We start from the raw sequence: 230,686 nt of genomic DNA, 5'->3' as shown, positions 1-230,686 counted from the left end.
TCATCTCCTCTCCCCAGAAGCAGGTGTAGATTTGCGCCGTGTTAATTAGATTGACTACTTAGTCTAACTGCATAATAAACTCAAGCACAGTCAAGCAACAAAAAAACGCAGAAGCCGCAAAATAACCACAGATCACTGCAAGTGCTGAGCCACAAGTCACAAACACTTCTGTTCCAATAGCTCCGACACCAAATATCTTATTGTTCACTGAGGTGGGTTGAAGACTTTCGGAGAAAAATGTAATTCCTTTCCCCCTATTCATCTCAGCGCTACACCGTCGTCTCAACAAGTAACACCCATGAAGAATTTGAAAACTCAAAACCACCCAACTTTCGTGGACTGAGCGGTCTTGGGCTGTCTTCAAATGCCTATCTGACTGATCAACTTCGTCGTCAAGTAAGCCTCAAGACCTTCTGTTCCACCTCCGCTACCATGACCACTCGCCCTGACTCCACCAAACGGAGTTTCCGGCAAGGCTAGGCCAAAGTGGTTGATCGAGACCATTCCTGCCTGTAAGCGATTACCCAACTCGGTCGCCGTTTTCAACGACTTGGTGAACCCGAACGCTGCCAGCCCATACTCCAGGCTGATAGCTTGGGCAATGACGCTATCCAGATCAGTGAAGCGCAGTAACGGTGCCACAGGACCGAAAGGCTGCTCGTTGAGGAGTCGTGCCTGTTGCGGTACATCGACCAATACTGTCGGTTCGAAAAAATGGCCCTTGTCACCAATGCGCTTCCCTCCCGTTAACGTTCCCCCCCCAGCTCTGCTGCGTCAGCCAGCAACTCCTGAACCATCATCAAACACCGAGCGTTGGCCAACGGTCTCATCTGACTGGTTGGAGCGAATCCGTCACCTATCTTGAGCTGGTCTGCTAACTTGGTAAATCTTTGAGCGAAAGCGGCGAATACTGTTTCATGCACGTAGAAACGCGAGGGCGAGGCACATACCTGCCCGGCGTTGCGAAAAAGCCAAAGTGGCAGCGCCCTCAATATCGGCATCCTCACACACGATAAACGGTGCATGCCCCCCTAACTCCATCGTTGTCAATTTCAAGTGAGACGCAGCCAGAGCACCAAGCTGTCGGCCTATGGCCGTCGAGCCGGTGAAGGACACTACGGATAATCGGGGACCTGATCTGGTAATCGGAGACGTAAGCAGGGTTAGGCACACGTTTCATGCTGTCCGAGGAAGCGTTCCTGCATCCTGCCTATAAGCAAAAAGTACTCGACGCCGACACTGGCGACACCGTCCTGGTCGGACGTGGAGCGTTACCGGTACGCAGCGTGCGCAACGCTTTTACCGAACGAGTTGAACAGGCCGAGCGCGACGGCATGCCACAGGCTGCGCCCGACGCCGACGCTTCACTGCTGGCTTCTGCCAGTTTGAAGCAAGCCTCATTCGACGGCGATGTCAGCGACGGCAAAGTGGAAGCGGGGCAATGTGCAGGGCTGATCCATCAACTACTGCTAGCCGCCGAAATCATGAACTCACTCATCGAAGAACTCGAACAGGCCCTTGGCCATGATGAAGGCGCACGTGAGACCGTGGCTCGATTTTTGATGCAGCTGGGCTTTGAGCCGATCATTTTGCACGAGCAAGCCAATCAGGGCCGTACGGTCATGGAGAAGGTCGAAGCACATGGACAAGTGGATTTTGCCGTGGTGCTGCTGACGCCGGACGACGAGGGTTGTGCCAAAGGAGGCAAGCCGGAGCCGCGAGCCCGGCAGAACGTCCTGCTGGAGTTGGGCTATTTTCTGGGCCGTTTAGGCCGCGCCAAGGTCTGTGCGTTGAAACGCGGCACTCTGGAGATTCCTAGTGATTTTGCTGGTGTGGTGTGGGAGCCCATGGAAGGTAATAGCTGGAAACAAGCCTTGGGCCGTGAGCTTGAAGCCGCCGGTCATGAGATCGATTGGAACAAGGTCATGCGGGGGTAAGCCAGCTTCTAATTTCTTCCTTGTCAGCCTTCCATTGATGAGCGGCAAGCAAACCTGTTTGGTGACCGCTTACGGCCAAAAGTAGTCTATCGAGACCATTAGCTATCGCAACCCAAGGTTGACAGAAAAGTATTCTGGCCTCGCCCTACCGTAAAACTCACAAACCGAGCGCCAACGCTGCAAGCTTCGCCACCTCAAGGGGGGCATCCGGCTCAATGTCGTCCTCGAGCATCCAGGCTGCTGACAACCCCGCCCATGCGAGCACCCACTGCAACAACCTGTGGCGATCAATTTCGGAGGCGTGTGCCACGACCCCTATACGGCGCTCGAAACACCCTGGAGCCAAAGCGCTTTTGCTATCCGGATTGCAGAAAATATTCGCGTAATCGAAGCCGCGCTCACCGTACAGTCCCTTAGGATCGATAGCGAGCCATCCCTTGGCGCCAAAGTCCAAGACATTTCCGTGATGGATGTCGCCATGCAGTACCGTGACTTCGCGAGGTGCGCCTAAAAGTTGGCGGGCGGTTTCTGCACACTGTTCAAAGACTCCTCTGTGCGTTGCCGCTGCGCTCCATAAGGCTTCGAACCGGTTAACCAGGGGGACCAAAGCAGGCAGCGGTTTTGTACTTGGTATGTGGAGGCGGCGGACCACCGAACAGATAATACGAGTAGCCTCGTCGTCCTGGCCGCAGCTCACCATGTGCGCCAGGGAGACCGAGCCGTTCGCACGCTCCATGAGTAAGGCCTCACCGTCATGTGCCAGCACTGGAGCAGCTCCTTCACCGTCCCACCAAGCCATGAGCAGATTGCCTGCCCGCTCTTCCAGCGCTTGCGAAATTTTGAGCATGGCTGGTAGGCCGTGGTGGCGAACGGGCAGTAGATGTCCATTCAGCGAGGCGAAAGCATCACCGTCGATGGTCAGTTCCCATCGTTTCAAGTATTGATCAAACATGAATTCATTAACTTTCGCACTTTCCGGAGCAGCATTATGAATGATTGAGACGTGAGACTAAACGTCTGGTTTTGGCGGGCTGCTGCCTTCTCCGACCGGCCGCTTTGGGTCGTTAGCTGCCGCAACGTCCGTTGACCGTGGATGAAAACTCGAGTAGGGGGTGGTTCAAAATTGGTAAGAGAAGGCGGTGGTTGCTCTGTAACCTTTTGCTTTAAAGGGGCTGCCATTAATTGGTCCAATCCATCACGGATTTGGGGGCTAATTTCTGCATCCATGGCAGCAGTCGAGCAAAGCAGACGCAGATCTGAGCGGGTAGACTCTTGGGTGACCCATTGGAATTGCGCGAGGCCCAAGTGTGGACGGAGTGGTAAAAATCCGCAGAGCATGTGTAGACGATGCTGAGGTGTTAGGAGTGATTGGTCCTGCTGCTTATGCAGCGTCCTATCATTACCTATGGAATGACTGCGTAGCTTTAGCCCATCAACTCGATACCTTTAGTACGTCAGCATTTTTGATGCTGCTGCGACAAGCTGAATCAAGGCTTTGGGTAGCCGAGGTTGCTGGGGTTGTGGTTGGATTCTTAACCATGATGGTTGACTCTCGAAACCCGATCACGCACGAATGCGGGGGAGCGGAGATTTCTAGGATCTATCTTCTACCGGGCAGTCAGAAGTCGGGGTTAGGGTTTCGACTTGTGTCTGCAGCAATCGAGCACGCGAAAGAGTTAGGGCTGACGCACGTATGGCTGGATGTAATGGCGTCTGCAGTAAATGCAAGAAACGCCTATCTCAAGTGGGGCTTTTCAGAGATAGGAAGTAAAAATTTTCCTCGTCAAGTCAAAGCGGAGTATTCACAAATGGTTGTACTGAGGATGGACCTCCGTACCAGCGTCTCGTAGTGGCGCCTGGTCTCAAAGTGTAGTCGTACCTTTCGCTGTCGACCTCTGAACGAAAAGTGGTAGGTTACAGCTCGGCGCTAACAGGTGAAGTGGTAAAAAATTGGTACACAGTCTGATGATGATCAACAGAGGCCTTTAAAATTAAGGCTTACAGCGTGTGTGCGTCCAATCCATCACCGAAAAGGCTGATAGTTTCGTATGATTGGCAGCAACCGACCCGAAGTGGTCGCTGGTCCACTCCAGGCATTCATGTGCCGTATTTTAATTGTGCTGGATATCGTATCCGAGCCCAGTTTCTCTGCAACGCAGTCGCTCGACTGTGGAAAGTCTAACTTAGTTAGACCTATATAGTTCGCGCTCAATCTCCCCTTTGTAGAACCGGGTATGGCCGCCTTTTGATGGGAAGAGGCGGCGGAAAAATCAGCGGGGATAGATCATCTTACGATTGCCCGATTGAGCGTGGCTTGGTGTTTTATGATCCAGGCTGCACTGCGCGCTCTCCACGATATACCCCAGAGCGGATCAATCTCTTGGCTATCCATCGTCACCCGCGCCGCAATTGCTTCGTTCGCGGCACTGAAAATGGCAAAGTCCCTCACTTTATCAATGAAACCAGCGCGTTGAGAACGGGGGACACCATATCCATCGAGTAGCAACCGCATTTGATGAGCACGGACTTCAATCGAGGGCAGCCCCTGCTTTTCAGCGATGTCGTCATCTACTAACTGAGCGTTTAGCCAGCAGGCTTGTGCGAGTTCGATCAATGGGTCAACGGGGCCAGCCTCTTCCCAATCAATGAGCGCAAACGGTAACTGATTACGACATACGATATTCCAAGGGCCCGTATCGCAATGGCCTATTACTGAAGGGGTACCCAACCCGCGGCCAAACCATGGACGCCATTGAGCGTTATCTGGAGGTACAAAAGTATTAGTCGCCAGGTGCAACTCTCTCAGTATGCGTCCCAGGAGCGGTAGGGCTTCATCTTCCCAAGGCTTAGGATGGACAAAATCACCATCCAAAAACGAAACCATTTCCCGTCCTTTGGAATCGAGGCCGGTACCTACCAGTCTTGGCGAGTATTCGAAGCCGACTCGCTCCAAATGCTCGAGCAGCGCAACGGTTGTCATTGACCAAGGAGTAGGTGCGCGGAAAACAACATCTCCCTTCTTCGTTACCAAAGATCTGCCCCCACCCTGAAGAATAGTCTCCAATTCGTCCAAAACTTTTACCTTCTAAGTTAACAGCATCTGTCCAGGTTACGAAAAACTGGACAGGTTAACCCAATGAGTAATCTCGGCTTCTGGCCAGTTGATGTGGTTAAAACCGTAATAACACGTCCATCGTTGACTAGTCACTTGTCAGGGTGGGCGACTCGCTTCAAAAACTCAAGCAAAGCAGTGGCAGGGCTTGGCATTGCCGCAATCGGCGAGATTCGGGGGGGGGGGTGGTGGTACAAAAGTGGTACGGGGGTTTTTTGGGTGCGCTACAGGGCACGTATTACAGTGACTCCAGAATTAGACGTTCCAATCCATCACCGAAAAGGCTGATGTTATCCGCTCGCGACCGGCAGTAGTCGACCCAAAGTGGTCAATGAGTTACCCGCGATAGCAGCACCGAATGGCTATCCAGTGGCAGGGTGAAGGCAGTTTCTGTCACCGCGCCTGTATTACATAAATGCGGGCCTTCTGTGTCTATCGGCACCATTGCTCGAATGATACGGTCTGAATTTATTGCATTTCGATGAGGCAACAATGGATCTCACTGCAATCCCATTTGGTACCACCGATTGGTCAACGATAGAGCCGGTGGCACATCCCGGTCAGACAGGCACAGCTTATTGGCGTACCTGCCAGTTTGGTTCAGAGCGTGTGCGGATGGTCGAATACAGCCCTGGATATCTGGCCGATCACTGGTGTTGGAGGGGGCACATCTTGTTGTGCCTGGAGGGTCAGTTGCATACAGAACTGGAAGATGGTCGTCAGTTCACACTGACGCCTGGCATGAGCTATCAGGTGGGCAATAATGCTGAGGGACATCGGTCATTCACTACGATCGGGGCGAAGTTGTTCATTGTGGATTAGGCGTGGGGGCGACCTGTCAAACGCCCCCCCCAATCCGTTGGCAGCTGATGCTCCCGCAATCTGGGGTCGGAAATACTTCTGTGCGGATGACTGCTTCTGGCCGATTGCTGCCTTCCACAGCACGATCACCGGTCAGCAATCAACAAACCAGTTGTAAAAATGGTATCCCGCGGTAACCGACACAGCACATGTGCCAAGCGTCAATAGAGACCACTGTCCTTCGACACCAAGCCACCACTGCACCTTGAACAGAAGAGCCCCCACCAATACGCAGGCCAGAACACCAAGAGCTAGGCCTACCAACGCGAACAGCCGAGCCCCTAACGCTGGATTTCCGCCGTGCCAGTTCTCACTCAGGCAAAAGGGGCAATGATTGAACGAAGGCGAATACCCCCAGAAACCACGGCTATATGACGCTCTCGGAACCATCGCTTTGCCACAGTTGTGGCAGGTAACCATCGAGTGTCTCATACCGCACCTCAGCTCAAATCGTCTTAGATGAGCCCATGGTGCGCTGCCGCTGAAAAAACCCAACTGCGTGACCTGACATCTACCCAGCAACCGGTCTGAGCTGGGCATCAAACCCTTCTGGCCAGCTAACCGAGGTTGTGCTGTACACGACCGACTCTATTAAATGCTCCCGGTGGTTGACTGGCCTCGCCCGGTCGCTAACGAGATTCAGGACGCCAGTTCAACTCCTTAAATAGCCGCTCATCGGAAATATGTGCACGGGGGCACTTATGGGGGCATTTAATAATGAACTTTTAAATAAATCCATTTAAAACAATATCTTATGTATAAATCTTTAATCCCCCCGGCTCCACCAAATAATCATCTAAAGACGTCCACGGACGTCTTTTTTTGTGCCTGAAATCCAGTAAATACAAGGATTTAGCGTCCACGAGCGTTCACCAGCATCCGTGACCATCTAGGCTTTCGTGTATTCCAAGTGGTATTCCAAGCCCTCACCTGCTATTTTTTGGAATACATAAACAGCATTGGAATACTCCATGGGAGCCCAAGCCACGCGCCTTTCAGACGTAAAAGTCAAAGCCGCGAAACCAAAGGAAAAGGACTACATACTCACCGATGGCAACGGCCTGCAGATGCGAGTGAGAATCAATGGCTCAAAACTATGGAATTTCAATTACATCCAACCTGTGACGAAAAAGCGGATAAACATGGGGTTGGGCACCTTTCCTGAGGTGAGCCTGGCGCAAGCACGTAAGAGAACCGTTGAAGCGAGAGAGCTTGTCGCCCAGGGGCTGGACCCTAAAGAGAAACGAGACGCCGAGCGGCACGCGAAAAAAGCAGCCACGGAACACACTTTCGAAAATATCTCGGCAGCGTGGTTCGAGCTCAAAAAGGATTCAGTCACCCCTGCGTACGCCGAGGATATTTGGCGCTCTCTCACACTGCATGTCTTCCCTGATCTGGCCACCACCCCAATCTCTGCTATCACTGCCCCTAAAGTCATAAATTTGCTTCGCCCCCTCGAGACGAAGGGCAGTCTCGAAACCGTTAAACGTCTAACCCAACGCCTCAATGAGATAATGACCTATGGTGTCAATTCGGGTTTGATTCACGCGAATCCGCTCAGTGGAATCCGCTCCGTTTTCAAAAAACCCAAAAAGAAAAACATGGCGGCCCTTGCGCCCGATGAGCTGAAAGAGCTCATGGTGGCAATTGCCAATGCCAGCATAAAAAGAACTACGCGCTGCCTGATTGAGTGGCAACTTCACACCATGACTCGGCCAGCCGAGGCTGCCACTTCCCGCTGGGTTGATATCGACTTCGAAAAGAAGATCTGGACTATACCGGCGGAGCGCATGAAGAAACGTCGGATGCACATCATTCCGCTTACGGAACAAGCTTTGGCGCTCTTGGAAGCAATCAAGCCCTACAGTGGACACCGGGAGTACGTCTTCCCTGCAGACCGGAACCCTCGCACCCACTGCAACAGCCAGACAGCCAACATGGCGCTGAAGCGCATGGGCTTCGAAGGGCGCCTAGTAAGTCATGGCATGCGCTCAATGGCGAGTACCATCCTTAATGAGCGCGGTTGGGATCCTGAGTTAATCGAGGTCGCGCTAGCCCACGTCGATAAAGATGAGGTACGCAGCGCCTACAACCGAGCCGACTACATTGAGCGTAGACGCCCGATGATGGCCTGGTGGAGTGAGCACATCCAAGAAGCGGCAACTGGCAGCCTGTCGATGGCAGCTATTAAAGAAAGTAGAGACAGAAAAGTCGTGTCAATACGCTGACCCACGGCTCAGCGTTGGAGAAAACCAGTGCTACTCGATCAGAGATAACACCGTTGAACATGGGCCCTCCGGCATTTCATAAAACACCGTGTCCATCCGAAAAGCATCTTCGTAGAGAAAGTATTAGTTTTGAAACTCCGGAACCGCTTGTCGACCTGTCAGATCCCTGACAGGTCGACATATAAGTCGCACACTACTTGAGTGAGAGTTTTCTCTTCAACTCATCACCGATCAAACTGATATTAAGCTCCTTGCCCGGGTTGTTATTGCAGAAATCCGTCAACACCGAAATGTAGGCCGCTCCCAAACCTTTCGTCAGCGTCGCAGCCGTTGTCGCGGCGATAGTGCCGCCTACCGCACTGCCCACACCTGGAATCATTTTGAGCAAACCGGTCACGACTGCCCGGCCCAATAAGCTTGCTGCACTCGAACCCAGCGCCGATGCCACCAGGGTCGTCAACGCACTGGTACTGACTTCCATTCCAAACGTCACACCAATCTTGGCCAGCATCCCGACTTGAATCGGTATCAATACAAAAGAGTCTGAAAATGGAATCGGCGTAGCCCCAGCCGCCGCTGCCAGGCCGCTGGCGATCAATACTTCCTTCTCAGCCTGCTCGACTTTGATTTTCATGGAAGATTGATGCCGCGAGCTCAATGCATTCGCGAATGCACGCTTTTTTGCTTCGGGGATCAGCCTCGCAGATTCATAGATCAGCTCGTCGATACCTTTGACCCCGAACTTGAAAACGTTGCCTTCGTCGTCTTCGATCTGTTGCGCCTCTGCGCGCACCCGTACTACGGCTGAAGCGCCGGGCAAAAGCTTTTTGACCTTGAGGTGAAAGTCAACGTCCTTAGCGAACATGCTTTTGGTGACAACCGCCACCACTGGAATGGATTGATCGATCAACACACGGCAGAGATCGATTTCCGCCTGCTCAATCCGATCACCGCCTTCCTGAATGCAAATCCATGCCGCATGGATGTGCTTGTTTTCATCGTGATGCCCCGCACGCAACTCAAGGAAACTCTCCAGATCCTTGAGAATGGTCGCGTAGTCCTTCAACTCCAGACCTTTGCTGTCGATGATCGTGATTGGATGACCTTCCTTGGTGATCTCTTCGATCTGCTGCGTCACCGGGGTACCGGAGCCGGTCTTCGCCAACTGCCCACGGAACACCGTGTTGATCAGGGTACTTTTACCCACGCCCGTCTTGCCTGCGACGACGATATTGACCTTACCGGAACCTCGCACGGCGTCACGAATGACGTCATCAATCGCATCCTGTTGCCGATCAGCTACTTCCACCATTACAGCCTCCTTAAATATTCAAATGATCAACACATCACATCGTTTGCAGCTGTTTGCAGGCCGCTGCATTTATTTCCACGAACGCATCCCACGTCATCGTCCGTTGATAATTCAGTTCGAATTGCCGATCCACGCGGCAGATATCCGGCCGGTCTGCGTAGATACGGCAGCCACCATCAGTCTCATCCAGATGCCTACATACCCCATCACCCCGATCCATCCCGGCTGTTTGCGGCAAAAGATTGACGCGTTTGCAGCACTGCATGCAGCGGTTGCAGGGGAATGCCCTGCGGTGATCAGACATAGGTGTCCAAGGTGACCTGGCACTGCACCAGCAGTTCGCGGTCTTCGCTGAGCTTGCACTCGGTCTGGCTGAGGCTGCCGCGCAAAGCCTTGAGCTTGTCATTGACCAGCGCAAAGTTGCTCTTGATATTGGCTTCCACCACCTCGGTCAGAGTGCGCGAAAATTCCCAGGCAATGTCGTCGCCCAGGCTCTTGATCGCCTGGTCGCGCCGCTCACGCTCCTGCTGCTCTTGGCGAGCCTGTTCTTCGAGGCGTTGCTGTTCCGGGTCGCCGGCAAAAGCTGTGTAGATCAATTTGCCGACCTGGTAGACGACACCGATGGCAGGCAGCACCTTGCCTACAACCTGCTCAGCCATTTTCCCCATGGTGATCGGCCCAATACCCTTGAACAGAGTGGGCAGCCACTCCTTGCCCAACTTCATCACCGTCACCACGTGCTCGGTCTTCAGCGCTCCGCCCGCCTGGCGCACACCTGCTTCCAGCAAGCTCATATCGACGGCCGAACCTGTAGCCCCGGCGGGTTCGCCAGCTGAGGCGCCGGGGATATTCAACGCACCCGTAGACGGCATGTCTGGGTGCTGCACGCGGACCTGATCGAGCATCTCTTCTAAAAGTTGCGCCGCATCCAGCGCCAGACGTTTGAGCTCGTCATCCAGTTCGCCACACACCTGTTCGTTGGCGCGCCGGATCAGCCCGTCGATCTTGGTTTGAGCACCCTCGGCGTCCTGGTGCATTGCCAACATCGCGCCCTTGGCCACCCCGGCCGCCTTCGCTCGTACCGACGCTTTAAGCAGCGAACGCAGGTCGATCTCACGCCGTGCGATTTGCGCGTAGAACTCGTCGATGCGAGCGCTGGAGGCCTGATCGCGCTGTTGGTCCAACAGCGCCAGCGTCTCACCCAGGAAACCGCTCAGATCGGTGGCGACACCTGCAACAATCTGACGCTGCTCTATCGAAGCAAAGAACTGGTTGAGTTCACTTTCGAACTTCGGAAAGCCCGAGTTCTGCAGCAAATTACCCTTGTGCTCAAGTTTCGCCTTGAGCGCCGATCGGGCGTTGACCTCCAGGATCGGAATTGCCTGCAACACTGGTGGCAACCCACGCGCCTGGGCCATCTGTTGGATGCGTTCGCGCAGTTGATCCTTGATTCGCTCTGCTTCCAGCGGCTCCAGCGGGTTCTTGCGGTTGAGCACCAGAAAGATCTGTTTGTTACGCGCGACCAACTCCAGCAGCGCCGAAAGCGTTGCTTCTTCTTCAACAACGCCCAACGGGTTGACCACAAATATCACCACGTCAGCTCCATACAGCTGCTCGCGCGTCACCTGCTCGTGGGCTTGCGGTGCGTCGATACCTGGCGTATCGAGGATCTCGAAGTCGCCCCAACGGTAGCCCTGAATTTTGTAGGTTTCCGGCGTATCGGCAACCTGCGCCTGCTCGGCGCCGAGCAACGCATTGATAAGCGTGCTTTTGCCGGCGTTGTACACCCCGTAGACCATAATGGTCGCAGCAGCACTGGCCTTCCGGGCCGCCACCATCTTGCGGATGGCCGGTGTTGCCGAGGGGTTGTACACGGCACACAGTTCGTCCACGTCGTCGTAGAGCGACAGGATGTGGGACATTGGGGGTTGTTGAGTCATGACTGTGGAGTCTCCACGAGAGTGTCAAGTCTGTCGTTCAAGCGGGTAATCTCAGCGACGAGCACCTCGCAATAACGCTGCATGCTGGCGCGTACCGGCTCGTACAGGCCCATGACGTGCTCGGCCAGCAAGGCCGGCACGGCGTTGGCATAGGCGTCGAGGGCGGCTTGGCGCTGCTCCTCCAGGTTGTCGCCGACCACCACTTGGTGCGTTTCGTAGCGAGCCTTGGCACTGCGACCGGCAAGACTGGAAGCACTGCCAATGGACGCACCGAGGAGCGCTCCGGGTATGCCTCCCACGGCAAACCCCAACGCGGCGCCCAACAGTGAGCCGCCCGTGCCCCAGGCCGTCTTGGTCCCCGATTCGGTGCCGGTCCGGTATTCCTTGGCAACAGTCACTTCACGGTATTCAGGCAAGGCGCTTAAGCGGCTCGCGTCGAAGGCGCGGCGCAATCCGGCTTGTTGTGTCTTGTCGATGTGCTTCAACGCGTCCTCAGCGCGGTCACCCAGTACGGACGCCAGTTGGTTACGCAGCTTGCCTTCGATCTTTTCGTCGTAGCCAGCATCGAACAGTTGGTTGACGTAGCGGCTCATCTGCGCGGCGCCCGCCAGACCCAGGTTGCGCACCTCCTGCTCGATGGCCTTGCCCTGCTCGCGGATCTGCTGCTCGAAGTCGTTGGCCAGCTCTGCCACCAGGGCCAGATCCGTCGCTGTGTCTTTGATGGCGTTGCGCAGATTTTTCATCGGCGTGGCCAGCTTGAGCTGCAGCGCACCACTGTCACAGATTGTCTTCAGCGTCCGGAACAAGTCGCCCACACCACTGGAAGGCAAATGATCCGGGTGCGTTTCAGCGAAGCGTGTCGACAGCGGCAAAACATGCGTGTATTTCAGCGCATTGTCGTCCAGCCTCAGCAACTCGTTGTTCACATAATCGACTTGTGCCTGCCGATCCTTTGCCGACTTCATGACGATTTCACACACCGCGGTGCCGTCGTCGTCCTCATCTTCCTCGGTGGTATCGCTGCCGGTCAGCACCACCATCAATGACTTCTTGTCGGCTAGCAACTCGCCGATTTCCCCCATATCGGAGGCCCGGCCGGGCGCCTGTGAACTCATGGTGTAAAGGATCAGATCGGCGTGTTCGACATACTCGCGGGCCAGGTCACCATTGGCCCGGTTGACGGAATGCAAGCCCGGCGAATCGACCCAGGTTAGGCCAGGCAAGCGAAAGCCCTGGATCGAGCTGGTCGCTTCGGTGGCGCCTACGCGAAACTGCAAATTATGTTCGGCTTCCTTGTGCTTGTCGCCGCCATCCACCGCCGTCTGCTCGGCGGAGAAGTACACCGGTTGAACCTTCGCCTGCGCCTTCAACTGCGCCGTCGGCTCGCTGTGACCCCAGGCGACATAGTTGCCCAGTGAGCTCTTGCCGGACTTGACCTTGCCGTAGACGAAAACCAACAGAGAGTCGTTGAGGTTTTCGCGAAACTCCGCGCCCTTGGCGCGCACCTTGACTTGTTTTTGCCACACGGCGAACTGGTCCGCCAAACGTTCCGACAGACCTTTCGCCAGCTTGTGCAACGGGTTGTCGCTGCTGACAGCGCCGAGCAGCGCCTGGGTGTGCCCGAGGTTGCTGGAGATAAACTCCTGGCGCAGCAAATTGAACGCACGATCCTTAACGTGGATGTCGCTTTTCTGCTGCTCAAACTGGGCCTGGAGTTGCTCGAAAGCCCCCATCAATTCGTCGCGGGTTGCGGCGTTCATACAAGCTGCTCCACCGAGTTTTTCAATTGCTGCAGACGCTTGATTCGCGCCGCCGATTCCCGGAGTTGAGTCTGGGCCTGCTGCTCCGTCTGTTGGGCAGCCAGCGGCGCGGTCAGTGTCTCAAGCACATTGAGTTGAGATAGGAAGCGCTTGGTTTTCACCGCGGAGAACGCCGAGTCAGCGCGCAGAATGATCTTCATCGCATCGCCATAAGCTGAGTCCGAAGATTGCTGGCTGGCGACGACTTGCTCCAGCTGAGTCGCCGTCTTTGCCGGGGCCATAGCCTTCACGGGCTGACCCAGGGTTTGCGCGGCGCCGTTGAGCTGGGATTTCAATTGCTCGCGGCGGTCTTTTTCCAGATTTGAAATCCGATCCTTCAAGCCTTGCTGCTCGCGCTCGCGTTTGGCGGCAAGTTCCTGCTTGCGGCGCTCGGCCTCACCGGAGCTTGAAGAGCTGGATGAGCTTGAAGACGGGCTGTCATCAGACACCGCCTTGACGATCGCTGTCACGGCGGCCACTGCAGCGGCACCAATCAACCAGGGTAGAGGCATTACAAGTCTCCTTGACTTAAAGGCGGTTCAACTTTTCGCGGGCTCTGCGGATCTCGGCGGTCTTGGCCGAAAAGCTGCTTTGAACGCTGCTCATCAGCTCGATAAAGGCGCCGGCAGTGTGGGCGTAGGGTGCGCAGAGTGTCTGGGCCAGAACTTGCTCACGCTCAATGGCCTGGTCAAGCGCTGTGCTCAAATCCTCACGGCGCTGCACCAGGCGCTGCTGGCGAGTCGCCGCGAGTGACGCGGCCATTTCGTTCGACATTTGGTCAAGGTGCAAGGCCAGGCGGGGAATGCCGCTTTTGGCCTGCATTCCTTCGCGGCCCAACTCAACACCGCGCTGATACCGGCGGCTGGAGACTTCAAAGCACGTCGGCTGGAACCCCAAACAACGCAGCACCTGGCCTTCAATTCGCTCACGTACCTGCGCCATCGCGTCGTTCTGATCCAGGTCCAGAAGACTGAACACCAGCACCAGCCGCTTTTCGAGCGCATCGCCATGGACATCACGCAGTTTGAGCAGAAGGTTGACTTGTTCCTCGTCCAGCTCCCCCGGAGGCGCGTGAACGAACAGCACGACATCGGCGATATCGAGCCCTTCCATGGCCTGCGCGCTGTCGCTCTGGTCGATGCCCAGGCCCGGTGTGTCGACCAGCACATAGTGCTCAAGCTCAAGATGCTGGTTCTCGCGAGTGGTACGCACCGCGCCGGTGGCGAAATATTCCTGGTGTACATGGCCGCTCAGCATATTGAGCAACGAGCTTTTGCCGGCCTTGACCAACCCCCAGGCAGCGATGCGCGGCTTGAGTGACGCAGTCTCCGTGTGTTGCAGCTGGAGGCGTTTGCACTCGGCCTCGAGTGCATCGATGTACAGCACTGCTTGATCCATAAACCTGAAACTCCTGGGGCGCCATCGTCCAACGACAGCGCGTTGTGCGGCTGCGGTATATCAAGATATCTACAAATAATGCCACATTGCCATGATCTACCGCAGCCGCGTTGTTCATGCCAACCGCCGGCGGCTTAAAGCCCCTGTCGTGCCATAAGCTCCGCTATGGCTGCCTCAAGCCAGCCCGCCGCACGCATTTTCAGGGCGGTGCTACCGCACTTCGGGCAGGTGACGAACCAGTCGCCGGGCATCAATGCATCGCTGCGCGGTGCAATGGTTTTCTTCCAGTGGCAGTCTTCACACACAAACGTGAAGGGCCTGGGTTTTATCGGCATGAATCGGTTCTCCTATAGAGCAATGCTGCGGATTATTCTTCGACCGGGATCAGCGCCTGCAGGATTTCCAGCTTTCGCTGCAACTGCGCGACGTGCTCTCGCTCGGCCCGCAACGCCGAACGCAGTTCGCGGTTTTCCGCCTCCCAGATCTGCGCCCAGTGCAAATCTTTCTGATAATGCGCGACCACTTTCCAAAGCTCGCTCAACTTCAAACACTGCTGTACCAGCACCAGCAGGATGACGCCCATCACCACCAATGCACCTGTCGAAACCACGTCCGGCATAGTCATGCTCACATCCTTTCATGTCTTCGATGTATTCCGAAGACAGACACACGATATGTAGTGATTCACGACAGGTCTAGAATGTAGACTTATACAGGTAAAGTATTCAAACACATGGAGCGGGTATGAAACGCAAGCAATCCATCGAACAAGTGCGCTGGGACCTGGCACTTCGCTATCGTTTGATCGAGACCGTCGCCTGGTGGGAAGGGCGACTGACCACGGGACACTTGATCCAGAGCTTCGGCATCAGCCGGCAGCAAGCCTCTAAGGACATCAATACCTACATCAATGAACATGCGCCCCGAAACTTGACATATGACAAGCAACGCAAGGGCTATGTACCGAGCAAGCAGTTCAAACCGCTGTTCATCGATGACAGCGCCAGTGCCTATCTGCACCTGCTTTACCAAAACAATGAACGGGCCCCGCACATAGACGGGCTAGCCCTGGCATACGCCCACACCAAAGTGCTCGAAGTACCCGACCGGCCGATTCGGCCAGAAATCCTGCGGCCCCTGCTCGCGGCTTGTCGCGACGGCTTGCGCCTGGAGACCGAGTACGTTTCGCTCAACACCCCGAACGTGGAAATCCGCCTGATTGCCCCTCACACCCTGGTGTACACCGGGATGCGCTGGCATGTGCGCGCATATTGCGAGAAAAACCGCGAGTACCGCGATTTTGTGTTGAGCCGCCTGCGGGGCGAGCCGGATTTGCTCGACGAGTCGCAGAACACACGTGAGCTGGACGTAGACTGGAATACCGAAGTGCCCATCATCTTTGCACCCGATGGCCGCTTGAACGCAGCGCAGCAGGCAATCATAGAAACCGATTTCGGTATGACGGATGGACAACTGGTAGTCGCCAGCCGCAAGGCGCTGGTTAAGTATGTATTGCGCCGCTATCAGGTCGACCCAAGAAACCAGGCCACCAACCCTGAGGCTCAGCAGATCGTGGTCAGCAACATCAAGGAACTGAGGCCATGGCTCATGCATGATTGAGGCCCATTTCCCGCCAGAGACGCAACGCACGGATGTAGTTGTCGATTTCAGCCGTGAGTAGCTGCTGCGCCAGCGAGTGATGGCCGTTGAGCAGGGCGATATTGCGCACGGTATTGCCCTGGTGGTTCTTCGCGCCCAGATCAAGGCCGAACGTCACGTAGCGGTCGATGAAGTACCGGGCGGCCTTCAAGTGGCCGTTGACCAGCAGCCAATGCAGCGGCGTGTTCCCCAGCCCGTCACGGTCATTGAGGCTGGCGCCCAGCCGGTAGCGGGCTTGCAGGGTTTTGACATTGCCGTATCGCGCAGGCAGGTGGATGTACTTGTCGTGGGGCATAAAGCTGCCCCGGCCGGCCCAGCCTCGAATCTGCGGGTTGCCCCGGGCGCCGAGTAGCTCCAGCGTGTCGATCAGGCCGCTGCGGTTCAGCCGGTAGGCCATGTCCAGTGGCGTGTCACCTGCCAGGTCGCGCTGATTCAACCCCTGCGGATCGAGAGGCTGTACATCATCGAGCAGTACACAGAGGTGCCAGTCGCTGAGGCCAAGCTCAGCCCTGTCTTCGAGGCGATCAAGCATGGCGATCGACCGTGCCATATCTGACCGCCATGCACAAGCCGTTGACCAGGCTCATCTCGTGTGGCGTCTTGCAGCGCACGGCGGTCAGGTCTGGACTGGCGACGATGCAAGCCAGGGATTTGGCGCGACTGACGGCCACGTTCAAACGGTTTTTCGAGTACAGAAAACCGATGTCGCGCGGAAGGTAATTTTCGTTGGAAGTCGCCATCGACACGATGACAATTTCTGCTTCCTGCCCCTGGAATTTATCCACCGTACCCACGCGAGCGCCTGCGGGCAGAACTTGTTTGAGCACTTGAACCTGCAAGTTATAGGGCGCCACCACAAGGATGTTGTCGACACCGATCGCGTGTTCCTCACCGTCGCTATCGATAAAACGCTGCTGCGAAAAATACGCATAAAGCGCCTGGACCTGCGCCGCCTCTTCGTCCGAACTCTGGCTGTTGCCATCGTGTTCCACAGGGCAAAACATCAGCCCGCTGCCTGGAATATGCGGGCACTGACCATCCAGCAGCAACACCCGCCTCTCGGTGCCGGGTGCCGAAGACAGCTGCCCTTCGTACACGGCTTGCGAAATGAACGAGCAAACGTTGGGGTGCATCCGCCAGGTTTGCGCCAGGAACACCCCACGATCAGATGCGATTGTGGGCGTGCCATCCAACAGATAGTCGAGGATGGAATCGCCGGAGCGGCCCGGATGCACGCCTTGCACTGGCTGCGACAATTGCATCTGGTCGCCCATCAGGACGATGTTTCGCGCAGCCAGGCCCATCGTGACCAGATTCGCCACACTCACCTGACCAGCTTCGTCGATGAAAAGGTAGTCCAGTTGCTGAGTGAAGACGGGGTCGGCAAATAGCCAGGCGGTGCCGGCGGTCAAGTTAATGTTCGGCCCCCAGGCATCGATGAACTCCTTTTTTTCCTCGATGGAACGGATGCAGCGGCCGGTGAACTCCGTGCCTTCGCCCTCCGAGGACTTTTTTAATCCCGCGAAAGTGAATCCCTCTTCTTGCGCACGAGATTCAACCGCCGCCAGCAGGTTATTGATGGCGTGGTGCGAATTGGAAGTTACGCCGATGCGCTTGCCCGCCTTGAGCAAATCAACGATGACGTGCGAGCCGGTGTAGGTCTTGCCTGCACCTGGCGGCCCCTGAATAAACAGCACGCTGTGCTCGAGGTTTCGCACCACCTGCTTGATGGCATCAATCGTCGGCAGGCTTGAATCAAGCAGTGACGCACCCGGCTTGACGCCCTTCACCCGCGGAGCGCGTCGATGTAGAAAGTCTGCAACCGCCTGGAAGCGCTGTTCGTCGGCCAAGAGGCTGTCGGCATAACGGAACAACGCCTTGCGCAGCGAAGTAGACGGGATCGGCCTCCCGGGAATCATGTCGAAGTAATCAGGCGGTGCATTTCTCTCGGTAGCCTTGAATGTCGCCAGACCGTTGTCATGGTCCAGATTAACCAGCTGTACGCTGGCCAGGGACTCGGTAATGACGCCCTGAGAACCAGTACGCATTTTGGTTTCTTGAGGGTCGAAACTGTACTCATACAAAAAAGATTTCTTGTTCGGTTCAGGCGGTGTGTTTGTGCGCCGCAAACCGGCCAGACTCTCGATATCCTCCAGCAGCTCCTCGGTTGTCATGTCCTGCCGACTGAACAGCTGCCACCACGTTGGCTTCTCGGCACGGCGGTGGAAGTCGAGTAGCTGGAAGGTGAGCAACGTGACCTGATCCTCGTCACTCATGGCCTCTTCGTCAGCTCGCAGACCACCCAGCAGACGAACGCGATAATTCTCCAGAAGAATCTCGATTTCCTTTTGCTCCACGACTGACTTCTCGCTTTCGGCTTCAGTCCCAAGAAAAGCGCCTGCACTTGACGGCTTGATCTCCAGCAGCCAGTTGCGCAAAAGGTAAGTGGACAGCACGTCGTCTTCGTTATAACGCTCGATTTGCTCAAGCAATGCCGACTCGCCGGTCTCTTTCCATCGCTCATAAAACACGATGCTCGCGCCAGCATTGGTCACGTCGCCGTCGCGCCGGCCCATGTAAAAATGCTCGATATTCTTGATTGAGTAGCTGGGCTCCGACACCCGGATAGCTTCGCGCACAACCTTGTACAGATCGATCAGTTTGCCGTTGCGCAGCAACCAGTCCACTTGCGCTTCGCGCGTCCCGTGTTGGCTCATCAGTCGCTTAATAGCTGTTTCTTCGTAGCTGGCGTAGTGGTAAATATGCGCGTCGGGGTAACGCTTGAGATGGCCGATGACCCAGTCGATAAACTGCTCGAAGGCGATCTTTTCTTCATCCCGGGTATGCGCCCAAAAGGGTTTGAAGATTTGCTGCCCACCCTCGTCTATGTAAAGACCGAAGAGGTATTCCAGGCCACCCTCTTCCAGCGGATTGCCCTCCATATCGAAGAACAGGTCGCCCTCGACCGCCTTGGGCATCCGATAAAAGCCACGTCGCTCACCCGACACGGGAAGCAGTTCGAATAGCGGGACATCGCTGGAACGCCCCTGGAACTGCAAAAGCGCCTGATGCCGCAACTTGCTCAATGACTCTGTCTGCAGTTTTGGAATGTGCAGGTCGTCAGTACTGTCCGCCAGCTGGTGCAATGTGGTCACGCCGGCACTCTGTAACTTCTGGATTTGCGAACGGCTGATACCAGCTACCGCCGAGAGGTGATCGTCATGCAGTCGTTGCTCGTCGCAGCGATCACGCCAGGCGCAGAACCCACAATGCCCGCATGGCTCCGGGTAGGTAACGGGTCGCTCGGCACTGTTCACGAACGCTTCGAAACGTTGTAGCACATGCTCCAGATAATCGGCGTAGTCGGCAACCCGAAATGCATGCTCGGTACGCGCAGCATCACCGAGTACGAGGTACATGAACTGCGGTTGTATGCCCTGGATCGAGATCAGCATTCGAGAATAAAGCGCAACCTGCACAAGGAACTTGGCCTTCGCCATTTTCGCCAGCTTGGTGTCGATCACCTCATAGCTGTGGTCGCCCAGCGCCGACGCCCGCGGCACTTTGCGCAGGAAGTCGGCATGGCCAATAAAGGCGCCTTCCTGAAGCGACGCCTGGAAGATGATATCGGCACCGGCCTTCATGGCCTGGATGGTCAGTTCCACCCGACGCGCGAAACTCGGATTGCCCTCGGCAATGTCGACAACGTTGGCGTATTGGTTTTTCAGCCGTTCGAAAAAGGCCGCTTCATGGGCCAGACCTTTGTCCTGGATCAAACGGTTCTGCTCGCTTGCCGCCGCTTTTTCCATAGGGCTTACAAGGTTCTGAAGGTCCAGCGCCGTGAGGTGCTGACACTCAAGAAAACCGCAGATATCTGAGGCAGAGTACAACTGAATTCCGTTTCGGCTTTGCATGGTCGCTTCCAGTACGGTGAAGCGTCCAGGAACGCTTCACGCTGATTCAATATCGTGTGTGAGTCAGGCGTCGAGCGAGCATCCGCCGAAAAACTGCTCGAACAACGTCGTCGGCAAATGTTCTGCATCGAGCAGCCCGAAGTGCTTGCCCACGTTGCGCCCCAACGCCATCAGCGTCTTGGCAGAGTTCTCGGTACCTGCATATCCGGCGCTCAAGAGGTAGCCGATGCGTGCCTTTTCAGTCGTCGCCCGCAGATACGCATTGCCCGTGATCAACACATCCACCAAACAGACGCTTGCCCGTTCATCACCCAGGGTGAATGGTTCCAATGTCTCGCTCACCAATGCAGCGCACAACCCATCCTTGCCACCGACGACGATACGTTCGAGTTCTTCGAGCGACCGGCCAAACAGGTCGAATTCATCGATGGAAAACGCGAAACAGTAGCCCTGCGCTGTGGCACGCGTGAGCGGGTTCTCGTTGCGCGGGTTGGCCAACAGCCAGGCAATGAAGGACGCTTTATTGTCGAGCGAGCCGCTGTGGCGGAAGGCCAGATAATCCTTTAGGACCTGACTGAAGGGATGCCCGGTTGGCACCCATCCAGTGCTTTCACGTTCACTTTTCTGCGGATCACTCGCTGGCACTGCGGCCTTCGGATCAGTCGCCAGCGTCACATCAAAGCACCGCAGGTCATAGCCGAGCATAAACAGGCTGGCCTCGAAGGCGTGGCATCGCGCGGGCAGCGCCCCTTGTTCGGCAAACCAGCCAGTACGTTCGAGCAGGGCGCGGATAATCCAGCCCAACCGCACCTGCCAACGTGCCCATTCGGCATAATCAATCGCCGAAAATTGCGGCGCCGCCAAGCCGTTCAAGAATGCTCCCGGGTTGCGGATCTGGTTGCCACGAGCGGCTCCGGACGGGAACGCCAGCAGAAGTTTGCCGCTCCCCGTCCATTGCTGGCGAAACAATGAATACAGCATGCCTATCGCTGCGCCGACGCGACTGTCATAGATGGGTGACCCCGACGGATCAAGCAAGGCGTGAATCTTGGTCAGGCCAGCATCGAAACGCTCGACACTGATCGCGTCGAGATCATTCAGATCATTGTCACCATCGAGCGACATGAGCCCGGCCATTTTCCGCAGATAGCTCGACAGCTCGCCCTTTTCGGCCAGCCGGTGCAAAAATGGAATGGCTCCCCGGACACCACCCCAACGAAGAATCTGCAAACACGCCTGAAGCGCTTGTTGTTCGTCCCCCCGGTTGACCGCACTCGTCAGCCACTCGCGAAGTTGTCCGAGAGAGCGTTGAGTTTCAGCCCAGGTTTGTGAATCCACCGAATTTTGATGGGTATCTTGCCTGCTTGCTTTCCAGCGGTATTGCTCAAGAATCTGCTCGAAACCCTGGACATCAGCGGTTAAACCGCCCGGCACAAATTTGCTCGCCTTGAAGCGCAGCTTGAACGTCAACGTCGGCAAGTTCGTTGCGAGCCATGCGATGAAGGACTCAACTTCAGGTTGCGCCAGGAACTGTTCGCGCTTCATGCAGACCACCTTGCAGGTAATATCGAATGGCCATACCCTAAGCAAAACCACAGCCCCCGTCCATGTTGTTTGTCCGTACAGGTAAACAAATGGAGCAGGTTCTCTGGCCCTCGATTGAAACTTCTCTACCCATGCCTGGGTTTAATCAAAAATATGTAAAGTTTTCAGACGCTCCCAATCTGTTGACGTACTGCCCATGACCTCAAGGATCGGCACCCCATGGACCATCAAGCACTCAAGACCCGTCATCGACAGGAACGTGAAAGTCATCATCCCAACCTCACCTTGCGTGTTCATCGGGCGCTGAGTTGGCTCAATCGTGCCGAGCAAGCTGACGATGTCGATGGGCGTTTTATCTTCCTGTGGATCGCCTTCAACTCGGCCTACGCCACCGATATTGACGAGCAGTACCGCCTTTCCGAGCAATCCACGTTCAAGGCGTTCCTGGACAAACTCTGCGCGCTCGACACGGCCAACCTGATCGAGAATCTGGTCTGGTCCGCGTTCTCCGGCAGCATTCGTGCGTTGCTGGACAACCCCTACGTGTTCCAGAGCTTCTGGGATTACCAGAACGGCAAGATCAGCGAGCAACAGTGGACTGAGCGCTTTGCCAGCGGTCGGCGAGCAGCGCAGCAAGCGTTGGCCAACCGCAATACCCCAGCAGTGCTCGGCGTTCTGTTCAATCGAATTTATACATTGCGAAACCAGGTCATGCATGGGGGCGCAACCTGGAACAGCAGTGTGAACCGGGATCAGCTGCGCGACTGCTCAAACCTTCTCGGCAAGTTGGTGCCGGTGATTATCTTGCTGATGCTGGATAACCCGGAAGCGCTATGGAGTGATGCTTGTTATCCGGTTGTTTCTTAGGTCGTGGGACTTTCCAATCACGCGATCACAAACGAAGTGATTCCGCTGGCTGTTCATCCTCATCACCTAACTTGCCACTGTCGAGCATGACATCTTCGTCCTCGATCAGAGGGACTGCGAAAAAGCGGGGACTTTGGGCGCAAACTGCGCCCGTTCCCGCCCACGAACTGTTCAAGGAAAGAATGCAATGATCAAGAAATCGGTATCGGAGCTCTCGTTCGTCAACAAAGGGTCGCCATTGCCCACTGTCGAGGTCGACTCGCACTCCGTCGAAAATGCGGGCTTTAGTATCTACCGCACTGTGATGCAGGTACTGACCCAGTTGGCCGAACAGGACGCATCACTTCGCGCAACCCTTTACATGTACGCTTCTGCCAGCGTCAATTTCCGTGAGCAGAGCTGGTCTGAATTCCTGTTGGTTGCCGGCCCTAATAAGGTTCTACTGGCCTTGGGCGCTGGCTTCGAGCGGTTGCCAGCGGTGAAGTCGCGGTTCAGCGATTACGTTTCGTCCTCCATAGCCCTGCGCACATTTCATGTCGAGGATGGGCTGGTATGGGAGCAGGAGGACGCCTGCACTTGGTATTCCAATGGTCAGAGCCTGGCTGACCTGACCGCTGAGGCCGAAGAGGCCGATGATGATCCGGAACTTACTGAGGGGGATGAAGAGGACGAGGACTGGGATGTCGAGGAACCAGATGCCGAGGATGAGCAGGGTGCAGACCAGGCCGTGGCCACTGCCGAGCGAAGGGCGGCGCGCTATCGGGCCGCACGTTCGGATGCGAAGGTCAGCAGCATTCGGGCAGCCATCGAGGAAGTCTTTGGTCTACCGGAAGGTTCGGTCGCGCTCTGTGGACCGGATCGGCGTGCGCTGCGGGGGGATGCCCGGATCAGGACGTTGCGCAAACGCTGGGAAGAGAGCTGAGCAGGGGAGCCGATAAATGACGCATGAATCTCCTGTCCGGGTCAGAACCCTGGCATTCGACGATCTGCTAAAGGTAGGTTGGCCATTGGCACTGGACAGTTATCAGCGCGGCTTCGTGTGGGGCCCGGACAAGCTGTTGCAACTGACCAGTGATCTCGCAGAGTTCGCAGGCCAGCCGGACAAAACCTTGCCTTACTACATTGGCGCGGTATTGCTGCATCGCGATGTGCACCAATCGAGAAGGTTCATCATCGATGGTCAGCAGCGCATCACGGCGTTGTCGCTGCTGTATCACCGAGCGACCGGTGCACTGCCAGCGGGCCAGGTGCTCAGCTATTCGGGGCAGTCCGCACGACATATCCGTGAAGGGATTCAGGCGTTGAAGCAGCAAGAGCCGATTGCACCGGAGATCATCGGAAAGCTTCGTCTGACGGTGATCGAGGTGGACAGCAGCGACCTTGCTTTCACCTTTTTCGATACCCAGAACAATCGCGGCGTGCCTCTGCGGGCCACCGACCTGCTCAAGGCCTATCACCTGCGTGCGATCGATCACGCAGACGCTGAGGGCGATCTGAAGACAGCCCTGCAGCAGCACTGCGCCGAGCGCTGGGAGGCGCTGCAACGTCAACCCGCGATACTGTCGCCCGGCCAGGATTTTGCCCCCAACCTGTTCAATCGTTTTCTCTGGCGTGCGCGGCGTTGGCGCGGTGCGCAAACTCCAGCGGGCAGACACGAGACGCTGCTGACCGAGTTCCAGTGCGACACATGGAACCACGCTGCGGACACCCGCAGCAGCGTCGACAGCGTGCCGCTCTACGCCACCCGACACAATCGGCTGGCAACTGCGTTGACGCTGACGGGCGACGGAGAGCACGTACTGCACGGCAGTCAACTGCGCATCAGCCACAACCCCGCGAACTTGCCGATGGCACTGCGCCAGCCCATTCATGAGGGCGTGGGCTTCTTTCTCTACGCAGACAAGTATGCCGCCCTGTTGCAGAGGCTGATGAACGATACTGCGCCGTGCGCGCAGGTGAGTTTTTTCCGCGCGATATATCGACAGCTGCTGTGCAACAACCAGGAGTATCTGCGCGAAATTTTCATGCTCTGCAGCCTGGTGTACATGGATCAGTTCGAAGTCGAGCAACTGACCGCGTTTGCCTTACGCCTGGAGTTTCTGCTGGGCGCAATTCGCCTGGAGAAAAAACAGGTCAAGCAGGAAACCGCCGCCAACTTCTTCAGGTTGGCCGAGCTAAACCTGCTGGATGTGATCGCACAAAGCTACCATCCTAAACAGGTGCTGGACTTTCTTCAAAAGCGCCAACACGCCGTGGCATCGTTGTATGCCGATGAAACGATTGAAGTGGGGAATGGTGTGCAAGGTCGATACAAACGGGCTGTTCTGGCGTTCTACAAGGTGCAGGCGGATCCTGAATGCCGCAACCTTGCGGACAAATCGCAATGGCTTGAGGTGTTTCTTAAAGCCTCCCATGGAGGTCGCCATGAGCATTGATTCCAGCCTCTGCACTCTGCAACAGCTGGCCAACAGGAAAGACGCTGCGTGGTGTTTCAATGTGCCGATCTACCAGCGCCTGTATGTGTGGGGTGATGAGCAGATCAAAACACTGCTGACAGACATCGCCAATGCTTTCGATCGAGGCGACACGCAGTTCTTCCTGGGCGGCACGCTGTTGGTGGAAAAAACCACCGATGAAGATCGCAATCAGGGCATGCGCCGCTTCGACCTGATCGACGGCCAGCAGCGTTTCACCACGTTGTGGATGCTCAGCACGGTGCCGGTATGGAGCCAGGTGATGGAGGACTTCAGTAGGGTTGTGCTGAAGGAAGGGACGATTCCGCGTCTGCACTTCTCAATCCGGGAGCAGGTGAACGACTTCCTTGCCAGCATGATGCCGGGGGGGAAAGCGACGAGCAGCGAAATCATCGACACTCAGAGCATGAGAGAGGCTCAGCAATTGATGGCCTCCTTCGCGCAGACCTACAAGCGTGCGGACGGCGGGCCTGTTGATGATGAATATCTCAAGGCGCTGGCCAGCTTTGTGTATCGCAATGTATCGCTCGTGCTCACGCAAGTGCCTGAGGGGATGGACCTGAACAAGCTGTTCGAAGTCATCAACAACCGTGGTATCCAGCTACAGCACCACGAGATCCTCAAGGCTAGGTTGCTGCAGGACATCCCCGCGGAAAGCCGTTTCCGTTTCGCGGCATTGTGGAATGCCTGTGCCGACATGAGTGGCTTTGTCGAGCGCAATCTGTGTCTGGAAACCCAGCTGGAGGCGCACCGACTGGGGGATCTCTATAACAAGGGGCAACTGCTCCATGCAGGCGCCGTACACGGGTTGCTCGATCGAAAGACCAACTCCGCGCAAACGGATGGCTACGACCGCCTGACCTTGCAAGCCATCGTTGACTGCTCTGTTACCGATATCGGTGCGGCTCCGGCAGCCATCACCGAGGATGACGGAGAAGCCCCCTGGGCGCGGAGCATCATCGGCTTTCCACTCTTCTTGCTGCATGTGTTGCGTATCTGGCTGAAGGAGCAAGGGCAGGCAGATCTGCCGCGTGTGCTAGATCGGCAGCTGCTCGCCCTGTTTGAAGCTCACTTGCTAACGCCAGCGGATTCGGCGCAGCGTGTGGCAAGGGCGCAAGGGTTCATTGATCTGCTCTGGCGCATGCGTGTGCTGTGGGACGAGTATGTGATCAAGTGGGTCGATCAGGGCGATGACGAAATCCATCAGGTCTGCCACACATCGATTTCCGCCAGTGAAGACAAGCGTTACATCAATCGCAGTCGCGACAATGCCGTGCACCAGGGCCTATCGTTGCTGCAGAGCATGCTGTATCACTCGCAGGAAATCACCACCCATTACTGGCTGACCCCCTTCCTGTATTTTATCCACAAGCATGCGCACACCGTGCGGGGTGGTGGCGGTGAAATCGAGCGGTACTATGGCTTCCTATGCCATCTGGATAACCAGCTGCTTGGAGAAGTGACGGATGCTTCGCTGGTCGTACGTAGCCGCCGGTTCATGGACGATCCCTGGCGTACCGCTTCGGCGCTGCAGTTCGACGCTGTGCTGACGGAGGACCATGGCGTCAGATTTGCGCATTACTGGTTCTATAAACTGGACTTCGTGCTTTGGTATGAACAGCAACGTGATCATGAGTTCTGGGGCAATTTCCGTTTCACCGCGAAGAACTCGGTGGAGCATATTTCGCCGCAGACCCCACAGGCGATCGATACCAACACGGTCTCGCGGGATTGGCTGGACCGCTTTGGCAATCTTGCGCTTGTCTCGCGCAGTATCAACTCGGAGTACGGTAATCTGCCCTACAACGAAAAGCGCCAGCGATTCCTCAACAAGCGGGCGTACGAGAAGCGGCCTGACTCCCTGAAAATGGACTTGATCTATTCGAAGGAAACGTGGGGAGAGGTCGCGGCCGATGCTCATCAGGCTGCTATGCTGGCGGCACTGCAATGCCATTATCAAAGGGTTTTCACCATCGACTAGGGTGACGGTGAAGCAAGCGTTATCTGCGCTATCCATTAAGCGCAACGACGGGTGATAACCCTGCAGCGATGTCGCCCGATGAATCCACAGCCAGGAGCGACGGTTCAGCATCTACGGCATGAGCAGGATTACACTGCGAACCACTGGGATGATGCCATCGCGTGCAAGCCCGCTCCCGCAAAGCTTGGTGCCCAATCCCTAACTACCGTCCATTTGGGTCGATCTCAATCTGCCACGACCGGCTAATGACGACCCAAAGCTCCCTGTCGCAGCAGCTAGAAAATCAGAGGAGATTCAGCGTGCCAGATGGAGCTGAGCATATGTTCACTGAGAAGAGCCAAAATTCATTAAAAAGTTGGTCACATAGGTCTGGCAAGAAGTGGCCCGAAAACGTGTGTATGGATTAGATCACCCGTCATTTGAGAAGCGCGAAGAGTACATCCAGTGAAATTTCCACATTGGTGTCTGGTTCGTAGAAACAATCATCTAACGGATCCGTCCAAACCAACTCCCCGGTCAAAGGCCGTCGCATGCAGTTACTCAGCCGCAGGTCCATCGACTCAATCCCCCGAAACTCAGCCGCCAGCGCCAGCGTTTCCATCAACCCAGCATACTGCCTGTGAGCGCGCGCCAGTTCACGACATTGCTGTGCAACAACGGGTAAGTCCCTCGAGCCAGGCTGCCCCTCTTCATCGAATCGCGCAAGCCAAGCCTCAATAACAGGCTCGCTGCCCACTTCAATATCAACCAGGCGCTCGACCTGCGCAAGCCAGTAGAACTCTACCTCAGGACCAGACTCGTAGGTGTCCGATAACGCCACCGCACCATAGTTGTGCAGTACCCTGACAACGTTTGGGTTACCCGCAGCCGATTGTTGCGCCAGGAAGTTATGGCCACTGCCTTGCAGGGTTAGCCTCAGCAAACTGTCACCCGTCTCGAAGATAGTTGAACTGGAACCGGTCTTGAATACCTTCGCGCCTTTGAGTCGCAAGATTTCCAGCAGTCGGTCGAAATTCGGGGTAGGGAAACGCGCGCAGATGTGTTCGCTCATTGTGTTCTTCCATAACAGATTGAGGGTCTGCCGAGCGCAAACTTCGGCTCATTTGGACAACGACAATTCAGCTTGTAGCCGGTTTAATTTCAAGCAGGCCTTCCACCACAGCACTGACGTCTGCCAGGCCGCCAATGCTCACAAGCCAGCCATAAGTGATGGGTTGCTTGCCATTATGCAATTTCGATGGAAACTTCGACATGCTTGAGTGGTGTCGATGGCCTGTGCTGACGGCGATTTCCGCCAGCAGAACTACCAAGTGCCCCCTGATGATATTGGGGTGAACCATCAGACAGATGTTGTTGATGCGGGTCCTTGCTTTCAATAAATAAACCGTCTGGCCGGCAGCGCAAAACTCTGCGAGGTATTTGCTCTCCCTGACGAGCACATATCCGCTCTGCTCAATCAGCTTGATCACCTTATTGGTGAATTCATCGCATGGGACAGCTACGGTCTTGCGGGCTGGCTTGGCCGGAAGCGGTGGAGCAAGGGCAGCTTGGATACTGTCCGGTAGAGGGACGGCGCCTGGCGGTTCCGACATTGGCGCAGCGCCGCCCAGAAGCAACGCAGTTGCGCCAGCCATTCGCGCATAGGCCCGATCGAGTTTCGCAACTCTGTGACGTACAGGGTCTGCTGGCTTCAGGTCACTGAGTGTTTTCTCTCTGATATACACACTCGGTGCGCTGCCGCCACTTGTTGAAGGATGGCAGAAAGAACCCAGAAACTGCCGGGCGTGCAGATACCCGTTATCGACGCACCATTGCAACGCGTCTTCGGGGCAATCGCCCAGGCCGATATACAGGGCGTCTGGGTTAATTTCGCGGAGTGTGGAGACGAAGCAGTCCATGAAGCACTCTCGAAATAAAGGGGAAGCCATCAGGTAGGCAAATGAGCCCGCAAACATGGATTCGCCGCCCTCAGGCGTTGTTGTAAAGGCCGCGTGAGGTATGACCGAGGTTCCGTGGAACAAGCCGGCGTTTTCTTCCCACAGGGACTCTACATCTGGAATGCGCAGGATCTTGTCGAACTTGAAGTGCCGCAGATAGCGCAGCAAGTTTGGGCGCATGGCGCTGCCACCGAATGCACCAAGTTTTTTCACTTCATGAAGCAGCGTTGCAGTCGGGATGCCAACGGCCATTAGTCGCTGGACTTCGCCGTACGCCAATCGCAGCTGGTTGGGGCCTGGGGTGATGCCCACGATGACCAACTTGGCATCAGCGTTGACGTGTTCGAAAGGGATGTACCTGAGGATGTCTCTGCCTGTGTTTTCAATCACGAGCTCGGGACTGTTGGCGCCCGCCGTGCCGAGCCTGCGGATGGCAGGTGAGTAGCGCTCGAAAAGTGTGTGGTCCATCGAGTTGTTCTCCTGATCTGTTCGAGCTCGTTCCGTTAGTAGGGCAGTTGCTCAGCGGTGCCGGTGTTGGGCCGGTATTTTCTCGGTCCGAATCAGTCGCTCGCGCTCTTCGACTCGTCCGCCACGGTTGATAGGGGCCAACCTGTATCCTACCGGCGGAATCGGCTCTGGGAGGTGCCTGGGTCACTCGGCGCGTAGCGTTAGGGTTGTTGTAGTTATGGGTTACCAGAGCTGCTCGTCGCGAACTGCTGCTTCTGGCCATTTTCTGCCCTTCCTGACAGGCAGCAATCGGCCGATTCTGTTGAAAACAGTCGGCCATAGTCTCCACGGCAGAAAAGTACGCACTTGAAATTGAAATTTTTACTTTGAGCAGAGTACTCCGGCTCAGATTTCGCGTAACTGCGCGCTAAAAAAGGCGTTTTCAGCCGTCAGCATGCGGGCAGTCTGGAAGGACTTACTTTTTCAACAGAATCGGCCAATATCGGTCACTCTCGAAGGCCCGCGATGCAGCATGGAAGCGGATCAAGCTTCTGTTTTCTCCTGTGCGCTAGCTGGAATATTCAACTCACTCAGCGAATCAATAAGGACTTGGATTTCCTCAGGATGCTTAGGCCGGGGTCTGCGCACAATTTCCTTCTTCTCCGCTACCGTTCGTTTTTTAGTAGCCGTAATGAACTCCATGAGCCCGCCAAAGATAAAGAACAGTGAAAAACCCAGCGTAAATGGGGCCAGCACTATTCCGATGAATATTCCCAAACATCCGTCCGCCGCTTGATTTGAGTCGTACTCGCATGCCTCAAGTGTCGTCACTTCCTGAGGAGCATAAAGAGCAGCATCGAGCCCGAGAATGTCGGACGCGAAGAGCTCAGACTGCCCCCTTCCGCTTAGAGGCTGGGACGGGTTATTGCTGTACTTTCCAAAAGCGCGATGCTTACTGAGGTGGTCCAGCAGTGTTTGCTCAACATCCCATGCATCCTCGAGCTGCGTGAAGAAAAACTCTTTATCGATAAGTTTTTCATCGCCGTGACCACCATACGCCATGCGATCGACCAGACTAGCCTTAGTCGTGAAGCCAATTTTGTAAAAAAGACCCTGTGGAGTGGTTAGCCGTGCGTAATAGACGTTACCTGCAGGGTTACTAGGCCTGCGGAACCAGCGCTTGAATCTCGTATATAGTGATGCATGTGGCTTGGCCATTCCCTTCACAATTCCCGATAAGTCCTCAGCTGGGACATCCTACAGTGGCGGCATTAAGCCTCCCACCTCAGCCTTGCATCTCCCAGGGCTCGTGAGACGGTAGCTCCAGTTGGTGCTGCCGACCAAGGTCTGCTGTACCTGCCTTGAATCGCGCTCAAATTTGTAGTCATTCCATGACTACTTCTGGCCGATTCCATTGAAAAAATCCGGCTTGGTTTTCACGGCAGAAAAGTACGTGCCTGAAATTGAGACCCTAGCTTTGAACAGAGGCTTCCGGACTCGGATTTCACGTTGTAGCGTGCGAAAGAGATGTTTTCACCCATCAATATTCGAGCATTTTGGGCAAACCGACTTTTCAACAGAATCGGCCGATTGCTGCACTTAATCGTCATGGAGGCCGAATACGATTCGACTCAAAAAAAATTCAGTCCTACATCACTGCCATGACATCCACCCCATGGAGCTCAGAACCATGTCATTGCATTGTCCTCTGTGTAACTCCCCCAAGATCGCATCTTTACAAAAAGCCATGAAGATTGGCGCAGCTGTTGGAACCGTCGGCGGAGCCGCTCGTGGTGCGTGCGTCGCTCTGGCAGCAGGCCAGGTGGGCGCCTCTGTCGGCGCTATTGCCGGCCCTCTTGGCATCACCCTCGGCACAGTTTCTGGTGCCATCCTCGGCGGGCTCGCTGGAGGTGCAGGCGGCTGCGCCCTCGGTGCTCAGCTTGGCGAAAAACTCGATCGCCATGTGTTCGCCAACAACCTTTGTCTCGCCTGCAATCATCGCTTCAACCTAACAGCCTAATCCTCTTACAACATTCTTCGGTAAATGCTGCGCGTGCGCAGCATTTATGCCAGCACGCACCCAAAGGAATTACTCCCATGGCTCATCTCGTCGAACAAATGGCATACGTTGGCGCTACCCCTTGGCATGGTTTGGGTAACCGCCTGACGCAAAAACAACCGCTGGAAGTTTGGCAGCGCGAAGCCGGCATGAACTGGCAGATTCAGGAAAGTCCAGTTCACTTCAAGGCCGACACCGTCGGCAACCTAGGCACGATTCACTCCTTTCCGGAACAAAAGGTTCTCTACCGCTCTGACACCAAGGCCCCCTTGTCGGTGGTTTCCAACCGCTACCAGGTCGTGCAGCCTCGTGAGGTGCTGGAGTTCTACAGAGATCTGACTGAGGTCTCCGGCTATGAGTTGGAAACAGCTGGGGTACTCAAAGGTGGCCGCAAGTTCTGGGCTCTGGCCAGGACCGGGCAGACAACCGTGCTGAAGGGGAACGATCAGGTGAATGGCTATCTTCTATTAGCCACCTCCTGTGACGGCACGCTGGCCACCACCGCGACCCCGACCACCGTGCGTGTAGTTTGCAACAACACCCTGACCATCTCCCTGAACGGCGCTACCCGCGCAATCAAGGTGCCGCACAACACGCGCTTTGATCCACAGGCCGTAAAGAAACAACTGGGCATCGCCGTCTCGCAATGGGATGAATTTATGTACCGCATGCGCGCACTGGCGGAGCGCAAGGTGCAGTGGCATGAGGCGATGGGCTTCTTCATGAATGTGCTGTGTGATGTGGCCCCTAATAGCAAGCTGCCGGAAGTACTTCCGAATGAGCGAGCACTGCGCAAAGTCCAAGGGCTGTACGAAGGCCAAGGTCGTGGAGCGACGCTTGAATCAGCTCAAGGAACTGCGTGGGGCTTGCTCAACGCCGTGACGGAGTATGTCGATCACGAGCGACGCGCCAGGAGTACCGAATACCGAATGGACTCTGCGTGGTTCGGAGCCGGTGCAAGCCTCAAAGCGCGCGCACTGAACGCAGCGCTGCAACTCGCCGCCTAGCCCCACTCACCCCTCAACTATTAAAGCGCCTGGTCAGCTCCTGCTGGCCGGGCGTTTTTTATGCCACATAGGAAAACATCATGGAAACGCAAACGCTGCACCAATCCTGCAGTAAACCCCGCCCGGCCTTGCGCCTGGTGGGGACCAAACAACTTCCCCGAGAAGACTGGCTGGCTGTGCGTAAACAAGGCATCGGCAGCTCGGATGCAGCCGCTGCCATAGGCCTTAACCCTTACAAATCTCAGTTGGAGCTATGGCTGGAGAAAACCGGCCGTGATACCTCACTGCCCAAGCTCGATCCACATGACGAGGAAAGCCCTGCTTACTGGGGCAACATCCTCGAGCCAATTGTCGCGGCGCATTACAGCCAGCGCACCGGCAATCGGGTACGGCGGGTCAATGCCGTGTTGCAGCATCCGGATCCTAAACTGCCTTGGATGCTGGCCAACATCGATCGTGAGGTCATCGGCGTCAACGATGTACAGATCCTTGAATGCAAAACTGCCGGCATAAACGGTGCCCGCCTCTGGAAAGAGGGCGTGCCCGAGTACGTGCAGTTGCAAGTGATGCACCAGTTGGCCGTGACCGGTAAGCAGGCGGCGGATGTGGCGGTACTGCTGGGTGGCCAGCACCTAGAGATCCATCGCATCGAACGGGACGAATCGATGATTGCTCGGCTGGTCGACCTTGAGCGGCTGTTCTGGGATTACGTGGTCAGTGATACCCCGCCACCGGCCGATGGTACGGACTCAGCGGAAGCCGCGTTGCGCTGCCTCTATCCCGAGGATAACGGCCAGACTCTGGATTTCAGTCAACACACAGAACTGGCCAGCACCTACAAGTCTGTTCGCCAGAGCATTGCTCAGCAAGAGACGCGCGAGGCGCAGCTCAAGCAAGTCCTGCAGCAGGCCATGGGCGCAGCCACTCGTGTCGAATTTACCGAGGGCTATATCAGCTGGAAGAAGTCCAAGGACAACATTGCTCTGGACGTCGAACAGATGCTCAAGGACAAACCCTACCTGCAAGCCCGCTATCCCAAGATCAAAACAGGCAGCCGCCGCTTCCTGATCGGCTAAACCATTTCCCTCACCCAGGCCACCCGGACCGTTTACGTCCCGGTGGCTTTTCTAATTTCAGATCAAGGATAACCGCCATGCTCAAAGGTTTAGCGATCACCCCTCCGGTACTCGGGCGCATTTCCATCGGCAAGGTTATCGAGAAAAACGGCAAGCGCCTCCCCGAGAAAGACGATCAATTCACCATCACCTCGCAAGTCCAAAACCGCGACGGTTGGTTAATGCACCCGCACAATGAGGAACTGCGCAATGGCCAGGATGGCAAGTTGCGCAGCATTCCGATCCGCTTGCTGTTCAACGACCCGGACCTGAACTTTCGGGCTGACTACAGCCTGTTCGACCGCGCTACCGGCCGGCCGCTGTGCGTGGGCAATGGTGAAACCTGCAAGCGTTTGACCAAGGACGGCATCCAGTTGTTGCCCTGCCCTTCACCGGATGGCTGTTTACTGGCGCAAGGCGGAGCCTGCAAGCCCTACGGACGGCTGAATGTTGCCATCGGGGATGACGATCCGCTGGGCAGCTTTGTCTTTCGCACCACGGGCTACAACAGCATTCGTACCCTGGCAGCACGTCTGCACTACCTACAAGCCATCTCCGGCGATCGATTGGCCTGCCTGCCGTTGGAACTGCGTCTGCGTGGTAAGTCCACGCGGCAGAGCCACGACACACCGATTTTCTACGTCGATATCACGGTGCGCAGCGGCCTGAGTCTAGAAGACGCCTTACTGGAAGCCAAGCAGCTCGACGAAACCAGGCAGGTCTCCGGCTTTAACCAGAGCGCCCTTGATCATGCGGCCCGGCAGGGCTTTAACAATGGGGCCTTTGAGGACAGCGAGGAGGACACCGGTGCTGTCGTCGATGAGTTCTTCCCTGCCATTGAAGATCAGCCCAGCCATGTTGAGCCCCAAGCCCAACTAGCAGCGCCTACCAAACCCTCACTCGCGCAAAAGCTGGAGTCGCAAGCCACGCGGCACAACGGCAAACCCACCGCCCAGTAACCGCGTTGCTCAATCCCCCCTTCTCACGCATTCGTACAGGAATACCCGCATGAAATATCACAAGCTTATAGCCGATGAACCGATCGGGACCTATGTCATGGACTCACCGGTCACCGAGGCCGATATCCTGCAGATGGCGCAACAACTAGCAATGAGTCGGTTGTCGAAAGGCCGGGCACTGACGGAGCCGAAACAAGTCTTCAGCCACCTACAATCACTGCTGCAGTACCACGAGCATGAAGTCTTTGCGTTATTGCTGCTTGATACCAAGTACCGGGTTATTGGTTTCCGAGAGCTATTCAGAGGCACCCTAGACGGGGTCAGCGTATATCCACGGGAAGTGGTCAAGATCGCCTTGGAGCACAACGCTGCCGCCGTGATCCTAGTACATAAGGTGCACAACAGCGACTCAGAGACCTGTCAAGCCGTTCACACATTGACCACCAACATCAAGAACGCACTCAACATGATTGGCACCCGAACATTGGATCATGTCGCCGTGGGATATGACGGTTGTGTGTCGCTGGCTGAGCAGGGGTACCTGTAACGCCTATGCTCACACCGTCCGATGGACTGCCCTTGGCTGACGCTAGGGCGGTCATCGGCACGATCCCCATCACTTATTTTTTTAGCCATCGATCTGCAGCCCTATGCGAGGCTATTTCAGCCTGAGCGCCTGCTTCCACGTTGGCGCCTGCCACTCCCAGGCATGCACTTCCTCGAACGTCTTCGGCAGCAGTGCGCGTCCAACTCTACGCTCGCGCACAAGGGCGTTGCGGGATACAGATGTAAGACCCTCACACCAGTCCGTATCAGTCTCATCAGGAAGCCATTGAATTCGCGTCGGAACCCTTGGACGCGGTCCTCCGCCCGGATGATTCCTAGATTGGATGTTCGTTCCGACCATGACTTGCTAACCTATTGTCACCATCGTAGAAGCCCCAATCAAAGCGCCCTGATTTTATCACTCGCTTGTAGCACTGCGATGTCAGTGACCAGCCCCCACATCCGACGAGCTTTCTGGCAGAGTCTTTGGCTGTGGCCCCTCAATATAAGGGACGTCAAACATCGTTCTGGAACGCCACCCTTCTGGCTCGCGATCGATCAAAACCCAATATTTTGAAGCTCTCTTCGGCGCGGGAAGCGGGGTCTTTAACTTCATTCTTTCGAGGTAGCGCTCTTCAAACGCGGATCTGTTCATCGCTTTAAACCCAATGTTCTCAACAGACGGACCGCGAACCAAATTGGCTGAACCACTCATGACCTCGCACACGCTCTCGGAAATACCGGCGAAGAATTTTGCATGGAAATCTTGCTTCCTGGCATCCATGGCGACAAGCCTGTTTTCCAAGCCAAACTTCTCTAGAAGCTTGACCGAAATTCCGTCCTCCTCCATGGCCTTCCTATAGGCCATCCACGTCGCTCCACGCGTCAAGAAAACGGACTTCTCAGAGTCCAGCATGCCAAGCAGCCACTCCCATATGGCTAACTGTTTTTCTGAAGACATGAATGTCGTGCCCACGAACGGTGAGACGATCAGAATTTGATCGGCAAGCAGATTCCAACGGATGATCAACTTTTCAAGCAAGTCCATGGCATCGTCCTTGGACACAATACCATCCAACGTTTCCTCAAACTTTGCTCCGGAAACATCCGCAAGGAGAAAGTCGTTTTCCGATGTAGGTCCGGTGCCGGTGCCCATCAAAAGCCGCGCATAAAAGGTGGCCGTGTGCCTTCCTCCACACGAACACGTCACGGGCACACGCGCCACTGCATAGTCGTGGTGAGGGCCACCCTTCAATAGAAAGTTCTGCGCGGTGTAGTAGGCTCTAACAACTCCCGAAATCTCGTTTCCCAAAGCTGTCTTGGCGAGGCCCTCTAAATCAGCCGAGCTCTTCGCGCATTGATAGAGCGGGGTTGCCGAGTAGTTGAACCGCCACACATTTAGGTTCAGATCAATGTTGTGTCGGAAAACGTCATGGGCAACTGTGCTCCGATCCCCAGCGAATGACTTTTCATGCCTTGCTTTGATTTGCTTGCAAAGCTTGCCGCCAGACTCTAGAGGATTGTTGAGCTCGATTACGAACGGTTGATTGCACCTAGGGCAATCAACCTCCCAATAGCCATGGTCGTTTTCACCTTGAAATTTGATCTCGACGTAATGATGCGGCTGCCCGCAATGAGGACAATTTGCCACATGCTCTGTTCTGTCTGTGCCATCGTCTGGGCTTGATCTCATCTTGTCTCCTGGGCATTCGTCCTGGGCGCTGTTGCTTTGACCCGATAGAACCTCTTTTCACACTACCCTGCGGTGAATCCAGCTTCAGGCAGAACAAACTTCTGAACTACAGGGATAGCTAACCCCAAGGAAGTGAACGAGCCATCTCCGCTGAATCACCATAACAAACGAAATGGAATGCAGCGCTATCAAGTCAACGGGTGTCGGTATCCGGTATTATTGGGGCAATTCCAAACGAAATGCAGGTGGCTCAACACTCATCGTCTTCTTAATCGACTTGAACGATCTCAACCGCCAAGCTCTGGATGATCTCGATACCTTCAGGGCACTCCACCAGCTCGATCTCGTCGACGCTTGGAGTTGTGAAGCCGTAATCAGCCGTGACGCGCCATACGACAGCCCCAGCCTGGGTAGTCCCTGTGAATAAAGACGCGTAGGTTTCACCATCCCCCTTGAATTTTTGAGCCTCCAGCAGCTCAGATGAGGACTGAACAATCGAATCTGCCGGGATAGTTACCTTCTTGCCTGACAGTTCGTAAACCACATCCTGAGTCACTTCAATCATTGATGCCATGGTGCCCTCCTAGTAAAAGGGCACCACTGTAGTGGCAATCGGATGGCCAGGAAACAGGGCATTTACTCAGAATGGGGAAATACGTGTCGACTAATCGACGAGTTTTCCTACCTTAGACCCGGCTGGCTCCAAACCCATGCTGACCATCCCCATAGGCTTTAGTAGCAGACTTGCAGAGGTAGCTGGCTCTGTAGAACAACTCTCGCTGCCCCAGCTCATCATCTCTGTGCAGGCGATAGTCAGGTTTATCTGGGATATGCACTAAGCCGTCACACTCATCGACTGATAGCCTCAGGGCACTGGCCCAGGCTCCTACAAGACGATTGAAGATGTTATCCCTGCCTGGCTCAAAATTTCCAAGCGTAGTGAACGCGTCTCGGTTGAGCAGGATGAGTACGTGGTAATGAGGTTTACCCAAGAACCCGATCTCTCTCGCCCAGCCGTATCGCACCATAGTGTCGTGGATATGCTTCCCCGATGAACCAGCCTTTAATCGATTGTGCTTGATCTTCGCCTTGAAGGATTCCAGGAAACGGTCCATCACCCTATTCGTATACAGGTAGTCAGGCAGATCTATAGCAGCGGGAAAGCGCAAATCAAATCTGAATGCGAAACCACGCGGACAATCGTCCATCGCTCGCTGGAGCACTTTATTAAGACTATATAGGTAGTTTCGCACAAAAGGACCTTTACTCACTTGGATAGGAAAACCAAGGTAATGATCCTCATAGCAGAGCATGAGATTAGCATTATCTGGATGACGCTTCATGAGTTAGCTCCAATACGTTAAATACATATCGGAGTGAGCCTCAGTAAATTTTTACATTGCAGAGACTATCTATTCTATCGAGACAGATTAGACCATACATAGGCTGCTTGGCTCTATCCAAGCAGCCAGACTTCGCCATCAAACAAGACGATACCACTTAATTTGATAGTAAGTGACACCCAACTAAAATGATCAGCACAAGACAAGAGATAATGACTTGTCTACTGACCCACCCAGAGGATATAAATATTACGCGAAGGCCAGTGCTAGAACTTTTCATAAACTTAGCAGAACATATGCATAAGCATATTACCAATACCGAGAATCCTCCCCCTCTTCCGGAGTCACTTTCTAATCAAAATCGCTCAGCACAGCGATGAATTACAAGCTTCCTCAACACTGGAAAAATAACACCATAGCCAGCGGATACCCAACCATGCCTCCCATGTTTTATTCCTGACCAAGATAAATTAATTGTGAACGCCAAATAACCAATCGGTACTGTAACCGTAATTACGACATCGTCAGATGCCCCCCCACTTTTACAAGCCTATCAGTGCGCATTCCACCGTCATCCAGCCACCCATTCCACGCACATCCTGTCTGCCTGACTAAGGCAGACAAGATTAATTCACCACCATCGACCTTTTTTATCGAAGCACAGTGGTGGTCGTTGAGCGGTCATCCATGCCTAAAATTCGAGGTAGGCCCATTTGCCCGGCAGGTCGCCGCGAGCTTGCAAGTAGGTCGAGCCAGCGTCGGAGAGGCCGGAGGGCGTGGAATGCGCAGCATGAAAGGGATCGCTCCCCCCTACCTCCGACATGAGAGTACTGACACCCGACAAACACGCGTGCGACAATACCCACCTACTTTCACTAACAATCGTGGTTCTCCAAGCGTAATGACTGCACAACTCATCGACGGCAAAGCCATTGCCTCAAGCCTTCGCAAAAAAATTGCACAGCGCGTGACAGAGCGCCGCGAGGCAAATCTGCGCATTCCCGGCTTAGCAGTCATTCTCGTGGGGAGCGATCCCGCTTCCCAGGTCTACGTCGCCCACAAGCGCAAGGACTGCGAAGAGGTTGGCTTCATTTCTCGAGCCTATGACCTTGATGCCAATATCAGCCAACAAAATCTGCTAGAGCTGATCGAAAATCTTAATCGGGATCCCGCCATAGACGGAATACTGGTGCAACTACCCCTGCCTGCACACCTAGATGCTTCACAATTGCTAGAGCACATCTCACCGGACAAGGACGTAGACGGCTTCCATCCGTTCAATATTGGTCGCTTGGCCCAGCGCATGCCGGTGCTGCGACCTTGCACGCCCAAGGGCATCATGACCCTTCTACAGAGTACCGGCGTAGACCTGTATGGCTTGCATGCAGTAGTGGTAGGGGCCTCTAATATCGTCGGCCGACCGATGGCGCTCGAACTCCTGCTGGCCGGCTGCACTATTACTGTAACTCACCGTTTCACTCGTGACCTGGCTAGCCACGTGCGTCAAGCGGACATCGTCGTGGTTGCAGTCGGGAAACCAGGCTTAGTCAAAGGCGAGTGGATTAAGGAGGGTGCCATTGTCATTGACGTCGGCATCAACCGCCAAGCTAGTGGCAGACTGGTAGGTGACGTGGACTTTGAATTGGCCGCTGAGCGTGCTTCTTGGATCACTCCAGTACCGGGCGGCGTCGGCCCGATGACGCGCGCATGCCTACTGGAAAACACGCTATACGCCGCAGAACAACTGCATGACTAACTACTAGTAAAGCAGCATGAAAAGCCCGATAGATGCATAGCCTATCGGGCTTTTTATTTTATACGAACTTGCAGTTCACAAGCTAAGTTCGGGGGGCATCTACTCTATTTTTCTCAACAATCTTCCCAGACGTATTGTCCATCCGGTACCTAACAATGGTTCCATCGATTATTCGCTGGATAACCTCTTTCGCTACCTGTAACGAAACGGCGAACCACTCGCGAGGGCGGTATTGCCTGCCATCCTTTCCGATGAGCTCCACATTCAGCCGCTGCACCGCCAGGAAGCCGTGCACCAGCGACTCGAACCGTTGAGGGTTCATGTTGAAGCACTCAAACTCTGTTATTTTTTGGACAGGGCTTTCGAGGAAAGCAATGTCCCGTTCAGCGTTGCGAATCCTTTCATCAACCGTCAGCTCGGTGTAACCAATCTTGTAGAGGTGTGGAAATTGCACCAGCGAAGGGTTATGACTCAACGTCTTAACGATATAGATGACTCCAGTGCGGCGATCACGGTGAGTCAATCGAATGTCTTGAAAGGCTTCAGTCAGCGCATCATCCCGATCACGCAAGATACGACGGCCCGTTTCATCCATGTAGAGGGCGCGACCAAGAGACCTGCGCAGCATGTTCGACTCAGTGCCATTCTCGAAGATCAGCCTTAGCCTTGCATCCTTATGCTCTCCGCGACCGTGCTCATCGCCCACCTTATCTACAAAACACATGACACCGTTGAGAATGAAGGAGTCGCCGCTAGTAATCTGCCAGTTTTCAGCGAAGCGCACGGACTCTGCCTTGCCTCCTTTGAGGTCGGCATGTAATTTTTTGAAGATCGAATCAAACTGCCAGAAATCCTCACATTTTGTGCGCTGAGCAACTTCATCCGGCGTCCCTCTATCAGTCGGGACGTGTTTGATGTCCAAAATGCTCATATCACCCACATCAAGCAGTCCCAAGTCATCACCACCCAAGATGTCGTCGATACTCATCACATCATCAACCGCGACGGGGGAAGGAAGGGACACGGGCATGGCCTTTTGCACCAGACAGAGTCCGGCTAAAACACTATATCGGTCAAGAGGCTTGAGAGCAGCATGATCACCGCTCGCCATTATCGCCCTAAGCCGCTTGGCCATCTGCCGCTCGGGCATGCTTTCACTATGCTCTAAAGGCAGCCGACCGTGCCGGTCAATAAACTGGTTGAGCTCTTCAAAACGAGAGGCCATCAGGTCGCCCTTACCGGGTGCAGCGGAGTGCGATTTCACGCTGAGTAGACCGAACTCATCCGATGCACCAAAAATACTGTCCAACGAATTCAGTTCGCGGTGTCTCTTACTATGCAGGTTCATTCCATCGCCCCGTCACATTGTCTGCTGTTGTTGCTGAAGTTTCTCGCGCTTACGTTTTTTAAGGTACTCCAGCCCTTCGGCATAGCGCACTTCAATTGAGTCATTCGAGGTCAGGGAAGGCTCGCGCCCCTTTTCTTGGCGGAATGCCACAATGCGGGGCCAAAGGATTATGGCCTCTTCCTCCGTCATGGTGATCCGGCCCGCAGCCACTACATCCTGAATAGTCTTCAGCATCGCCGGAGTCACGGATTTCGATAGAATCTCGTAAGCGCCATGGAACGGGTTAACCCGCTCAATCAAGTCAAGGGACAGATTCTCGATGTTGACGAATTTTTCGCCCATTTTGACGAACTGCCGGCTGCCTTCAGGCGCCTTAGGCGGTGATGAAATTACTGGCCACTCCCCCGACTCCCCTCCACCCGCACTACCGCCGCAAACATCAACTCGATCATCAATGATCACGGCATTTGGAGGAAGGTCCTCCTCATTGAACAGCCCGCCAGAGCTACCAATCAGCGCTTTGGTCAGCACTCCAACACGTACCTGCTCAGCCTCTTCCGGGGTGAGGTCGGGATACTTTCTCTCGATTATCTTCGGTAGTTCAATTTCGTTGATGACCTCTGGCTCAACTCCTCCACCTACCAGCGATTTACCGACTTCAGGTTTCTGGATCAGCGTGGCAATGATGTCATCGCTATCACCGTTAAGAATCTTGATGACCTTTTCGGAGACAGGGGCTGTCACGTCATTGACGATAATCGTACCTGGCACGACATAATCGCCCTCTTTTATCTGAGAGCGCGGTTTAAATGTCACCGTAGGCGCCAGCACCTGTTCCATCAACAACGACAAGGTGATCGCCTTGAGCATGTTGTTTACCGACACCTTCACATCCTCGTCCTCAGCGTCCGGCTGGGCAATCAGATTGGTGAATTGAGCGTGTATTTTGCACTCCGAATCACGGGTGGCTCGTCCAATGATCTGCACAATTTCTGTCATCGAACTACGATAGCCAATGGTCAGTACATGCTCACACCAAGGCCAGTCGAAACCTTCTTTCGCCATGCCCAAGGCAATTACTGCATCCAAGTCGGATGCTTTCCCCACGTTACGCAGGTATTCAACGACCGATACTCGTATCGGACCGTCATCAACCAGATTGGCTACTTTCATCAACGAGCCGTCCGGACGGCGCACGGTAATGATCCCGGTCTTTGGATCTTGCTCAAGCACAGTCCCCATGACATCGAGGATATGATCGACCTCACCATGCTTATCCTTGGTCGACTCACCACTGTTGACGTTCGGAATATGAATGATGGTCTTCTTACGGCTGTCCAGCACATCCCTCAACGCATCGATATAGCGTCCCTGGTAAAAGTGGTAACCAATACCAAGAGACTTCAGGTAGCGGTAACCGTTGAGCTGTTCATAGTAGGTGTACGTCACCTTGTCGAACTTCTCCTCATCCTCAGGTAGCAGGATAGGCACCGTGTCTCCGCGAAAATAGGAGCCAGTCATCGCAACGACATGTGCACTGGACACCTTCATTACCTTATCAAGCAGCACACCCAGGCGGTTTTCACCATCGACGGAGACATGATGGAACTCATCAATTGCTATAAGAGTTTCATTGAAGTCTGTAGGGGCCAGCTTCTCGAAAGCGAAGCGAAGCGTGGCATGTGTGCACACTAGTATCTGTTCGGAAGGGCTCGCCATGAATCGTTTGAACGCTACAACCTTGCCTTCTTCACCGCCTGGCAGACACAAGTTGTTATGTGGCAACACAGCCCAATCTGCAAAGAAGCCATCTTTAGTCAGCAAGGTGTCCCGGAAAGAGGCGCCGATTGACATTTCTGGAACCGCCACGATTACCTTGCGAATCCCTTGATTGATTAGCTTATCCAGCCCTAAAAACATCAGAGCGCGCGACTTACCGCTGGCAGGGGGGGCTTTCAACAACAAGTATTGACTGGCACGCGAGGCGAAAGCCCTCGCTTGCATCTCGCGCATCCCCATACCGTTTAGGGATGAGCTCTTACCCGTCTGAGCGTATTCAACTTTCAGCAAATCAACCATTTTGGGAGCTTCCTTTCAAATTATTCGGCGACAGCAGTCTTGGTCGCTCGAGGCTTACGTGTCTTCTTGGAGACGGCCTCAACAGCTTGCTGCTGTTCCTGCTCGATCAGTATCTCGTAGCGGGCAAACAAGTGTTCTAAGCGGTCAGAAGCATCTCGGAATGGACGAGAGCGGTATAAGCGCTCAACCGCAGCATCTAACACCCTATGAGCATTTTTTAAGTCTCCTGGCATGGTTTCCGGATCGTACAAGTAGGCTAACGACTTATCCGGATAGTTCTCGCGCGCCATCAAGACTTCTTCGGCTAGAGCCTCAATTTTACTGCGCTGCAAGTCAGTTGTTTCAGGCCAGGGGAATGTGTTGTAGACCATTGAGGCTGAGTACCTATAGTCACTTTTCAATCGTCCACCAACAGTTCGCATCCAGTCGTTATGCATAGTGGATGTGAGCACTCCGAACTCGTAAACGGTGCCTTCAGGGATAATACTAACGAGATTATTTGCTACTGCGGACGCATCCATAAAGCCCATGGGCACATACTCACGACGCTCGGAAGAAACCAACGGAACAATGATGTATGTCCCTGACCGCGGCTGATTATCCTGCCAGAACAGGTGGGGTTTTTTTGCTAGCTCCCTGGTTTGAGAGTTGGAGCTTTCTAGCCTGGATGAAGTGACATCATTTAGTCGTCTAACTACCTTCTTACACTTTAAAACCTTTTCCAGATCAACATCTGCCAACCACAAACACCATCGATCCTTTCCTTGAATAAACTCTTCTGCACCATAGATCCGCTTTAGCCATTGCGCTGACTCTGGGTCTGTGGCCAACAAGTCATCACGTTCAGATCTGCTCAGCAATAAGTTACCGCCATCAGATGGCTGGCTTCCCCGTACCATTTTCTGAACTTTTGAAATAGGCGAGGTTCTGCTGACTGCAACGATATCACTGCCTTCCAAAAGGTATGGCATGATGTTTTTGGCAGTTTGACCATGCCACTCACCGTCTATTTGTCGGAACATTACTTTTTTATCAGGCGCAGTTGAAAGCCCAATTACCGTCACATGAACTCCGGCTTTAAGCCTGGCATTATTGCTCCAGGAAAAAGTCTGATAAGCAATATGAATCGATACTCCAGCATTCAGTATCTTAGGCCATAGAAGTGATACTTGCTCGCCCTGACAAATCGAATTGGTTGAAACAAATGCAACCTCGGCTCTGGTTCCGCTTATGTACTGCGCACCAATCCAAAACCAACAGGAAACAAAATCGAGATCTTTAAATTTTTTGAACCCTTTAAACACCTTCTCCATATCGTTTTTTTGTTCTTCCGTGCGACTGTTGTAACCTAAATACGGAGGGTTGCCGCAAACATAAATTTCAATCTCGCTCCCGTCTGCATCATGCAGCGGGCATATTTTTCGCCAGTCAACATGCAAGCTATTTCCATGAATTATATTTCCGCTTGATTTCAGCGGAAGCATGGGTTCTGAGTGGCCAAATGCAACCTCGAACTCCGTATGCATCTGGTGCTCTGCGAGCCAAAGCGAAAGCAAGGCAATTTCATGGGCGAAGTCGTCAATCTCAATACCGTAGAACTGAGAAAGCTTCATGCCCGTCATGAACATCACGTGCTGATTACTGACGTCATTCAACGCACGGAACACTTCCATCTCAAAGCGCCGAAGCTCTTTGTAAGCGATGATTAAGAAATTTCCTGAGCCACAAGCAGGATCGAATACACGAATGCGCGTCAAGCGCTCTAGAAGAGACTGGAGCCTCTTTTCATTACCACGTGAACGATCTAACTCATCGTAGAGTTTGTCAAGAAACAGCGGCTTTATGACCTTCATGATGTTGCTAACGGAGGTATAATGCTGCCCCAGACTGCCGCGTTGTTCCTCTTCGATCACCGCCTGGAACATTGATCCAAAAATATCTGGATTTATCTGCGACCAATCCAGTGTGCTGCATTCCAGCAGCAGGCGACGTGATCTTGGCCCAAATACCGGAATTGTCGTTTTCTGCCCAAATAAGCCTCCGTTCACATATGGGAAGGCTTTCAAGTGAGCGGGCATCGACTGCCGAAGAGAACTGCTATCCGGCTCATTTAGCACTGCAAATAGCTTGCCTAAGAACTCCGATACATCATTGCCGTCATCAGCGGTTGTCGATTTTATTGCGTCACTGAACTGGTGCTTCGCGAAGATGCCTGTGTCTTCTGCGAAGAAGCAGAACAGTAAGCGAGTAAGAAAGACATTGAGCGCGTGGATATCCTCTGCTGCGGTTGTCTGGTTCCGCTCACAGATCAGATCGAACAGACGCCCCATTTTTTCAGCAGCCTTGACGTCCGCCACGCTTTCCGTATGTGTGTAGGTCTTCTCCAAGCCGGCCAGCGGTAAGAAGAAGGCATACTGCTGATGCAACTCGGTGAACGGCATTTCCATACGCTCATCCGCTTTCAAGTCATACGCTACCAATTCGTCGAAATTGGTGACAATGACGAAACGGCTCTTGAGTGCTTTGATAGCGTCACTGTCCTTCAGGCTTTCCGCCGTCTCATGGACGCTCCCACTCGACGGGATACTACGAAAGTAGAGCTGCCCTTTTAGAGCTACATCTCCCGCGATCTTCGCTACGTTGCGAACGCCACCATTCCTGATTTGGGTGATTGTGTTCTTGGCAAAGCCGTAAGCATTCAGAAAGCCATAGATAAACTCAACCTGTACATCTGCCTGCTGGGTTAGCGATTGCAGCGTGTCGTAGAGCTGGGTCTGGTTGATCGACATAAGAAACTTCCTTTCATCAGCGGCTGGCCAAGAGCTTTGGCATTCCATTTTGCTTGAGCGTGCGACCAATTATGCCGAGCCTAGCGAGGTTTTGAATTCTTTGACCAGCACGCTACTGCACGCAGCGGCTCCCTGGTCATAGGGATAAGGGTGGCATTATCATTGAGCCTGAGGCGAATATCATGGATTACTAGCCAGCAAATTGCCATGTACGCAAAATCACAGCTCAGATGAGGGACTGGGCCACATCAGCGCAGTCATTGACTACAACAACCATAAGCTGAGTGGTTACGCGCACGCGCAACCAAACTGGGGGGACAAGTGGGGGACAAAACAAAAATCATTGAGCAAGCCCAGTAAAACAAGGAAAATTAGCAAAAATAACGCCGCCCACAAGCCAGCGAGGCAAAAAAGCTGAAGTTCGAGACGCTTGCGAAAGAATACTGCGAGGTTCACGGAGGCACCTGGCCAGAGAAGTGGCGAAAAGGCTGGCTGCGGAAGTTGGAACTGTATGCGTTTGCCCAAATTGGCAAACTGTCCGCCGAGGAAATCGGCTCGCCCCAGGTGCTCAAGGTGCTGCAACCCATCTCGGCCACCATGACCAGAACCCCTACCGGCAAGCCCGCTACCCAAAGATCAAAACAGGAAGTCGCCGCTTCCTGATCGGCTGAATTCCCTCCTCATCCAAGCCACTAGGCCAATTCACGCCCCGGTGGCTTTTTTATTTTCAGATGCAGGAGACTCACTTCAATTATTGATGCCATGGTGTCCTCCTAGTAAAAGGGCACTGTAGTGGCAATCAACCAATCAACCAATCAGGAAATAGGAAACTCGCTCACGATGGAGAATATAGCCATCGACTGATTGGTAGCCCTCAAGCAGTTGCCCGCCGAACGCGACCTGTGCGAAAGGTTCGTGCGCCTGCCGACTTAATGCGTAGATGCTGGGTGCCCTTGGAGAGGTAGTGCATGGCCTTGATAACCTTGCCGCACGCCTGAGTGTCAGCTCGCCTGATCGTCCCGATACCGACTTCATCGCCGTAACGGCCCTTGTCATCGTTGCAGCTGTAGCAGTACCCACGCCCACTGCTGATCTGCTCCCACAGCTCACCAATCTCCCTAGCTTTGTTAAAGTCGCTACGCACCTCAGCACCATTGAAGAAGAAGGCAGCATGGATGTGGAACCCCTTGTCCTCTCCTTGCTCAACTGAACAGATATAGCCCGTTTCGTGCTTGAAGATCGGATTACGCTCCCTCGCACGGACCAGCAAATCCAGGTCCTCGAACACATGCTCGATACGCAAACGTGCTCGTGCTATTGCTCGATAGTGCAGGTCCACCCGCACCACAATCGTACGGGAATAGCGATCCAGCACCCGTCCCACGTACTCAGTAAGCATGGCTTGCTTCTGGCTGGCCTCATAGCGGCGGTCATTCTCCTTACGTTTGAACTCCTTGCTTCGGATTATCTGACGAATCCGAGTGACCAGTACGTTCATGGAATTGTGAAAATCCAAGTATCCCGTCCCTTGCTCATTCAAGCAGTTCAGACCTACATGACTACGCTCCAGGCCAATGTCCTGACAGGCTTGCCAGAAGGCTCGCAGGTGCTCGCTGTAGACGTAGGCGTGACGTTCATCGAAGAGGTAAACCATTTGCTGCATGAAGTCGAAGTATTTAGAGAGCCTAGTCCTCTGTACCCGCTCGTATCCCGATGGAGACTGGATGATCTCGAAGGCTGGCTTGTCAGTTCGCTCAATGGATTGAACGAATCGCTCGATCAGGATCGAGGCTTGAGACTGAGAGAAGCTGGTGTAGGTGGTAGAGCTGATTGAGCGCATGGTTGAGTACCTGACTGGTTGGATGCACACCAAGTACTCACCGAGTATCTTTTTACTGCTGAGACGCTCTCCACTTAAGACTATTGAAAGGTAGTAGTCGATTGGATATGGCTATATCAATAAAACCAGCTTAACCAAGCAAGGCATTGCCCAGACAAGCGGGGCAATGGAAAGCGATATTGCCCCGCATACCGATACTTTTGCTTGGAGCCTACCGCGGGAATTGTCTGAGGTGTCGCCACGGCAACCGGCCTACGCAGCATAAAGCGCCATGACCGGGGGAAGCCCCAGCCATGGCGTATTAAGACTGCTTGGAACGGGCATCCAAAGCTCACCCCTGATGCCTATACGGCTCCCCATCGGCCAAGTCGCGCGCCTCAATCCTAGCCAGGATCCAGTCGTGAACTTCACTTTCAACCCAGGCAACGCACCGATCACCCAGTGAGACCGGTTTTGGGAAAGCTCCTTCACTGATGTACTTATAGATGGTGGACCGGCCAAGGCCGGTGCAGTCGATAACTTCTTTCAGACGGATGATCCTCATGAACGGGCTCCTCTCGTATCGTTCAGAGGATTCGCAAGGTCTGTAAATAAATACTCACTACGCCTACTGCTTAACGCCTGTGCCGCTCAATTGAAGACTTATCAACTTAAAATTCGACCAACGCCACTCAGCCAAGCGGAGACGCAAGCCTAGGGAGCTTCGCCAATATCTTACCCAAGATGCCCGACGACGAATCAATTCGACCTTGTATAGAGCATTACTCACCTCTGCACGCACCCGACTTCGGCCACCACATTTGCCACACACCAAATACTCGAAGCGGTCTCGGTCAGTCGTTCGAAACAACCGCACTCGCTGGGCACCCGCGCTTTGCCGAAATTGACATGGGCAACCTATAAGCATCAGCAACATGTGGCTGACAATCTCGCCTCCACTCGATATCAGCACCCACAAAGCCCCATTTTTACTAATAGACGTTTAACGCCATATGCACCACCAACTCAAGGAACGCGACAAAAACGTCACTGCCATGACAGCCTTGAACGTCAGGATCGATTCACAGGGTTAAAATACTAGGCACTGCTAAAAAACCAACCACTTACGGCTACAGAGCCTATCTTTACTGGCCACCACCAGAAAAATTATTCTAGAATATCCATAGAATAAACATATAATCTCGATTGATCCTCTATAGAATCTATGTAGAACGTACATAGAAGGTTTATAGAATCCTAATAGAACTAGACCAAATTAATAATATTAATATTCTATAATTGATAGAGCGTGACTATGGATGAGACTTTTATTGTTGACGATAGCGGGCTTGACGAGCTGAGCCAGCTACTCAAGGAACCACGGCAAAACACTCGTCATGACATCTGGCTATGGCTGTACCTGAAACAACACAAGCGGGCTAGGTTTGACGCTAGTACATGTAATGGTTCGACTATGCGGGACGAGATCGCAAGATTCCTGAGACGCAAGACCGAAAACCTTAAAGACATAGGCTCCCAAAAGGACAGACTCCTGGTCCCGCATGACTATCTCAAGTGGATTGAGGGAGATGAGCGGCAGCATCGATGGTTACTTCGCAGGATTGAAGACCTCACTGAGTTGAGACCTACCCAAGGACTGCCTAGCGGACTGGTACGACTCAATGGTAGGAATCATCTCATCGCCATCCTTGATCTCTGGGATGTGGATATCGCAAAAAAAGCAGACGAAATCGAGCGCCTTCACAATCGTTGGCTTAGACACAAGGCTGGGGACAAAGCTTTCGAGTGGTTCGAAGACAAAAAGGATGGCCTCAAACGCTGCAAATGCGCTTGGGAGTGGCTAGAGAAGCACCATGTATCCATATTTAGAAGCCAGAGCCCTATCAACAATTACAAAGAGCTGCTCATGTACTTTGATGAAGCAGAGCTCGGCCGCAATGAGCTGAAAGCCATCATCCAGACGATCAAGAAACGATGGAACCGTAAGCAGTTCGACGAACGCACAGCAGACAAGAAGCAGGTTAATGTCATGCTATCGAAAACCGCTATCGAGCTACTCGATACACTGGCAAAAAAGCACGAGCTGAAACGAGCTCAAGTCTTGGAGCTTCTGATAACGACGGAGTCTGAAGATGGCGTGTACTTCACAGGCAAGCTGAAAGGTGGCTAGGAACCTTAGGTGATGGAACCAGCCGGACACCTTCCTTTCCTCTGCACCGCCAGCCCAAAGCCTTGGTATTCCAAATGGTATTCCAAAGAATCTTTTAACCGATATTTTTCATTTTAAATCAATTACTTAGATAGTTAGTTCAGATTACCCCGGCCCACCAATTCGAAGCATCGACAGAACCCGCCTAGTGCGGGTTTTGTCGTTTCTGGGGTTTGGAAAGCCCGACAGGACGAACCTTCAGAATTTTCCTTCAAGCTATCGCGCCATTGATGAACTGGCGCAACTCCCCCCACGCAGATAGCCTCCTCCCGTCGCTGCAAAATCAGCGACCGGGTTTAGCAGCTCGTTTACTATCAAGGCTTGCAAGGCCACCATTCGTTCTAGCGATGCTTTCAGCATCCGCTGGTTCGTATTATGGCGGCTGTGCGTGGGGCACTTTCGGGTGCGCCGGGTTCCTTGATTCCTGGTCTGCTAACCCGCGTACAGTCGCCACCCTTTTCGTTTAGCAGCGATGTCTGGCGACTCCATCAATCAAGGAGTTTCAGCCATGAAAAAGATCACCCCCAATCCACCCTCGACAACCCTCTTCACCCTCGCCCCAGATCTCTCCCCCGAAACCCTGCTGATCCAAGCCAGCGAAACCCTCGCCTCACTCAACGCCATGACCACCGACCTGGCCTTCGAACTCGAAGGTGCCAGCCGTCACAAGCTGCTGGCCAGCCAGCAATTGATCGTGCTGAGCGAACTGTTGGTAGAGCGAGTACTGGTTCTCACCCAAGACACACCAGCATTCCAATAACAAAAAAGGCCGAGGAAACTCGGCCTTTTGCTGTCATCTACCTCAGAAATCCCAGCGCGTCGTGACCATCACGTTGCGTGGGTCGCCGTAATACGCCGAGTCATAGAAGCCGATATTGGTGAAGTACTTCTTGTCGAACAGGTTGTTGACGTTCAGCGTGGCCGACAGGTTCTGGGTCAGTTGATAGCGCGCCATCACGTCCACCAGCCAGTATGGGTCCTGGGTGAATTTTTCTGAGCGACCGCCACCGGGGTAGGCCCAGTTGCGCACGGTTTGCCAGCCGGCGCTCTGCCAGCGTGTGCCACCACCGAGGGTGAGTTTGTCCAGGCTGCCTTGGAGCTTGTAGCTGGTGTAGAGGGTGACCTGATCCTCTGGCTCCCAGGTCGCTACCTTTTTTCCATCGGCATCGCGGGCGATCTTGTGGGTGTAACCGGCTTGCAACTGCCAGTCAGGAGCAAGTTCGCCGGAGATCTCTGCTTCGTAGCCTTTTGTTTTGCTCTCGGTGCCCATGTACGCGTAATCGACGGCGGGCTGGGAGTTCCAGGCGGTATCGGCGATTGGGCGATTGGTTTCGTGCACTTCAAAGTAGGCGAGGCTGGCGTTCAGGCGGCCATCGAAGAACTCGCCCTTGAGGCCTATCTCGTAGTTTTTGCCCTCGTCGGGTTGAAGCATGGTGTTGGTTCGATCGCGATACTGGGTCTGCGGCTTGAAGATTTCGGTGTAACTGGCGTAGGCGGTGAGGTTTTCGTTGAGGTCGTACGTCAGGCCGGCGTATGGCACCACCTTGCCGCTTTCTTCGGTGTCGCTGGTGCCAGTGACTTGATAGCTGGCAACCCGCGTGCCCAGCAACAGGTGCAGCGCGTCGGTCAGGCTGAAGCGGCCTGTGACATAGGTGCCGGTCTGGCGGGTGATTTCATCACTGAACCGGGAGGCCTTGCCCCACGCAGGCTCAATGGCCTCGCCGTGCCAGTTGTAGAAGTCATAGGAGTTACCGAAATAAACGGGATTACGGTAGTCCTTGCCCTTCCACCGTGAGTTGGAAACGGACTGGCCGATCACCAGTTCATGCTCACGCCCGAACAGCTCGAACGGCCCCGAGGCGTAGACATCCAGGCTGTCGCTGGTGGTGTCGCCGGTGTATTTGGCGGCATAAATCGAACTCGCCGTCGCAGAATCCTGGGAGATATAGCCCAGCGGCGCGTCGTAGCCGTTGACCTGATGGTTGTACTGGCCTTTGGTGACCCAGCCGTTGTCGAAGCTGTGTTCCAGGGTGGCGAATACGGTGTGGCTGTATTGTTGCCATGAGCCCCATTTGGGCCCGTTGTTGAACGAGCGCGGCAGGTCGAGTTTGTTGCCGGTGGCGTCGAAGATGGTGCGGGTGCCGGTCCAGCTGGAGCCTTTGGGGTCGCTGTCTTGATAGTCGGCACCCAGGGTCAGCAGGGTGTCCGGGGTCAGGTCGACTTCGAGGATACTGTAGAGCACGCTGGTCTTGCGCGAGTAGTGATCCAGGAACGATTTTTTGTCTTGATAGGCGGCCACCGCGCGACCGCGCACGTTACCGGTATCGGTCAGGGGGCCGCTGACGTCGACCTGGGAGCGGTAGTTATCCCAGGAGCCCGCGCCCAGTTCGATGCTGCTTTTGAACTCGGAGGTCGGCTTCTTGCGGATCAGGTTGATGGTGCCGCCAGGGCCGCCGGCACCGGTAAGTAAACCGGTGGCACCTTTCAGCACTTCAACGCGGTCGTAGATCGCCATGTCCGTCATGGTCTGGCCTGCCGAGTATTGGGCATCACGCAGGGTCGGTATGCCGTCGTACTGGAAGTTCTCGATGGAGAAACCGCGCGAGTAGTAGTTGGTGCGCTCGGTGTCATAGGTCGACACGGTGATGCCCGGCGTGTGGCGCATCACATCGTCAATGGATTTGAGGCCGAAGTCATCCATGACCTGGCGGGTGACCACCGAGATGGATTGCGGAGTTTCCCGTGGCGTCAGTACCAGGCGCGTGGCCGTGGCAATGGTGCCAGGGGTATACGAACCCGTGCCTTCAGTGACAGTGCCCAGTTGGTTGGCGCTGACTTGGGTGGTTTGCAATTCCACCTTGCCGTCCTGGGAGCCCGGTTTGGCCACCACGCGATAGCCGTCCGGCTCACGCTCTGCCTGCAAATTCACCGGGCCCAGCAGGCGCTCAAGGGCTTCGTCCACAGAGAAATTGCCTTTCAAGCCCTTGCTTTGAATACCGGTCGCCAGCGCGGAATCGATGCCGATCATCACACCTGCCTGCTGCCCGAAAGCCCCCAACACGCGGTCAAGGCTGCCGGGCGAAATGTCATACGCCTGGGGCTGGGATTGTTCCTGGGCGGGCGCCGGGGTGGCGGCCATGATGCTGTGGCTTGCGGTTGCCACCGATAAACCGAGGATGACGGTGCGCAAGGCGCTGACGCGGCTGAGCATAAAGACTGTCCTGTCGTGAAAGGGTTGGGTGGACGCTTTTTTCTGCGTCTTACCTGTCTTGATGCTCGAGACGGAAAAACCTGCCACTCGATGTAAAAATAATTTCAGGTCAGGCCGGCACGACAGTGGCCAGGTAGCCAAACACCCGTTGCACACGCACGGGCAACACTTTGGCCAGCAGGTCCAGGCTGGCCTCGGGCTGGTCCAGCGAGAACGAGCCGGATACCTGCAAGCGCGCCACTGCGGGATCGCAGCGCAGCATGCCGCGACGGTAGCGATCGAGCTGCTCAAGCACCTCGACCAGCGGCGTGCGTTCGGCGATCAACAGGCCTTTAGTCCAGGCGTCGGCAGTAGATGACACGGCTATCGACGGCCCACTCTGAAGACGGTTGAAGCTCATTTGCTCGCCCGTGCCGAGCTGGGTGCTGATGCCGCGTAAAGGTTCGACGGAGGCACTGCCTGAAAGCATCTGCACGAGCGTGCCCGGTTGACGTGGCAGGTCGTGGCTGAGGACCAATCGCGACAATGCCGACGGCCGTACCCAACCATTGGCCGTCTGGATCGCGGTGTCGTTGCGGGTACCGGTGGTCAACAACAACCGACCGAGGTTCAGGGTCAGCCGGGCGCCCCGGACATCCATAGCGGTGCGGGCATCCAACTGCAATTCGCCAGCATGGGCCAGGCTCAGGCGCTGTCGTTCCCCGGTGTCGGTGTGGTAATCGCTGAACAGCTCCGGCAGCAAAACGCGCTCACGCACACTCAGACCAAGGGCAGTCGCCACGCCAAGACCGGCGAAACCCTTGAGCAGGGTGCGCCGCGATGGAACACCCCGTGCGTGCAGCAACTGCCGGGCCGTTGGCGCCGGCAGCGCGTGGGTATTGAGGCGCATGTCGCGGCTGAGCCCGGCCAAGCGCTGCCAGGCCAATTCATGCTGCGGGTGCTCGTTGCGCCATTGTTGGCAGGCGTGCTGCTCGGCGGCGCCGCTGGTACCGGATTGCAGGGTGACCATCCAGTTCAAGGCCTGGTCCAGCACGCATTCGTCCAAGGGTTGATCGTTGGCGGACTTGAAGCGATTCATGCCGCGTACACCGCCAGGTAGCAGTGGCGATAGGCTTTGAGCATGGCCTTTTGCACCACATTCACGCTGAGGTCCATCCGTTCGGCGATCTGTGGATAAGTCAGGCCATCGAGCTGCGAGAGCAGGAAAATCTCGCGCACCTTGCTGCCCAGCCCGTCCAGCACCTGGCCTACGGCATCCAGCGCTTCGAGTACCAGCAAGCGGGTTTCCGGCGAAGGCATGTGTTCGGGTTCGAGGGTCGTCAGCGACTGCTCATAGGCGCGCTCCAACGCCTGGCGACGGAAATACTGCCCACATAAACGGCTCGCGACCGTCGTGAGGTAGGCACGCGGCTCACGGAAAATCGGCACGGTGCCGCTACTCAAGATACGCACGAAGGTATCCTGCGCCAGATCCAGGGCCTGCTCCTGCCCGCCCAACTTGCGCCGCAGCAACTGCACCACCCAGCTGTGATGTTGGGCGTAGAGTTCGCCCACGACCTGATGGGCAGAAGAAGATGAGGCCATCGGTGTGATATCCAGGGGACAGCTGCGGAAAGATATACATGATAATACTTCTCATTAGAGGCGGGTTAGGAGTTTCTTCTCTGCTTTAATGAAGGTGTTTAGCTGTCACGGATTATCGACATGGACTACTTGCGCCGACGTAAGCCGCCGGAAAAGTCCTGCACGTTGGCGCGACTGGGATGAACTGGCGCGGATTGAATGGCTCGAATACGCTTCAAACGACTGCTCGTCTGCCGATGATTGAACGCGATCACTTGAGCACGCACACTCCAGCACGCCAACCCACGACAAGGAGGCCGTTCATGCAAAGCATCATTTCGCCCAGCCCCCTGGTGGGCGTTGGTCTCTATACGCCCAGTGAAGCGTCCCTCTACACCGGCATTCCTGCGTCAGATATTCGTAGATGGTTGTTTGGCTATCGTGCCAATGGCATTCATCATCCAGGCCTCTGGCAATCGGAACTCAGGGAGGTGAACGATTGCATACTGAGTTTCCACGACCTGCTCGAAATCCGCTTCGTGCACGCATTTCGTCAGCATGGAGTGAGCCTGCAAGCCATTCGCTGCGCCTCTTGGCAAGCCTCTGAACTGTTTGGCCAATCCTATCCATTTACCTGCAAACGCTTCCAAACAGACGGCCGCAACATTTTCGCCACTGTTTTGGATGAAACAGGCGACGAGACACTGCTGGACCTGATCAAAAAACAGTACGCCTTCAAACAGGTGATCAGCCCATCGTTGTACGAAGGGATCGACTACACCGGCAAGGGCTCTGCCCAACGCTGGTATCCGATAAAACGCAGCAAGGCAATCGTCCTGGACCCCGCCAGAAATTTCGGGAAACCGGTACTGACGGGGGCCGGTATCGACACAGCCGCACTGTTCAGTGCTTATGAGGCGGAAGGACAGGATACCAAACGTGTTGCCCTGCTCTATGAGATCCCCACATCTGCTGTAAAAGCCGCTATCGACTTCGAACAAAGGCATGCGGCTTGAACTTCCTTCTGGACCACAACCTGCCACCTGCGCTAGCGCGAGCCTTGAATGAGCTTTCACACGTCCATGAGCATGGTGTAGTCCCACTCAAGGATAAATTCCCTCTGAGTGCGAGTGACATTTCCTGGATATCAGTGCTTCGCGATGAAGGGGACTGGGTTGTTATCTCTCAAGATCGATTTACCAAAGGGCATGCTGAAAAGCAGGCATTCCGAGACTGCGGGCTGCCCATTTTTTGCCTGGCGAAACATTGGAGCAGCGAGACCTACTGGAATAAGGCACACAATCTTGTTCGCTGGTGGCCGGCCATCATGAAGCAATCAGCGCTGATAAGGGGAGGCGCCGCGTTCAGCGTGCCGTGGCGTTTTTCTGCGCCGGGTAAATTTGACCAGATAAAGATGTAAAGCCTTCAGCGTAAAACAGTCCCTGTCTGGAATAGCTCCGCACTTCCCATTACCCTGCTCTCCTCTATCAGACATCCGGAAGTCCGATACCCGTGTTCAAGCCACTCGCCGCTCTCGCCCTCGCCTGCACGCCTCTGCTTGCCACCGCCGCCGACCTGGCCGGTGTCTGGACGGGCACCTTGGGCAAATCCGCGATTACCGTCTGCTTCAATGGAGCCCACGGCGCCAATGGCAGTTATTACTACCAACGGATTCTTACGCCCATTCAACTGACCCAAGCCAACGCCAGCGAGCCCTGGGTGGAAGAAGGGCAAACCGGTTTCTGGCAGTTGGACGATCCGCAAGGCGATACGTTGACCGGCAGCTGGAGCAAAGCCATCGGCGGTAAAAGCCTGGCGCTGATGCTCAAGCGCGCGGACACGGACAGTTGTGCCAGCGACACCTATAACAACCCGCTTGAGGCCACGCCGCCTGCGGTGAAGGTCGAGAAGAAGACCTTCGCCGAACACGCCTATCAGGTGAAGACCCAAGGCGGGCAGGTCATCCTGAAACTCGAAGGCGATGGGGAAGCCATCGATAAGATCAACCGGGATCTCGCACGCATGGCCATCAATCCGGACGGCCAGACCGATTTTTATAGAGAGCGGCGTAACTCACTGGACCAGGGCGGCAGCACCGCGACCAGCGAGATAACGGTGGAACCGTTCTATTGGTCATCGCACTGGATCACCGTACGGTTCTATCGTTGGTCGGCGGGTTACGGGCGCGGGGGAATCAGTTGGGGCCTGCACAGTTGGAACCTGCAAACGGGTGAAAAGGTCGACCCCTGGACGTGGCTGGGCGGCCATGAGCAATGGGACACGCCCTACTCGGGCCAGGTCAAACTGCCGGCCGCTTTCAGCACCTGGCTGGCCAAGCAGACCACCACGGACGAAGGGTGCCCGGCCGTGACCAGCTATTCCTCGTTCGACTTGAGCTTCAACACCCACGGGCTGCAACTGTCAACACCCGCTCAGGGCGATGGCTGCGATAACGAGCTGAGCTTCACTTGGGAGCAACTGCAGCCCGTGCTGAGCCCGCAAGGTCAAGCCGCACTGCCTAGCTTGATGGCTCCCTGACCGACCTTACAAAAATCCAACACTCGTTCACGAAATATTCAGAAACGTCCACGGATACTAGCCCATTGCAATGACCGTTCCCCCCGGACGGTCCTCCTGCCCTGGTAGCCACAACCCATGACGCGTCCCGTCCCCCTGCTGCTTCTGCTTGCTGGTCTGTTGTTCTTCTTTGCCTTGGGCAACCATGAGCTGCAAGGCTCCACCGAAGCCCGCGTCGCCGGGATCGCCATGGCCATGCACCTGGACAATAACTGGGTAGTGCCCCAGTTGTTTCGCGAGCCCTTCCTGGAAAAACCACCCCTGAGCCTGTGGCTCGACGCCGGGGCGATTCGCCTGTTCGGCGGCACTACCTGGGCCGTGCGCCTGGCCTCGGCATTCGCCGGTTTATTCAGCGTGATGCTGCTTTACAGCATGCTGCGCCGGTTCGGGCGTCCGCAGACGCTGGCGTTCAGCGCCGCGTTGATCCTGGCGACCATGGCCAGCTATTGGAGCAATGCGCGTGGCGTCGGTGAAGATTCGCTGCTCACCCTCGGCGTGACCACTGCGCTGCTGGCGTTCTACCAGGCCGTGCGGCCTGATCGCCAGGGCTCCAGCACCGGCGCGTGGGCACTGTTTACTGCCGGTATGGTGATCGCCACCCTCAGCAAAGGCGTGCTGGGCCTGGCTATGCCGGGCATTGTGATCTTTGTGTACCTGGCCAGCACCAGCCTGATGGACAAACGCCTGCAGATTGGCAACTGGCTCAAGCCAGCGCTGTTTACCTTGCTGGCGCTGATACCGCTGGTGATCTGGCTGGGGTTCCTGTTCCAGCGCGGCGGCATGCAGGCGGTGGCCGAAGTGTTGCTGACCAACAGCGTCGGCCGGTTCAGCGGCTCGTTTGTCGAGGCCGGGCATTACGAGCCGTTCTACTACTACATCGCCAAGCTGCCCGAGGCGTTCCTGCCGTGGAATATTCTGGTGTACCTGGGTCTGTGGCATTTCCGCAAAAGCCTGGTGCGCAATCGCTACCACCTGTTCTTCAGCATCTGGCTGGTGGCGCAATTCACCCTGCTGACCCTGGCATCGAGCAAACGCACCGTTTACCTGATGGCACTCACTCCAGCCGCCGCCGTACTGGCTGCGGAATACGCACGGGTGCTGGTGGACTGGCTGAAAACCCACAAACCCGCGCTGCACAAACATCACAGAAGCGTGGTGGGCGGCGTGTTCACCCTGGCGGTGGGTTGCTACCTGATCGCCGCCTTCTGGTTCGCGCCCAAAGCCGACGTGCGCCAGTCATTCGTGCCAGTGATCAGTCAGGCTCAGGCTTACAAGGACGAAGGCAAGGAAGTGGCGCTGTTCCAGCCCAACGAACGCATCGCCGGGGCCAGCGTGTTCTACCTGCAGGCCTATTTGCCGATCCTGAAAACCGAGGCAGAACTGCACAGCTACCTCGGCGCCAAGCCCGGCAACGTTGCGTTGCTGGACCATACCAACGACCTGGCGACCCCGGTGAAGGTGATCAAGCAAATGTCGATCAACCGCCAGCCTTACTATTTCGTCGAGCAGTAAGGCCGGCGCGGGGCATCAGTGCTTGGTGAGCTTATCCAGGTAACCCATGGCAAACGCCGAGACCACGAAGGTCATGTGGATGATCACGTACCACATCAGGTGCTGCGGATCGACGTTCTTGGCGTCCATGAAGATACGCAGCAGATGGATGGACGAAATCGCCACGATGGAGGCCGCTACTTTCATCTTCAGCGACGAAGAGTCCATGGTGCCGAGCCAGTTGAGCTTTTCTTTGTTTTCATCGATATCCAGCTGCGAGACAAAGTTCTCGTAGCCGGAAATCATCACCATCACCAGCAAGCCGCCGACCAGCGCCATGTCGATCAAGGACAACAACAGCAGGATCACTTCGGCTTCCAACATGGTGAAAATGTTAGGAATGACGTGAATGATTTCCTGGAAAAACTTCAGCGCCAGGATCAGCAGGCCCAAGGACAGCCCCAAGTAGATCGGCGCCAGCAGCCAGCGTGAGGCATACATAGTATTTTCGATAAAGCGTTCCATTGGATCTCACACAGCTAGGCTAGAAATGGCGGCGAGTATACCAGCCGCCACAAGACAGCTGTAACCGCGAGAAAACTGACCTGTGCGGCATCTGTAAGAGAATTTTTCTGCTAGTGTCGAGCCCAATAACAACTCGGCTCGATGACGTCGGACAGGAAAAACTCAGATGATGGATGTGCGATCCCCTTTGGCCAATATCGGCCTGTGCGCGGCATTGCTGCTGGCTGGCGGTTGCTCCCCCGGCGACGAACAGAAGCAGACCACCCTCGAAGAGAAAACCGCCAAGTTCGAACAATCCCTCGACAGCATCCAGGACCCCAAGCTGCGCGACGCCGTCGCCGACCTGGGTGGTTCGCTGCTGTTGCTGGAGCGGGCGAGGGTCAAGCTCGCCACCAAGCCTATCGAAGCCGAATACGGTGAAGACACCCTCGCCCTGCTCAAGCACTACCCCACGCCCCAGGCGCTGGTGGACACCTACATCAATGGCCTGTTCGTACTGCGCAAGACCTCCCACTCCGACTATCTGACCGACCTGCAGCCGGTTTTCCCCTTCAACTTCAACGTCCCCGACCAATTCCCTTTCCCCCACGGGCTGGAATGGCAGTCGGTGACCCTGAGCAACAACAAAGTCATCCCCTTCCAGCCGGAATGGTCCGAAACCGATCCGGGCATCCAACTGAGCCCCAGCAGCTCCAACTTGACCAACCCCGACGACCTGACGGTGACCTACCCGTTCATCGAGGGCATCGAGACGGAAAACAAGAGCCAGCCACAGCCTGTCAGCCTCAAGGGCACCGTTGAAGTGGTCGCACCGGGCAAAGTGTTGACGTTTGATCTGTCGAAAAAGGACGTGGGCCACAAGCGCACCGAAGGCAATATCACCCTCAACCTGGTTCTGCTGGAAAAGAACTACGCCGAGATCGAGCTGACCAACAGCCAACCACTGGCATCGGACGTCGGCGACGAATCGCCCAACCCTTTGCTGGTTCAGGCGCGGGACAGCACCGGGCAGTTTCTTACCCGCTCGGGTTCGATCAACGAAAGTAACGCCCAGGTCGCGTTCTACGAGAAACAACTGGCCGAGATGCAAAAGCAGAAGGCCTGGTCGGAGGCGTTCGAAAAACAGCTGACCGACGAGCAGAAAGCCTTCGAGCACAAGCAGAGCAGCCATTACGCCAAGGTGTACTTCAATGGCGTGATCGACTCCCTGCAAGTCAACGTGCTGGATTTTTCCACCGCCACGCGCACCCGCAAAGACCTCGACCTGCCGGTGTTGCGCTTCGACAAGAACAGCCTGCAGAAAACCGTACAGCCCCTGCCGATGCCGGTCACCGTGTATGACGACAGCGCCGCCAACTGGCTAAAAGACGCGAGCATGACCGAAGACCAGTTGAAAAACAGCGTCACCATCAGCCAGTCAGTCGAAGACGCCAGCGCGGCGCACATCGTGTTCGATCACCCGTTCACCTTCAACGACGACCTGGTGGGCAGCGAGCGCAACAGCAGCGAATCACCGGTGACCTTTTTCACCGCCGACGAAAAAGGCGAGCGCGGCGAGCCGATCGAGCTGCCGACCGAAGCCTTCGAACTCAACCCGGCACGTGGCACGCTCACCTACGACCTCAACTTGTTCCCGGAAAACCCGGCCTTTGTGGTGGGTTCGATTCCGCTGTTTCTGGCGACCATCGAGAAGAACGAGATTGATGCAAGCAAGCTGCCCAAAGGACTCGAACTCAAGGACAACGCGCTGATCGTCGACCAGAAGGCCTTCCCCGCCGACAGTTGGCGCTTCTACGCCAAGGACGCCAGCGGCAATTACCTCAAGGAAATCCTCGGCGTCAGCCACCGCGCCGAGGAGTACGGCACGGCGATGTTTGACGTGCATTACTTCTACGGCCAGCCGACCACCCTGGAAAGCTACCAGCGCACAGACCTGAGCACTGTGCAATACGGCTTCGAGGTCAAACTGGACAAGCCCGAAAGCAAATAGCGTTCAGTGCCGGGTGTCACCATTAAGCTGTCGCAGATGGGCCTGCATGTGCAGGCACCAGATCTGCGGGTCAGCCGCCGTCTCGTAGCCGTGCTGGGTCAGGCTGTCCACGATGGATTCCAGAATATTTTCCGCCGCGAAGGGCCCGGGGAACGGGCCTTGGGACTTGATGGTGGAAGGTTGCTCACCGGTCATTCCGGCGGCAAACAACAACGTCCACATCCCGTTATCCCCCGCAAGAGGGCGAATGGAACATTCAATACGGGTGACCAGGCCGAAGCACTGGCGGGTGAGGCAAAGGTTGCGCGGCATGGCGGCGACCCTCGGTAGATCGGTGTTCAACCTGCGCCTGGGGCGAGGCTGTTTCTATCCCGCGACTCCTGTGGATATCCCTTGAGCACAGAATAGAAGAAAACCACGACAAACCAAGGTTGTAGGGACCAACGGGCGTTGGCCCTACAGCTGCGCCAACTTTGTGACGGATTAGCCCGTCCTATGGTGAGCGGGCTTGTTGTGGCTATGGGGCTTGTTGTGGCGAGCGGGCTTGCCCCGCGTTGGGCTGCGCAGCAGCCCCATCAGGACCGCTGCGGTGTACCAGTGTGATTGCGTTGTTTGGTTTTGGGGCCGCTGCGCAGCCCAACGCGGGGCAAGCCCGCTCGCCACAACAGCCCGCCAGCCAGCCACTACATCACGCCGCCATCAGGTGGGCTTGGCTTCGGCCAGCGCCTGCTGTGCCAGCTCCTTCTCCGCTTCCTTCAGGTCTTCCTCACTGATCATCTCGGCAATCGCGCGCAACCGCTCTACCACGCGCGCGTTCACCGTGCCTTCCGGGAATTGCCCCTCGGCATCCGGCTCACCGGCATCCTCGCCCACCAGCAGGCTCAGCGCCTCGTCGGCCTGGCGCACGGCATAGATATGGAACTGCCCTGCACGCACGGCCTGTAGCACCTTCTCATCCAGCATCAATGTGGCGACGTTGGCCTGGGGAATGATCGCACCCTGCTCACCCGTCAAACCGCGCGCTTCACACAGGCGGAAGAAACCTTCGATCTTCTCGTTGACCCCACCCACCGCCTGCACTTCACCAAACTGGTTGATCGAGCCGGTGATGGCAAAGCACTGCTTGAGCGGCGTTTTCGACAGGGCCGAGATCAAGGTGCACGCCTCGCCCAAGGACGCACTGTCACCGTCCACATAACCGTAGGACTGCTCCAGCGCGATGCTCGCCGAGATCGCCAGCGGGAATTCCTGGGCATACCGGCTGCCCAGGTAACCGGTGAGGATCATCACGCCCTTGGAGTGAATCGGCTGGCCGAGGTTGACCTCTCGCTCGATGTCGACAATGCCGCTGCCACCCGGATACACCGTGGCGGAAATCCGCGCCGGCACGCCGAAGGCCGAGTCACCGACTTCCAGCACCGTCAGCCCATTGCACTTGCCCACCGCCGCACCGGCGGTGTCGATGAGGATGACCCCGGCGAGCATGTCGTCGAGAATCCGCGCCGAGACGCGCCCGGTGCGCGTGGCCTTGGCCTTGAGGGCGCGCTCGATATGGCCGGCATCGGTCATCTCGTCGCCCGCCAGGTGACGAATGAAGTCTGCCTCGCTGACCAACTGGAACAAGTCGCCAATACGCGCCGACAAACGGCCCTGATGCTCCGCCAGCCGCGCGCTGTAAGTCGCCAACCGCGCCACCGCGTCCGACGTCAGCGGCGCCATGCCTTCTTCCGAGGTGCGGGTTTTAAGCAACTGGGCAAACTGCTCCAGGCTTTCGTCGACCATCGGGATGTCTTCGTCGAAGTCCACCAGTACGCGGAACATCTCCTGGAAATCCGGATCGGCGTCCTGCAACGCGTAGTACAACTGGCGCGAACCGATGATGATCACCTTGACTTGCAACGGGATCATCTGCGGGTTGAGGGTCACGGTGGCCAGGCGGCCCAGTTCGCCCAGCGGTGATTCCATCTTCAGCTTGCGTGACTGCAAGGAACGCTTGAGCGCGTCCCACACAAACGGCTCGCCGAGCATTTTTTCGGCTTCCAGGATCAGGAAGCCGCCGTTGGCACGGTGCAGCGCGCCCGGACGCAGCTGGCGATAAGTGGTGTAGAGCGCGCCCTGGTCGGTGCTGTATTCGATGCGGCCGAACAGGTTGTCGTAGGTCGGGTGCGGTTCAAACACCACCGGGGCGCCGCCGTTGACCGGATGCCCTACCACCAGGCTTGGGCAATACTGTTCTTCCAGCAACTTGCGCGCCTGGGCGTCGGTCTTGGCGTCATCCACCAATTGCTCGACCACGGTCTTGAGCAGGTACACCTGCATGGCTTGCAGGTAACCGCAGACGGCGGCGTTTTCCGCGTACTTTTCCGACAGCGGTGCAAGCAACGGCTGCAGGGCCAGGGTGATGGTTTCTTCGTTGAACTGGCGCAGTTGGTTGTTTGACTCACGCTTCCACTGCGGCAGGCTGGCCAGTTCTTCGTTGAGACGTTCTTCCAGCTCGGAAATATCCGTGTGGAAACGCTCGCGATCGGCTTCCGGCAACTGCGAGAACTCGGCCTCGTCGAGCGCCTTGCCGTCGAGCATCGGGGTAAAAGCGATGTTGCTACTGTCGCGGTACAGCGCCACGTCCTTTTCCAGGGCCAGGCGTTCGATCACGTCCAATGCCTTGTCGTAGCGCTGGTTGAAGGCGCGGTCGATGGCGCTTTTACGCTGTTGATACGTCGGGTGTTCGAAGACCGCCGGAAAGGTGGCGACGAGGTTGTCGACCAAACCGTTGATGTCGTTGATGAACGCCGCCGCAGCGCCGCCCGGTAATTCCAGGGCGCGCGGTTCGCGAGGTTCATCGAAATTGTTCACATAGACCCAATCCGCCGGGGTCTGCAGGCGCTTGCCTTCGGCTTTCAGGTAGCGTTTGACGAACGAAAAGCGGCCGGTACCGGGCTCGCCCATGACAAACACGTTATAACCGGGGCGTGGCATGGCCACACCGAACTGCAACGCTTCAACCGCACGTTCCTGGCCAAGCACACCGCGAAAGGGCTCCAAATCATTGGTGGTCGAGAAGCTGAACTGTTCAGCGGAGAAAGGGCGAGTCAGCGCTTCGGGCGCTAGACGCAAGCTGGCAGCAACAGGATCAGGCATCGGGCTTCCTTACATCAGGCGGGGCAGATGACGGCATTCTGGCTCCCGGTTGCGCGCTCTGGCAAGGCGCGCTTTCGGGAAAGCATAGACGTGGGATGCGACCTGCAGAAATATCGCGACATTGCTGATTGTTTTATAAAAATACACGGAACCCTTGGAACGTGCCTAAACTCCAAACTGCGCGGGTTGGACTAATAACTGGCCCCTAGGGCGCTGCGACGCGCCTGAACCCTTGTCCATTGGTTTGCACACAAAGAGAACAAAGCTATGAAACGGATCCTTCTTGGTACTCTCTTCACCGTCGTCTCCCTCAATGCAATGGCAGAAGCACCAGGTGGCCCGAACTGCGGTTGGGGCAACATGTTGTTCGAAGGCCAGCGCGGCACGCCAGCTCACTTCCTGGCATCCACTACCAACGGTACGTCGGGTAACGCCACCTTCGGCATGACCTCGGGCACCAACGGCTGTAACACCAACAGCGCCCTGACCTACGGCGGCAAGTCCTGGATTGCCATGAATGGCATGATGAACGAGCTGTCCGAAGACATGGCCAAGGGTAACGGCGAAGCGCTGACTACCTACGCCGTGGTACTGGGTGTGGCACCGGAAGATCGCGAGCACTTCGCGGCCGTGACCCACGAGCACTTCCAGCAGATCTTCAGCAAGGCTGACGTGACCGCTGACGACGTGCACAACAACACCATTGCGGTACTGAAAAGCGATGCCCGTCTGGCGAAATACGCGACCCAGGCTTAAGCTCGACCCGCCCGCGCCTACCCTGGCGCGGGTTTTATTTTGGACCCGCCTCCCCTTTGGGTCTCTTTTATATCCGACTTAAGTTGCCCCTATGCTCAAACGCTTTGCCTGGATGGCACTCTTCGCCTGCGCCCCGCTGTACGCGGCCCCGCACCTTGATGATCAACGTTTGCAGCATTTGGCCAATGATCCGTTCTGGCTTTCGCTTGGCCATTACGAAGCCGGCAAGATCAGTGGCTGGCGCAGTTATGTCAGCGACAAAAAGTTCTTCCTCGCGCCCGATGGCGCCCACCACCCGGACGCCGAGCTCAAGGCCACCGTTGATGCGCTCTACGCACCGGCCAGCCTGGGTGAAAAACACGCCCAATGCGTTTACCCCGCACGGACCCGCTGGCTCAAGGATCAGTTGCACCTCACTGACCTGTCTGCCGTGGACTGCACAGAATTCAAGCAATGGTTCAAGGACGTCGCCCCCCCATAGCGCGGTGATGATCTTCCCGGCGGCCTACCTCAACAGCCCGTCGTCGATGTTCGGCCACACGCTGCTGCGCATCGACCAGGCCGACGTGCAGAGCAACAACACCGCCCTGCTCAGCTACGCGATCAACTTCGGCGCCTACATCGAAGGTTCCGACAACAGCATTCTTTACGCCTGGAAAGGCCTGATGGGCGGTTATCCCGGCCTGTTCGCCCTGGTGCCTTACCAAGAAAAACTTTCCGAATACCGTAGTCTTGAAAACCGTGATCTGTGGGAATACCGCCTGAACCTCACACAGGTGGAGACCGAACGCATGGTCGAGCACGTGTGGGAGCTCAAGCAGATCCAGTTTGACTACTTCTTCTTTGACGAAAACTGCTCGTATCGCCTGCTGGAACTGCTGCAAGTGGCCCGCCCAGGCCTGCGCCTGACCGAACAGTTCCCGCTCACGGCCATCCCAACCGACACGGTCAAGGCCGTGAAAGAGGCCGGACTGGTGGAGAAGATCGACTACCGTCCTTCCCGTGAGCGCGAATTGCTGGAGCGCGCCAAGCCGCTCGACAGCGACGAGCAACAATGGGTACTGAAGATCAGCGACGACCAGAAACAATTGCAGGAGCCCGCCTTCAAAGCCCTGCCCCGCGAGCGCCAGGCCCTGATCATTGACGCCGCCTACCGCCTCGGCCGCTACCGCGCCAACGGCCTGGAGCGCGACACCGCCCGCTCCCAGCGCAGCTTCGAATTGCTGCGCGCAATCAACCAGAACCCGGCGCCCGACCTCAAGATCACCCCGCCCGGCCTGCCGGAAAACGGCCATGAATCACGCACCTGGCAAGCCGGCATCGGCACCCGTGGCGACAAGGCCTTCGGTGAATACGGCCTGCGCATGGCCTACCACGACCTCAACGACAACGCCGAAGGTTTCCCCCTGGGCGCGCAGATCGAAATCCTGCAGATGAAACTGCGCCAGTACGAAGGCAACCACTGGCAACTGCAGCAACTGGACTTGGCCACCATCCGCTCCCTGACCCCACGTAACGCGCTGTTGCAGCCGTGGTCATGGCAAGTCACCGGCGGCCTGGAACGTGTACCGGGCAAACACGACGACGAAACCCTCGTCGCCCACGTCAACGGCGGCGCCGGCGGCACCTGGCAACTGCGCGACGACATGCTCGGCTTCGCCCTCGGCACGGTGCGCGTGGAGCACAACAACGACTTCAACGAAGCCATCTCACCTGCCGCAGGCTTCAACACTGGCGTGCTGTGGAAAAACCCGCTGGGTAACCTGAGCCTGGAAGCCAAGGGCGATTTCTTCACCAATGGCGAGGTGCGTCGCAGTATCAGCCTGAACCAGCAGTGGGAATTATCGCGCAACCTGGGACTGCGCCTGAGCGCACAGCGTGAGTACAGCCACTTGTCGACGCCGGTGAATGAAGTGATGCTTGAGGTGAAGTGGTATCACTATTGACCCAGGAGCCCCAACAACATGGCTGTTAACTGCAAGACGCTGGAAGAAGTCCGCATCAACATCGACCGCCTTGACCAGCAAATCGTCGCCCTGCTGGCTGAGCGCGGTCGCTACGTATCCCAGGCCGCAGGCTTTAAAAAAGACGCGGATGGCGTCAAGGCGCCGCAACGGGTCGAGCAAGTCATCGCCAAGGTACGTGGGATATCCCAGGAAACCGGCGCCAATCCTGATGTCACCGAGCAGGTGTACCGCGCGATGATTGCGGCGTTTATTCAACAGGAATTGGAGGAGCATGCCGTTCTAACAAACCTTCGGAATCCATCATCAATACACACAAACTTGTAGATCTTTTCTAACCTATTGATAAATAGACAGGAAAATTCGGACAGTTTTTTAGCTTTTTTCAGTCAAGCAAAACTGGCTCTTACTTCATTCACTTTATGGGGTTTTGTGACTAGTATCAGATGGCAATCAAATTGCCATCCCATCTATACACGGATCTGAATAGGTAAGAGGTTCACCATGGATTTCTTTGAAAAGCTAACCAGTTTGGCAGCGAAAGTTCGATTACAAGGCCCTGCCATTCAAACAGAAGAAGCGACAAAAAATGCTTTCGTAATGCCTTTCATCAACACCGTATTGGGCTACGACGTATTTGATCCACAGGAAGTAACGCCAGAATTTGTCTGCGATGTCGGGACGAAGAAAGGTGAAAAAATCGACTATGCAATCATGAAAGAGGGCGAAGTCCAAATACTCATCGAATGTAAAAAAATCGGTGAGTCATTGAGCATCAACCATGCGTCACAGCTTTTTCGATATTTTCATGTGACGAGCGCAAGAATCTCAATTCTCACCAACGGCCAGGTCTATAGGTTTTTTACCGACTTGGATGCGCCTAACAAAATGGACGAAAAGCCATTTCTGGAACTGGACCTGCTGGACATTGACGAGTACGCGGTGCCGGAGTTGATCAAACTCACCAAGTCGGCATTCGATGTTGATTCCATCATCAATGCCGCCGGAGAGCTGAAATACGTCAGCCAACTTAAAAAGCTCATTGGCAGTCAGGTCAGCAAACCAGAAGACGATTTCGTGAAGTTTTTTGCATCCCGTGTTTACGAGGGTGTCATCACGCAAAAAGTGCGTGAGCAGTTTTTCGAACTGACACGAAAAGCGCTAGCCCAGTTTCTGAACGATCAGATTAACGACCGACTCAAGTCCGCGATGAGCGGAGCTATACAACCGACGATGGCATCATTGCCAGTCGCAAACAGCGCTAATTCAGATGCACAGGACCGAGATGAGTCAGAAGACAAGATCCTGACCACACTTGAAGAGCTAGAGGGTTATCACATCGTCCGGGCAGTTGTCCGCTCAGTGGTGGATGCCAAGCGGATTGTCCAGAGAGATACCCAAAGCTATTTTGGGATATTGCTAGACGACAACAATCGCAAGCCCATTTGCCGCCTACATTTCAATCGCACTCAGAAATACCTCGGGATATTTGACGAGGAAAAAAATGAGACCCGACACGCAATCTCATCCATCGATGAGATTTACGAATATGCCGATCAACTGAAAAAGACAGTGGGTTTTTACGACTGAGAGTTGGCGATGAAACTGTGGCGAGGGAGCTTGCTCCCGTTGGGCTGCGCAGCGGCCCCAAAGCCAACCGCCGAGCATTACCAAGCATAGTGCGATCGAGTTTACGGGGGCTGCTTCGCAGCCCAATGCGGACAAGCCCGCTTGGCACGATAAGGACAGTTGCCACAGGGAATGGGTTAGCCTTTAGCGTTCGGTACGCGCAACACCTTTCTCACACGCCTTTCACATCCGCCCAACGAATCCCCTTCTAGACTCTCCCTATCAGCCGTGAAACGGCCAGGGAGTACGCCATGTGGCGGTCTGCGGTATTGCTGTGTGCAGTGATGTGGTTGGCCGGCTGCCAATCGACCCATGAGGAGTTGCTGGCCAAGGGTTACCCACCGGCCTTTGCCGATGGTTTTGATGATGGCTGCAGCAGCGGTCGCCAGGCGGCTGGCGTTATCAGCGGTGAGTTTCGCAAGAATGTGCCGCGTTATCTCAAAGACCGCGAATACGCTGAAGGCTGGGAAGACGGTTTCCGCCAGTGCAAGGCCATGCGTGAGAACGAAGAGTTGCGTGACTACAAGGACAACCACTGGGATGACCGCGAGCGCGCCTGGCAACAGGAGAAAAACCGCGACGCCGCCAGGGCCTATCGCTCGCAATAGGTCGCTTTCAGACATCCATCGAAACTAAAGCGCGGCGACCATGGCCCAAACTCCATAGAGGGAGAACGTCATGAGCCGAGCTTTTGTAAACGAAGACAACGCCGCCGCCCAGGCTGATCAGCCGGTGGAGCGTCAGGTCAGTGAGCAGCCCAATCGTCTTACTGCGCAGGGACTGGCGCAGTTGCAGACCAAGGTGGCGCAGTTGCAGCAGGCACACAGCACCGAGTCCGCCAAGGGCGAGCAAGCCGATAAACAGCGCCAGGCCGACCTTGAGCGCGATTTGCGTTATTTCAACCAACGGGTTCAGAGCGCCCAAGTGGTGACACCGGCCACGGCCACCGACAAGGTGCAGATTGGCAGTTGGGTGACCTTCGCCAATGAACGGGACGAGCAGCAGCGCATCCAGTTGGTCGGCGAAGACCAGGCCGATGCCAACGCGGGCTTGATCAACTGGGGTTCGCCTCTGGGGCGCGCGTTGCTGGGCGCCCAGGTGGGTGACGAGGTGCTGTGGCTGCGCCCCGTCGGCGATCAGTTGATCGAAGTGGTGTTAATCGAGCCCGAGGTTTAGACGATGCCTTGGGCCAGCATCGCGTCGGCCACTTTCACGAAACCGGCGATGTTCGCGCCTTTCACGTAGTTGATCCGGCCATTTTCTTCGCCGTAATGCACGCAGGCATGGTGGATCGACTGCATGATGCTATGCAGCTTGCTGTCCACTTCACCTGCGGTCCACAGCAGGCGCATGGCGTTCTGCGACATTTCCAGGCCGCTCACGGCCACGCCGCCAGCGTTAGAGGCTTTGCCCGGCGCGAACAGGATGCCCGCCTCGATGAAGATATCCACAGCCTCGAGCGTGGTCGGCATGTTGGCGCCTTCGGCCACGCAGATGCAGCCATTGCGCAGCAACGCGCGGGCGGCGTCGGCATCCAGTTCGTTTTGAGTCGCACAGGGCAATGCGATATCGCAGGCCAGTTCCCATGGGGTCTGGCCTTTGCGGAACTCCAGGCCAAAACGCTCGGCCAGTTCGCTGATGCGACCGCGCTGCACGTTTTTCAACTCTAGCAGGGCCGACCATTGCTCTTCCGTCAAACCGCTTTCGGCGTACAGAGTGCCTTCGGAGTCGGACAGGGAAATCACCTTGCCACCCAGGTCCATGACCTTGCGCGCCGCGTATTGCGCCACGTTGCCGGAGCCGGACACCGCCACGCGCTTGCCTTCAACCCGCTGGTTGTTGCGCTTGAGCATTTCTTCGGCGAAGTACACGCAGCCGAAACCGGTGGCTTCCGGGCGGATCAGGCTGCCGCCGTAGGTCATGCCCTTGCCGGTCAGCACGGAGGTGAACTGGTTGCTCAGACGCTTGTACTGGCCGAACAGGAAGCCAATCTCCCGGGCGCCCACGCCGATATCGCCGGCCGGCACGTCCACGTCCGCGCCGATGTGGCGATACAGCTCGCTCATGAAGGCCTGGCAGAAGCGCATGACTTCAGCATCGCTCTTGCCCTTGGGGTCGAAGTCCGAGCCGCCTTTGCCGCCGCCCATGGGCAGCGAGGTCAGTGAGTTCTTGAAGGTCTGCTCGAAGGCGAGGAACTTCAGCACGCCCAGGTTTACCGACGGGTGGAAGCGCAGGCCGCCTTTGTAAGGGCCGATGGCGCTGTTCATCTGGATGCGGAAACCGCGATTGACCTGGACCTTGTCATGATCATCCACCCACGACACCCGGAAGGTAATCGCGCGTTCTGGCTCGCAGATGCGCTCCAGAATGCCCGAGGTCAGGTAGTGAGGATTGGCCTCCAGAAACGGCCACAGACTGCGTAGGACTTCTTCTACGGCCTGGTGGAATTCCGGCTGGTCCGGGTCGCGTTTCTTGAGTCGGGCAAGGAAGGATTCGACGGATTCAATCATGAAAAGTCTCGGCAAATTTTTAGTTGTTAACGGAGATTGAGCCGGACTTTATCAATTCATTCCGCACTGCGACAGGGCAAAATGTCGCCTTTGTGAATTTAAATGGTGCGTTTTATATAACTGTATCCAGTTTTAGGGGCTTTTATGCACCCTTTCAGGGATTCAAATCAAACCGCACGCACCATCAAATTCCAGGCAAAAAAAAAGCGGAGCCTGAAGGCTCCGCTCTTTCAAACCACCAACCCGAATCAGGCCAGTTTTTTGTGACGCACACGGTGCGGCTGGGCAGCAGCGTCGCCCAAGCGCTTTTTACGGTCCGCTTCGTACTCGGTGTAGTTACCTTCGAAGAATACCGCTTGCGAGTCGTCTTCGTACGCCAGGATGTGGGTCGCGACGCGGTCAAGGAACCACCGATCGTGAGAGATCACAATGGCGGCGCCCGGGAAGTCCAGCAGGGCTTCTTCCAGGGAACGCAGGGTTTCAACGTCGAGGTCGTTGGACGGCTCGTCGAGCAGCAGGACGTTGCCGCCCTCTTTCAGGGTCAGGGCCAGGTGCAAGCGACCGCGCTCACCACCGGACAGGTCCTTGACGAACTTCTGTTGATCGCCGCCCTTGAAGTTGAAACGACCGACGTAGGTACGCGACGGGATTTCATAGTTGCCGATGCGGATCTGGTCGGAACCGTCGGAAATCTGCTGGAATACGGTCTTGCTGCCGTCGAGGTCTTCGCGGCTCTGGTCCACACAGGCTAGCTGCACGGTTTCGCCGACTTCGATGGTGCCCGAATCCGGGGTTTCCTTGCCCATCAGCATGCGGAACAGCGTGGATTTACCCGCACCGTTACCACCAATAACGCCGACGATCGCGCCTTTTGGCATGGAGAACGACAGGTTGTCGATCAGCACACGGTCGCCATAGCCTTTGGAAACGTTTTTGAACTCGATGACCTTGTCACCCAGGCGCGGGCCGGCCGGGATGTAGATCTCGTTGGTTTCGCTGCGCTTCTGGAATTCCTGCGACTGCATTTCTTCAAAGCGTTGCAGACGTGCCTTGGATTTGGACTGGCGGGCCTTGGCGCCTTTGCGCACCCACTCCAGTTCTTCCTTCATGGCTTTTTCATGGGCCGATTGTTGCTTGGATTCGGCGGCCAGACGGTCGGACTTGGCTTCCAGCCAACCGGAGTAGTTGCCCTCGTAAGGGATACCCGCGCCACGGTCGAGCTCGAGGATCCAGCCGGCCACGTTGTCCAGGAAGTACCGGTCGTGCGTGATCGCGACCACGGTGCCTGGGAAGTCGTGTAGGAAGTGTTCCAGCCAGGCGACGGAATCGGCGTCCAAGTGGTTGGTGGGTTCGTCGAGCAGCAGCATGTCGGGGGCCGACAGCAGCAGGCGGCACAGGGCCACGCGACGCTTTTCACCACCGGACAGGAATTCGACCTTGGCGTCCCACGCTGGCAGGCGCAGTGCATCGGCGGCGACTTCCAGCTGGCGCTCCAGGTTGTGACCGTCGCCAGCTTGCAGAATGGCTTCTAGCTTGGCCTGTTCGGCGGCCAGTTTGTCGAAGTCGGCATCTTCTTCAGCGTAAGCCGCGTAGACCTCGTCCAGGCGCGCCTGGGCGTTCTTGATCACGCTGACGGCTTCTTCAACCACTTCACGCACGGTCTTGGTCGGGTCCAGGATCGGCTCTTGCGGCAGGTAGCCGATGTTCAGCTCTGGCATCGGGCGGGCTTCGCCTTCGAACTCGGTGTCGACGCCGGCCATGATTTTCAACAGGGTGGATTTACCCGAACCGTTGAGGCCGAGTACGCCGATCTTGGCGCCTGGGAAGAAGGACAGCGAAATGTTTTTCAGGATTTCCCGCTTCGGCGGAACAACTTTGCCCAGCCGATGCATGGTGAAGACGTATTGAGCCATGGTGAACCTAGCGTCAGTGACTGATGAATTAAGCGGGCGAAGCCCGTGCCAGGCCATGCGCGGCGCGGGCCGTTGACTATTATCAATGCCTGCGAGCGGAAAAAGCCTGAATGTCTGGGGCTGGAACGCCCCCGCGTAACCGGCAAAGCTACCTGAATGCGCTTGGTCAGTCCAGCCAGGCGGGGCTGGCACTTTGCCACAAGTCAAGGCATGCTAGCCGCCCTCCGGGCGTCCGGCTTATAGTGCACGTCGCGCGCCAGTCCAGCCAAACCGCAGGATCACAGCTTGTCCAAAGTCACGCCGCCAACTCCCCTGCGCGCCGCTCATATAGCGCCGGGAGCGCCCCTGCACGGCACCCTCAAAGGCGCATTGGCGACGCTCGTCCTCATGCTGCTCGCGTTATTGTTCTGGCAGTTGCTCGACCAGTTGCAGCAAAACCAGAAGAACCAGCAGCAATACACCATCGACTACAGCGCTGACCTGGCTGAACAAATCAGCCTGAACATGGCCCTCAGCGCGAAAATCGCCCTGAACCTGCTGCCGATGGTCGAGCCGCCGCGTGATAGCGAACAGCAACAAGCCTTGATGCGCACGTTGCAGCGCTCGATGCCGGAGTTGCGCAGCGTGGCCCTGCTCGCCCCCAGCGGCGCGATGATCAGTGACAGCGCCGCCGACAGCCAGGATAGCGCCTGGCTTGCAGATCTGGTGCAACGTAGCCACGCCCAGTCTTATTACCTGAGCAACAGTAACGACGGCACCCTCATCTATCTATTGCTGCATCAACCCAGCGGCGGCTCAAGAATGTACTGGGCGCTGCGCCTGGCCCCCAACTACCTGGCCAACCTCACCCGCCAGGACGGCCAGGGCCAACGCCCGATGTGGGTCATCGAGAATCGCATCAACCACCGGGTTGTCAGCCGGGACAGCGGCATGCCGGCACAATGGGCGTCGGCGCTGACCCCGGACGAGCTGAATAAAAGCGTACTGGTCACGCCCCTGAGCAAAAGCGACTGGCAGCTGCGCGGGCTGTTCGACCGCACGGCGGTGCTGGAGCAACTGTTGCCGGCCTTCATCGGCAAATGCCTGCTGGGCCTGGCGTTCTCGTTGATCCCGGTGATCGTGTTGCTGAACATGCGCCGCCGCCAGCGCCAAGTGCATGAAGGCCGCCGGCGCTATCAGGATATTTTCGAAGGCACCGGCGTGGCCCTGTGCGTGCTCGACCTGTCGGGCCTGAACGCGTTCTTCGACAAGACCCGACTGGAGACCCGCGAGCAACTGCACGCCTGGCTGCAGGACAACCCCGACGAACGCCAGCAACTGCTCAAGGAACTGCGCATCACCGAGGTCAACCAGGTGGCGGTGCGCCTGCTGAACGTGGGGTCCTGCGAAGAAGCCTGGGAACGCCTGATCGATGACTGCCCGCGCAATGCCACCTCCATCGGCTACCAGATACTTGAGGCGGTACTGACCCAACAGAACCAGTTGGAACTGGAAATCCAGCTCAAGGACGTGGCTGGCAACGAGCAATACCTGTGGCTGGTGATGCGCTTTCCGGAGCAGCAGGACGACTTCAAGGCAGTGATCCTCAGCATCAGCGATATCACCAGCCGCAAGTTGATTGAGTTGTCGCTGGTGGAGCGCGAGAGCTTCTGGTCCGACGTGGTACGCACTGTCCCCGACCACCTGTATGTGCAGGACGTCATCAGCCAACGCATGATTTTCAGCAACCACCACTTGGGCCACACCCTCGGCTACAACAAGGCCGAACTGCAGCAAATGGGCGAGTACTTCTGGGAAATCCTGCTGCATCCGGAAGACGCCGAGCATTACCACGAATTGCGCCAGCAGCAGCGCCAAGTCGGTTACACCACCCAATTGCAATGCCAACTGCGCTTCCGCCACCGCAATAACCAATGGCGGCGCTTTGACATCCGCGAACAAGCCCTGGCCCGCGACAAGAGTGCGCAGATCACCCGTATCATCGGCGTGGCCAAGGACATCACCGACCAGATCGAGGCCAGCGAATCCCTGCGTGACAGTGAACAGCGCTACCGCATGCTGGCCGAAAGCATCAGCGACGTGATCTGCTCCACCGACAGCCAGTTGGCCCTCAACTACATCAGCCCCTCGGTCAACGCCGTGCTCGGTTATGACGTGGACTGGGTGTTCAAAAATGGCTGGCAGTCGATCATCGCCAACCCGCAGCAACTGACCGGCATTTACAGCCTGATGGAGCAGGTCAGCCGTGCGCTGGGCGATCCTGAAGCGCTGAACCGCCTGCGTGATGAGATCCAGACCCAGTTGTTCCTGTTCGACTGCCTGCGCGCAGATGGTCGCAAAGTGCCGATCGAGCTGCGCCTGGTGCTGGTGTGGGACGAACACGGCGCCTTCGAGGGCATCCTCGGCGTGGGCCGCGACATCAGCCAGCAACGTCGTGCCGAGAAAGACCTGCGCATGGCGGCCACGGTTTTCGAACACTCGACCTCGGCGATCCTGATCACTGACCCCGCCGGTTATATCGTGCAGGCCAACGAGGCGTTCAGCCGGGTCAGCGGCTATGCGGTCAGCGATGTGCTCGACCAGTTGCCGAACATGCTCACCGTCGACGAACAGCAGGAAGCCCACCTGCGCTACGTACTCAAACAGTTGCATCAGCACAGCACGTGGGAAGGCGAAGTGTGGCTCAAGCGGCGCAACGGCGAGCATTACCCGGCGTGGGTCGGCATTACCGCCGTGTTCGACGATGAAGGCGACCTGGCCAGTTATGTGTGCTTCTTCAGTGACATCAGCGAGCGCAAGGCCAGCGAGCAGCGCATCCACCGCCTGGCTTACTACGACGCCCTGACCCACCTGCCCAACCGCACGCTGTTCCAGGACCGCCTGCACACCGCGTTGCAGTCGGCAGAACGGCAGAAGTCGTGGGTGGTGCTGATGTTCCTCGACCTCGACCGTTTCAAACCGATCAACGACTCCCTGGGCCACGCCGCCGGCGACCGCATGCTCAAGGAAATGGCTACACGCCTGCTGGGCTGCGTGGCCGAAGATGACACCGTGGCGCGCATGGGTGGCGACGAGTTCACGCTGCTGCTGCAACCGCGGATCAGCCGTGAAATGGCGCTGAACCGGGCGATTCATGTGGCCGAGCAGATCCTTGCCAGCCTGGTGAAGCCGTTCGTGCTGGAAGGCCGCGAGTTTTTTGTCACCGCCAGTATCGGCATCGCCCTGAGCCCCCAGGACGGCAACGAGCTGAGCCAGTTGATGAAAAACGCCGACACCGCGATGTATCACGCCAAGGAACGCGGCAAGAACAACTTCCAGTTCTACCAGGCCGACATGAACGCCAGCGCCCTGGAACGCCTGGAGCTGGAAAGCGACCTGCGCCACGCCCTGGACCAGAACGAATTTGTGCTTTATTACCAGCCGCAGTTCAGCGGCGACGGCAAACGCCTGACCGGTGCCGAAGCCCTGCTGCGCTGGCGTCACCCGCGCCGTGGCCTGGTGCCGCCGGGGGACTTCATACCGGTGCTGGAAGAGTTGGGCCTGGTGGTAGACGTCGGCGATTGGGTGATCAGCGAAGCCTGCCGACAGCTCAAGACCTGGCACCAGAACAAGGTGCGTGTGCCGAAAGTCTCGGTGAACATCTCGGCGCGCCAGTTCTCCGACGGCCAGTTGGGCACTCGTATTGCCACCATCCTCAAGGACACCGGCCTGCCGCCAGCGTGCCTGGAACTGGAGCTGACCGAAAGTATCCTGATGCGCGAGGTCAACGAGGCCATGCAGATCCTCGACAGCCTGAAAAACCTGGGCCTGAGCATTGCAGTCGACGACTTCGGCACGGGCTATTCGTCGCTCAACTACCTCAAGCAATTCCCGATCGACGTGTTGAAGATCGACCGAACCTTCGTCGATGGCCTGCCGTCAGGCGAGCAGGACGCACAGATCGCCCGCGCCATTATCGCCATGGCCCATAGCCTGAACCTGGCGGTGATCGCCGAAGGTGTGGAAACCCATGAGCAGTTGGACTTCCTGCGTGAACATGGCTGCGACGAAGTGCAGGGCTACCTGTTCGGACGGCCGATGCCGGCGAATCGGTTCGAGGCGCAGTTCAGTAATGATGCGCTGTTCATGTTCGACTGAAATTTTGCGGTGAGGCCACTGGCCTCATCGCCGGCAAGCCGGCTCCTACAGTTGGAATGCGATCGCCTGTAGGAGCCGGCTTGCCGGCGATGGCGGCCGTATCATCACCGCCTATCCGCAGATGAGCCCCACTTGTCCGCGACATGATGTCCTTTCATATGCCATCTAAAACCCATTGGGTTAGAATGCCTTCCTTTTCTGCCCCCGATCCTTGAGGACCGCCATGTTCAGCCGTGATTTGACTATTGCCAAGTACGACGCCGATCTCTTTGCCGCCATGGAGCAAGAAGCCGTGCGCCAGGAAGAGCACATTGAGCTGATCGCTTCGGAAAACTACACCAGCCCTGCGGTGATGGAGGCTCAAGGTTCGGTCTTGACCAACAAGTACGCCGAAGGTTACCCAGGCAAGCGCTACTACGGTGGTTGCGAGTACGTCGACGTGGTTGAGCAGCTGGCTATCGACCGTGCCAAAGAATTGTTCGGCGCCGATTACGCCAACGTCCAGCCGCACGCCGGTTCCCAAGCCAACAGCGCCGTGTACCTGGCCCTGCTGCAAGGCGGCGACACCATCCTGGGCATGAGCCTGGCCCACGGCGGTCACCTGACCCACGGCGCCAGCGTTTCCTCCTCCGGCAAGCTGTACAACGCCGTTCAATACGGTATCGATGCCAACGGTCTGATCGACTACGACGAAGTCGAGCGCCTGGCCGTTGAACACAAGCCAAAAATGATCGTGGCCGGTTTCTCTGCCTACTCGCAGATCCTGGACTTCCCACGCTTTCGCGCTATCGCGGACAAAGTCGGCGCTTACCTGTTCGTCGACATGGCCCACGTGGCCGGTCTGGTCGCCGCTGGCGTCTACCCGAACCCTGTGCCTTACGCTGACGTCGTGACCACCACGACCCACAAGACCCTGCGCGGTCCACGTGGCGGCCTGATCCTGGCTCGCGCCAACGCCGACATCGAGAAGAAGCTGAACTCCGCTGTATTCCCAGGCGCCCAAGGCGGCCCGCTGGAGCACGTGATCGCCGCCAAAGCGATCTGCTTCAAGGAAGCGCTGCAGCCTGAGTTCAAGACCTACCAGCAACAAGTGGTCAAGAACGCCCAGACCATGGCAAGCGTGTTCATCGAGCGCGGCTTCGACGTGGTGTCCGGCGGTACCGAGAACCACCTGTTCCTGCTGTCGCTGATCAAGCAGGACATTTCCGGTAAAGATGCTGATGCTGCCTTGGGCAAAGCCTTCATCACCGTAAACAAGAACTCCGTGCCGAACGACCCACGTTCGCCGTTCGTCACCTCCGGCCTGCGCTTCGGTACTCCGGCTGTGACCACGCGTGGCTTCAAGGAAGCAGAATGCAAGGAACTGGCTGGCTGGATCTGCGACATCCTGGCTGACCTGAACAACGAAGCCGTGATCGACGCGGTGCGTGAGAAGGTCAAGGCCATCTGCAAGAAGCTGCCGGTGTACGGCGCGTAATAAAAAGAAGCCCACTGTAGGAGCGAGCTTGCTCGCGAAAAACGTCAACGATAACGCGTGCATCCTGAATGCACGCGGAGCCTATACGTTCTTCGCGAGCAAGCTCGCTCCTACAGGTGGGTTTTTTTATGCCTGATAGACGCGCTGGAAACCTTCGCGAATCTTGTCTTCCGGCAGTTCATCGGCAATAAACACAATCACACTCTCCCGCGCCTCACCCTCTTCCCACTCCGTGTCCCAATCAAAGCCGTAGAGCTTGAGCACGCCCTGGAACACCATGCGTCTGTCTTCCCCGGCAATGTTCAACACGCCTTTGTAGCGCAGCAGCTGCTTGCCGTGGTCCTCCAACAGTTCGTTCATGAACGCGCTGAGGCGATCGATATCCAGCGGCTGGTCGGTGCGCAGCACCAGGCTGGAGATACGGTCGATGGACGGCGCAGCGCGCACCGGGCGTAGGCTCATGCCAGCGTTGAGGTTGAAGCCGCGCACATCGAGCAGTTCAGCCAGGTCGATGTTGCCATGGTCCACCACACGGATCGGCGCACGACGGTTGATGTGGGTGAGGCGTTCGCTGAGCGCGTCGAAGGTGGCGTCGTCCACCAAGTCGCGCTTGCTCACCAGCAGGCGGTCGGCAAAGCCAATCTGGGCCTGGGCGATGGTCTGGGTCAGGTGGTGCTCGGCGTGGGCCGCGTCCACCAAGGTAATGATGCCGTCGAGGATATAGCGCTCGCGCAGTTCTTCGTCGATGAAAAAGGTCTGGGCCACCGGCGCCGGGTCAGCCAGGCCAGTGCATTCGATCACCAGGCGGTCGAAGGCGATCTCGCCGCTGTCCAGGCGTTCGAGTAGCAGGTACAGGGCTTTGGTCAGGTCGGTGTGGATGGTGCAGCACACGCAGCCGTTGGACAGGGTCATGACTTGCACCGGCTCGGCGCCCAGCAATTGGGTGTCGATACCGGCGTCGCTGAATTCGTTTTCGATCACGGCGATTTTCAGGCCGTGCTCGGTTTTGAGCAGGTGGCGCAGCAAGGTGGTCTTGCCGGCGCCGAGGAAGCCGCTGAGGACGGTGACTGGGATGGGAGAGGACAAAGAGATTCTCCTGAAAAATGGGGCGCAAAAACAACTGTAGGAGCGAGCTTGCTCGCGAAGAACGTCAACGATAACGCGTGCTGTCTGGATGCACGTGCTGTCCTTGGGTTTTTCGCGAGCAAGCTCGCTCCTACAGGGCGTTGCGTTAACTCAACAGCACTTGGGCCCACCCTTGCCACCGTAACGGGCTTCCTGGCGTTCCCGGAAGAACGCCTTGTAGTCCATCATCGGTTTGTCCGGGTGTTTGGTTTGCATATGCTCGACGTACGTATCGTAGTCGGGCATGCCGACCATCAGGCGCGCGGCCTGACCGAGGTATTTACCGAGGCGATTGATGTCATTGAACATGGTTGCAACCCTCGATCATGCGTCCGGTACAGCCTGGTAAGGGGCTTCTTTATCCGTACGCGCTTTGTTACCCCAGGCGGCAACGCCGACCTTGAGCGCATAGAACAGGATACTGAACACCACGAACAGGAACAGCGCCGTCAGCGTTGCGTTGGTGTAGGCGTTCCAGATCACGTGCTGCATCTGGTCGATGTTCTTCGCCGGGGCGAGGATCTGCCCATTGGCCAGAGCATCGCTGTACTTCTTGGCCAGCGACAGGAAGCCGATTGCCGGGTTGGCGTCGAACAGCTTGATGAAGCCCGCCGTGGTGGTGCAGATCAGCAGCCAAACCGCCGGCAGCATCGTCACCCAGATGTAGCGTTGGCGTTTCATTTTAATCAGCACAACGGTCGCCAGCATCAGCGCGATACCTGCCAGCATCTGGTTGGAGATACCGAACAGCGGCCACAAGGTGTTGATGCCGCCCAGTGGGTCGATCACGCCTTGATACAGCAAGTAACCCCACATGGCCACGCAACCGGCGGTCGCGATCAGGTTGGCCGTCCACGACTCGGTACGTTTCAGCGCCGGCACGAAGGAACCCAGCAGGTCTTGCAGCATGAAGCGACCGGCACGGGTACCGGCGTCGACTGCCGTCAGGATGAACAGCGCTTCGAACAAGATCGCAAAGTGGTACCAGAATGCCATGGTGTTTTCACCCGGCAGTACGCTGTGCAGGATCTGCGCGATACCCACCGCCAGGGTCGGTGCTCCGCCGGCACGCGCCAGGATGGTGGTTTCACCGATGTCATGGGCCACGGCTGACAACGCCTCAGGCGTAATCGCAAAGCCCCAGCTGCTGACAGTTTGCGCCACAGTCACCACATCACTGCCGACCACGGCAGCCGGGCTGTTCATGGCGAAGTAAACACCAGGCTCGATCACCGAAGCGGCAACCATCGCCATGATGGCCACGAACGACTCCATCAACATGCCACCGTAACCGATGTAGCGGGCGTTGGTTTCGTTATCCAGCAACTTGGGCGTAGTGCCCGAGGAGATCAGCGCGTGGAAACCCGAGACCGCACCACAGGCAATGGTGATGAACAGGAACGGGAACAGACCGCCCTTCCACACCGGGCCGGTGCCGTCGATGAACTGGGTCAGGGCCGGCATTTTCAGCTCTGGCATGGTGACCAGGATACCGATCGCCAGGGCGATGATGGTGCCGATTTTGAGGAAAGTGGAGAGGTAATCACGCGGCGCCAGGATCAGCCACACCGGCAGCACTGCGGCGACAAAACCGTAGCCGATCAGCATCCAGGTAATTTGAATGCCGGTGAAGGTAAAGGCCTTGGCCCAGACCGGGTCAGCGGCAATCTGCCCGCCCAGCCAGATCGAACCGAGCAGCAACAGCACGCCGATGATCGAGATTTCGCCAATGCGACCCGGGCGGATGTAGCGCATGTAAATGCCCATGAACATCGCGATCGGGATGGTCGCCATTACTGTGAAGATGCCCCATGGGCTCTCGGCCAGGGCCTTGACCACGATCAGCGCCAACACCGCGAGGATGATGATCATGATCAGGAAGCAGCCGAACAGCGCGATGGTCCCAGGGATACGGCCCATCTCTTCGCGAACCATGTCCCCCAGGGACCGGCCGTTGCGACGGGTGGACAGGAACAAGACCATGAAGTCCTGCACCGCGCCGGCCAGCACCACGCCGGCAATCAGCCAGAGCGTGCCGGGCAGGTAGCCCATTTGCGCCGCAAGCACCGGGCCGACCAGCGGACCTGCACCGGCAATCGCCGCAAAGTGGTGACCGAACAGGATGTGTTTGTTGGTCGGCACATAGTCCAGACCGTCATTGTTGAGCACTGCGGGGGTGGCCCGCCGTGGATCGAGTTGCATCACGTTGTTAGCGATGAACAGACTGTAGTAACGGTACGCAACCAGATAGATGGCCACAGCAGCGACCACAATCCACAAGGCGTTGATCGCCTCGCCGCGGCGCAAGGCCACTACGCCCAGGGCGCACGCTCCTACGATTGCCAGCACCAGCCAGGGTAGGTGGCGTAGCAGGCTATTATTATTTTTCATTTTTATATTCCAGCCAGGGTGGACAGAAAGGACAGCCATCCCGAGTTTAGCGCTGTTGGCCTCAAAGGCCACCCCCCTACGTTGGTCTAGAGCCTTGCGCAGGCAAAAAAAACAGAAATAAATGCCCGATGATGGCTCGGGGCTACAATCCTTCTATCTCCAGAGGGTTTCACCATGACCGAGCAACCGTCTGAACGCCGCCGTTTCCGTCGCATCGCCTTTGATGCCAAGACGACCATTGCCCAGGACAGCTGGAATTGGCCGGTGCAACTGCTGGATTTATCGCTGCGCGGCTTGCTGGTGGAGCGCCCTGACGACTGGCGGGGTAATGGCAAGCGGCTATTTGACGTGGACATCCGGCTGGACCCACGGGCGCATATAAAGATGCAGGTGAAGCTGGCCCATGACGATCACGGGCAGCTTGGGTTTGTGTGCCAGCACATCGACCTGGACTCGATCAGCCATTTGCGACGACTGATCGAGTTGAACCTGGGTGATCAGCAAGAGTTGGAGCGCGAGCTGGGCGCCCTACTCGAATAGTGCATCCAACGCCTGTTCCAGGCGCGTTACGCCAATGATCTTTATCCCCGGCGGCGACTCCTTCGGCGCATTGCCTTTAGGCACGATTGCCCGTTTGAAGCCGTGCTTGGCGGCTTCCTTCAAGCGTTCCTGGCCACTGGGCACCGGACGCACCTCGCCCGACAGGCCCACCTCACCAAACACCAGCAAGTCATGGGGCAATGGCCGGTTACGCAGGCTGGACATTACCGCCGCCATCAACGCGAGGTCGGACGCAGTCTCCAGCACCTTGACCCCGCCGACCACGTTGAGGAACACGTCCTGGTCGTGGGTCGGGATGCCGCCGTGACGGTGCAATACGGCGAGCAGCATCGCCAGGCGGTTCTGATCCAGGCCCAAGGTTACGCGGCGAGGGTTGGCCAGATGGCTGTCATCCACCAGCGCCTGCACTTCCACCAGCATCGGCCGGGTGCCTTCCCAAGTTGCCATCACCACGCTGCCTGGGACTTCTTCCTGGGCACGCGTGAGAAAAATCGCTGAAGGGTTGGAGACTTCTTTAAGCCCCCGGTCCGTCATGGCGAACACGCCCAGTTCGTTGACCGCGCCGAAACGGTTCTTCACCGCCCGCAGCAAACGCAGACGGCCATCGGATTCACCTTCGAAATACAACACGGTGTCGACCATGTGTTCCAACACCCGTGGCCCGGCCAGTGCGCCCTCTTTGGTCACATGACCGACCAGGAAGATCGCGGTGCCGCTCTGCTTGGCATAACGCACCAGCAGCGCCGCACTTTCACGCACCTGAGACACGCCGCCCGGCGCCGATTGCAATTGCTCGGTGAAAATCGTCTGGATCGAGTCGATCACCATGACCTTGGGCTTTTCGATCCGCGCCGTGGCAATGATGCTTTCGATGCAGGTCTCGGTCATCACCCGCAGTTGATCCTGAGGCAGCCCCAGGCGACGGGCGCGCATGGCCACTTGTTGCTGGGATTCCTCGCCGGTGACATACAGCGCTGGCATGCGGCTGGCGATGCTGCACAGGGTTTGCAACAGGATCGTCGATTTGCCGATGCCCGGATCGCCGCCGATCAGCACCACCGAGCCGTCCACCAGGCCGCCGCCCAGCACCCGGTCCAATTCACCGGAGGCCGTGGAGAAACGCGGAATTTCTTCAACACTGACTTCGGCCAGCGTCTTGATCTGCGCCTGTTGCCCGGTCCAGCCGGCCCGGCCGGTGGGGGCCGCAGCGCCGCCGCTTTCGATCATGGTTTCAGTCAGGGTGTTCCACGCACCGCACTCGGTGCACTGGCCGGCCCACTTGGGAAAGGTCGCGCCGCACTCCGTGCAGCCGTACATGCGCTTGGCCTTTGCCATTTGAGAACCTCCAACCGAAAAACCGCGATGATAGCTCAGCGCGACGCCGGGGTCCGGATTTCACCGCTGGCCAATCGTGAAGCGCTGTTGCCGATCGGGTCTTCGGCGTTGAGGTCGGCACCCTTGGCCTTCAATTCATCCAGCAACTCGACCCGCTTGAACAGCCCGGCATACATGGCCGCCGTCTGCCCGGCGCCGTTGCGTTGGTCGGGGTTGCAGTCGGTCGCCAGCAGGCGCTGGGCGATTTTCAGCTCGCCCTTGAAGATCGCGCCCATCAGCGCCGTGTTGCCGCGCTTGTCCTGCACGCAGGCGTCGGCTCCGGCATTGAGCAAGCGCTCCACGAACGGGCCCTGGCCGTGGTAAGCGGCGAGGATCAGCGCAGTGTAGCCCTTGTCATCCTGGGTGTTGAGGCTATAGCCGGAGTCGATAAAGGTGTTGAGCATGTCGAGGTCGCCTCGGCGGGCGGCGTCGAAGTAGTAGTCCTGTAGTTGTATCTTGAGCGCGACCGGATCATCAGACGGCTCGGCCAATACGTTCAGCGAGCAGCAGGCCAGAAGAGCCAATATGAAGGTACGCATCGTTCAAATCCTCTAAATAGATCCCCTGTAGGAGCCGGCTTGCCGGCGATGGCACCCTCAAGGACGCCATCGCCGGCAAGCCGGCTCCTACAGGGAGGTGCGTGGTCAGTCGGTGAGTTTGTCCGCCAGCGCCTTCACGCGCGCCAGATCACCTTTGGCAACCTTGGCCACGCCGGTGCCATATTCCGGGTCGGCCTTGTACAGGAACGACAAGATGATGTGCTTGCTCTCGTCATCGGTGGTCGCCAGCGAGCCACCAAAGTTCTCGATCAAGTCCTGGCGCTCTTTCTTCGTGAAGGAGCGGTACAGATCACCGGCCTGCTTGAAGTTCTGCTCGCGCTGGATCTTCGCCTGCTGGGTGCTGCCCGACAGGGCTGACTGGCTGTAGCGCGCGGTTTGCGGCTCGTCCCGTGGCAGCAGACGACTTGGCTGGTAGTTCACGCCAGTGGTGGTCTTGCCGAAGTTCATCGCGCCGTCCTGGTTACCGTTGTTGACGGTCACCCGTGGTGCGTTGATCGGCAGTTGCAGGGCGTTGGCGCCCAGGCGGTACATCTGGGTGTCGGCGTAGGAGAATACGCGGCCTTGCAGCAGACGGTCCTCGGACGGCTCAATACCCGGCACCAGGTTGGCCGGGGCCATGGCCACTTGCTCGGTTTCCTGGAACACGTTGGCCGGGTTGCGGTTCAGCACCATCTGCCCGACTTTGCGCTCAGGCACATTCGGCCAGATCTTGGTGGCGTCCAGCGGGTCGAAATCGAACTTGGCCAGGTCCTCAGGCTTGAGCACCTGCACGTACAGGTCCCACTTGGGGAAATCGCCCTTGTTGATGTGAGTGACCAGGTCGTTGGTCATGTGGCTGTAGTCACGACCCTGCACTTCGGTGACTTGCTTGGGGTCGAGGTTCTTGATGCCTTGCAGGCTCTTCCAGTGGAACTTGACGTAGTGCACTTCGCCCTTGGCGTTGATCAGCTTGTAGGCATGCACACCGTTGCCGTCCATTTCCCGATAGCTGGCCGGGGTGCCGGAGTCGGAGTACAGCTCGGTCAACGTGCGGGTGGACTCGGGCACGTGGGAGAAGAAGTCGAAGCGACGGGAGTCGTCATCCAGGTTGGTGCGCGGGTCCGGCTTGAAGGCGTGGACCATGTCCGGGAACTTGATCGCGTCGCGGATGAAGAACGTCGGGAAGTTATTGCCTACCAGGTCCCAGTTGCCCTCAGCGGTGTAGAACTTGGTGGCGAAACCACGTGGGTCACGCAGGGTTTCCGGAGAGTGATTGCCATGGACCACAGCAGAGAAGCGCACGAACACCGGGGTGGCTTCGCCTGCCGCGAACACCTTGGCCTTGGTCAGGTCGCTGAGGTTGTCGGTGACGGTGAAAGTACCGTGGGCGCCGGTACCACGGGCGTGGACCACGCGCTCGGGGATGCGCTCGCGATCGAAACGCTGCAGCTTCTGGATCAACTGCACGTCTTGCAGCAACACCGGGCCATTGGCGCCGGCGGTCTGCGAGCTCTGGTTGTCGCCTACTGCAGCGCCGTTGTCGCGCGTCAGGTTGGCGGCGTGTACCGAAAGGGAAAGCAAACTGGCGATCGCCAGTACCAGCGCGTGTCGCGCTGAAACGGGCCCGCGGCTCATTGGGGTCTTCATCGAGGTTTCCTCTGGTTTTTTTAGTGCACATTCAGTTGTGCTTGCCAGAGGCTAGTGACCCGAGAGTCAGAAGATAAATAGAAAACTCACAACAACCCGATTAACAAAATAATCTGTTAAGTCACTGATATCAGGCGTATTTCGCGCGCGATTGGTGGCACTTTGCAAACTATTTGCGTTTTAATGTGTCGATAAAAGCTAACAGTGTTAACGGTTGTGTCGGGCAAGCCTGCTACGACTGACTTACACTGAGTCCCACCCTTCTCATCTGTAACAAGGAATAACCTATGGGCGTGATCAGTGAGTTCAAGGCCTTCGCGGTCAAAGGTAATGTGGTCGATATGGCCGTCGGTATCATCATCGGCGCCGCCTTCGGCAAAATTGTTTCCTCGTTTGTAGGCGACGTGGTGATGCCACCTATCGGGCTGTTGATCGGTGGCGTGGACTTCGGTGACCTGGCGATAACGCTCAAGGCGGCACAGGGCGATGTGCCTGCGGTGGTGCTGGCCTACGGCAAGTTCATCCAGAGCGTCATCGACTTTGTGATTGTCGCGTTTGCGATCTTCATGGGTGTGAAGGCGATCAACCGCCTGAAGCGTGAAGAGGCCGTGGCGCCAAGCCTGCCGCCGACGCCGACCAAGGAAGAAGTGTTGCTGGGTGAGATCCGCGATCTGCTCAAGGCACAGAACGACAAGCCGCGTCTGTAAAGACCGGTTTGAGAAAAAAGGCGCCTGCTAGAGGCGCCTTTTTTATTACCAGTAGTTTTCCACCGCCACTTGACCGGGGCGGCGGCTCAAGCTCAGGTTCATGTCACGCTGCTTGAGCAATTGGCGTGTGTCATCGACCATCTGCGGGTTGCCGCAGATCAGCACGCGCGAATGCTCCGGGGTCAACTCGACGCCGGCTGCACGCTCAAGCTCGCCATTTTCGATCAGTGTGGTGATGCGCCCATTCAACGCGCCAGGATGCTGCTCACGAGTGACGGTGGGAACGTAGGTGAGTTTGTGTGCGTACTCGGCGAGGTATTCACGCTCACCCAGCTCCTTGATCAGCGTCTGATACGCGAGCTCCTTGGCTTCCCGTGCGCTGTACACCAGGATGATGCGCTCGAATTTCTCCCAGACCTCGAAGTCCTGCAGGATCGACAAAAACGGCGCCACCCCGGTGCCAGTCCCCAGCATCCACAAGTCGCGACCATCCACGAAACGGTTCAAGGTCAGGAAGCCCGTGGCCTGGCGCTCCACCATCAAGGTATCGCCTACTCTCATGCGGCTCAGTTCGCTGGTGAACTCACCGCCGGGGACGACGATCGAGAAGAAATCCAGATGCTCGTCAAACGGTGAGGACACCAGCGAATAGGCGCGCCATACGGTGCTGCCATCCGCCTTGGTCACACCCAGGCGCACAAACTGCCCCGCCGTGAAACGAAAGCCCGCATCGCGGGTAGTGCGCAGGGTAAACAGGCTGGGGGTCAGCGATTGCACGTCGAGCAAGGTCTGGCGGGTAAATTTCTCAGCACTGGCCGTCATGAGGGGCTCCGTTCTACAGGTGTCCTAGTGTCCCTCAAAGTGACGAGCGCAAACACCGCTGATTTGTACTGGCATTCGCGCTTGTCAAGGCGTTGGCCTACGGACCAAGACTAACCATTTGGCTATTAGCAAACACTAAATGACCTATCAGATGACGTAGTGTTTTTAATAGCCATCAATCTGACAGCACTGACAACTCTCTAATTCGTATTAAAAAAAACAAACATGAGCGCGAACTGCACAAATCTTTACTCTTTGTACAAGGTTCGACGCCTTCACAACAAAAGACTTTTTACTTTTTTTTCACTTGTTTATGTAGGCCATATCCTACACTCAGTCTCGTGCAGCTGCGGGGGAAGGACGTACCCGCGGCCAGTAACATCTCATGGAGAGTGACAAATGATCAGCTGGCGCAATACAAGGCTCCCGAAACTGGAAGGCGAGAACCAGATAACCATTGTTTTTGAAATGGTCCTCAATCGCACGTTAGAACTTGGCTTCCAATTTTGTTCCTTTACGATGAGCTCTCAACTACCTAATAACCAAAAGAAACCAATCCGCATAAACAACTATCCGAATGCATGGAATGATATCTACAACCAAGCACACTTTTTCGATGTAGACCCCGTTGTAGCCCACTGCAAACGTTGCGTACTGCCCATCCTCTGGGAAGAAAAGGCATTTGGTGCCGCGCCCAGTTTATGGCAACTGGCCCAATCCCATGGCGTGCACCTGGGCTGGACTCAAGCAGTACATGATTTCCAGGGTGTCTTCAGCATGCTGACCCTGGGCCGTAGTAAAGGTGAAGTCAGCCCGGAAGAGTTGTATGAAAAAGCCGGCCAGGTGCTGTGGCTGTGTCATGCCCTGCATGCGGTAGTGGCACAGAAATTTGCCGACGAACCCAGTTTCAAACCTCCCTGCAAACTGACCCCGCGGGAAACCGAAATCCTCAAATGGTCAGGCTTGGGCAAGACCGCCGCAGAAATCGCCACAATCCTGTGCCTGTCAGAGCGTACGATAGGGTTTCACATCGCCAGTGCACTCAAGAAACTGGGGGTCAATAACAAGATCGCCGCAGTGCTCAGGGCATCCCAAATGGGCTGTTTTTAATCGCCTGGAAACACCGCATGTAATCCCTCTGGAAAAAAAGTAACATTTACAGTCAATTCTGAGTGTTGATGCTGCCCCCCGGCCCGCATCGTAGTTCACTCAGAGGGTTCTGCAGCGATTGCCGAACTCCCATCGACGACCCAGAGCCTCCCCCGCCATGCCCCTGCTCGAAAGCCCCTTCGCCCAACTCGACCTGATCCGTCAGCCAGAGCAACATAACGATCCGCTACAAGCCTTCGATGCCGCCGACGAGTACCTGCTCAACTATCTGGCCGAGCAGCAACCGACTGCTGCGACGCGCGTGCTGGTGCTCAATGACAGCTTCGGCGCGCTGGCCGCCAGCCTCCAGGGGCTGGTTCAGGTCACGTCCAGCGGCGATTCGTTCCTGGCTGCCCAGGGCCTGGAGAAGAACCTGGTACGTAACGGCAAGGCGTTTGATGCAGTGGCATTCATCCCCGCCAGCCAGGTTCCGGCTGGGCCTTTTGACTGTGTGCTGATCCGCGTACCGAAAACCCTGGCGCTGCTGGAAGAGCAACTGATCCGCCTGCAGGGCCAACTCGCGCCGGGCGCTCAAGTTATCGCCGGGGCAATGATCAAGCACCTGCCACGGGCAGCGGGCGAGTTGCTGGAGCGTTACATCGGGCCGATGCAGGCATCGCTTGCGGTGAAAAAGGCGCGACTGCTGATTGCCACTGTGCAAGACCGTCCAACTGCAGTCTCGCCCTACCCCACCCGCTACACCTTGGACACGCCGTCTATAGAACTGCTGAACCACGCCAACGTGTTCTGCCGCGAAAGCCTGGACATCGGCACCCGCGCGTTCCTGCCCCACCTGCCGAAAAACCTGGGCAACGCCCGTGTGGCGGACTTGGGTTGCGGCAACGGTGTATTGGCGATTGCCAGCGCCCTGCAAAACCCCGAAGCGCAGTACACCTTGGTAGACGAGTCCTATATGGCCGTGCAATCGGCAGCCGAAAACTGGCAAGCCGCCTTCGGTGATCGCGACGTAGCCATACGCGCCGCCGACGGCCTGGCCGGCCAGGAGCCCGGTTCACTCGACGTCGTTCTATGCAACCCACCCTTCCATCAACAACAGGTGGTCGGTGACTTCCTCGCCTGGCGCATGTTCCAGCAGGCACGGGAAGCGCTGGTGGTCGGCGGCGCTCTCTATATAGTCGGCAATCGCCACCTGGGATATCACACCAAACTGGCGCGTTTGTTCCGGGGTGTCGAGCAAGTCGCGACCACGCCAAAATTCGTGATCCTCAAAGCCCGTAAATAAAGCCCGTAAATAAAAAAACCCTGTTTCTCTCGCGAAAAACAGGGTTGGAAAGCCGGGCCGTAAAGCCCGGATCGGGATGTCAGTGAGTGGTCAGGCCCGCCGCATTCATGAACATGCGCATCAGGCTGGCCACGACAAACAGGGCCAGCACGCTGCCGGTCCAGATCATCGCCAGCCACCCCAGGCGCCGCCACAACGGTTGTTTCTCGGCCTGTTCGATCTCGCGCAACGAAGGTTTGCCGGACATGGAACGACCCTCCTAGTGATAACCGTCTTCGTGGGTGACCTTGCCGCGGAACACGTAGTAGCTCCAGAAGGTGTAGCCCAGGATGAACGGGATGATGAACAAGGTGCCCACCAGCATGAAGCCCTGGCTCTGCGGCGGCGCGGCGGCGTCCCAGATCGAGACGGACGGCGGGATGATGTTCGGCCACAGGCTGATGCCCAAGCCGCTGTAGCCCAGGAAAATCAGCACCAGCGTCAGCAGGAACGGCGTGTAGTGCGCATTACGTGCCACCGCACGGATCAGCCCGTACATGGTCACCAACACCAGAATCGGCACCGGCAGGAACCAGAACAGGTTCGGCAGGGTGAACCAGCGCGAGGCGATTTCCGGGTGGGTCAACGGCGTCCAGATGCTCACGATGCCGATCACCGCCAACACCACGAAGGCCAGTGGCCGTGCCAGGTTGTGCATCTTTTCCTGCAACGGGCCTTCGGTTTTCATGATCAGCCAGGTGCAGCCGAGCAAGGCGTAGGCGACGATCAGCGCCACACCGCAGAACATCGTGAACGGCGTGGCCCAGTCCAGTGAACCACCGGCAAACTGGCGGTTCACCACCGGAATACCGTCGATAAACGCCCCCAGTGCCACGCCCTGGAAGAACGTCGCCGCCAACGAGCCGCCGATAAACGCCTTGTCCCACAGGTGGCGCTTGTGATCCTTGGCCTTGAAGCGGAACTCAAACGCCACGCCGCGGAAGATCAGCCCGATCAGCATCAGGATCAGCGGCAGGTACAGCGCCGACAACACCACCGAATAGGCCAGCGGGAACGCACCGAACAACGCCGCGCCGCCCAGTACCAGCCAGGTTTCGTTGCCGTCCCAGACCGGTGCCACGGTGTTCATCATCACATCACGGTCGGTCTTGCCGGGGATAAACGGAAACAGGATGCCGATACCCAGGTCGAAGCCGTCCATGACCACGTACATCATGATGCCGAAGATGATGATCACGGCCCAGATCAGCGGAAGATCAATACCCATCTCAATGCCCCTTGTGCTGGATGTGGGTGTGGTCGTCATCGTTGCCATCATCATCGGCAGCCGACAACGGACGGGCCGGTGTGCGTTTCTGGCCAGGGCCACCGTGGGTTGGCTCGGTGCCTTCGTGGGTCACAGGGCCTTTGCGCACCAGGCGCATCATGTAGCCCAGGCCTGCGCCGAACAGCGCGAAGTACACCACCACGAACAACACCAGGGTGATGGTCATCTGCGCCAGGCTATGCCCGGAGGACGCATCCGCCGTGCGCATCAAGCCATACACCACCCACGGCTGACGGCCGATCTCGGTGGTGAACCAGCCGGCAAGAATCGCGATCAACCCGGACGGCCCCATCCACAACGCCAGGTAGAGGAACGGTTTGGACGTGTACATCTTGTCGCCCCGGCGCAGCCAGAGGCTGAACAGGCCGGTGAAAATCATCAGGAAGCCCAGGCCGACCATGACCCGGAACGACCAGAACACGATGGTCGAGTTAGGGCGGTCTTCCGGCGGGAATTCCTTGAGCGCCGGCACCTGTTTGTCCAGGGAGTGGGTGAGGATCAGGCTGCCCAAGTACGGGATCTCGACGGCGTATTTGGTCCTTTCCTCCTTCATGTCCGGCCAGCCGAACAGGATCAACGGCGTCGGTTCGTTGCCGATGTTTTCCCAGTGCCCCTCAATCGCGGCGATTTTCGCCGGCTGGTGCTTCAAGGTATTCAGGCCGTGGAAGTCACCGATCACCGCCTGGATAGGCGCGACGATCAGGGCCATCCACATGGCCATCGAGAGCATTTTGCGGATCGCCGGGTTGTCCTTGCCACGCAGCAAGTGCCAGGCCGCCGAGGAGCCGACGAAGAACGCAGTCGCTACGAACGCCGCCGTGGCCATGTGCGCCAGGCGATAAGGGAACGAGGGGTTGAAGACCACGGCGAACCAATCGGTCGGGATCACGCGGCCATCGATGATTTCAAAGCCCTGGGGCGTTTGCATCCAGCTGTTGGACGAGAGGATCCAGAACGTGGAAATCAAGGTGCCGACAGCCACCATCACGGTGGAGAAGAAGTGCAGGTTGCGCCCCACCTTGTTCCAGCCAAACAGCATTACACCCAGGAAACCGGCCTCGAGGAAGAAGGCCGTGAGCACTTCGTACGTAAGAAGCGGCCCAGTGACGGCGCCAGCGAAGTCTGAGAAACGGCTCCAGTTGGTGCCGAACTGGTAGGCCATGACCAACCCGGAGACCACGCCCATGCCGAAGTTGACGGCAAAGATCTTCGACCAGAAATGGTAGAGGTCACGGTAGGTGTCGTTGTGCGTCTTGAGCCACAAGCCTTCCAGCACCGCGAGGTAACTGGCCAGGCCGATGGTGATCGCCGGGAACAGGATGTGGAAAGAGATGGTGAACGCGAATTGAATTCGGGCGAGATCTAGCGCCTCCAAACCGAACATAAGTCTTCCTCTGTCAGGTAATACCGGCTGCTGGCGGGAGCCTGCACCCACTGCCCCCACGGATATGGAGTCTGGCGAATTTCAATTCGTTTCTTTTTTTAACCCACCGCGTAGGGAATCTGGCCCTGAGGCCGCCAGGTCGATGCCCGGGCGGACATTGATCTGGATCAAGCATTGCTGAAAGAGTAGTCCCATTTTCGGGATTGAACTGTGTGGTCTTTTGCCGCGTGACAGACTGCCTCAGATCAGTTCTTGCAACTATCTGTTACAACTTGATGATAATCTCGGCGCTCCCTCCGGCCCTGACCTGAACTCCCGATGCCTAGTGAACCCGCATTGCTGTTGCGTCACCACCGCCCTTTCATCGCGTTCTGGTTGGCGCGCATCTTCACCGCCAGCGGCTTCCAGATGCTCACCGTGGCCATCGGCTGGAACCTCTACCAACTGACCGGCAATGTGTTGGACCTGGGCTTGGTCGGCCTGGTGGAATTCGTGCCCCGCGTATTGTTCATGCTGCACACCGGGCATGTGGCCGATCGTTATGAGCGGCGCAAGGTCGCCGCCATCTGCCAGACTGTGCAGGCGCTGATTGCCCTGAGCCTGGCCATCGGCGGGCTGACCGGCAATGTGACCCGCGAGATGATCTTCATCCTCGCCTTCCTGCTCGGTGCCGCGCGTTCGTTTGAAATGCCCACCACCCAGGCGATGCTGCCCAGCATCGTGCCCAGCATTTTATTCCCGCGAGCCGTGGCCTCGTCGCAGTCGGCCCAGCAACTGGCAACCATCGTCGCCCCGGCCCTCGGCGGTTTGCTCTATGCGTTTGGCAGCGTCTGGGTCTATGGCCCAACCGTGGTGCTGTACCTTATCGCCTGTGTGCTGACCCTGAATTTGCCCGCTCGCCAGACGCCACTCAACAAAGGCAAGGCCACCCTGGACTCCCTGCTCGCTGGCATCCGCTTCATCCGCAGCCGCCCGGATATCCTCGGTGCCATCTCCCTTGATCTGTTCGCCGTGCTGCTGGGTGGCGCCACCGCGTTGCTGCCGGTGTTTGCCAAAGACATCCTGCTGACGGGCGCCTGGGGCCTGGGCCTGCTGCGTTCGGCGCCGGCGGTGGGCGCATTGTTGATGTCGCTGTGGCTGGCGCGGTTCTCGGTGGACCGTCATGTGGGCCGCGTGATGTTCACGGCCGTCGGCGTGTTCGGCGTGGCGACCATCGCCTTTGGCCTGTCCACCTCGTTCTGGTTCTCCCTGGCGGTGCTGGTGGTGCTGGGCGCGGCGGACATGATCAGCATGGTGATCCGCGCCTCGTTCGTGCAGTTGGAGACGCCGGATGAAATGCGCGGGCGGGTCAGTGCGGTCAACGGCCTGTTTATCGGCGCGTCCAACCAGTTGGGCGAGTTCGAATCCGGGATTACCGCCCACTGGTTCGGCACCGTGCCCGCCGTGGTCATGGGCGGGATCGGTACGCTGGTGGTGACCGGGGTCTGGATCAAGTTGTTTCCGACCCTGGCCAACCGAGACCGCATGCATGTGCCCGTGGAAGAACCCGCGAAGGTCTAGAGCACCTTGTCGAGGGTGATGGGAAATTCCCGCACCCGCTTGCCGGTGGCGTGATAAATCGCATTGGCCACCGCCGCTGCGACCCCAACGATACCAATCTCACCGACGCCCTTGGACCCCAGGGCGTTGACGATCTCGTCGTGCTCTTCGACAAACACCACGTCAATGTCGCCAATATCGGCGTTAACCGGAATGTGGTACTCCGCCAGGCTGTGGTTCATGTAGCGCCCCAGCTGATGGTCGATCTGGGTTTCTTCATGCAATGCCATGCCGATGCCCCATACGACCCCGCCGAGGATCTGGCTGCGGGCCATTTTCGGGTTGACCACACGCCCAGCAGCAATCGCGCTGACCACCCGGCGGACCTTGATGGTGCCCAGGTCTTCGTCCACCTGCACCTCGACGAAGACGGCTGAGTGAGTGGCGGTGCTGTAGCCCTCGCGTTTTTTGTCGGGTTCGCTGTCGACCTGCACTTGCAGCGCATCTTCGCCGCTGTCCTTGACCAACTGCGCCAGCGACACACTCACGTCGCCGGTATGCAGTAGACCGTCTTCGAAGCGCACGGCTTCGGCGTCCTTGAATACCGGGTAAGTCTGCCGTGCGATGTTCAGCAGCTTGGCATTCAAGGCCTCGCAGGCTTGCTGCACGGCAGTGCCGACGGAGGACACCGTGAATGAACCGCCCTGCAACGGCGCGGTGGGCAATGATGAATCGCCCAGCAGAAACGCCACATCTTCAACCGCCACACCGCTGGCCTGCGCCGCGATCTGGGTCATCACCGTGTAGGTACCGGTGCCGATATCGGTGGTGGCGCTGCTGACCGTCAGTTTGCCGTTAGCGTCGAGCCTTGCCCTGGCGCTGGCTTTCATCTGCATAGCCTCCCACACGCCGCCGGCCATGCCCCAGCCGATCAACTGGCGGCCGTCGCGCATGCTGCGCGGTTCCGGGTTGCGCTGGCTCCAGCCAAAACGCTCGGCGCCTTCGCGGTAACACTCGCGCAGGGCTTTGCTGGACCAGGGCTTGTCTTCGTTCTGGTTGCGTTCGGCGTAGTTGATCAGCCGCAGTTGCACCGGGTCCATCCCCAGTGCGCAGGCCAGTTCGTCCATGGCACACTCCAGGCCAATCACGCCGAGGGCTGCGCCCGGCGCGCGCATGTCCAAAGGCGTGAACACGTCCAGGGGCACCAACTTATAAGTAAGCTGCACGTTGTCACAGTGGTAGAGCATGCCGCTCCATTCGACGACGTGTTCGCTGAAGTCTTCGAAACGCGAAGTCTGGCCAATGGCAGTGTGCCCCAACGCCAGCAGGCGCCCATCAGCGGCGGCGCCGAGTTGCAGGCGCTGCAGAGTGCGCGGGCGATAGCCGAACGTGAACATCTGCTGGCGCGTCAGCGTGACCCGCACTGAACGCTTGAGCGCCAACGAGGCCATCACGGCCAGCGGCAATTGGTACTGCGGACGCAGGCCGGAACCAAACGCGCCGCCGACGAACGCGGCAAAGATACGCACCTGGCTTTTATCCAGGCCGAAGACTTTTTGCACATAGGCCTGGCAGTTCTGCGGGCCCTGGGTCTTGTCATGGATATGCAGGGTGCCGTCCGGCTGATACAGCACCGTGCTGGCGTGGGGCTCCATCGGGTTGTGGTGTTCGATGGGCGTGGTGTAATGCACGTCCAGGCTGATGGCGGCGCCGGTCCATTCGGCCTGAAAGTTGCCGCGTGGCTTGGGCGGGGTTTGCGGCGAGGCGTGAGCCTGTTCCTGCACAGCCAACAAGTCGGTTTCGAAGGCTTCGGTCTCGTACTCGATATGCACCAGGGAGCCAGCATGCCGCGCCAGCTCAAGGTTGTCGGCGATCACCAGGGCCAGGGGCTGGCCGCTGTACAGCACGCGGTCGTTGTAGAGCGGACGAAACGGCGAGCCGTCGGCGGCGTCGGCATCCTGGAAAGCGTCGTCGTAGCCGGCAATTTTGGGGCGATTGAGGTGATGGATCACCTCCACCACGCCCGGCAGGGCCAGCGCCCTGGAAGCATCGATGCGCAATACACGGCCTTTGGCGACGGTACTGGACACCACGCTGCCATGCAGCAGGCCCTCCTCGGGAAACTCACCGGCATAACGCGCTTTACCTGTGACCTTGAGCAGACCGTCAACCCGGTCCAAGGGTTTTCCAATAGCGGTCATGGGCGTTCTCCTGCGACAGCCGCATCACTCAGGGCACGAATAATTCCCCGGCGTGCCAGCTTGATCTTGAAGCCGTTGTGTTCCAGGGGTTCTGCGTCTTGCAGCAGCGCGTCGGCGGCGTGGCTGAAGGTTTCGCGGCTGACGAGCTGGCCAATGAGCGCGGCTTCCACCGCGCGATCACGCCAGGGTTTATGGGCTACGCCACCCAGGGCCAGACGTGCGTCGACGATACGGTCGCCGTCCAGCTCCAAAGCTGCAGCAACGGACACCAGGGCGAACGCATAGGAGGCGCGGTCGCGGATTTTCAGGTAGTTGCTGTGGTTTGCCAGATTGTCTGCAGGCAGTTCGATGGCAGTGATCAGCTCATCATCAGCCAACTGGTTGTCACGCTGCGGCGCATCGCCGGGCAGGCGATGGAAGTCGGCAAACTCGATAACACGAGCACCTGCACGACCTTCCACATGCACTCGCGCGTCCAGCGCCGCCAACGCCACGCACATGTCGGAAGGATGCGTCGCGACGCACTGTTCACTGGCGCCAAGGATGGCATGAATGCGATTCAACCCCGTGCGTGCCGGGCAGCCGCTGCCGGGCTCGCGTTTGTTGCAAGGCACCGTGGCGTCATAAAAGTAGTAGCAACGGGTGCGCTGCAACAAGTTGCCGCCGGTACTGGCCATATTGCGCAGTTGCGGCGAGGCGCCAGCGAGGATGGCCTGGGATAGCAGTGGGTAACGCTGTTCGATCAGCGGGTGCCAGGCCAGGTCGGCGTTGCTCACCAGGGCACCGATCAGCACCCCGCCGTCGGCGGTTTCCTGCACCTCATTCAATGGCAGCCCCGTGATATCGATGAGATGCTCGGGGCGGCTGATGTTTTCTTTCATCAGGTCCAGCAGGTTCGTGCCACCGGCGATAAAGCGCGACGCAGCGCTGCTCAGGTGCACGGCCTCTTGGACATCGACCGGCTTGCTGTATTGGAAAGGATTCATTGCTCACCTCCCACAACGTCCTCGATGGCATCGCGGATATTGCTGTAGGCCCCACAGCGGCACAGGTTGCCACTCATCAGTTCCTGGATCTGCGCGGTGTCGTGGGCGCGACCTTCATTGACCAGGCCGATGGCCGAACAGATCTGACCGGGGGTGCAATAACCGCACTGGAAGGCATCGTGTTTGATGAAGGCTTGCTGCATCGGGTGCAGTTGTTCGCCGTCGGCCAGGCCTTCGATGGTGGTGAGTTCGGCACCGTCACACATCACCGCCAGGGTCAGGCAGGCATTGATCCGTTTGCCGTCGCGCAACACCGTGCAGGCACCGCACTGGCCGTGGTCGCAGCCTTTTTTACTGCCGACCAGGTCGAGTTGTTCACGCAACAGATCAAGCAGCGTGGTCCAGGGCAACACATCCAGTTGGCGGTCCTTGCCGTTGAGGCGCAGGCATATCGAGTGGCTGACGAACGGCTGGGCCGCCGCGCCATTGGGGGTCGCGCTCATAAACACCTCACGGGTTGGTGTACGTCCGCGGCGTTCAGGGAAGTCGCCGTCTCAAGGGGTACGACTGCCCGAGGTATTGAGCGTTCAAGCGGATTGATCAGCGGATATTGAGCTGCGTGGTCAGGGTGTTTTGCGGGGGATTGATCGAGGAGTTGCTGTACTGGAACCAGCCTTGGGCCTCGACATTCAGATCAAACACATAGATGTAGCCCATCAGTGTGCCCGCGCCGTCGCACACCTCGCTGATGTTGCCGACCTGGCAAACCGCCGTGCGCTGCCCATTCAATTCAGCGCCATCGAAGCGGCCCATGGGGTTGTTACCGAGGCCCACCTCCATGACGGAAACCTTGGTAGGCCCACGGTGCGTACACATCTGCGTACTCTGCGCGCGCTCGGGGATGCTTTCCTTACACGCCGCCGACTCGACCTGGAACACACGCACTTCGCTCAACGGCGGTGCAGTCGCGCCCCAGGCCGGTGCTGCTCCGAGCAACAGGCTGATACAGGGGATCAGGGCTAGACTCCACGGGCTGGCGTTTTTCATGCTGCAAATGACCTTGGTTTAAACGTCGGCGCAGTATGCCTCAAGGCCTCGGCTGCTGGTATGATGCGCCGCTTTTTCCGATCCTCTCTGAAACCACAGGCGCTTGGCGCAGTTTGTGCTTTGACTTAGAGGTCAACAAATCACGACGCCACAGAGCGTCACTGGGAGCAGGCATGCTGGAAAAGCTGTTTCAACTCAAGGCACACAACACCAACGTGCGCACCGAGATCCTCGCGGGCATCACGACATTCCTGGCCATGGCCTACATCCTGTTCGTGAACCCGAGCATCCTCGGCGAGACCGGCATGGACAAGGGCGCGGTGTTTGTCGCGACCTGCCTGGCGGCCGCCATCGGTTCGACCGTGATGGGCCTGATCGCCAACTACCCGATCGCCCTCGCGCCCGGCATGGGCCTCAACGCCTTCTTTACCTACACCGTGGTCCTGCACATGGGCCATACCTGGCAGGTGGCGCTGGGTGCGGTGTTTATCTCGGCGGTGTTGTTCTTCCTGCTGTCGATCTTCCGTATTCGTGAATGGATCATCAACGCCATCCCACTGCCGCTGCGCTCGGCGATTGCCGCCGGTATCGGCCTGTTCCTGGCGCTGATCGCCCTGCATAACGCCGGGATCGTGGTCGGCAACCCCAACACCCTGGTGGGCCTGGGCGACCTGAAAAAACCCGCGCCGATCCTGGCTACGTTTGGCTTTATCCTGATCGTCGCCCTGGAAGCCTTGGCGGTACGCGGTGCGGTGCTGATCGGCATCCTGGCGGTCACCATCGTTTCAATCCTGCTGGGCGTCACCGCGTTCGGCGGCGTTGTTTCGATGCCGCCATCCCTGGCCCCGACCTTCCTGCAGCTGGATATCAAAGGCGCGCTGGATATCGGCTTGGTCAGCGTGATCTTCGCCTTCCTGTTCGTTGACCTGTTCGACAACTCCGGCACCCTGATCGGCGTGGCCAAGCGCGCCGGCCTGATGGGCAAGGACGGCCATATGCCGAAAATGGGCCGTGCGTTGATTGCCGACAGTACGGCCGCCATGGCCGGCTCGCTGCTGGGTACCTCGACCACCACCAGCTACATCGAATCGGCTGCGGGCGTGAGCGCCGGTGGCCGTACCGGTTTGACCGCCATCGTGGTCGCGATTCTGTTCCTGCTGGCACTGTTCTTCTCGCCGCTGGCCGCCAGCGTACCGGCCTTCGCCACTGCGCCGGCACTGCTGTTCGTGGCGGTGCTGATGACCCAGGGCCTGGCCGAAATCGACTGGGACGACATCACTGTGGCAGCGCCGGTGGTGGTTACCGCTCTGGCAATGCCTTTTACCTACTCCATTGCCAACGGCATTGCCTTCGGTTTCATCGCCTGGACCGCCATCAAGCTGCTTTCGGGCCGCTACCGTGAGCTGAACCCGGCACTGGTGATTCTGTCGATTCTGTTTGTGATCAAGCTGGGCTGGTTCAACGCATGACTTTTGACGCCGCAAGCTACACCGCTCAACTGCAAGACAAGGTCACGCGTTTGCGTGACCTACTGGCCCCGTTCGACGCGCCAGAGCCGCAGGTCTTCGACTCGCCGCTGCAGAACTTCCGCCTGCGCGCGGAGTTCCGCCTGTGGCGCGAAGGCGGTGAGCGCCACTACGCGATGTTCTCCCAGGACGACAAGCGCACGCCGATCCTGATCGAAGAATTTCCCATCGCCAGCCTGCGCATCAACCAGTTGATGCCGCAACTCAAGGCAGCCTGGCAAGCCAGTGCGGCCCTGAGCCACAAGCTGTTCCAGGTGGAGTTCCTCACCACCCTGGCCGGCGACGCGATGATCACCCTGTGCTATCACCGCCCGCTGGACGAGCATTGGCACACCGCCGCTAATAAACTGGCGGCTGACTTGAATGTCAGCATCATCGGCCGCTCCAAGGGCAAGCGCGATGTAATCGGCCATGACTACGTGGTGGAAAAACTCGATGTGGGCGGGCGCACCTTCAGCTACCGCCAACCCGAAGGCGCCTTCACCCAGCCCAACGGCACGGTGAACCAGAAGATGCTCAACTGGGCTTATGAAGCCCTGGGTGATCGCCCGGATGATCTGCTGGAGTTGTATTGCGGCAACGGCAACTTCACCCTGCCCCTGGCGACCCGCGTGCGCAAAGTGCTGGCCACCGAAATCAGCAAGACCTCGGTGAATGCAGCCCTGAGCAACCTCGATGAAAACGCGGTGGATAACGTCACCCTGGTGCGCCTGTCAGCCGAAGAACTCACTGAAGCGCTGAACGAAGTGCGACCATTCCGTCGCCTGCACGGCATCGACCTGAAAAGCTACGAATTCGGCAGCGTGTTCGTCGACCCACCGCGCGCCGGCATGGACCCGGACACCTGCGAGTTGACCCGACGCTTCGACAACATTCTGTACATCTCCTGCAACCCGGAGACGTTGGCGGCGAACATTGCGCAACTGCATGACACGCACAAAATCACCCAGTGTGCGATGTTTGACCAATTCCCGTGGACGCACCATATGGAATCCGGGGTGTTACTGACTCGGCGGTAACTCAACGTCTTCCGGTTCCTTCTTGCGCGGCCGTCCGCCCTTCTTTCCATTGGCGCGGGCGGCGGCGGCTTTGGCGGCGCTGCTTTTGCGGCCGTTGCGCGAAGCCACCAGGCTGGTGGCCAGGTCCATCAGCGGTTTGCTGGTGGCGATCAGACCCGTGACTGAAACATCCAGATCCTGGGCCTCACAACACAGCGCCTTGCCGCCAAAGCCGACTTCCAGTTGCGCAAAGTCCTCTAGGGAAAACCCCGCGAACTCGGGCAGGCCAGCCACCGGCAGTACAACGCGACTGCCGTCGCTGAAGCCGATGGAAATGCAGTTGTCTTCATAACGCACAGAACTGGCGCGGGCATAAAGGTGCCGTGTCTTGCGCCCTCGGGCTATCGCCTTTTCGACGTCGGCCTCAGTGAGCGGTTTATAGGGTACAGCTTTGGCTTTTACGATTTGCTTCATAGCTCAATCTCCACAAAACCCGGCGCCCTGACCAGGTTCAAAATTGTTTTCTGCCCCACGACATCGTGCCGGGCACGCGCGATCACATAAACACCCGGTTGAATGATCAGCCCAGACAACACTTCGCAAGCCTCCCAATCCCAGGAATGATTCTCCAGGCAGACCGTCTGCAGGTATTCCCTCCAGATCCTGCGTGCCCGCGCCAGGTAGTGCCGCTGCATGATCGCCCCGCGTATTTCTTTCAAAACCGCCATGGGTGGTTGCCGTCGCTCAGGCTCTACATCCCACAACTCCACTTCCCCATGCAGAAAGCTGAAACGAAAACGCGCATCCCATTCGTTCCCCCACACATGCACATGGGGCGGGCAGTGCTCATCCCTGATAAACACCGAAATCACATATCCTTTGTAAGTGCCTACTCTCATCGTAACCCATCCGTTAGGTTATTTTCCGCCTGGTAACAATTTTCCCCTGTCACCCGACAACCGGCTCCATTTCCCAGAGCTGATTCACAGATTAGTAAGCACAAAAAACCCGGCGAATGCCGGGTTGTAACCACTCATGCCGAAGGCTGGAAATACCCCGCCAAGGCCCGCAAGTCCTGCTCACTCAGCAACCCCGCGTAATACTTCAGCTGAATCCTCGCCAGCAGATACGCATGTCGCGCGTTTGCCAGGTCGCGGCGGGCGGTGAAGAGTTGCTGTTCGGCGTCGAGCACGTCGAGGTTGACCCGCTCACCGCCGGCCACACTCTTTTTCGTCGCAGCGACTAAAGCCGTAGCAGAGCTGACGGCCATTTCATAAGCACGCACTTTGGCCGCGCCGCTGGTGTTGAGGTTGAACTGTTTGCGCAACTCCACCAGCGTGGCCGAGGTTTGCGCGTCCAGCTCGTATTGGGCTTGGGACAGCTGGTTCGCCGCCTGGCGGGTGGACGCCGACACACCACCACCGGCAAACAGCGGCAGGCTGACCTGGATGCCGACGGTGTTGGTGTCGTACTTCTGGTTGTAGCTGCTTTCCGAGTCGGAGTTGGTCTGACGGCTGGTGGCGTACAGGCTGACCTTTGGCAGGTGTCCCGCGCGTTTGCGCTCCACTTCATAGGAGGCCACGTCCAGGGCGTGATGCTGGGATTTGAGTTCAGGGTTGTTGGCCATGGCCATCTCGCGCCAGGTCTCGAAACGGTTGGGCTCCAGGGGCGCAATCTCGAATTGGCGCGTCAGCGGCGCCAGTTCTTCGATTTGCAGCGGTTGGCCGACAATGGCTTCTAGCTCGCGCAGGGCACTGTCCTGGACGTCTTGCGATTCGATTTCTTCGGCCTGGGCCAGGCTCAGGCGCGCCTGAGTTTCCAGCACATCGGTGCGCGTGCCTTCGCCGCCTTTGAGCAGGCGATCATTGAGTTGCAGGCGTTCGGCATACGCGCGCTTCTGTGCACGGCTCAGCTCGATACGCTCCTGGGCCAGCAACGCCTGGCTGTAAGCATTGAGCACCCGCACCGCCAGTTCCTGGCTCTTGCCGCGAAAGCGCTCGTCGGCCATCAACGCCTGCGCGGTGCCCTGGCGAAAACGCGCATAGGCTTCGTAATCCAGCAGCGGTTGCTGCAAGGTCAGGGTCGACGCATAACTGCGGTAATCACGGTCGCTTTTGACATCCCCCGCCGTCACTTCGGACTCGTTGCGCGAGTTGTTATAGCTCCATGACAAGTTCGGCAACAATGCGGCCCGACCGATCGCACGGTTTTCTTCACCGCCTTCACGCTCCTGGATGGCGGCCTGAAAGGTCGGATCATTGCGCAGGGCCAAGTCATAGGCATCCAGCAAACCCAGGGCGTGGGCCGCCGAGGAACAACCGAAACACAAGGTCAACAACAGCGCCTTCATTCTTCCACCAGGGCCATATGGGTGCGATCCATCAGAGGTTTGAACAGGTAGTTGAGCATCGAGCGCTCCCCGGTCTTGACGAAGGTTTCCACCGGCATGCCTGGGCGGATCTGCACACCGTCCAGTTGCTGCATGCCGGCCGCACTGACCTGGGCGCGCAGCGTGTAATAGGGCTCATCGGTGCGTTCATCGACTTGACGGTCCGCCGAGACCAACGTCACCTCGCCGGCCACCCGAGGTGTGGTGGACTGGTTGAAGGCCGAAAACATCAATTCCACCGGCAGGCCGGGGTGCACCTTGTCGACCATCTGCACCGGCACCCGCGCCTCCACCAGCAAAGGTTCACCCTGAGGCACGATGTCCATCAACGGCTGGCCGGGCTTGATCACGCCGCCTTCGGTGTACACGTCCAACCCCACCACCACGCCGCTTGCGGGCGCACGCACCAGGCTGTTGGCCAATTCGAACTCGGCCGACGCCAGGCGATTACGCAGGTCATCGCTGCGTGTGCGGGTCTCGGCCAACTGGCCGCGCAGGTCTTTCTGGAAGTCTTCGCCGAGCTGGCGGATGCGCAGGCGCAGTTCCATCACCTGGCGTTGCAGTTGGCCGATGCGACCGTAGTCCTCGGCGATGGCGCCATCGATCTGTGAGTACAGTCGCTCGCTGTCGAGCAGGCGATTACGTGGAATGTAACCGTCGCGCGCCAACTCACGCAGGCCCTGCAGTTGCTCATTCAACGCTGCGCGCTGCTGGACTTTGCTCGCTTGCGAATCCCGCGTACCGCGCAGTTGCGCCTCGGCCCCGGCGATGGTTTCGCGTAGGCCTTGTTGCTCGGTGGCCAAGGCCTGGGCGCGGCTATTGAACAACTGCCGTTGCAGGCTCAAGGTGCCCGCCGCCTCCGGGTCGTTGAGCAATTCGGGGCCGAAGGTGATCGCCGCCAACCCTTCACTTTCGGCACTCAAGCGCGCCTCGCTGGCCAGGGACGCCAGGTACTGGCTGCGCAGGGACTGCATCTGCCCGCGCAACGGGGTTTCCTTCAAGCGCAACAACACTTGACCGGCGGTCACCACGTCACCGTCGCGCACGTCGATACGCTCGACGATGCCACCGGCCGGGTGCTGCACGGTCTTGCGATGGCCCGACACCATGACCTTGCCCGGCACTGCCACGCCCTTGTCCAACGGCGCCAACGCGGCCCAGCCGAGGAAGCCGGCAAAACCGCCGAGTACCAACAGCCAGCCCAGGCGCGAGTACTTTTTGTCATCCAGCGCCAGCACATTATTGGGTGCATCGCTGATCAATACCGGTTTGCTCGGGTTCATGCCTGTTTTCCTTCACCAAGGCGGTAGCTCATGCTCATGGTCGATACCGGTTTGGGCGCTGCCGGTTTCTGCCGTGCCTCCAGCACACGCGCCGTCGGCCCGAAGGCCTGCATCTGACCCTCCTTGAGAATCAGCAGTTGGTCGGTCAGCGTCAGTACGTTGGGTTTGTGGGTGATCAGGATCACTGTTCGACGCTGTTGCTTGAGCTGGGCGATCGCCTGGAGCAAGGCCTGCTCGCCCACTTCATCCAGGTTGGCGTTGGGCTCATCCAGCACGATCAGCGCGGGCAGACCGTACAGCGCGCGGGCCAGCGCAACGCGCTGCTTCTGGCCGCCGGAAAGCCCGGCGCCGCCCTCCCCCAATTGCGTGTCGTAGCCTTGGGGCAGTTGCAGGATCAGCTCATGCACACCGGCCATCTGCGCAGCCGCGAGGACTTTATCCGCATCGACCTCAGCAAACCGCGCGATGTTTTCAGCGATGCTCCCGGCGAACAGCTGGATGTCTTGCGGCAGATAGCCGATGTGCGGGCCCAATTGCTGCTTGTCCCACAAGGCCAGATCGGCACCGTCCAGCCGCACCTTGCCGGCCAGCGGCGCCCAAGCACCCACCAGTATCCGCGCCAGGGTGGATTTGCCGCAGCCCGACGGCCCGATCACGCCAAGGATGTCGCCCACTGCCAGGTTGAAGCCCAGGTTGGCCAACGCGGGCCGACGGCTGCCGGGGGCACAGGCGCTGATTTGTTCGACGCTCAGTTGGCCTTTGGGCACCGGCAGCGCCATGCGCTGCGGGCGCGCGGGATTTGCTGCCAGCATCTGCGACAACCGATCGAAGGCCAGGCGCGCCGAGCCCCACTGCTTCCACACGCCGATCAACTGGTCGATAGGGCTCAGCACGCGGCCCATCAGGATCGAGCCGGCAATCATCATCCCCGGCGTGATTTCGCCCTGCACTGCCAGCAACGCGCCCAGGCCCAGCACCAGGGATTGCAACGCCAGGCGCACGCCCTTGGACCAGGCAGTGACGGTCGCGGTCTTTTCACTGGCCAGATTCTGCTGCGCCAAAAACGCCTGATGCTGGCCGAACCAACGCGCACGCAAGGTGGCGAGCATGCCCATGGCTTCGATGGTGTCGGCATTGCGCAGGTTGGCCGTGGCCTGCTGGCTGGCGCTGATGGACAGTTGGCTGGCCAGGGCCATCGGCGCCTGGCTGACGTGATGGTTGACCCACGCCAGCACGATCAACAACAGCGCGCCGACCAGCGCCAACACGCCGAGCCAGGGGTGAAACAGGAATATCACCAGCAGGTATACCGGAAACCATGGCGCATCAAAGAACGCAAACAACGCCTGGCCGGTGGCGAACTGGCGCAGTGTGGTCAGGTCATGCAACGCCTGGCCCGCCGCCTGGGTACCGCCCTTGAGTTGCGCTTCGAACGCGGCGTCGTACACCCGCTGGTTCAAGCGCATGTCCATCTGCGTACCGAGGCGGATCACCACCTGGCTGCGCACCCACTCCAACGCGCCCATCAGGCCGAACAGGCCGAGGATCATCAGCGTCAGCATCAACAGGGTCATCTCATTGCCCGAGGCCAGCACCCGGTCGTACACCTGCAACATGTACAGCGCCGGGGCGAGCATCAGCAGGTTGATCACCGCCGAGAACAGGCCGATGTTGAAGAAGCCACTTTTATAGGCCGTGAGGGCGGCCAGGGTTTCGTTGCGGGCGTGGCGCATCTGGGGATTCTCATGGGGTTGAGCGGGCAGCGCCGCCGCGTTGACAGGCAAAGCGACGCTGCGCAGAATTCGGCACCGCCGTCGCTGAAGAGTTAGAAGGCTTGGCGACAGCGGTGTGTAAAACGGCGAATGGGAGAGCGATCTGCCATTCGCTTTTTTGCTTAAGCGGCCAGGGCGAAGTCCTGAGGCACATCTTGCACGCCAACCAGGGCCACGTCGGAGGCGGCGACCGACGCCGAGTCCACATGCGCCACACCGGCTGCCGCCAACTGGTCGAACGTCGAGTTGATCGACAGGCTTGGGTCGATGTCCTTGAGCAGGGAGTCGATCGCCGAAGCCAGTGCCGAGCTGTCGCCACTCATCAGGCCGTACACGATTTTGTGCACCTGGCCGTCACGGCCTTCGGATTGCAGGCTCGACAGGCCCAGGTTGGCGAAGCTGACTTCCTGCTCGGCGAGGCTGTAGGTACCGCCGGCCGCACCGCCCGTCAGGATGGTGCCCAGGTCCAGGGAGTCGATCGAACCCCACAAGGTGTGCGACGGCGGATTGAACAAGGTGTAATGCAGGTCACCGTTAGCAACCACTGCCGCGTTGCTGACGGTGCTCGACACACCGTATTGGGTGCCGTCGAACGGGCCAGGATTGAAACCACCAGTGTTCGAACCTTCTTTGACCGAACCTTCACGGTGGTTCAGGTCGCCAAAGTAAGCCGACCAGTCGCTCAAGTACTGGGCAACGGTGTTAGTGGCGTAGGCCGTGCTGTATGAAATAGAAATGCTCATGCAAAACTCCAAGTCATGGGGTGGTATCTCCGCAGCAAGCCACTGCCTGCTGTGGTTTTGCCCGTCACTGGGCAAAATCGGTCAGAACTGATATTCAACGGTGCCCTGCAACGTGCGCCCACGCCCCAGGGTGAAGGCCAACACGTCGCCCAGCGGCACCAGATAGGCGCGGTCGGTGACGTTTTCCATGGCCAGGCGCAGGGTCAATTGGTCGGTGGCGCGGTAGCTGCTGTAGAGGTCATAGACGGTGTAGGGTTTCCAGTCGGCTGGGTACACGCCGGTTTGCGAGGTGGTCACACCCGCGCCGCCTTTGACGTAGTAACCGCCGCTGTAGCGAGCGCGAACGCCCACATCCAACTTGCGCTCAAGGAAGCGCGCGCCCAGCGTCGCGGTGCCGCGGTCCATCGGCATGTGCTCGGAGGAGCCCAGGATCGCGCTGCAACTCTGCCCCGCATTGGCCACATCGTCCGGCACCATCGCAGTGACTGGCGCTCGACTGCCGGGCCCTTTCTGGATCTTGGTCACACCGCCCAGCCACGCGGTCTTGCTGCAGAACTTATTGCTGCCGAGCATGCGCGTGTAGTTGAACTGGCCGTAGGCGAACCCGGCGTCGTAATCCAACTGGTATTCCAGGCCGCGAAAACGCGTGGTCTCCAGGTTGTTCACATACGCCGCATTGCCGATATTGGCGATGCCATAACCCGGCGGCTGTACCCCGAGGGCCATATAGGAGAAGTCATCCACGCGAGTGTTGAAGTAGGACACTTTCATGCCCACGCGGTCTTCGGAGAACAGCAGGTCTTCCTTCAACACATTGAAGCCAACCTCCCAGGACGTGGACGTCTCAGGCTTCAAGTAGGGGTTGGGGAAGATCGACTCCGAGCCCCCACCATGGGGCCTACCGCTCACCAGCGTTTCGGTGACTGCCGGCGGGCGCCAGCCCTTGCCGTAGGTGGCAAAGAGTTGCAGCCAGTCCACGCCGGGCTTGATCGACAGGCCGAAGGTCGGCGAAAAATGCCCCTCTTCCCGATCCACGTCATACGTCATGGGCAAGCCAACTTGCCGCGTGGTGCCAATGATGAACGTACGCGTGTTCAAACCGGTTTCGCCGCGCAGCCGATAGCGGTCGTAGCGCAACCCGGCGTTGAGGTTCAGCCAGTTGTCGTAGTCGTAGTCCAGGCGAGTGAACAGGCTGCCCATCGCCCGGTCGCCCCTGGGCGTGATGCTTTCCGCCGCCGAGGCCGTCACGGCCGAGTCGGCGGCCACCATCTGGTTGGAGTCCGGGCGGACCTTGTCGTAGAAAAACTCCAAACCATAGTTGGCCTTGATCACGGACAGTTCGCTCAAGGCAAAAGTCGAAATGTTCTGTGCCTGGAAACCATAGGTGTTGGTCTGGTAGGTGACGTCGTAACCCTTGCTGCTGCCACGGGTCAGCGTGGACTGATCGTTGCGGGTATCGACGTAATAAAGCTTGGCCTTGAAATCGATCAGCGGGTTGTCCGGCGTGTAGCTGTAGTCCAGCGCGAAGTTCTGTGCCGTGACATTGCTGCTGCCGAGCTTCTCCCAGAGCTGGGCTTTTTCGGCGGTCATCATGTTGACGTCGTCGTAGCCGACTTCGGTGGTCAGGTAGCTCAGTTGCAAACGCTGATCCACCGGCAAGTTGAGACCCAGCTTGAGCAGTCGCGAGCGCATCACCGAACCGGTGTATTCCACAGTGGAATTCTTGATTCGGTCTTCACTGGCCGGCAGGAAGGAACTGCCGGTACGCAACTCACCAATGCTGCCCCTGGTGCCAGGCTTATAGTCACCGAGGTGGCGCTCACTGGCCGCCACCAACATGTCCCACACGTCGGTGCCCACGGCGAACGCCGAGCTGCCGATAAAGTGCGTGCCGTTGCTGCGCCCGCCCAGCCCCGTAGTCAAGCGGATACGCCCGCCGATTTCCTTGCCGCCCTTGAGCAGGTCCGCCGCCTCCACGGTACGAAAATTGGCGACCCCGCCGATCACGCCCGCCCCACCCATCGTTGAAGTGGCGCCCTTCTCGATCACCACTTCAGACAGCAACTCCGGGTCGACATACAGCGTGCCATTGCGTTGCTGGTGGCCGCTTTGTTGATAGTTCTGACGCATGCCGTCCACCGACATGTTGACCCGGCCGTAGTCCTGGATGCCGCGAATATTCACCGACAAGCCAGGGTCTTGCTGGCTGACCGCCGAGTAGACGCCCGGCGCCTCCTCCAGCATTTCAGCGGCGTGCCGGGGCGGGTTTCGATCCAACTGCTCGCGCCCGACCACACTCACCGAGCGGGGCGATGAATACACCCAGTCGTTGGGGTGCAGACCGGTGATTGTCGTGGTCGCCAGCGCCAAGGCGGCGCCGCTCTGCTCAACACGGGTCAAGGTGACTTGGCGCTCGCCGTTGAAGCGGTACTCCACCGGTGCATTGCCCAACAGACGCGCCAAGCCTTCCTGCACGCTGTACTGCCCTTTCACCGCCGTACTCTGCAAGCCTTCCAGACGCTGGCTGTCGAACAGCACTTGCAGGCCGGCCTGGTCGGCGAACGCCAGCACCGCACTGCCCAAGGATTGCGCAGGAATATCAATCGTCAGCACGGCGGGCTGTGCAGCCTTAACCTGAGGTTGCGCGGCGTACACGGGAGCCGCGATGGCGAACAGGCCCAAGTGGATGGCCAGGGCTAACCGGCTAACGGTGATACGCCCCTTGTTGAGTGCTGACATTTCTGTTGTTCCCTGCGCTAAGCGTTTTTTGTTTATGCGAATGCTTCTCACCTAGCAAGACGTGCGACGCGCAGGAAGTCAGTAAGGGTTTTTGAAAGTTTTTCAGGAAGGGGGGATTTCAAGCGGTGGGAGCAAGCCCCACCGGGTCATCAATAGATCAGGCTGAGGCCAGCCAGGTCCAGGCGTTGCACCTGGAGTTCCTGGGTAAGTGTGGCAAGGGCGGTGTCGAGCATATCGAGGCGGAACACGCCGCTGACTTCACGCTCGCCCAACGCCGAGTCGGCCAACACCACGCGCCCGGGACGGTAGCGGTTGAGTTGTTCGATGACATTGGCCAACGGCTGGCGATCAAAGATCAACACACCGCGCCGCCAACTGGTGGCGCGCGCAATATCGAGTTGGTCCAAGGGGACGATGCCTTGCTGAGGGCTGTAGCGTACGGCCAGGCCTTCCTGGACCACCCTGTCGGACGGCCCCTTTTTCGGCGTTGCACTCAGGGACACCTCAACACTGTGTTCCAGCACGCCGACCCACGCTTGGCTGTCGTCTTCACGCGCCACCACAAACCGCGTGCCCAGCGCGCGGGTTTGCCCGCCGGCGCTTTGCACCACGAACGGCCGGGTTTCCTCGCCGACCATGGGCGCCACGTCAAAGATTGCCGAACCCTGGAGCAAGCTGATGCGACGTTGAACGCCGTCGTAGTCCAGGCGGATAGCGCTGGCGGAATCCAGCTCGACCTTGCTGCCGTCGGCCAGGTGCACGGTGCGCACCTCGCCTTTCGCAGTCACGTAGTCGGCTTGCATGCGCAACAACACGTCCGGCCCGCGCACCCAGCCAACACCGGCCACTATCACGACCAATGCGACGGCGGCCGCGCGTTGCCATGGGCTTCGCCGCCTGGAGCGGCGCACGGGCATCGTTGCCGCTGACGGACGCTGGCGGTGAACGGGATCTTCCCTGTACACATCGCCCAATGCCGCCCATGTCTGCTCGGCAAAACGCAACGCCGCTTCGTGGCGGCTGTCGCAGGCGATCCAATGCTGCAGCTCGGCCTGCTCCTGTTCGGTCAGGGCACCGGCGTGCAAGCGCACCGCCCACTCGGCGGCCGCCTCGGTAATGCTGTGCTGTTGCGGACCCTGGCTATTCACGTGTGAATCTCGAATTTTTCGTTATGTAACGCTGTGACGTCTGAGGTGGCGCATTTCGGTAACTCATTCGTCGGATGGCGCGACTTCGCCGTCCTGCAGGCGCTGCATCACGTAGGCCAACGCCTTGGCCAGATGCTTTTGTACGGAGCTGTCAGAGATGTCCAGGTGCCGGGCGACCTGGGCGTGGGTCATGCCTTCGATGCGGTTGAGACGGAAAATCTGCTGGGTGCGTTCCGGCAATTCCGCCAGTGCCTGCTTCAATGCCTGTCGCTGTTGCTGCGCCATTGCCTGAGCCTCCAACCCGGCCACTTCATCTTCAATCTCGGCCAGCGCCTCATGGGGCACGGAGTCTGTCTTGCGCCGCGCTTCCTGGCGAATATGGTCGATCAGCAGATTGCTCGCCGTTCGATAGAGATAGCCCTGGGAGTTGTCGATGCGCTCGCCGGCCGGCTTTTCGGCCAGGCGCAGGAAACTCTCCTGCACCAGGTCTGCGGCCAACTGCGGGTCCCGTACCTTGCGCGCCAGATACCCGCGCAGGGTATCGGCATGCTTGAGAAACAGGCCCTTGAGATCCACGTCCGACAAACCGACTCCCTGGAATGTAAAGGAAACAGGCGGGCATATTAAGCGTTGTCGAGAATGATTTTCAATTGATATCTAATCTGATCCGCTTGTGCGAAAGGTCGGATTAACAGTTCGGTAATCGAACACATCCGCCGCCATCAATTGACCAAATTAACTAACCAGTACATTTTATCCGCACAACTAACAAGAACTGTGGAGATACATCCCATGTCGCCTATCGTGCTGGTGCTCAACGGCCCCAACCTCAACCTGCTCGGCACCCGCGAGCCCGCCACCTACGGCCATGAAACCCTGGCCGATGTCGCCGCCCTGTGTGGCCGCAGCGCCGAACAGCTCGGGCTGAAAATCGAATTCCGCCAGACCAACCACGAAGGCGAACTGCTCGACTGGATCCACGGCGCCCGTGCGCGTTGCGCCGGTATCGTGATCAACCCGGCGGCCTGGACCCACACCTCGGTGGCGATTCGTGACGCGCTGGTGGCCAGTGAAGTGCCGGTGATCGAAGTGCACCTCTCCAACGTGCATGCCCGTGAAGCGTTCCGGCATCACTCGTTTGTGTCACCGATTGCCAAGGCCGTCCTCGCAGGTTTCGGCAGCCACGGTTACCACCTGGCCCTGGAACATTTCAGCCAGTTGTTCAAAGGATCGGCCCGATGAAACCGCGCATTCTCGCCGGCCTGATCGGCGCCGGCATCCAGGCCTCCCGCACGCCCGCCCTGCATGAGCAAGAAGGCGACGCCCAAGGCCTGCGCTACCTGTATCGCCTGATCGACCTTGAGCCACTGCACCTGGACACCAACGCCCTGCCCGACTTGCTGGACGCCGCCGAGTTGATGCACTTCACCGGCCTGAACATTACCTACCCGTGCAAGCAGGCGATCCTACCGCTGCTCGATGAACTGTCCGACGAGGCCCGCGGCATTGGTGCGGTCAACACCGTGGTGTTCAAGGACGGCAAGCGCATCGGCCACAACACCGATTGCCTGGGGTTCGCCGAAGGCTTTCGGCGCAACCTGAAGGATGTGGCACGCCAACGCGTGGTGCAGATGGGTGCCGGCGGCGCGGGCGCGGCGGTGGCGCATGCGCTGCTGGCGGAAGGTGTGGAGCAGTTGAGTATTTTTGACGTGGACATCAGCCGCGCCCGCGACCTTGTGGATAACCTTGCGCAGCGTTTCGGCACCGGTCGGGCTCAAGTTGGCAGCCACCTGGAAAATGCCATGGCCGAGGCCGATGGATTGGTCAACACCACGCCGATGGGCATGGCCAAGCTGCCGGGCACACCCGTTCCGGCCACCTGGCTACGCGCTGAATTGTGGGTGGCGGAGATCGTGTATTTCCCGCTGGAAACCGAACTGCTGCGCGACGCCCGCGCCTTGGGTTGCCGCACCTTGGATGGCGGCAACATGGCGGTGTTTCAGGCGGTGAAGGCGTTTGAACTGTTCAGTGGGGAAGTGCCGGACGCGCAGCGCATGCTGGCGCATTTCCAAAACATGAGCGGGACAAACCCTCTGTAGGAGCCCGGCTTGCCGGCGATGGGGCCTTTGAGCCATGTTTCGAATCCGAAAACGCCATCGCCGGCAAGCCGGCTCCTACAGGGGAGATGTGATCATGCCTGCAAGTAACGCATCACCGACTCACAAATCATGTCCCGATGCCGCTGTTTAACCGCCTCATCCGACAGGTCGATCTGAAAAATCTCACTAAAGGTATGGCGGTTGGACACCCGGTAAAAGCTGAACGAGTTGATCAGCAGGTGCACGTCCAACGGCTCCAGCCCTTCCCGGAACAAGCCCAGCTCGGCCCCCCGGCGCAAGGTTTCGCCCAGCCCTTCAAGGATCTTGCTGTTCATCGCCTTGATGGTGTCGGTGCGCTTCACGTACTCGGCATTGTGGATATTTTCGATGCTGACAATACGCACGAAATCCACGTTCTGGTCATGGTGATCAAAGGTGAACTCCACCAGCCGCCGGATCGCCTCGCGCGGCTCCAGCGCCGTGAGGTTCATGCGGGTTTCGGTGTTGCGGATGTCGCCGTAGAGCTTCTCCAGCACCTCGACGTACAACTGCTCCTTGCTGCCGAAGTAGTAATAGATCATGCGCTTGGACGTGTGGATACGCTCGGCGATTGCGTCCACGCGAGCGCCGGAAAGGCCCTGCTGGACAAACTCGACGATGGCTTCCTGGAGTATGTTTTCGCGGGTCTTTTCCGGATTGTTTTTACGACTCTTGCGAGGTGCCTCGGTGGTCATGGTGCGCTCACGGCCAGTGTTATGCAGGCCGTGATTATGGGCCGCGATGCGCCCCGAAAGAAAGCACCTGACCCACCGTTATAAACGCGCCTGGCGCACCGCGCCGCTGCGTGATTTAGCCATCGCGGCCAGGCGTACCGCCACATTGGCCGCACCATAGCCGGCATAGCCGTTCTTGCGCTGGATGATCTCGAAGAAAAACCGTCCTTCAAAGGGTTCGGTGTACACGTGAAACAACTCACCGCCCTGGGCGTCGCGGTCGTACAACACGTTGTAGTACGCCAGTTCGCTGAGGAACTCATCGTCAAAATCGAAACGCGCCGCCAGGTCGTCGTAGTAGTTGAGCGGGATATCCAGCAGCGGCACACCCGCCTCTTTGGCGCGGCGCACTTCGGCGAAAATATCCGCGCAGTCGAAGGCAATGTGGTGCACGCCCGAGCCGCGATAGCTCGACAGCGCGTGGGAAATCGCCGTGTTGCGGTTTTCGGAGATGTTCAGCGGCAGGCGGATCGAACTGCAACGGCTGCGCAGTGCACGGCTTTTGACCAGGCCGTACGGATCGGGCAGCACCACTTCGTCATCGGCTTCGAAATCCAGCAGGCTCTTGTAGAACAGCACCCAACTGTCGAGGCTGTCGGCCGGCAAGGCCATGGCCATGTGGTCGATGCGCAGCAAACCACCGCTGGCTGACGCCGCAGGTTGCAGGTTGAAGTCGGTGTCGTAGAGGCCGCCTTCGCTCTGGTCCACCAGGTAAATCAGGCTGCCATCCGGCGCACGCACCGCCGCCAGCTCCAGCTCATTGGGCCCAACCAGGCCACGATACGGCTGGCCTTTGTACGCCACCGCCCGCTGCAGAGCCTTGGCGCTGTCCTTGACCCGAATCGCCGTGGCGCACAACGACGGTCCATGAGCCTCGAAGAAGTTGTGGGCGAAGGAATAGGGTTCGCAATTGAGGATCAGGTTGATATCGCCCTGGCGCAGCAAACTTACGCTCTTGGAGCGATGCTGCCCTGCCTTGACGAACCCCAGACGTTCCAGCCAGACGGTCAGCTTGGCGCCGAGGCTTTCATCCACGGCAAATTCAAGGAACTCGATGCCGTCGTACTCGCTGGCGGCCGGGGTATCGAACAAAATCTCGACAGGCTGCGCCGGCGCTTCCTGCTTCAAACGCTCGCGGGTTTTCTCTTCCAGGTACAGCAAGGAGCGCAGGCCATCCGCCGCGTTCGCGCGGGTCGGCGCGGCGCGGAAGCCGTCGTTGAAAATCTCCAGGGACAGCGGCCCGGTGTAGCCACTCCTGATGATCGGCGCGAGGAACCCCGCCAGGTCGAATTCGCCTTGGCCGGGGAAGCAGCGGAAGTGCCGGCTCCACTCCAGCACGTCCATGGCCAGGATCGGCGCGTCGGCCATCTGCACGAAGAAGATCTTGTCGCCGGGGATCTCGGCAATCGCACTCGGGTCGCCTTTGAGGGACAGGGTGTGGAAGCTGTCGAGCAATACGCCGAGGCTGGGGTGATCGACCTGACGCACCAGGTTCCAGACCTGCTGCCAGGTGTTCACGTGCTTGCCCCAGGCCAACGCTTCGTAGCCAATACGCAGGCCACGGCGGCCGGCGTGTTCGGCGAGCAGGCTCAGGTCATCCAGCAAAATACGCTCGTCACCCACACAGTCGGCCGAGGCGTTGCTGCACACCAGCACCAAGTCGGTACCGAGTTCCTGCATCAAATCGAATTTGCGCTCGGCACGTTCCAGGTTGCGCGCCAAGCGGTCGCGGCGGCAGCCTTCAAAGTCGCGAAACGGCTGAAACAAGGTGATGGCAATGCCGAGGTCGGCGCACATTTGCCTAACTTCACGCGGGCTGCCGTCGTAATACAACAGGTCGTTTTCGAAGATTTCAACACCGTCAAACCCGGCGGCCGCGATGGCTTCGAGTTTTTCCGGCAGGGTTCCGCTCAGGGAAACGGTGGCAATGGAGCGTTGCATGGGCGACTCCCGGCAATTGTTGTTTGTGGCAAATTATTCGCCCCTAGCCTAACCGCAGCAATTAAAATGTACGAACCAGTTAGTTTTTGGTGCGATTATCGAACACTATGCCCCTTTGGCGAATTGACGATTTTTTAGCCACTGCGCACCATCGATGACGTAACAGACCCAGAACACACCATAAAAATTTCAAAAAACGGGTACGACCTCATGCCTCTGCAAAACTCCGCCCTGGCCGCGCGCCACGGCACCCCGCACGCCGGTATCGGCGACAAGATCCGCGGCGCCCTCGGCGTGGGCAAAACGCGCTGGGGCATGTTGGCCCTGGTGTTTTTCGCCACCACCCTCAACTACATCGACCGCGCCGCGCTGGGCGTCATGCAGCCAATCCTCGCCAAAGAAATGAGCTGGACGGCGATGGATTACGCCAACATCAACTTCTGGTTCCAGGTTGGCTACGCCATCGGCTTCGTGCTGCAGGGCCGCTTGATCGACCGGGTCGGCGTGAAACGCGTGTTCTTCTGCGCCGTGCTGTTGTGGAGCCTGGCCACCGGCGCCCACGGCCTGGCGACCTCGGCGGTCGGCTTTATGGTGTGCCGCTTTATCCTCGGATTGACCGAAGCCGCCAACTACCCGGCCTGCGTCAAGACCACACGCCTGTGGTTCCCGGCCGGCGAGCGTGCGGTGGCCACCGGTATCTTCAACGCCGGCACCAACGTCGGCGCGATGATGACGCCGATGCTGCTGCCGTTGATCCTGCATGTGTGGGGCTGGCAGGCGGCGTTCCTGTGCATGGCATCGCTCGGCGCGATCTGGCTGGTGTTCTGGGGCTTGAAGTACTACAACCCGGAAGATCATCCGACGGTTAAGCAATCCGAATTGGACTACGTGCAGCAGCAAGTCGAACCGGAACAACCGGGCGTACCGTTCAGCCGCATCCTGCGCATGCGCGGCACCTGGGCCTTCGCCATCGCCTACGCACTGACCGCGCCCGTGTTCTGGTTCTACCTGTACTGGCTGCCGCCGTTCCTGAACCAGCAATACAACTTGGGCATCAACGTGACCCAAATGGGCATTCCGCTGATCATCATCTACCTGACGGCGGATTTTGGCAGCGTGGGTGGGGGGATTCTGTCGTCATTCCTGATCGGTCGTGGCATGAACTCGATCAAGGCGCGATTGCTGTCGATGCTGCTGTTTGCCTGCTGCATCGTCGGTGTGATCATGGCGGCCGGCTCCAGCCAACTGTGGGTCGCGGTGTTTGCCATCTCCTTGGCCATCGGCGCGCACCAGGCCTGGACCGCGAACATCTGGAGCCTGGTGATGGACTACACGCCCAAGCACATGATGAGCACGGTGTTTGGTTTCGGCGGCATGTGCGCGGCCATCGGCGGCATGTTCATGACTCAGATCGTCGGCCACATCCTGACGGTGACCAACAACAACTACACTGTGTTGTTCACCCTGATCCCGGCGATGTACTTCATTGCGCTGACCTGGATGTACTTCATGGCGCCGCGCAAGATTCCTACCGTAGACGTCTAACTCTACCTACGCCGCTGCTGCCAGGCAGCGGCCAACCCGCTCATGCAGATCACCCCGATGCCGACCACCGTGGTCACATCGGGGGTATGGTTGAACACCAGCCAGCCCAACAACCCCGCAAACACGATCTGGCAATAGCCGAACGGCGCCAGCAAGGCCGGCGCCGCAAAGCGGAACGCCTGGGTCAGCATCAAGTGTGCGGTCATCCCACAGGTGCCCAGCGCCAGCATCAATGCGCCATGCCATAGCGTGGGGATCTGCCAGAAGAACGGCACCATCGCACTCATCACCAAGGTATTGCACAGGCCGGCAAAGAAATTGCTGGTGGTGGGCGTGTCGTATTGGCTGAGAATGCGCGTGAGCAGTTGGTAGAAGCAGAAGAACAACGCCGAACACAGCGGCAGCAGCACTGCCGGGGTGAACAGTTCGCCACCGGGGTGGATGATGATCAGCACGCCGACAAACCCGCAGATCACCGCCAGCCATTGGCCACGGGTCACGTGTTCACCGAGCAGCGGCACCGAGAGCGCCGTCACCAGGATCGGCGCGAGGAAGTTCACCGCCGTGGCTTCCGCCAGCGGGATGTAATGCAGCGCCGCGGTAAAAAACAGACTGGTGCCCAACAGGCACAGCGCCCGCACCACCTGCATCCCCGGTCGCTTGCTGCGCAGCACGCGCAAGCCCGACTGCGGCAGGAAAATCCCGGCCATCAACAAGGTGTGCACCAGGTAACGCGCCCACACCACCATCACGATCGGGTAGAACCCCGCCAGGTATTTGGACAAGGCGTCGTGACTGGAAAACAGAAACGTCGCCAACACAATCAGCAAAATGCCCTTGAAGGGATGGTTGACGCCGGATAAAGGGGTACTGACGGTCATCGGATTCTCGTGTGTGGCGCGCGGTCGGGCTCAACCCGCTAATCTAGCAGCCGGGTCGGAGCCTGCTCCAAGAGCATAACCAAACACCGTGCGAACAGCGCACTAAATCACCGGTTTCGAGTCCAACGCTGCACGTTGACCGTCCAGTTGTACACTTTTCAACCAAGGCCTTGCTGCTATGAAAAAAATCCTCTTTGCTCTTTCTGCCCTTGCCCTGCTCACCGCCTGCAATCAGGAAACCAAGGAAGCGCCCAAACCCGCGCCGGCTTCCGTACAAGCCACCCTGGTGCCGCAAACCCCGCCCACCGACAAATGGGTCGGCAAATGGATCGGCGTCGAAGGCCTCTACCTGACCATCGCCAAGGACGACAGCATCGGCCGAGGTCACTACCTGCTGACCATGAAATACGGCCTTGATGACGATGATGCCGGTACCTTCAAGGGTGAGGCCAACGAAGACGGCATCGCCTTTACTCGCCCGGACGGCCCCCAGCAGCTGAGCGCCGGCAACGGTGAAGCCACCGGAATGAAATGGTTGGCGGATAAAAAGGATTGCCTGATTGTCGATACCGGCGAAGGTTATTGCCGCGATTAACGGCCATACTCTTTCCCAATCAATGCAGGACCGTTCACCGAGAGGATTGCCCCATGCTATGGAAAAAAGGCCGACGCAGCGACAACGTGGTGGATGCCCGCGATGACAGTGGTGGTGGCGGTGGTGGCATGCGCTTTGGTGGCGGCAAGGGCCTGAGCCTGACGGCCATTGTGCTGATCGTCGGCATCGGCTGGCTGACCGGCCAGGACCCGTTGCAGATCCTCGGCCAGTTGACCGGCCAGATGGAACAGGCGCCGTCGGTGAGCACGCAATCGCGGCAGGCGCCGCCGGCCAACGATGAGCAAGCGGATTTTGTCCGCGCGGTGCTGGGCGATACCGAAGACACCTGGGGCCAGGTATTCCAGGAAAACGGGTTGGCCTACAAGAACCCGAAACTGATTCTGTTCCGTGGCCGGGTGAATTCCGCCTGCGGGGGGGCTACCTCGGCCAGCGGCCCGTTTTATTGCCCGGCTGACCAGCAGGTGTACCTGGACCTGGATTTCTTCCGGGAAATGTCGCAACGCTTCCAGGCCGCCGGTGACTTTGCCCAGGCTTACGTGATCGCCCACGAAGTCGGGCACCACGTGCAGACGCTGCTGGGTATCTCTTCGAAGATCCAGGCGGCGCGCCAGCAAGGCCGGCAGATGCAAGGCGACGGCGGCCTGCTGGTCCGTCAGGAACTGCAAGCCGACTGCTTCGCGGGAGTATGGGCCAACCGTGCGCAAAAGCGCCTGAACTGGCTGGAGCCCGGCGATATTGAAGAAGCACTGAACGCGGCCAACGCCATCGGCGATGACCGGTTGCAGCAACAGGGTCAAGGGCGCGTCGTGCCGGACTCGTTTACCCACGGCACCTCGGCACAGCGGGTTCGCTGGTTCAAGACCGGCTTCGCCCAGGGCCAGATCACTCAATGCGACACTTTTACCGCCAAGAGTCTTTAAATGAATAAACGATTGGGATTGCTGCTGGGTTTGTTGGTCACCTGTTCCGCCTTCGCCGCCGAGCATGGCGTAAAAGAAGTCAGTCCCGATCGTTTCCATCTGGAGGCCGGCGACCTCAGCCTGGGTTTAAGCCAGGACTGGACTAAACCGCTGCCCCAGGTCACCCGCGCCTTGATCATCGTGCATGGTCGCCTGCGCAATGCGCAGACCTACCTGCAAAGCGGTGAGGACGCCGCCGAGAAGGCAGGCCAGGCCGCTAAAACACTGGTGATTGCGCCGCAGTTCCTGAATGAATCCGACGTGAAGCGCAACCACCTGGACAACCAGGTGCTGCGTTGGAATGGCAACGACTGGATGGCCGGCGAGCCTTCCACTGGCCCAGGGCAAATCAGCTCCTACGGCGCCCTCGACCAGATCATCAAGCACCTGGGCAACCGCAAGCTGTTCCCGGCCCTCAAGGAAATCGTGGTGGCCGGCCACTCCGGCGGCGGCCAGGTGGTGCAGCGCTTTGCCCTCACCGGCCACGACCATCCGGTGCTGCAAACCAACGGTATCCGCCTGCGGTACGTGGTGGCCAACCCGTCGTCCTACGCCTACTTCACCCCTCAGCGCCCAGTGAAGTTCGACACAGCCAGTTGCCCAGGCTTCAACGATTGGAAGTACGGCCTGCAAAACCTGCCGGCCTATGCCAAGGGCCAGAGCGCCGAACAGCTGGAACAGGCGTATGTGTCACGCAACATCACCTACCTGCTGGGCCAGCAAGACACCGACCCGAACCACCCGGCGCTGGATAAAAGCTGCGCCGCCGAAACCCAAGGCGCGTATCGCCTGATTCGTGGGCACAACTATTTTGACTACCTCAAGCAGCGGCATCCGCAGTTGAGCCATCAACTGGTGGAAGTGCCGGGGGTGGGGCATAACGGGGATGGGATGTTTACGTCACCGCAAGGCCAGCGGGTGTTGTTCGTCCAATAACTGACGGAAATAAAACTGTGGGAGCGGCGGTGCGACGATTCGACTTGCTCGCTCCCACATTGAATCGTCAGAGACCGATCTAAATCATCCGGCGCAACACCGAGCAATCCTCGGCATGCCAATCGGCCAACTCCGGCCAAGGATTCTCCGGCAAGTTCACCAACACCGTCCGCGCCCCCGCCGCTCGGCCACAGTCCAGGTCGAAGCGGTAATCGCCGACCATCACCATCTCATTCGGCGCCACGCCCCAAGCGGCCGCCAGCTTCAGCAAGCCATCCGGATCGGGCTTGGGTTGCGCATCATCACGCCCCAGCACGTCCTCGATGGCAAAGCAGTCCGCCAGGCCGATCGCCTCCAGGGTGACGTGCGCCAGCTCGCGCGCATTGCGGGTCAGGATGCCCAGGCGGTAACCACGCCCGGCCAACTCGCGCACCAGCTCAACTGAGCCTTCTGCCGCGACTGACCCCAGCGCCAACTCGCGCTCATGCTCCAGCAACCAGGCATGCTTGGCCGCCGCGACATCGACAGGCAACGCCGCCAGATGCGTGAGGATGTCATCCTCGGGCGGAATCTCCAAAGCCACGCGAATGGCCGCGAAGTCATGCACGGCGACCGTGAGGGTTCCGTCCATGTCGAACACCCAGTGTTTGATGTCCGACAGGCTCATGCCCAGTCCTTGCGATGGCGAATCAGGCCTTCCTGGGTCACCGACGCCACCAATTGCCCGGCACGGTTGTACACGCTGCCACGAGAGAACCCACGGGAATTGCCGGCCCATGGGCTGTCCATGGCGTACAGCAACCAGTCGTCGGCACGCAGGTCGGCGTGAAACCACAGCGCGTGATCGAGGCTGGCGACTTGCATGTCTTTCTGCCACACGGTCTTGCCATGGGGCAGCAAGGAGGTGGTGAGCAGGCCGAAGTCCGAGGCGTAGGCCAGCAGGTATTTATGCAGCGCCGGCGAGTCGGCCAGGGCGCCATCGGCGCGAAACCACACGTACTTGACCGGGTCGGACGGCTGCGGGTTGAACGGGTCTTTTTCGGTGACCGGGCGCACTTCGATCGGCTTGGGGCACAGCAGCTTGTCGCGCATGTGCTCGGGGATCAGGTGCGCGCGTTGCTGGGTCAGTTCCAGCTCCGACGGCAGGTTTTCCGGGCCCACTACCACGGGCATGGTGGTCTGGTGGTCGAAGCCTTGTTCGTCGTACTGGAACGAGGTGGTACAGGTGAAGATCGGGTGGCCCTTCTGGATCGCGGTCACGCGGCGCGTGCTGAAACTGCCGCCATCGCGCACACGGTCCACCGAATACACTACCGGCAACTTAGCGTCACCAGGGCGCAGGAAGTAACCGTGCAGGGAATGCACATGCCGCGCTTCTTCTACGGTCTGGCTGGCAGCCGACAACGACTGGCCGAGCACCTGGCCGCCGAACAGTTGGCGAAAACCCAGGTCCTGGCTGCGGCCGCGAAAGAGGTTTTCCTCGATCGGCTCCAGGGTCAGCAAGTCCACCAGATCTTCTAATACTTGGCTCATTTAAACTCTCCTCAGAGCAAACAATTTTTACTGTAGGAGCGAGCTTGCTCGCGAAAAACCAGCGGGCGCCGTGGGGCACCAGGCACACCGCGTTATCGTTAACGTTCTTCGCGAGCAAGCTCGCTCCTACCCGTGCAGCGTGTCCAACCATTGGGCGCGGGTGATGCGGTACAAAACATGATGGCGCAGCGGATCATCGGCTGCGACCTTGGGGTGTTCAAAATCTGCCTGGGGATCGTAATGCATACCGATGGCCTGCATGACTTTTTGTGATGGCAGATTGGCTTCCGTGGTGAAGGCGACGATTTCGTCCAGATTCAAACGATCAAACCCACAGCGCAACGCGGTCCACGCGGCCTCGCTGGCATAGCCCAGGCCCCAGTGCTCGCGGGCCAGACGCCAGCCAATTTCAACCGCCGGGGTAAAGTCGGCCTCGAAGCTGACATTCAGCAATCCGGTGAGGCCGATGAATTCCCCGGTGTCCTTGCGCTGCAACGCCCACAGGCCAAAGCCATATTCGGCGAAGTGTCCACGAATGCGGCCAATCAACGCAGCGCTCTCCAGGTGGCTCAGCTTGGCCGGGAAATAACGCATCACCTGCGGGTCGGCGCACATGCGCGCGAACTCCGCCAGGTCGCTGTCGCGCCATTGGCGCAGCACCAGGCGTGCGCTTTCCAATTCCAGTATCGGCTCCATGGGTCCCCTCCCTTGCCATGTGCATGAGTGTACAACGCGGGTAAGATGCGTCGCAGGTTCCCGTCAGAAAATCCCATGCCTTTGCCATTGATCTACCACGATGACTACAGCCCCGAGTTCCCGGCGGACCACCGGTTCCCCATGGACAAGTTCCGCCTGTTGCGCGACCACCTGGTGGACAGCGGCCTGACCGAGGACAGCCAACTGCTGCGCCCACAACTGTGCCCACCGGAGATTCTGGCCCTGGCCCATGACGCTGGGTATATCGAGCGCTACATGGGCGGCGAATTGTCCCGCGAAGACCAGCGCCGCCTCGGCCTGCCCTGGAACGAAGCCCTGGCCCGACGTACCGTTCGGGCGGTGGGCGGTTCGATTCTCGCGGCGGAACAAGCCCTGGAACACGGCCTGGCCTGCCACCTGGCGGGCGGCACCCACCACGCTCACTACGATTACCCGGCGGGTTTCTGCATCTTCAATGACCTGGCGGTGATCAGCCATTACCTGCTGGCCAGTGGCCGGGTCAATCGCGTGCTGATCTTCGATTGCGACGTACATCAGGGCGATGGCACCGCGCGTATCCTCCACGACACGCCGGACGCCATCACCGTGTCGCTGCACTGCGAAAAGAACTTCCCCGCGCGCAAAGCCCAGAGCGACTGGGACATCCCGTTGCCCATGGGCATGGGCGATGCTGACTACCTCAAGGTGGTGGACGATGCGCTCAACTACCTGTTGCCGCTCTACCAACCCGACCTGGTGCTGTACGACGCCGGCGTCGATGTGCACAAGGACGACGCCCTCGGTTACCTCAAGCTGACAGACCAGGGCGTCGCCGCCCGTGATGAGAGCGTGATGCGCCACTGCCTGGGCCGCGACATCCCGGTGATGGGCGTGATCGGCGGCGGCTACAGCAAGGACCGCCCGGCCCTCGCCCGCCGCCACGGCATCCTGCACCACAGCGCGCAGAGGGTATGGACGTCATCAGGCTGTCATTGAACTGTGGGCGTTACCCACAATCCCTGTGGAACCACCTGTGGATAAGTTGAGCGTAAGGGCCTGAAAGCCAGTAGCCGTATGGCCTGCAAGAAACTGTACGTTATTTGACCAGATACTTTTCCACAGCCGTGAAACGTTGTGGAACTTGGCGTCCGCGGCCGTTTTGCAACAAAACTGCCGCACGCCGTCGTCAACCTGAAGGCCTCTCCCGCTTTCAGAGTACCCCGCGATGGCAACTTACAAGATCGGCAGCAGTGCGACGCCCGGCAATGACGACGCCCTGAAGAAAGTCGCCGCCACCTTCGACGCCGCGATGTCCCGCGCTGTCTCCGGCTTCAAGGAGTCCGCCCACCCCGGCAATTTCAAAGTCCTGGCGGTGACCGACAACACCAAGGACAAGAAAATCGCTGACGTCAAAGCCACCGGCGACCAAGAGGCGATCAAGCGCCTCAACGACCCGAACCTGGCCGACATCAGCAACACCGGCGTGCCGCTGGCCAACATCGCCAGCATCACCAAGATTTCCGACAACGTTCTGGAGCTGAAAACCCGCGACGGCAAGGACATCATCATTATCAAGCAGATGACCCCTTACCTGTTCGACGGCATGGCCGGCAAAGTCAACGCCGTGGACGCGCTGAACAAGAGCAAGGCCGACGGCTACCGCATCGCCCAGGCCGGCGACACCGCGCCGGGCCTGGACACCTACAAAGGCATCGGCCCGGCCGATGAAGTGGGCCCGGGGATGATTCGATACGAAACCCTGTCAGGCGACAAGGTCGTCGTCAGTAAGGAAACCAACAGCGACCTGTATGAAAAGGTTAAGTCCGATGGCGAGACCTGGGGTCTGATCAACGACAGCAAAAAAGACGGTTATCGCCTGGCAAGCGCCGATGAGGCCGGCAGCGTGAGCCTGGTGGGCAAGCCGGAAGAACTCGGCCACGGGTTGATCCGCTACGAAACCGCCTCCGGCGAAAAAATCATCGTGTCCCAGGCCATCAGCCCAGACCTGTATGCCTCGGTGGTCAAGGAGTCCAACGGCATCTTTGGCGTCGACGGCGCCGTGGACACCAACTGGATCGACAACTCCAAGTACGCCAGCGCCAAGGACTGGGACAAGATCGTCGGCAACACCAGCGGCACGCCGACCCAGGAAGAACGCGACCTCGACCGCCCACGCGCCGCGTCGAAAATGCTCAGCGACAACTGGGACAAATGGGGCCTGCACGACCGCCCCATCGACTTCTCCAACCCGCCCGCCGACCTGCCGCCCGAAGCCCAGGCCTGCCTCAAGTACCTGGCCGGCAGCCCGAGCCTGATGAACGCCCTCGACAGCGGCGGCCTGGGCAAAAGCGATGGGGTGATTACCCACGCCGATGTGGATAAGTTCATCAGCCAATCGAACAAAGATCTGTCAGCCGCTTCGAAATCCTACAGCACCTTCCTCAGCAAGAACCCCGACGCCACGGGTTTGGCCAAGGAAAACGCCAAGTCCGCCGCCATCGTCATGGCCAATATTTCCCTGGTGAGCAGCGCGGGCCCGGAAATGCAGGGGCCCAACCAGCGTGCCAACAACGGCAGCCTGAACACCGCCAACCTCAAGGCGATCAAGGATGACTCGGGCCTGAGCCCCGAGCTGACCGGCGCCGCAGGCTATTGGTCCACCCCCGGCATGCTGCGCACCCTCGACATGGCCGGCGACCTGCCCGCCACCGCCAAGGCCGACGGCATCACCCAACAGAAAAACCTCGGCGCGTGGCTTGAAAACCAGGCGCCCCAGGACGACCACGGCGTGTTGATGATGCTCAGCAACGCCGCGGTGCGCAGCTCGGTGGCCGACGTCGACACCTCCAAACTGACCAAGGACGTGCTCGAACACCCGGAGAACTACGACGGCAAGACCAAAGCCGCCGTGATGATGGAAATCAGCGACGCCCGTGCGCGCATGGCCGCCAGCGACAAAGTGGGCGACGGCGACCTGTATGCGGGGATTACGGCGGACACCGAATACCACCTCAACCCGACCAAGTCCAAGGTCACCGACCAGCTCGACGCCGCCATCGGCAAGCTGTCCAGTGATCCGGATGTGAAGACGTTCCTGGCGCAGAACCAGGCCTCCGGCATGCGCGATATCGTCAACAGCGACCCGGCGATCAAGCATGAATTGCAGGCCTACCAGGACGGCCAGATCAACAGCGGCAATGTGCTCAACACCGCCCTGAACACCAAAGGGGCTGATGGCAAACCGCTGTCGCTCATGGACGCCCTGAGCCTGGCCGGCACCGACGCCACCCTCACCGACCTGGCATTGGGCGGCGATGGGCATGTGGACCTCAGTGTCATCGCGCAAAAGTCCGGCAAGTCCGGGGACATCGAGCAGTTCTTCAAGGACCACATCCTCAACGGCAAAGACCTGGAAGACGCCCTCGCCCAGCCGAATGCCGACCCGATGACCGCCATCGGCCAGTACGCCGCCCACGCTGAGCTGGTCAAGGAATTCCTCGGTGACAAGGTCTCGGCCCAGGACTCGTCGACGGTGCAGCAATACGTCAACCAGGCGGTGTCCGACTCGCTGGTCAACGGCGCCAACGACGACGTGCTCAAGGGCGCATTCGGCGATGCCAATGGCAACTTCGACGAGGCCAAGACCACGGCCATCATCGAGAAAGCCATGGCCGACGACCCGGACATGTTCAAGGACGCCAGCGGTGCGCAAATCAAGCCGCAGGACGTGATCTCGTTGATCCGCTCGATGTGGGACGTGAACCGTCAGGGCCAGAAGATCAGCGACGTACTGCCCAAGGCCGTGGATGGGCTGAAGCTCAACGTCAGCGATTCGTACAAACAGGGCCTGCTGCACATCGGCAGCGCCTTGCTGGCCGGTGGCGTGCTGGCGGCGCGTTCAGCTACGGGCGGCAACAGCCCGGCGGATAACGCCGGGCGTGTGGCGGCGGGCATGCAGTTCGCCGGTCTGATTACCGAAGGCGGCACCAAATACGCCAAGGAAGCCGGCTACGGCATGACTTGGAAGCCCACGCCGATTGACCCGAGCAAACCCCAAGGCATCGGCGAATTCCCTACCGGCAAAATGGTGCAGAACACCGACGGCCTCAACCGCCTGGGCAACCTGGGCAAGATCGTCGGCGGCAGCGGCAGCTTCATCGGCGGTGTGTTCGGCCTGATCAGCGGGGTCAACAGCGCGTTTGCCGGGGATAAGCTCAACGCCGGTTTCTCCCTCACCAGCGGCGCCCTGGGCACCGGCGCGGCAGTCGCCTCGATCATCGAGGGCGGTGCGGGCCTGTTTGGCATTGCCGATGCGGCGGCCATCGCGGGGACCTTCGCCGGCGTACTGGGTTGGGCCACCGCCGGCCTGGGCATCGTGACCAGCTTTGTGTTCCCGATCATCGAGGTGGTAAAGCGGGAAAAACAACAGGACGCGTTCTTCGGCAACCTGGTACCGACCCTGGATAAATATGGCCTGACGGGCGGCCCGATCACCGACGCCGACCGCAAGGATGAATACCCACCGTACGCCAACACCGGTTTTGCCTAAAGCCCGGTTAGCTTGTCGTGGCGAGCGGGCTTGTTGTGGCGAGCGGGCTTGCCCCGCGTTGGGCTGCGCAGCAGCCCCAATAGAGCCACCGCATTTTCTCAAAAGAAATGCGGTAGCCGTTTTTGGGGCCGCTGCGCAGCCCAACGCGGGGCAAGCCCGCTCGCCACAGCGGTCCATCCAACCACCACAATTTCGCAGCATTGCTTACAATGGGCGCCCTTTGTTTTTGACCAGGCCTGCCGATGTCCGCTACTGCTCCTTCCCACGTTGCCATCATCGGCGGCGGCCCAGCCGGGCTGATGGCCGCCGAAGTCCTGAGCCAGGCGGGCGTGCGGGTGGACCTGTACGACGGCATGCCCTCGGTGGGACGCAAGTTTCTGCTGGCCGGCGTGGGCGGCATGAACATCACCCACTCCGAAGCGTACCCGGCATTCCTGTCACGCTACGCCGAACGTGCGCCGCACATGGCGCCGTTGCTGCGTAGTTTCGGGGCGGAGGCGTTGTGTGAATGGATTCATGGCTTGGGCATTCAAACGTTTGTCGGCACCTCCGGTCGTGTGTTTCCCACCGACATGAAAGCCGCGCCCCTGTTGCGCGCCTGGCTCAAGCGCCTGCGCGACCAAGGAGTGGTTATCCACACCCGTCATCGTTGGCTGGGCTGGACCGCCGGGGGCGACTTACTTATCCACAGCCCCGAAGGCGAAAAAACGGTCCACAGCGACGCCGTTCTGCTGGCCCTTGGCGGCGGGAGTTGGTCACGGCTCGGATCTGACGGCGCCTGGCTCACGTTGCTGGAAGACAAAGGCGTGCCTTACGCCCCGCTGCAACCGAGCAACTGCGGTTTCGAAGTGTCGGCCTGGAGCGAGTTGATGGTCAGCAAATTCGCTGGTGCGCCGTTGAAAAATGTCGCGATTGGCTTGGGGGACGACAAGCCACGCCTGGGTGAATGCGTGATTACCGCCACCGGTATTGAAGGCAGCTTGATCTACGCGTTATCCGCGCCGATCCGCGAAGCGATCAACCGCGAAGGCTCGGCCACTGTGCATATCGACCTGCTACCGAGCAGGCCACTGGACAAGGTTCAGGCCGCGTTGGCGAAACCGCGTGGCTCGCGTTCGATGAGCAAACACCTACACAGTCAGTTGGGCTTGGATGGCGTCAAAGCCGCTCTGCTGCGTGAGTTGGCGCCGGCTGACCACTTCAATGACCCAGCGCAGTTGGCGGTGGATATCAAGGCGCTGCCCTTGACCCTGGTGAAGACCCGGCCGATGGATGAAGCGATCAGCACAGCGGGCGGCGTGCCGTTTGAGGCGTTGGATGAACGCTTGATGCTCAAGCAGTTGCCGGGGGTGTTTTGTGCGGGGGAGATGCTGGATTGGGAAGCGCCGACGGGCGGGTATTTGCTGACAGGATGCTTTGCCAGTGGGCGGATGGCCGGACGCGGCGTTCTCGAATGGTTGAAAAAACCACTGTAGGAGCGAGCTTGCTCGCGAAAAACTCAAGAACACCGCGTTAATCCAGATTCGACGCGTGATCGTTGCCGGTTTTCGCGAGCAAGCTCGCTCCTACAAATTTTACGGTTTGCGTTTGCGCGGCCCGGTATTAAAAACAGGCACCTTGCGCACCGGCTTGATCGACGGCTCCGACGGCGCCACTTCCCCGCTGTCCACCCACTTACCGAGGTTGCGCTTACCGCCACCGCCCGAGGTTTTAGGCTTCTTCGGTTTCTTTGGCTTCTTCACCACCTGCCCGCTGGCATCGGTCTCTGGCACACGGTGCTCGGGTTCGAAATCCTGCTCCATGTGACGGGTCAAGGTCTGACGCGTCAACATCTCGATGGCCGACAGCATGTTCACTTCATCGGCACACACCAGGGAAATCGCCTCACCGGTGTTGCCCGCACGCCCGGTACGGCCGATGCGGTGGATGTAGTCCTCGGCCACGATCGGCAAGTCGAAGTTGACCACCAGCGGCAAGTCTTCGATATCCAGGCCACGGGCCGCCACGTCGGTGGCGACCAGGATCTGCACTTCGCTGGATTTGAAGCGGTCCAGCGCACGCTGGCGCGTGGCTTGCGGCTTGTCGCCATGGATGCCGTCGGCATTGATGCCCAGGCCTTGCAACTTATCCACCAGCGCATCCACGCCGTTACGGGTCTTGGCGAACACCAGCACCTGCTTCCAGCGGCCTTTGCGCATCAGGTGCACAAACAGCTCCGGCTTGCGCTTCTTGTCCACCGGCACCACCCACTGCTTCACGGTGTTGGCGGCGACGTTGCGCGGGCTGACTTCGATGCTCAGCGGGTCGTTGAGCATCTGCCCGGCCAGCGTGCGGATCTCATCGGAGAAGGTCGCGGAGAACAGCAAGGTCTGGCGCTTCTTCGGCAGCATGCGGTAGATGTTCGCCAGCTCTTCGGAGAAGCCCAGGTCGAGCATGCGGTCGGCTTCGTCCAGCACCAGGGTTTGTAGCTGGTTGAGTTTCAGCGCGTTCTGGCGGAACAGGTCGATCAGGCGGCCAGGGGTGGCGACCAGGATGTCGACGCCCTTGCGCAGCTTCATCATCTGCGGGTTGATGCTCACGCCGCCGTACACCGCGTAAGTGGTCAGCGGCAGGTTTTGCGCGTACTCGGCAACACTGGCGTGCACCTGCTCGGCCAGCTCGCGGGTCGGGCACAGGATCAGTGCGCGCGCCGAGTTGGCGGCGACTTTCGGCCCTTCCGTCGTCAGCAGTTGTAACAACGGCACGGCGAAACCGGCGGTCTTGCCGGTGCCGGTCTGGGCGGCGGCCATCAGGTCGCGACCGGCCAGCACTGCCGGAATGGCTTGCGCCTGCACCGGCGTCGGGGTCTGGTAGCCAAGCGTCTCAAGGGCGCGCAGCAAGGGTTCGATCAGGCCAAGGGAGGCGAAAGTCATGTATTTACCGTAGGAAAAATTCAGCGCAAGGTCGCAATGCGCCGCAGTTTACCTTATTTCCGCCTTCGGCTTACGCCACTGGGGCAGGCTGATCAGCAGGACGGCGCTGATAATCACCAGCATGGCCAAAGCTTCTTCCAGACCAATGGTCTCGCCGACGAACACGATGCCGAGCAATACGGCGACCGCCGGGTTCACATAGGCATAGCTGGTCGCCGCCGCCGGGCGCACATGCTTGAGCAGGTACATATAAGCGTTGAAGGCGATGATCGAGCCGAACACCGTCAGATAGGCCAGGGCCAGCCAGCCTTCCAGCGGCGGTACGGCCTGCAGGCGTTCACCGGATAGCGCGCTGACGAACAACAGCGCCACACCGGCGACCAGCATCTCCGCAGCACTGGCCATGGCGCCCTGGGGCAACGGCAATTGCCGGCTCCACACCGAACCAAACGCCCAGGAGGCCGCCGCCACCAACAGCAACACAGCACCCATCGGGCTCGATTGCAACGTGCTGCCCATATTGAGCATGGCGATGCCGATGATCCCCAGGATCACCCCCGCCCACTCCAACCGAGTGTTGCGCGCGCCCCAGAAATACCCGCACAGCAAGGTGAACAACGGCACCGTCGCCACGGCCAGCGCCGCCACGCCGGACGACACGCCCATGTGTTCCGCCACGCTGACGCCGCCATTGCCCACGGTGAGCAGCAAAAGTCCGATCATCGCGGCCGCCTTCCACTGCGGCCACGTCGGCGCCGGCACCCCGCGCCAGCGCAGGAAGCCATACATCAACGCCCCCGCCGTGCAAAACCGAATCCCCGCCAGCAGCAACGGCGGCCAGTACTCCACGCCGATGCGAATCACCAGATAGGTGGAACCCCAGATCACATACAGCGCAAAAAAGGCGGCGATCAACGGTAAGGGAAAGCGACGTGGGCCAGGCATTGGGCGGCTCTATGGCAGGAGATGGGAGGCTTATTCTAAAAAGGCAGGTCGTTAAACATAAGTTACAAAACCTGTTTAAAACGCCAATACACTTTTCAAAGCATGGTTATGAAGGCTATAAACCGTTCTTTCGAAAGTCACGCGCAACCGGAGCCTTATCATGGACAAATACGACCGCATGCTCCTCAGCGCCCTGCTCGAAGACGGCCGCGCGTCCTACGCGCAACTGGCCCGCACGGTAAACCTCTCCGCCCCCGCCGTGGCCGAGCGCGTGGCCAAGCTGGAGGCCAGTGGCGTGATCACCGGGTATCAGGCCAAGGTGGACTTGTCCAAAGTGGGCTTGCCGATTCAGTGCGTGATTGAGCTGCGGTTGACCAATCACGGCAGCCAGAAGGTGTATGACGCGTTGGCGGAAATCCCTGAATTGACGGAGTGCCATCGGGTGACGGGGGATCCGTGCGTGATCATGCAGGCGGCGGTGGGGTCGATGCCGGAGCTGGAGAGCTTGATCAACCGCGTGGCGAAGTTCGGGTTCAGCAAGACCTCGATTATTTTGTCGAGTGCGATAGAGCGGCGGGTGCCCTTGGGGCAGTTGGAGGGCAATGGGAAAAATGGCGGCTGAACCGCCGCCATCGCCGGCAAGCCGGCTCCTACAAAGGTTCGCGGCGCACCACACCCCTGTAGGAGCCGGCTTGCCGGCGATGGCGCCTTCAGAACCCGCGATGCTTCTTCAGATGCTCATTGATCTTCGCCGCCGGCACTTTCTGCAAGGTGCACAGCAGATCATGGGACAGCTCACGCAAGCCATGGGTCCCGCGCAGTTCCTGGGCCAGATGGGCCGTGAGGTTTGCCGCCATCTCCGCATCCGCCATCGCCCGGTGAGCCTTGCCGGTGTGGGGCAGTTGGGCGTAGGCGTTCAACGTGCCGAGCTTGTGGTTGGGCGCCGATGGCATGAGACGACGCGCCAGCAGCAGCGAACAGGCGAACTTCTGCAAACGGGTGCGGCGGATGAGACCCAGCTCAAAGTCCCAGAACTTCTGGTCGAACGCGGCGTTGTGCGCCAGCAACGGCGTGACGCCGACGAATTCATTGACCTCATTCATCACCCGCTCCGCCGGCGGCGCGCTGCGCAGCATGGCGTTGCTGATGCCGGTGAGTTGTTCGATGAACGCCGGCACGTGCACGCCGGTTTTCATCAGGCTCTGGTAGCGGTCCACGATCTGACCACGCTCAAGGATGACCACCGCGATTTCCGTGGCCCGGCAGTGGCTGCTCGGGGTGATGCCGGTGGTTTCAAAGTCGATGACCGCTATACGTTCCAAACCTGTTCCAACTCCGTCTTGGCATTTATTTGAGCAACAACGCGCCTTCGATCGGCACATAACGGCTGGCGGCGCGTATCAATGAATTGGCCGTCAGCCCTGGTACACCATAAGCCACGGCTTCGACGCCATGCTTGTGGATAACCCGGTCGAGCAGCATGTCGAAATCACCGTCGCCGGAGGCCAGCACGATTTCGTCGACGTGGTCGGCGGCGTCCATGATGTCGAGGGTGATGCCCACGTCCCAGTCGCCCTTGGCCGAGCCGTCGCTGCGCTGGATGTAGGGCTTGAGTTTTACCGTAAAGCCCAGGTTGCGCAGGATCTGCTGGAACTGCTGCTGCTTGCTGTCGCCACGGTCGATGGCATACGCGTACGCCTCGACGATCTGCCCGCGTGCGCTGATGTCAGCCCACAGCGCGGCGTAGTTGAAGTGGCAACCATAGGCCTGGCGGACGGTGTAATAGAGGTTTTGCACATCGGCGAACACTGCAATTTTCTTCACCGCACTTCCTCATGACAGCCAGGCGCCAGGGCCCGGAAAGGGTGCAAGTATGCCAGCCGCGAGAAGGTTTCCGGGAAAAATCAGACCGGGGCAACGAGTCGCCCCGGTCTGGGCGGGTCAGACGAAGGAATCGTCGTCGCCGAAGGAGGAAGAATCGTCGGAATAATCGCTGTCGGCAAAGCTGTCCGAATTGTTGCTGCCCCAGCTGTCATTGCCGGCGTACTTCTGGTCGTCGTTGCCCCAGTTGCCGTTGTCACTGGCAGGCGCTGGCTCTTCACGGATGATTTCTTCCACGACTTGCGGCTGTTGCGAGTTGTGGTTGAACAGGCTGCTGATGCCTTCGGCCAGCAACACACCACCGGCCACGCCGGCTGCGGTTTTCATCGCGCCGCCGAGGAAGCCGCTGCCCGCCGGAGCGGCTGGAGCAGGCTGTTGATAATTCTGCTGCGGGGCAGGCTGGCTGAACCCAGGCCGCGTCGGTTCGCGCCAGCCACCACCGGAAGACGGCGGTGCACTTTGAGCCGGCTGCTGATCACGGGAACCACCGCCGCCAAAGATGCTCGACAGGAATCCGCCGCTGCTCGCCGGAGCAGGCTGCGCGGACTTAGCCCGCTGCAGTTCGTCCTGCAATTGCTGGATCTGCTGCGCCTGCTGCTTGTTCTGCGCGTCGAGGCTCTTGAGCGCGTGTTCCTGCACCAGGATCGACTGGGTCATGTAATACCCGGCCGCCGGTTGGCGCGTCATGTGCTCCTTGATCCGCGCTTCGGCCTGGGCGTCGCGGGGGGCTGAGTCCGTTTCGGCTTGTTGCAACCGTGAAAACAGTCCATCGATCAGGGTTTGCTCTTCGCTGTTCATGGCGACCTCGTTAGATTGCCGGTAGAAATCGTGGTCTCGCCTTTAATCAGGCGCCGTCCTAGTTATGGGGGTGTTACGAGTTGTTTCAATGGTCTTTACTCAAGGTTTACGTTTGCTTACCTCCGGTGATGATCGGTTAAAGTGTTGCCCTTGCTTTCAGGCCTGCGATGAACTTGATGAATCCGTTAGACGTGCTGCGCGACTCCTTCCGTTTCACCCAACGCAACCTGGGCGCCATCGTCCAGCTGTGTCTGCCGTTGGTGATTTTCGAAGCCCTGCTGCAACAGGTGCTCAACCACGTCGTCGGCCCGGATGCGTTTCCCGGCTACAGCGTGGTGGTGGGGTTGCTGGTGTACCCGCTGTATACCGGCGCGCTGATCCTGTTTCTGGATGCTCGCACCCGTGGCGAGTCGCCGCGCACTAAAGATGTCTGGGCCATGGCCCTTACCCTGTGGCCGCGCTTCGCCCTGCTGACGGCGATGAGCACGCTGCTGATTCTGCTGGGGCTGTCGCTGTATTTCCTGCCGGGGCTGTGGCTGATGGTGGTACTGGCGTTTGCCGAGTACCTGCTGGTGCTGCGCGGCATGCCGGCGTTGGAGGCGATGAAGGAAAGCTTCCGCCTGAGCCGTGGGCATTTCTGGCTGATTCTGGTGTGCCTGCTGTGCGTGATGACGCCGCTGTGGTTGCTCAAGGGCGCCAGCGTTGCAGCGTATCCAACACCTGCGCCGCTGATTGGCTTGCTGTTGGACAGTGCCCACAGCTTTCTCCAACTGTTTACCAGCGTGGTGCTGTTTCGTTTATTCATGCTGATCGGTGGCGATGCCGACGCGCGGTGATATGCTCCGTGCCACCTCTGAAACGCTATAAGCCGAGCCGATGACCCGTTTATTGCGCATCACCTTGCTGAGCCTGCTGATCATCGCAGGCTTGCTGACCGCCCTGATCTACAGCCTGACCTGGCGCCCCGAGGCGAAGGAAACCCTGCCGGTGAGCTGCGTCGCGCCGCGTGCGCCGACACTATTGCCGGGGCAGGCACTCAAGGTCATGACCTGGAACGTGCAATACCTGGCCGGCAAGAACTATGTGTTCTGGTACGACACCGCCGACGGCAGCGGCCCCGACGACCGCCCCACCGTGGAAGACATGGCCGCCAGCCTCGACGAAGTGGCACGGGTGATCCGCGACGAACAGCCCGACATCCTGCTGCTGCAGGAACTCGACGAAAACGCCAAGCCTTCTCACTACCAGGACCAACTGGCCCTTTTGCAGGAGCGCCTGGTCGACCTCTACCCCTGCAGCGCCCAGGCCTTCGACTGGAAAGCCGACTTCGTGCCAAACCTGCACATCTTCGGCAGCGTCGGCCGCAAACTGGCGACCCTCAGCCGTTACCAGATCGAACACGCCGAACGCCTGCAACTACCGGCGCCCGAGGCCAATATCCTCAGCCGCCAGTTCCAACCCAAGCCGGCGTTGCTGCTGACTTACCTGCCCTTGAGCGATGGCGGCCAACTCGCGGTGCTCAACACGCGCCTGGATGGCGATGGCCCAGGGCGCAGCGCGGTGCAGGATCAGGTGAAAACTACGGTCAAACTGCTGGATAAATTCGAGGGCCGTGGCACGCCCTGGTTGATCGGCGGGGATTTCAACCTGCTGCCCTTGGGACAATTCCTACGCCTGGACGCCACCAAACGCGGGCAGTATTCGCCGGACAGCGAGCTGCATCTGCTGTGGGACAAATACCCAATGATCCCGAGCAACAGCCAATCCAGCGGGATTGATCGTGAGCAATGGCTGACGAACTTCCCCAACGACCCGAGCGTGGACGGCCCGGACCGTACGCTGGATTACCTGTTCTACAGCCCGCGGATCAAACGGGTGGAAGCCAAGGTGCGGCAGGAGGATACGTTGCGTATTTCCAACCATTTGCCGGTGATTGCACGGTTTCTGCTGCCTGCCGCCCAGTAGTCACTTGCGCGGTTTGATCCGCGCCGTCGCCTCCGCCACCAGCGGGTCATCCGGCCAATAGTGCTTCGGGTACCGCCCCTTCAAATCCTTCTTCACCTCGGCATAGGTACTGCGCCAGAAGTTCGCCAGGTCCTGCGTGACCTGCACCGGCCGACGCGCCGGGGACAACAAATGCAGCTTCACCACTTGGCGCCCTCCAGCAATGCGCGGGGTGTCGGCCAGCCCGAACAATTCCTGCAAGCGCACCGCCAGGATCGGCGGCTGCTCGCTGTAGTCCAAACGCACTGACGAACCCGATGGCACTTTCACATGCTGCGGTGCCAGTTCGTCCAAACGTTGGGGCAGTGGCCAGGGCAGCAGGTTGTGCAGGAAGCTTGCGATATCCAGGTTGGCAAAATGACTCAGGCGCGAGACTTTGCCCAGGTAGGGCATCAGCCAGTGTTCGAGATTGGCGAGCAACGCCTTGTCACTGAGGTCGGGCCATTCGCTGGTTTTGCCGGCGTCGAGCTGGCGCAGCAACATGACCCGGGCCTGCCATTGGCGCAGTTCCGGCGTCCACGGCAGCAGTTCCAGGCCTTTGCGCCGTACCAGGTTGACCAGCGCCTGGCTGCGGGCGGATTCGTCGAGGCCGGTCAGCGGTTCGCGACTGAGCACCAGTTCACCGACTTTGCGTTGGCGTTCGGCGCGCAGGACGCCTTCGCGTTCGTCCCAGTCGAGCTGGTCGACATTACGCACTTGCTCGGCCAGCACCGTGTCGAACAGCGCCGGATCAAAATCCGCCGCCAGGTAGATACGCTCTTCGCGCTGGCCCTGGCGACTGCCTAGGTCGGCGATGACCAGCCAGGCCTGTTTCATCAGGCTGTCGGCTTCGGCGAACAGCGCCGCGCGGCCGTTGGCCAGGCGATATTCAGCACCGCCGGGGCGACGCTGTTGGGCGACGCGATCCGGGTAGGCCAGCGCCAGCAAGGCGCCGAGCCAGCGCGGGTGATCGGGGTCGGCAACGGCTTGAGTCGCCTGGCCTCTTAAGTAGCCGCGATATTGTCGCGCCAGTTGCCTGGCCCGCTGCACGCCGCCCTGGGTGCCGCGTGCGCGTTCTTCGCCGGATAACAGCGCCAATCGACTGTGCAAATCCGCACCGCCACCGCGCAAGATATCGCGCTCCCCCAATAGGGCGGCCACATCACAAGCGGTCGTCGCCAGCCCCAGGTCCTGTCCGCGCAGCAGCAGATGGGCGATACGCGGATGGGCCGGCAACTCGGCCATCTTCTGCCCATGGGCGGTCAGTTTGTCTTCATTCAAGGCGCCGAGGCGCACCAGCAAATCCTGGGCCTGGGCATACGCGGCGGTCGGTGGCACATCCAGCCACACCAGTTGGTTGGGTGTGACACCCCAACGCGCGAGCTGCAAAGCCAGTCCGGCCAGGTCGGCGGCGAGGATTTCCGCACTGCCATAAGCGGCCAGGCCTTCGTGCTGGTCTTCGGACCACAGGCGATAACACACGCCCGGCTCCAGGCGCCCTGCCCGGCCAGCCCGCTGGGTGGCGCTGGCGCGAGAGATACGTTGGGTATCGAGGCGGGTCATGCCGCTGCCGGGGTCGAAACGCGGCACTCGCGCCAGCCCGGCGTCAATCACCACGCGCACGCCATTGATGGTCAGGCTGGTCTCGGCGATGTTGGTCGCCAGCACCACTTTGCGTTTACCGGCGGGGGCCGGATCGATGGCGGCGCGTTGAGCGTTGAGGTCCAGTTCGCCATGCAGCGGGCACAACAACACATCGGTGCGCTCGCCGAGGGCGTCGGCCAGTTGCTGGTTGACCCGACGAATCTCGGCCTGCCCCGGTAGGAAAACCAGCACGCTGCCGGTTTCGTCGTGCAGGGCTTCGAGAATGGTCTGCACCACGCGCGGTTCGATGAACTCACCGGGCTGGTAAGGTCGGCCCCAGCGCATCTGCACCGGGAACATGCGCCCTTCGCTGCGCAGGATCGGCGCGTCGTCCAGCAGAGTGGCCAGGCGCTCGCCTTCGAGGGTGGCGGACATCAGCAGGATTTTCAGCGGTTGATCATCGCGAAACAGTTCGCGGCCGTTGAGGCTCAGGGCCAGCGCCAGGTCGGCGTCGAGGCTGCGTTCGTGGAACTCGTCGAAGATCAGCAAACCCACGCCGTCCAGCGCCGGGTCATCCTGCAGGCGGCGGGTGAGGATGCCTTCGGTGACCACTTCGATGCGCGTATTGGGGCCGACCTTGCTGTCCAGACGGATTCGATAGCCGACGGTTTCACCGACCTTTTCACCCAACTCACTGGCCAAGCGTTCGGCCGCCGCACGGGCTGCAAGACGGCGGGGTTCGAGCATCAGGATGGTCTGCCCGGCCAGCCAGGGTTCGTTCAATAACGCCAAGGGCACGCGGGTGGTTTTACCGGCGCCGGGGGGCGCTTCGAGCACGGCTTCATGGCGATTCGCCAAGGCGTCACGCAGTGCAGGTAAAACTTCATCAATCGGCAACGAATTCATACTGGCTCCAAAGCAGAGCGGCGAGTATAACGGCGAACTGCCGGATGCTGGCGCGGGTCTCTTGTAGGAGCGAGCTTGCTCGCGAAAAACCAGAGAGCACCACGTATTTTCAGGCAGCACGCGTTATCGTTGACGTTTTTCGCGAGCAAGCTCGCTCCTACAGTGACCTACAGGAGATTTTCCATGCGTATCGCTTCCCGTGTCATTGGCGGTGTCCTCGCCGTCACCCTGTTGAGCCAATTGACGGCCTGCGGTTCGATCTTCTACCCGGACCGCCGTGGCCAGATCGACGGCAAGATCGACCCGACCATTGCCGTGCTCGACGCAGTGGGGCTGCTGTTTTATGTGATCCCCGGCCTAATTGCGTTCGGCGTGGACTTCGCCACCGGCGCCATCTACTTCGAACCGGGCAAGACCGCCCAGGTCGATCCGCAGAAACTCCACGAAGCGATTGGCGCCGACGGCAAGGTCGACAACGCCAAGCTGCAAAGCATTATCCAGAAGGAAGCCGGCCGCAGCCTGCCGCTGGACGACCCGCGCATGATCCAATTCAAGGGCAGCGTGCAACAGCTCGCCAGCCTGGGCCTGCAACCCGCCGCTTAAGGATCCAAGCCGCCTATGACAAGCAGTCCCGAACACGCCAGGCTCTTGCGCCTTGCCACCCGCGCCTCGGTGGGCGTGGCTTGTGCGCTGATTATCACCAAGGCCATCGCCTGGTGGCTCAGCGGCTCGGTGAGCATGCTCGCCGGGTTGACCGACTCACTGCTGGACGGCGTGACCTCGCTGCTGAACCTGGTGGCGGTGCATTACGCGTTGCGCCCGGCCGATGACGATCACCGTTATGGGCACGGCAAGGCGGAGTCGCTGTCGGGCATGGCGCAGGCGCTGTTTATCGGCGGCAGTGCGGTGTTGATCGCATTCCAGGCGTACCAGCGGCTGCAACACCCGGAACCGGTCGGCGCGCCCTGGTTGAGCATTGGTGTGATCGTGTTTTCCCTGGTGCTGACCGTGGCGTTGCTGATGCTGCAACACCGGGTGATCCGCGAAACCGGCTCCAACGCCGTGCGCGCGGACTCATTGCATTACCGCTCCGACCTGATGCTCAACGGCAGCATTTTGGTGGCGCTGGTGCTGGCAGGGTTTGGCTACCATCAGGTCGACGCCTGGTTCGGCCTGGGCATTGCCGCCTACATCTTGTGGAGCGCCATCCAGATCGCCCGTGAAAGCTTTGCGGTATTGATGGATGAAGAACTGCCGCCGGACGTCAGTCAGCACATGCTCGAACTGGCCCGTGGCGTACCGGGCGTCTTGGGCGCGCATGATTTGCGCACGCGGATTTCCGGTAGCCACTGGTTTGTGCAGTTGCACTTGGAACTGCCGGGGGAGTTGACGCTGTCAGTGGCCCACGGCATCAGCGACCAGGCCGCCGATGCGATTCACAAGGCCTACCCGCGCGCCGAAGTGCTGGTGCACGCCGACCCGCGGGAAGTGGTCACAGGCAATAAAACCTAGTACTGCACCTGATAACCGCGGCTGCTCAGGCAGTTGCCCTGGGCCTGGCGGTAGGTTTGCACCACCGCCGGATCGGGGGCGTAGGTGACTTGCTGCGGGTCGAAGCCACTTTGCTGCACGGCCCAGCGATAACAGTCATACCCGTCCTGCTGCACCTGGGCCGGTGACTGGCCGTTGGCCGGATACGCCACCACATCATAACCATTGCCTTGCGGCGCGGGCTGCGGTGCCGGTACGGCGGCTGGCGGTTGCACCACCACGTATTGCTGGGAGCTGCTTTCGTAGGTGTAGTAGGAACCCGCCGCGAGGAAGAACAGCGCGCTGCCGATCCACACTTCACGGGCGTAGTCCGGCAGGTAATGCACACGGATGCCGTAGGGCGGCGTCACCACCACATAGCGCGGGCCTTGCGGGCGATACCAATAGCCGCCGGAGTAGAAGTAGTCCTGGCCACGGTAAGGCACGCGGTAATTGCGATCAGGGAAGCGGTCGATCACATAACCTGGGCGATGCTGCGGCCCTGGGCCCCAGCCGTTGCCATGGCCGTCAGGGCGACCGGGCCAGCGGTTGTCGCCGGGGCGCGAGCCTGGGCCGCCGGCTTCCCAGTGTTGGTTGCCGTCATTGCGTCGAGGGATGTCACGGTAATAGCCCTGACGCGGTTCCTGGGTCTGGCGCACGGTGTCGGGGCGACTCTGGATCGGCAGGTTGTTCGACGGCTGTGGTTGTGGCTGGGGCCGCCCCTGCTCATTGCCCTGGGGACGCCCTTGCCATTGGCCACCACCGTTCTGGCCTGCGGGATCAAAATGCTGATTCTGCGGGCGCGGCGGGTTGTTTTCGGGCCGTGGCTGATTGTTCTGCGGACGCGGCTGTTCATTACCGCCTCCTGGCCGTCCGCCCTCCGGCCCTCTTTCATGCTGACCACCGCCCTCACCACGCGGCCCGGTATCACGTTCGTCGGCCACTGCCTGCGCGCCAACGGTGACCATCAGCAAACCTACACCTGCCAAACGCCAGATGCGCTTCATGCTATTCCTCACTGCGGATTAGGGCCTGTCCATGAGACTGGAAAAGCCAGGCCCGGTTCTCGGACAGGTTATCAGCAGGCAAAAGAAAAGGGGTGACCCGTCGGCCACCCCTTGAGAACTTCGTCCTGGCTCAACGCTTTTGACGTTGGCTCACCTCACGCCGTCTTGTGGACAGTGTGCAGCCTGGAGGCCGGCTCAACCCTGCTGGGGTGGCGGCCGCAGCGGGCCTGATTGGGCGGGCTGCTTTGGACTGTTGTCCAGGCGGTGATTCTGTTGATAAAGATACCCGCCAGCGCCCGGCAGATGATTGCGAAGATTGCGTCAATAAACAGTGCTTGCGCAATTTTTAACCCTTCATGGATAATTCACCGCAATAGTTACGACAAAGGCCAACCCAATGAGCAAGCTTGACCGATACGACCTGAGTATTTTGGCGGAATTGCAACGTGATGCGAGGATCTCCAACCAGGAGTTGGCCGAACGCATCGGCTTGTCGCCTTCGCCGTGCTCGCGCCGGGTCAAGCAGTTGGAGGACGACGGCTACATCGCCCGCCAGGTCGCCTTGCTCGACCGCAAGATGCTCGGCCTGAGCCTGACCGCCTATGTGCTGATCGGCATGGACCGCCACACCCCCGAACGTTTCGAGAATTTCGAAGCGGCGATCCGCACCCTGCCCCAGGTGCTGGAATGCAGTTTGGTCACCGGGATGGATGCGGACTATCAGTTGAAAGTGGTGGTGCCGGACATGGATCACTATCAGAAACTGCTGCTGGGTCATCTGACCCGCATTGAAGGCGTGACCAGCGTGCGCTCCAGCTTTGTGCTGAACCAGGTGCTCAACAGCACCGAATTGCCGCTGACGCACCTGCGCACCTGATTTCGCACATTAACTGTAGGAGCGAGCTTGCTCGCGAAACACCTGAGAGTGCCACATTCACTCAGGGTTACCGAGTCATCGTTAACGATCTTCGCGAGCAAGCTCGCTCCTACAGGGACCTGCGTGCGACGCACCGACGCAGGTCAATGCTGAGCCGGAGCACTGCCGTATACTTGCGGCTTGCCCTGTCGGAAACGTCACCATGAACAACATCGACCCCGCCCTCTTCGAAGAATGGATGATGACCGGCCTGGTCACGATCCTAATCATTTTCATGGGTTTTATCGTCTGGGACCTGGCGAAGAAGTCCAAGGCCGGGCGTTTTGGCTCGTTTATCCTGTTCTTCGTGTTGGGCCTGGGCGTGGCCGCGTTCATCATCAAGAGCGTGGTGATCGGCTTGATCGAGTCCGGCGCCTTATAAGCGCGCCGGCACTTCCTTCCACTGGCCTTGATCCAGGCCGTCAATCGTCCAGTCGCCAATGCGCACGCGCACCAGACGCAGGGTGGGCAACCCCACGGCAGCGGTCATGCGCCGTACCTGGCGGTTACGCCCCTCGCGAATCACCAATTCAAGCCAGTACGTCGGTATGTTTTTGCGAAAGCGCACCGGCGGGTTGCGCGGCCATAACTCGGGTTCATCCAACTGCCGCGCTTGCGCAGGCAAGGTCTTGCCATCATTCAGTTCGACACCGTCGCGCAAGCGTTGCAGTTGCTCTTCGGTTGGTTCGCCTTCCACCTGCACCCAGTAGGTTTTCGCCAACTTGTGCTTGGGGTCGGCAATCCGCGCCTGCAACTGGCCATCGTTGGTCAGCAACAACAAGCCTTCGCTGTCACGGTCCAGGCGGCCCGCCGGGTAGATACCGGGGATGTCGATGAAGTCTTTGAGCGTCGCCCGCCCGCCTTCGTCGCTGAACTGGGTCAGCACGTCAAAGGGCTTATTGAACAGGATCAGTTTCGGCTCGGCCGGTGGCGCCTTGGCGACACGCCGCGCTGCGGAATACGGAGGTTTCACGCCAGGGCGGCGCGAATCTGGACGGGTGGGACGGGACATGGCAAAGGAACATCTAACGGTCAGGACCGACAATGCTAGTGGCCTGACCGTTAAATGACCATCCCAACCGCTTAGCGGAACGGCGGTTCGTCGAAGCTGCGCAGTTTGCGCGAGTGCAGCGAATTGAGTTCTGTGCGCAACAAATCCACCGCTTCGATGCCGATCTTCAAGTGCTGGCTCACCGCGCGCTCATAGAATGCGTTGGCCGAACCGGGCAGCTTGATCTCGCTGTGCAGCGGTTTGTCCGATACACACAACAACGTACCGTACGGCACCCGCAAGCGATAACCCTGGGCGGCGATGGTGCCGCTTTCCATGTCCACGGCCACGGCGCGGGACAGGTTGATCAGCGGCCGTTCCTGGGCCCAGCGCAGTTCCCAGTTACGGTCGTCGTAGGTCAACACGGTGCCGGTGCGCAGGCGCTTTTTCAGCTCTTCGCCTTTTTCGCCGGTGACGTTGGCCGCCGCTTGCTGCAAGGCCAACTGCACTTCAGCCAGGGCCGGGATCGGGATGTTCGGCGGCACGACGCGGTCGAGAATCCCGTCGCGGCGCATGTAAGCGTGAGCCAGCACGTAATCGCCGATGGTCTGGGATTGGCGCAGGCCGCCACAGTGACCGATCATCAGCCAGCAATGCGGACGCAGCACGGCCAGGTGATCGGTGATGTTCTTCGCATTGGACGGGCCGACGCCAATGTTGACCAAGGTCACGCCGTGGCCGTCAGTGGCTTGCAAGTGATAAGCCGGCATCTGATAACGGTGCCACACCACCTCGGCAGCAATCGCGGAGGCTTCACCGTGGTCCATCGCTTTGTCGATCACTACGTTGCCCGGCAGCACCATGCGGATAAAACGCGGGTCGCTACGCAGTTGTTCCAGGCCATGCAGGATAAACTGGTCGACATAACGGTGGTAGTTGGTCAGTAGGATCCACGGCTGCACATGGCGCCAGTCGCTGCCGGTGTAGTGCACCAGGCGGCGCAGAGAAAAGTCCACGCGTGCCGCATCGAACAGTGCCAGGGGCAGCGGGTCGGTGTTTTCCCAGTCATACAGGCCATCGGCGATGCCATCAGTGGCGGCCGACAGGTCGGTACTCGGGAACACGCGGGCCAGGGTCGCCGCAGTCACACCGGAGCCGGCCAGTTCATCGCCCTGCTCTACCACGTACGGGTACGGGATGTTCTGCTGGCTGACGCCCACTTCCACCGTCACGGTGAAGTCATGCATCAGCGGCACCAGTTGCTCCAGCAGGTATTTACGAAACGCCGCAGGATGGGTAACGGTAACGCTGTAGGTCCCTGGTAACTGAACCTTGGCATACGCCCGGGTCGTCTGTGGGACTTCGCCGTGGCAGTGGTAGGTCAGGCGCAGTTCCGGATAGCGGAACAACGCACGTTGTTCGGCGTCGGGTTCGACGCGGTCCTTGAGGTATTGCTTGAGGGCTTGATTGAGCGCGCCCGTGGCGCGCTCATGCAGGGCCGCCAGCCGATCCACGGCTTCTTCGGCGGTTTGAACGACAACAAAAGCTTCGGTCACGGTAAGCATCCTGTGTTCTGACGTGCAGGCCTTTATCTTGCCTGTATCCCCGTCAGACGCAAACTTTGAATGCAATCAACAAGGTGTGGACCTGGCGACAATCGCCGCCACGTCCACGCCACGCGGCAGGGTGCCATACACTCGACCGGACGATTCACCCAGGCGACTGGCGATAAACCCATCGCTGACCGCCGCATTGCCGGCTTCCAGCAACAGCTTGGCCTGCAATGCCACGGCGATGTCTTCGGTAAGCTGGCGCGCACGGTATTGGATGTCCTGAGTGTCCATAAAGGCTGACTTCAATTGCTCGATATGCCGCGTCAGCAGCCGGTCGCCATGCCCATCCCCCAGCTCGACAAACAGCGCTTCCAGCACGCCCGGCTCTTTCGACAACGCGCGCAGCACGTCCAGGCACTGCACGTTGCCGGAACCTTCCCACGTTGAATTCACCGGCGCCTCACGGTACAGGCGCGGCAGGATGCTGTCCTCGACGTACCCGGCACCGCCCATGCACTCGGCGGCTTCATTGATCATGGCCGGGGCGCGTTTGCAGATCCAATACTTGCCCACGGCTGTGACGAGCCTGGCGAACTTGGCTTCCTGCTCATCGCCCAGGTTATCCAGGGCCCTGCCCATGCGCATGCTCAGGGCCAGCGCGGATTCGCTTTCCAGCGCGAGGTCCGCCAGCACGTTTTGCATCAAGGGTTGTTCGCTGAGTACCCGCCCCCCCACCGAACGATGGGCACAATGATGACTGGCCTGGGTCAGCGCCTGGCGCATCAATGCGCTGGAGCCGACCATGCAATCGAAGCGGGTCATGGCAACCATCTCGATGATGGTCGGCACGCCACGCCCTTCTTCACCGATCATCCAGGCCAGGGCACCACGGAACTCTACTTCGCTGGAGGCGTTGGAGCAGTTGCCCAGTTTGTTTTTCAGGCGCTGGATGTAGAACTCGTTGCGCGTGTCATCCGGGCGGTGTCGGGGCAGCAGGAAGCAGGTCAGGCCCTTGTCAGTTTGCGCCAGGGTCAGGAAGGCATCGCACATCGGTGCCGAGCAGAACCACTTGTGGCCCACCAGTTCATAGGCCTGGCCCGGACCGCCGGCACCCACCGGGTAGGCGCGAGTGGTGTTGGCGCGCACGTCGGTGCCACCCTGTTTCTCGGTCATGGCCATGCCGATAGTGGCACCGGCCTTGTGGGCGATGCCGACATTGCGCGGGTCGTAGTGGGTATTGAGGATTTTCGGCAGCCAGGTCTTGGCCAGGTCCGGTTGCAAGCGCAGGGCAGGCACGCAAGCGAAAGTCATGGTTAGCGGACAGCCGGTGCCGGCTTCGGCCTGGCTGTGCAGGTAGGTCATGGCGGCGCGGGCCACATGGGCGCCGGACTGCGGATGCGCCCAAGGCAGCGACGGCAAGCCATGCTCGACGGCCGTGCGCATCAGTTCGTGGTAAGCCGGGTGAAACTCCACCAGGTCGATGCGATGACCATAACGGTCATGGCTGCTGAACACCGGTTTGTTCTGGTTCGCCAGGAACCCCGCTTCCATCAGCGGCCCACCCGCCAGCGCACCGTAGGCATCGATACGCGCCTCTGCCCAACCCGCGCCAAAGCGGCGCGACCAGTCTTGCAGGGGTAAATCGATACGGTACAGGTTGGTGCCGTCCAGGGACGGTGGCTGGTTGGTGACGTCGTGGGTTTCGGCAAACTGATGCAGGTTCATGACGGGCCTCCTGGAAAAAGGCCCATTTCGATTGAGGCTGTTTGTAGGAGCGAGCTTGCTCGCGAAGAACGTGAGAGCACCGCGTTTTTACAGGGTGCTCGCGTTATCGTTGACGTTCTTCGCGAGCAAGCTCGCTCCTACACGGTGCCCGTCGATTGAGGCCGGTTTTTTCAGTTAAGCACTGCCATGGCGCTTAAAAAAGTGGCATACCCGCCGAATGTCCGGCGCTTTCGCCCTCTACCGGACACAGCAGCCGACGCTCCAACACCGCCTGTAAGGCCTCGAAACGCACAGGTTTGGCCAGGCGATCGGAGAGGCCGATGCCATGGCAGCGCTCACGTTCCGACGCATTCAGCGACGTACTCAAGGCGATCACCGGTAACTCACCGCAGCCAGGCAGTGCACGGATCTGACAACACAACGAGAAGCCACCTTCGGGGATATCCAACAGTACTGCGTCGAAATCTCCGGCTTGCAAGGCGGCCAACGCGTTCGGGCCGGTGTCCACGGTTTTCACCCGGTAACCGAGCTTGAGTAGCATGCCGCGCACCACCAGTTGGCCGACGCTGTTGTCGTCCACCAGCAGCACCGAGCACTCCTGAGGTGCGCGCTGCTTGTCCGGCGCAGGCTTGGATTCAGGTGCTAAGGGACTGACCTCCACTTCCAACTGGAAACGGCTGCCTTTGCGCGGTTCGGAGTGATGGGTGAGACGCCCGCCCAGCAGCTCGATCAGTTGCCGGCAGATTGCCAGGCCGATACCCAGCCCGCCGTACTCGCGCGTCATGGAGCCATCCAGTTGGAAGAAGCGCTGGTACAGGGTCGCCTCGTCGAGGAAAGCGAAGCCGATCCCGGTGTCGGTGACGATAAAGCTCAAGCGCAAGCCACCGTCACCCTGGGGCACACCGACCACGCGCAGGCGCACCGAGCCTTCGTGAGTGAACTTGAAGGCGTTGTCCAGCAAACAATCCAGGCACTGCAGCAGTTTGTCGGCGTCGCCCAGTACGCGGTCCGGCAACTCGTCCGCCACATCGATGGAGAACGCCAGGCCTTTGCTCTGGGCGCTGGCGGTGAACTGCTGGCGCAAGGTGTCGAGCGTGCCGCGCAGGCTGAATACCTGGGGTTGGGCGCTCAAGCGGCCGGCCTGCAATTCGGTGAGGGTGAGAATGCCGTTGACCATGCGCATCATGTCCCGCGCCGAACCCGCGGCGGTTTGATGGTATTGCGCCAGGTCTGCGTCCAGGGGCACGGTCTGCATCAGTTCGAGGGAGCCGATCACGCCGTTCATGGGCGTACGCAGTTCGTGGGTCAGGGTGGCGAGGAACTCGTCCTTGAGTCGGTTGCTGCGGGCCAATTGCTGGTTGAGCACTTCAAGTTTTTGGCTGGCATCGAGCAGGATCTGCGCTTGTTGCTCGCGCATGGAATTGATGCGGTCGGCCAGAGCCAGGGACAGCAGCGCCACTTCAATCGCCGAGCCGATCTGACTGGCGTACATGGTCAGGAATACGTTAGGCAGATAGCCCAGCACCATCAGCGTATTCACCACTCCACCTAGCAGGAACGCCGACCAGGCGATGATGAAATAGCGCGCCACGCGCTGCCCGCAATACCAGGCCTTGATGGCGGCGACGAAGATGGTCACGGTAAACACCAGCGCCAAGCCGGTGGCCAGGCGCAACGCCAGCGCGTAGCTGGTCATCAACGACAGCAGCATCACCACGCCACCGCAGGCCACCAACGCCAGCAACAGCCGGTTGATCCAGCGACTGTGCTGGGCCGTGTGCAAAAAGCTGCGCGCAAACAGGCTGCCGAACAACGCCGCCGAGCCGATCAGGAAAGGCGTCGCGGCATTCGCCCACCAAGGATTGTTCGGCCAGAAATACTCCACCGCCGCACCGTTGACCGACAGCTGATACATGCCAAACGAGGCGATATAAAAGATGTAATAGAGGTAGCTGGTGTCGCGCACGCTGAGGTAGATGAACAGGTTGTAGACCAGCATCCCCAGCAACACGCCATAGATCAGGCCCAGTACATACAGGCGCAGCGGCTGTTGCTCCAGGTAAGCGGTGCTGGACCAGAGCGTCAACGGCGCCTGGATCGAGCCTTCACTTTGCAGGCGCAAGTAGACGGTTTTTGCCTCACCCGGCGTAAAGTCGACCTTGAACAGGTAGTTGTTCTGGCGGATCTCACGGGCGGAGAACGGCAGCGCATCCCCAGTACGCCCTGCCAGGCGATAACTGCCAGAGCTGTCGGGCAGGTACAGGTCCAGATGGTCGAGCGGCGGGTACGCCAGCTCCAGCAACCAGGTGCGCTGCGCTTCGGGATTAGTGGGCAGGTAGTGCAGATTGACCTTGAGCCAGAACACCGAGCGCGAGTAACCGGCATTCAGGGTGTCTTTATCGTGGGGTTTGAACTGCGCGGTGGCGGACGGCGCACTGACATCCGCGATGGTGAGGGCATCGGTCGGGTCTTCGAGCACTTGCATGGCTCGGCCCAACGGCAGGCTTTGCGTGTCCTGGTTGAACTCGATGGCGTTGGCGAGCATCGGCAACCCGCACAACAATAAAATCAGCAAATAGCGCATAGAGCCCCAGCGTGGCCTGTCCGGTTATGTCAAAAAGCCCCCCATTCCTTTTGAGAAGACGTACACCGGCAATACAGTTAGTAGTTTGGATCCACTCTAGCATAGCTGCTAAAGGCCACTAGGCACCATTGAAATAATTTTTTGAAAGGCTCTAGAACGCGGCTTTCAGCGATTTTCATCGACCGTAAAACCGCCAAAAAAGCGTCACTTCGATGGCAAAATTCAACCATCGCCAGACGGCCCCGCCAAAAGCGTTTGGTGGTAAGCTCGCGCACCATGAATATCTACAGCTCTCGTCCCGTTGTCCTCTGTCTCTCCGGCCATGACCCCAGTGGTGGCGCCGGCTTGCAGGCAGATATCGAAGCCCTGCTCGCCCAGGGTTGCCATGCGGCTCCGGCCGTCACCGCCTTGACCGTGCAAAACACCGTCAATGTCAGCGATTTCCGCGTGCTTGACCGCGAGTGGGTACTGGCCCAGGCCAATGCCGTGCTCGGCGATTCCGAAGTGGCGGCGGTCAAGCTGGGCATGCTCGGCTCCACCGCGATGGTCGACACCGTAGTCGAACTGCTGCAGGCGCATCCGCACCTGCCGGTGGTGTGCGACCCGGTGCTGCGCGCCGGCGGCGGTGGCAGCCTGGGCAAGGACGAAGTTGGTTATGCAATGCGCGAGCGGTTGTTGCCGCTGTCGCTGATTGCCACGCCCAACCTGCCGGAAGCGCGCATCCTCGCGGAGCTGCCTGAAGGCACCGCAGACGAATGCGCCGAGAAGCTGCTGCCGTACATCAAGCACCTATTGATCACCGGCGGCCATGGCGACGAGCACGAAGTGCACAACCGCCTCTACAGCCGCGACGGCACGCGCCAGACCTTTACCTGCCAGCGCCTGCCCGGCAGCTATCACGGTTCGGGCTGCACGTTAGCCAGTGCGCTGTCCGGTCGGATAGCCCAGGGCGAAGGCTTGGTGAGCGCCGTACAATCGGCCCTCAACTACACTTGGCGCACCCTGCGTGACGCCGAACAACTCGGCCAGGGCCAGTTCGTACCGCGCCGGTTGCCGCTGGATTTCTGCTCTTAAGATCAAGGGGCCTGCCCGATGAAATTACGTGGCCTTTACGCCATTACCGACAGCCAACTGTTGGCCGGTAAATTCCTCGCCTACGTCGAAGCCGCGTTGGACGGTGGCGTGACCCTGCTGCAATACCGCGACAAAAGCAGCGACGAAGCCCGGCGCCTGCGTGAAGCAGAAAAACTGCGGGAGCTGTGCTCGCGCTACAAGACCCAGTTGATCATCAACGACGACGCCGAACTCGCTGCGCGCCTCGGCGTCGGCGTGCACCTGGGCCAGACCGACGGCCCGCTGACCCCGGCCCGTGCCCTGCTAGGCTCCAAAGCCATCATCGGTTCCACCTGTCACAGCCAGATCGAACTGGCCGAGCAGGCCGCCAAGGAAGGCGCCAGTTATGTCGCCTTCGGCCGCTTCTTCAATTCCAACACCAAGCCCGGCGCACCGGCCGCCACCACAGAGATGCTGGCCCAGGCCCGTACACGTTTGCAGCTGCCGATCTGCGTGATTGGCGGCATCACCCTGGAGAACGCCCAGCCCTTGGTGGCCCACGGCGCCGACCTGCTGGCTGTGGTGCATGGCCTGTTTGGCGCCGACAGCACCCAGGAAGTCACGCGCCGCGCCCGTGCGTTCAACGCCCTTTTTCAGATTTGATTCAAGAGAGCCCGATCATGTCCCGTTCCGAAACGCTGTTTGCCAATGCCCAAAAACACATCCCCGGCGGTGTGAACTCCCCCGTGCGTGCGTTCAAGAGCGTGGGCGGCACGCCGCTGTTCTTCAAGCATGCCGAAGGCGCCTACGTCACCGACGAAGATGACAAACGCTACGTGGACTACGTCGGCTCCTGGGGCCCGATGATCCTCGGCCACAGCCACCCGGACGTGTTGGACGCGGTGCGCAAGCAACTGGAACACGGCCTGTCCTACGGCGCGCCGACCGCCATGGAAACCGAGATGGCCGATCTGGTCTGCTCGATCGTACCGTCGATGGAAATGGTGCGCATGGTCAGCTCCGGCACCGAAGCCACCATGAGCGCGATCCGCCTGGCCCGTGGTTTCACCGGCCGCGACAGCATCATCAAGTTCGAAGGCTGCTACCACGGTCACTCCGACAGCCTGCTGGTGAAAGCCGGTTCCGGCCTGCTGACCCAAGGCGTGCCCAGCTCGGCCGGTGTGCCGGCGGCGTTCGCCAAACACACCCTGACCCTGCCGTTCAACGACATCGCCGCCGTCGAGCAGATGCTCAACGAAGTGGGCCAGGACGTGGCCTGCATCATCGTCGAGCCGGTGGCCGGCAACATGAACTGTGTACCCCCGGCGCCGGGCTTCCTCGAAGGCCTGCGCGAGCAGTGCGACAAGCACGGCGTGGTGCTGATTTTCGACGAAGTGATGACCGGTTTCCGCGTCGCACTCGGCGGCGCACAGGCTCACTACGGCGTCACGCCGGACCTGAGCACCTTCGGCAAGATCATCGGCGGCGGCATGCCGGTGGGCTGCTTCGGCGGCAAGCGCGACATCATGCAGCACATCGCGCCACTGGGCCCGGTGTACCAGGCGGGCACCTTGTCGGGCAACCCGCTGGCCATGGCCGCCGGACTGACCACCCTGCGCCTGATCAGCCGCCCGGGCTTCCACGCCGAGCTGACCGACTACACCACACGCCTGCTCGACGGCCTGCAACAGCGCGCCGATGCCGCTGGCATTCCGTTTGTCACCACCCAGGCGGGCGGCATGTTCGGTCTGTATTTCAGCGGCGCCGACGATATCGTCACCTTTGATGACGTGATGGGCAGCGACGCCGATCTGTTCAAGCGCTTCTTCCACCTGATGTTGGAGGGCGGTGTGTACCTGGCGCCGAGCGCTTTCGAAGCCGGCTTCACCTCGATCGCCCATGGCGAAGCCGAGCTGAAACTGACCCTCGATGCCGCCGAACGCGCCTTCGCTGCACTGAAATAATTGGCCGCAAAAATCAGGCACCGCGCAAACGGTGTCTGATTTGCTACTTTGCTTACAGAAATTTCCGAGTTTTTTCGAGAAATCACCTGCAATCCGGCAGATAACTTGCCCAAGCAGCAGAAAAACGAGTAAAGACTTTGTAAGCAGAGGCCTGCTTATTTCATAATGCGCGCTTATTGGATCCCCCGAGGGTCCGCGCGCCCCGTCAGAGGTAAGTCGATTCCCATGAAACGCACCGGCCGCACCCTGGTTCTGGGCTGCCTGTTGCTCCTTCAGCCGCTGCTGGCACATGCACAAGCAGGCGGCAACTCGTTGTTAATCCCAGCGATGGGTCGTTGCACCCTCAATACCCAGCCAGACAGCCAGGCCGAAGCCCTGAGCGCGTGCCAGAAACAGGCCGAGGGCGGGGATGCGCAGGCGCAGTACGAGTTGGGTGAGTACTTTCACGACAGCAAAAACCCGGCCCGCGACCTCAACAAAGCCTTGAGCTACTTCGAGAAAGCCTCGTTGCAGGGGCACGCCCAAGCGCAATTCGAATTGGGCAATATGTTCTTCAAAGGCGAAGGCGTCCCGGCCAACAACGTCCAGGCGTATATCGTGCTGAAAATGGCCGCGGTCAACGGCGCAGAAGACGCGCTGGATACGGCCGATGAAGTGGCCGAGCACATGCAGCGCGATGAGTTGGAAGTGGCGACCCAGGTGCTGGGGCAGATTTTCCGCAATTATCTGCAGGAATTGCAGAGTGCCGACGGGCGTTCGCCCTTCTCACCCCTGCCCTGACAGCGCCGTTACTTCTCTGGCATCGGCATCGGAAACGGCATCACGTTGCTGGTGCCACGTGCTTCACTGATCTTCGGCGTGCCCAAACGCTCGACCTCATCGATGCGCACAATCGAATGCATCGGCACAAAGCTGCGCACCACGCCTTCGAACTGCGCCTTGAGCTTCTCTTCGCCCGGGTCGACGACCAACTGGGTGCGCTCGCCAAAGACGAACTCTTCCACCTCCAGGAAACCCCACAGATCGCTCTGATAGATCTGCTTGGCGTACATTTCGAACACCTGGCCCTGGTTGAGGAAAATCACCTTGTAGATTGGAGCTTCACGTTTGGTCATGGTGGGCGAACAACACATCGGGGATATAAAAGAGGGCGCGAACTATAGCATGGCACCCGATGCACAACGCTAGGAACCAATGGGCATGCCCCCTATAATGCGCGGTTCTTTACCACCAGTTGACGATTCCCATGGCCAAGAAGCTTTACATCGAAACCCACGGTTGCCAGATGAACGAGTACGACAGCTCGCGCATGGTCGATCTGCTGGGCGAACACCAGGCCCTGGAAGTCACCGCCCGCGCCGAAGATGCCGACGTGATCCTGCTCAATACCTGCTCGATCCGCGAGCGGGCCCAGGACCGTGTGTACTCGCAGCTGGGCCGCTGGCGCGAGTTGAAACTGGCCAACCCGGACATGGTGATCGCCGTCGGCGGTTGCGTGGCCAGCCAGGAAGGCGCCGCGATCCGCGACCGCGCGCCCTATGTCGACGTGGTCTTCGGCCCGCAGACCTTGCACCGCCTGCCGGAAATGATCGACGCCGCGCGCTTTACCAAGCTGCCGCAGGTCGACGTGTCATTCCCTGAAATAGAAAAATTCGACCATTTGCCCGAGCCGCGCATCGACGGGCCGAGTGCCTACGTGTCGGTGATGGAAGGCTGCAGCAAGTACTGCACCTTCTGCGTGGTGCCCTACACCCGTGGCGAGGAAGTCAGCCGGCCATTTGACGATGTGCTGTCGGAAATTATCCACTTGGCCGAAAACGGCGTGCGCGAAGTGACCCTGCTGGGCCAGAACGTCAACGGCTATCGCGGCCAGACCCACGACGGCCGCCTGGCCGACCTGGCGGAATTGATCCGCGTGGTCGCCGCCGTGGACGGTATCGAGCGCATCCGCTACACCACCTCACACCCACTGGAGTTCTCCGACAGCCTGATCCAGGCCCACGCCGAAGTGCCGGAACTGGTCAAGCACCTGCACTTGCCGGTGCAATCGGGCTCGGACCGCATCCTCTCGGCGATGAAGCGCAACCACACGGCCCTGGAGTACAAATCCAAACTGCGCAAACTGCGCGCGGCGGTGCCGGGTATCTGCATCAGCTCGGACTTTATCGTCGGCTTCCCCGGCGAGACCGAGAAAGACTTCCAGCAGACCATGAAGCTGATCGAAGACGTCGGTTTCGACTTCTCCTACTCGTTCGTCTACAGCCAGCGCCCCGGCACCCCGGCGGCCGACTTGCTGGACGAAACCCCGGAAGCGCTGAAAAAAGAGCGCCTCAACGCGCTGCAACACCGCCTGAACCAGCAGGGCTTCGAGATCAGCCGACAAATGGTCGGTTCGACCCAGCGCATCCTGGTCACCGACTACTCGAAAAAAGACCCCGGCGAATTGCAGGGACGTACCGAGAACAACCGAATCGTAAACTTCCGTTGCGATAATCCGACCCTGATCGGCCAGTTTGCCGATGTGCACATCGACGCGGCGCAGCCCCATTCGCTGCGCGGGTCGCTGATTCAATAACCACCACACCCCCTGTAGGAGCTGGCTTGCCAGCGATGGCGATTCCGAGCATTGCATCGCCTATGAGCAGGCTATCGCCGGCAAGCCGGCTCCTACAGGAAGATTGTGCCGTTTAAGTGCTTTCGCACACAGCCGGCTGGCGTTATTCTCTATTTCACCTCAACAGCCAAAGGGCGGCTAAAAGCGACCTTGAACGCACCCATAGCAGAACCCCATCGTTTTATTCTCGAGCCCTTTGAGGCTCTCCGTTTCGCCAACCTGTGCGGACAGTTCGACGAGCACCTGCGCCTGATCGAACAACGCCTGGGCATCGAGATCCGCAATCGCGGCAATCAGTTCGAGCTCATTGGTGAAGCCCTGCACACTAAATCCGCAGAAAACCTGCTGCGCCGTCTCTACCGCGAAACCAAGGGTAGCGAGCTGTCGCCAGAAATCGTGCACCTGTATTTGCAGGAATCGGCTGTGGAAGACTTGGCCAACAACCCAGTCGCTGAAGCCAGCGTGGCCCTGCGTACCAAAAAAGGCATGATTCGCCCAAAGGGCTTGAATCAGCAGAAGTACGTCAAGGCAATCCTGGGTAACGACATCAATTTCGGTATCGGCCCCGCCGGTACCGGCAAAACCTACCTGGCCGTGGCCTGTGCGGTCGACGCGCTGGAGCGCGAGCAAGTACGCCGCATCCTGCTGGTGCGCCCAGCGGTCGAGGCCGGCGAAAAACTCGGTTTCCTGCCCGGTGACCTGGCCCAGAAGATCGACCCGTACCTGCGCCCGCTCTATGACGCGCTGTACGAGATGCTCGGCTTCGAATACGTGGCCAAGCTGATCGAGCGCCAGGTGATCGAGATCGCCCCGCTGGCCTACATGCGCGGCCGCACCTTGAGCAACAGTTTCATCATCCTCGACGAAAGCCAGAACACTACGGTCGAGCAGATGAAGATGTTCCTGACCCGCATCGGGTTCGGCTCCACGGCCATTATCACCGGCGACATCACCCAGGTTGACCTGCCCAAGGGCACCAAGTCGGGCTTGAGCCATGTGATTGAAGTGCTCAAGGACGTGCCGGGCATCAGTTTCACGCACTTCTCGCCCAAGGACGTGGTGCGCCACCCGCTGGTACAGCGCATTGTCGAGGCCTACGAGCGCTTCGAACACCGCGATGACGGGCTGTCCAAGGACGTTCGCCGCGATGCTTGAGCTTGACCTGCAGCTGGCCACCGACGCGCCCGCCCCCAGCGAAGCCCAATTCCGCCAATGGTGCGCCCTGGCCTTGCGCCAGCGCACCGCCGACTCGGAGCTGACCATTCGTCTGGTGGACGAGCCCGAGGGCCGTGAACTGAATCACACCTGGCGCCAGAAGGACTACGCGACCAACGTGCTGTCCTTTCCCGCCGACGTACCGGATGAACTGCTGGATATCCCGCTGTTGGGCGATCTGGTCATCTGTGTCGCCGTGGTGGAGCGCGAGGCAAAAGAACAAGGCAAGGAACTTGAGGCCCATTGGGCCCATCTAGTCATCCACGGCTGCTTGCATCTCTTGGGTTACGACCATATAGACGATGACGAAGCCGAGGAAATGGAAACCCTGGAACAAACGTTGCTTGCAGAATTGGGTCATCCGGACCCGTATGCCGACGACGAAGTTTAAAAACACTCAACTGTAACAATAAAGGATTCAGAGTAATCGCTATGAGCGAAGACCGATCGAGCAACGGGCAGAAGTCATGGCTGGGTAAATTGACCCAGGCTTTTGCCCACGAGCCGAAAAACCGCCAGGAGCTGCTTGAGCTGCTGCGCGAGGCCCATCAGAACAAGTTGCTGGACAGCGAAGCGCTGGCCATCGTCGAAGGCGCCATCCAGGTGGCTGACCTGCAAGTACGCGACATCATGGTCCCGCGCTCGCAGATGATCAGCATCAAGGCGACCCAGACCCCACGGGAATTCCTCCCGGCCGTGATCGACTCGGCGCACTCGCGCTACCCGGTGATCGGTGAAAGCCATGACGACGTCATGGGTGTCCTGTTGGCCAAGGACCTGCTGCCGTTGATCCTCAAGGAGAATGGCGACAACTTCAACATCAAGGACCTGCTGCGGCCGGCCACCTTCGTGCCCGAGTCCAAGCGCCTGAACGTGTTGCTGCGTGAATTCCGCGCCAACCACAATCACATGGCCATCGTGATCGACGAATACGGCGGCGTAGCTGGCCTGGTGACGATTGAAGACGTGTTGGAACAGATCGTCGGCGACATCGAAGACGAACACGACGTCGAAGAAGACAGCTACATCAAGCCGCTGCCCAGCGGTGACTTCCTGATCAAGGCGCTGACGCCGATCGAGAACTTCAACGAGTTCTTCGACAGCGAATTCTCCGATGACGAGTTCGATACCGTGGGCGGCCTGGTGATGAGTGCGTTCGGGCATCTGCCAAAACGTAACGAGACCACCGAGATCGGCGCGTATCGCTTCCGCATCCTCAATGCGGACAGCCGTCGTATCCACCTGATTCGCCTGACACCTATTGCCCGCTAAGGAATGACATGCAGCGCCTAACCCGCCCCGGCTGGCCCGGTAATTTGCTGGCCGTGGTGGCCGGCGCCATCACCACCCTGGCGCTGGCGCCGTTCGACCTGTGGCCGTTTGCGCTGGTCGCGGTCGGCCTGTTCTATGTCGGGCTGCGGGACCTGAGCCCGCGCCAGGCATTGGGCCGTGGTTGGTGTTTCGGTTTCGGCCTGTTCGGCGCCGGCACCAGTTGGATCTATTACAGCATCCACCACTTCGGCGGCGCTTCGGTGCTGCTGGCAGGTTTCCTGATGCTGCTGTTTACCGCCGCCATCGCGTGGTTCTTCGCCCTGCCTGCCTGGTTATGGGCGCGCTGGTTGCGTCGTAACGAAGCACCGCTGGCAGATGCGCTGACATTTGCAGCATTGTGGGTGGGCCAGGAAGCGTTTCGCGGCTGGTTCCTCACCGGTTTCCCGTGGCTGTACTCCGGCTACAGCCAGCTTGACGGCCCGCTGACGGGCTTGGCCCCGGTGGGCGGCATGTGGCTGATCTCCTTCGCCCTGGCACTGACGGCAGCGCTGCTGTGCAACCTGCCGCGTCTGCTGGCTGGCAAGCGCAACGCATTTATCGGCGCAGGCCTGGTGTTGCTGGTCGCGCCCTGGGCCATCGGCCTGGCGCTCAAGCATCACGCCTGGACCAGCCCCTCCGGTGCGCCACTGACCGTGGCCGCCATCCAGGGCAACGTCGAACAAAGCATGAAATGGGACCCGGAGCAGCTCAACGCACAGCTCGCGCTGTACCGCGACATGAGCTTCAGTTCCAAGCCTGTCGACCTGCTGGTGTGGCCGGAAACTGCCGTGCCGGTGCTCAAGGAGTCTGTCGAAGGCTACCTGGGCATGATGGGCAAATTCGCCGCCGACCGGCACACCGCGCTGATCACCGGCGTGCCAATCCGCCAGGAAGTGCATCACCAGAAGCGCTACTTCAACGGCATCACCGTGGTTGGCGAAGGCGACGGCACCTACCTCAAGCAGAAGCTGGTGCCCTTTGGCGAGTACGTGCCGCTGCAGGACATGCTGCGCGGCCTGATCGCGTTCTTTGATCTGCCAATGTCGGACTTCGCTCGCGGACCGTCCGACCAGGCGATGCTGCAGGCCAAGGGCTATCAAATTGCGCCGTTCATCTGCTACGAAGTGGTGTACCCGGAGTTCGCCGCAGGCCTGTCGGCGCAGAGCGATTTGCTGCTGACCATCAGCAACGACACCTGGTTCGGCCGCTCAATCGGCCCGTTGCAGCACCTGCAAATGGCGCAGATGCGTGCACTGGAAGCCGGGCGCTGGATGATCCGGGCCACCAACAATGGCGTGACCGGTTTGATCAACCCGTTTGGGCAGATCACCGCGCAGATCCCACAATTCGAACGCGGCATTCTCTACGGTGAAGTCGTACCGATGCACAACCTCACGCCGTACCTGCAATGGCGCTCATGGCCGTTGATCATTGTGTGCCTTGGCCTGTTTGGCTGGGCGCTGCTCGCGGGTCGGATGTCGAAAACGGTCTAACCTCTGTAGGAGCTGGCTTGCCAGCGATGGCGTCCTTAAAGTGAACACATGTCTCAAGGGCCTCATCGCCGGCAAGCCGGCTCCTACATGTTCAGCGGTAGAACAATCGGTAACCTATCTGCCCCACCGCTTCGTTGATCAACTGCCCGCTGCGCCACACCGCTACGAATTCCGGCATCCATCCGCCCAGAGGCCGGGCGTTGTCTACGCCCAGAAAACCCACGGGCGCCGGCACCACGGTAAAGCCGGCTCTCTCAAAGCTCCACACCGAACGCGGCATGTGCCAGGCCTGGGTCACCACCACGACGCGCTTGATGCCCGCCGGCAGCAGAATCTCTGCGCTCATCTGCGCATTTTCCCAAGTGGTACGGCTGCGTTCTTCTTTCCAGCGCACCGCTACGCCGAAGTCCTCCTGCATCGACACTGCCATCAACTCCGCTTCGCTGGGCGGTGTGCCGTAATGCAGGCCGCCGCTGGTCAGCACCGGCAAGCCGGAAGCCTTGGCCAGTCGTGCGGCATAGCGCTGGCGTTCCAGGCCGATCCCGGTGGGCTGGTCGGTGCCCCAGGCCGGGTCACCGCGCTCACGCCCGGAGCCCAGCACCACGATGGCGTCGGCGCGCTGGGCCAAGGTCGACCAGTCTTCCCGAGCCAACGCCGGTTCGGTTTCCAGGGCCCGAGCGCCCCACTCCACCATGACTGGCAAGCTGATCAACCACAGCCCCCCAAAACCCAGGGCAAAGCAGCACGCCGCCAAGCGCGGGCGGCTGCGGCGAAACCACCAGGCAAGCGCCAGCAACAGCAAGAGAATGCCGGGCGGCAGGAGCAGTTGTTTGATGAAATAACGAATAGGCATCGGGCATCTCCAAAGATGCCCGAAGCCTAAGGTGTAACGGGGTTTAGCGACAATCTTTACGGTGACATGCTTTACAGTGAAACGGCGTGGTGAAGCCGTCCAGGGGGCAGTGAATTACTTGTAGCGAGCGGACCGGAGCTTTTCCGGGCCACGACCGGCCGACAAGTCCTTGAGCCACACCACCTTGGCTGAGTGCGTAGGCTCCTTGATTGGCGGGGTTGCCACCCAAGGAGGCGCACTGCGCCCATTCCTTTCCAGATACGCCTTGATCAGTTCCAGCTCCGCGAGGCTCAGACCGCGCAGTTCCAACTCCACAGGCCGTTCATCACGCAATCGGCCTGCTGTCCTCGCTGCATCCAATGCACGACCCAAGCGGTCGATCAGTCCTTCGTAGACATCCGGTTTCGATACGATTCTTTGCGATTCAACCATCCCCTCACCTCATTGAAGAAAGACTTGCTCCCCAATAAACAGCGTAGTCCTCGTGGCTGCGCGCGCCTGGCGCCGCGACAGACGGCCCTGCCTGCGCAATCAGGGTTTCCCTCGATAGAGTGGGGTCATGTATGCTACGGCGCTTCCTGTAACTCCACTTCCCGCAGGGTTTGGGCACGGACGCGCCGCTTTTTGGTGTCGATCAACCTGAATGTTGCACCGAAGAGGATTAGGCCACCCCTATTCAGTTCAAAAGTAGCCATGCACGAACAATATCAGCCCCGTGAAATAGAAAATGCCGCCCAAACCTTCTGGGACGAGCAAAAGTCCTTTGAAGTCAGTGAACAGCCAGGCAAGGAGACTTTCTATTGCCTATCGATGTTCCCTTACCCCAGCGGCAAGCTACACATGGGGCACGTGCGCAACTACACCATCGGCGACGTGATTTCCCGTTACCAGCGCATGCAAGGCAAGAACGTCCTGCAACCCATGGGTTGGGACGCCTTCGGCATGCCGGCGGAAAACGCCGCGATGAAAAACAACGTGGCCCCCGCCAAGTGGACCTACGAAAACATCGCCTACATGAAGACCCAGCTGCGCAGCCTGGGCCTGGCGGTGGACTGGTCCCGCGAAGTGACCACCTGCAAGCCGGACTACTACCGCTGGGAACAATGGCTGTTCACGCGCCTGTTCGAAAAAGGCGTGATCTACAAAAAGAGCGGCACCGTGAACTGGGACCCGCTGGACCAGACCGTACTGGCCAACGAGCAAGTGATCGACGGTCGCGGCTGGCGTTCCGGCGCGCTGATCGAAAAGCGCGAAATCCCGATGTACTACTTCAAGATCACCGCCTACGCGGATGAACTCTTGTCGAGCCTCGACGACCTGCCGGGCTGGCCTGAACAGGTCAAGACCATGCAGCGCAACTGGATCGGCAAGTCCAAAGGCATGGAAGTGCAGTTCCCGTACAACGTCGACTCGATCGGCGAAGCGGGCGCGCTCAAAGTCTTCACTACCCGTCCGGACACTTTAATGGGAGCGACTTACGTCGCCGTGGCCGCCGAACACCCGCTGGCCACCCAAGCCGCACAGAACAACCCTGAGCTGCAGGCGTTCATCGCCGAATGCAAAGGCGGCAGCGTGGCCGAAGCCGACGTCGCCACCCAGGAGAAAAAAGGCCTGCCAACTGGCCTGTTCGTCGAGCACCCACTGACCGGCGAGAAGCTGCCGGTGTGGGTCGCCAACTACGTACTGATGCACTACGGCGATGGCGCCGTAATGGCAGTGCCGGCGCACGACGAGCGCGATTTCGAATTCGCCACCAAATACAGCCTACCGATCAAATCCGTGGTGCGCACCAGCTCGGGCGATACCAACCCGGCCCCATGGCAAGACGCCTACGGTGAGCACGGTGAGCTGATCAACTCCGGCGAGTTCGATGGCCTGGACTTCCAAGGCGCTTTCGACGCGATCGAAGTTGCACTGATCAAGAAAAACCTGGGCGCCTCGCGCACCCAGTTCCGCCTGCGCGACTGGGGCATCAGCCGCCAGCGCTACTGGGGCTGCCCGATCCCGATCATCCACTGCGAAAGCTGTGGCGACGTGCCGGTACCGGAAGACCAGCTGCCAGTGGTCCTGCCGGAAGACGTGGTGCCGGATGGCGCCGGTTCGCCACTGGCGCGCATGCCTGAGTTCTACGAGTGCAACTGCCCGAAATGCGGCCAGCCTGCCAAGCGTGAAACCGACACCATGGACACCTTCGTCGAGTCCTCGTGGTACTACGCGCGCTACGCCTCGCCTCACTACGAGGGCGGCCTGGTAGAAAAATCCGCGGCTGACCACTGGCTGCCGGTTGACCAGTACATCGGCGGTATCGAACACGCCATCCTTCACCTGCTGTACGCGCGCTTCTTCCACAAGCTGATGCGCGATGAAGGCCTGGTGAGCTCCGATGAGCCGTTCAAGAACCTGCTGACCCAGGGCATGGTGGTCGCCGAGACTTACTATCGTCGCGAAGCCAACGGTGCCTACACCTGGTTCAATCCGGCTGACGTTGAGCTTGAGCGCGACAGCAAAGCCAAGGTCATCAGCGCCAAGCTGATCGCCGACGGCCTGCCGGTGGAAATCGGTGGCACCGAGAAGATGGCCAAGTCGAAGAACAACGGCGTTGACCCACAGTCGATGATCGACCAGTTCGGCGCCGACACCTGCCGCCTGTTCATGATGTTCGCCTCGCCGCCTGACATGAGCGCCGAATGGTCCGACTCCGGCGTCGAAGGCTCGCACCGCTTCCTCAAGCGCGTCTGGCGCCTGGCGCACGCCCACATCAGCCAGGGCCTGCCGGGCAAGCTGGACGTGGCCGCCTTGAGCGACGAGCAGAAACTGATTCGCCGCAGCACCCACCTGGCCATCAAGCAAGCCAGCCAGGACGTGGGCCAGAACCACAAGTTCAACACCGCCATCGCCCAGGTGATGACGCTGATGAACGTGCTGGAAAAAGCGCCACAAGCCACCGAACAGGATCGCGCACTGGTACAGGAAGGCCTGGAAACGGTCACCCTGCTGCTGGCACCGATCACGCCGCACATCAGCCACGACCTGTGGAACCGCCTGGGTCACAGCGACGCCGTCATCGATGCGCGCTGGCCGGTGCAGGATGACAGCGCCCTGGTACAGGACACGCTGCAACTGGTGATCCAGGTCAACGGTAAACTGCGTGGCCAGATCGACATGCCGGCTACCGCCAGCCGCGAAGACGTCGAGGCGGCTGCCCGCGTCAACGAGAACGTGCTGCGCTTTACCGAAGGCCTGACGATCCGCAAAGTGATCGTGGTGCCTGGCAAACTGGTCAATATCGTCGCTAGCTAATCGGATCGGGCGCAGGGTTCAAACCCTGCGCCGAACAAAGCCTTCAGGGCCTCGATAAGGCCCACATGGTTTCAAGGGGAGCAACAAAATGATCAAACGCAATTTGCTGGTGATGGGCCTTGCCGTGCTGCTGAGCGCTTGCGGCTTCCAGCTGCGCGGCACCGGCACCAACGACCTGGCGATCAAGGAACTGGACGTCAGCGCCCGCAATGCCTACGGCGAGACCGTGACGCAGTTGCGCCAGGTTCTGGAAAACAGCGGCGTGCACGTCTATACCGGCGCGACGTATAAACTGTTCCTGGCGGACGAGAGAGAAACCCAGCGTAACCTGAGCTACGCCAGCGCCGGGCGTGCGTCCGATATCGAACTGAATACTGCGCTCAGCTTCGAAATCCAGGGCCGCGATCATCTGCCACTGATGGGTGACAAGATCCAGGTGCAGAAAGTAGTCAGCCACGACGGCAACAACCTGGTGGGCTCGGACTCCGAAATCCAGCAGGTGCGCAAGGAGATGCGTCGCGATCTGGTACAACGCATGGTCCTGCGCCTGTCGATGCTGACTCCGGAGCAATTGGCAACCTTGCAGCAACAAGCTGACAACAAGGCCAAGGCCGATGCCGATGCGCTGAAAGCCGCCAAAGAGTATGAAGACAACACGCCGAAACAATCGCCTGTTGAAGTCCCTGTCGAGTAAGCCAGACGGGGCGCCCCAAGCGCCCCGTTCGCCCTGCCTATGAAACTCGCTCCCGCCCAACTCGCCAAACACCTGCAAGGTGGCCTTGCGCCTGTCTACATCGTCAGCGGTGATGACCCACTGCTGTGCCAGGAAGCCGCCGACGCCATTCGCACCGCTGCACGCCAGCAAGGCTTCGACGAACGCCAGGTCTTCAGCGCCGACGCCAGTTTCGACTGGGGCACGCTGCTGCAAGCCGGCGCGAGCATGTCGCTGTTTGCCGAAAAACGCCTGCTGGAGCTGCGCCTGCCTTCGGGCAAGCCGGGCGACAAAGGTGCCGCCGCGCTGATGGAATACTGCTCGCGACCTGCCGAAGACACGGTGCTGCTGATCAGCCTGCCCAAGCTCGACGGCAGCGCGCAGAAAACCAAATGGGGCAAAGCGCTGGTGGAAGGGGCGCAGACCCAGTTCATCCAGATCTGGCCGGTGGACAGCAGCCAACTGCCGCAATGGATACGCCAACGCCTGTCCCAATCCGGGCTGTCGGCAACCCAGGACGCAGTGGAGCTGATCGCCGCCCGGGTCGAAGGCAACTTGCTGGCCGCCGCCCAAGAGATCGAAAAGCTCAAGCTGATGGCCGAAGACGGGCAGATTACCGTCGAGACCGTCCAGGGCGCCGTGGCCGATAGCGCGCGCTTTGATGTATTCGGGCTGGTGGATGCAATCCTCAATGGCGAACCCGCCCACGCCCTGCGCATGCTCGAAGGCCTGCGCGGTGAAGGCGTGGAGCCCCCGGTAATTCTCTGGGCCCTGGCCCGGGAACTGCGCGTACTGGCCAACATTGCCTTGCAATACAGCCAGGGCACGCCGTTGGACAAGGCCTTCAGCCAGGCTCGACCGCCGGTCTGGGACAAGCGCAAACCGCTGATGAGCAAAGCGCTGCAACGGCACTCGGCGCAACGCTGGGCGCAACTCTTGCTGGAGGCGCAACGCATCGACGCACAGATCAAGGGCCAGGCCGCCGGTTCGCCATGGATGAGCCTGAGCCGTTTGTCGCTGTTGATGGCCGGCCAGCGCCTGACCCTTCCCGCCGAGTAACCACCGCTCTCTGTAGGAGCCGGCTCCTACAGGTGATGCGTGACTTTCCTACCTATCGCCGGGCTTTACAGCAGCCCAACATCGGCAGATGATTTGCACCGCTCCATCCCACCTATCGAGAGTAACGATCATGAGCAAAAAGCCATCCAAGCATGGCCCCAACAAGGCCAAATCCATCATCGCCCAGCCACTGTTCCGCAGCCGTCAGGAACGCGCCGGCAAAGGCAAAGGCAGCTACCGCCGCGAAGCCTTCCAGTCTAATAGCTGGGAGGCTTCTTACTTTCTGGCTGCCTGAAGGCAAGCGCCCCTCTGGCATGATAAGGTCTGCACCTGATTTGTAATCCCTGGACCTGTGCATGCCCTCTAGTCTTTCCCGTCGTTGGCACTTTCGCCAATTGATCGCTGCCTCCAGCCTCATTCTGCTTGTCGCTTGCGCGGAGAAACCCACCGCCGCCGACGCTCAACCCCTGCCCAAGCTCCAGACCGCCCCTGTGGTAGCGCCTGCTGTCGTGGCCCCGCTGGCCGTGGACAATCTGGATATCCAACCGACCCAGACCTTTGCCGAATGGCAGGCTGGCTTTCGTGTGCAAGCCTTGCAGGCGGGCATCACCGCCGCCGTATTCGATAACGCCTTCGCCAATGTCACCCCCGACATGGCGGTGATCCGTGCCGACCGCAGCCAGCCGGAGTTTTCCCGCCCGGTGTGGGAATACCTCGACGGCGCCCTCTCGCCATTGCGCGTACGTAATGGCCAGGCGCTGCTGATCAAGTACGCCGATATCCTGCAAAGCATCGAGCAGCGTTATGGCGTCGACCGCCAGGCGCTGGTGTCGGTATGGGGCATGGAGAGTAACTTCGGTCAGTTCCAGGGTAATAACTCGGTGATCCGTTCCCTGGCGACCCTGGCTTACGAAGGGCGTCGCCCGGCATTCGCCCAAGCGCAATTGCTGGCCGCGCTGCAGATCATCCAGCACGGCGATATCCAGGCCGACCAGATGAAAGGCTCCTGGGCCGGCGCCATGGGCCAGACCCAGTTTATCCCGACCACCTACAACACCCACGCTGTGGACTTCGATGGCGACGGTCGTCGCGACATCTGGAACAGCCCGGCCGACGCCCTCGCCTCCACCGCGCACTACCTGCAAAGCTCCGGCTGGCAGAAGGGCCAGCCGTGGGGTTTCGAGGTTAAACAGCTACCGACGAATTTCGACTACGCCCTGGCCGATGGTGGCATCCGCAAGACGGTCGCCGAGTGGATGAAACTCGGTATCCAACTGCCTGCAGGCAGCAGCATGCCGCCGAACGTCGACCAACTGTCCGCCGCCCTTCTATTGCCGGCCGGTTACCGTGGCCCGGCATTCCTGGTGTTGGATAACTTCCGTGCGATCCTCAAGTACAACAACTCGTCGTCCTACGCACTGGCGGTTGGACTCTTGTCGGAACGCTTCGGTGGTGGTGGTGTGATTCGCGGCGACTGGCCGAAGGATGAGCGGCCATTGAGCCGCTCGCAGCGTATCGACCTGCAGACGGCCTTGAGTGCCAATGGCTATGACGCCGGCAACGCGGACGGAATTATCGGCGCCAATACACGCAAGGCGATTCGTGCGGCGCAGCAGGCGTTGGGCTGGCCGGCGGATGGGTATCCGACGGTGAAGTTGCTGGAGTCGCTGCAGAACCGCTGAGTTCTCCTGTAGGAGCCCGGCTTGCCGGCGATTGCGGCCTCAAGTCCTCCATTGGACTTAAGGGCCCCATCGCCGGCAAGCCGGGCTCCTACACGTTTTGCATTTAGCGGATGACCACAGCCTGCTCCAACACCAACCGCTGCTCCCCCGCATCCAACCGCACCAACGCGCCCATCGGCAGCGTCAGGTTCGGGTCGCAATGCCCACTGCGCCAGCCGGACAGTACCGGAATGCGCAACGGTTCGAAGGTCTGCTTGAGCAGGCGCTCCAGCGCGGCACTGTCCACGCCCGCCACATCCCCAACCAGCACACCGGCCACCTGCGCCAACTTGCCCGCCAGGCGCAGGTGCGTCAGTAGCCGGTCGATGCGGTAGATCGGCTCGTTGACGTCTTCGATCAGCAGAATGATGCCTTCGGCGTCGATCTCAAAGTGCGTGCCCATGACTGCCGCGATCATCGACAGATTGCCACCCAGCAGGCGCCCGCAGGCGATGCCAGGCTCGATAGTGGTCAGCGGGTAGGCTGCGGGGTGCGCCAGTACGCTGCCAGCACCCAACTGGCCGCGTAGCATGCTGAACAATGAAGACTCGGTAGGTGGCTGCTTGTCGCCTAACAGGTCGGCGTTGAGCATCGGCCCGTGAAAGGTCACGAACCCGGCGTAGCGACTGATGGCCAGGTGCAACGCGGTGATATCGCTGTAGCCTACGAATGGCTTGGGGTTGGCGCGCAGCAGGCCGAAGTCCAGGCTGTCGAGCAGGCGTGGTGTGCCGTAACCGCCGCGCAGGCAAAAAATGGCGTCGATGTCGGGATCGGCAAAGGCTTTGTGGAGGTCGTTGAGGCGGGTTTTATCGCTGCCGGCAAGGTAGCCGTCGCGTTCATAGACGCCGGGGAAGATTCGCAGGTCGTAGCCGCGAGTGCGCATCCATTGGCCGGCTTTTTCCACGTCCAGGGTGGCGGGGCCGGCGGGGGCGATCAGGGCTATGGTGCCCTCGCTGCGTAAAGCCGGTACGGCGGCCGCCCGTTGAGTTGTCATCCATGCTCTCCCTATAGGTAACGCAGAAACAAGTGTAGGAGCTGTCTTGCCAGCGATGCAGACACCTCGGTGCGTCAGTCGTACCGAGGTGAGGCTATCGCCGGCAAGCCGGCTCCTACAGGTGGATCGGTGTCATTCAGGAAACCAGGCTTGCCTTGACCAGCTTGGCCTGCTCGTCCGCATGGTACGAGGAGCGCACCAACGGGCCCGACGCCACGTTCTTGAAGCCCATCTTGTAACCTTCCTCGGCAAACCAGGCGAAGGTGTCCGGGTGCACGAAACGCTGCACCGGCAAGTGGCTGCGGGACGGTTGCAGGTACTGGCCCAGGGTCAGCATGTCGATGTCGTGTTCGCGCATGCGCTTCATGACTTCGATGACTTCCTCGTCAGTCTCGCCCAGGCCCAGCATCAGGCCGGATTTGGTCGGGATGTGCGGCATCATCTGCTTGAACTTCTGCAGCAGGGTCAGCGACCACTGGTAGTCCGAACCCGGACGCGCAGCCTTGTACAGGCGCGGCACGGTTTCCAGGTTGTGGTTGAACACATCCGGCGGCTCGGCAGCGGTGATTTCCAGCGCCACGTCCATGCGGCCACGGTAGTCCGGCACCAGGGTTTCGAGCATCACGTTCGGCGACAGCTTGCGGATTTCGCGGATGCAGTCGGCAAAGTGCTGGGCACCGCCGTCACGCAGGTCGTCGCGGTCTACCGAGGTGATCACCACATACTTGAGGCGCAGGTCGGCGATGGCGATGGCCAGGCTTTCCGGCTCGTTGACGTCCAGTGGCTTCGGACGGCCGTGGCCGACGTCGCAGAACGGGCAACGACGGGTGCAGATGTCACCCATGATCATGAAGGTCGCGGTGCCGCCGGAGAAGCACTCCCCCAGGTTCGGGCAGGACGCTTCTTCGCACACGCTGTGCAGCTTGTGTTTGCGCAGCAGGGCCTTGATACGGTCGACTTCCGGCGAAACCGGGATGCGCACGCGGATCCAGTCAGGTTTCTTCGGCAGCTCGGTGGTCGGAATGATCTTCACCGGGATGCGTGCAACCTTCTCGGCGCCGCGCAGCTTGACGCCGGCTTCCACCTTGGCACGCGGGGCCGGGGCCGGACGGTCGGTAACGTCCACCGTCGGGATCATGGTTTGCACTGCATCAGTAGTCATAATCAGTCGATTCCGCCCGTAAGGGTCGTCTGCTCAGCATAGTCGAGGTGTTTGACGAGCTGCGCACGCAGCCGGGCACTCACCTCGGCAAATTTAATCGGTGAAGCATGGTCACTCAGTTGCGTCATCGCCAACCCGGCATAGCCACACGGGTTGATCCGCCGGAACGGGGCCAGGTCCATGTCCACATTCAGGGCCAGGCCATGAAAGGAACAGCCGTGGCGAATCCGCAGCCCCAGGGAGGCGATTTTCGCGCCGTCGACATACACACCCGGTGCATCGGGCTTGGCCGCGGCGGTCACGCCGTAACTGGCCAACAGCTCGATCAGGCATGTCTCCATGCGGCTGACCAGGTCACGTACGCCAAACCCCAGCTTGCGCACATCCAGCAACAGGTATGCGACAAGTTGACCCGGGCCATGGTAAGTCACTTGACCACCTCGGTCGACCTGCACCACCGGAATATCACCCGGCAGCAACAGATGTTCGGCCTTACCGGCCTGGCCCTGGGTGAAGACCGGCGGGTGTTCCACCAGCCAGATTTCATCGGGGGCCGAGGTGCCGCGTTCATTGGTGAACCGCTGCATGGCATGCCAGACGGGCTCGTAGTCCATCCGGCCGAGCTCGCGAAAGCCCAAGACTTGAGACATCACAACACCATGTGCACGAAGCCGGTGGCCCGCAGTTCGCTGTTGATGTTGTAGAGCTGGTCTTGATCGGTCGCAACGATGTGCAACTGGATCGTGGTGTATTTGCCGGTTGAGCTGGAGCGCTCATCCACGCGCTGATCGTTGATCGTTGCGTGTTTGCGCACGATCTCGAGGATCAGGTCTTTACGGCCGACACCGGTATCGCTGATCACCTTGATGGGGTAGTCCACCACCGGGAATTCGATCTTTGGCGCCTTTACTTCTTTATCGGTCATGGCGTAACGGCCTCGTAAGCGTAAGCCGTGGCGACGGGCAAAGCCCCGCGTCGGATCAACACGGGGCTTTGCAGGTGCACACTATCAGTTGAACAAGCTGTAGAAGAATAGACGGATGCTATCCCAGACGCGGCGGAAGATACCACCTTCGTCAACGGCGTCCAGTGCGATCAGGTCGGCACTGTGCACCACTTTGTCGTCCAGCTTGACTTCGACCTTGCCGATCACATCACCCTTGGCGATTGGGGCAACCAATTGCGGGTTCAGGGTCATGCTGGCGGCGAGCTTTTTCAGTTGGCCTTTAGGCATGGTCAGGGTCAGGTCGTCGGCCAGGCCGGCTTTGACCTGGGAGGTCGCGCCTTTCCACACCGGCGCGGTCGCCAGCTCAGCACCCTTCTGGTAGAAGGTCTGGGTTTCGAAGAAGCGGAAACCGTAGGTCAGCAGCTTTTGCGTCTCGGCCGCACGGGCCTGCTCGCTGTTGGTGCCGAAGACCACGGCGATCAGGCGCTGGCCATCACGTACGGCGGACGACACCATGCAGTAGCCGGCTTCGTCGGTGTGGCCGGTTTTCAGACCATCGACGGTCTTGTCGCGCCACAGCAGCAGGTTGCGGTTAGGCTGCTTGATGTTGTTCCAGAAGAATTCCTTCTGGGAGTAGATCGCGTAGTGCACCGGGTCGACGCGGATGATCGCGCGCGCCAGGATCGCCATGTCGTGAGCCGACGAGTAGTGCTCTGGGTTCGGCAGACCGGTCGGGTTCATGAAGTGGCTGTTGGTCATGCCCAGGTCGGCCACGGTTTTGTTCATCATGTCGGCGAATGCGTCTTCGCTGCCGGCGATGTGCTCGGCCAGGGCGACGCTGGCGTCGTTACCGGACTGGATGATGATGCCGTGCAGCAGGTCGCTCACGGTGACCTGCGAGCCCACCTTGATGAACATCCGCGAACCGCCGGTACGCCAGGCGTTTTCGCTGACGGTGACCGGGTCGTTCTCGCCGATCTGGCCGCGACGGATTTCCAGGGTCGCGATGTAGGCAGTCATTAGTTTGGTCAAGCTGGCCGGCGGCAGGCGCTGGTCACCGTTGCTCTCGACCAGCACATTGCCACTGGCGGCATCCATGAGGACCCAGGACTTGGCGGCCAGTTGCGGGGAAGCCGGCACCATTTCAACGGCCCAGGCGGCCGGGGTGATGATCAGCGAAAGAAGCAGGCACGTGCGTTTGGCTAAGGTGGTGATGTTCATCCGTCTCTCGAAATTGCTTATGGAAACTTGCCCTCGCGGGCAAAACTTATTCAGACAGCCCGTTGCCAGACTGTCGCGTGTTCGGTTGCCCGCTCACCCCTTGCCCCTGGGTTTTTATTGTCTAACGAGCCAACAACCAGGGTTCGAGCCCGCGCACGAGCCTGAACCATCAATTCTCTATTATTCGGCAGTGACGACGCTGGGTTGCCCCAGGTTGGCCATGCGCACGCTGTTCTGGACCTGTGCCACTTCGCTCGGCGAGCCGATCGGACCCATGCGTACACGGTGCAATGTCTGTTGGTTACGCACGATGGAACTGATGAAGACGGGTGCGTTGACCATGCCGCTGAGCTTGGACCTTAACAGTTCTGCCGCATCCGGGTTGGCGAAAGCGCCGACCTGCAGGTATTGCCCGCCAGCCATGGACGCACCAGGCGCCGCATGGGGCACGACCACCGTGTCAGGCGCGTGCTGTGCCGGCGGCGGCGTCCATTGCTCGATCTTGCCGGTGGAAGCAGTCACTTGCGGCTGTTGGGTTGGCGGCTCATTGAGCATCAACGGTGCCGGCTTGCCACGCTGGGCCCAGTACTGCGCCGGGTCGATGCCTTCGACCTTCACGCGCGCAGTGCCGGTTTCGGCATAACCGAGTTTCTTCGCGGCGGCGTAGGACAAGTCGATGATGCGGTCCGAGTAGAACGGACCACGGTCGTTCACGCGCAGGATCACTGTGCGATTGTTGTCCAGGTTGGTCACGCGCACATAGCTGGGCAGCGGCAAGGTCTTGTGCGCCGCACTCATGCCGTACAGGTCATACACTTCGCCGTTGGCGGTGTTCTGGCCATGGAATTTGGTGCCATACCAGGACGCCGTGCCTGATTGCACGTAGGTCTTGGACTCCTGCAACGGGAAGTAGCTTTTGCCCAGCACGGTATAGGGGTTGGCCTTGTATGGACCGGTGTGCAGGGTCGGCGTGGCATCCGGGATCTTCGACACGTCGACGTCCCACCACGGCGCGCCGTCTTTGTGCGCGCGGTTGATGTCCAAGCCCGGCTGGGCACGGACGACCGCGCCCCCGGACTTCTGCGCCGGGCCACGGCTGGTGGAGCAACTGACGACCAGCAGGGACAACGCGGCGAACGCCACCAGCTTGAGCGGTTGATTGAACGGCGATGCCCGCATTACTTGTTGCCCCGTGCTTGGACCAGCATGTCTGACAGCTGATGCACGGCCATGGCGTACATCACACTGCGGTTATAACGCGTGATTGCGTAGAAATTCTTCAGGCCCATCCAGTATTCCGGGCCGTTTTCGCCTTCAAGGCGGAACGCTGTGACCGGCATATCATCCGGCAGCGCATTCTGACTCGACCAGCCCAGCGCCCGCAACTCCCCGACCGTCTTGGCCGGCTCGATGCCCTGGGTCAGGCCTTCATCGGCGCGGTCACCAGTGACATCGGCGCGGATCACCACCGGCTCGCCGGCTACCCAGCCGTGGCGCTTGAAGTAGCTGGCCACGCTGCCGATGGCGTCGTCGGGGTTGCTCCAGATGTTGATATGCCCGTCGCCGTCAAAATCCACCGCATAGGCGCGGAAGCTGCTCGGCATGAACTGCGGCAAGCCCATCGCACCGGCGTAGGAGCCTTTGAGTGTCAGCGGGTCGACCTGTTCTTCACGGGCCAGCAGCAGGAATTCGCGCAGTTCCTTGCGGAAGAATTCAGCGCGCGGCGGGTAATCGAAGCCCAGGGTCGACAAGGCGTCGATCACCCGGTAGCTGCCGGTATTGCGCCCGTAGAAGGTTTCGATGCCAATGATCGAGACAATCACCTGGGCCGGTACACCGTACTCCTGCTCGGCGCGGGCCAGTACCGCCTCGTGCTGGCGCCAGAAATCCACACCCCGCGCCACGCGGGCGTCGGTGAGGAACATCGGGCGGTATTCCTTCCACTGCTTCACCCGTTCGGCGGGGCGAGAGATGGCGTCAAGGATCGCCTGCTTTTTCTGGGCTTCGCGGAACACGCCCATCAGTTGTTCACCGGCGAAACCATAGTCGCGGGTCATTTCACCGACAAACTCGGCGACCTGGGGTGAACCATCGTAGTCACCGGCCTGCGCCTCTTGCGTTGCGCCCAGCAGGCCAATCAGGCCCATCCAGGACGCGTGCCGAGTCACCCAGCCGCGCATTACTTGCATTGACATCTTCACCTTATTCAAACCTGCGCGATCCATTTGCGATGCGTATGAATCGACATCAAAACCCCAAACGCTGACAGCAATGTCACCAGCGAAGTTCCGCCGTAGCTAATGAACGGCAACGGCACCCCAACCACCGGCAACAGGCCACTGACCATACCGATGTTGACGAAAACGTAAACAAAAAAAGTCATGGTCAAGGCGCCGGCCAGCAATTTGCCGAACAACGTTTGCGCTTGCGCAGTGATCACCAGGCCACGACCAATCAGCAGCAAATAGATCAGCAACAGCGCGCAAATGCCCACCAGGCCGAACTCTTCGCCCATTACCGCAATGATGAAGTCGGTATGGCTTTCCGGCAAAAAGTCCAAATGTGACTGGGTGCCCAGTAACCAACCCTTACCAAATACTCCGCCGGAGCCAATGGCGGCCTTCGACTGGATAATGTTCCAGCCAGTACCGAGCGGGTCGCTTTCCGGGTCAAGGAAGGTCAGGATCCGCTGCTTTTGGTAGTCGTGCATAAAGAAGAACCACATGGCGATGGCCACGGGCACGGCGGCGGCCAGCACGCTGAGGATCCAGCGCCAGCGCAAACCGCCCATGAACAGCACGAACGCACCGCCCGCCAGGATCAGCAGCGAGGTGCCAAGGTCGGGCTGGCGCACGATCAGGATGAAGGGTATGCCGATCAGGATCAGGCTTATCCCCACGTGCTTGAGCTGCGGCGGCAAGGTGCGTTTGGACAAGTACCAGGCGATGGTCGCCGGCATCAGGATCTTCATGAATTCCGACGGCTGGAAGCGAATCACCCCCGGAATGTTGATCCAGCGGGTCGCGCCCATGGCGTTGTGGCCCATCACGTCCACCACCACCAGCAGCAACACGCCGGCCACATAGCCAAGCGGTACCCAACGCGCCATGAAGCGCGGCTCAAGCTGAGCGATCACCACCATCGACAACAAGCCCAGGCCGAACGACGAGGCCTGCTTGATCAGCAGGTCCCAGTTCTTGCCGCTGGCCGAATACAAGACAAACAGGCTGCCCGCCGCGAGGGTCAGCAGCAGGATCAGCAACGGGCCATCAATGTGCATGCGCTGCAGCAACGTCGCACGGCGACGCATCACATCTTCGCTGGAGAGGATGCGATCAAAATTACTCTTCACGGGCCGTAACCTCGGTGCTTGAAGGGGGGCCGCCATATTCGGGCTTGAGCCTGCCGTCGTCAGCCAACAGCCAGGCGTCCATGATCTGGCGCACCACAGGCGCCGCGACGCCGGAACCGGACTCGCCGTTCTCAACCATCACCGCTACCACGATTTTCGGGTCGTCCGCCGGGGCAAAGCCGACAAACAAGGCGTGGTCGCGATGGCGCTCCTGAACCTTGGTGCGGTCGTATTTTTCGCCCTGCTTGATCGCCACCACCTGGGCGGTACCGCTCTTGCCGGCAATGCGGTATTGCGCGCCGATTGCAGCCTTGCGCGCTGTACCACGAGCGCCGTGCATCACTTGCTGCATGCCGTGGTTGACCTTGGTCCAGTCCGACGCATCGCGCAGCACAATGTCGGGGATCGGGTTCTCATCCACCGGCTTTTCGCCTTCGATGGTCTTGGCCAGGTGTGGACGGTTCCAGATGCCTTTGTTGGCGACCAGTGCCGTGGCCTGGGCCAATTGCAGCGGCGTGGCTTGCATATAGCCCTGGCCGATACCAAGAATCAGGGTTTCACCCGGGAACCACGCCTGGCGGCGGGTCGCACGCTTCCATTCGCGCGACGGCATCAGGCCAGGCGACTCTTCGAACATGTCCAGGGAAACTTTCTGACCGAGGCCGAATTTGCCCATGTAGGCAGAGAGGCGGTCGATCCCCAGCTTGTGCGCCAGGTCGTAGAAATAGGTGTCGTTGGAGCGCATGATCGCGGTGTCCAAGTCGACATAGCCGTCACCGGTGCGGTTCCAGTTACGGTATTTGTGATCGTAGTTGGGCAGCATGTAATAGCCGGGGTCATAGACTCGACTGGAGGCCGTCACCACACCCGCGTCCAACCCCGCAATCGCCACCGCCGGCTTGATGGTCGATCCCGGCGGATACAGGCCGCGCAGCACGCGGTTGAACAGCGGCCGGTCGATGGAATCGCGCAGCTCGGCGTAGGCCTTGAAGCTGATGCCGGTCACGAACAAGTTGGGGTCAAAGCTCGGCTGACTGACCATCGCCAGCACTTCGCCCGTCTTCGGGTCCAGGGCAACCACCGCGCCGCGACGACCGCCCAGGGCCATCTCGGCAGCCTCCTGCAACTTGATGTCCAGGCTCAGCACGATGTCCTTGCCCGGCACCGGGTCGGTGCGTTTGAGCACCCGCAGCACGCGGCCTCGGGCATTGGTCTCGACTTCTTCGTAACCGACCTGGCCGTGCAACTCGGGCTCGTAGAAACGCTCGATGCCGGTCTTGCCGATATGGTGGGTGCCGCTGTAATTGACCGGATCGAGGGTCTTCAGCTCTTTCTCGTTGATCCGCCCCATGTAGCCGACAGAGTGGGCAAAGTGCGGCCCTTGCGGGTAATGCCGCACCAACTGCGCCACCACTTCCACACCCGGCAGACGGAACTGGTTCACCGCGATCCGCGCGATCTGTTCTTCGGTCAGCTCGAACAGGATTGGCACCGGCTCGAACGGCCGACGCCCCTGTTTCATGCGTTTTTCGAAGATCACCCGGTCTTCCGGTGTCAGCTGCAGCACCTCGACGATCACATCGAGGATCTGCTGCCAGTCGCCGGAACGCTCGCGGGTCATGCTCAGGCTGAAACTGGGCCGGTTATCTGCGACCACCACGCCATTACGGTCGAAAATCAGCCCACGGGTTGGCGGAATCGGTTGCACATGCACCCGGTTGTTTTCCGACAAGGTGGAGTGATAGTCGTACTGGATCACCTGCAGGTAATACAGGCGCGCGATCAGTACACCCAACAACACCACCACTGCAATTGCGCCAAACACCACGCGAGCGCGTACGAGACGTGCGTCTTTCTCGTGGTCCTTGATGCGGATCGGTTGGGTCATCGGGAGAGGCGCAGATTATTTGTGGTAAGGGTGCCCGGACAGAACTGTCCAGGCGCGATACAGCTGTTCACCGATCAGAATCCGTACCAACGGGTGCGGCAACGTCAGCGCCGACAGCGACCAACGCTGATCCGCCCGCGCACAGACTTCCGGCGCCAGCCCTTCGGGGCCGCCGACCATGAAGTTGACCGTGCGCGAATCCAGGCGCCAGCGATCCAGTTCCACCGCCAACTGCTCGGTGCTCCAGGGTTTGCCGTGCACTTCAAGGGTGACGATGCGCTCGTTGGGGCCGACCTTGGCCAACATGGCTTCGCCTTCCTGACGGATAAAGCGCGCCACATCGGCATTCTTGCCCCGGGTGTTAAGCGGTATTTCCACCAGCTCAAGCGACAGCTCAGCGGGCAGACGCTTGGCATACTCGTGCCAGCCTTCTTCCACCCACTTGGGCATGCGTGAACCGACAGCGATCAGACGCAGGCGCACAGCCGTTCCTTATTCCTGGTCTTTGTTCAGCTTGTCGAAGTGCGCGTGGCCCACTTCCGGGCTGTGGTGCTTGCCATCGGCGGCACGGCTCTGCTCGGCGCCTTTCCACAGACGCTCCAGGTCGTAGAACTGGCGGGCGTTGGAGGTCATCATGTGAACGATCACGTCGTCCATGTCCAGCAGCACCCAGTCGCTGTCGCCCTTGCCTTCTTCACCCAGTGGCTTCACGCCTTGGGCTTTGACGGCTTCGCGGACTTTGTCCAGCATCGCGCCGATCTGGCGGTTCGAGGTACCGGTGGCGATGATCATGTAGTCGGTGATGCTCTGCTTGTCGCGCACGTCCAGCACCTGGATGTCCTGGGCTTTAACGTCTTCCAGGGCCGCCACGGCGACTTTTACCAGCTCTTCGCCGGCCAGCTCAGGGCCGGTGTGGGCTTCTACTGGCAGCGGAGCGCTTTTGAAGGTGCCTTTGCGCTTAACTTTGCTTACGTCTTTGTTCGTCATATAAAACTCGTTTTGCTCGTATGTTCGGGCGCTCGCTGCACATTGATTCGTGCGTTCAAGCGCGCCTTTTCAGTTCGACGCACGGTAAAGCCCGTGCGCATCGATGTAGGCCAGGACCGCGTCAGGCACCAGGAAACGTACCGACTTACCGCTGGCCAGCAGTTGACGGATCTGGGTGGCGGACACCGCAAGCGGGGTCTGCCAGACGAATGCAATATTCCCGTTCGGCCCGGTCAGGGCCAAGGGGTCACTTACCGACCGCGCGGCCAGCAGGTTGCGCAAGGCATCCGGCGGTTCGCTGTCGGCATCCGGGCGTTGCAAAACCAGGATGTGGCAATGCTGGAGGAGTTCCTCCCAGCGATGCCAAGAGGGCAGGCCGCAAAATGCGTCCCAGCCCAAAAGCAGAAACAACTGGTCATCCACGGCCAACTCGGCGCGTATCAGTTCCAGGGTGTCAACAGTGTAGGACGGTTTATCGCGCTTGAGCTCGCGGTCGTCCACCACCAGCGGCGATATGCCTTGCACCGCCAGGCGCACCATTTTCAGGCGCTGCTGCGGCGACACTTGCGGCGTATCGCGATGGGGCGGCCGAGCGTTCGGCATCACACGCAACTCGTCCAGCGCAAGGGCATCCGCGACTTCCAGGGCACTGCGCAAATGGCCGATGTGCACGGGGTCAAACGTACCGCCGAGCAGCCCGATGCGTTTACCCATCAAGTGCGCACATGACCGTCGCCGAACACCACGTACTTCTCGCTGGTCAGGCCTTCCAGACCAACCGGGCCACGTGCGTGCAGCTTGTCGGTGGAGATACCGATCTCCGCCCCCAGGCCGTACTCGAAGCCGTCGGCAAAACGCGTCGAGGCGTTGATCATCACCGAAGCAGAGTCCACTTCGTTGAGGAAACGCCGGGCATCGCTGAAATGCTCGGAGACAATGGCATCGGTGTGCTTGGAGCCGTAGGTGTTGATGTGTTCGATGGCTTCGTCCAGGTCGTCGACCAGCTTGATCGACAGGATCGGCGCTGTGTATTCGGTGTACCAGTCCAGTTCCGTCGCTTCGATCACGTCCGCGCCCAGCAGCGCACGGGTACGCTCACAACCGCGCAATTCCACACCTTTGTCGCGGTAGATGGCAGCCAGCGGCGGAAGCACGCGATCGGCAATGCCGACGTGCACCAACAGGGTTTCCATGGTGTTGCACGGGGCGTAGCGGTGGGTCTTGGCGTTGTCGGCGATGCGGATCGCCTTATCGATGTCGGCGGCGATGTCGATGTAGACATGGCACACACCGTCCAAGTGCTTGATCACCGGCACCTTGGCATCACGGCTGACGCGTTCGATCAGGCTCTTGCCACCGCGTGGCACGATCACGTCGACGAATTCCGGCATGGTGATCAGCGCGCCCACGGCGGCGCGGTCGGTGGTTTCTACCACCTGCACCACTTCGGCGGGCAACTCGGCCACGGCCAGGCCCTGCTGGATGCACGCGGCGATGGCACGGTTGGAATTGATCGCCTCGGAACCGCCACGCAGGATGGTGGCATTGCCAGACTTGAGACACAGGCTCGCGGCGTCGATGGTCACGTTCGGGCGCGACTCGTAAATGATGCCGATCACGCCCAGAGGCACGCGCATCTTGCCGACCTGGATACCGGACGGCAGGTAACGCATATCGCGGATTTCACCGATGGGGTCAGGCAGCTTGGCCACCTGACGCAGGCCTTCGATCATGTCGTCGATACGTGCCGGGGTCAGCGCCAGGCGGTCCAGCAGGGCCGGTTCCAGGCCATTGGCGCGGCCGTTGGCCAGGTCTTGCTCGTTGGCGGCGGTGAGCTCGGAGCGCGAAGCATCCAGAGCGTCGGCGGCGGCCAGCAGGGCGCGGTTCTTCTGCGCGGTGCTCGCACGGGCGATCAACCGCGAGGCCTGACGGGCAGCGCGACCCAGGCGGGTCATGTAGTCAAGAACGGACTCAGTCATGGTCAGGGAGTCTTGGCAGGGAGGAAAGCGGCAGATTATAGCTGTGACGCCGCCCGACTGACAGCGGTGAGGGGCGGATGGTCGAAATGAACTGTAAAAACCTGGGGTTCAGCGGTAATTAAGGTGGGAGTTGTTATGATTCCGTCACATTTAGCCGTATTTACCCCTGACTGCCATGCCCAGCTCATCGCCCCAACTCCCCGCAAGCGCCCTGCCCGATGGCTTTTTCGACCGTGACGCACAAATGCTCGCGCGAGATTTGCTCGGAAAAGTCATACGCCATCGCGTGGGAAAAATCTGGCTTTCGGCGCGAATTATTGAAACCGAAGCCTATTACGTGGCGGAAAAAGGCAGTCACGCCTCGTTGGGCTACACAGAAAAGCGTAAGGCTTTGTTTCTGGATGGTGGCCATATCTACATGTACTACGCCCGTGGCGGCGACTCCCTGAACTTCAGTGCCCATGGGCCGGGCAATGCCGTATTGATCAAATCGGCCTATCCGTGGGTCGATGATTTATCCGGCCCGGCCAGCCTTGCGCAGATGCTGCTGAACAACCCGAATGCCGACGGCAGCCCACGCGCTTCGCAAAAGCTGTGCGCTGGCCAGACCCTATTGTGTAAAGCCCTGGGGCTGAAGGTGCCGATGTGGGACGCCAAGCGCTTCGATCAGGAACTGCTCTACGTTGAAGACGTGGGCCAGACCCCGACCCAGATTATCCAGACCACCCGCCTGGGCATCCCCAGCGGGCGTGATGAACACCTGATGTACCGCTTCGTCGATGCTGGCTATGCGCCTTATTGCACGCGGAACCCGCTGCGTCGGGGCCAGGTCGAAGGCCGAGATTATTTTTTGATTTGAGCATGGAGTGGATTGTATGGGCCAATGGCTCGATAGCATTACCGGCTGGTTGACGCTGAACCCCGAATGGCTGGCGGTCGCGGTGTTTATTGTCGCCTGCGTGGAGTGCCTGGCCATCGCCGGGTTGATCGTGCCGGGCACGGTGTTGTTGTTTGCCATTGCCGCCCTCGCCGGCAGCGGTGCGCTGTCACTCAGCGAAACGTTGTTGCTGGGCTTCCTCGGCGGCTTGCTGGGTGATGCGGTTTCCTACTTCCTGGGCCGACATTTCCACCAGAACATCCGGCGCTTACCCGGCTTGCGCCACCACCCGGAATGGATGAACAGCGCCGAAACCTACTTCCACAAGTACGGCATCGCCAGCCTGCTGGTCGGCCGTTTCATCGGCCCGCTGCGCCCCATGCTGCCGATGGTGGCCGGGATGTGCGACATGCCCTTCCCACGCTTTGCAATTGTCAGCATCGTCGCGGCCGCGGGCTGGTCCGTGGCGTATCTGCTGCCAGGCTGGGCAACCGGCGCCGCTTTCCGCCTGCCATTGCCCGAAGGTTTCTGGCCGGAAGCCGGCATCGTTGCCGCCTGTATCGCGGTGGTGGTGGGCTTAAGCTTGAACAGCAGCCTGCGCGGCCATCGTCGCGCCACCCTGTGGATCGGCTGCGCCAGCCTGACCGTGTTGATCGCCTTGTTTATCGGCTACCCCCACCTCAATGACTTCGACCAGGGCCTGAGCGCCCTGGTGCAGGAACACCGTAGCCCTTGGCTGGACGAGGTGATGGTACGCATCACCCAACTGGGCGAATTCAAGAAGATGTTCTTCGCCAGCGCCGTGTTCACTGGCCTGCTGCTACTGGCGCGACAATGGCGCCATGCCGTGTTTGTCGGCGCGACGCTGGCCGGGGCTGCGGTGATCAACACGGGGACTAAGTTGTTTTTCGCACGCGGCCGCCCGGAAATCCTGACAGACCCACTGACCAGTTTCAGCATGCCCAGCGGCCACGCGTCTGGCGCGTTCGCGTTTTTCCTGGCCCTGGCGATCCTGGCAGGTCGCGGGCAACCCGTGCGGCTGCGCCTGACCTGGATGTTGCTGGGCTGTATTCCTGCCGCCTTCATTGCGCTGTCGCGGGTTTACCTTGGCGCCCACTGGCCCACGGACATCCTGGCCGGCACGTTGCTGGCGATGACGGTGTGTGCGTTCAGCCTGGGCATCAGCCAGTATCGAAGCCCGCTGCCGGCCATGTCGCAAAAAACCTGGTGGCTGTTGCTGCCGGCGCTGGTCGCGGTGTTGAGCTTCATCGCGCTTACCGGCACGCCCCACGCGCTGCTGCGGTATGCCTACTGACCCTAGGCCGGGCCGAGCCAATCGATAGGAGCAACGCGGCGCTCACTGCATCGCTCACGCCGTTCCAATAACATTTCATCAGCGATGTCCGCTGCGCGCTCGGCGATGTATTCCGGGCCGCGCTTTGCATCCTGCTGGATCAACTGCCCGGTCACGCTGACAAAAAATGCATCCCAAACCGCTTGTTCCGAGTGCGTTAGCCGAATCATTGTCATCCCCTGATCATGGTTATGTGATCGGAAACTATTTCAGGCAGCGTGCGCGGAACAACGAAGGAGTATCTGACAACAACGTCAGACTATTCCGAAATCAGGTAAACAGTTCGCCCTGCAACTCATCCAGCAACATCTGGATCGCATCCAGCCGCTGCTGCGGGTCATCGAGCTGAAGCAGGTCGATCTTGTCAGCCTCGGTGAACGGCAGCAGATAGGCCAACTGATTGCCCAAGGCTTGCTGGCCGTCGGCGTGGGCGTCCATATCCAGTGAAGCGACCATCGGATGCTCGGCCAACGCCTGGAGCAACGCCAGCAGGTCGGCGTCTTCCTCTTCCAAGGGTTGATCCGGCAGCTCTTCGAGCCATTGCACGTCAGCCACCAGCAATTGGTCTTTCTGCACGCCGGCATCGCGCACGCGGAACCTGCGGCCGCCTTCGACACGAATCCCCAACAAGCCATTGTCTTGTTGTTTGAAGTCGCGGATCAGCGCTTCACAGCCGATCAGCGCGTAGCCGTCCGGTGCCGTGCCCACCTCATGGCCGTCAAGAATGCACACCACGCCGAAGCTTTCGCCCTTTTTCATGCAACGGGCGACCATGTCCAGGTAGCGCGCCTCGAACAGTTGCAGGTCGAGGGTGCAGCCAGGGAACAGCACGGTATTGAGCGGGAACAGCGCCAGACTCATAAAGGTTTCCTTAAACCCGGTTTAAACGATCACCGACACAGCCAGCGGCAGGAATACCGCCGTGGCCACGCCCATCAGACTCATCGCCAACGCGGCAAAGGCGCCGCATTCTTCGCTTTCCTGCAGCGCCACCGAGGTGCCCACGGCGTGGGCCGTCATGCCCAGCGCCATGCCGCGCGCCTCGGGGCTGTGTACGCCCAGGCGGGACAAATACGCCGGGCCGATCATCGCGCCGATCACGCCGGTGATCAGCACAAATACCGCCGCCAGCGCCGCCACGCCGCCAATCTGTTCAGCCACCAGCATGGCGATCGGCGAGGTCACCGACTTGGGCGCCATGGTCATCAGCATCATGTGTTCGGCGCCAAACCACCAACCCAGCAGCACACACAGGCCGGTGGCCAACACCCCACCTATCACCAGCGTAGTAAAAATCGGCCAGAACAATTGGCGAATGCGCCGCAGGTTCAGGTAAAGCGGCACCGCCAGGGCCACCGTCGCAGGGCCGAGCAGGATGCCCATGATCTCGGTGCTCTTGCGGTACTCGGCGTAGCTCAGGCCACAGGTGATCAGCACGCCGATCACCAGCAGCATGGACACCAGCACCGGCTGCAGGAAGATCCAGCGGGTTTTCTCAAACCCTGCCAATACCAGTTGATAGGCGCCGAGGGTGATACCGATGCCGAATAACGGGTGATGAATCACCGCCGTCCACGCGCCGTGCCAGTCGAAGATCATTGATCCTTCTCCTTGCGCTTGACCATCTGCTGCATCAGCACGCCGACAAAGCCCATGGCAATCACCAGCGACAACACCAGCGCACCGACAATAGCCCAGAAATCCGCGGCAATGTCCTTGGCATACACCATCACGCCTACCGCCGGCGGCACCAGCAGCAATGGCAAGTAACGCAATAGACTGCTGGCCGCCAGGCTCAAGGGCTCGCCGACTTCGCCCTTCCAGATCAGGAAACCCAGCATCAGCAGCAGGCCGATAATCGGCCCCGGCAGCACCGGCAACAGCAAATGATTGATCGCCGTGCCGATCAGTTGAAATAGCACCAGCCAGGTCAGGCCACGTAACAGCATCCGTTCTTCTCCCTCAAGACTCGCCCGCATTATAAGCACGCCCGCCCTATGCACCGGCATTCGCCAAAAGCATGGTGGGTTGACCGAGCCGATTGGCCATGATGATCTACATTGGTTCTCTGTGACCCAAAAAAACCAATAACTCCTTCCTTGTAGGAGCGAGCTTGCTCGCGAAGGTCGTTAACGATTACGCGGGATTTCTGGCTTAACGCGGCGCGCTTGAGTTTTTCGCGAGCAAGCTCGCTCCTACAGTGGCTGGAGAACACACCGATGAACCAAGGAGAGACGCAATGCCCTATGTACCCGTAGCGCAGCTCAAAGATTATGTCGGCAAGGAACTGGGACGTTCCGAATGGCTCACCATCGACCAGGCGCGTATCAACCTGTTCGCAGAGGCCACTGGCGATCATCAGTTCATCCACGTCGACCCGGTCAAGGCCGCGCAAACTCCGTTCGGCAGCACCATCGCCCACGGTTTCCTGTCGCTGTCGCTGATGCCCAAGCTGATGGAAGACCTGCTGATCGTGCCCGAAGGCTTGAAGATGGCCGTCAACTATGGCCTGGACAGCGTGCGCTTCATCCAGCCGGTCAAGGTGAATTCCAAGGTGCGCCTGAACGTGACGCTCAATGACGTCACCGAGAAAAAGCCCGGCCAATGGCTGCTCAAGGCCACTGCCACCCTGGAAATCGAAGGCCAGGAAAAACCGGCTTACATTGCCGAGTCGTTGTCACTCTACTTCGTGTAAGCCCGCGCCTGTGGTGGGGATATAAACCTCACCACAGTGTATGTAAATTTATGTATGAAACTCGCAGCTGCGGCATACTCGGCGCTCAATTATCCGGATCCCGCTATGCGCCCACTCGCTCCCCTCGCCCTTGCCCTGTTGCTCACCGCTTGCGGAGACGGCGAATCGCTGTTGCCGCCCGATGCGCGCCTGCCCGACGGCGGCCGTTACCGGGGCGATGTGGTCGATGGCTTGCTGCAAGGCCAGGGCCGCGTGGACTACCCCAACGGCAGTTGGTATGCCGGCCAGTTCGACAAAGGCCAGTGGCATGGCCAGGGCGAATGGCATGGCAGCAATGGCGAAGTCTATAAAGGCCAATTCCAGCAAGGCCTGTTCGACGGCCAGGGCAGCCTGACCACGGCGGGCAGCCACTATGTGGGCGGCTTCAAGAACGGTCGACGCAACGGTGAAGGCACCCTCAAAGAGGGGCAGATGACCTATCGCGGCGAGTTCAAGGACGACCAGTATTCCGGGCTCGGTCGCCTGGAGCTGGCCGACGGCAGCCAATACCAGGGCCAGTTCGCCCACGGCAAGCCGAATGGCGAAGGCCAGCGTAACGACGACAGTGGCAACCAGTTCAGCGGCCACTTTGTCGATGGCCAGTTGGAAGGCAATGGCACGTTCAACAGCGCCGACGGCGACATCTATGTCGGCCAGTTCAAACAAAACCAACTGAACGGCAAGGGCCGCTATGAGAACGCCGACGGCGACGTGTGGATCGGCCAGTTCAAGGAAGGCGCGCTCAGCGGCAAGGGCGAATTGATCGGCGTCGACGGCAGCCACTATGTCGGCCAGTTCAGCGATTGGCGTTTCACCGGCGAAGGCCGCCTGAACCTCACCGACGGCAGCTTCTATATCGGCGGTTTCGACAGCGACAGCTATCAAGGCAAAGGCACCCTGGTCCTCACCGACGGCACCGTACAGGCCGGCACCTGGGTCAACGGCATGCGCGTGCGGGACGCCGACGGCAAACTGCTGCCCGACCCGCTGGAAATCGGCGTGCTCGCCCAGGGCCGCTTGCTCGACGCCGCCCTGGCCGCCGTGCCCGCCTCCACACCGGCCGTGGAGCTGTACACCCTGGCCGTGGCCGGCGACGGCAAGCAGAGCGTGTTCCTGCGCGAAGCCGATTACGTCAGCAACATGCTCGCCACCCGTTTCGGTGCACGGGGGCAGATTCGCCTGGTCAACCACCGCGACCACATTGCCGACCGCCCGCTGGCCACTCGCGAAAGCCTGCGCCGCGCCGTGCAGACCCTGGCCGACCGCACCGGGCCGGAAGACCTGGTGTTTATCTACATGACCAGCCACGGCACCCACGAACACGAACTGGTGCTCGACCAACCGCGCATGGAGTTGGCCGACCTGCCCGCCGATGAGTTGGCCGCCGTGCTGGCACCGCTGAAGAACCGCGACAAGATCGTGGTGATTTCCGCCTGCTATTCCGGTGGTTTCATCCCGGCCTTGAAGGACGAGCGTACCCTGATCATGACCGCTTCCCGCGCCGACCGCGTGTCCTTCGGTTGCTCGGAAGAAGCCGACTTCACCTACTTTGGCGACGCCCTCTTCGCCCAGGCCTTCAACCAGACCGACGACTTGCAGCAAGCCTTCAAGCTGGCACAACTGCATGTGGCCGAACGCGAACAGGCGGACAACTTCGAAGCCTCCGAACCGCAGATCTGGGCCCCCAAGGGCGTGATCGCCCATTGGCAATTATTACGCAAACAGCAGGCACGAAAGGCGCTCGAAAGCGTCTCAATGAATAGCAAGGAAGCCAAAGGCAACTAAGCTGAACTGTGTAACAAGGGGGAAACACCATGTACCTGACGCCTCAGCATATCTTGCTCGCCGGAGCCTCCGGCCTTACCGGCGAACACCTGCTCGATCGCCTGCTCAACGAACCCACCGTCACCCGCGTACTTGCACCCAGCCGCAAGCCATTGGCCGAACACCCGCACCTGGAAAACCCGGTGGGCGACCCGGCGGTGTTCCTGCCGCAACTGAGTGGCCAGGTGGATATCGCCTTCTGCTGCCTGGGCACCACCCTCAAACAAGCGGGCTCCGAAGCGGCGTTTCGCGCCGTCGACCTGGACATGGTCGTGGCCTTCGCCAAACGCGCGCGGGAAATGGGCGCACGCCACCTGATCGTGATCAGTGCAATTGGCGCCGACCCGAAATCCTCGATCTTCTACAACCGCGTCAAAGGGGAAATGGAAGAGGCCTTGAAAGCCCAGGACTGGCCACAACTGACCATCGTGCGGCCATCGTTGCTGTTGGGGGAACGACTGGAACCACGTTTGGCCGAACAACTGGCCGGGCCGTTGTCGAAGCTGATTCCTGGCAAATACCGCGGCATCGAAGTGTGCGAACTGGCCCGGGCCATGTGGCGCCTGGCGCTGGAAGAGCAGGATGGGGTGCGGGTGGTGGAGTCGGATGAGTTGCGCAAACTCGGCAAATAATAGGTTTCAAATACCTGTAGGAGCGAGCTTGCTCGCGAAGAACGCACAGGCGCCGAGTTCTTCCAGGACACCCGCGTTTTCGTTAACGATCTTCGCGAGCAAGCTCGCTCCTACAAGCCGCCTGTAGCGTTGAAGCCAACTCCCAACACCGTCAACACCGACAGCGGCAACAACAAGGTATCAAGCAACGCACTCGCCGGCAGATCCACACCGGGATAAGCCGGCGCCTCGGCACCAAACCGGTCTTTGGCACAGCAACCGCCATTCATTGCATACAAATCCAACCTCGTACCGGCATACACCACCGGCGCGCCAGGTTGCGCCGCGTCCAACGTGCGCGCCGTGGCGCAGCCCGTCAGTTGCAGCGCCAGCAGGATCAGCAGCGGCTTATTCATCGCTGCTCAAATGGTGCTCGCCCCAACGCGGCAGCATGTCTTGAGGGATGTTCAGCAGATTGAGAATGCGCGCCACCACAAAATCCACCAGGTCATCGATGGTCTGCGGCTGGTGATAAAAACCCGGCGAGGCCGGCAGAATCGTCACGCCCATGTTCGACAGCTTGAGCATGTGTTCCAGGTGAATGCTCGAATACGGCGCTTCACGGGGCACCAGGATCAACTGGCGACGCTCCTTCAAGGTCACGTCCGCTGCGCGCTCGATCAGGTTGTTGCAGGCACCCGTGGCAATCGCCGACAACGTCCCAGTGGAACACGGCACCACCACCATCGCTGCCGGCGCACCCGAACCAGACGCCACGGGCGACATCCAGTCCTCTTTGCCGTAGACCTTGATCTGCCCCGCCGCCGCACCGGTGTATTCGGTGAGGAAGGCCTGCATCGTCTGTACCTTGGGCGGCAGCGCCACGTCGGTCTCGGTGGCCATCACCAGTTGCGCGGCCTTGGAGATCAGGAAGTGCACCTCACGGTCTTCACGCACCAGACAATCCAGCAAACGCAAACCATAAGGCGCACCGGAGGCGCCGGTCATCGCCAGGGTGACGCGTTCCGGGCCACTCATTTCAGCGCCTCGGCCAGTTTGCCGTGCAGGCCACCAAAGCCGCCGTTGCTCATGACCACCACGTGGGTGCCCGGCTTGGCCTGGTGCTTGACGTGCTCAATGATGCCTTCGATGGAGTCGCAGACGATGGAGGGCACGGTGCACAGGGCAGCAATCGCCGGCAGATCCCAGCCGAGGTTGGCCGGCGCGTACCAGACCACTTGGTCGGCATCATTGACGCTTTCTGGCAGGCCATCGCGGTGGGCACCGAGCTTCATGGAGTTGGAGCGTGGCTCGACAATCGCGATGATCGGCGCATCGCCGACACGTTTGCGCAGGCCATCCAACGTAGTAGCAATGGCCGTGGGGTGGTGGGCAAAGTCGTCATAAATGGTAACCCCATTCACATCAGCGACTTTTTCCATGCGGCGCTTCACGCTTTTGAAAGCGCTCAACGCGGCAATGCCCATGGACGGCACCACGCCCACATGCCGCGCAGCCGCCAGGGTGACCAAGGCGTTGGCAACGTTGTGCTGGCCGGTCATGTCCCACTCGACGATGCCTTGGGCTTGGCCTTCGAACAGCACTTCAAATCTGGAACCGTCTTCGCTGAGCAGCCTGACCTGCCACTGCCCGCCCGCGCCGGTGGTTTGCACCGGGGTCCAGCAGCCCATCTCGATCACACGTTGCAAGGCGGGTTCGGTGGTCGGGTGGATCACCAGGCCTTCGCTCGGAATAGTACGCACCAGGTGGTGGAACTGACGCTCGATAGCCGGCAAATCGGGGAAGATGTCGGCGTGATCGAACTCCAGGTTGTTCAGGATCGCCGTGCGCGGGCGGTAGTGAACGAACTTGGAGCGCTTGTCGAAGAAGGCGCTGTCGTATTCATCTGCCTCGATCACAAAGAACGGCGTGTCGCCCAGACGCGCCGACACCGAGAAATTCTGCGGCACGCCGCCGATCAGGAAGCCCGGGCTCATGCCCGCATGTTCCAGCACCCAGGCCAGCATGCTGCTGGTGGTGGTCTTGCCGTGAGTGCCAGCGACCGCGAGTACCCAGCGGCCTTGCAGCACATGGTCGGCCAGCCACTGCGGGCCAGACACATAAGGCAAACCTTTATTGAGTACGTACTCGACCGCCGGGTTGCCACGGGACATAGCATTGCCGATCACCACCAGGTCCGGGACCGGGTCGAATTGCGATGGGTCGTAGCCTTGGGTCAGCTCGATGCCCTGGGCCTCGAGTTGCGTGCTCATGGGCGGATAGACATTGGCGTCGGAGCCTGTCACGTGATGGCCCAGCTCTTTGGCCAGAACCGCCATCGAGCCCATGAACGTGCCGCAAATACCGAGAATATGAATGTGCATAGTCAACCTCGTAAAACATCGAGGCAGGTTAGCGCAGGGAGGGGCAAATCGCACCTTTTATACGGCCAGGGGCCGAACGAAGAGCAGGTGGGCACTTCGCTCGGCCCTGGCGCTTTCAGACGGTGCCGTCAGCTTTATTATTGCCGTCTTTCATCGCAGCGAGAAATCGCAACCTTTCATAAGCCTCAGTCATGCGCTCGAGTTTCTTTTCAATCAGGTTAAGGCGTCCTTTCGGGTCGGTAGGTATCGGCTCTCCAGGCTTATAAGGTTTGAAAATCAAGCCATTTTGCCGAGTGGCCTTTTTCAGATGTTGCTCTGATAGACCGAGCAACTTTTCGAGGTTATCTAAGCGTCCGGCAGTATCGGTTGGCCAACTATCATTTTTCGTAAATACACTACTGGTATCTCCGAGCGTAAACATCACGGTGGAGGCCATCCCCAGCAACTTCATTTCAACTTCATCCACTTGTGCACTGATCGGATCTGCTGTCGACAGCACAGGTTCGCTCGACGAAGTAGAGGCTGGGGTCTTCGACTGGCTGGTGGCTCCCGGCAAAAAGGGCGGCGGTAAAACCCCTGGGGCATAGGTAGCCTTGATCGCCTCCCCCGTAGCGACAGAGCCCGCGTAGGCTGCGACATTGATAGGCGCGCTGACCAGCCCTGTGATACCCGCACTGATAAACGCATCACGGGCGACACGGCTAGCGTTGGGCCCTGTAGCAATCACTCCGGACTTGACCAGGCTCTCAGCGTCGATCAATCGCTTGGTGGCCTCAGCGACGCTGATCGGCGCTTGTTTGCGTAAGCCAGCCATCAACAAATCATCATTGGCTTTGATCTTATTGGCAACGATGACTGTCTGCCCCGCTCCCTTGAACCCGTCCACCGGTGGATGCTGACCGGGCTTCGGAGAAGGACCAGCCTTGGGCAAAGGTTTAGGCGCCGGCGGCTTGAGCACGGACGCCGGCAGCGCAGGGGGCAGCGCAGGAGGCGACGGGGACCGCCGTCCAAACCACGAAAAACCTTTCAATGCCCTTTTGGAACGATTCAGAGATTGGTCCTGGGCCTCAGAGTTAGGGTCGACAGCCGGAGCGGGGGACTTCTCCACCAAAGTGGGCTGTACAGGAATAAAGGGAACGGTTGGTGTTGTAATTATCATCGTATTCACCCAAGTGACTTTTATTATTTGAAACACCGATTGCAGGTGCCTTAACTGAGTGAACAACTTGCGCAGATCCGTTCCTATCAGAACACCCCAACACTGCGCGTAGGGCACTTCAAACTTAATAATATAAGCGTCACAAGACTGATTATCTCAGCGCATTAAAACTTACGGCTACGATCGCTGAATACCCTCTCAACTTTCCCCTGCCGCAGCGCGTGTGATCCCATGCTTACGTAACTTGCGATACAAGGTATTGCGGCTGACACCCAAGTGCTCGGCGACTTGCGTCATATGCCAGTGCTGACGTTCCAGCGTCGCCAACAGGGTTTGGCGCTCGGCGTCCCCCAGAGGCGACTTGATGGCTGTTTGCACGGATGCCTGACGGAACACCGCCGGCAGATCTGACAGCCCTATCCGCCCGTCATCACATAGCGCCACCAATGTGCGCAATACCGTACGCATCTGGCGGACATTGCCCGGCCAGGCAAACGCCAGCAACGTCTGACGCGCACCGGATTCGAGGCTGACCACTTGCCCGGCGGACTCTTCTGCCAGCAGGAAGTCCAGCAACTGAGGCCTGTCACGGCGTTCGCGCAGAGGCGGCAAGCCGACCTCCAGGCCGTTGAGGCGGTAATACAGATCTTCGCGAAAACTGCCGTTCTGCACACGCTCCAGTAAATTGCGGTGAGTGGCACTGATAACTCTGACGTTGACGGCCTGGGGCTCACCACCAATCGGCACCACCAGCCTATCCTCCAGCACCCTTAATAGACGGGTTTGCAGCGCCAAGGGCATATCGCCGATTTCATCGAGGAACAAGGTTCCTCCATCGGCCTGTTGCAACTTGCCTTGCATGCCCTCCTTACGCGCGCCGGTAAAGCTGCCGCCGCGATAGCCGAACAGCTCGCTTTCGATCAGACTTTCCGGGATGGCGGCGCAGTTGAGTGCGACGAACGCCTTGTCAGCACGCTGGCTGGCCAGGTGCACCGCCTTGGCGAAGGCCTCTTTGCCGGAACCGGTTTCGCCATTGATCAACAGCGGTACATCACGTTCGAAGACCCGGAGTGCCTTGCTAAAATCCTTTTGCAACGCCGGATCGCCCAGACAGATGCCGCGGCGCGGTTGCTCAACTACAGCAGGTTTGGCGACAGGCGTTGGGACGCTGCGCATCTGGCCCCGTAAAGCCGCAAATAGCTGCCGGCCATCCCGCGTGCGCAACGGCCAACTGGCCGTGGCATTGGCGCTGGCGCGGCCGAGCAATTGATCCAGGGAGCAGTCGAAAAAACCCTCCACAGGCTGTCCCAGCAAACCGCCCCGCAACTGCCCAAGGAGGTTCAGGGCACTTTGGTTCACTGCGCAAATTCGCCCTTCGCCATCGAACGCCAATAGCCCTTCACTGAACAACCCCACCGACTCCGCCTGCAGATGAAAACGCAGCAGCCAATGGTTTTCGAAATGACGCAGGAAGTAACAACTCTCGATCATCTTCGCCGACAGGTTCACCAGCGCCATCGTGTGGAACTGGCTTTGGCGCGACACCGCCTCCCGCGCCGAGGACACATCCAACACCGCCAGCAGATCCCCATGAGGGTCGAACACCGGGCTCGCCGAGCAGGTCAGCCCGGTATGCCGGCCGCGGAAGTGTTCGTCACGATGAATGGTCAGGGATTGGCGCTCCACCAGGCAGGTGCCGATGCCGTTGGTGCCCTCGCAGGCCTCACTCCAGTCGGCACCCAGCCACAACCCGGCACGCTCGAAGATCTTGCGCTCGGACGGCGCGGTGACACAGTTGAGGATCACACCGCGTGCATCCGTGAGCAACACAGCATGCCCAGCGCCGGAGAGCTGTTGATGCAGGCTGTTCATCTCACTGCCGGCGATGTGCAGCACTTGTTGCAGGCGCTCGCGGCTTTCCAGCAAGCGACCATGTTCAAGCACAGTGGGTGCAATGGTTTGCGCAGGGTCGAGGTGGTAGTCCTCCAGGCAACGCAGCCAGGAGCGGGCGATGGACGGATCGCTAGACGGGTCGCGGCCATGCGCCACGGTGAGGACTTGCTGGGCATGGCGGCTGAAATGATCGTTGTGCATTTCTTATTATTCTCCCTGCGTGAGAACTGCCAGCATCCCCCAGCCATCCAGGCAATGCAATCCCGGGCCGACCCACCGGTCACAGGCTGTACCGTTTATGGCACAAACTGTCACACCGGGTGTATCGAGCCTGCCACAGCAACGCCTTGCTACAAAGCCCAACCCCTTGATTTACCTAGCTTGCAAAGCGCTGGCCCAACCTTTGCTCTACGCTTTATCAAGCGCAATATCGCTGTACTCCAATAAACATAAAAGTCAGGAGATACCCACCATGCGTTACGCACACCCAGGTACTGAAGGCGCCATCGTTTCGTTCAAGGCCAAGTACGGCAACTACATCGGTGGCGAGTTCGTTGCGCCGGTCGATGGCAACTATTTCACCAACACCTCGCCGGTCAACGGCAAGGCAATCGCCGAATTCCCGCGCTCCACTGCCAAAGACATCGACAAGGCCCTGGACGCCGCCCATGCCGCCGCCGACGCCTGGGGCAAGACCTCGGCCCAGGACCGCTCGCTGGTCCTGCTGAAAATCGCCGACCGCATCGAACAGAACCTCGAACTGCTGGCCATCACCGAAACCTGGGACAACGGCAAGGCCGTGCGTGAAACCCTCAACGCCGACATCCCACTGGCCGCCGACCACTTCCGCTACTTCGCCGGCTGCATCCGCGCCCAGGAAGGCACCAGCGCCGAAATAAACGAACACACCGCGTCCTACCACTTCCATGAACCGCTCGGCGTGGTCGGTCAGATCATCCCGTGGAACTTCCCGATCCTGATGGCTGCGTGGAAACTCGCGCCGGCCCTGGCCGCTGGCAACTGCGTGGTGCTCAAGCCCGCCGAGCAAACTCCGCTGGGCATCACCGTGCTGATGGAGGTGATCGGTGACCTGTTGCCACCTGGCGTGTTGAACGTGGTTCAAGGTTTCGGTAAAGAAGCCGGCGAAGCCCTCGCCACCAGCAAGCGTATTGCCAAGATTGCCTTCACTGGCTCGACGCCCGTGGGCTCGCACATCATGCATGCGGCGGCTGAGAACATCATTCCGTCCACCGTTGAACTGGGCGGCAAGTCGCCGAACATCTTCTTCGCCGACATCATGAAAGCCGAGCCGTCCTTTATCGAGAAAGCCGCTGAAGGCTTAGTGCTGGCGTTCTTCAACCAAGGTGAAGTGTGCACCTGCCCTTCCCGTGCGCTGGTGGAAGAGTCGATCTACGACGACTTCATGAAAGTCGTCATGAAGAAAATCGAGTCGATCAAACGCGGCGATCCGCTGGACACCGACACCATGGTCGGCGCCCAGGCGTCCGAGCAGCAGTTCGACAAGATCCTGTCCTACCTGGAAATCGCCAAGGGCGAAGGCGCACAACTGCTGACCGGCGGCAAAGTCGAGAAGCTCACCGGCGACATGGCCGGCGGTTATTACATCCAGCCGACCCTGCTCAAGGGCACCAACGAAATGCGTGTGTTCCAGGAAGAGATCTTCGGCCCGGTGGTGAGCATCACCACCTTCAAGGACGAAGCCGAAGCCCTGGCAATTGCCAACGACACCGAGTTCGGCCTGGGCGCCGGCGTCTGGACCCGCGACATCAACCGCGCCTACCGCATGGGCCGCGCGATCAAGGCGGGCCGCGTGTGGACCAACTGCTACCACCTGTACCCGGCGCATGCCGCGTTTGGTGGTTACAAGAAGTCCGGTGTGGGCCGTGAGACGCACAAGATGATGTTGGACCACTACCAGCAGACCAAGAACTTGCTGGTGAGTTACGACATTAATCCGCTGGGTTTCTTCTAAACCATTAAACCGCTATTGCCGGCGAGCGGGCTTCTACGGGTGAAATGCGACCCACTGTAGGAGCCGGCTTGCCGGCGATAGCGGTGTGTCATCCAACATCAGTAGTGACTGGGCCGACGCTATCGCTGGCAAGCCAGCTCCTACAGTGATCTTTATAAGTACTTGCGAACTACATTCGGCACAAAGAGGCCGAGTTAAAACAATAACAATGAAAGGTACTTCCCCATGCCTAGCGAACCGACAGGATCCTCCGTCGACTTCGAAAAAGTCGACTCTCAATACTTCCAACAACGCGAACTGAAAAAAGGCGCCGCCGGCTGGGTGCTGCTGGTCGGCCTCGGCGTTGCCTACGTGATCTCCGGCGACTACGCCGGCTGGAACTTCGGCCTGGCCCAAGGCGGCTGGGGCGGGATGTTCCTTGCCACATTGCTGATGGCCACCATGTACCTGTGCATGTGCTTTTCCCTGGCCGAACTGTCTTCAATGATTCCTACCGCTGGCGGCGGCTACGGTTTTGCCCGCAGCGCATTCGGGCCGTGGGGTGGGTTCCTCACGGGCACCGCGATCCTGATCGAATACGCCATTGCCCCCGCCGCCATCGCGGTGTTTATCGGTGCGTATTGCGAGTCGCTGTTCGGTATCGGCGGCTGGATGATTTACCTGGCGTTCTACATCATCTTTATCGGCATCCACATCTTTGGTGTGGGCGAAGCCCTGAAGTTGATGTTTGTGATCACCGCCGTGGCCGCCATCGCACTGGGTGTGTTTCTGGTCGCGATGGTGCCGCATTTCAATGTCGCCAACCTGCTGGACATTCCGGTGACCGAGGCCAAGGGTGCCAGCACCTTCCTGCCGTTCGGCTACGTGGGTGTGTGGGCCGCAATTCCCTATGCCATCTGGTTTTTCCTGGCGGTAGAAGGCGTGCCACTGGCCGCCGAAGAAACCAAGAACCCGAAACGCGACCTGCCGCGCGGCCTGATCGGCGCCATTGTGGTGCTGACCAGTTTTGCCTTGCTTATCCTCGTGATTGCACCGGGCGGCGCGGGTACTTACGCGCTGATCAAATCCGGCAACCCGCTGGTTGAAGCACTGGCATTGTCTTACGGCGGCTCGACCTGGATGGGCAGTTTCGTCAACCTGGTCGGCCTGGCGGGCTTGATCGCGAGCTTTTTCTCGATCATCTACGCCTATTCGCGGCAGATCTTCGCACTGTCCCGCGCCGGCTACCTGCCGCGCAAACTGTCCCAGACCAATAAAAGCAAGGCGCCAGTATTGGCCTTGGTGATCCCCGGCATCATCGGCTTTGGCTTGTCGCTGACCGGCCAGGGTGACCTGCTGATTCTGGTGGCCGTGTTTGGCGCGACCATTTCCTACGTGCTGATGATGGCCGCGCACATCACCCTGCGCATCCGTCGCCCCAAAATGGACCGTCCGTACCGCACGCCAGGTGGCATTTTCACCTCCGGCGTTGCGCTGGTGCTGGCCTGCGTGGCCGTGGTGGCGGGCTTTCTGGTGGATCCGCGGGTGGTCATTGGCGCCGCGATCATCTATGGAGTATTAATTGCTTACTTTGCTTTCTACAGCCGGCATCACTTGGTAGCAGGCACGCCCGAAGAGGAATTCGCGGCGATCCAGGCCGCAGAGGCCGCCCTGCACTAACTGCCGTAAACCTCGACGCGGGCAGTTGCTCGCGTCGTCAAGGAGACACTGTATGGCAAGCTTTTCCCACGCGGTGGGTGCACAAACCTACCGCTTCGACAGCCTCAAGGACGTGATGGCCAAGGCCAGCCCCGCGCGTTCCGGGGACTTTCTGGCCGGCGTCGCCGCACAGAACGACGGTGAGCGCGTGGCCGCGCAGATGGCACTGGCAAATATCCCGCTGAAGCACTTCCTGCAAGAAGTGCTGATCCCCTACGAAAGCGACGAAGTCACCCGCCTGATCATCGACACCCACGACAAACAGGCGTTTGCGCCGATCAGCCACCTGACCGTGGGCGGCCTGCGCGACTGGCTGCTCAGTGATGCGGCCGACGAACATTCCCTACGCGCACTAGCGCCAGGTCTGACGCCAGAGATGGCGGCGGCCGTGTCCAAGATCATGCGTGTGCAGGACCTGGTGCTGGTGGCGCAGAAGATTCGCGTGGTCACGCAATTTCGCGGCACCATGGGCCTGCGCGGGCGTTTATCCACGCGGCTGCAACCCAACCATCCGACAGACGAACCGGCGGGCATCGCCGCGAGTATTCTCGATGGCCTGTTGTACGGCAACGGCGACGCCATGATCGGCATCAACCCGGCCACCGACAGCATCGCCTCGATCTGCGCCATGCTGGAGATGCTCGACGCGATCATTCAGCGCTATGAGATCCCGACCCAGGCCTGCGTACTCACCCACGTCACCACCTCCATCGAGGCCATCAACCGTGGCGTGCCGCTGGATCTGGTGTTCCAATCTATTGCCGGCACCGAGGCGGCCAACGCCAGTTTCGGCATCAGCCTGAGCGTGCTGCAGGAGGGTTACGAAGCAGGGTTGAGCCTCAACCGCGGCACCTTGGGCCAGAACCTTATGTATTTCGAAACCGGCCAGGGCAGCGCCTTATCGGCCAACGCGCACTTTGGCGTCGACCAACAAACCTGCGAGACCCGCGCCTACGCGGTAGCCCGACATTTCAAACCGTTTCTGGTGAATACCGTCGTAGGATTTATCGGTCCGGAGTACCTCTACAACGGCAAGCAGATCATCCGCGCCGGCCTCGAAGACCACTTCTGCGGCAAGCTGCTCGGCGTGCCCATGGGTTGTGACATCTGCTACACCAACCACGCAGAAGCCGACCAGGACGACATGGACACCCTGCTGACCCTGCTGGGCGTGGCCGGGATCAACTTCATCATGGGCATCCCCGGTTCCGACGACATCATGCTCAACTACCAAACCACCTCGTTCCACGACGCGCTGTACGCCCGGCAAACATTGGGTTTAAAACCGGCGCCGGAGTTTGAACAGTGGCTGGCAAAAATGGGCATCTTCACGCAAGCCGACGGCAAGGTGCACTTCGGCAACAGCCTGCCACCGGCCTTTCGCCAAGCCTTGGCGCAACTGGGATGAAGGAGCCGCCTGTGCAACTCGACCTGCCTGACAACCCCTGGCTGGAACTGCGTCGCCTGACCCCGGCGCGCATCGCCCTGGGCCGCACCGGCACCAGCATTCCCACCAATGCGCAGCTGGATTTTCAGTTTGCCCACGCCCAGGCGCGGGACGCGGTGCATTTACCTTTTGACCATACGGGCCTCAGCAGCCAGTTGGCCGAACGCGGGCGTGAAACGCTGTTGCTGCACAGTGCCGCTGCCGACCGACACAGCTACCTGCAACGCCCGGACCTGGGGCGGCGCCTGAGTGATGAATCCGCCCAAGCGCTGCGCGACCATGCGTCAGCCAATCCCGGCGGCGTGGATTTAGCCGTGGTGGTGGCCGATGGTTTATCCGCCTTGGCCGTACATAAACATACCCTGCCCTTTCTGACACGCATGGAAGAACAAACCCACGCGGAAGGTTGGTCGTTGTCGCCGGTCATCCTGGTGGAACAAGGCCGCGTGGCGGTGGCCGATGAAATCGGGCAATTGCTTGGTGCCAAGATGGTGGTGATCCTGATCGGCGAACGGCCGGGGCTCAGTTCGCCGGACAGCCTGGGCCTGTATTTCACCTACAACCCCAAGGTCGGCCTCACTGACGCCTATCGCAATTGCATCTCCAATGTGCGCCTGGAGGGCCTGAGCTATGGCATGGCGGCGCATCGTTTGCTGTACTTGATGCGAGAGGCGTGTCGTCGGCAGCTGTCGGGGGTCAATCTCAAGGACGAGGCGCAGGTTCAGACCATCGAATCGGATGATCCGGACCTGATGAAAGGCAATTTCCTACTCAGTTCACCGGATGACTGATCGCGGCACGATTGCGCTTTTTCACGCCATTAGGCAGCATCGAGTCACGGCCGCTTGTGTGGTCATACCCCATTTGGAAGTTGAGGCCTGGCATGCGGATTACTCAAGCGACCCTGGAACACCTGGACCTGTTGACCCCGCTGTTCGTCAAATACCGTGAGTTCTACGGGGCCTTGCCCTTCCCGGATTCGTCACGGGCGTTTCTGGAGAAGCGCCTGCGCCGCAAGGAATCGGTGATTTACCTGGCTCTGGCGGATGATGACGACAAAAAACTGCTGGGCTTTTGCCAGCTGTACCCGAGCTTTTCGTCTCTGTCGCTCAAACGGGTGTGGATCCTCAATGACATCTATGTGGCCGAAGACGCACGCCGGCAACTGGTGGCGGATAACCTGATGCGCACGGCGAAAAAGATGGCCAAGGAGACCCACGCGGTACGGTTGCGGGTATCGACCAGCAGCGACAACGAAGTGGCGCAAAAGACCTACGAGTCGATTGGGTTTCGCGAAGATACGGAGTTCAAGAACTACGTATTGCCGATCAGCGAAGACTAGTTCTCACCCTGTAGGAGCCGGCTTGCCGGCGATGGCATCACCGCGGTCTCACTGATACACCGAGGTGCCTGCATCGCCGGCAAGCCGGCTCCTACAGGTGAGCAGCGACCGCCACTGCATTGCGACATCCCCCGCTACAAAACCAACACGCTTTTCACCTCTCAATCCGTATAATGCGGACCTTTCAGGGTTGTAAGAATTGCGGCATACACTTGTAGCCTTATTACCCGAGCTTCCGCACAGGCCTGCTGAGCCGGGCCATTCACACAGGTGCCATCCATGGATTTCAACCCGCTCGACCTTATCCTGCATCTCGACGTTTACCTCGACCTGCTGGTAACCAATTACGGTCCGTGGATCTACGCCATTCTGTTCCTGGTCATCTTTTGCGAAACCGGCCTGGTGGTCATGCCGTTCCTGCCGGGTGATTCGTTGCTGTTCATCGCTGGCGCCGTGGCCGCAGGTGGCGGCATGGACCCGGTGCTGCTCGGTGGTCTGTTAATGCTGGCGGCGATCCTGGGCGACAGCACCAACTACGTAATCGGGCGAACGGTAGGCGAACGCTTGTTCAACAACCCGAATTCGAAAATCTTCCGTCGCGACTACCTGCAAAAAACTCACGATTTCTACGACAAGCATGGCGGCAAAACCGTGACCCTGGCGCGCTTCCTGCCGATCCTGCGCACCTTCGCGCCGTTCGTGGCCGGTATCGCCAAGATGCCTTACCCGCGCTTCTTCGGCTTCAGCGTATTCGGCACCATCCTGTGGGTCGGCGGCCTGGTAACCCTGGGTTACTTCTTCGGCAACGTCCCATTCATCAAGAAAAACCTGTCGCTGCTCGTAGTGTTCATCATCCTGCTGTCCTTGGTGCCGATGATCATTGGTGTGTTCCGCAGCCGCTTTGGCCGTGCATCCTCCGAAGCCAAGCCGCAGTAACCGGATATGTGGTCCCTCAGCGCCTGGCGTCGCCGGCGCTTGCTGGCCAAGCACCCGATTGCCGATGACACCTGGCAGCGGGTGCGCCACCACCTGACGTTCCTCGACGGCATCAGCGCCGAGCAGGACCAGTGGCTGCGCGAAGCCTGCGTGGTATTCCTTGCCGAAAAGCACCTGACCGCCCTGCCCGGCGTCGAGCTGCACCAGGAACAACGCCTGCTGCTCGCCGCCCAGGCGCAATTGCCGCTGATGAATCTGGGCGACCTCGACTGGTACCAGGGCTTCCATGAAATCGTGCTGTACCCCGACGACTTCGTCAGCCCGCAGCGCCACCGCGACAGCAGTGGCATCGAACACGAATGGGACGGCGAACACAGCGGCGAAGCCTGGCAACAGGGCCCGGTGATCCTCGCCTGGCCCGGCGTGCTGGCCAGTGGCAACTGGGAAGGCTACAACCTGGTCATCCACGAACTGGCGCACAAGCTCGACATGCTCAACGGCGACGCCAACGGCCTGCCGCCGCTGCACAACGACATGCGCGTGCAGGAATGGGCCAGCGTGATGCAGAGCGCCTACGACGACCTCAACCGTCAGTTGGACGCCAACCCGGACGCCGAGACCGAGATCGACCCCTACGCCGCCGAAAACCCGGCTGAATTCTTTGCCGTCACCAGCGAATATTTTTTCAGCGCCCCGGATTTGCTGGTCAGCCATTATCCCCAGGTGTACGCGCAACTCAGCCGCTTTTATCGCCAGGATCCGCTGGCCCGCCTCACCCAACTGCAAGCCAGCGACCCGCGCTACCAGCCACACGGCGAATGACCGTACGACGTCTGGCGCATGGCATCGGCGTCAGAATGTGCCTATAATCGCCGCCACTTTTAGGCCAATCCGGCCATGTTTAATGGCCAATTAACGGGGGCAACGCCCAATGAGCTACAGCAAGATTCCGGCTGGCAAAGACCTGCCGAACGACATCTACGTCGCCATCGAGATTCCGGCCAACCACGCGCCGATCAAATACGAAATCGACAAAGACAGCGACTGCCTGTTCGTTGACCGTTTCATGGCCACCCCGATGTTCTACCCGGCCAACTACGGTTTCATCCCCAACACCCTGGCTGACGACGGTGACCCCCTCGACGTGCTGGTCGTAACCCCTTACCCGGTTACCCCAGGCTCGGTGATCCGCGCGCGTCCAGTCGGCATCCTGAACATGACCGACGACGGCGGCGGCGATGCCAAAGTCATCGCAGTGCCACACGACAAGCTGTCCCAGTTGTACGTGGACGTGAAGGAATACACCGACCTGCCGCCCCTGTTGCTGGAGCAGATCAAACACTTCTTCGAGAACTACAAAGACCTCGAAAAAGGCAAATGGGTGAAGATCGACGGTTGGGGCAACGCAGACGCCGCCCGCGCCGAGATCCTGAAGTCGGTCGCTGCCTACAAAGGCTGATACCCGCTCCTCATTGCCCCGGCAATTGAAAAAGCCCCGATCATTCGGGGCTTTTTTTGTGGGAAAAATTAAACAGCAAGTTCAATTATTTATAGAGAATGTTTAATTTTAGTTTTAATCCGAAGTATCAGGCTACAACTAAGCAAAGACCTACATGCCCCACTCAACGCATGGTTTATTTGATCTGTTTTCCCGGTCAGTAAGCTTTGTGTTTATGAATACATCAGGTGATCGTTTAAAAGCGCTACTGCGGGAAGTCCATCTTTCCGCCTCCGACTTCGCCAAGAACCGCGGCGTCACGCCTCAACACGTGAACAACTGGTTCAAGCGCGGTGTACCCATGGGCCGACTCAACGAGATCGCAGAACTGCTGTGCATCTCCAGCCGTTGGCTACGCACCGGCGAAGGCCCCAAACACCCACCGGCCAACTTCCTGCTGGAAGGCCCGACGACCCGAAAAGGACTGCCCACCACCCGCGAAGGAAGCGGCAAATACCTCACAGGCCCCGCCTGTCCTCCAGAAAAAATCGACGTGGAGATCGACCTCCACCCCTCATTCACCTCCACCGAACGCATCCGCGTCACCCTGCACACCCTGCAAGCCCTCACCGTCAACCCCGACCGCGCTATGGGCGCCTATATGGTCGACAACAGCATGATCGACATCATCCAACAAGGCGCCACCCTCGCCATCGACCGAGGCCGCACCCAAATCATCGACGGTGAGATCTACGCCGTAGAACACGACGGCATGCTGCGCATCAAGTACCTCTACAACCGGCCTGGAGGCGGCTTGCGGATGCGCAGTCACAATGCCGCTGAACATCCCGACGAGTACCTGACGTACGAGCAACGGTTCGAGCAGAACTTCCAGATAGTGGGTTGGGTGTTCTGGTGGTCCACGTTGAATAACCGCCGCCCGCCCGTGCCGCTGGATGAGCATTTATTGGGCTGGGAAGGCTCTAAATCGGATCCAGAGGTGGGCATTTGAGGTGAATGTGGGTATCATGCGCCGCACATTTGGCAGGGGGTGGCTTTAGGCTATCCACCTTGCTCGGCGATGCGGAGGAGTTCCCGCGGATGCCCCTACTATTCAGCCCGACGCAATGTGGGCTGAGCGATTTGAAGGCTGGTGAGGTTTGTCAAAAACAAGCTGAAGCAGTCCCCGAGAAGCCGGCCACAAGCCGGCTTTTTAATGTCTGCAAGAAACCCAAGTCAATTGTCCAACAGGCTATTGGACAATTGAATGACCCAAAGCGGGCAGTTTAGCTAGGCTGCATACACTCCACCGCCCGATCCGCCACCATCTTTGCCATCTCCACCAAATGCATCACCGCCCTCTGCGGCGCACCCTGCGGTTCTCCAAGCACCTGCGACGTAGCCACCGCACACTGCAGCAACTCCGCCACACGCAACCAGGCATCCTCAAAGCTCAGTTCTTCATTGACTACAAATGGGTTGGTTGCACGCGAAGACTGTGAATCCGAACAAATGTTATCCATAGCAAAACCTCTAGCGGTAAGTGAATACCACCGTCCTTTCGCGACTAAACGAGTAGAGGTGGCGGCTGTACGCAGGTTAGTCGACCGGCCGCTAGGCACCGGCGCACCCGGAGGTGCCCTGCGCACAGCCACCATAAAGTGCAGGTGAGAAGACACCTGTCTTTGGGATGGCGCGTGCGCCTAGCGAAGTCCGGGCGACTAAACCCGATCACTGAATAAGCAGTGACAATCCGCAGCCTAGTCACGCACTCCCGCTGGCGCAATGCGGTTGGGATTCTCTCGGAAACGTCCTTCAAATGAAAGGGACGGGTACTGCTGGCTCCCCGACCATTGTCACCTCTGAGTTGACGGTATTACCGGTTTCACCCGATTTATCCCACAGGCCCCACCCATTAATCTGTGCCCATGTTGAACGCAACGCCCAACCAACCTAAACAAAAAAGGATTCAACCATGAGCACTGCAACCTACAACCGCCTCAACAAAGACGACGCCATTGTTCTGCTGGTCGACCACCAGACCGGCCTGATTTCCCTGGTGCAGGACTTCTCGCCCAACGAGTTCAAGAACAACGTGCTGGCCCTGGCCGACCTGGCCAAGTTCTTCAACCTGCCGACCATCCTCACCACCAGCTTCGAGCAAGGCCCGAATGGCCCGCTGGTGCCAGAGCTGAAAGAGATGTTCCCGGACGCGCCCTACATCGCCCGCCCAGGCCAGATCAATGCGTGGGACAACGAAGACTTCGTCAAGGCGATCAAGGCCACTGGCCGTAAGCAGATCATCATTGCCGGTGTGGTCACGGATGTGTGCGTGGCCTTCCCGACCTTGTCGGCGCTGGCGGAAGGGTTTGAGGTGTTTGTGGTGACTGATGCGTCGGGCACGTTCAATACCACGGTGCAGCAGGCGGCGTGGAGCCGGATGACGCAAGCGGGTGCGCAGTTGATGAACTGGTTCTCGGTGGCGTGCGAGTTGCACCGCGACTGGCGCAACGATATTGAAGGCCTGGGGAATCTGTTGTCCCAGCGCATCCCCAACTATCGCAACTTGATGAATGGTTACTCGGCGTTGACGGCGCGTAAGGACTAACTCAACCGCTGCACACACTAAGCCTGCCTTAAAACGCAGGCTTTTTTGGTTAACTAGCAATGCGCCATTAGCACACTCGCCCTAATTGTGACGGCGCCGCCTCACCACTAAAGTCCTTCGCTTATTTCGAGCCTCAAGGAAGGACGCTATTGAATACCTTAACCAAAGTCGGACGCTGCCTGGCACTGCTGCCCGTCTTGCTGACCGGCACAACGTCGGTATTGGCCGATGAAGAAACACCGATCGGCGACTGGTCGATCATCTACGGCAGCGGCCGCGCCCATAAAAACGTGATGTATGTAGCCGACCGCACTTCGGTGGTGCCGTCGAACCACAACAAGGGCGCGAAGTTGGTGGCCGTCACGGTGGTGTATGAAGAGCCAGGCAAGCCGATGATCGATGTGTACAACATCGAGGTGCAGTGCTCCACGCGCAAGGTGCGCTTTCTCAATGGCCAGTCGGTCGCGCCATTTTCCTACACCCTCACGCACTTGAAAGTCTCCAACACGTGGCAGACGCCGAAGGAGTTCTGGCTCGACCGCACGCTCGCGTATGTCTGCGAACCGGGCAAGAGCAAGGACACCATCGCCATGGGCAAGATGACCCACCTGCAGATGATCCAGACCACCAAGGCCATGTTCGATCAGTTGGGGCCGACTCAGGAGAAGAGCCAGATGATCGATGACCTCGACGACATGCTGGGCAATAAGCGCTGAGCAACACTTACCTACAGGAAGGATTCACGATGCCTACATGGACAAGGCCGCTGCTGGCTGGGCTTTTGTTGCCCGCCGTGCTGTTAATCAACGGGTGCCACCTGATTGCACAGTCACGTTGGGAAGGCCGTGACGTGCAAGAGGCGCTGGATTTATTCGGTAAGCCCGACTCGATGAAGAAGCAGAATGCGCCCAATGGCGACACCCAGGTGGTGATGACTTGGCACAAGTCCTCTTCATGGACGACCACTGAAGCCGCCGGGACTTCAATGAATCACACCGGGAACGGGATGGTGTACACGGAGTATTACCAGCAGGTCGGGCACAGTTCGGATTGCAAGCTGGAAGCCACGGTGGATAAGACGAAGAAGATCGTGCTGTTCAGGATTGAGGATGGTCGGATCCTGCATGGCAAGTGCCTGAATGTGCCATTTGTGCCGGGGTATATTCCGCCGGGATTTTGAGGCTATCAGTCGGTTTAACCCGCCAGCTCCCGCTCGATCTGCTCGATGCTTGGCAGGCTGGTTCGCAGCTCTGCGGGCAACGACTCAACCAGTTGATATTCCGCTACACCAATCGGTCGATTGTTATCGCGCAACGCATATTCGGCGACGACTTCATTCTTGCTCTTGCACAACAGTAGGCCGATGGTGGGCCCATCTTGTGGATGTTTAAGCTGGGCATCGACGGCAGCCAGATAAAAGCTCAGCTTCCCCAGGTGCTCGGGTTTGAACTTGCCGGCTTTCAGTTCGATGACCACGTAGCAGCGTAGCTTCACGTGATAGAACAGTAGATCGACAAAGAACTCATCGCCTCCGACATCCAGCAGTACTTGCTGGCCGACAAAGGCGAAACCGGCGCCCAGTTCCAACAAAAAATCGGTGACGTGCTTGATCAAGGCGTTTTCTATGTCGCGCTCCTGCGCGTCCAGGGCCAGGCTGAGGAAGTCAAAACGGTAAGGGTCTTTCAGCGACTCACGCGCCAGGTCGGATTGCGGTTTGGGCAGGTGGGTCTCGAAGTTGCTGACCGCCTTGCCACTGCGCTCCAACAAGCGGTTTTCGATTTGCATCACCAGCGAGTTACGCGACCAGTTGTTCTCTATCGCCTGGGCTATGTACCAGCGGCGGGTTTCGGGGCCGGGGAGTTTGTCGAGCAACACCACATTGTGGCCCCAAGGCAATTGTGCAGCAGCCTGTTGCACAAATTCAGAACTGGGCCACGCCTCGGCAAAAGCACGCATGTACTTGAGGTTACGCGGCGAAAAACCCTTCATTCGGGGAAAGGCCGCACGCAAATCCTGGGCAAGTCGATCTATGACTTTGCTGCCCCAACCCTGCTCCGCCTGGCGGGTCAAAATGTCATGGCCGATCTGCCAATAGAGCAACACCAATTCCCGATTCACTGCCAGTGTTGCGCGCTGTTGCGCCGCATGAATACGGCCTTTCAGGTCCGTCAGCCAGTCACTGTAGCCTGCGGGTGGTGTGGTCAAGCCGATACAAGGTTCACTCATGCCATTTCACTCTGGAGTTTTGAGGCAGGCTAGTCAGGCGCATTGACGGTCACAAGGGGCGAAGCGCGTTCCAGGAAGGACCTTTCAATAACTACAGAAACGTCCTGCTGGCCATTGCGGACTACTGACTTGACTCTCCCCTATACAGCAGCCTTTACCCTGGAACGCCCTGTTCAGGACCTCCCCATGACCCCGCGTACCCTGGTGATCCTCGGCCATCCTTCCGCCTCCAGCTTTTGTTCAGCCCTGGCCGATACCTACATCCAGGCCGCAGAAATCGCCGGCCATGAAGTACGCGTCCTACGTTTAGGTGACCTGGCTTTCGACCCCACCCTTCATCATGGTTACACCCAGATTCAGCCGCTGGAACCCGACCTGCTCAGCGCGCAAGCCGACATTCTCTGGGCCACTCACCTGACATTGGTGTTTCCAATCTGGTGGGGTGGCATCCCGGCCCTGATGAAGGGCTTTATCGACCGAATATTCCTACCCGGTTTTGCCTTTAAATACCATGCAGGCAAGGCCTTCCCTGACAAACTGCTACTCGGCCGTACCGCGCATTTGTTGGTGACCCTGGACACGCCGCCATGGTATTACCGGTGGTTCTACCGCATGCCGGGCATCCACCAGATGCGCAAGACCACCCTGGCGTTTTGTGGCATCAAGCCAATCAAGACGCTGCTGTTCGGCCCGGTGCTGGGCTCTACACCGGAGCAGCGTGAGAAGTGGCTGAAGCAAGCCGGCGCACTCTTGGGAAAAGGGAGTTTTCATGTACATCGGCAAAGCCGCGCAGTTGTCGGGCACAACCATCAAGGCGATTCGTCACTATGAAGCCATCGGGCTGCTGCCTGCGCCGCAGCGTTTAGGGCAGTACCGGGTGTATTCAGCCCAAAGCGTTGAACTGTTGATGTTTATCAAGTGCGCGCAGCAACTGGGTTTCAAGCTAAAGGAATTGCAGGCGATTCTGCAGGATCATCAAGGCGATGCATTGCCGTGGGACCGCGCAGACCAGGCCATTGCCAACAAGAAACATCAACTGGCCATGCAAATAGCCGAATTGCAGAAGATGCACGCCGGTTTGCAGGCATTTGAGGCGCAGTTGCAAACGGCGCATGGGCAGTGTGCCTTGAATACCTGACGTTCTTGCGACAATTTCTCATTAGCACTAACATCGCCTTCCCCTACTCCCCAGAGCGGCGTCCTCCGCCATGTCCGAAGACCCTGGCAATCGCAACCTCGGCCCGCTCTACCGCCGGCACCGTAGTGAGCTGCTGGCTTACCTCGCTCGCCGGGTCAACTGTCGCGAAACCGCCAACGATCTGCTGCAGGACGCGTTCATCCGCTTGATGAACAGCGAAGTGACCAAGATTGGTAATGTGCGCGCCTTTTTGTACCGTATTGCCAACAACCTGAGCATCGACCATGCGCGGCGAAACCGTGTGCGTGGCATCAATGACGAGCAGGATTTGCAGGATCTGGCGAGTGATGCCGATCCGCAAAGCAGTGCAATTGCCGGAAATACTCTGGAACATTTGCAGCGCTTGATCGATGGGCTACCCTCGCCCACACGGGAAGTGTTTCTGCTGGCCCGGGTCGAGCAGTTGAGTTACAAGGAGATCGCCATTCGCCTGGGCCTGGATGCCCGTGCGGTCGAGCGGCATTTGAACAAGGCCATGGCGCATTGCGCCGCTGTCCTGCACGCCAACGAGTCGCGATGAACAATCAGCCAAGCCCCTCGCCGTCCGAACGTGATCAGCAAGCGCTGGATTGGTGGACGCGCCTGCGTGGCGACCACGTCACGGCCCAGCAGCGCAACACGTTCGAGCTCTGGCGTGCGGACCCGTTGAATGCCAACGCCTATCAGAATGTGGAAACGCTCTGGAAACTACTGGAGCAGCCTGCACACGCGGTTCGGCGTCACGAGCGGCGTAAGCCGGTGCCGCGGCGGGCGATCTATGCGGCGGCAGCCTGCCTGGTACTCGCGTTCGCCACAGTGATGTTGATGACACCGCCAATGAGTACCTGGGGCAGCGATTACGCCACGGCCACCGGGCAGCAACAAGACATTACCCTGGCTGACGGCTCACAGCTGCATCTGGACAGCGACAGCGCAGTCGACATCACGCTGACCAGCGATGAACGACGCGTGAACCTGTTGCGCGGTCGGGTGTTTCTGGACGTGAGTCACGACGGTCGCCCCTTTGTGGTTCGGGCTGGAAACACGCGGGTGAAGGTGTTGGGCACCGCGTTCTCCGTCAGTCACGGATCGGCCGAGGACGAGGTCACGCTGCTGCGCGGCCGCGTTGAAGTGATGGCTGGCGGCAGGCATCAGCCGCTGCAACCAGGCGAACAACTCAAGGTCATCAGTGGCCAGATCCAAGCGCCTCTTGCTGTCGACGCCGACCGCCTGCTGGCTTGGCGCGACGGCCAACTGCGGGTGCGCAATGCGCCGCTGCGCGAGGTGCTGGACGAGTTGATGCGTTACCAGGGCGGCCGCGTGATCTGGCTCGACGAACAGGCCGCGCAACGCCCTATCAGTGCCAGCTTCAATCTCAAGCAAATCGACAGTGCTCTCGACGCGTTGATCACCACGCAAAAACTGCGCGCCACCTCCCTGACTCGCCGCGTCCTGATCGTCCGCGGCTGAGGCCTTCGAAAAATTATTTACGCTGGCCACGGTAATTTGGATTTCTGCTGCGTCTCACCCCGCACTTAGGAAGCATTATCATTTGTAGCTCGGGGGAGGATGCATGCAGTATTCACAGGTCACAGGGTTCAAATACTTACCACTGGCGGTCGCCTTGATGGCAGCCGGCTTGCCTTTGTCCTACGCCCAAGCCGCCACGCCTGCGGCGAGCGAAGCCACCAGCCAGCGCTTGAATTTCAGTATCACCGCGCAATCGCTCACCGACGCACTGGATCAGTTCGCCCAGCAAAGTGGCTATCAGGTGATCTACGACGCGGCGCAAGCCACCGGTCTGCGCTCCACGACACTGAGTGGCGAACATACGCCGCAGCAAGCCCTGGCCATTCTCACCAGCGGCACTCACGCCCGTTACAGCCAGCCCAATGCCAGCAGTTTTGTCATTGATATCCCGGCCAGCGCCGGCGATACCCTGCAATTGTCGCCTGTGAGTATTTCTGGCAAGGCGCCTGGTTCGACCACCGAAGGCACCGGCTCCTACACCACGCAATCCTCCAGTAGCTCCAACCGCCTGAACATCGCACTCAAGGAAACACCCCAGTCCGTCACGGTGATTACCCAGCAGCGTATCGCTGACCAAAAGCTGTCGAACCTGACCGACGCGATGGAGGCTACGTCCGGCATCACCGTGGTCCGCGAAGGCCAGGGTGCGGATTCCGACGCTTACTACTCGCGCGGTTTCGCCATCACCAACTTTGAGGTCGATGGCGTGCCCACCTCATCAAGGATGGACAACTACACCCAGAACACCGCCATGTACGACCGGGTTGAAGTGGTGCGCGGCGCCACCGGCCTGATCAGCGGCATGGGCCAACCGTCCGCCACCATCAACCTGATCCGCAAGCGCCCCACCGCCACACCCCAGGCCAGTATCAGCGGCGAAGCCGGCACGTGGGACCGCTATGGCACATCGGTGGACGTGTCCGGCCCGCTCAATGACGCCGGCAACATCCGTGGCCGCATGGTGCTGGACTACAAGAACCAACATTCCTGGGTCGACCGCTATAAACAGGACACCAACCTGGTTTATGGCATCAGCGAATTCGATCTCAACGAAAGCACCCTGCTGACCCTGGGTTTCAGCTACCAGACCGTGCACACCAACGCGCCGCCCCGCAGCGGTTTCCCACTGTTCGACAGCGCCGGTGGGCGTACGGATTTCAAGCGGTCCTACAACACCGCCGCCAATTGGTCTTACTACGATCACGACCAGACCAGCTATTTCGCTTCTCTGGAGCATCAGTTCGATAACGGTTGGAGCGCCAAACTCGACTTCACCCGCACCGAGAACAAATACGACTCGGCCATCGATTTTCTCTCCGGCAACCCAGACCCAGCCACTGGCCTGGGCGGCGTGGTGATCCCCAATAAATTCCAGGGCAACCCCAAGCAGAATGCGATCGATGCCTATGTCACCGGCCCGTTCGAGTTTCTGGGGCGCGAGCACGAACTGATCGCGGGCATGCAGTTGTCGCAGATCCGCAATACCAACGCCCCGGACTACGGCGGATGGATGCGCGCCTGGACCGGCTACAACGGCAATATCGGGCCGATCTACGAGTGGGACGGCAACGCACCCAAACCCAATTTCGAGAAGAAAGGCGAAGAGGACTTCAAAGAAAACCAGTACTCGGCCTACCTGACCTCGCGCTGGCACCTGAACGACGCTACCAGCCTGATTCTGGGCGGGCGCCTGATCAATTGGAAACAGACTGACGACGTGACCTACACCGCCGCCGGCTACAACGACATCCATCTTGATCGTGAAGAAAACGGCGTGTTTATCCCCTACGGTGGCATCGTCTACGACCTGAGCGACATGTGGTCGGTGTACGCCAGCTACACCAAGATCTTCAGCCCGCAAAGCGACCAGACCGTCACGGGCTCCTACCTGGCGCCGCTGGAAGGCACCGGTTATGAACTCGGGGTCAAGGGCAGCTTCAACGACGACATGCTCAACGCCAGCCTGGCGCTGTTCAAACTTGAGCAGGACAACCTGTCGCAACCCGACGGCAACAACCTCACACCCACAAGTTTCCAGGCCTACAAAGCCGTGCAAGGCACCACCACCCAGGGCGTGGAGCTGGAACTCAACGGCGAACTGGCCCAGGGCTGGAACGTCGCCGGCGGCTATACCTATAGCGTCAGCACCGACGCGGATGACAAGCGCATCGCCACGCAAATCCCCCGTCACAGCGTGAAGATGTTCACCACGTACCGCCTGTCCGGCCCGCTGGACAAACTGACAGTCGGCGGCGGCTTCAACTGGCAGAGCAAAACCGGCTTCGACCTGCGCTACTACACACAGGACAGCTACGCCGTGGCCAACCTGATGGCACGCTACGAGATCACGCCAAACCTGTCGGCCTCGGTGAACCTCAACAACGTGTTCGACAAGGAGTATTTCACTACCACCAGCGCCGGGGTTTATGGGGCGCCACGCAATGTGATGACGGGGTTCAAGTACGACTTCTAACGGCAGGCTGAGTGGACGGTGAGCCGAATAAAATGCACAATCGGCTCACTATATGAGCCGAATAACGTTTCTATTCGGCTCACGCACTCAGGTACTCCTCAATGGACCAACCGTTCTGGATCTGGCAACACACCGACTGGCCCCACTTCCACTGGCAACCTAAGCAATTGGCGGCCCTGTTGCGCGAGTGCGGCCAGGCGCAAGGCAAGCTGCTGGGCATGCTCGGCACCGTCAGCCAGGCGGTCAACGCGCACAACGAGTTGGATGCGTTGCTGCAAAATATTCTGACCTCTTCGGCCATCGAGGGGGAACAGTTGAATGTGGGCTCGGTACGTTCATCACTGGCACGGCGCCTGGGCCTGGAGCCGTTGAAGGACGCCAGCGTCAGCCGTCGCAGTGAAGGCTTGGCCGATCTGATGATGGACGCCACTGAGCAATACGCCCAGCCGTTTACCCTCGCCCGCCTCCTGAATTGGCATCATTTGCTATTCCCTGCACCCGAAGCGGGTTATGCCGCACGCGCACTAAATGTTGGGGCGTTGCGCGGTGATGAGCCGATGCAGGTGGTGTCGGAGCGGCTTGATCGGCCGACCGTGCACTTCGAGGCACCGCCGCGCACAGGCCTGGAGCAAGCGCTGGAAGACTTTCTCGAATGGTTCGAAACCAGCCGTGAGCTACCGGAACTGGACCCACTGGTCCGCGCCGGCGTGGCGCATTTCTGGTTTGTCACGTTGCACCCGTTTGATGACGGCAATGGTCGACTGACACGCGCCATCACCGACTTGGCGTTGGCTCAGGGCGAACATCAGGCCATCCGCTTTTACGCCATGTCGGCCAGCATTCTTGAGGACCGCGCAGGCTATTACAAAGCACTGGAGTCGAGCCAAAAAGCCACGCTGGATATCACCGACTGGCTGGAATGGTTCCTCAAGACCCTGTTGCGCAGCCTGCAGCAAGCCATGGTGCGGATTGACCGGGTATTGGACAAAAGCCGGTTCTGGCAGCAGCACCGCGACCTCGCGTTGTCTGCCGAACAGATCAAGGTACTCAACCGCCTGCTCGACGGCGGTGAAAAGGGCTTTGAGCACGGCATCAGCGCGGCGCAGTACCAAGCGGTCGCCAAGGTCTCCAAGGCCACAGCGACGCGTCATTTGGCTGATTTGCTGGAAAAGGACTGCCTGACGCGACTCCCCGGAGGCGGCCGCAGCACGCGGTATCAAGTCAATACAGCGGACCAGTAACACCCCTGCTCATTTGCCCGCTTATTTGCCCAGAATCCCCATGTCTGCTAGTGTCGCGCCGGTTTACCGTCTACCGGAATAGCCGCCATGGCCCGCAAAAAAGTTGCACTCGATTTCGAACAATCCCTCGCCGACCTGCAAACCCTGGTCGAGCGTCTGGAGAACGGCGAGTTGTCGCTGGAAGACTCGTTGACGGCGTTTGAGCAGGGCATCGGCTTGACCCGCGACTGCCAGAGCGCCTTGGCGCAGGCGGAGCAGAAGGTACAAGTGCTGCTGGAACGCGACGGGGAGTTGGCCGAAGAACCTTTCGATGCGGAACAGCCCGAATGATCGACGCGTATCAGGCCAGTAGCCAAGCCCGGGTCAATGCGGCGTTGGAACCCTTGTTTGTTGCGCCAAGCCCCGAACTCAAGCGTCTTTACGAAGCCATGCGCTACAGCGTGATGAATGGTGGCAAGCGCGTGCGTCCGTTGCTGGCGTATGCGGCGTGCGAAGCCTTGGGCGCAGACGCCGAGCAGGCCAATGGCGCGGCCTGTGCGGTGGAGTTGATCCACGCCTATTCCCTGGTGCATGACGATTTGCCGGCGATGGACGACGACGATTTGCGTCGCGGCCAGCCAACCACCCATAAAGCCTTTGATGAAGCCTGTGCGATCCTCGCCGGTGACGGCCTGCAAAGCCTGGCGTTCAGCGCACTGCTGGACCCGACGCTGAGCAGCGTGAATGCCGAGATCCGCTTGCGCATGGTCACGGCGCTGGCTGTGGCGGCGGGCCCGGCCGGCATGGTCGGCGGCCAGGCCATCGACTTGGGTTCGGTCGGCCAGAAGCTCAATCAACAAGCCCTGGAATACATGCACCGCCACAAGACCGGCGCCTTGATCGAAGCCGCCGTGCACCTGGGCGCGCTGGCCAGTGGGCGTGCCGAAGCCGCTCAATTGGCGGCGTTGAAGACCTACGCGCTGGCCATCGGCCTGGCGTTCCAGGTGCAGGACGACATTCTCGACGTAGAAAGTGACACGGCCACCCTGGGCAAACGCCAAGGCGCCGATATCGCACGGGACAAACCGACTTACCCTGCATTGCTCGGGCTGGAAGCCGCCAAGGCTTATGCCCTGGAACTGCGTGACCAGGCCCTGGACGCCCTGCGACCTTTCGACGCGGCAGCCGAGCCACTGCGTGACTTGGCGCGGTATATCGTCGAACGCCGGCACTGATAACGGCGGCCTTTGCGGCCGCATATCGGCCAAGTTCGGCGCTCTGCGTGGGCAGTTCGCGATGCTTGAGGTAAACTGCCGCCTCTTCTATACCTATAACGATTCGCCTGATGCCCACGACGTTTCAAGAGATTCCCCGCAAGCGCCCGTCCACGCCCCTGCTTGACCGTGCTGTCACGCCGGCCGGCCTGCGTCGACTGGGTGAAGCCGAGCTGGAGACCCTGGCCGATGAGTTGCGCCTGGAATTGCTCTACACGGTCGGCCAGACCGGTGGGCATTTCGGTGCCGGCCTGGGCGTCATCGAGCTGACCATCGCCCTGCATTACGTGTTCGATACCCCGGATGACCGGCTGGTGTGGGACGTGGGCCATCAGGCGTATCCGCACAAGATCCTCACCGGTCGCCGCGAGCAGATGGGCACCCTGCGCCAGAAGGACGGCATTGCCGCCTTCCCGCGCCGCGCCGAGAGCGAGTACGACACCTTTGGCGTCGGCCACTCCAGCACCTCCATCAGCGCCGCGCTGGGCATGGCGATTGCCGCCCGCCTGCAAGGCAGCGATCGCAAGGCGATTGCGGTAATTGGTGATGGCGCGCTGACCGCCGGCATGGCGTTCGAAGCGCTGAACCATGCGCCGGAAGTGGACGCCAATATGCTGGTGATCCTCAACGACAACGACATGTCGATCTCGCGCAATGTCGGTGGCCTGTCCAATTACCTGGCCAAGATCCTCTCCAGCCGCACCTACGCCAGCATGCGCGAAGGCAGCAAGAAGGTGCTCTCGCGCCTACCCGGCGCGTGGGAAATTGCCCGGCGCACCGAAGAATACGCCAAGGGCATGCTGGTACCTGGCACCCTGTTCGAAGAGCTGGGCTGGAACTACATCGGCCCGATCGACGGCCACGACCTGCCCACCCTGATCGCCACGCTGCGCAACATGCGTGACCTCAAGGGCCCGCAGTTCCTGCATATCGTCACCAAGAAAGGCAAAGGCTTCGCCCCGGCGGAAGTCGACCCGATCGGCTACCACGCAATCACCAAGCTGGAACCGCTGGACGCTCCCGCCGCTGCGCCGAAAAAGGCAAGCGGGCCGAAGTATTCCGGTGTGTTCGGCGAATGGCTGTGCGACATGGCCGCCGCCGACCCGCGCCTGGTAGGCATTACCCCGGCGATGAAGGAAGGCTCCGACCTGGTGGCCTTCAGCGAGCGTTTCCCGCTGCGCTACTTCGATGTGGCGATTGCCGAACAGCACGCGGTGACCTTCGCCGCCGGCATGGCCTGTGAAGGCGCCAAGCCGGTGGTGGCGATCTACTCCACCTTCCTGCAGCGCGGTTATGACCAGTTGGTACATGACGTGGCAGTGCAGAACCTCGACGTACTGTTCGCCATCGACCGCGCTGGTTTGGTGGGCGAAGACGGCCCGACTCACGCCGGCAGCTTCGACTTGTCTTACCTGCGATGCATCCCCGGCATGCTGGTGATGACGCCGAGCGACGAGAACGAACTGCGCAAGATGCTCAGCACCGGCCACCTGTACAACGGCCCGGCTGCCGTGCGCTACCCGCGCGGTAATGGCCCGAATGCAGTGATCGAGAAAGACCTTGAGCCTATCGAGATCGGCAAGGGCATCGTGCGTCGCCAAGGCAGCAAGACTGCGTTCCTGGTGTTCGGCGTGCAACTGGCGGAAGCGCTGAAAGTAGCCGAGAAAATCGACGCTACCGTGGTCGACATGCGCTTCGTGAAACCGCTGGATGAAGACCTGGTGCGTGAGATTGCCGGCAGCCATGAGCTGCTCGTGACCGTGGAAGAAAACGCGATCATGGGCGGCGCCGGTGCGGCCGTCAGCGAGTTCCTGGCGCGGGAGAATATCCTCAAGTCGGTGCTGCACCTGGGCTTGCCGGATGTGTACGTCGAACACGCCAAGCCGGCGCAGATGCTGGCGGAATGCGGGTTGGATGAGGTCGGTATTGAAGCGTCAGTGCGCGAGCGCATGGCACTGCTGGGCCTGTAACCCAAATCCCCTGTAGGAGCCGGCTTGCCGGCGATAGCGTCCGCACAGTCAACATCAATGTGTCAGACAGACCGCCATCGCAGGCCGGCTCCTACAACGCTATGGACAGCCCATGAATCGCCTGCGCTTTGCCCTGCCCTTTCTTCTTCTGCCTGCCACCGACCTGCTCGCCGACACCCGCGACGACGCCTTGAAACTCCCCGATGTGGTTATCAGCGCCAACCGCCAGGTCCAGGCCCGCAACGACAGCAGCGCCGCCAACACCGTCTTCACCCGCGACGATATCGACCGCCTGCAACCCACCACTGTCACCGACCTGCTGAGCCGCGTACCCGGCGTGCAGGTCGCGTCGACCGGCGGGCGTGGCAGCCTGCCGGGGATTTACATCCGTGGGACCAAGTCAGCGCAAAGCCTGGTGTTGGTGGACGGCCAGCGCATTGCCAACACCACTTCCGGCGACAGCGGCCTGCAGTACCTGAACGTCGATCAGATTGAACGGGTTGAAGTGCTGCGCGGCTCGCGCTCGGTGATCTATGGCAGCGATGCGATTGGCGGCGTGATCCAGGTGTTCACTCGACGTAATGCCGGGCAGGGTCTACAGCCGCGATTGAAAATGGGCTTTGGCAGTCACCAAACGTGGGAGCGCAGCCTCGGTCTGTCCGGTGGCGATGAACACACGCGCTTCAACCTCGGCGCGAGCCTGGATGAGACCGCCGGCATTAACTCGACGCACACGTCATTTCCCAGCGATGGCGACCATGATGCCTACCGCAACCAGTCCATCAGCCTGAACCTTAGCCACGCCTTCAACGATGAGCTGGAAGCGGGTTTCAATCTGCTGGATAACCGCGGTAATTCGGAGTACGACAACAGCTTCGGCCGCTACGACTCCGCCACCGGGCAAACCGTTGGGCAAAAGCCCTATACCGACTACACCGTGAGCAGCGCCAGCGGTTACGTGGATGCCAAGCTCAACGAGGGCTGGCAGTCGCGCCTGGAACTGGGCCACAGCGAAAACCGCGATACCAAGCGCGACACCCTCAGTGACGATTTCAGTGTGTTCAACACCTACCGCGACTCGGTCAATTGGCAGAACGACCTGAAGCTGAATGAGCAGAACATCCTGATACTCGGCGGCGACTGGTACGAAGACCGCCTCCATGGCTCCACCACCTTTACCGAGAACAGCCGCTGGAACCGCGCAGCCTTTGTGCAGCATCGCTTCCACGGCGAAGGGTTTTCCACCGAACTGGGCCTGCGGCGCGACCAGAACCAGCAGTTTGGCGGGCAGAACAGCTGGAGCGGCACCCTGACCTTACCGATCAACTCGGACAATGACCTGCTGCTGAGCTACAGCGAGGGCTTCCGCGCCCCGACGTTCAATGACTTGTATTACCCGGACGAATACGGCTTCAAGAACAGTAACCCTGACCTGAAGCCCGAAACCTCGAAAAGCTACGAAGTGCAATGGCGCAGCCAACTCGGCGACACCAGCCGCCTGGAAGCTTCGCTGTACCGCACCGATATCCAGGATGCGATCGTGTTCGGCAGCGACGGCCCGCAAAACGTCAGTTCGGCACGCATCAACGGCTTCGAAGCCGCGCTCAAGCAAGAGCTGTTCGGCTGGCAAAGCAGCTTGGGACTGGCGTTGATTGATCCACGAGACCGCGATTCCGGGCATACGTTGGCACGTCGCGCCAGGCGCACCGTGAGCCTGGACCTGGATCGCCAATTCGATCAATTCGGCGTCGGCGCCAGCTGGCAGGCGGTCAGCAGCAGCTACGACGACCCGAAGAACGAGCAGCCGTTGGGAGGCTATGGGTTGCTCGGGTTGCGCGCCAGTTGGGCGGTGAACCGTGAAATCACGCTGAACATGAAGGTCGATAACCTGCTGGACAAAGCCTACAGCCGGGCGCTGTATCAGTATCAAGGCCAGCAATTTGGCTACCGGGAAGAGGGCCGTGCACTGATGGTTGGCGTGACCTGGACGCCGGACCTCTAGCGAGGCGCGATCACCTCACACAACCGCGCCACCGCCTCCAACATCTGCCCGCTGGGCCGCTCCAGGCCTTTATCCGGCACCACGCGCACCCGCTCGGCCATCGCCGGCCAGACCTTCCACGCATCCTTCTGCGCCTGGTCGCCCACCAGTATCATCTCGGGATCACGCTGCAACACCGACTCGATACTCACCTGCGGCGCGGGCAGCTTGATGTCATCGAACACATTGCGCGCACCGCACACATTCAACGCATCGCTGATGATCTGCCCGCCGCCCACGGTATACAACGGCTGGCTCCACACTTGGTAAAACACGCGCAATGGCTCGGCACGCTGATAGCGCTGACGCAATTCGACCAAGCGTTGGCGTAATTGCGCGGCCAATTGCCGGCCAGCTTCAGCACGGCCCAATTGCTCGGCGATGGCCTGGACCTGGGTGGTGAGTTGTTCAAGGCTATGGGGCTCAGCGACATAAACAGGGATGTTCAGCCGCTGCAACTGCGCACGCTGGGCCGGGCCGACGCTGCCGGGCCACAGCAGGATCAGATCCGGCTTGAGGCTGAGCAGGCGTTCCATGTCCAATTGGCCGTAATGCCCCACCGACACCACGTGCGCCAAGGCGGCCGGGCGCTCACCGCCATCGAGCACGCCTACCAGCACGTCAGCGGCGCCCAGTTCAGCAACGATTTCAGACAGGGACGGCGCCAGGCTGACCACCCGCTCGGCCGCCAATGCCTGGGCACCCAACGCCAGCAGCAGGACCGCCAGCCAGGCACGCTTCATCCCAGTTGACGGGGGATGCGGTAGAGGTAGAACAGCACCAGCGTCGACAGTGCCAGCAGGAACAGCGGCACCGCTTCCAGGCCGACGAACACCGCCAGCGCGCCGATCCAGGCCGGGACGGCTGCCACCAGCAATGCCGTACGCCGACGGGCCGCCAAGGTAATCCAGGCAGCCGGTTCTTCCGGGGTATCGAGGGCTTTGGAGGTGGCGATCAACGCGTGTTTATAGCCGTGGAAGTAACGCAGGCTGAGAAACATCGAGGCCACGCCGGCAATGAAGAACGGCATGGCCAGCACCGGGAGCAAGGATTCGGCTTGGCCGAACACCAGGTTGATCACAAACAGGGGGAGCAGCGCCAGGGCCAGGTACTGCCACCAATTGAAGGACAGTCGCCGTTTCACCTGGCCTCGGGTCACGCGCGGTCGACCTCGCCCTGGTGCTCGTTGCCCATCATGTGGTCGAGCTTGCTGGCCTTGGTGGCCAGGTAGAGCTTGTTGTGAGGGTTGTGCCCGGTATGCAGCGGCACGCGCTCGGCCACGGTGATGCCCATCTCGGTCAAGGCTTTGACCTTGCGCGGGTTGTTGGTCATCAGGCGCAAGGATTTGACGCCCAGGTGCTCCAGCATCGGCAGGCAGATCGCGTAGTCACGCTGGTCGGCAGCAAAGCCCAGGCGCTCGTTGGCTTCAACAGTATCGGCGCCACCGTCTTGCAGCTCGTAGGCGCGGATCTTGTTCATCAGGCCAATGCCACGGCCTTCCTGACGCAGGTACAGCAGCACGCCACGGCCTTCACGGGCGATGGCCCGCATGGCGGCCTCCAGTTGCGAACCGCAGTCGCAGCGCTGGCTGAACAGCGCGTCGCCGGTCAGGCATTCGGAATGCACACGCCCCAGCACCGGCGCGCCATCCGCGATATCGCCCAGGCTCAGCACAACGTGCTCGCGCCCGGTGGCTTCTTCGAGAAAGCCGTTCATGGTGAACGTGGCAAAAGGGGTAGGCAGCTTGGAAGCGGCGACGAAAACGACGGGCACCGTGTGCTCCTGATTTCAGTTTTTACGATGGCGGCCATTGTAACAGCAGGTTCCTACAGACGCTTAAGCTGAATTATCGCTGATAAAGATCAATAGGTTCGATTGGCCTTCTTATTGATTCTATGTAGGAGCGAGCTTGCTCGCGAAAAATCGTCAACGATGACGCAAGCATTCTGAGTGACCGCGGTGTGCTTGCGTTTTTCGCGAGCAAGCTCGCTCCTACAGGGGATCTAGAACGGATAGGGTTGTTTCCAGTGCTCGAAAATCGCCTTTAACTCGCCGCTTTTCACCAGGGCCGCCATGCGCTGGTCGAAGACGCCCATCAAGGCGCGACCTCGCTCGTTATCGGCAAACCCGATGTATAGCGGGAGTTCGGCAATGTGAGTCAGTGTGAACTTGGACGGGTCATCCGCCTGATTCAGCACGTACTTGGCCTCAGTCAGCGCATCGATGTAGAAGTCGGCCCGCGTGTGTTGCAGCATCGGCAAAATACCGTCGCGACGCTCGATCTGGTTGAAGCGATGCACGTTGGGCAAGTACTCCTCGTACTTGTAGCCACGCACCCAGGCCAGGCGGTAATTGCCCAGCGTGGCTACCGTCGGCGCCGGCGTGCTGGCCAGGCCGAGGGCGTAGATGTGATCGGAATCGAAATTCCAATGGGGGTACAACACCCCCGTGGCTTCATCGCGATAGGACCCAACCCAGCCATCCACTTCGCCGCGCTGGGCCAGGCCGACCGAGCGGGTGTAGGGCACCGAGCGCGTCTGCAGCGTGATCCCGGCAGGTTCGAACACCTGGCGCAGCACGTCCCAGGCCAGGCCGCTACCGTCTTTGTTGGTGTAGTCGTTCCATTCCTCACTGGCCAGCATGACCTTGCCGGGCACGTCCTGCGCCTGGACCCCAGCCGTAAAGGCACACAGCACTATCAGCAGCCAGCGGCGCACATCCATGGGGGCGACCTCCTACAGAGCCTTGCATCCGTGATTACGCTATAGAGGGTAGCGCAGCTCGCCGATTCAGGGCGCCCCGCGAAAATGTTGATAACCACGAATGGCCGGCGTGATGTCTTGCCCGTTGGCGTCCAGCAGCGTCACGCCCTGCCCCGCCTCGACCCGTCCGATCACATGGACCGGCCAGCCGTCGGCCAGCAACGGCGCCAGCTCGGCGGGTGGCAGGGTGAACACCAGCACATAGTCATCGCCCCCACTCAACGCCGCTACGCGCGCCGCGTCATCGCCGACGAACGCCAACAGCGCCTGAGACAAAGGCAACCGCTGACGCTCGATCAACAGACTGACAGCCGAAGCCGTGGCGATATGCCCGCAATCGGCCAGCAGGCCGTCGGAAATATCCATGGCAGACGTAGCCTTGCCGCGCAGCGCCAGCCCCAGGGCCAACTGCGGTTGCGGCGACCAATAATGGGCTAATAGCGGATCAGCGATGGCTGCGTCGGCACTGCGCTGACCCAATACCAACGGCAGCGCGCCAGCCGCATTGCCCAATTCGCCGCCGGCACACAACAGATCGCCCGGCTGCGCCCCGCTGCGGATCAAGGCTTGCCCGGCGGGTACGCGACCAAACACAGTCAGGGTCAGGCTTAACGGCCCACGGGTGGTATCGCCGCCCACCAGGCCCACGCCACAGCTTTGCGCCATTAGGTTCAAACCCTGGGCATAGCGTCGCAGCCAATCGGCATCGACCGTCGGTGTGGTGAGAGCAAGTGTAAAGGCGAGAGGGTTGGCGCCCATGGCGGCCAAATCGCTTACCGCCACGGCCAGCGAGCGCTGGCCCAGCAGGAACGGGTCGCAGGGGTCGGCAAAATGCACCCCGGCCACCAAAGTATCGGTGGAGATTGCCAGCTGCTCCCCGGCAGGGAGCGCCAGCAAGGCGCAGTCGTCGCCGATCCCAAGTGCAATGCCATCGCCGCCTTGCGCACAGGGCGCGGCGGCGAAGTAGTTGCGGATCAGCTCAAACTCGCCCATTCAGGTGCCAAGCGCGGTTTAGCGCTTGTACGCCTTCACTTCGGCTTCACGCAGGCGCGGCGCCAGCTTGTCGAGTACGCCGTTGACAAACTTGTGGCCGTCGGTCGAACCGTAGACTTTCGCCAGTTCGATACCTTCGTTAATCACCACGCGGTACGGCACGTCGACGCGATACAGCAGTTCCCAGGCAGACAGGCGCATCACGCACAGTTCCACCGGGTCCAGCTCTTCGATGGTCAGGTCCAGGCAAGGTGCCAGGGCCGTGTCGATCTCGGTCAGGTGCGCATGCACACCGTGCAGGATGTCGTGGAAGTACGGCAGGTCGGCAAAGGTGAAATCGTTGTCGACGCGAAACTGTGCTTCGATCTCGTTCAACGACGCGCCCGCCAGGTGACGCTGGTACAGCGCCTGGGTCGCCAATTGACGAGCAGCGCGACGCTTCTCGTTCTTGGACGGCTTGCCAGCATCGGCTGGACGTGGCTCGCGCGGGTTGAAGTTGTCGCTCTCGTCGGAAATCACTTGGCCTCCAACTGCGACAGCAGGCTGACCATTTCCAGGGCGGACAGGGCAGCTTCAGCGCCTTTGTTACCGGCCTTGGTGCCGGAACGCTCGATGGCTTGCTCGATGGAATCCACGGTCAGCACGCCGAAAGCGACTGGCACGCCGAACTCCATGGACACCTGGGCCAGGCCCTTGGTGCATTCGCCAGCGACGTATTCGAAGTGCGGAGTACCGCCACGAATGACCGCGCCCAGAGCGATGATCGCCGCGTATTCACCCTGTTGAGCAACTTTTTGCGCAACCAGTGGAATTTCGAAGGCGCCAGGCGCGCGGATGATAGTGATGTCGCTCTCGCTCACACCGTGGCGAACCAGGGCGTCAACGGCACCGCTTACCAGGCTTTCAACCACGAAGCTGTTGAAGCGGCCAACCACCAGGGCGTAGCGGCCTTTGGGGGCGATGAAGGTACCTTCGATGGTCTTCAGGGTCATTCGACAAATCTCTTAAAGAGCCGGGACGCATGTATGACGCGTCCCTTAGTGATATTTGAACCGCGAACAAGGGGCGAAAATCGCCAGCCTTTATTCGGAGGGCACGTATTCTACTACTTCCAGGTCGAAACCGGATATCGCATTAAATTTCATTGGCGCACTCATCAAGCGCATTTTGCGCACGCCCAGGTCACGCAGGATCTGCGAACCGGCACCGACGATGCTGTAGGTGGTCGGTTTTTTCACCGGCGCGTGGTCAGCCGTTTCGCGGATATGCGCCAGCAACACATCGCCATCCAGCGGGTGACCGAGCAACAGCACCACACCGCTGCCAGCCTCGGAAACCGCAGCCATGGCGGCGCGCAGGCTCCAGCGGCCCGGTTGCTTGACCATCAGCAGGTCACGCAATGGGTCCATGTTGTGCACACGCACCAGGGTCGGCTCTTCGGCGCAAATGCTGCCCAGGGTCAGGGCCATGTGCACGTCGCCTTCCACTGAATCACGGTAGGTCACCAAATTGAATTGGCCCAGTTCGCTGTCCAGTGGCTGTTCGGCAATCCGCTGAACGGTACGTTCGTGGATCATGCGGTAGTGAATCAGGTCGGCAATGGTGCCGATCTTGAGGTTGTGTTCGGCGGCAAAGGCTTCGAGTTCGGTGCGACGGGCCATGGTGCCGTCGTCGTTCATCACTTCGCAGATCACTCCGCTCGGCTCGAAACCGGCCATGCGCGCCAGGTCGCAGGCGGCTTCAGTGTGGCCGGCACGGGCCAGGGTGCCGCCCGGTTGGGCCATCAACGGGAAGATGTGGCCAGGGCTGACGATATCTTCGGCCTTGGCGTCTTTGGCGGCGGCGGCCTGCACGGTGCGTGCGCGGTCGGCGGCGGAGATGCCCGTGGTGACCCCGGTGGTGGCTTCAATCGAGACGGTGAACTTGGTGCCAAAACCCGAACCATTGCGCGGCGCCATCAACGGCAGCTTGAGCAACTCGCAGCGCTCACGGCTCATGGGCATGCAGATCAGCCCGCGGGCGTGCTTGGCCATGAAGTTGATGTGCTCAGGCAGGCAGGCCTCGGCGGCCATGATGATGTCGCCTTCGTTTTCGCGGTCTTCGTCATCCATCAGGATGACCATCTTGCCTTGGCGGATGTCTTCAACCAGTTCTTCGATGCTATTGAGCGCCACGCGGCACCCCCTTGGTCAGGATTTCAGGTAGCCGTTAGCGGCCAGAAAACTTTCAGTGATGTTCCCGGATGTTGGCTCTGCGGCCTTATCGCCCAACAGCAGGCGCTCCAGGTAACGGGCAAGCAAGTCCACTTCCAGGTTCACCCGGCGACCTGGCTGGTAGGACGCCATGATGGTTTCGCTGAGGGTGTGGGGAATGATGGTCAGTTCAAATTCGGCGCCATTCACGGCGTTCACGGTCAGGCTGGTGCCGTCGACGGTGATCGAGCCTTTGTGGGCGATGTACTTGGCCAGCTCTTTCGGCGCGCGAATGCGGAATTCCACGGCACGCGCGTTTTCGCTGCGCGCGACCACTTCGCCGACGCCGTCGACATGGCCGCTGACCAGATGGCCGCCCAGGCGGGTGGTCGGGGTCAGGGCTTTTTCCAGGTTGACCGGGCTGCCGGCCTTGAGGTCGTTCATCGCAGTGCAGTCCAGGGTTTCCCGGCTGACATCGGCGGCAAAACCGTTGCCTGGCAGCTCGATGACGGTCAGGCACACGCCGTTGATGGCGATGCTGTCGCCCAGTTTGACGTCGCCCAGGTCGAGCTTGCCGGTTTCAACCGACAAGCGAACGTCGCCGCCTTTTGGGGTCATCGCACGAATGCTGCCGATGGATTCGATAATGCCGGTGAACATGGCCTTCTCCTGGAAAACGTTACTGCGCTGGGCGCAGGCAGAAAATTATACGCTCGCTGCTGGCACAGGGATGGCAGTGACTCGCCAGTCGTCGCCTACAGCGCGCATTTCAGTGATCTTGAGTTGGGGGGCGTCGGCCAGTTTCTCAAGCGGCCAATCCAACAAAGGCCGCGCGGCGGAGCCGAGGAATTTGCCGGCGATGAATATCACGTACTCATCCACCAGGCCTTGCTGGGCAAACGCACCGGCCAGGCTTGGGCCAGCTTCCACCAGTACTTCGTTGACGCCACGGGCCGCCAGCGCGACCAGCGCCGAGCGCAGGTCGACCTGGCCGTCGACGCCCGGCACCACCAGGCACTCGGGGCCACGAGGAAACTGGTTTTCCGGGGTCACGCAGGTGATGACCAACGCCGGACCGGCCTTGAAGAATGGCGCATTGAGCGGCACGCGCAGGCGGCCGTCGATCAGCACGCGCAACGGCGGACGCGACATGGCCAGGGCGGTGGTGGCTTCATCCAGGCCGAGTTCGGCGGCGCGCACGGTCAGGCGAGCACCGTCGGCCAGCACCGTGTCGGCGCCGGTCAGCACCACGCTGGCCTCGGCGCGCAGGCGTTGCACAGCGGCGCGGGCAGCCGGACCGGTGATCCATTGGCTTTCGCCACTGGCCATCGCGGTGCGGCCGTCCAGGCTCATCGCCAGTTTGACCCGCACAAAGGGCAGGCCATGTTCCATGCGCTTGAGGAAACCCGGATTCAGCGCGCGTGCTTCTGCTTCCAACACACCGCTGCGCACCTCGATACCGGCTTGAGCCAGGCGCTGCATGCCGCGCCCGGCCACTTCCGGGTTCGGGTCCTGCATCCCGGCCACCACGCGGGCGACACCGGCGGTGACTAACGCATCCGCGCAGGGCGGCGTACGCCCGTGATGACTGCACGGTTCGAGGGTCACGTACACCGTGGCGCCACGGGCCTTGGCGCCGGCGGCGCGCAGGGCGTTGGGTTCGGCATGGGGTTCGCCGGTGCGCTCATGCCAGCCTTCGCCGACAATCTGCCCATCGCGCACAATCACGCACCCCACACGCGGGTTGGGATGGGTGGTGTACAGGCCCTTGCGCGCCAGTTCCAGGGCGCGGGCCATGTAATGGGCGTCAAGCACAGCTTGTTCGGCAGACGGTGGGTTCATTCTTTGGCAGGCTCACGGGCCAGGCGGTCGATCTCTTCGCGGAACTCGTTGAGGTCCTGGAAGCGTCGATACACCGAGGCGAAACGGATGTAGGCAACTTCGTCGAGCTTTTGCAGCTCGCCCATCACCAGCTCTCCCACCACCAGGCTCTTGACCTCGCGTTCGCCGGTGGCGCGCAGCTTGTGCTTGATATGCACCAGCGCCGCCTCCAGCCGCTCGACACTCACCGGGCGTTTTTCCAGGGCGCGCTGCATACCGGCGCGCAGTTTTTCTTCGTCGAAAGGCTGGCGGCTGCCGTCGGATTTGATCAGACGTGGCAATACCAGTTCGGCGGTTTCGAAGGTGGTGAAACGTTCACCGCAGGCCAGGCATTCGCGCCGGCGACGCACTTGATCGCCCTCGGCGACCAGACGCGAGTCAATGACCTTGGTGTCGTTGGCACCGCAGAAGGGACAGTGCATGGTGGGCAGGCAACAAATAAAGGGAGGGCCATGGTAGCGCATCCCCGTGGCAAGACAAGCCATAGCCTTTACGGTATATAGGCTGACTATTATGTTTCATATTTTTCAAGCCACGGATTTTGTCCTTTCTGGAGCCGTACATGCAGTTACGACCACTTGTTTTGCTCACCCTGTTCAGTTTCCTGGTCGCCTGCAGCAGCGAAGCCCCCAAGCCGGCCGCACCTCAACCCACCCCGGCACAAGAGAAAAAAGTCCCCGGCATTGAAGACCTAGGCCCCCTGCCCGCCTACCAGCGGGAAATCAGCGGCAGCCTGACCAACATTCCGGCGGGCGCCGAAGTCGAGATGGCGTTGCTGGTGATCGATGACCGTTCACGCCCGCAGCAACTGCTCGCCAGCAGCGTGTTGAGCGGCAACGGCAAGCCTTTGGCCTTCCGCCTGCGCTTCAACCCCGAGGCGTTCCCGGCCGGTGCGCGGGTTGAACTGCGCGGTCGCGCCAGCCAGTCCGGCCAGTTGATCCTGCACCTGCCCGCCGTACGCATCACCCAGGCGATCACCCAGACCACCGGCCCCCTGCAACTCGTCAAGGCACCATGACGCCACCGCTGGACCTGCAAGCCGCGCTGAGCGAACTGATCGGCGACGCGCACCTGGTGCCCTGCCCACTGCCGGGCACCGCGTTGTCGTTGTGGCTGCTCGATGCGGACAACATGGACCGCGCCTTCAGCCCCGACGAAACCCGGCGCATCCTGCATGAACCGCCCTACTGGAGCTTTTGCTGGGCCAGCGGCCTGGCGCTGGCGCGATACCTGGCGGCGAACCCGCAGTGGGTGGCGGGCAAGCGCGTGCTGGATTTTGGCGCGGGCTCCGGCGTGGCCGGGATTGCCGCGGTCAAAGCCGGCGCGCTGGAAGTGGTGGCTTGTGACCTCGACCCACTGGCGCTGGCGTCCTGCCGGGCGAATGCCGAACTCAATGGAGTGGAGTTGGGTTATTCGGCAGACTTTTTTGCCGAAGCCGACCGCTTCGACCTGATCCTGGTGGCCGATGTGCTCTACGACCGGGCTAACCTGCCGCTGCTGGATCAGTTCCTCACGCGGGGCCGCGAGGCGTTGGTGGCGGATTCGCGAGTAAGAGATTTTCAGCACCCGGATTATCAAAGGCTGGAGATCCTGGATGCGCTGACGTTGCCGGACTTGGCGGAGCCTTGGGAGTTTCGCAAGGTGAGCCTGTACCATTCGCGGCGCCAGCCCTTATAGTTGCCCCATTCCCGCTTTATTCGAGACGCCCCATGAGTCAGCCCACGCCGTATATCTTCGATGTCACCACCGCCACCTTCGACCAGGCAGTGATCCAGAACTCCTTCGAAAAACCCGTGCTGGTGGATTTCTGGGCCGAGTGGTGCGCGCCGTGCAAGGCGTTGATGCCGATGCTCGCGAAAGTTGCCGAGAGTTATCAGGGTGAGTTGCTGCTGGCCAAGGTTGATTGCGAGGCCGAGCAGGATATTGTTGCGCGCTTTGGCATTCAAAGCCTGCCGACGGTGGTGTTGTTCAAGGACGGCCAGCCGGTGGATGGGTTTGCCGGGGCGCAGCCAGAGTCGGCGGTGCGCGCGATGCTGGAGCCGCATGTACAGATGCCGCCACCGGCTGCAGCGGATCCGTTGGAGCAGGCCCAGGCGTTGTTTGCCGAAGGTCGCATCAGCGATGCAGAAGCTGTGCTGGTGACCTTGCTGGGCGAGGACAACACCAACGCTGCGGCGCTGATTCTCTACGCACGCTGCCTGGCCGAGCGCGGTGAACTGGGCGAAGCCCAGACCGTGCTGGACGCGGTGAAAAGCGACGACCACAAAGCCGCCCTCGCCGGCGCCAAGGCACAGATTACCTTCCTGCGTCAGGCTGCCGATCTGCCGGACGCCGCCGAGCTGAAAAGCCGCCTGGCGCAAAACCCACAGGACGACGAAGCGGCCTACCAGTTGGCGATCCAGCAACTGGCGCGCCAGCAGTACGACGCGGCGCTGGAAGGCCTGCTCAAGCTGTTCATCCGCAACCGCAGCTACAGCGAAGGCCTGCCGCACAAAACCTTGCTGCAGGTGTTCGAACTGCTGGGCAATGATCACCCGCTGGTGACCGTGTACCGCCGCAAGTTGTTTGCCGCGCTGTACTAACCCTCCATTGTAGGAGCGAGCTTGCTCGCGAAGACCGTCAACGATGACGCGGGCATACTGGATAAACGCGGCGCCTATGAGTTCTTCGCGAGCAAGCTCGCTCCTACAAGGGGGTGTGGGTCCAGGTATAGAGGGGCGTATCCCCGCCGCTGCTGACCTTGACCTGGGCGCTATGGCGCAGGCGCACCAGCAGGCGCTTGCCTGACGCCGCATCGCCGGCCAAACCTTCCAACTGATCGAGCAACTCCAGGCCGCTGAGCTGCCCGGCTTTGCGCAACAGGTCCTGGGCGTTCTGCCACAGGTCGTCATTCTGCTTCACCGGTGTCGCTGTTGCTGCGGCGGGTACAGGCGTCGCCTGCAACTGCGCGCCCAGCCGTGCCCAATCGCCGTCGTCCAGCTCCAGGGTCAAGTCCACCGGCAAGTCGCCGACCGTTCCACGAATTCGCAACATCGTCCTTACTCCTGCACTTTTCTGACAAGCATGCTCCCATGCGGCTTGCGCAACGCCAAGCGGGCGGTCAAACTCAGCGGCAATTGTTATAAGATCACATAACAAAACTTTCATGTTCTGGAGCCTTCTCATGCGCCGTCTGTTGCTTGCTTTGCCGTTTGCCCTGCTGCCACTGGCGGTTGCCCACGCTCATGATGATCACGACCATGAACACGGCAGCCTTGGCGCCCACGAACATGGCGTCGGTCGCCTCAACGCGGTGCTCGACGGCCAGGCCCTGGAGCTGGAGCTGGACAGCCCGGCGATGAACCTGGTGGGTTTCGAACACCTGGCCACCACTCCGGCAGACAAAGCCAAGGTCGCCGCCGTGCGCAAACAGCTGGAAAACCCTATCGCCCTGTTCAACTTGCCCAAGGGCGCCGGTTGCGTGGTCAGCAGCCAGGAACTCAACAGCCCGTTGTTCGGCGATAAGCCGGAAGCCGATCATGACGACGACGATGATGACCACGCCACCGACGGCAAAGGCGCGGCTGCCCATGAGCATCATCACGACCACAGCGAAATCCACGCCCACTACCAGTTCACCTGCGCCACGCCGAAGGCCCTGAGCAACCTTGACCTGACCCAGGTGTTCAAGACCTTCCCCGCCACCCAGAAAATTCAGGTACAACTGATCGGTCCGAGTGGCCAGCAGGGTGTTGAAGCAACAGCACAAGCCGCTACCCTGAAGCTCTGATTGAAACCTGTAGGAGCCGGCTTGCCGGCGATGGTATCGCTGCGGCATATCGGGCACTCCGCGGTGATGCAATCGCCGGCAAGCCGGCTCCTACAGGGTTTTGCGCCTTTTTTGAGACCTGTGATTTCCCATGACTCAAGCGTTAATCGAACTATCCGACCTGGGCTTCAACTGGCCCGGTCACCCCCAGTTGCTGGACATCCCCGCGTTCCGCCTGGAAGCGGGGGAAACCCTGTTTCTCAAGGGCCCGAGCGGCAGTGGCAAAACCACGCTGCTGGGCCTGCTCGGCGGTGTACAGAAACCCAGCCAGGGCAGCATCCGCCTGCTCGGCCAGGAGCTGACCGAGCTGTCGGCCGGCGCCCGCGACCGCTTCCGCGTCGACCACACCGGCTACATCTTCCAGCAGTTCAACCTGCTGCCATTCCTGTCGGTGCGCGAGAACGTCGAGTTGCCTTGCCACTTTTCCAAGTTGCGTGCACAGCGGGCGAAGCAGCGTCACGGCAGTGTCGACCAAGCCGCCGCTGCTTTACTTGCGCACCTTGGGTTGAAAGACAAAACCCTGCTGGAGCGCCGCGCCGACTCACTGTCCATCGGCCAGCAACAACGTGTCGCCGCTGCCCGTGCATTGATCGGCCAACCGGAACTGGTGATTGCCGACGAACCCACGTCGGCCCTGGACTACGACGCCCGCGAAGCCTTCCTGCAGTTGTTGTTCGCCGAATGCCGTGAAGCCGGCGCCAGCCTGTTGTTTGTCAGTCATGACCAGAGCCTGGCTTCGTTGTTCGACCGCAACCTGTCGCTGGCCGATCTCAATCGCGCCGCCACGCCCGCAGAGGTTTGAGATGTATCTGTTCCGTCTAGCCATGGCCAGCCTGGCTAACCGCCGCTTTACCGCGATCCTCACCGCCTTCGCCATCGCGCTTTCAGTCTGCTTGTTGCTCGCGGTGGAACGTGTGCGCGTTGAAGCGCGCAACAGTTTCGCCAGTACTATCAGCGGCACCGACCTGATCGTCGGTGCCCGTTCCGGCTCGGTGAACCTACTGTTGTACTCGGTGTTTCGCATCGGCAACGCCACCAACAACATCCGCTGGGACAGCTTCGAACATTTCGCCGCCAGCCCCCAGGTGAAATGGGCGATCCCGATTTCACTCGGTGACTCCCATCGCGGCTACCGCGTGATGGGCACCAACGAATCCTACTTCGAGCACTACCAATACGGGCGCAAGCAAAACCTCGAACTGGCCAGCGGCCGTGCCTTCGCCACCGACCCGTTTGAAGTGGTGCTCGGTGCCGAGGTGGCTGACGCGCTGCACTACAAACTCGGCGACAAACTGGTGCTGGCCCATGGTGTGGCGGTGGTCAGCCTGGTGAAACACGATGACAAACCCTTCACCGTCGTCGGCATACTCAAGCGCACCGGCACCCCGGTAGACCGCACGTTGCACATCAGCCTCGGCGGCATGGAAGCGATCCATATCGATTGGCACAACGGCGTGCCAGCCCAAGGCAAAGGCCGCATCAGTGCCGACCAGGCGCGC

The 230,686-nt window shown here is 59.5% G+C and carries 211 protein-coding genes and 3 pseudogenes (1 of these 214 running past the window's edge); 101 read left to right on the top strand and 113 right to left on the bottom strand.

The window, feature by feature from the left end:
- Positions 1-360 precede the first annotated feature (360 nt).
- Together HX868_RS31325 and HX868_RS31320 are read right to left on the bottom strand one after the other, a co-directional pair.
- On the bottom strand, positions 361-732 hold the full coding sequence (locus tag HX868_RS31325; RefSeq protein WP_177004364.1) for an aldehyde dehydrogenase family protein: 372 nt from the start codon (positions 730-732) through the stop codon (positions 361-363).
- A gap of 14 nt (positions 733-746) precedes the next feature.
- Positions 747-1,116: pseudogene (locus HX868_RS31320) on the bottom strand (aldehyde dehydrogenase family protein).
- Between the two features lie 62 nt (positions 1,117-1,178).
- Between HX868_RS31320 and HX868_RS30875 the strand changes: the two are divergent.
- Positions 1,179-1,937, top strand: coding sequence for a TIR domain-containing protein (locus HX868_RS30875; protein WP_242462631.1), 759 nt, complete (start codon positions 1,179-1,181; stop codon positions 1,935-1,937).
- 157 nt (positions 1,938-2,094) lie between these two features.
- Here HX868_RS30875 and HX868_RS21645 read toward each other — a convergent pair whose 3' ends face one another.
- Positions 2,095-2,889, bottom strand: a complete 795-nt coding sequence (locus HX868_RS21645) for an aminoglycoside phosphotransferase family protein (RefSeq protein WP_053152181.1) — start codon at positions 2,887-2,889, stop codon at positions 2,095-2,097.
- A gap of 514 nt (positions 2,890-3,403) precedes the next feature.
- Between HX868_RS21645 and HX868_RS31315 the strand changes: the two genes are divergently transcribed.
- Positions 3,404-3,787, top strand: a complete 384-nt coding sequence (locus HX868_RS31315) for a GNAT family N-acetyltransferase (RefSeq protein WP_081007143.1) — start codon at positions 3,404-3,406, stop codon at positions 3,785-3,787.
- A gap of 434 nt (positions 3,788-4,221) precedes the next feature.
- Here HX868_RS31315 and HX868_RS21635 read toward each other — a convergent pair whose 3' ends face one another.
- A complete protein-coding gene (locus HX868_RS21635) occupies positions 4,222-5,010 on the bottom strand; it encodes a phosphotransferase (RefSeq protein WP_081007142.1) in 789 nt (262 codons plus the stop codon).
- Positions 5,011-5,541: 531 nt separating this feature from the next.
- Here HX868_RS21635 and HX868_RS21630 point away from each other — a divergent pair.
- Together HX868_RS21630 and HX868_RS21625 are read left to right on the top strand one after the other, a co-directional pair.
- The gene (locus HX868_RS21630) at positions 5,542-5,871 is read left to right on the top strand and encodes a DHCW motif cupin fold protein (RefSeq protein ID WP_019816788.1); all 330 of its coding nucleotides are present in this window, start codon (positions 5,542-5,544) and stop codon (positions 5,869-5,871) included.
- Positions 5,872-6,881: 1,010 nt separating this feature from the next.
- Positions 6,882-8,138, top strand: coding sequence for an integrase domain-containing protein (locus HX868_RS21625; RefSeq protein WP_103438629.1), 1,257 nt, complete (start codon positions 6,882-6,884; stop codon positions 8,136-8,138).
- A 193-nt stretch (positions 8,139-8,331) separates the two neighbouring features.
- On the opposite strand, the gene HX868_RS21620 is transcribed toward HX868_RS21625, so the two are convergent.
- From HX868_RS21620 to HX868_RS21585, 8 genes are all read right to left on the bottom strand, one after another.
- On the bottom strand, positions 8,332-9,450 hold the full coding sequence (locus HX868_RS21620; protein WP_103438630.1) for a GTPase: 1,119 nt from the start codon (positions 9,448-9,450) through the stop codon (positions 8,332-8,334).
- 34 nt (positions 9,451-9,484) lie between these two features.
- Positions 9,485-9,715 (bottom strand): YkgJ family cysteine cluster protein, encoded by a 231-nt coding sequence (locus HX868_RS21615; protein WP_340137721.1) that lies wholly within the window; start codon positions 9,713-9,715, stop codon positions 9,485-9,487.
- A 31-nt stretch (positions 9,716-9,746) separates the two neighbouring features.
- Positions 9,747-11,390, bottom strand: coding sequence for a GTPase (locus tag HX868_RS21610; protein WP_246355570.1), 1,644 nt, complete (start codon positions 11,388-11,390; stop codon positions 9,747-9,749).
- The gene (locus HX868_RS21605) at positions 11,387-13,150 is read right to left on the bottom strand and encodes a dynamin family protein (RefSeq protein WP_145252478.1); all 1,764 of its coding nucleotides are present in this window, start codon (positions 13,148-13,150) and stop codon (positions 11,387-11,389) included. Before HX868_RS21605 ends, HX868_RS21610 begins: the two co-directional genes overlap by 4 nt.
- Positions 13,147-13,668, bottom strand: a complete 522-nt coding sequence (locus HX868_RS21600) for a hypothetical protein (RefSeq protein ID WP_177004321.1) — start codon at positions 13,666-13,668, stop codon at positions 13,147-13,149. Before HX868_RS21600 ends, HX868_RS21605 begins: the two co-directional genes overlap by 4 nt.
- A gap of 49 nt (positions 13,669-13,717) precedes the next feature.
- Positions 13,718-14,587, bottom strand: a complete 870-nt coding sequence (locus HX868_RS21595; protein ID WP_177004320.1) for a GTPase — start codon at positions 14,585-14,587, stop codon at positions 13,718-13,720.
- 134 nt (positions 14,588-14,721) lie between these two features.
- Positions 14,722-14,922 (bottom strand): hypothetical protein, encoded by a 201-nt coding sequence (locus tag HX868_RS21590; RefSeq protein WP_103438636.1) that lies wholly within the window; start codon positions 14,920-14,922, stop codon positions 14,722-14,724.
- A 32-nt stretch (positions 14,923-14,954) separates the two neighbouring features.
- Complete coding sequence (locus tag HX868_RS21585; protein ID WP_103438637.1) at positions 14,955-15,212, bottom strand: hypothetical protein; 258 nt, start codon at positions 15,210-15,212, stop codon at positions 14,955-14,957.
- Between the two features lie 119 nt (positions 15,213-15,331).
- Here HX868_RS21585 and HX868_RS21580 point away from each other — a divergent pair, with 119 nt between their 5' ends.
- The gene (locus tag HX868_RS21580) at positions 15,332-16,207 is read left to right on the top strand and encodes a BrxR family helix-turn-helix transcriptional regulator (protein ID WP_103438638.1); all 876 of its coding nucleotides are present in this window, start codon (positions 15,332-15,334) and stop codon (positions 16,205-16,207) included.
- On the opposite strand, the gene HX868_RS21575 is transcribed toward HX868_RS21580, so the two are convergent.
- From HX868_RS21575 to HX868_RS21565, 3 genes are all read right to left on the bottom strand, one after another.
- Positions 16,194-16,796 (bottom strand): ankyrin repeat domain-containing protein, encoded by a 603-nt coding sequence (locus HX868_RS21575; protein ID WP_103438639.1) that lies wholly within the window; start codon positions 16,794-16,796, stop codon positions 16,194-16,196. The two genes, HX868_RS21580 and HX868_RS21575, sit on opposite strands and share 14 nt — an antisense overlap.
- Positions 16,771-20,160, bottom strand: coding sequence for a TM0106 family RecB-like putative nuclease (locus tag HX868_RS21570; RefSeq protein ID WP_177004319.1), 3,390 nt, complete (start codon positions 20,158-20,160; stop codon positions 16,771-16,773). The genes HX868_RS21575 and HX868_RS21570 overlap by 26 nt, the downstream gene beginning before the upstream one ends.
- 63 nt (positions 20,161-20,223) lie before the next feature.
- Positions 20,224-21,705: a hypothetical protein gene (locus HX868_RS21565; RefSeq protein WP_177004318.1), complete on the bottom strand. Its 1,482-nt coding sequence runs from the start codon at positions 21,703-21,705 to the stop codon at positions 20,224-20,226.
- Between the two features lie 219 nt (positions 21,706-21,924).
- Here HX868_RS21565 and HX868_RS21560 point away from each other — a divergent pair, with 219 nt between their 5' ends.
- The 4 genes from HX868_RS21560 to HX868_RS21545 all read left to right on the top strand — a co-directional run bounded on the left by HX868_RS21560 (position 21,925) and on the right by HX868_RS21545 (position 27,027).
- Positions 21,925-22,572 carry a HEPN domain-containing protein gene (locus HX868_RS21560; protein WP_177004317.1) on the top strand — a complete coding sequence of 216 codons (648 nt, stop codon included), beginning with the start codon at positions 21,925-21,927 and terminating at the stop codon, positions 22,570-22,572.
- A gap of 187 nt (positions 22,573-22,759) precedes the next feature.
- Positions 22,760-23,494 carry a hypothetical protein gene (locus HX868_RS21555; protein WP_177004316.1) on the top strand — a complete coding sequence of 245 codons (735 nt, stop codon included), beginning with the start codon at positions 22,760-22,762 and terminating at the stop codon, positions 23,492-23,494.
- Between the two features lie 16 nt (positions 23,495-23,510).
- Positions 23,511-25,007 (top strand): DUF262 domain-containing protein, encoded by a 1,497-nt coding sequence (locus tag HX868_RS21550; RefSeq protein ID WP_177004315.1) that lies wholly within the window; start codon positions 23,511-23,513, stop codon positions 25,005-25,007.
- The gene (locus HX868_RS21545) at positions 24,997-27,027 is read left to right on the top strand and encodes a DUF262 domain-containing protein (protein WP_145252462.1); all 2,031 of its coding nucleotides are present in this window, start codon (positions 24,997-24,999) and stop codon (positions 27,025-27,027) included. Before HX868_RS21550 ends, HX868_RS21545 begins: the two co-directional genes overlap by 11 nt.
- A gap of 415 nt (positions 27,028-27,442) precedes the next feature.
- On the opposite strand, the gene HX868_RS21540 is transcribed toward HX868_RS21545, so the two are convergent.
- From HX868_RS21540 to HX868_RS21530, 3 genes are all read right to left on the bottom strand, one after another.
- Positions 27,443-28,078: a hypothetical protein gene (locus HX868_RS21540; RefSeq protein WP_150688483.1), complete on the bottom strand. Its 636-nt coding sequence runs from the start codon at positions 28,076-28,078 to the stop codon at positions 27,443-27,445.
- 67 nt (positions 28,079-28,145) lie between these two features.
- Positions 28,146-29,432: a hypothetical protein gene (locus HX868_RS21535; protein WP_177004314.1), complete on the bottom strand. Its 1,287-nt coding sequence runs from the start codon at positions 29,430-29,432 to the stop codon at positions 28,146-28,148.
- A 522-nt stretch (positions 29,433-29,954) separates the two neighbouring features.
- Positions 29,955-30,629, bottom strand: a complete 675-nt coding sequence (locus HX868_RS21530) for a hypothetical protein (RefSeq protein WP_177004313.1) — start codon at positions 30,627-30,629, stop codon at positions 29,955-29,957.
- A gap of 472 nt (positions 30,630-31,101) precedes the next feature.
- On the opposite strand from HX868_RS21530, the gene HX868_RS21525 reads away from it, so the two are divergent.
- From HX868_RS21525 to HX868_RS21505, 5 genes are all read left to right on the top strand, one after another.
- Positions 31,102-31,431, top strand: coding sequence for a hypothetical protein (locus HX868_RS21525; protein WP_177004312.1), 330 nt, complete (start codon positions 31,102-31,104; stop codon positions 31,429-31,431).
- 77 nt (positions 31,432-31,508) lie between these two features.
- Positions 31,509-32,477 carry a DUF932 domain-containing protein gene (locus HX868_RS21520; protein ID WP_177004311.1) on the top strand — a complete coding sequence of 323 codons (969 nt, stop codon included), beginning with the start codon at positions 31,509-31,511 and terminating at the stop codon, positions 32,475-32,477.
- Between the two features lie 80 nt (positions 32,478-32,557).
- Entirely contained in the window at positions 32,558-33,553 is a 996-nt protein-coding gene (locus HX868_RS21515; RefSeq protein ID WP_177004310.1) for a YqaJ viral recombinase family nuclease, read from the top strand.
- Positions 33,554-33,630: 77 nt separating this feature from the next.
- Positions 33,631-34,551: a recombination directionality factor gene (locus HX868_RS21510; protein ID WP_177004309.1), complete on the top strand. Its 921-nt coding sequence runs from the start codon at positions 33,631-33,633 to the stop codon at positions 34,549-34,551.
- A 49-nt stretch (positions 34,552-34,600) separates the two neighbouring features.
- Positions 34,601-35,098 carry a JAB domain-containing protein gene (locus tag HX868_RS21505; RefSeq protein WP_177004308.1) on the top strand — a complete coding sequence of 166 codons (498 nt, stop codon included), beginning with the start codon at positions 34,601-34,603 and terminating at the stop codon, positions 35,096-35,098.
- A 441-nt stretch (positions 35,099-35,539) separates the two neighbouring features.
- Here the strand turns inward: HX868_RS21505 and HX868_RS21500 are convergent, their stop codons facing one another.
- From HX868_RS21500 to HX868_RS21490, 3 genes are all read right to left on the bottom strand, one after another.
- Entirely contained in the window at positions 35,540-36,790 is a 1,251-nt protein-coding gene (locus HX868_RS21500) for a phospholipase D-like domain-containing protein (protein ID WP_177004307.1), read from the bottom strand.
- A gap of 268 nt (positions 36,791-37,058) precedes the next feature.
- Positions 37,059-37,364 (bottom strand): hypothetical protein, encoded by a 306-nt coding sequence (locus HX868_RS21495; RefSeq protein WP_177004306.1) that lies wholly within the window; start codon positions 37,362-37,364, stop codon positions 37,059-37,061.
- A gap of 112 nt (positions 37,365-37,476) precedes the next feature.
- A complete protein-coding gene (locus HX868_RS21490) occupies positions 37,477-38,133 on the bottom strand; it encodes an inovirus Gp2 family protein (protein WP_177004305.1) in 657 nt (218 codons plus the stop codon).
- 901 nt (positions 38,134-39,034) lie between these two features.
- Between HX868_RS21490 and folD the strand changes: the two genes are divergently transcribed.
- On the top strand, positions 39,035-39,889 hold the full coding sequence (gene folD, locus HX868_RS21485; protein WP_177004304.1) for a bifunctional methylenetetrahydrofolate dehydrogenase/methenyltetrahydrofolate cyclohydrolase FolD: 855 nt from the start codon (positions 39,035-39,037) through the stop codon (positions 39,887-39,889).
- Between the two features lie 82 nt (positions 39,890-39,971).
- Here the strand turns inward: folD and HX868_RS21480 are convergent, their stop codons facing one another.
- Genes HX868_RS21480 through HX868_RS21470 form a run of 3 tightly spaced genes read right to left on the bottom strand, consistent with a single transcriptional unit; the run spans position 39,972 to position 46,105 of the window.
- Positions 39,972-41,237 carry a GIY-YIG nuclease family protein gene (locus HX868_RS21480; RefSeq protein WP_177004303.1) on the bottom strand — a complete coding sequence of 422 codons (1,266 nt, stop codon included), beginning with the start codon at positions 41,235-41,237 and terminating at the stop codon, positions 39,972-39,974.
- 12 nt (positions 41,238-41,249) lie between these two features.
- Positions 41,250-43,316 carry a DEAD/DEAH box helicase gene (locus HX868_RS21475; RefSeq protein ID WP_177004302.1) on the bottom strand — a complete coding sequence of 689 codons (2,067 nt, stop codon included), beginning with the start codon at positions 43,314-43,316 and terminating at the stop codon, positions 41,250-41,252.
- A 20-nt stretch (positions 43,317-43,336) separates the two neighbouring features.
- Entirely contained in the window at positions 43,337-46,105 is a 2,769-nt protein-coding gene (locus HX868_RS21470; protein ID WP_177004301.1) for a class I SAM-dependent DNA methyltransferase, read from the bottom strand.
- A gap of 399 nt (positions 46,106-46,504) precedes the next feature.
- On the opposite strand from HX868_RS21470, the pseudogene HX868_RS30870 reads away from it, so the two are divergent.
- Positions 46,505-46,714 (top strand): annotated as a pseudogene (locus HX868_RS30870) (phage integrase central domain-containing protein); the annotation flags it as partial.
- 265 nt (positions 46,715-46,979) lie between these two features.
- On the opposite strand, the gene HX868_RS21465 reads toward HX868_RS30870, so the two are convergent.
- Together HX868_RS21465 and HX868_RS21460 are read right to left on the bottom strand one after the other, a co-directional pair.
- A complete protein-coding gene (locus HX868_RS21465; protein WP_177004300.1) occupies positions 46,980-47,945 on the bottom strand; it encodes a YagK/YfjJ domain-containing protein in 966 nt (321 codons plus the stop codon).
- A gap of 331 nt (positions 47,946-48,276) precedes the next feature.
- Positions 48,277-48,489: a helix-turn-helix transcriptional regulator gene (locus tag HX868_RS21460; RefSeq protein WP_177004299.1), complete on the bottom strand. Its 213-nt coding sequence runs from the start codon at positions 48,487-48,489 to the stop codon at positions 48,277-48,279.
- A 750-nt stretch (positions 48,490-49,239) separates the two neighbouring features.
- Here HX868_RS21460 and HX868_RS21455 point away from each other — a divergent pair.
- On the top strand, positions 49,240-50,115 hold the full coding sequence (locus HX868_RS21455; RefSeq protein WP_177004298.1) for a hypothetical protein: 876 nt from the start codon (positions 49,240-49,242) through the stop codon (positions 50,113-50,115).
- 547 nt (positions 50,116-50,662) lie between these two features.
- Positions 50,663-50,914, top strand: coding sequence for a DUF6124 family protein (locus HX868_RS21450; RefSeq protein WP_016976794.1), 252 nt, complete (start codon positions 50,663-50,665; stop codon positions 50,912-50,914).
- Positions 50,915-50,956: 42 nt separating this feature from the next.
- Here HX868_RS21450 and HX868_RS21445 read toward each other — a convergent pair whose 3' ends face one another.
- The 3 genes from HX868_RS21445 to HX868_RS21435 form a co-directional block, all read right to left on the bottom strand.
- Positions 50,957-53,365, bottom strand: a complete 2,409-nt coding sequence (locus HX868_RS21445) for a TonB-dependent siderophore receptor (protein WP_177004297.1) — start codon at positions 53,363-53,365, stop codon at positions 50,957-50,959.
- A gap of 109 nt (positions 53,366-53,474) precedes the next feature.
- Positions 53,475-54,443 (bottom strand): DUF4880 domain-containing protein, encoded by a 969-nt coding sequence (locus HX868_RS21440; protein WP_177004296.1) that lies wholly within the window; start codon positions 54,441-54,443, stop codon positions 53,475-53,477.
- The gene (locus tag HX868_RS21435; protein ID WP_177004295.1) at positions 54,440-54,949 is read right to left on the bottom strand and encodes a sigma-70 family RNA polymerase sigma factor; all 510 of its coding nucleotides are present in this window, start codon (positions 54,947-54,949) and stop codon (positions 54,440-54,442) included. The genes HX868_RS21440 and HX868_RS21435 overlap by 4 nt, the downstream gene beginning before the upstream one ends.
- Before the next feature lie 407 nt (positions 54,950-55,356).
- Between HX868_RS21435 and HX868_RS21430 the strand changes: the two genes are divergently transcribed.
- The 4 genes from HX868_RS21430 (at position 55,357) to HX868_RS21415 (ending at position 59,017) form a co-directional block, all read left to right on the top strand.
- Entirely contained in the window at positions 55,357-55,944 is a 588-nt protein-coding gene (locus tag HX868_RS21430) for a DUF433 domain-containing protein (RefSeq protein WP_177004362.1), read from the top strand.
- Entirely contained in the window at positions 55,941-56,348 is a 408-nt protein-coding gene (locus tag HX868_RS21425) for a PIN-like domain-containing protein (protein WP_177004294.1), read from the top strand. Before HX868_RS21430 ends, HX868_RS21425 begins: the two co-directional genes overlap by 4 nt.
- 92 nt (positions 56,349-56,440) lie before the next feature.
- Positions 56,441-57,466, top strand: coding sequence for a hypothetical protein (locus tag HX868_RS21420; protein WP_177004293.1), 1,026 nt, complete (start codon positions 56,441-56,443; stop codon positions 57,464-57,466).
- 117 nt (positions 57,467-57,583) lie between these two features.
- A complete protein-coding gene (locus HX868_RS21415; protein ID WP_177004292.1) occupies positions 57,584-59,017 on the top strand; it encodes an ArnT family glycosyltransferase in 1,434 nt (477 codons plus the stop codon).
- Between the two features lie 15 nt (positions 59,018-59,032).
- On the opposite strand, the gene HX868_RS21410 is transcribed toward HX868_RS21415, so the two are convergent.
- Positions 59,033-59,521, bottom strand: coding sequence for a TIGR00645 family protein (locus HX868_RS21410; RefSeq protein WP_005791582.1), 489 nt, complete (start codon positions 59,519-59,521; stop codon positions 59,033-59,035).
- Positions 59,522-59,687: 166 nt separating this feature from the next.
- Here HX868_RS21410 and HX868_RS21405 point away from each other — a divergent pair, with 166 nt between their 5' ends.
- Positions 59,688-61,511 carry a hypothetical protein gene (locus HX868_RS21405; RefSeq protein ID WP_177004291.1) on the top strand — a complete coding sequence of 608 codons (1,824 nt, stop codon included), beginning with the start codon at positions 59,688-59,690 and terminating at the stop codon, positions 61,509-61,511.
- Positions 61,512-61,514: 3 nt separating this feature from the next.
- Here HX868_RS21405 and HX868_RS21400 read toward each other — a convergent pair whose 3' ends face one another.
- Complete coding sequence (locus HX868_RS21400) at positions 61,515-61,823, bottom strand: PA4575 family protein (protein ID WP_016976784.1); 309 nt, start codon at positions 61,821-61,823, stop codon at positions 61,515-61,517.
- A 387-nt stretch (positions 61,824-62,210) separates the two neighbouring features.
- On the bottom strand, positions 62,211-64,649 hold the full coding sequence (locus HX868_RS21395; RefSeq protein WP_028617999.1) for a Lon protease family protein: 2,439 nt from the start codon (positions 64,647-64,649) through the stop codon (positions 62,211-62,213).
- A gap of 267 nt (positions 64,650-64,916) precedes the next feature.
- On the opposite strand from HX868_RS21395, the gene HX868_RS21390 reads away from it, so the two are divergent.
- From HX868_RS21390 to HX868_RS21365, 6 genes and pseudogenes are all read left to right on the top strand, one after another.
- The gene (locus HX868_RS21390) at positions 64,917-65,405 is read left to right on the top strand and encodes a DUF3015 domain-containing protein (RefSeq protein ID WP_016976782.1); all 489 of its coding nucleotides are present in this window, start codon (positions 64,917-64,919) and stop codon (positions 65,403-65,405) included.
- Positions 65,406-65,496: 91 nt separating this feature from the next.
- Positions 65,497-67,351, top strand: a pseudogene (locus HX868_RS21385) (Lnb N-terminal periplasmic domain-containing protein).
- An 18-nt stretch (positions 67,352-67,369) separates the two neighbouring features.
- The gene (locus tag HX868_RS21380) at positions 67,370-67,696 is read left to right on the top strand and encodes a chorismate mutase (RefSeq protein WP_177004290.1); all 327 of its coding nucleotides are present in this window, start codon (positions 67,370-67,372) and stop codon (positions 67,694-67,696) included.
- A 177-nt stretch (positions 67,697-67,873) separates the two neighbouring features.
- Positions 67,874-68,959, top strand: coding sequence for a type I restriction endonuclease (locus HX868_RS21375; RefSeq protein WP_177004289.1), 1,086 nt, complete (start codon positions 67,874-67,876; stop codon positions 68,957-68,959).
- Positions 68,960-69,249: 290 nt separating this feature from the next.
- Complete coding sequence (locus HX868_RS21370; RefSeq protein WP_016976780.1) at positions 69,250-69,606, top strand: hypothetical protein; 357 nt, start codon at positions 69,250-69,252, stop codon at positions 69,604-69,606.
- Positions 69,607-69,676: 70 nt separating this feature from the next.
- The gene (locus HX868_RS21365) at positions 69,677-70,174 is read left to right on the top strand and encodes a GreA/GreB family elongation factor (protein WP_177004288.1); all 498 of its coding nucleotides are present in this window, start codon (positions 69,677-69,679) and stop codon (positions 70,172-70,174) included.
- On the opposite strand, the gene gdhA is transcribed toward HX868_RS21365, so the two are convergent.
- Entirely contained in the window at positions 70,171-71,508 is a 1,338-nt protein-coding gene (gdhA, locus tag HX868_RS21360) for an NADP-specific glutamate dehydrogenase (protein WP_177004287.1), read from the bottom strand. The genes HX868_RS21365 and gdhA overlap by 4 nt on opposite strands.
- Before the next feature lie 248 nt (positions 71,509-71,756).
- Positions 71,757-73,421, bottom strand: a complete 1,665-nt coding sequence (ettA, locus tag HX868_RS21355; protein ID WP_028618004.1) for an energy-dependent translational throttle protein EttA — start codon at positions 73,419-73,421, stop codon at positions 71,757-71,759.
- A 285-nt stretch (positions 73,422-73,706) separates the two neighbouring features.
- Here ettA and HX868_RS21350 point away from each other — a divergent pair, with 285 nt between their 5' ends.
- Together HX868_RS21350 and glyA are read left to right on the top strand one after the other, a co-directional pair.
- Positions 73,707-77,558, top strand: coding sequence for a bifunctional diguanylate cyclase/phosphodiesterase (locus HX868_RS21350; protein ID WP_177004286.1), 3,852 nt, complete (start codon positions 73,707-73,709; stop codon positions 77,556-77,558).
- A gap of 223 nt (positions 77,559-77,781) precedes the next feature.
- Positions 77,782-79,035: a serine hydroxymethyltransferase gene (gene glyA, locus HX868_RS21345; RefSeq protein WP_017737423.1), complete on the top strand. Its 1,254-nt coding sequence runs from the start codon at positions 77,782-77,784 to the stop codon at positions 79,033-79,035.
- 126 nt (positions 79,036-79,161) lie between these two features.
- On the opposite strand, the gene yjiA is transcribed toward glyA, so the two are convergent.
- The 3 genes from yjiA to HX868_RS21330 form a co-directional block, all read right to left on the bottom strand.
- Positions 79,162-80,121 carry a GTPase gene (yjiA, locus tag HX868_RS21340; protein WP_177004285.1) on the bottom strand — a complete coding sequence of 320 codons (960 nt, stop codon included), beginning with the start codon at positions 80,119-80,121 and terminating at the stop codon, positions 79,162-79,164.
- A 150-nt stretch (positions 80,122-80,271) separates the two neighbouring features.
- The gene (locus tag HX868_RS21335; RefSeq protein ID WP_033901562.1) at positions 80,272-80,469 is read right to left on the bottom strand and encodes a YbdD/YjiX family protein; all 198 of its coding nucleotides are present in this window, start codon (positions 80,467-80,469) and stop codon (positions 80,272-80,274) included.
- Between the two features lie 15 nt (positions 80,470-80,484).
- A complete protein-coding gene (locus HX868_RS21330) occupies positions 80,485-82,551 on the bottom strand; it encodes a carbon starvation CstA family protein (RefSeq protein WP_177004284.1) in 2,067 nt (688 codons plus the stop codon).
- A 174-nt stretch (positions 82,552-82,725) separates the two neighbouring features.
- Between HX868_RS21330 and HX868_RS21325 the strand changes: the two genes are divergently transcribed.
- Positions 82,726-83,091, top strand: a complete 366-nt coding sequence (locus tag HX868_RS21325; RefSeq protein WP_033901560.1) for a PilZ domain-containing protein — start codon at positions 82,726-82,728, stop codon at positions 83,089-83,091.
- Here the strand turns inward: HX868_RS21325 and radA are convergent.
- From radA to katB, 3 genes are all read right to left on the bottom strand, one after another.
- Entirely contained in the window at positions 83,080-84,447 is a 1,368-nt protein-coding gene (gene radA, locus HX868_RS21320; RefSeq protein ID WP_016976768.1) for a DNA repair protein RadA, read from the bottom strand. The two genes, HX868_RS21325 and radA, sit on opposite strands and share 12 nt — an antisense overlap.
- Positions 84,448-84,482: 35 nt before the next feature.
- Positions 84,483-85,025 carry an ankyrin repeat domain-containing protein gene (locus tag HX868_RS21315; RefSeq protein ID WP_177004283.1) on the bottom strand — a complete coding sequence of 181 codons (543 nt, stop codon included), beginning with the start codon at positions 85,023-85,025 and terminating at the stop codon, positions 84,483-84,485.
- A 105-nt stretch (positions 85,026-85,130) separates the two neighbouring features.
- Positions 85,131-86,672 (bottom strand): catalase KatB, encoded by a 1,542-nt coding sequence (gene katB, locus HX868_RS21310; protein ID WP_177004282.1) that lies wholly within the window; start codon positions 86,670-86,672, stop codon positions 85,131-85,133.
- 287 nt (positions 86,673-86,959) lie between these two features.
- On the opposite strand from katB, the gene mscL reads away from it, so the two are divergent.
- Entirely contained in the window at positions 86,960-87,379 is a 420-nt protein-coding gene (gene mscL, locus HX868_RS21305; protein WP_010206685.1) for a large-conductance mechanosensitive channel protein MscL, read from the top strand.
- 45 nt (positions 87,380-87,424) lie between these two features.
- On the opposite strand, the gene HX868_RS21300 is transcribed toward mscL, so the two are convergent.
- Positions 87,425-88,201: a ferredoxin--NADP reductase gene (locus HX868_RS21300; RefSeq protein ID WP_177004281.1), complete on the bottom strand. Its 777-nt coding sequence runs from the start codon at positions 88,199-88,201 to the stop codon at positions 87,425-87,427.
- Positions 88,202-88,600: 399 nt separating this feature from the next.
- On the opposite strand from HX868_RS21300, the gene HX868_RS21295 reads away from it, so the two are divergent.
- Positions 88,601-89,311, top strand: coding sequence for a helix-turn-helix transcriptional regulator (locus HX868_RS21295; RefSeq protein ID WP_177004280.1), 711 nt, complete (start codon positions 88,601-88,603; stop codon positions 89,309-89,311).
- A 157-nt stretch (positions 89,312-89,468) separates the two neighbouring features.
- Positions 89,469-90,593 carry a methyltransferase gene (locus tag HX868_RS21290; RefSeq protein WP_177004279.1) on the top strand — a complete coding sequence of 375 codons (1,125 nt, stop codon included), beginning with the start codon at positions 89,469-89,471 and terminating at the stop codon, positions 90,591-90,593.
- 79 nt (positions 90,594-90,672) lie between these two features.
- Here HX868_RS21290 and HX868_RS21285 read toward each other — a convergent pair whose 3' ends face one another.
- From HX868_RS21285 to HX868_RS21275, 3 genes are read right to left on the bottom strand one after another with little or no spacing between them, the layout of a single operon-like run.
- Positions 90,673-90,840 carry a DUF2474 domain-containing protein gene (locus HX868_RS21285; protein ID WP_177004278.1) on the bottom strand — a complete coding sequence of 56 codons (168 nt, stop codon included), beginning with the start codon at positions 90,838-90,840 and terminating at the stop codon, positions 90,673-90,675.
- 12 nt (positions 90,841-90,852) lie between these two features.
- Positions 90,853-91,860 (bottom strand): cytochrome d ubiquinol oxidase subunit II, encoded by a 1,008-nt coding sequence (gene cydB, locus HX868_RS21280; protein ID WP_015885994.1) that lies wholly within the window; start codon positions 91,858-91,860, stop codon positions 90,853-90,855.
- A 1-nt stretch (position 91,861) separates the two neighbouring features.
- Positions 91,862-93,304 carry a cytochrome ubiquinol oxidase subunit I gene (locus HX868_RS21275; RefSeq protein ID WP_033897875.1) on the bottom strand — a complete coding sequence of 481 codons (1,443 nt, stop codon included), beginning with the start codon at positions 93,302-93,304 and terminating at the stop codon, positions 91,862-91,864.
- 318 nt (positions 93,305-93,622) lie between these two features.
- On the opposite strand from HX868_RS21275, the gene HX868_RS21270 reads away from it, so the two are divergent.
- Positions 93,623-94,864, top strand: coding sequence for an MFS transporter (locus HX868_RS21270; RefSeq protein WP_177004277.1), 1,242 nt, complete (start codon positions 93,623-93,625; stop codon positions 94,862-94,864).
- Here HX868_RS21270 and HX868_RS21265 read toward each other — a convergent pair.
- The 4 genes from HX868_RS21265 to HX868_RS21250 form a co-directional block, all read right to left on the bottom strand.
- Entirely contained in the window at positions 94,861-97,044 is a 2,184-nt protein-coding gene (locus HX868_RS21265; RefSeq protein ID WP_177004276.1) for a xanthine dehydrogenase family protein molybdopterin-binding subunit, read from the bottom strand. The genes HX868_RS21270 and HX868_RS21265 overlap by 4 nt on opposite strands.
- Positions 97,041-98,030, bottom strand: coding sequence for an FAD binding domain-containing protein (locus HX868_RS21260; RefSeq protein WP_177004275.1), 990 nt, complete (start codon positions 98,028-98,030; stop codon positions 97,041-97,043). The genes HX868_RS21265 and HX868_RS21260 overlap by 4 nt, the downstream gene beginning before the upstream one ends.
- The gene (locus tag HX868_RS21255; protein WP_246355569.1) at positions 98,027-98,533 is read right to left on the bottom strand and encodes a (2Fe-2S)-binding protein; all 507 of its coding nucleotides are present in this window, start codon (positions 98,531-98,533) and stop codon (positions 98,027-98,029) included. Before HX868_RS21255 ends, HX868_RS21260 begins: the two co-directional genes overlap by 4 nt.
- Before the next feature lie 97 nt (positions 98,534-98,630).
- The gene (locus HX868_RS21250; protein ID WP_095013607.1) at positions 98,631-99,077 is read right to left on the bottom strand and encodes a DUF4879 domain-containing protein; all 447 of its coding nucleotides are present in this window, start codon (positions 99,075-99,077) and stop codon (positions 98,631-98,633) included.
- 173 nt (positions 99,078-99,250) lie between these two features.
- Between HX868_RS21250 and HX868_RS21245 the strand changes: the two genes are divergently transcribed.
- Both HX868_RS21245 and trmA read left to right on the top strand, forming a co-directional pair.
- Positions 99,251-100,546 (top strand): NCS2 family permease, encoded by a 1,296-nt coding sequence (locus HX868_RS21245; RefSeq protein ID WP_016976757.1) that lies wholly within the window; start codon positions 99,251-99,253, stop codon positions 100,544-100,546.
- The gene (gene trmA, locus HX868_RS21240) at positions 100,543-101,622 is read left to right on the top strand and encodes a tRNA (uridine(54)-C5)-methyltransferase TrmA (RefSeq protein WP_177004274.1); all 1,080 of its coding nucleotides are present in this window, start codon (positions 100,543-100,545) and stop codon (positions 101,620-101,622) included. Before HX868_RS21245 ends, trmA begins: the two co-directional genes overlap by 4 nt.
- Here the strand turns inward: trmA and HX868_RS21235 are convergent.
- The 9 genes from HX868_RS21235 to HX868_RS21195 form a co-directional block, all read right to left on the bottom strand.
- Positions 101,605-102,075 (bottom strand): DUF2442 domain-containing protein, encoded by a 471-nt coding sequence (locus HX868_RS21235; protein WP_016976755.1) that lies wholly within the window; start codon positions 102,073-102,075, stop codon positions 101,605-101,607. The genes trmA and HX868_RS21235 overlap by 18 nt on opposite strands.
- Complete coding sequence (locus HX868_RS21230) at positions 102,072-102,500, bottom strand: DUF4160 domain-containing protein (protein WP_177004273.1); 429 nt, start codon at positions 102,498-102,500, stop codon at positions 102,072-102,074. The genes HX868_RS21235 and HX868_RS21230 overlap by 4 nt, the downstream gene beginning before the upstream one ends.
- 134 nt (positions 102,501-102,634) lie before the next feature.
- Complete coding sequence (locus HX868_RS21225; RefSeq protein ID WP_177004272.1) at positions 102,635-103,951, bottom strand: TolC family outer membrane protein; 1,317 nt, start codon at positions 103,949-103,951, stop codon at positions 102,635-102,637.
- Positions 103,948-105,273: an HlyD family type I secretion periplasmic adaptor subunit gene (locus HX868_RS21220; RefSeq protein WP_177004271.1), complete on the bottom strand. Its 1,326-nt coding sequence runs from the start codon at positions 105,271-105,273 to the stop codon at positions 103,948-103,950. The genes HX868_RS21225 and HX868_RS21220 overlap by 4 nt, the downstream gene beginning before the upstream one ends.
- Positions 105,270-107,006 (bottom strand): type I secretion system permease/ATPase, encoded by a 1,737-nt coding sequence (locus tag HX868_RS21215; RefSeq protein ID WP_177004270.1) that lies wholly within the window; start codon positions 107,004-107,006, stop codon positions 105,270-105,272. Before HX868_RS21215 ends, HX868_RS21220 begins: the two co-directional genes overlap by 4 nt.
- Positions 107,007-107,167: 161 nt before the next feature.
- On the bottom strand, positions 107,168-107,788 hold the full coding sequence (locus HX868_RS21210) for a heme acquisition protein HasA (RefSeq protein WP_177004269.1): 621 nt from the start codon (positions 107,786-107,788) through the stop codon (positions 107,168-107,170).
- A gap of 81 nt (positions 107,789-107,869) precedes the next feature.
- A complete protein-coding gene (locus HX868_RS21205) occupies positions 107,870-110,527 on the bottom strand; it encodes a TonB-dependent receptor (RefSeq protein WP_177004268.1) in 2,658 nt (885 codons plus the stop codon).
- 149 nt (positions 110,528-110,676) lie between these two features.
- Positions 110,677-111,675, bottom strand: a complete 999-nt coding sequence (locus HX868_RS21200) for a FecR domain-containing protein (RefSeq protein ID WP_177004267.1) — start codon at positions 111,673-111,675, stop codon at positions 110,677-110,679.
- 63 nt (positions 111,676-111,738) lie between these two features.
- Entirely contained in the window at positions 111,739-112,260 is a 522-nt protein-coding gene (locus HX868_RS21195; protein ID WP_028618031.1) for an RNA polymerase sigma factor, read from the bottom strand.
- Positions 112,261-112,467: 207 nt separating this feature from the next.
- On the opposite strand from HX868_RS21195, the gene aroQ reads away from it, so the two are divergent.
- Positions 112,468-112,917: a type II 3-dehydroquinate dehydratase gene (gene aroQ / locus HX868_RS21190; protein ID WP_122728003.1), complete on the top strand. Its 450-nt coding sequence runs from the start codon at positions 112,468-112,470 to the stop codon at positions 112,915-112,917.
- Positions 112,914-113,774, top strand: coding sequence for a shikimate dehydrogenase (locus HX868_RS21185; RefSeq protein ID WP_177004266.1), 861 nt, complete (start codon positions 112,914-112,916; stop codon positions 113,772-113,774). Before aroQ ends, HX868_RS21185 begins: the two co-directional genes overlap by 4 nt.
- Positions 113,775-113,866: 92 nt before the next feature.
- Here the strand turns inward: HX868_RS21185 and HX868_RS21180 are convergent, their stop codons facing one another.
- Together HX868_RS21180 and quiC are read right to left on the bottom strand one after the other, a co-directional pair.
- Positions 113,867-114,508 carry a TetR/AcrR family transcriptional regulator gene (locus HX868_RS21180; RefSeq protein ID WP_028618034.1) on the bottom strand — a complete coding sequence of 214 codons (642 nt, stop codon included), beginning with the start codon at positions 114,506-114,508 and terminating at the stop codon, positions 113,867-113,869.
- Positions 114,509-114,586: 78 nt separating this feature from the next.
- A complete protein-coding gene (gene quiC / locus HX868_RS21175) occupies positions 114,587-116,488 on the bottom strand; it encodes a 3-dehydroshikimate dehydratase QuiC (protein ID WP_177004265.1) in 1,902 nt (633 codons plus the stop codon).
- A gap of 210 nt (positions 116,489-116,698) precedes the next feature.
- Here quiC and HX868_RS21170 point away from each other — a divergent pair, with 210 nt between their 5' ends.
- Complete coding sequence (locus HX868_RS21170; protein WP_177004264.1) at positions 116,699-118,033, top strand: MFS transporter; 1,335 nt, start codon at positions 116,699-116,701, stop codon at positions 118,031-118,033.
- 2 nt (positions 118,034-118,035) lie between these two features.
- Here the strand turns inward: HX868_RS21170 and HX868_RS21165 are convergent, their stop codons facing one another.
- A complete protein-coding gene (locus HX868_RS21165) occupies positions 118,036-118,914 on the bottom strand; it encodes a DMT family transporter (protein ID WP_016976739.1) in 879 nt (292 codons plus the stop codon).
- Between the two features lie 178 nt (positions 118,915-119,092).
- On the opposite strand from HX868_RS21165, the gene HX868_RS21160 reads away from it, so the two are divergent.
- From HX868_RS21160 to HX868_RS21150, 3 genes are read left to right on the top strand one after another with little or no spacing between them, the layout of a single operon-like run.
- Positions 119,093-119,509, top strand: a complete 417-nt coding sequence (locus HX868_RS21160; protein WP_177004263.1) for a lipoprotein — start codon at positions 119,093-119,095, stop codon at positions 119,507-119,509.
- Between the two features lie 53 nt (positions 119,510-119,562).
- Complete coding sequence (ypfJ, locus tag HX868_RS21155; protein WP_068931993.1) at positions 119,563-120,450, top strand: KPN_02809 family neutral zinc metallopeptidase; 888 nt, start codon at positions 119,563-119,565, stop codon at positions 120,448-120,450.
- Complete coding sequence (locus tag HX868_RS21150) at positions 120,451-121,425, top strand: alpha/beta hydrolase (RefSeq protein ID WP_177004262.1); 975 nt, start codon at positions 120,451-120,453, stop codon at positions 121,423-121,425.
- Between the two features lie 79 nt (positions 121,426-121,504).
- Here HX868_RS21150 and HX868_RS21145 read toward each other — a convergent pair whose 3' ends face one another.
- The 3 genes from HX868_RS21145 to HX868_RS21135 form a co-directional block, all read right to left on the bottom strand.
- Positions 121,505-122,092, bottom strand: a complete 588-nt coding sequence (locus tag HX868_RS21145; RefSeq protein ID WP_177004261.1) for an HAD family hydrolase — start codon at positions 122,090-122,092, stop codon at positions 121,505-121,507.
- Complete coding sequence (gene tesB / locus HX868_RS21140; protein ID WP_016976734.1) at positions 122,089-122,958, bottom strand: acyl-CoA thioesterase II; 870 nt, start codon at positions 122,956-122,958, stop codon at positions 122,089-122,091. Before tesB ends, HX868_RS21145 begins: the two co-directional genes overlap by 4 nt.
- A 126-nt stretch (positions 122,959-123,084) precedes the next feature.
- A complete protein-coding gene (locus tag HX868_RS21135; protein ID WP_177004260.1) occupies positions 123,085-123,654 on the bottom strand; it encodes a GNAT family N-acetyltransferase in 570 nt (189 codons plus the stop codon).
- Positions 123,655-123,729: 75 nt separating this feature from the next.
- Between HX868_RS21135 and HX868_RS21130 the strand changes: the two genes are divergently transcribed.
- From HX868_RS21130 to HX868_RS21120, 3 genes are all read left to right on the top strand, one after another.
- On the top strand, positions 123,730-124,650 hold the full coding sequence (locus tag HX868_RS21130; RefSeq protein WP_016976732.1) for a histone deacetylase family protein: 921 nt from the start codon (positions 123,730-123,732) through the stop codon (positions 124,648-124,650).
- Between the two features lie 229 nt (positions 124,651-124,879).
- Positions 124,880-128,203 carry a type III effector HrpK domain-containing protein gene (locus tag HX868_RS21125; protein ID WP_177004259.1) on the top strand — a complete coding sequence of 1,108 codons (3,324 nt, stop codon included), beginning with the start codon at positions 124,880-124,882 and terminating at the stop codon, positions 128,201-128,203.
- A gap of 242 nt (positions 128,204-128,445) precedes the next feature.
- A complete protein-coding gene (locus tag HX868_RS21120; protein ID WP_177004258.1) occupies positions 128,446-129,678 on the top strand; it encodes a TIGR03862 family flavoprotein in 1,233 nt (410 codons plus the stop codon).
- Positions 129,679-129,777: 99 nt separating this feature from the next.
- Here the strand turns inward: HX868_RS21120 and rhlE1 are convergent, their stop codons facing one another.
- Together rhlE1 and yedA are read right to left on the bottom strand one after the other, a co-directional pair.
- A complete protein-coding gene (gene rhlE1 / locus HX868_RS21115; protein WP_177004257.1) occupies positions 129,778-131,115 on the bottom strand; it encodes an RNA helicase RhlE1 in 1,338 nt (445 codons plus the stop codon).
- A 48-nt stretch (positions 131,116-131,163) separates the two neighbouring features.
- The gene (yedA, locus tag HX868_RS21110) at positions 131,164-132,060 is read right to left on the bottom strand and encodes a drug/metabolite exporter YedA (RefSeq protein WP_177004256.1); all 897 of its coding nucleotides are present in this window, start codon (positions 132,058-132,060) and stop codon (positions 131,164-131,166) included.
- Between the two features lie 160 nt (positions 132,061-132,220).
- Here yedA and HX868_RS21105 point away from each other — a divergent pair, with 160 nt between their 5' ends.
- A complete protein-coding gene (locus tag HX868_RS21105; protein WP_010174823.1) occupies positions 132,221-132,682 on the top strand; it encodes an Lrp/AsnC family transcriptional regulator in 462 nt (153 codons plus the stop codon).
- An 88-nt stretch (positions 132,683-132,770) separates the two neighbouring features.
- On the opposite strand, the gene HX868_RS21100 is transcribed toward HX868_RS21105, so the two are convergent.
- The 3 genes from HX868_RS21100 to HX868_RS21090 form a co-directional block, all read right to left on the bottom strand.
- Positions 132,771-133,382, bottom strand: coding sequence for a 3'-5' exonuclease (locus HX868_RS21100; protein WP_038847543.1), 612 nt, complete (start codon positions 133,380-133,382; stop codon positions 132,771-132,773).
- Positions 133,383-133,407: 25 nt separating this feature from the next.
- Positions 133,408-133,884, bottom strand: a complete 477-nt coding sequence (locus HX868_RS21095) for a LabA-like NYN domain-containing protein (RefSeq protein ID WP_025858209.1) — start codon at positions 133,882-133,884, stop codon at positions 133,408-133,410.
- A gap of 117 nt (positions 133,885-134,001) precedes the next feature.
- The gene (locus HX868_RS21090) at positions 134,002-134,739 is read right to left on the bottom strand and encodes a DUF2076 domain-containing protein (RefSeq protein WP_016978614.1); all 738 of its coding nucleotides are present in this window, start codon (positions 134,737-134,739) and stop codon (positions 134,002-134,004) included.
- 176 nt (positions 134,740-134,915) lie between these two features.
- Between HX868_RS21090 and HX868_RS21085 the strand changes: the two genes are divergently transcribed.
- Entirely contained in the window at positions 134,916-135,575 is a 660-nt protein-coding gene (locus HX868_RS21085; RefSeq protein WP_025999910.1) for a YciC family protein, read from the top strand.
- Between the two features lie 40 nt (positions 135,576-135,615).
- On the top strand, positions 135,616-136,704 hold the full coding sequence (locus HX868_RS21080; RefSeq protein ID WP_177004255.1) for an endonuclease/exonuclease/phosphatase family protein: 1,089 nt from the start codon (positions 135,616-135,618) through the stop codon (positions 136,702-136,704).
- Here HX868_RS21080 and hrpB read toward each other — a convergent pair whose 3' ends face one another.
- A complete protein-coding gene (gene hrpB / locus HX868_RS21075; RefSeq protein ID WP_177004254.1) occupies positions 136,705-139,212 on the bottom strand; it encodes an ATP-dependent helicase HrpB in 2,508 nt (835 codons plus the stop codon).
- A 183-nt stretch (positions 139,213-139,395) separates the two neighbouring features.
- Here hrpB and HX868_RS21070 point away from each other — a divergent pair, with 183 nt between their 5' ends.
- Together HX868_RS21070 and HX868_RS21065 are read left to right on the top strand one after the other, a co-directional pair.
- The gene (locus HX868_RS21070) at positions 139,396-139,815 is read left to right on the top strand and encodes a polyribonucleotide nucleotidyltransferase (RefSeq protein ID WP_177004253.1); all 420 of its coding nucleotides are present in this window, start codon (positions 139,396-139,398) and stop codon (positions 139,813-139,815) included.
- Positions 139,816-139,830: 15 nt separating this feature from the next.
- The gene (locus tag HX868_RS21065) at positions 139,831-140,724 is read left to right on the top strand and encodes a cation diffusion facilitator family transporter (RefSeq protein ID WP_016978609.1); all 894 of its coding nucleotides are present in this window, start codon (positions 139,831-139,833) and stop codon (positions 140,722-140,724) included.
- Here the strand turns inward: HX868_RS21065 and HX868_RS21060 are convergent.
- Complete coding sequence (locus HX868_RS21060; RefSeq protein WP_177004252.1) at positions 140,721-141,749, bottom strand: DUF6515 family protein; 1,029 nt, start codon at positions 141,747-141,749, stop codon at positions 140,721-140,723. The genes HX868_RS21065 and HX868_RS21060 overlap by 4 nt on opposite strands.
- A 397-nt stretch (positions 141,750-142,146) precedes the next feature.
- Between HX868_RS21060 and HX868_RS21055 the strand changes: the two genes are divergently transcribed.
- Positions 142,147-142,626 (top strand): Lrp/AsnC family transcriptional regulator, encoded by a 480-nt coding sequence (locus HX868_RS21055; RefSeq protein WP_003194418.1) that lies wholly within the window; start codon positions 142,147-142,149, stop codon positions 142,624-142,626.
- Between the two features lie 211 nt (positions 142,627-142,837).
- Positions 142,838-143,047: a DUF2788 domain-containing protein gene (locus HX868_RS21050; protein WP_025999909.1), complete on the top strand. Its 210-nt coding sequence runs from the start codon at positions 142,838-142,840 to the stop codon at positions 143,045-143,047.
- On the opposite strand, the gene HX868_RS21045 is transcribed toward HX868_RS21050, so the two are convergent.
- From HX868_RS21045 to HX868_RS21030, 4 genes are all read right to left on the bottom strand, one after another.
- Positions 143,042-143,677 (bottom strand): pseudouridine synthase, encoded by a 636-nt coding sequence (locus HX868_RS21045; RefSeq protein WP_122683591.1) that lies wholly within the window; start codon positions 143,675-143,677, stop codon positions 143,042-143,044. The two genes, HX868_RS21050 and HX868_RS21045, sit on opposite strands and share 6 nt — an antisense overlap.
- A gap of 71 nt (positions 143,678-143,748) precedes the next feature.
- Positions 143,749-145,221, bottom strand: a complete 1,473-nt coding sequence (gene amn / locus HX868_RS21040; protein WP_177004251.1) for an AMP nucleosidase — start codon at positions 145,219-145,221, stop codon at positions 143,749-143,751.
- Between the two features lie 66 nt (positions 145,222-145,287).
- Positions 145,288-146,934, bottom strand: a complete 1,647-nt coding sequence (locus HX868_RS21035; RefSeq protein WP_177004250.1) for an acyl-CoA dehydrogenase family protein — start codon at positions 146,932-146,934, stop codon at positions 145,288-145,290.
- Positions 146,935-147,127: 193 nt separating this feature from the next.
- On the bottom strand, positions 147,128-149,518 hold the full coding sequence (locus HX868_RS21030) for a hybrid sensor histidine kinase/response regulator (protein WP_177004249.1): 2,391 nt from the start codon (positions 149,516-149,518) through the stop codon (positions 147,128-147,130).
- Between the two features lie 276 nt (positions 149,519-149,794).
- Here HX868_RS21030 and HX868_RS21025 point away from each other — a divergent pair, with 276 nt between their 5' ends.
- The 4 genes from HX868_RS21025 (at position 149,795) to HX868_RS21010 (ending at position 153,315) form a co-directional block, all read left to right on the top strand.
- Positions 149,795-150,592: a hydroxymethylpyrimidine/phosphomethylpyrimidine kinase gene (locus HX868_RS21025; protein ID WP_177004248.1), complete on the top strand. Its 798-nt coding sequence runs from the start codon at positions 149,795-149,797 to the stop codon at positions 150,590-150,592.
- Positions 150,593-150,610: 18 nt separating this feature from the next.
- Entirely contained in the window at positions 150,611-151,234 is a 624-nt protein-coding gene (thiE, locus tag HX868_RS21020) for a thiamine phosphate synthase (RefSeq protein ID WP_033896453.1), read from the top strand.
- 17 nt (positions 151,235-151,251) lie between these two features.
- Complete coding sequence (hemL, locus tag HX868_RS21015) at positions 151,252-152,535, top strand: glutamate-1-semialdehyde 2,1-aminomutase (RefSeq protein WP_033896452.1); 1,284 nt, start codon at positions 151,252-151,254, stop codon at positions 152,533-152,535.
- A gap of 225 nt (positions 152,536-152,760) precedes the next feature.
- The gene (locus HX868_RS21010; RefSeq protein ID WP_177004247.1) at positions 152,761-153,315 is read left to right on the top strand and encodes a tetratricopeptide repeat protein; all 555 of its coding nucleotides are present in this window, start codon (positions 152,761-152,763) and stop codon (positions 153,313-153,315) included.
- 8 nt (positions 153,316-153,323) lie between these two features.
- On the opposite strand, the gene HX868_RS21005 is transcribed toward HX868_RS21010, so the two are convergent.
- Positions 153,324-153,650, bottom strand: a complete 327-nt coding sequence (locus HX868_RS21005; protein ID WP_003194436.1) for a DUF1820 family protein — start codon at positions 153,648-153,650, stop codon at positions 153,324-153,326.
- Positions 153,651-153,781: 131 nt separating this feature from the next.
- On the opposite strand from HX868_RS21005, the gene miaB reads away from it, so the two are divergent.
- The 5 genes from miaB (at position 153,782) to lnt (ending at position 159,168) form a co-directional block, all read left to right on the top strand.
- The gene (miaB, locus tag HX868_RS21000) at positions 153,782-155,110 is read left to right on the top strand and encodes a tRNA (N6-isopentenyl adenosine(37)-C2)-methylthiotransferase MiaB (protein ID WP_177004246.1); all 1,329 of its coding nucleotides are present in this window, start codon (positions 153,782-153,784) and stop codon (positions 155,108-155,110) included.
- Positions 155,111-155,299: 189 nt separating this feature from the next.
- Complete coding sequence (locus HX868_RS20995) at positions 155,300-156,304, top strand: PhoH family protein (protein WP_016978598.1); 1,005 nt, start codon at positions 155,300-155,302, stop codon at positions 156,302-156,304.
- Positions 156,297-156,755, top strand: coding sequence for an rRNA maturation RNase YbeY (gene ybeY / locus HX868_RS20990; protein ID WP_010206771.1), 459 nt, complete (start codon positions 156,297-156,299; stop codon positions 156,753-156,755). Before HX868_RS20995 ends, ybeY begins: the two co-directional genes overlap by 8 nt.
- A 41-nt stretch (positions 156,756-156,796) precedes the next feature.
- A complete protein-coding gene (locus HX868_RS20985; protein ID WP_065886853.1) occupies positions 156,797-157,636 on the top strand; it encodes a CorC family transporter in 840 nt (279 codons plus the stop codon).
- Positions 157,637-157,644: 8 nt separating this feature from the next.
- Positions 157,645-159,168 carry an apolipoprotein N-acyltransferase gene (lnt, locus tag HX868_RS20980; RefSeq protein ID WP_177004245.1) on the top strand — a complete coding sequence of 508 codons (1,524 nt, stop codon included), beginning with the start codon at positions 157,645-157,647 and terminating at the stop codon, positions 159,166-159,168.
- Positions 159,169-159,259: 91 nt separating this feature from the next.
- On the opposite strand, the gene HX868_RS20975 is transcribed toward lnt, so the two are convergent.
- Positions 159,260-160,021, bottom strand: a complete 762-nt coding sequence (locus HX868_RS20975) for a YdcF family protein (protein WP_177004244.1) — start codon at positions 160,019-160,021, stop codon at positions 159,260-159,262.
- A gap of 114 nt (positions 160,022-160,135) precedes the next feature.
- A complete protein-coding gene (locus HX868_RS20970; RefSeq protein WP_016978595.1) occupies positions 160,136-160,453 on the bottom strand; it encodes a hypothetical protein in 318 nt (105 codons plus the stop codon).
- Between the two features lie 261 nt (positions 160,454-160,714).
- On the opposite strand from HX868_RS20970, the gene leuS reads away from it, so the two are divergent.
- The 5 genes from leuS (at position 160,715) to HX868_RS20945 (ending at position 166,774) form a co-directional block, all read left to right on the top strand.
- Positions 160,715-163,321, top strand: coding sequence for a leucine--tRNA ligase (leuS, locus tag HX868_RS20965; protein ID WP_177004243.1), 2,607 nt, complete (start codon positions 160,715-160,717; stop codon positions 163,319-163,321).
- An 88-nt stretch (positions 163,322-163,409) separates the two neighbouring features.
- Positions 163,410-164,015: an LPS-assembly lipoprotein LptE gene (locus tag HX868_RS20960; RefSeq protein WP_177004242.1), complete on the top strand. Its 606-nt coding sequence runs from the start codon at positions 163,410-163,412 to the stop codon at positions 164,013-164,015.
- A gap of 39 nt (positions 164,016-164,054) precedes the next feature.
- The gene (gene holA, locus HX868_RS20955) at positions 164,055-165,092 is read left to right on the top strand and encodes a DNA polymerase III subunit delta (RefSeq protein ID WP_078050328.1); all 1,038 of its coding nucleotides are present in this window, start codon (positions 164,055-164,057) and stop codon (positions 165,090-165,092) included.
- Between the two features lie 130 nt (positions 165,093-165,222).
- On the top strand, positions 165,223-165,387 hold the full coding sequence (arfA, locus tag HX868_RS20950) for an alternative ribosome rescue factor ArfA (RefSeq protein WP_003176285.1): 165 nt from the start codon (positions 165,223-165,225) through the stop codon (positions 165,385-165,387).
- Between the two features lie 61 nt (positions 165,388-165,448).
- On the top strand, positions 165,449-166,774 hold the full coding sequence (locus HX868_RS20945) for a lytic murein transglycosylase (protein ID WP_177004241.1): 1,326 nt from the start codon (positions 165,449-165,451) through the stop codon (positions 166,772-166,774).
- Between the two features lie 103 nt (positions 166,775-166,877).
- On the opposite strand, the gene HX868_RS20940 is transcribed toward HX868_RS20945, so the two are convergent.
- The 13 genes from HX868_RS20940 to HX868_RS20880 all read right to left on the bottom strand — a co-directional run bounded on the left by HX868_RS20940 (position 166,878) and on the right by HX868_RS20880 (position 179,342).
- Positions 166,878-167,807 (bottom strand): S66 peptidase family protein, encoded by a 930-nt coding sequence (locus tag HX868_RS20940; RefSeq protein WP_177004240.1) that lies wholly within the window; start codon positions 167,805-167,807, stop codon positions 166,878-166,880.
- Positions 167,808-167,943: 136 nt separating this feature from the next.
- Positions 167,944-168,945 (bottom strand): lipoyl synthase, encoded by a 1,002-nt coding sequence (gene lipA, locus HX868_RS20935; RefSeq protein WP_017735632.1) that lies wholly within the window; start codon positions 168,943-168,945, stop codon positions 167,944-167,946.
- Positions 168,946-168,971: 26 nt separating this feature from the next.
- A complete protein-coding gene (lipB, locus tag HX868_RS20930; protein WP_028618071.1) occupies positions 168,972-169,619 on the bottom strand; it encodes a lipoyl(octanoyl) transferase LipB in 648 nt (215 codons plus the stop codon).
- A complete protein-coding gene (locus tag HX868_RS20925; RefSeq protein WP_015886061.1) occupies positions 169,619-169,894 on the bottom strand; it encodes a DUF493 domain-containing protein in 276 nt (91 codons plus the stop codon). The genes lipB and HX868_RS20925 overlap by 1 nt, the downstream gene beginning before the upstream one ends.
- Positions 169,895-169,978: 84 nt before the next feature.
- Positions 169,979-171,136: a D-alanyl-D-alanine carboxypeptidase family protein gene (locus tag HX868_RS20920; RefSeq protein ID WP_016978587.1), complete on the bottom strand. Its 1,158-nt coding sequence runs from the start codon at positions 171,134-171,136 to the stop codon at positions 169,979-169,981.
- A gap of 180 nt (positions 171,137-171,316) precedes the next feature.
- Positions 171,317-172,315, bottom strand: coding sequence for a septal ring lytic transglycosylase RlpA family protein (locus HX868_RS20915; RefSeq protein WP_177004239.1), 999 nt, complete (start codon positions 172,313-172,315; stop codon positions 171,317-171,319).
- The gene (mltB, locus tag HX868_RS20910) at positions 172,315-173,325 is read right to left on the bottom strand and encodes a lytic murein transglycosylase B (protein WP_177004238.1); all 1,011 of its coding nucleotides are present in this window, start codon (positions 173,323-173,325) and stop codon (positions 172,315-172,317) included. The genes HX868_RS20915 and mltB overlap by 1 nt, the downstream gene beginning before the upstream one ends.
- Positions 173,326-173,342: 17 nt before the next feature.
- Positions 173,343-174,446 (bottom strand): rod shape-determining protein RodA, encoded by a 1,104-nt coding sequence (gene rodA, locus HX868_RS20905; RefSeq protein WP_050572452.1) that lies wholly within the window; start codon positions 174,444-174,446, stop codon positions 173,343-173,345.
- Between the two features lie 31 nt (positions 174,447-174,477).
- Complete coding sequence (gene mrdA / locus HX868_RS20900; protein WP_177004237.1) at positions 174,478-176,376, bottom strand: penicillin-binding protein 2; 1,899 nt, start codon at positions 176,374-176,376, stop codon at positions 174,478-174,480.
- A 15-nt stretch (positions 176,377-176,391) separates the two neighbouring features.
- Positions 176,392-176,859, bottom strand: coding sequence for a 23S rRNA (pseudouridine(1915)-N(3))-methyltransferase RlmH (gene rlmH / locus HX868_RS20895; protein ID WP_003176297.1), 468 nt, complete (start codon positions 176,857-176,859; stop codon positions 176,392-176,394).
- A 9-nt stretch (positions 176,860-176,868) separates the two neighbouring features.
- The gene (gene rsfS, locus HX868_RS20890) at positions 176,869-177,363 is read right to left on the bottom strand and encodes a ribosome silencing factor (RefSeq protein ID WP_010206793.1); all 495 of its coding nucleotides are present in this window, start codon (positions 177,361-177,363) and stop codon (positions 176,869-176,871) included.
- Between the two features lie 69 nt (positions 177,364-177,432).
- On the bottom strand, positions 177,433-178,077 hold the full coding sequence (gene nadD, locus HX868_RS20885; RefSeq protein ID WP_177004236.1) for a nicotinate-nucleotide adenylyltransferase: 645 nt from the start codon (positions 178,075-178,077) through the stop codon (positions 177,433-177,435).
- Entirely contained in the window at positions 178,077-179,342 is a 1,266-nt protein-coding gene (locus HX868_RS20880) for a glutamate-5-semialdehyde dehydrogenase (RefSeq protein WP_177004235.1), read from the bottom strand. The genes nadD and HX868_RS20880 overlap by 1 nt, the downstream gene beginning before the upstream one ends.
- A gap of 175 nt (positions 179,343-179,517) precedes the next feature.
- Here HX868_RS20880 and HX868_RS20875 point away from each other — a divergent pair, with 175 nt between their 5' ends.
- Together HX868_RS20875 and HX868_RS20870 are read left to right on the top strand one after the other, a co-directional pair.
- On the top strand, positions 179,518-180,201 hold the full coding sequence (locus HX868_RS20875; protein WP_177004234.1) for a DNA-3-methyladenine glycosylase: 684 nt from the start codon (positions 179,518-179,520) through the stop codon (positions 180,199-180,201).
- Positions 180,202-180,217: 16 nt separating this feature from the next.
- Complete coding sequence (locus HX868_RS20870) at positions 180,218-181,534, top strand: bifunctional DedA family/phosphatase PAP2 family protein (protein ID WP_177004233.1); 1,317 nt, start codon at positions 180,218-180,220, stop codon at positions 181,532-181,534.
- 2 nt (positions 181,535-181,536) lie between these two features.
- Here the strand turns inward: HX868_RS20870 and HX868_RS20865 are convergent, their stop codons facing one another.
- The 4 genes from HX868_RS20865 to HX868_RS20850 form a co-directional block, all read right to left on the bottom strand.
- On the bottom strand, positions 181,537-181,743 hold the full coding sequence (locus HX868_RS20865) for a hypothetical protein (protein ID WP_095017490.1): 207 nt from the start codon (positions 181,741-181,743) through the stop codon (positions 181,537-181,539).
- Positions 181,744-181,843: 100 nt separating this feature from the next.
- Positions 181,844-182,434: an LON peptidase substrate-binding domain-containing protein gene (locus tag HX868_RS20860; RefSeq protein ID WP_177004232.1), complete on the bottom strand. Its 591-nt coding sequence runs from the start codon at positions 182,432-182,434 to the stop codon at positions 181,844-181,846.
- Positions 182,435-182,455: 21 nt separating this feature from the next.
- Entirely contained in the window at positions 182,456-183,172 is a 717-nt protein-coding gene (locus HX868_RS20855; protein ID WP_095013653.1) for an LrgB family protein, read from the bottom strand.
- The gene (locus HX868_RS20850) at positions 183,169-183,522 is read right to left on the bottom strand and encodes a CidA/LrgA family protein (protein WP_016978575.1); all 354 of its coding nucleotides are present in this window, start codon (positions 183,520-183,522) and stop codon (positions 183,169-183,171) included. The genes HX868_RS20855 and HX868_RS20850 overlap by 4 nt, the downstream gene beginning before the upstream one ends.
- A 290-nt stretch (positions 183,523-183,812) precedes the next feature.
- On the opposite strand from HX868_RS20850, the gene HX868_RS20845 reads away from it, so the two are divergent.
- The 3 genes from HX868_RS20845 (at position 183,813) to HX868_RS20835 (ending at position 186,763) form a co-directional block, all read left to right on the top strand.
- A complete protein-coding gene (locus HX868_RS20845; RefSeq protein WP_010206803.1) occupies positions 183,813-184,268 on the top strand; it encodes a MaoC family dehydratase in 456 nt (151 codons plus the stop codon).
- A gap of 105 nt (positions 184,269-184,373) precedes the next feature.
- Entirely contained in the window at positions 184,374-186,092 is a 1,719-nt protein-coding gene (locus tag HX868_RS20840) for a C13 family peptidase (protein ID WP_177004231.1), read from the top strand.
- Between the two features lie 29 nt (positions 186,093-186,121).
- On the top strand, positions 186,122-186,763 hold the full coding sequence (locus tag HX868_RS20835) for an oxidoreductase (RefSeq protein ID WP_068937066.1): 642 nt from the start codon (positions 186,122-186,124) through the stop codon (positions 186,761-186,763).
- 110 nt (positions 186,764-186,873) lie between these two features.
- Here HX868_RS20835 and HX868_RS20830 read toward each other — a convergent pair whose 3' ends face one another.
- From HX868_RS20830 to HX868_RS20810, 5 genes are all read right to left on the bottom strand, one after another.
- Positions 186,874-187,158, bottom strand: coding sequence for a YceK/YidQ family lipoprotein (locus tag HX868_RS20830; protein ID WP_177004230.1), 285 nt, complete (start codon positions 187,156-187,158; stop codon positions 186,874-186,876).
- The gene (ubiX, locus tag HX868_RS20825; protein ID WP_028618086.1) at positions 187,151-187,780 is read right to left on the bottom strand and encodes a flavin prenyltransferase UbiX; all 630 of its coding nucleotides are present in this window, start codon (positions 187,778-187,780) and stop codon (positions 187,151-187,153) included. Before ubiX ends, HX868_RS20830 begins: the two co-directional genes overlap by 8 nt.
- Positions 187,777-189,126 (bottom strand): UDP-N-acetylmuramate:L-alanyl-gamma-D-glutamyl-meso-diaminopimelate ligase, encoded by a 1,350-nt coding sequence (mpl, locus tag HX868_RS20820; protein ID WP_177004229.1) that lies wholly within the window; start codon positions 189,124-189,126, stop codon positions 187,777-187,779. The genes ubiX and mpl overlap by 4 nt, the downstream gene beginning before the upstream one ends.
- Positions 189,127-189,241: 115 nt before the next feature.
- Positions 189,242-190,351, bottom strand: coding sequence for a hypothetical protein (locus HX868_RS20815; protein WP_246355568.1), 1,110 nt, complete (start codon positions 190,349-190,351; stop codon positions 189,242-189,244).
- A 132-nt stretch (positions 190,352-190,483) separates the two neighbouring features.
- Positions 190,484-192,379, bottom strand: a complete 1,896-nt coding sequence (locus tag HX868_RS20810; RefSeq protein WP_177004228.1) for a sigma-54-dependent Fis family transcriptional regulator — start codon at positions 192,377-192,379, stop codon at positions 190,484-190,486.
- Positions 192,380-192,650: 271 nt separating this feature from the next.
- On the opposite strand from HX868_RS20810, the gene exaC reads away from it, so the two are divergent.
- From exaC to HX868_RS20765, 9 genes are all read left to right on the top strand, one after another.
- Entirely contained in the window at positions 192,651-194,171 is a 1,521-nt protein-coding gene (gene exaC / locus HX868_RS20805; protein ID WP_177004227.1) for an acetaldehyde dehydrogenase ExaC, read from the top strand.
- A 225-nt stretch (positions 194,172-194,396) separates the two neighbouring features.
- A complete protein-coding gene (eat, locus tag HX868_RS20800; RefSeq protein WP_028618090.1) occupies positions 194,397-195,830 on the top strand; it encodes an ethanolamine permease in 1,434 nt (477 codons plus the stop codon).
- Between the two features lie 52 nt (positions 195,831-195,882).
- Positions 195,883-197,277: an ethanolamine ammonia-lyase subunit EutB gene (locus HX868_RS20795; protein ID WP_177004226.1), complete on the top strand. Its 1,395-nt coding sequence runs from the start codon at positions 195,883-195,885 to the stop codon at positions 197,275-197,277.
- Positions 197,274-198,107: an ethanolamine ammonia-lyase subunit EutC gene (gene eutC / locus HX868_RS20790; RefSeq protein ID WP_177004225.1), complete on the top strand. Its 834-nt coding sequence runs from the start codon at positions 197,274-197,276 to the stop codon at positions 198,105-198,107. Before HX868_RS20795 ends, eutC begins: the two co-directional genes overlap by 4 nt.
- Positions 198,108-198,199: 92 nt before the next feature.
- Complete coding sequence (locus HX868_RS20785; protein WP_017735604.1) at positions 198,200-198,658, top strand: GNAT family N-acetyltransferase; 459 nt, start codon at positions 198,200-198,202, stop codon at positions 198,656-198,658.
- A gap of 279 nt (positions 198,659-198,937) precedes the next feature.
- Complete coding sequence (locus HX868_RS20780) at positions 198,938-199,594, top strand: DedA family protein (protein WP_033898377.1); 657 nt, start codon at positions 198,938-198,940, stop codon at positions 199,592-199,594.
- A gap of 6 nt (positions 199,595-199,600) precedes the next feature.
- Positions 199,601-200,416, top strand: coding sequence for a M90 family metallopeptidase (locus HX868_RS20775; RefSeq protein ID WP_095013662.1), 816 nt, complete (start codon positions 199,601-199,603; stop codon positions 200,414-200,416).
- Between the two features lie 109 nt (positions 200,417-200,525).
- Complete coding sequence (ppa, locus tag HX868_RS20770; RefSeq protein WP_003219382.1) at positions 200,526-201,053, top strand: inorganic diphosphatase; 528 nt, start codon at positions 200,526-200,528, stop codon at positions 201,051-201,053.
- Positions 201,054-201,267: 214 nt separating this feature from the next.
- The gene (locus HX868_RS20765; RefSeq protein ID WP_177004224.1) at positions 201,268-202,044 is read left to right on the top strand and encodes a LexA family transcriptional regulator; all 777 of its coding nucleotides are present in this window, start codon (positions 201,268-201,270) and stop codon (positions 202,042-202,044) included.
- A 274-nt stretch (positions 202,045-202,318) separates the two neighbouring features.
- Here HX868_RS20765 and HX868_RS30860 read toward each other — a convergent pair whose 3' ends face one another.
- Positions 202,319-202,555 (bottom strand): hypothetical protein, encoded by a 237-nt coding sequence (locus HX868_RS30860; RefSeq protein WP_246355567.1) that lies wholly within the window; start codon positions 202,553-202,555, stop codon positions 202,319-202,321.
- 452 nt (positions 202,556-203,007) lie between these two features.
- Here HX868_RS30860 and ycaC point away from each other — a divergent pair, with 452 nt between their 5' ends.
- From ycaC to HX868_RS20750, 3 genes are all read left to right on the top strand, one after another.
- Positions 203,008-203,640, top strand: coding sequence for an isochorismate family cysteine hydrolase YcaC (gene ycaC / locus HX868_RS20760; protein WP_016978556.1), 633 nt, complete (start codon positions 203,008-203,010; stop codon positions 203,638-203,640).
- A gap of 149 nt (positions 203,641-203,789) precedes the next feature.
- The gene (locus tag HX868_RS20755) at positions 203,790-204,356 is read left to right on the top strand and encodes a hypothetical protein (RefSeq protein WP_177004223.1); all 567 of its coding nucleotides are present in this window, start codon (positions 203,790-203,792) and stop codon (positions 204,354-204,356) included.
- Positions 204,357-204,385: 29 nt separating this feature from the next.
- The gene (locus HX868_RS20750; RefSeq protein ID WP_177004222.1) at positions 204,386-204,820 is read left to right on the top strand and encodes a hypothetical protein; all 435 of its coding nucleotides are present in this window, start codon (positions 204,386-204,388) and stop codon (positions 204,818-204,820) included.
- Positions 204,821-204,834: 14 nt separating this feature from the next.
- Here HX868_RS20750 and HX868_RS20745 read toward each other — a convergent pair whose 3' ends face one another.
- Entirely contained in the window at positions 204,835-205,866 is a 1,032-nt protein-coding gene (locus HX868_RS20745) for a PDDEXK nuclease domain-containing protein (RefSeq protein ID WP_177004221.1), read from the bottom strand.
- A 186-nt stretch (positions 205,867-206,052) separates the two neighbouring features.
- On the opposite strand from HX868_RS20745, the gene HX868_RS20740 reads away from it, so the two are divergent.
- The 10 genes from HX868_RS20740 to HX868_RS20695 all read left to right on the top strand — a co-directional run bounded on the left by HX868_RS20740 (position 206,053) and on the right by HX868_RS20695 (position 217,512).
- Positions 206,053-206,697 carry an NAD(P)H-dependent oxidoreductase gene (locus tag HX868_RS20740; protein ID WP_177004220.1) on the top strand — a complete coding sequence of 215 codons (645 nt, stop codon included), beginning with the start codon at positions 206,053-206,055 and terminating at the stop codon, positions 206,695-206,697.
- Positions 206,636-207,004 (top strand): MerR family transcriptional regulator, encoded by a 369-nt coding sequence (locus HX868_RS20735; RefSeq protein WP_177004219.1) that lies wholly within the window; start codon positions 206,636-206,638, stop codon positions 207,002-207,004. Before HX868_RS20740 ends, HX868_RS20735 begins: the two co-directional genes overlap by 62 nt.
- Positions 207,005-207,074: 70 nt before the next feature.
- Positions 207,075-207,584 (top strand): RNA polymerase sigma factor, encoded by a 510-nt coding sequence (locus tag HX868_RS20730; protein ID WP_051421997.1) that lies wholly within the window; start codon positions 207,075-207,077, stop codon positions 207,582-207,584.
- A complete protein-coding gene (locus tag HX868_RS20725; protein WP_177004218.1) occupies positions 207,581-208,513 on the top strand; it encodes a FecR family protein in 933 nt (310 codons plus the stop codon). Before HX868_RS20730 ends, HX868_RS20725 begins: the two co-directional genes overlap by 4 nt.
- A gap of 103 nt (positions 208,514-208,616) precedes the next feature.
- On the top strand, positions 208,617-211,046 hold the full coding sequence (locus HX868_RS20720; RefSeq protein WP_177004217.1) for a TonB-dependent siderophore receptor: 2,430 nt from the start codon (positions 208,617-208,619) through the stop codon (positions 211,044-211,046).
- Positions 211,047-211,147: 101 nt separating this feature from the next.
- The gene (locus HX868_RS20715) at positions 211,148-212,287 is read left to right on the top strand and encodes a Fic family protein (protein ID WP_177004216.1); all 1,140 of its coding nucleotides are present in this window, start codon (positions 211,148-211,150) and stop codon (positions 212,285-212,287) included.
- A gap of 87 nt (positions 212,288-212,374) precedes the next feature.
- Positions 212,375-212,617 (top strand): exodeoxyribonuclease VII small subunit, encoded by a 243-nt coding sequence (locus HX868_RS20710; protein ID WP_003176346.1) that lies wholly within the window; start codon positions 212,375-212,377, stop codon positions 212,615-212,617.
- Complete coding sequence (ispA, locus tag HX868_RS20705; protein ID WP_177004215.1) at positions 212,614-213,501, top strand: (2E,6E)-farnesyl diphosphate synthase; 888 nt, start codon at positions 212,614-212,616, stop codon at positions 213,499-213,501. Before HX868_RS20710 ends, ispA begins: the two co-directional genes overlap by 4 nt.
- Before the next feature lie 110 nt (positions 213,502-213,611).
- A complete protein-coding gene (dxs, locus tag HX868_RS20700; RefSeq protein ID WP_177004214.1) occupies positions 213,612-215,510 on the top strand; it encodes a 1-deoxy-D-xylulose-5-phosphate synthase in 1,899 nt (632 codons plus the stop codon).
- Positions 215,511-215,622: 112 nt separating this feature from the next.
- The gene (locus HX868_RS20695; protein WP_177004213.1) at positions 215,623-217,512 is read left to right on the top strand and encodes a TonB-dependent receptor domain-containing protein; all 1,890 of its coding nucleotides are present in this window, start codon (positions 215,623-215,625) and stop codon (positions 217,510-217,512) included.
- Here HX868_RS20695 and HX868_RS20690 read toward each other — a convergent pair.
- The 11 genes from HX868_RS20690 to nrdR form a co-directional block, all read right to left on the bottom strand.
- A complete protein-coding gene (locus HX868_RS20690) occupies positions 217,509-218,294 on the bottom strand; it encodes a cobalamin-binding protein (RefSeq protein ID WP_177004212.1) in 786 nt (261 codons plus the stop codon). The two genes, HX868_RS20695 and HX868_RS20690, sit on opposite strands and share 4 nt — an antisense overlap.
- Positions 218,291-218,710: a nuclear FMR1 interacting 1 family protein gene (locus HX868_RS20685; protein ID WP_016978545.1), complete on the bottom strand. Its 420-nt coding sequence runs from the start codon at positions 218,708-218,710 to the stop codon at positions 218,291-218,293. The genes HX868_RS20690 and HX868_RS20685 overlap by 4 nt, the downstream gene beginning before the upstream one ends.
- A complete protein-coding gene (ribA, locus tag HX868_RS20680; protein ID WP_016978544.1) occupies positions 218,707-219,324 on the bottom strand; it encodes a GTP cyclohydrolase II in 618 nt (205 codons plus the stop codon). The genes HX868_RS20685 and ribA overlap by 4 nt, the downstream gene beginning before the upstream one ends.
- A gap of 230 nt (positions 219,325-219,554) precedes the next feature.
- A complete protein-coding gene (locus HX868_RS20675) occupies positions 219,555-220,274 on the bottom strand; it encodes a substrate-binding periplasmic protein (protein ID WP_177004211.1) in 720 nt (239 codons plus the stop codon).
- 66 nt (positions 220,275-220,340) lie between these two features.
- Positions 220,341-221,306 (bottom strand): thiamine-phosphate kinase, encoded by a 966-nt coding sequence (thiL, locus tag HX868_RS20670; RefSeq protein WP_177004210.1) that lies wholly within the window; start codon positions 221,304-221,306, stop codon positions 220,341-220,343.
- An 18-nt stretch (positions 221,307-221,324) separates the two neighbouring features.
- The gene (nusB, locus tag HX868_RS20665; protein ID WP_010206836.1) at positions 221,325-221,825 is read right to left on the bottom strand and encodes a transcription antitermination factor NusB; all 501 of its coding nucleotides are present in this window, start codon (positions 221,823-221,825) and stop codon (positions 221,325-221,327) included.
- Positions 221,822-222,298 carry a 6,7-dimethyl-8-ribityllumazine synthase gene (gene ribH, locus HX868_RS20660; protein WP_003176356.1) on the bottom strand — a complete coding sequence of 159 codons (477 nt, stop codon included), beginning with the start codon at positions 222,296-222,298 and terminating at the stop codon, positions 221,822-221,824. The genes nusB and ribH overlap by 4 nt, the downstream gene beginning before the upstream one ends.
- A 90-nt stretch (positions 222,299-222,388) precedes the next feature.
- Positions 222,389-223,480, bottom strand: a complete 1,092-nt coding sequence (gene ribBA, locus HX868_RS20655) for a bifunctional 3,4-dihydroxy-2-butanone-4-phosphate synthase/GTP cyclohydrolase II (RefSeq protein ID WP_016978541.1) — start codon at positions 223,478-223,480, stop codon at positions 222,389-222,391.
- A gap of 15 nt (positions 223,481-223,495) precedes the next feature.
- On the bottom strand, positions 223,496-224,158 hold the full coding sequence (locus HX868_RS20650) for a riboflavin synthase (protein ID WP_177004209.1): 663 nt from the start codon (positions 224,156-224,158) through the stop codon (positions 223,496-223,498).
- Between the two features lie 45 nt (positions 224,159-224,203).
- Positions 224,204-225,340, bottom strand: a complete 1,137-nt coding sequence (gene ribD, locus HX868_RS20645; protein ID WP_033897962.1) for a bifunctional diaminohydroxyphosphoribosylaminopyrimidine deaminase/5-amino-6-(5-phosphoribosylamino)uracil reductase RibD — start codon at positions 225,338-225,340, stop codon at positions 224,204-224,206.
- On the bottom strand, positions 225,337-225,801 hold the full coding sequence (gene nrdR / locus HX868_RS20640) for a transcriptional regulator NrdR (protein ID WP_010206843.1): 465 nt from the start codon (positions 225,799-225,801) through the stop codon (positions 225,337-225,339). Before nrdR ends, ribD begins: the two co-directional genes overlap by 4 nt.
- Before the next feature lie 140 nt (positions 225,802-225,941).
- Between nrdR and HX868_RS20635 the strand changes: the two genes are divergently transcribed.
- The 3 genes from HX868_RS20635 to trxA are packed head-to-tail and all read left to right on the top strand — an operon-like array spanning position 225,942 to position 227,961.
- Positions 225,942-226,397 (top strand): YbaY family lipoprotein, encoded by a 456-nt coding sequence (locus HX868_RS20635; protein ID WP_016978537.1) that lies wholly within the window; start codon positions 225,942-225,944, stop codon positions 226,395-226,397.
- A complete protein-coding gene (locus HX868_RS20630; protein WP_177004208.1) occupies positions 226,394-227,056 on the top strand; it encodes a class I SAM-dependent methyltransferase in 663 nt (220 codons plus the stop codon). Before HX868_RS20635 ends, HX868_RS20630 begins: the two co-directional genes overlap by 4 nt.
- A 32-nt stretch (positions 227,057-227,088) precedes the next feature.
- Positions 227,089-227,961: a thioredoxin gene (gene trxA / locus HX868_RS20625; protein ID WP_177004207.1), complete on the top strand. Its 873-nt coding sequence runs from the start codon at positions 227,089-227,091 to the stop codon at positions 227,959-227,961.
- Positions 227,962-228,064: 103 nt separating this feature from the next.
- On the opposite strand, the gene HX868_RS20620 is transcribed toward trxA, so the two are convergent.
- The gene (locus HX868_RS20620; RefSeq protein ID WP_177004206.1) at positions 228,065-228,412 is read right to left on the bottom strand and encodes a hypothetical protein; all 348 of its coding nucleotides are present in this window, start codon (positions 228,410-228,412) and stop codon (positions 228,065-228,067) included.
- Positions 228,413-228,542: 130 nt separating this feature from the next.
- On the opposite strand from HX868_RS20620, the gene HX868_RS20615 reads away from it, so the two are divergent.
- The 3 genes from HX868_RS20615 to HX868_RS20605 form a co-directional block, all read left to right on the top strand.
- Entirely contained in the window at positions 228,543-229,148 is a 606-nt protein-coding gene (locus tag HX868_RS20615; RefSeq protein WP_177004205.1) for a DUF2796 domain-containing protein, read from the top strand.
- 130 nt (positions 229,149-229,278) lie between these two features.
- Positions 229,279-229,989, top strand: a complete 711-nt coding sequence (locus HX868_RS20610; RefSeq protein WP_177004204.1) for an ABC transporter ATP-binding protein — start codon at positions 229,279-229,281, stop codon at positions 229,987-229,989.
- 1 nt (position 229,990) lies between these two features.
- A protein-coding gene (locus HX868_RS20605) for an ABC transporter permease (protein ID WP_016978529.1) crosses the window boundary here: on the top strand, positions 229,991-230,686 show its 5' portion. Its footprint extends 570 nt past the window's final position; only the first 696 of its 1,266 coding nucleotides appear in the window; the start codon lies at positions 229,991-229,993; the stop codon falls past the right edge of the window.

The sequence above is a fragment of the Pseudomonas reactans genome (genome assembly GCF_013385825.1).
Lineage (GTDB): Bacteria > Pseudomonadota > Gammaproteobacteria > Pseudomonadales > Pseudomonadaceae > Aquipseudomonas > Aquipseudomonas reactans.
The sequence above is the reverse complement of the archived record's forward strand: the minus strand, read 5'-3'. Positions and strand labels throughout refer to the sequence as shown.

Excerpts from the sequence above, each read along its gene's own strand:
- ubiX (WP_028618086.1), bottom strand. The coding sequence starts at position 187,780 with ATGAGTGGCCCGGAACGCGTCACCCTGGCGATGACCGGCGCCTCCGGT.
- HX868_RS21135 (WP_177004260.1), bottom strand. The coding sequence starts at position 123,654 with ATGGAGCCGATACTGGAATTGGAAAGCGCACGCCTGGTGCTGCGCCAA.
- HX868_RS21480 (WP_177004303.1), bottom strand. The coding sequence starts at position 41,237 with ATGAACCTGCATAGTAAGAGACACCGCGAACTGAATTCGTTGGACAGT.
- hemL (WP_033896452.1), top strand. The coding sequence starts at position 151,252 with ATGTCCCGTTCCGAAACGCTGTTTGCCAATGCCCAAAAACACATCCCC.
- HX868_RS20715 (WP_177004216.1), top strand. The coding sequence starts at position 211,148 with ATGGACCAACCGTTCTGGATCTGGCAACACACCGACTGGCCCCACTTC.
- HX868_RS21465 (WP_177004300.1), bottom strand. The coding sequence starts at position 47,945 with ATGCGCTCAATCAGCTCTACCACCTACACCAGCTTCTCTCAGTCTCAA.
- HX868_RS20845 (WP_010206803.1), top strand. The coding sequence starts at position 183,813 with ATGCCCTATGTACCCGTAGCGCAGCTCAAAGATTATGTCGGCAAGGAA.
- HX868_RS21565 (WP_177004318.1), bottom strand. The coding sequence starts at position 21,705 with ATGAAGCGCGAACAGTTCCTGGCGCAACCTGAAGTTGAGTCCTTCATC.
- HX868_RS21630 (WP_019816788.1), top strand. The coding sequence starts at position 5,542 with ATGGATCTCACTGCAATCCCATTTGGTACCACCGATTGGTCAACGATA.
- miaB (WP_177004246.1), top strand. The coding sequence starts at position 153,782 with ATGGCCAAGAAGCTTTACATCGAAACCCACGGTTGCCAGATGAACGAG.
- tesB (WP_016976734.1), bottom strand. The coding sequence starts at position 122,958 with ATGAGCCAAGTATTAGAAGATCTGGTGGACTTGCTGACCCTGGAGCCG.
- HX868_RS20630 (WP_177004208.1), top strand. The coding sequence starts at position 226,394 with ATGACGCCACCGCTGGACCTGCAAGCCGCGCTGAGCGAACTGATCGGC.
- HX868_RS21525 (WP_177004312.1), top strand. The coding sequence starts at position 31,102 with ATGTCATTGCATTGTCCTCTGTGTAACTCCCCCAAGATCGCATCTTTA.
- HX868_RS21170 (WP_177004264.1), top strand. The coding sequence starts at position 116,699 with ATGCCTCTGCAAAACTCCGCCCTGGCCGCGCGCCACGGCACCCCGCAC.
- HX868_RS21410 (WP_005791582.1), bottom strand. The coding sequence starts at position 59,521 with ATGGAACGCTTTATCGAAAATACTATGTATGCCTCACGCTGGCTGCTG.
- HX868_RS21295 (WP_177004280.1), top strand. The coding sequence starts at position 88,601 with ATGATCAGCTGGCGCAATACAAGGCTCCCGAAACTGGAAGGCGAGAAC.
- HX868_RS20940 (WP_177004240.1), bottom strand. The coding sequence starts at position 167,807 with ATGACAACTCAACGGGCGGCCGCCGTACCGGCTTTACGCAGCGAGGGC.
- HX868_RS21375 (WP_177004289.1), top strand. The coding sequence starts at position 67,874 with ATGGATTTCTTTGAAAAGCTAACCAGTTTGGCAGCGAAAGTTCGATTA.
- HX868_RS21610 (WP_246355570.1), bottom strand. The coding sequence starts at position 11,390 with ATGACTCAACAACCCCCAATGTCCCACATCCTGTCGCTCTACGACGAC.
- HX868_RS21220 (WP_177004271.1), bottom strand. The coding sequence starts at position 105,273 with ATGAACCCGAGCAAACCGGTATTGATCAGCGATGCACCCAATAATGTG.
- amn (WP_177004251.1), bottom strand. The coding sequence starts at position 145,221 with ATGCTTACCGTGACCGAAGCTTTTGTTGTCGTTCAAACCGCCGAAGAA.
- HX868_RS21495 (WP_177004306.1), bottom strand. The coding sequence starts at position 37,364 with ATGGCATCAATGATTGAAGTGACTCAGGATGTGGTTTACGAACTGTCA.
- HX868_RS21035 (WP_177004250.1), bottom strand. The coding sequence starts at position 146,934 with ATGAACCTGCATCAGTTTGCCGAAACCCACGACGTCACCAACCAGCCA.
- HX868_RS21090 (WP_016978614.1), bottom strand. The coding sequence starts at position 134,739 with ATGAACAGCGAAGAGCAAACCCTGATCGATGGACTGTTTTCACGGTTG.
- HX868_RS21160 (WP_177004263.1), top strand. The coding sequence starts at position 119,093 with ATGAAAAAAATCCTCTTTGCTCTTTCTGCCCTTGCCCTGCTCACCGCC.
- HX868_RS20720 (WP_177004217.1), top strand. The coding sequence starts at position 208,617 with ATGCAGTATTCACAGGTCACAGGGTTCAAATACTTACCACTGGCGGTC.
- trxA (WP_177004207.1), top strand. The coding sequence starts at position 227,089 with ATGAGTCAGCCCACGCCGTATATCTTCGATGTCACCACCGCCACCTTC.
- trmA (WP_177004274.1), top strand. The coding sequence starts at position 100,543 with ATGACTTTTGACGCCGCAAGCTACACCGCTCAACTGCAAGACAAGGTC.
- HX868_RS21500 (WP_177004307.1), bottom strand. The coding sequence starts at position 36,790 with ATGAGATCAAGCCCAGACGATGGCACAGACAGAACAGAGCATGTGGCA.
- folD (WP_177004304.1), top strand. The coding sequence starts at position 39,035 with ATGACTGCACAACTCATCGACGGCAAAGCCATTGCCTCAAGCCTTCGC.
- HX868_RS21230 (WP_177004273.1), bottom strand. The coding sequence starts at position 102,500 with ATGAGAGTAGGCACTTACAAAGGATATGTGATTTCGGTGTTTATCAGG.
- HX868_RS20785 (WP_017735604.1), top strand. The coding sequence starts at position 198,200 with ATGCGGATTACTCAAGCGACCCTGGAACACCTGGACCTGTTGACCCCG.
- HX868_RS21520 (WP_177004311.1), top strand. The coding sequence starts at position 31,509 with ATGGCTCATCTCGTCGAACAAATGGCATACGTTGGCGCTACCCCTTGG.
- HX868_RS21165 (WP_016976739.1), bottom strand. The coding sequence starts at position 118,914 with ATGACCGTCAGTACCCCTTTATCCGGCGTCAACCATCCCTTCAAGGGC.
- HX868_RS20620 (WP_177004206.1), bottom strand. The coding sequence starts at position 228,412 with ATGTTGCGAATTCGTGGAACGGTCGGCGACTTGCCGGTGGACTTGACC.
- ribD (WP_033897962.1), bottom strand. The coding sequence starts at position 225,340 with ATGAACCCACCGTCTGCCGAACAAGCTGTGCTTGACGCCCATTACATG.
- HX868_RS21390 (WP_016976782.1), top strand. The coding sequence starts at position 64,917 with ATGAAACGGATCCTTCTTGGTACTCTCTTCACCGTCGTCTCCCTCAAT.
- yedA (WP_177004256.1), bottom strand. The coding sequence starts at position 132,060 with ATGCCTGGCCCACGTCGCTTTCCCTTACCGTTGATCGCCGCCTTTTTT.
- HX868_RS21560 (WP_177004317.1), top strand. The coding sequence starts at position 21,925 with ATGGACCATCAAGCACTCAAGACCCGTCATCGACAGGAACGTGAAAGT.
- rhlE1 (WP_177004257.1), bottom strand. The coding sequence starts at position 131,115 with ATGACTTTCGCCTCCCTTGGCCTGATCGAACCCTTGCTGCGCGCCCTT.
- HX868_RS21470 (WP_177004301.1), bottom strand. The coding sequence starts at position 46,105 with ATGTCGATCAACCAGACCCAGCTCTACGACACGCTGCAATCGCTAACC.
- HX868_RS21620 (WP_103438630.1), bottom strand. The coding sequence starts at position 9,450 with ATGGTGGAAGTAGCTGATCGGCAACAGGATGCGATTGATGACGTCATT.
- HX868_RS21405 (WP_177004291.1), top strand. The coding sequence starts at position 59,688 with ATGATGGATGTGCGATCCCCTTTGGCCAATATCGGCCTGTGCGCGGCA.
- HX868_RS20850 (WP_016978575.1), bottom strand. The coding sequence starts at position 183,522 with ATGCTGTTACGTGGCCTGACCTGGCTGGTGCTATTTCAACTGATCGGC.
- HX868_RS20635 (WP_016978537.1), top strand. The coding sequence starts at position 225,942 with ATGCAGTTACGACCACTTGTTTTGCTCACCCTGTTCAGTTTCCTGGTC.
- eutC (WP_177004225.1), top strand. The coding sequence starts at position 197,274 with ATGAAGGAGCCGCCTGTGCAACTCGACCTGCCTGACAACCCCTGGCTG.
- HX868_RS20615 (WP_177004205.1), top strand. The coding sequence starts at position 228,543 with ATGCGCCGTCTGTTGCTTGCTTTGCCGTTTGCCCTGCTGCCACTGGCG.
- HX868_RS21245 (WP_016976757.1), top strand. The coding sequence starts at position 99,251 with ATGCTGGAAAAGCTGTTTCAACTCAAGGCACACAACACCAACGTGCGC.
- HX868_RS21300 (WP_177004281.1), bottom strand. The coding sequence starts at position 88,201 with ATGACGGCCAGTGCTGAGAAATTTACCCGCCAGACCTTGCTCGACGTG.
- HX868_RS20675 (WP_177004211.1), bottom strand. The coding sequence starts at position 220,274 with ATGGATGTGCGCCGCTGGCTGCTGATAGTGCTGTGTGCCTTTACGGCT.
- HX868_RS20870 (WP_177004233.1), top strand. The coding sequence starts at position 180,218 with ATGGGCCAATGGCTCGATAGCATTACCGGCTGGTTGACGCTGAACCCC.
- HX868_RS21065 (WP_016978609.1), top strand. The coding sequence starts at position 139,831 with ATGACAAGCAGTCCCGAACACGCCAGGCTCTTGCGCCTTGCCACCCGC.
- HX868_RS21380 (WP_177004290.1), top strand. The coding sequence starts at position 67,370 with ATGGCTGTTAACTGCAAGACGCTGGAAGAAGTCCGCATCAACATCGAC.
- rsfS (WP_010206793.1), bottom strand. The coding sequence starts at position 177,363 with ATGACGAACAAAGACGTAAGCAAAGTTAAGCGCAAAGGCACCTTCAAA.
- HX868_RS20735 (WP_177004219.1), top strand. The coding sequence starts at position 206,636 with ATGTACATCGGCAAAGCCGCGCAGTTGTCGGGCACAACCATCAAGGCG.
- HX868_RS21150 (WP_177004262.1), top strand. The coding sequence starts at position 120,451 with ATGAATAAACGATTGGGATTGCTGCTGGGTTTGTTGGTCACCTGTTCC.
- HX868_RS20695 (WP_177004213.1), top strand. The coding sequence starts at position 215,623 with ATGAATCGCCTGCGCTTTGCCCTGCCCTTTCTTCTTCTGCCTGCCACC.
- HX868_RS21535 (WP_177004314.1), bottom strand. The coding sequence starts at position 29,432 with ATGGACCACACACTTTTCGAGCGCTACTCACCTGCCATCCGCAGGCTC.
- HX868_RS21130 (WP_016976732.1), top strand. The coding sequence starts at position 123,730 with ATGCCTTTGCCATTGATCTACCACGATGACTACAGCCCCGAGTTCCCG.
- HX868_RS21365 (WP_177004288.1), top strand. The coding sequence starts at position 69,677 with ATGAGCCGAGCTTTTGTAAACGAAGACAACGCCGCCGCCCAGGCTGAT.
- HX868_RS21285 (WP_177004278.1), bottom strand. The coding sequence starts at position 90,840 with ATGTCCGGCAAACCTTCGTTGCGCGAGATCGAACAGGCCGAGAAACAA.
- HX868_RS20925 (WP_015886061.1), bottom strand. The coding sequence starts at position 169,894 with ATGACCGATAAAGAAGTAAAGGCGCCAAAGATCGAATTCCCGGTGGTG.
- HX868_RS21005 (WP_003194436.1), bottom strand. The coding sequence starts at position 153,650 with ATGACCAAACGTGAAGCTCCAATCTACAAGGTGATTTTCCTCAACCAG.
- HX868_RS21435 (WP_177004295.1), bottom strand. The coding sequence starts at position 54,949 with ATGGCCTCATCTTCTTCTGCCCATCAGGTCGTGGGCGAACTCTACGCC.
- HX868_RS20765 (WP_177004224.1), top strand. The coding sequence starts at position 201,268 with ATGAATACATCAGGTGATCGTTTAAAAGCGCTACTGCGGGAAGTCCAT.
- HX868_RS20650 (WP_177004209.1), bottom strand. The coding sequence starts at position 224,158 with ATGTTCACCGGCATTATCGAATCCATCGGCAGCATTCGTGCGATGACC.
- HX868_RS21585 (WP_103438637.1), bottom strand. The coding sequence starts at position 15,212 with ATGACTATGCCGGACGTGGTTTCGACAGGTGCATTGGTGGTGATGGGC.
- HX868_RS20690 (WP_177004212.1), bottom strand. The coding sequence starts at position 218,294 with ATGAAGCGTGCCTGGCTGGCGGTCCTGCTGCTGGCGTTGGGTGCCCAG.
- HX868_RS20920 (WP_016978587.1), bottom strand. The coding sequence starts at position 171,136 with ATGAACATCACCACCTTAGCCAAACGCACGTGCCTGCTTCTTTCGCTG.
- HX868_RS20745 (WP_177004221.1), bottom strand. The coding sequence starts at position 205,866 with ATGAGTGAACCTTGTATCGGCTTGACCACACCACCCGCAGGCTACAGT.
- HX868_RS21260 (WP_177004275.1), bottom strand. The coding sequence starts at position 98,030 with ATGAATCCTTTCCAATACAGCAAGCCGGTCGATGTCCAAGAGGCCGTG.
- HX868_RS21460 (WP_177004299.1), bottom strand. The coding sequence starts at position 48,489 with ATGAGGATCATCCGTCTGAAAGAAGTTATCGACTGCACCGGCCTTGGC.
- HX868_RS21555 (WP_177004316.1), top strand. The coding sequence starts at position 22,760 with ATGATCAAGAAATCGGTATCGGAGCTCTCGTTCGTCAACAAAGGGTCG.
- exaC (WP_177004227.1), top strand. The coding sequence starts at position 192,651 with ATGCGTTACGCACACCCAGGTACTGAAGGCGCCATCGTTTCGTTCAAG.
- HX868_RS20840 (WP_177004231.1), top strand. The coding sequence starts at position 184,374 with ATGCGCCCACTCGCTCCCCTCGCCCTTGCCCTGTTGCTCACCGCTTGC.
- HX868_RS21045 (WP_122683591.1), bottom strand. The coding sequence starts at position 143,677 with ATGTCCCGTCCCACCCGTCCAGATTCGCGCCGCCCTGGCGTGAAACCT.
- HX868_RS20610 (WP_177004204.1), top strand. The coding sequence starts at position 229,279 with ATGACTCAAGCGTTAATCGAACTATCCGACCTGGGCTTCAACTGGCCC.
- HX868_RS20830 (WP_177004230.1), bottom strand. The coding sequence starts at position 187,158 with ATGAATAAGCCGCTGCTGATCCTGCTGGCGCTGCAACTGACGGGCTGC.
- ppa (WP_003219382.1), top strand. The coding sequence starts at position 200,526 with ATGAGCTACAGCAAGATTCCGGCTGGCAAAGACCTGCCGAACGACATC.
- HX868_RS20775 (WP_095013662.1), top strand. The coding sequence starts at position 199,601 with ATGTGGTCCCTCAGCGCCTGGCGTCGCCGGCGCTTGCTGGCCAAGCAC.
- HX868_RS21595 (WP_177004320.1), bottom strand. The coding sequence starts at position 14,587 with ATGGATCAAGCAGTGCTGTACATCGATGCACTCGAGGCCGAGTGCAAA.
- HX868_RS21275 (WP_033897875.1), bottom strand. The coding sequence starts at position 93,304 with ATGTTCGGTTTGGAGGCGCTAGATCTCGCCCGAATTCAATTCGCGTTC.
- HX868_RS20835 (WP_068937066.1), top strand. The coding sequence starts at position 186,122 with ATGTACCTGACGCCTCAGCATATCTTGCTCGCCGGAGCCTCCGGCCTT.
- HX868_RS21210 (WP_177004269.1), bottom strand. The coding sequence starts at position 107,788 with ATGAGCATTTCTATTTCATACAGCACGGCCTACGCCACTAACACCGTT.
- HX868_RS21625 (WP_103438629.1), top strand. The coding sequence starts at position 6,882 with ATGGGAGCCCAAGCCACGCGCCTTTCAGACGTAAAAGTCAAAGCCGCG.
- HX868_RS21475 (WP_177004302.1), bottom strand. The coding sequence starts at position 43,316 with ATGGTTGATTTGCTGAAAGTTGAATACGCTCAGACGGGTAAGAGCTCA.
- HX868_RS21505 (WP_177004308.1), top strand. The coding sequence starts at position 34,601 with ATGAAATATCACAAGCTTATAGCCGATGAACCGATCGGGACCTATGTC.
- HX868_RS21225 (WP_177004272.1), bottom strand. The coding sequence starts at position 103,951 with ATGAAGGCGCTGTTGTTGACCTTGTGTTTCGGTTGTTCCTCGGCGGCC.
- HX868_RS21235 (WP_016976755.1), bottom strand. The coding sequence starts at position 102,075 with ATGAAGCAAATCGTAAAAGCCAAAGCTGTACCCTATAAACCGCTCACT.
- HX868_RS21265 (WP_177004276.1), bottom strand. The coding sequence starts at position 97,044 with ATGACCGCTATTGGAAAACCCTTGGACCGGGTTGACGGTCTGCTCAAG.
- HX868_RS20795 (WP_177004226.1), top strand. The coding sequence starts at position 195,883 with ATGGCAAGCTTTTCCCACGCGGTGGGTGCACAAACCTACCGCTTCGAC.
- HX868_RS20725 (WP_177004218.1), top strand. The coding sequence starts at position 207,581 with ATGAACAATCAGCCAAGCCCCTCGCCGTCCGAACGTGATCAGCAAGCG.
- ybeY (WP_010206771.1), top strand. The coding sequence starts at position 156,297 with ATGCTTGAGCTTGACCTGCAGCTGGCCACCGACGCGCCCGCCCCCAGC.
- HX868_RS21105 (WP_010174823.1), top strand. The coding sequence starts at position 132,221 with ATGGACAAATACGACCGCATGCTCCTCAGCGCCCTGCTCGAAGACGGC.
- HX868_RS20750 (WP_177004222.1), top strand. The coding sequence starts at position 204,386 with ATGCCTACATGGACAAGGCCGCTGCTGGCTGGGCTTTTGTTGCCCGCC.
- HX868_RS21400 (WP_016976784.1), bottom strand. The coding sequence starts at position 61,823 with ATGCCGCGCAACCTTTGCCTCACCCGCCAGTGCTTCGGCCTGGTCACC.
- HX868_RS21325 (WP_033901560.1), top strand. The coding sequence starts at position 82,726 with ATGACCGAGCAACCGTCTGAACGCCGCCGTTTCCGTCGCATCGCCTTT.
- HX868_RS20810 (WP_177004228.1), bottom strand. The coding sequence starts at position 192,379 with ATGCACAACGATCATTTCAGCCGCCATGCCCAGCAAGTCCTCACCGTG.
- HX868_RS21335 (WP_033901562.1), bottom strand. The coding sequence starts at position 80,469 with ATGTTCAATGACATCAATCGCCTCGGTAAATACCTCGGTCAGGCCGCG.
- hrpB (WP_177004254.1), bottom strand. The coding sequence starts at position 139,212 with ATGAATTCGTTGCCGATTGATGAAGTTTTACCTGCACTGCGTGACGCC.
- HX868_RS20960 (WP_177004242.1), top strand. The coding sequence starts at position 163,410 with ATGATCAAACGCAATTTGCTGGTGATGGGCCTTGCCGTGCTGCTGAGC.
- mltB (WP_177004238.1), bottom strand. The coding sequence starts at position 173,325 with ATGCAAGTAATGCGCGGCTGGGTGACTCGGCACGCGTCCTGGATGGGC.
- mpl (WP_177004229.1), bottom strand. The coding sequence starts at position 189,126 with ATGCACATTCATATTCTCGGTATTTGCGGCACGTTCATGGGCTCGATG.
- HX868_RS21575 (WP_103438639.1), bottom strand. The coding sequence starts at position 16,796 with ATGGCACGGTCGATCGCCATGCTTGATCGCCTCGAAGACAGGGCTGAG.
- eat (WP_028618090.1), top strand. The coding sequence starts at position 194,397 with ATGCCTAGCGAACCGACAGGATCCTCCGTCGACTTCGAAAAAGTCGAC.
- HX868_RS21450 (WP_016976794.1), top strand. The coding sequence starts at position 50,663 with ATGAAAAAGATCACCCCCAATCCACCCTCGACAACCCTCTTCACCCTC.
- HX868_RS21530 (WP_177004313.1), bottom strand. The coding sequence starts at position 30,629 with ATGGCCAAGCCACATGCATCACTATATACGAGATTCAAGCGCTGGTTC.
- HX868_RS21010 (WP_177004247.1), top strand. The coding sequence starts at position 152,761 with ATGAAACGCACCGGCCGCACCCTGGTTCTGGGCTGCCTGTTGCTCCTT.
- HX868_RS20915 (WP_177004239.1), bottom strand. The coding sequence starts at position 172,315 with ATGCGGGCATCGCCGTTCAATCAACCGCTCAAGCTGGTGGCGTTCGCC.
- HX868_RS21395 (WP_028617999.1), bottom strand. The coding sequence starts at position 64,649 with ATGCCTGATCCTGTTGCTGCCAGCTTGCGTCTAGCGCCCGAAGCGCTG.
- aroQ (WP_122728003.1), top strand. The coding sequence starts at position 112,468 with ATGTCGCCTATCGTGCTGGTGCTCAACGGCCCCAACCTCAACCTGCTC.
- HX868_RS21180 (WP_028618034.1), bottom strand. The coding sequence starts at position 114,508 with ATGACCACCGAGGCACCTCGCAAGAGTCGTAAAAACAATCCGGAAAAG.
- HX868_RS21590 (WP_103438636.1), bottom strand. The coding sequence starts at position 14,922 with ATGCCGATAAAACCCAGGCCCTTCACGTTTGTGTGTGAAGACTGCCAC.
- HX868_RS21185 (WP_177004266.1), top strand. The coding sequence starts at position 112,914 with ATGAAACCGCGCATTCTCGCCGGCCTGATCGGCGCCGGCATCCAGGCC.
- HX868_RS21440 (WP_177004296.1), bottom strand. The coding sequence starts at position 54,443 with ATGAATCGCTTCAAGTCCGCCAACGATCAACCCTTGGACGAATGCGTG.
- HX868_RS21510 (WP_177004309.1), top strand. The coding sequence starts at position 33,631 with ATGCTCAAAGGTTTAGCGATCACCCCTCCGGTACTCGGGCGCATTTCC.
- HX868_RS20730 (WP_051421997.1), top strand. The coding sequence starts at position 207,075 with ATGTCCGAAGACCCTGGCAATCGCAACCTCGGCCCGCTCTACCGCCGG.
- ycaC (WP_016978556.1), top strand. The coding sequence starts at position 203,008 with ATGAGCACTGCAACCTACAACCGCCTCAACAAAGACGACGCCATTGTT.
- thiE (WP_033896453.1), top strand. The coding sequence starts at position 150,611 with ATGAAATTACGTGGCCTTTACGCCATTACCGACAGCCAACTGTTGGCC.
- HX868_RS21030 (WP_177004249.1), bottom strand. The coding sequence starts at position 149,518 with ATGCGCTATTTGCTGATTTTATTGTTGTGCGGGTTGCCGATGCTCGCC.
- HX868_RS21330 (WP_177004284.1), bottom strand. The coding sequence starts at position 82,551 with ATGAAAAATAATAATAGCCTGCTACGCCACCTACCCTGGCTGGTGCTG.
- HX868_RS21615 (WP_340137721.1), bottom strand. The coding sequence starts at position 9,715 with ATGCAGTGCTGCAAACGCGTCAATCTTTTGCCGCAAACAGCCGGGATG.
- ettA (WP_028618004.1), bottom strand. The coding sequence starts at position 73,421 with ATGGCTCAATACGTCTTCACCATGCATCGGCTGGGCAAAGTTGTTCCG.
- HX868_RS21255 (WP_246355569.1), bottom strand. The coding sequence starts at position 98,533 with ATGAGCGCGACCCCCAATGGCGCGGCGGCCCAGCCGTTCGTCAGCCAC.
- HX868_RS21290 (WP_177004279.1), top strand. The coding sequence starts at position 89,469 with ATGCCCCTGCTCGAAAGCCCCTTCGCCCAACTCGACCTGATCCGTCAG.
- HX868_RS20985 (WP_065886853.1), top strand. The coding sequence starts at position 156,797 with ATGAGCGAAGACCGATCGAGCAACGGGCAGAAGTCATGGCTGGGTAAA.
- HX868_RS21250 (WP_095013607.1), bottom strand. The coding sequence starts at position 99,077 with ATGAAAAACGCCAGCCCGTGGAGTCTAGCCCTGATCCCCTGTATCAGC.
- HX868_RS20875 (WP_177004234.1), top strand. The coding sequence starts at position 179,518 with ATGCCCAGCTCATCGCCCCAACTCCCCGCAAGCGCCCTGCCCGATGGC.
- HX868_RS21455 (WP_177004298.1), top strand. The coding sequence starts at position 49,240 with ATGGATGAGACTTTTATTGTTGACGATAGCGGGCTTGACGAGCTGAGC.
- HX868_RS20855 (WP_095013653.1), bottom strand. The coding sequence starts at position 183,172 with ATGATCTTCGACTGGCACGGCGCGTGGACGGCGGTGATTCATCACCCG.
- mrdA (WP_177004237.1), bottom strand. The coding sequence starts at position 176,376 with ATGACCCAACCGATCCGCATCAAGGACCACGAGAAAGACGCACGTCTC.
- HX868_RS21025 (WP_177004248.1), top strand. The coding sequence starts at position 149,795 with ATGAATATCTACAGCTCTCGTCCCGTTGTCCTCTGTCTCTCCGGCCAT.
- HX868_RS21070 (WP_177004253.1), top strand. The coding sequence starts at position 139,396 with ATGCGTATCGCTTCCCGTGTCATTGGCGGTGTCCTCGCCGTCACCCTG.
- nrdR (WP_010206843.1), bottom strand. The coding sequence starts at position 225,801 with ATGCACTGTCCCTTCTGCGGTGCCAACGACACCAAGGTCATTGACTCG.
- HX868_RS21080 (WP_177004255.1), top strand. The coding sequence starts at position 135,616 with ATGACCCGTTTATTGCGCATCACCTTGCTGAGCCTGCTGATCATCGCA.
- gdhA (WP_177004287.1), bottom strand. The coding sequence starts at position 71,508 with ATGATTGAATCCGTCGAATCCTTCCTTGCCCGACTCAAGAAACGCGAC.
- HX868_RS21515 (WP_177004310.1), top strand. The coding sequence starts at position 32,558 with ATGGAAACGCAAACGCTGCACCAATCCTGCAGTAAACCCCGCCCGGCC.
- leuS (WP_177004243.1), top strand. The coding sequence starts at position 160,715 with ATGCACGAACAATATCAGCCCCGTGAAATAGAAAATGCCGCCCAAACC.
- HX868_RS21055 (WP_003194418.1), top strand. The coding sequence starts at position 142,147 with ATGAGCAAGCTTGACCGATACGACCTGAGTATTTTGGCGGAATTGCAA.
- HX868_RS20970 (WP_016978595.1), bottom strand. The coding sequence starts at position 160,453 with ATGGTTGAATCGCAAAGAATCGTATCGAAACCGGATGTCTACGAAGGA.
- thiL (WP_177004210.1), bottom strand. The coding sequence starts at position 221,306 with ATGGGCGAGTTTGAGCTGATCCGCAACTACTTCGCCGCCGCGCCCTGT.
- HX868_RS21315 (WP_177004283.1), bottom strand. The coding sequence starts at position 85,025 with ATGCGTACCTTCATATTGGCTCTTCTGGCCTGCTGCTCGCTGAACGTA.
- HX868_RS21445 (WP_177004297.1), bottom strand. The coding sequence starts at position 53,365 with ATGCTCAGCCGCGTCAGCGCCTTGCGCACCGTCATCCTCGGTTTATCG.
- HX868_RS30875 (WP_242462631.1), top strand. The coding sequence starts at position 1,179 with ATGCTGTCCGAGGAAGCGTTCCTGCATCCTGCCTATAAGCAAAAAGTA.
- HX868_RS21205 (WP_177004268.1), bottom strand. The coding sequence starts at position 110,527 with ATGTCAGCACTCAACAAGGGGCGTATCACCGTTAGCCGGTTAGCCCTG.
- nadD (WP_177004236.1), bottom strand. The coding sequence starts at position 178,077 with ATGGGTAAACGCATCGGGCTGCTCGGCGGTACGTTTGACCCCGTGCAC.
- radA (WP_016976768.1), bottom strand. The coding sequence starts at position 84,447 with ATGGCAAAGGCCAAGCGCATGTACGGCTGCACGGAGTGCGGCGCGACC.
- holA (WP_078050328.1), top strand. The coding sequence starts at position 164,055 with ATGAAACTCGCTCCCGCCCAACTCGCCAAACACCTGCAAGGTGGCCTT.
- HX868_RS21060 (WP_177004252.1), bottom strand. The coding sequence starts at position 141,749 with ATGAAGCGCATCTGGCGTTTGGCAGGTGTAGGTTTGCTGATGGTCACC.
- HX868_RS20740 (WP_177004220.1), top strand. The coding sequence starts at position 206,053 with ATGACCCCGCGTACCCTGGTGATCCTCGGCCATCCTTCCGCCTCCAGC.
- katB (WP_177004282.1), bottom strand. The coding sequence starts at position 86,672 with ATGAAGACCCCAATGAGCCGCGGGCCCGTTTCAGCGCGACACGCGCTG.
- HX868_RS21605 (WP_145252478.1), bottom strand. The coding sequence starts at position 13,150 with ATGAACGCCGCAACCCGCGACGAATTGATGGGGGCTTTCGAGCAACTC.
- HX868_RS21570 (WP_177004319.1), bottom strand. The coding sequence starts at position 20,160 with ATGCAAAGCCGAAACGGAATTCAGTTGTACTCTGCCTCAGATATCTGC.
- HX868_RS21145 (WP_177004261.1), bottom strand. The coding sequence starts at position 122,092 with ATGAGCCTGTCGGACATCAAACACTGGGTGTTCGACATGGACGGAACC.
- HX868_RS21215 (WP_177004270.1), bottom strand. The coding sequence starts at position 107,006 with ATGCGCCACGCCCGCAACGAAACCCTGGCCGCCCTCACGGCCTATAAA.
- HX868_RS31315 (WP_081007143.1), top strand. The coding sequence starts at position 3,404 with ATGCTGCTGCGACAAGCTGAATCAAGGCTTTGGGTAGCCGAGGTTGCT.
- HX868_RS21545 (WP_145252462.1), top strand. The coding sequence starts at position 24,997 with ATGAGCATTGATTCCAGCCTCTGCACTCTGCAACAGCTGGCCAACAGG.
- lnt (WP_177004245.1), top strand. The coding sequence starts at position 157,645 with ATGCAGCGCCTAACCCGCCCCGGCTGGCCCGGTAATTTGCTGGCCGTG.
- HX868_RS20860 (WP_177004232.1), bottom strand. The coding sequence starts at position 182,434 with ATGAGTCTGGCGCTGTTCCCGCTCAATACCGTGCTGTTCCCTGGCTGC.
- HX868_RS21645 (WP_053152181.1), bottom strand. The coding sequence starts at position 2,889 with ATGTTTGATCAATACTTGAAACGATGGGAACTGACCATCGACGGTGAT.
- HX868_RS20710 (WP_003176346.1), top strand. The coding sequence starts at position 212,375 with ATGGCCCGCAAAAAAGTTGCACTCGATTTCGAACAATCCCTCGCCGAC.
- HX868_RS21085 (WP_025999910.1), top strand. The coding sequence starts at position 134,916 with ATGAATCCGTTAGACGTGCTGCGCGACTCCTTCCGTTTCACCCAACGC.
- dxs (WP_177004214.1), top strand. The coding sequence starts at position 213,612 with ATGCCCACGACGTTTCAAGAGATTCCCCGCAAGCGCCCGTCCACGCCC.
- HX868_RS21370 (WP_016976780.1), top strand. The coding sequence starts at position 69,250 with ATGTGGCGGTCTGCGGTATTGCTGTGTGCAGTGATGTGGTTGGCCGGC.
- lipA (WP_017735632.1), bottom strand. The coding sequence starts at position 168,945 with ATGATCCCGACGGTGGACGTTACCGACCGTCCGGCCCCGGCCCCGCGT.
- HX868_RS20865 (WP_095017490.1), bottom strand. The coding sequence starts at position 181,743 with ATGATTCGGCTAACGCACTCGGAACAAGCGGTTTGGGATGCATTTTTT.
- ispA (WP_177004215.1), top strand. The coding sequence starts at position 212,614 with ATGATCGACGCGTATCAGGCCAGTAGCCAAGCCCGGGTCAATGCGGCG.
- HX868_RS21490 (WP_177004305.1), bottom strand. The coding sequence starts at position 38,133 with ATGAAGCGTCATCCAGATAATGCTAATCTCATGCTCTGCTATGAGGAT.
- HX868_RS20945 (WP_177004241.1), top strand. The coding sequence starts at position 165,449 with ATGCCCTCTAGTCTTTCCCGTCGTTGGCACTTTCGCCAATTGATCGCT.
- HX868_RS21270 (WP_177004277.1), top strand. The coding sequence starts at position 93,623 with ATGCCTAGTGAACCCGCATTGCTGTTGCGTCACCACCGCCCTTTCATC.
- HX868_RS20975 (WP_177004244.1), bottom strand. The coding sequence starts at position 160,021 with ATGCCTATTCGTTATTTCATCAAACAACTGCTCCTGCCGCCCGGCATT.
- quiC (WP_177004265.1), bottom strand. The coding sequence starts at position 116,488 with ATGCAACGCTCCATTGCCACCGTTTCCCTGAGCGGAACCCTGCCGGAA.
- cydB (WP_015885994.1), bottom strand. The coding sequence starts at position 91,860 with ATGGGTATTGATCTTCCGCTGATCTGGGCCGTGATCATCATCTTCGGC.
- ypfJ (WP_068931993.1), top strand. The coding sequence starts at position 119,563 with ATGCTATGGAAAAAAGGCCGACGCAGCGACAACGTGGTGGATGCCCGC.
- ribH (WP_003176356.1), bottom strand. The coding sequence starts at position 222,298 with ATGACCCTGAAGACCATCGAAGGTACCTTCATCGCCCCCAAAGGCCGC.
- glyA (WP_017737423.1), top strand. The coding sequence starts at position 77,782 with ATGTTCAGCCGTGATTTGACTATTGCCAAGTACGACGCCGATCTCTTT.
- lipB (WP_028618071.1), bottom strand. The coding sequence starts at position 169,619 with ATGTCTCAAGTCTTGGGCTTTCGCGAGCTCGGCCGGATGGACTACGAG.
- HX868_RS21550 (WP_177004315.1), top strand. The coding sequence starts at position 23,511 with ATGACGCATGAATCTCCTGTCCGGGTCAGAACCCTGGCATTCGACGAT.
- HX868_RS21120 (WP_177004258.1), top strand. The coding sequence starts at position 128,446 with ATGTCCGCTACTGCTCCTTCCCACGTTGCCATCATCGGCGGCGGCCCA.
- arfA (WP_003176285.1), top strand. The coding sequence starts at position 165,223 with ATGAGCAAAAAGCCATCCAAGCATGGCCCCAACAAGGCCAAATCCATC.
- HX868_RS20780 (WP_033898377.1), top strand. The coding sequence starts at position 198,938 with ATGGATTTCAACCCGCTCGACCTTATCCTGCATCTCGACGTTTACCTC.
- mscL (WP_010206685.1), top strand. The coding sequence starts at position 86,960 with ATGGGCGTGATCAGTGAGTTCAAGGCCTTCGCGGTCAAAGGTAATGTG.
- HX868_RS21540 (WP_150688483.1), bottom strand. The coding sequence starts at position 28,078 with ATGAGCGAACACATCTGCGCGCGTTTCCCTACCCCGAATTTCGACCGA.
- HX868_RS30860 (WP_246355567.1), bottom strand. The coding sequence starts at position 202,555 with ATGGATAACATTTGTTCGGATTCACAGTCTTCGCGTGCAACCAACCCA.
- rodA (WP_050572452.1), bottom strand. The coding sequence starts at position 174,446 with ATGCGTCGCCGTGCGACGTTGCTGCAGCGCATGCACATTGATGGCCCG.
- HX868_RS20880 (WP_177004235.1), bottom strand. The coding sequence starts at position 179,342 with ATGACTGAGTCCGTTCTTGACTACATGACCCGCCTGGGTCGCGCTGCC.
- HX868_RS21580 (WP_103438638.1), top strand. The coding sequence starts at position 15,332 with ATGAAACGCAAGCAATCCATCGAACAAGTGCGCTGGGACCTGGCACTT.
- HX868_RS21125 (WP_177004259.1), top strand. The coding sequence starts at position 124,880 with ATGGCAACTTACAAGATCGGCAGCAGTGCGACGCCCGGCAATGACGAC.
- HX868_RS21415 (WP_177004292.1), top strand. The coding sequence starts at position 57,584 with ATGACGCGTCCCGTCCCCCTGCTGCTTCTGCTTGCTGGTCTGTTGTTC.